At 67.9% G+C, this 222,516-nt stretch carries 218 protein-coding genes and 1 tRNA gene (2 of these 219 only partly in view); 94 read left to right on the forward strand and 125 right to left on the reverse strand.

Features of this window, described 5'->3' with window-relative positions; all coding sequences use genetic code 11:
* The 5 genes from acpS to rpoZ form a co-directional block, all read right to left on the reverse strand.
* Positions 1-195, reverse strand: partial view of a holo-ACP synthase gene (gene acpS / locus JNK84_RS04295; protein ID WP_293420923.1) — the 5' portion only. 207 nt of this gene lie to the left of the window's left edge; only the first 195 of its 402 coding nucleotides appear in the window; its start codon is at positions 193-195; its stop codon lies off the left edge, out of view.
* Positions 196-663: a hypothetical protein gene (locus tag JNK84_RS04300; RefSeq protein ID WP_293420925.1), complete on the reverse strand. Its 468-nt coding sequence runs from the start codon at positions 661-663 to the stop codon at positions 196-198.
* Entirely contained in the window at positions 660-1,253 is a 594-nt protein-coding gene (gene pyrE / locus JNK84_RS04305) for an orotate phosphoribosyltransferase (protein ID WP_293420927.1), read from the reverse strand. The genes JNK84_RS04300 and pyrE overlap by 4 nt, the downstream gene beginning before the upstream one ends.
* Positions 1,254-1,325: 72 nt before the next feature.
* A complete protein-coding gene (locus tag JNK84_RS04310; protein ID WP_293420928.1) occupies positions 1,326-3,503 on the reverse strand; it encodes a RelA/SpoT family protein in 2,178 nt (725 codons plus the stop codon).
* A 145-nt stretch (positions 3,504-3,648) separates the two neighbouring features.
* Positions 3,649-4,041, reverse strand: a complete 393-nt coding sequence (gene rpoZ, locus JNK84_RS04315) for a DNA-directed RNA polymerase subunit omega (RefSeq protein WP_293420929.1) — start codon at positions 4,039-4,041, stop codon at positions 3,649-3,651.
* 225 nt (positions 4,042-4,266) lie between these two features.
* Between rpoZ and JNK84_RS04320 the strand changes: the two genes are divergently transcribed.
* The 5 genes from JNK84_RS04320 to JNK84_RS04340 all read left to right on the forward strand — a co-directional run bounded on the left by JNK84_RS04320 (position 4,267) and on the right by JNK84_RS04340 (position 7,936).
* Complete coding sequence (locus JNK84_RS04320) at positions 4,267-5,271, forward strand: Bug family tripartite tricarboxylate transporter substrate binding protein (protein WP_293420930.1); 1,005 nt, start codon at positions 4,267-4,269, stop codon at positions 5,269-5,271.
* Between the two features lie 170 nt (positions 5,272-5,441).
* Positions 5,442-6,092 carry a LabA-like NYN domain-containing protein gene (locus JNK84_RS04325; protein WP_293420931.1) on the forward strand — a complete coding sequence of 217 codons (651 nt, stop codon included), beginning with the start codon at positions 5,442-5,444 and terminating at the stop codon, positions 6,090-6,092.
* 6 nt (positions 6,093-6,098) lie between these two features.
* A complete protein-coding gene (locus JNK84_RS04330) occupies positions 6,099-6,740 on the forward strand; it encodes a uracil-DNA glycosylase (RefSeq protein ID WP_293420932.1) in 642 nt (213 codons plus the stop codon).
* 61 nt (positions 6,741-6,801) lie between these two features.
* Positions 6,802-7,113: a hypothetical protein gene (locus tag JNK84_RS04335; RefSeq protein WP_293420934.1), complete on the forward strand. Its 312-nt coding sequence runs from the start codon at positions 6,802-6,804 to the stop codon at positions 7,111-7,113.
* Between the two features lie 103 nt (positions 7,114-7,216).
* Complete coding sequence (locus JNK84_RS04340) at positions 7,217-7,936, forward strand: superoxide dismutase (protein ID WP_293420936.1); 720 nt, start codon at positions 7,217-7,219, stop codon at positions 7,934-7,936.
* Between the two features lie 140 nt (positions 7,937-8,076).
* On the opposite strand, the gene JNK84_RS04345 is transcribed toward JNK84_RS04340, so the two are convergent.
* The 3 genes from JNK84_RS04345 to dapA all read right to left on the reverse strand — a co-directional run bounded on the left by JNK84_RS04345 (position 8,077) and on the right by dapA (position 10,147).
* On the reverse strand, positions 8,077-8,463 hold the full coding sequence (locus tag JNK84_RS04345) for a VOC family protein (protein WP_293420938.1): 387 nt from the start codon (positions 8,461-8,463) through the stop codon (positions 8,077-8,079).
* Positions 8,464-8,769: 306 nt separating this feature from the next.
* A complete protein-coding gene (gene smpB / locus JNK84_RS04350; RefSeq protein ID WP_293420940.1) occupies positions 8,770-9,243 on the reverse strand; it encodes an SsrA-binding protein SmpB in 474 nt (157 codons plus the stop codon).
* A gap of 19 nt (positions 9,244-9,262) precedes the next feature.
* Positions 9,263-10,147, reverse strand: a complete 885-nt coding sequence (gene dapA, locus JNK84_RS04355; RefSeq protein ID WP_293420942.1) for a 4-hydroxy-tetrahydrodipicolinate synthase — start codon at positions 10,145-10,147, stop codon at positions 9,263-9,265.
* 464 nt (positions 10,148-10,611) lie between these two features.
* Between dapA and JNK84_RS04360 the strand changes: the two genes are divergently transcribed.
* Positions 10,612-12,702, forward strand: a complete 2,091-nt coding sequence (locus JNK84_RS04360) for a lytic transglycosylase domain-containing protein (RefSeq protein WP_293420944.1) — start codon at positions 10,612-10,614, stop codon at positions 12,700-12,702.
* Between the two features lie 402 nt (positions 12,703-13,104).
* On the opposite strand, the gene JNK84_RS04365 is transcribed toward JNK84_RS04360, so the two are convergent.
* On the reverse strand, positions 13,105-14,655 hold the full coding sequence (locus JNK84_RS04365; RefSeq protein ID WP_293420946.1) for an EAL domain-containing protein: 1,551 nt from the start codon (positions 14,653-14,655) through the stop codon (positions 13,105-13,107).
* Between the two features lie 141 nt (positions 14,656-14,796).
* The gene (locus tag JNK84_RS04370) at positions 14,797-17,094 is read right to left on the reverse strand and encodes an NADP-dependent malic enzyme (RefSeq protein ID WP_293420948.1); all 2,298 of its coding nucleotides are present in this window, start codon (positions 17,092-17,094) and stop codon (positions 14,797-14,799) included.
* Between the two features lie 194 nt (positions 17,095-17,288).
* Between JNK84_RS04370 and purM the strand changes: the two genes are divergently transcribed.
* Both purM and purN read left to right on the forward strand, forming a co-directional pair.
* Positions 17,289-18,359 (forward strand): phosphoribosylformylglycinamidine cyclo-ligase, encoded by a 1,071-nt coding sequence (gene purM, locus JNK84_RS04375; RefSeq protein ID WP_293420950.1) that lies wholly within the window; start codon positions 17,289-17,291, stop codon positions 18,357-18,359.
* Positions 18,356-18,943, forward strand: a complete 588-nt coding sequence (gene purN / locus JNK84_RS04380) for a phosphoribosylglycinamide formyltransferase (RefSeq protein WP_293420952.1) — start codon at positions 18,356-18,358, stop codon at positions 18,941-18,943. Before purM ends, purN begins: the two co-directional genes overlap by 4 nt.
* A 7-nt stretch (positions 18,944-18,950) precedes the next feature.
* On the opposite strand, the gene JNK84_RS04385 is transcribed toward purN, so the two are convergent.
* The 4 genes from JNK84_RS04385 to ndk all read right to left on the reverse strand — a co-directional run bounded on the left by JNK84_RS04385 (position 18,951) and on the right by ndk (position 22,248).
* On the reverse strand, positions 18,951-19,289 hold the full coding sequence (locus JNK84_RS04385) for a type II toxin-antitoxin system RelE/ParE family toxin (protein ID WP_293420954.1): 339 nt from the start codon (positions 19,287-19,289) through the stop codon (positions 18,951-18,953).
* A gap of 4 nt (positions 19,290-19,293) precedes the next feature.
* Positions 19,294-19,569, reverse strand: coding sequence for a type II toxin-antitoxin system ParD family antitoxin (locus JNK84_RS04390; protein WP_293420956.1), 276 nt, complete (start codon positions 19,567-19,569; stop codon positions 19,294-19,296).
* Positions 19,570-19,604: 35 nt separating this feature from the next.
* Entirely contained in the window at positions 19,605-21,707 is a 2,103-nt protein-coding gene (locus tag JNK84_RS04395; protein ID WP_293420958.1) for a molybdopterin-containing oxidoreductase family protein, read from the reverse strand.
* A gap of 115 nt (positions 21,708-21,822) precedes the next feature.
* On the reverse strand, positions 21,823-22,248 hold the full coding sequence (ndk, locus tag JNK84_RS04400; protein WP_293420960.1) for a nucleoside-diphosphate kinase: 426 nt from the start codon (positions 22,246-22,248) through the stop codon (positions 21,823-21,825).
* A 230-nt stretch (positions 22,249-22,478) separates the two neighbouring features.
* On the opposite strand from ndk, the gene JNK84_RS04405 reads away from it, so the two are divergent.
* The gene (locus tag JNK84_RS04405) at positions 22,479-22,814 is read left to right on the forward strand and encodes a hypothetical protein (RefSeq protein ID WP_293420962.1); all 336 of its coding nucleotides are present in this window, start codon (positions 22,479-22,481) and stop codon (positions 22,812-22,814) included.
* A gap of 140 nt (positions 22,815-22,954) precedes the next feature.
* On the opposite strand, the gene JNK84_RS04410 is transcribed toward JNK84_RS04405, so the two are convergent.
* Positions 22,955-23,665: an aquaporin gene (locus JNK84_RS04410; protein WP_441343202.1), complete on the reverse strand. Its 711-nt coding sequence runs from the start codon at positions 23,663-23,665 to the stop codon at positions 22,955-22,957.
* 166 nt (positions 23,666-23,831) lie between these two features.
* Between JNK84_RS04410 and JNK84_RS04415 the strand changes: the two genes are divergently transcribed.
* Positions 23,832-25,715, forward strand: a complete 1,884-nt coding sequence (locus JNK84_RS04415) for an ABC-F family ATP-binding cassette domain-containing protein (protein ID WP_293420964.1) — start codon at positions 23,832-23,834, stop codon at positions 25,713-25,715.
* Here JNK84_RS04415 and JNK84_RS04420 read toward each other — a convergent pair.
* From JNK84_RS04420 to JNK84_RS04435, 4 genes are all read right to left on the reverse strand, one after another.
* Positions 25,712-26,395, reverse strand: coding sequence for a helix-turn-helix transcriptional regulator (locus tag JNK84_RS04420; RefSeq protein WP_293420966.1), 684 nt, complete (start codon positions 26,393-26,395; stop codon positions 25,712-25,714). The genes JNK84_RS04415 and JNK84_RS04420 overlap by 4 nt on opposite strands.
* 92 nt (positions 26,396-26,487) lie before the next feature.
* Positions 26,488-27,669: an MFS transporter gene (locus JNK84_RS04425; protein ID WP_293420968.1), complete on the reverse strand. Its 1,182-nt coding sequence runs from the start codon at positions 27,667-27,669 to the stop codon at positions 26,488-26,490.
* On the reverse strand, positions 27,666-28,118 hold the full coding sequence (locus JNK84_RS04430; RefSeq protein ID WP_293420970.1) for a DNA polymerase III subunit chi: 453 nt from the start codon (positions 28,116-28,118) through the stop codon (positions 27,666-27,668). The genes JNK84_RS04425 and JNK84_RS04430 overlap by 4 nt, the downstream gene beginning before the upstream one ends.
* A gap of 36 nt (positions 28,119-28,154) precedes the next feature.
* Positions 28,155-29,651 carry a leucyl aminopeptidase gene (locus JNK84_RS04435; RefSeq protein ID WP_293423468.1) on the reverse strand — a complete coding sequence of 499 codons (1,497 nt, stop codon included), beginning with the start codon at positions 29,649-29,651 and terminating at the stop codon, positions 28,155-28,157.
* Between the two features lie 203 nt (positions 29,652-29,854).
* On the opposite strand from JNK84_RS04435, the gene lptF reads away from it, so the two are divergent.
* The 6 genes from lptF (at position 29,855) to rsmA (ending at position 37,660) form a co-directional block, all read left to right on the forward strand.
* Positions 29,855-31,033, forward strand: a complete 1,179-nt coding sequence (gene lptF / locus JNK84_RS04440) for an LPS export ABC transporter permease LptF (RefSeq protein WP_293420972.1) — start codon at positions 29,855-29,857, stop codon at positions 31,031-31,033.
* On the forward strand, positions 31,030-32,115 hold the full coding sequence (gene lptG, locus JNK84_RS04445; protein ID WP_293420974.1) for an LPS export ABC transporter permease LptG: 1,086 nt from the start codon (positions 31,030-31,032) through the stop codon (positions 32,113-32,115). Before lptF ends, lptG begins: the two co-directional genes overlap by 4 nt.
* Positions 32,115-34,763 (forward strand): LPS-assembly protein LptD, encoded by a 2,649-nt coding sequence (locus tag JNK84_RS04450; protein ID WP_293420976.1) that lies wholly within the window; start codon positions 32,115-32,117, stop codon positions 34,761-34,763. The genes lptG and JNK84_RS04450 overlap by 1 nt, the downstream gene beginning before the upstream one ends.
* Before the next feature lie 79 nt (positions 34,764-34,842).
* A complete protein-coding gene (locus JNK84_RS04455) occupies positions 34,843-35,790 on the forward strand; it encodes a peptidylprolyl isomerase (protein ID WP_293420978.1) in 948 nt (315 codons plus the stop codon).
* A gap of 9 nt (positions 35,791-35,799) precedes the next feature.
* On the forward strand, positions 35,800-36,816 hold the full coding sequence (gene pdxA / locus JNK84_RS04460) for a 4-hydroxythreonine-4-phosphate dehydrogenase PdxA (RefSeq protein ID WP_293420980.1): 1,017 nt from the start codon (positions 35,800-35,802) through the stop codon (positions 36,814-36,816).
* A 1-nt stretch (position 36,817) separates the two neighbouring features.
* Complete coding sequence (gene rsmA / locus JNK84_RS04465; protein ID WP_293420982.1) at positions 36,818-37,660, forward strand: 16S rRNA (adenine(1518)-N(6)/adenine(1519)-N(6))-dimethyltransferase RsmA; 843 nt, start codon at positions 36,818-36,820, stop codon at positions 37,658-37,660.
* 6 nt (positions 37,661-37,666) lie between these two features.
* Here rsmA and gmk read toward each other — a convergent pair whose 3' ends face one another.
* From gmk to fabD, 7 genes are all read right to left on the reverse strand, one after another.
* The gene (gene gmk / locus JNK84_RS04470; RefSeq protein ID WP_293420984.1) at positions 37,667-38,338 is read right to left on the reverse strand and encodes a guanylate kinase; all 672 of its coding nucleotides are present in this window, start codon (positions 38,336-38,338) and stop codon (positions 37,667-37,669) included.
* A gap of 4 nt (positions 38,339-38,342) precedes the next feature.
* Positions 38,343-39,230, reverse strand: coding sequence for a YicC/YloC family endoribonuclease (locus tag JNK84_RS04475; RefSeq protein ID WP_293420986.1), 888 nt, complete (start codon positions 39,228-39,230; stop codon positions 38,343-38,345).
* Positions 39,231-39,310: 80 nt separating this feature from the next.
* Positions 39,311-40,504, reverse strand: a complete 1,194-nt coding sequence (gene mltG, locus JNK84_RS04480) for an endolytic transglycosylase MltG (protein ID WP_293420988.1) — start codon at positions 40,502-40,504, stop codon at positions 39,311-39,313.
* 76 nt (positions 40,505-40,580) lie between these two features.
* The gene (gene fabF, locus JNK84_RS04485; protein ID WP_293420990.1) at positions 40,581-41,840 is read right to left on the reverse strand and encodes a beta-ketoacyl-ACP synthase II; all 1,260 of its coding nucleotides are present in this window, start codon (positions 41,838-41,840) and stop codon (positions 40,581-40,583) included.
* Positions 41,841-41,936: 96 nt separating this feature from the next.
* Complete coding sequence (locus JNK84_RS04490; RefSeq protein WP_293420992.1) at positions 41,937-42,176, reverse strand: acyl carrier protein; 240 nt, start codon at positions 42,174-42,176, stop codon at positions 41,937-41,939.
* A gap of 198 nt (positions 42,177-42,374) precedes the next feature.
* On the reverse strand, positions 42,375-43,112 hold the full coding sequence (gene fabG / locus JNK84_RS04495; protein ID WP_293420994.1) for a 3-oxoacyl-[acyl-carrier-protein] reductase: 738 nt from the start codon (positions 43,110-43,112) through the stop codon (positions 42,375-42,377).
* A gap of 20 nt (positions 43,113-43,132) precedes the next feature.
* A complete protein-coding gene (fabD, locus tag JNK84_RS04500; protein ID WP_293420996.1) occupies positions 43,133-44,089 on the reverse strand; it encodes an ACP S-malonyltransferase in 957 nt (318 codons plus the stop codon).
* A 166-nt stretch (positions 44,090-44,255) separates the two neighbouring features.
* Here fabD and zigA point away from each other — a divergent pair, with 166 nt between their 5' ends.
* The gene (gene zigA / locus JNK84_RS04505; RefSeq protein ID WP_293420998.1) at positions 44,256-45,494 is read left to right on the forward strand and encodes a zinc metallochaperone GTPase ZigA; all 1,239 of its coding nucleotides are present in this window, start codon (positions 44,256-44,258) and stop codon (positions 45,492-45,494) included.
* Positions 45,495-45,498: 4 nt separating this feature from the next.
* Here the strand turns inward: zigA and JNK84_RS04510 are convergent, their stop codons facing one another.
* A complete protein-coding gene (locus tag JNK84_RS04510) occupies positions 45,499-45,774 on the reverse strand; it encodes a hypothetical protein (protein WP_293421000.1) in 276 nt (91 codons plus the stop codon).
* 374 nt (positions 45,775-46,148) lie between these two features.
* On the opposite strand from JNK84_RS04510, the gene rpsF reads away from it, so the two are divergent.
* From rpsF to rplI, 4 genes are all read left to right on the forward strand, one after another.
* Positions 46,149-46,664 (forward strand): 30S ribosomal protein S6, encoded by a 516-nt coding sequence (gene rpsF, locus JNK84_RS04515; RefSeq protein ID WP_293421002.1) that lies wholly within the window; start codon positions 46,149-46,151, stop codon positions 46,662-46,664.
* A gap of 2 nt (positions 46,665-46,666) precedes the next feature.
* The gene (rpsR, locus tag JNK84_RS04520; protein ID WP_293421004.1) at positions 46,667-46,915 is read left to right on the forward strand and encodes a 30S ribosomal protein S18; all 249 of its coding nucleotides are present in this window, start codon (positions 46,667-46,669) and stop codon (positions 46,913-46,915) included.
* A 141-nt stretch (positions 46,916-47,056) separates the two neighbouring features.
* Positions 47,057-47,995 (forward strand): DUF2232 domain-containing protein, encoded by a 939-nt coding sequence (locus JNK84_RS04525; RefSeq protein WP_293421006.1) that lies wholly within the window; start codon positions 47,057-47,059, stop codon positions 47,993-47,995.
* 28 nt (positions 47,996-48,023) lie between these two features.
* Positions 48,024-48,587 (forward strand): 50S ribosomal protein L9, encoded by a 564-nt coding sequence (gene rplI, locus JNK84_RS04530; protein ID WP_293421008.1) that lies wholly within the window; start codon positions 48,024-48,026, stop codon positions 48,585-48,587.
* A 123-nt stretch (positions 48,588-48,710) separates the two neighbouring features.
* Here rplI and JNK84_RS04535 read toward each other — a convergent pair whose 3' ends face one another.
* Entirely contained in the window at positions 48,711-49,568 is an 858-nt protein-coding gene (locus tag JNK84_RS04535; protein WP_293421010.1) for an outer membrane protein, read from the reverse strand.
* Positions 49,569-49,937: 369 nt separating this feature from the next.
* Here JNK84_RS04535 and JNK84_RS04540 point away from each other — a divergent pair, with 369 nt between their 5' ends.
* From JNK84_RS04540 to JNK84_RS04590, 11 genes are all read left to right on the forward strand, one after another.
* Positions 49,938-51,431, forward strand: coding sequence for a replicative DNA helicase (locus tag JNK84_RS04540; RefSeq protein ID WP_293421012.1), 1,494 nt, complete (start codon positions 49,938-49,940; stop codon positions 51,429-51,431).
* 5 nt (positions 51,432-51,436) lie between these two features.
* A complete protein-coding gene (gene alr, locus JNK84_RS04545; RefSeq protein ID WP_293421014.1) occupies positions 51,437-52,537 on the forward strand; it encodes an alanine racemase in 1,101 nt (366 codons plus the stop codon).
* 68 nt (positions 52,538-52,605) lie between these two features.
* Complete coding sequence (locus tag JNK84_RS04550) at positions 52,606-52,839, forward strand: AbrB/MazE/SpoVT family DNA-binding domain-containing protein (protein ID WP_293421016.1); 234 nt, start codon at positions 52,606-52,608, stop codon at positions 52,837-52,839.
* The gene (locus JNK84_RS04555) at positions 52,826-53,230 is read left to right on the forward strand and encodes a PIN domain-containing protein (protein ID WP_293421018.1); all 405 of its coding nucleotides are present in this window, start codon (positions 52,826-52,828) and stop codon (positions 53,228-53,230) included. Before JNK84_RS04550 ends, JNK84_RS04555 begins: the two co-directional genes overlap by 14 nt.
* Positions 53,231-53,261: 31 nt before the next feature.
* Positions 53,262-54,692 carry a DNA repair protein RadA gene (gene radA, locus JNK84_RS04560; protein WP_293421020.1) on the forward strand — a complete coding sequence of 477 codons (1,431 nt, stop codon included), beginning with the start codon at positions 53,262-53,264 and terminating at the stop codon, positions 54,690-54,692.
* A gap of 68 nt (positions 54,693-54,760) precedes the next feature.
* A complete protein-coding gene (locus tag JNK84_RS04565) occupies positions 54,761-55,744 on the forward strand; it encodes a Bug family tripartite tricarboxylate transporter substrate binding protein (protein WP_293421022.1) in 984 nt (327 codons plus the stop codon).
* A gap of 156 nt (positions 55,745-55,900) precedes the next feature.
* On the forward strand, positions 55,901-56,566 hold the full coding sequence (locus tag JNK84_RS04570; protein WP_293421024.1) for a DUF502 domain-containing protein: 666 nt from the start codon (positions 55,901-55,903) through the stop codon (positions 56,564-56,566).
* An 84-nt stretch (positions 56,567-56,650) separates the two neighbouring features.
* Complete coding sequence (locus JNK84_RS04575) at positions 56,651-57,643, forward strand: Bug family tripartite tricarboxylate transporter substrate binding protein (protein ID WP_293421026.1); 993 nt, start codon at positions 56,651-56,653, stop codon at positions 57,641-57,643.
* A 160-nt stretch (positions 57,644-57,803) separates the two neighbouring features.
* Positions 57,804-58,412 (forward strand): CvpA family protein, encoded by a 609-nt coding sequence (locus JNK84_RS04580; protein WP_293421028.1) that lies wholly within the window; start codon positions 57,804-57,806, stop codon positions 58,410-58,412.
* A 121-nt stretch (positions 58,413-58,533) separates the two neighbouring features.
* A complete protein-coding gene (gene purF / locus JNK84_RS04585; RefSeq protein ID WP_293421030.1) occupies positions 58,534-60,039 on the forward strand; it encodes an amidophosphoribosyltransferase in 1,506 nt (501 codons plus the stop codon).
* A 30-nt stretch (positions 60,040-60,069) separates the two neighbouring features.
* On the forward strand, positions 60,070-60,816 hold the full coding sequence (locus JNK84_RS04590) for an SDR family NAD(P)-dependent oxidoreductase (protein WP_293421032.1): 747 nt from the start codon (positions 60,070-60,072) through the stop codon (positions 60,814-60,816).
* 13 nt (positions 60,817-60,829) lie between these two features.
* Here the strand turns inward: JNK84_RS04590 and JNK84_RS04595 are convergent, their stop codons facing one another.
* The gene (locus tag JNK84_RS04595) at positions 60,830-61,240 is read right to left on the reverse strand and encodes a winged helix-turn-helix transcriptional regulator (RefSeq protein ID WP_293421034.1); all 411 of its coding nucleotides are present in this window, start codon (positions 61,238-61,240) and stop codon (positions 60,830-60,832) included.
* Positions 61,241-61,346: 106 nt separating this feature from the next.
* Here JNK84_RS04595 and JNK84_RS04600 point away from each other — a divergent pair, with 106 nt between their 5' ends.
* The gene (locus JNK84_RS04600; RefSeq protein ID WP_293421036.1) at positions 61,347-61,958 is read left to right on the forward strand and encodes an NAD(P)-dependent oxidoreductase; all 612 of its coding nucleotides are present in this window, start codon (positions 61,347-61,349) and stop codon (positions 61,956-61,958) included.
* A 30-nt stretch (positions 61,959-61,988) separates the two neighbouring features.
* Here JNK84_RS04600 and JNK84_RS04605 read toward each other — a convergent pair whose 3' ends face one another.
* From JNK84_RS04605 to JNK84_RS04620, 4 genes are all read right to left on the reverse strand, one after another.
* Positions 61,989-62,876 carry a PhzF family phenazine biosynthesis protein gene (locus JNK84_RS04605; protein ID WP_293421038.1) on the reverse strand — a complete coding sequence of 296 codons (888 nt, stop codon included), beginning with the start codon at positions 62,874-62,876 and terminating at the stop codon, positions 61,989-61,991.
* Between the two features lie 103 nt (positions 62,877-62,979).
* Positions 62,980-64,386: a ribosome biogenesis GTPase Der gene (der, locus tag JNK84_RS04610; protein ID WP_293421040.1), complete on the reverse strand. Its 1,407-nt coding sequence runs from the start codon at positions 64,384-64,386 to the stop codon at positions 62,980-62,982.
* 9 nt (positions 64,387-64,395) lie between these two features.
* On the reverse strand, positions 64,396-64,680 hold the full coding sequence (locus JNK84_RS04615; RefSeq protein WP_293421042.1) for a hypothetical protein: 285 nt from the start codon (positions 64,678-64,680) through the stop codon (positions 64,396-64,398).
* 37 nt (positions 64,681-64,717) lie between these two features.
* Entirely contained in the window at positions 64,718-65,362 is a 645-nt protein-coding gene (locus JNK84_RS04620; protein ID WP_293421044.1) for a tetratricopeptide repeat protein, read from the reverse strand.
* A 309-nt stretch (positions 65,363-65,671) separates the two neighbouring features.
* Between JNK84_RS04620 and JNK84_RS04625 the strand changes: the two genes are divergently transcribed.
* Positions 65,672-66,232, forward strand: a complete 561-nt coding sequence (locus JNK84_RS04625; RefSeq protein WP_293421046.1) for a hypothetical protein — start codon at positions 65,672-65,674, stop codon at positions 66,230-66,232.
* 97 nt (positions 66,233-66,329) lie between these two features.
* Positions 66,330-66,818 carry a hypothetical protein gene (locus JNK84_RS04630; protein ID WP_293421048.1) on the forward strand — a complete coding sequence of 163 codons (489 nt, stop codon included), beginning with the start codon at positions 66,330-66,332 and terminating at the stop codon, positions 66,816-66,818.
* Between the two features lie 4 nt (positions 66,819-66,822).
* On the opposite strand, the gene JNK84_RS04635 is transcribed toward JNK84_RS04630, so the two are convergent.
* The 3 genes from JNK84_RS04635 to JNK84_RS04645 all read right to left on the reverse strand — a co-directional run bounded on the left by JNK84_RS04635 (position 66,823) and on the right by JNK84_RS04645 (position 68,180).
* Entirely contained in the window at positions 66,823-67,170 is a 348-nt protein-coding gene (locus tag JNK84_RS04635; protein WP_293421050.1) for an arsenate reductase, read from the reverse strand.
* 65 nt (positions 67,171-67,235) lie between these two features.
* Positions 67,236-67,838, reverse strand: coding sequence for a 2'-5' RNA ligase family protein (locus JNK84_RS04640; RefSeq protein WP_293421052.1), 603 nt, complete (start codon positions 67,836-67,838; stop codon positions 67,236-67,238).
* 192 nt (positions 67,839-68,030) lie between these two features.
* Entirely contained in the window at positions 68,031-68,180 is a 150-nt protein-coding gene (locus JNK84_RS04645) for a hypothetical protein (RefSeq protein ID WP_293421054.1), read from the reverse strand.
* Between the two features lie 203 nt (positions 68,181-68,383).
* Between JNK84_RS04645 and JNK84_RS04650 the strand changes: the two genes are divergently transcribed.
* Positions 68,384-68,956, forward strand: a complete 573-nt coding sequence (locus tag JNK84_RS04650) for a DUF488 domain-containing protein (protein ID WP_293421056.1) — start codon at positions 68,384-68,386, stop codon at positions 68,954-68,956.
* A gap of 169 nt (positions 68,957-69,125) precedes the next feature.
* On the opposite strand, the gene JNK84_RS04655 is transcribed toward JNK84_RS04650, so the two are convergent.
* The 4 genes from JNK84_RS04655 to JNK84_RS04670 form a co-directional block, all read right to left on the reverse strand.
* Positions 69,126-69,341 (reverse strand): DUF2945 domain-containing protein, encoded by a 216-nt coding sequence (locus tag JNK84_RS04655; RefSeq protein WP_293421058.1) that lies wholly within the window; start codon positions 69,339-69,341, stop codon positions 69,126-69,128.
* Positions 69,342-69,656: 315 nt separating this feature from the next.
* The gene (gene guaA, locus JNK84_RS04660; RefSeq protein ID WP_293421060.1) at positions 69,657-71,225 is read right to left on the reverse strand and encodes a glutamine-hydrolyzing GMP synthase; all 1,569 of its coding nucleotides are present in this window, start codon (positions 71,223-71,225) and stop codon (positions 69,657-69,659) included.
* 17 nt (positions 71,226-71,242) lie between these two features.
* A complete protein-coding gene (locus JNK84_RS04665; RefSeq protein ID WP_293421062.1) occupies positions 71,243-72,547 on the reverse strand; it encodes an RsmB/NOP family class I SAM-dependent RNA methyltransferase in 1,305 nt (434 codons plus the stop codon).
* A gap of 82 nt (positions 72,548-72,629) precedes the next feature.
* Positions 72,630-73,862: a GGDEF domain-containing protein gene (locus JNK84_RS04670; protein ID WP_293421064.1), complete on the reverse strand. Its 1,233-nt coding sequence runs from the start codon at positions 73,860-73,862 to the stop codon at positions 72,630-72,632.
* 274 nt (positions 73,863-74,136) lie between these two features.
* Here JNK84_RS04670 and JNK84_RS04675 point away from each other — a divergent pair, with 274 nt between their 5' ends.
* A complete protein-coding gene (locus JNK84_RS04675; protein WP_293421066.1) occupies positions 74,137-74,487 on the forward strand; it encodes a hypothetical protein in 351 nt (116 codons plus the stop codon).
* Between the two features lie 91 nt (positions 74,488-74,578).
* Here JNK84_RS04675 and JNK84_RS04680 read toward each other — a convergent pair whose 3' ends face one another.
* Positions 74,579-74,998: an MAPEG family protein gene (locus JNK84_RS04680; RefSeq protein WP_293423470.1), complete on the reverse strand. Its 420-nt coding sequence runs from the start codon at positions 74,996-74,998 to the stop codon at positions 74,579-74,581.
* A 200-nt stretch (positions 74,999-75,198) separates the two neighbouring features.
* On the opposite strand from JNK84_RS04680, the gene JNK84_RS04685 reads away from it, so the two are divergent.
* Both JNK84_RS04685 and JNK84_RS04690 read left to right on the forward strand, forming a co-directional pair.
* The gene (locus JNK84_RS04685) at positions 75,199-75,600 is read left to right on the forward strand and encodes a hypothetical protein (RefSeq protein ID WP_293421068.1); all 402 of its coding nucleotides are present in this window, start codon (positions 75,199-75,201) and stop codon (positions 75,598-75,600) included.
* Between the two features lie 90 nt (positions 75,601-75,690).
* On the forward strand, positions 75,691-75,846 hold the full coding sequence (locus JNK84_RS04690) for a hypothetical protein (RefSeq protein ID WP_293421070.1): 156 nt from the start codon (positions 75,691-75,693) through the stop codon (positions 75,844-75,846).
* A 7-nt stretch (positions 75,847-75,853) separates the two neighbouring features.
* Here the strand turns inward: JNK84_RS04690 and guaB are convergent, their stop codons facing one another.
* Positions 75,854-77,347: an IMP dehydrogenase gene (gene guaB, locus JNK84_RS04695; protein ID WP_293421072.1), complete on the reverse strand. Its 1,494-nt coding sequence runs from the start codon at positions 77,345-77,347 to the stop codon at positions 75,854-75,856.
* Between the two features lie 305 nt (positions 77,348-77,652).
* On the opposite strand from guaB, the gene JNK84_RS04700 reads away from it, so the two are divergent.
* The 3 genes from JNK84_RS04700 to JNK84_RS04710 are packed head-to-tail and all read left to right on the forward strand — an operon-like array spanning position 77,653 to position 79,574.
* Positions 77,653-78,117, forward strand: a complete 465-nt coding sequence (locus tag JNK84_RS04700) for a hypothetical protein (protein ID WP_293421074.1) — start codon at positions 77,653-77,655, stop codon at positions 78,115-78,117.
* Positions 78,118-78,177: 60 nt separating this feature from the next.
* Entirely contained in the window at positions 78,178-79,320 is a 1,143-nt protein-coding gene (locus tag JNK84_RS04705) for an Mrp/NBP35 family ATP-binding protein (protein WP_293423472.1), read from the forward strand.
* Between the two features lie 8 nt (positions 79,321-79,328).
* Positions 79,329-79,574, forward strand: a complete 246-nt coding sequence (locus JNK84_RS04710; RefSeq protein ID WP_293421076.1) for a sulfurtransferase TusA family protein — start codon at positions 79,329-79,331, stop codon at positions 79,572-79,574.
* 6 nt (positions 79,575-79,580) lie between these two features.
* Here JNK84_RS04710 and JNK84_RS04715 read toward each other — a convergent pair whose 3' ends face one another.
* The gene (locus JNK84_RS04715; protein WP_293421078.1) at positions 79,581-79,874 is read right to left on the reverse strand and encodes a hypothetical protein; all 294 of its coding nucleotides are present in this window, start codon (positions 79,872-79,874) and stop codon (positions 79,581-79,583) included.
* Positions 79,875-79,997: 123 nt separating this feature from the next.
* On the opposite strand from JNK84_RS04715, the gene JNK84_RS04720 reads away from it, so the two are divergent.
* Positions 79,998-80,519, forward strand: coding sequence for a DUF2478 domain-containing protein (locus tag JNK84_RS04720; RefSeq protein ID WP_293421080.1), 522 nt, complete (start codon positions 79,998-80,000; stop codon positions 80,517-80,519).
* 66 nt (positions 80,520-80,585) lie between these two features.
* Here the strand turns inward: JNK84_RS04720 and JNK84_RS04725 are convergent, their stop codons facing one another.
* The 6 genes from JNK84_RS04725 to JNK84_RS04750 form a co-directional block, all read right to left on the reverse strand.
* Positions 80,586-80,837: a hypothetical protein gene (locus JNK84_RS04725; protein WP_293421082.1), complete on the reverse strand. Its 252-nt coding sequence runs from the start codon at positions 80,835-80,837 to the stop codon at positions 80,586-80,588.
* Positions 80,838-80,991: 154 nt separating this feature from the next.
* A complete protein-coding gene (locus JNK84_RS04730; RefSeq protein ID WP_293421084.1) occupies positions 80,992-82,152 on the reverse strand; it encodes a M20 family metallopeptidase in 1,161 nt (386 codons plus the stop codon).
* On the reverse strand, positions 82,149-83,540 hold the full coding sequence (locus tag JNK84_RS04735) for an FAD-binding oxidoreductase (RefSeq protein WP_293421086.1): 1,392 nt from the start codon (positions 83,538-83,540) through the stop codon (positions 82,149-82,151). Before JNK84_RS04735 ends, JNK84_RS04730 begins: the two co-directional genes overlap by 4 nt.
* Positions 83,541-83,640: 100 nt before the next feature.
* A complete protein-coding gene (locus tag JNK84_RS04740) occupies positions 83,641-84,480 on the reverse strand; it encodes a metallophosphoesterase family protein (RefSeq protein WP_293421088.1) in 840 nt (279 codons plus the stop codon).
* 39 nt (positions 84,481-84,519) lie between these two features.
* Positions 84,520-85,296 carry an SDR family oxidoreductase gene (locus tag JNK84_RS04745; RefSeq protein ID WP_293421090.1) on the reverse strand — a complete coding sequence of 259 codons (777 nt, stop codon included), beginning with the start codon at positions 85,294-85,296 and terminating at the stop codon, positions 84,520-84,522.
* Positions 85,297-85,324: 28 nt separating this feature from the next.
* Positions 85,325-86,038 (reverse strand): GntR family transcriptional regulator, encoded by a 714-nt coding sequence (locus JNK84_RS04750; RefSeq protein WP_293421092.1) that lies wholly within the window; start codon positions 86,036-86,038, stop codon positions 85,325-85,327.
* 156 nt (positions 86,039-86,194) lie between these two features.
* On the opposite strand from JNK84_RS04750, the gene JNK84_RS04755 reads away from it, so the two are divergent.
* From JNK84_RS04755 to JNK84_RS04775, 5 genes are all read left to right on the forward strand, one after another.
* Entirely contained in the window at positions 86,195-87,451 is a 1,257-nt protein-coding gene (locus JNK84_RS04755) for an ABC transporter substrate-binding protein (protein WP_293421094.1), read from the forward strand.
* 214 nt (positions 87,452-87,665) lie between these two features.
* Complete coding sequence (locus JNK84_RS04760) at positions 87,666-88,544, forward strand: branched-chain amino acid ABC transporter permease (RefSeq protein ID WP_293421096.1); 879 nt, start codon at positions 87,666-87,668, stop codon at positions 88,542-88,544.
* 4 nt (positions 88,545-88,548) lie between these two features.
* Positions 88,549-91,071 carry a branched-chain amino acid ABC transporter ATP-binding protein/permease gene (locus tag JNK84_RS04765; protein WP_293421098.1) on the forward strand — a complete coding sequence of 841 codons (2,523 nt, stop codon included), beginning with the start codon at positions 88,549-88,551 and terminating at the stop codon, positions 91,069-91,071.
* 48 nt (positions 91,072-91,119) lie between these two features.
* Complete coding sequence (locus JNK84_RS04770; protein WP_293421100.1) at positions 91,120-92,046, forward strand: 3-hydroxyacyl-CoA dehydrogenase; 927 nt, start codon at positions 91,120-91,122, stop codon at positions 92,044-92,046.
* A gap of 74 nt (positions 92,047-92,120) precedes the next feature.
* Positions 92,121-93,053 (forward strand): 3-keto-5-aminohexanoate cleavage protein, encoded by a 933-nt coding sequence (locus JNK84_RS04775; protein WP_293421102.1) that lies wholly within the window; start codon positions 92,121-92,123, stop codon positions 93,051-93,053.
* Positions 93,054-93,128: 75 nt separating this feature from the next.
* Here JNK84_RS04775 and JNK84_RS04780 read toward each other — a convergent pair whose 3' ends face one another.
* From JNK84_RS04780 to JNK84_RS04805, 6 genes are all read right to left on the reverse strand, one after another.
* Positions 93,129-95,105 carry an alkyl/aryl-sulfatase gene (locus JNK84_RS04780; protein ID WP_293423474.1) on the reverse strand — a complete coding sequence of 659 codons (1,977 nt, stop codon included), beginning with the start codon at positions 95,103-95,105 and terminating at the stop codon, positions 93,129-93,131.
* 22 nt (positions 95,106-95,127) lie between these two features.
* Complete coding sequence (locus JNK84_RS04785) at positions 95,128-96,735, reverse strand: GMC family oxidoreductase (protein ID WP_441343216.1); 1,608 nt, start codon at positions 96,733-96,735, stop codon at positions 95,128-95,130.
* Between the two features lie 166 nt (positions 96,736-96,901).
* Positions 96,902-97,420, reverse strand: a complete 519-nt coding sequence (gene hutX, locus JNK84_RS04790) for a heme utilization cystosolic carrier protein HutX (RefSeq protein ID WP_293421106.1) — start codon at positions 97,418-97,420, stop codon at positions 96,902-96,904.
* A gap of 4 nt (positions 97,421-97,424) precedes the next feature.
* The gene (locus tag JNK84_RS04795; protein WP_293421108.1) at positions 97,425-97,772 is read right to left on the reverse strand and encodes an antibiotic biosynthesis monooxygenase family protein; all 348 of its coding nucleotides are present in this window, start codon (positions 97,770-97,772) and stop codon (positions 97,425-97,427) included.
* A 50-nt stretch (positions 97,773-97,822) separates the two neighbouring features.
* Positions 97,823-99,322: an energy transducer TonB gene (locus tag JNK84_RS04800; protein WP_293421110.1), complete on the reverse strand. Its 1,500-nt coding sequence runs from the start codon at positions 99,320-99,322 to the stop codon at positions 97,823-97,825.
* A gap of 52 nt (positions 99,323-99,374) precedes the next feature.
* Positions 99,375-101,537, reverse strand: a complete 2,163-nt coding sequence (locus JNK84_RS04805; RefSeq protein ID WP_293421112.1) for a TonB-dependent hemoglobin/transferrin/lactoferrin family receptor — start codon at positions 101,535-101,537, stop codon at positions 99,375-99,377.
* Between the two features lie 255 nt (positions 101,538-101,792).
* Here JNK84_RS04805 and hemP point away from each other — a divergent pair, with 255 nt between their 5' ends.
* The 4 genes from hemP (at position 101,793) to JNK84_RS04825 (ending at position 104,813) form a co-directional block, all read left to right on the forward strand.
* The gene (hemP, locus tag JNK84_RS04810) at positions 101,793-101,993 is read left to right on the forward strand and encodes a hemin uptake protein HemP (protein WP_293421114.1); all 201 of its coding nucleotides are present in this window, start codon (positions 101,793-101,795) and stop codon (positions 101,991-101,993) included.
* A complete protein-coding gene (locus JNK84_RS04815; RefSeq protein ID WP_293421116.1) occupies positions 101,990-102,901 on the forward strand; it encodes a heme/hemin ABC transporter substrate-binding protein in 912 nt (303 codons plus the stop codon). The genes hemP and JNK84_RS04815 overlap by 4 nt, the downstream gene beginning before the upstream one ends.
* 89 nt (positions 102,902-102,990) lie before the next feature.
* Positions 102,991-103,989: a FecCD family ABC transporter permease gene (locus JNK84_RS04820; protein WP_293423476.1), complete on the forward strand. Its 999-nt coding sequence runs from the start codon at positions 102,991-102,993 to the stop codon at positions 103,987-103,989.
* The gene (locus tag JNK84_RS04825) at positions 103,986-104,813 is read left to right on the forward strand and encodes a heme ABC transporter ATP-binding protein (RefSeq protein WP_293421118.1); all 828 of its coding nucleotides are present in this window, start codon (positions 103,986-103,988) and stop codon (positions 104,811-104,813) included. The genes JNK84_RS04820 and JNK84_RS04825 overlap by 4 nt, the downstream gene beginning before the upstream one ends.
* On the opposite strand, the gene JNK84_RS04830 is transcribed toward JNK84_RS04825, so the two are convergent.
* Positions 104,777-105,214: an RrF2 family transcriptional regulator gene (locus tag JNK84_RS04830; protein WP_293421120.1), complete on the reverse strand. Its 438-nt coding sequence runs from the start codon at positions 105,212-105,214 to the stop codon at positions 104,777-104,779. The two genes, JNK84_RS04825 and JNK84_RS04830, sit on opposite strands and share 37 nt — an antisense overlap.
* 220 nt (positions 105,215-105,434) lie before the next feature.
* On the opposite strand from JNK84_RS04830, the gene JNK84_RS04835 reads away from it, so the two are divergent.
* Complete coding sequence (locus tag JNK84_RS04835; RefSeq protein ID WP_293421122.1) at positions 105,435-106,556, forward strand: DUF6600 domain-containing protein; 1,122 nt, start codon at positions 105,435-105,437, stop codon at positions 106,554-106,556.
* A 72-nt stretch (positions 106,557-106,628) separates the two neighbouring features.
* Here JNK84_RS04835 and JNK84_RS04840 read toward each other — a convergent pair whose 3' ends face one another.
* A complete protein-coding gene (locus JNK84_RS04840) occupies positions 106,629-107,873 on the reverse strand; it encodes a vWA domain-containing protein (RefSeq protein ID WP_293421124.1) in 1,245 nt (414 codons plus the stop codon).
* A 219-nt stretch (positions 107,874-108,092) separates the two neighbouring features.
* On the opposite strand from JNK84_RS04840, the gene nhaA reads away from it, so the two are divergent.
* On the forward strand, positions 108,093-109,283 hold the full coding sequence (gene nhaA / locus JNK84_RS04845) for a Na+/H+ antiporter NhaA (RefSeq protein WP_293421126.1): 1,191 nt from the start codon (positions 108,093-108,095) through the stop codon (positions 109,281-109,283).
* Positions 109,284-109,304: 21 nt separating this feature from the next.
* Here nhaA and JNK84_RS04850 read toward each other — a convergent pair whose 3' ends face one another.
* Positions 109,305-109,610, reverse strand: coding sequence for a hypothetical protein (locus tag JNK84_RS04850; RefSeq protein WP_293421128.1), 306 nt, complete (start codon positions 109,608-109,610; stop codon positions 109,305-109,307).
* 263 nt (positions 109,611-109,873) lie between these two features.
* Between JNK84_RS04850 and araD the strand changes: the two genes are divergently transcribed.
* Together araD and JNK84_RS04860 are read left to right on the forward strand one after the other, a co-directional pair.
* Entirely contained in the window at positions 109,874-111,634 is a 1,761-nt protein-coding gene (gene araD / locus JNK84_RS04855) for an L-arabinonate dehydratase (RefSeq protein ID WP_293421130.1), read from the forward strand.
* 100 nt (positions 111,635-111,734) lie between these two features.
* On the forward strand, positions 111,735-112,451 hold the full coding sequence (locus tag JNK84_RS04860) for a ribonuclease activity regulator RraA (protein WP_293421132.1): 717 nt from the start codon (positions 111,735-111,737) through the stop codon (positions 112,449-112,451).
* A gap of 7 nt (positions 112,452-112,458) precedes the next feature.
* Here JNK84_RS04860 and JNK84_RS04865 read toward each other — a convergent pair whose 3' ends face one another.
* Positions 112,459-112,602, reverse strand: a complete 144-nt coding sequence (locus tag JNK84_RS04865) for a hypothetical protein (protein ID WP_293421134.1) — start codon at positions 112,600-112,602, stop codon at positions 112,459-112,461.
* A gap of 85 nt (positions 112,603-112,687) precedes the next feature.
* Positions 112,688-113,656 carry a Bug family tripartite tricarboxylate transporter substrate binding protein gene (locus JNK84_RS04870; RefSeq protein ID WP_293421136.1) on the reverse strand — a complete coding sequence of 323 codons (969 nt, stop codon included), beginning with the start codon at positions 113,654-113,656 and terminating at the stop codon, positions 112,688-112,690.
* A gap of 185 nt (positions 113,657-113,841) precedes the next feature.
* Between JNK84_RS04870 and JNK84_RS04875 the strand changes: the two genes are divergently transcribed.
* The 3 genes from JNK84_RS04875 to JNK84_RS04885 all read left to right on the forward strand — a co-directional run bounded on the left by JNK84_RS04875 (position 113,842) and on the right by JNK84_RS04885 (position 115,834).
* On the forward strand, positions 113,842-114,051 hold the full coding sequence (locus JNK84_RS04875) for a hypothetical protein (RefSeq protein WP_293421138.1): 210 nt from the start codon (positions 113,842-113,844) through the stop codon (positions 114,049-114,051).
* Positions 114,052-114,198: 147 nt separating this feature from the next.
* On the forward strand, positions 114,199-114,378 hold the full coding sequence (locus JNK84_RS04880; RefSeq protein ID WP_293421140.1) for a hypothetical protein: 180 nt from the start codon (positions 114,199-114,201) through the stop codon (positions 114,376-114,378).
* Positions 114,379-114,946: 568 nt separating this feature from the next.
* Complete coding sequence (locus JNK84_RS04885) at positions 114,947-115,834, forward strand: MBL fold metallo-hydrolase (RefSeq protein ID WP_293421142.1); 888 nt, start codon at positions 114,947-114,949, stop codon at positions 115,832-115,834.
* Between the two features lie 12 nt (positions 115,835-115,846).
* On the opposite strand, the gene JNK84_RS04890 is transcribed toward JNK84_RS04885, so the two are convergent.
* A complete protein-coding gene (locus JNK84_RS04890) occupies positions 115,847-116,638 on the reverse strand; it encodes an IclR family transcriptional regulator (protein WP_293421144.1) in 792 nt (263 codons plus the stop codon).
* Positions 116,639-116,710: 72 nt separating this feature from the next.
* Between JNK84_RS04890 and JNK84_RS04895 the strand changes: the two genes are divergently transcribed.
* From JNK84_RS04895 to JNK84_RS04915, 5 genes are all read left to right on the forward strand, one after another.
* Complete coding sequence (locus JNK84_RS04895; RefSeq protein ID WP_293421146.1) at positions 116,711-118,006, forward strand: MFS transporter; 1,296 nt, start codon at positions 116,711-116,713, stop codon at positions 118,004-118,006.
* Between the two features lie 69 nt (positions 118,007-118,075).
* On the forward strand, positions 118,076-118,825 hold the full coding sequence (locus JNK84_RS04900) for an SDR family NAD(P)-dependent oxidoreductase (RefSeq protein ID WP_293421148.1): 750 nt from the start codon (positions 118,076-118,078) through the stop codon (positions 118,823-118,825).
* 63 nt (positions 118,826-118,888) lie between these two features.
* The gene (locus JNK84_RS04905) at positions 118,889-119,647 is read left to right on the forward strand and encodes an SDR family NAD(P)-dependent oxidoreductase (RefSeq protein WP_293421150.1); all 759 of its coding nucleotides are present in this window, start codon (positions 118,889-118,891) and stop codon (positions 119,645-119,647) included.
* A 45-nt stretch (positions 119,648-119,692) separates the two neighbouring features.
* Positions 119,693-120,595, forward strand: coding sequence for a polysaccharide deacetylase family protein (locus JNK84_RS04910; protein WP_293421152.1), 903 nt, complete (start codon positions 119,693-119,695; stop codon positions 120,593-120,595).
* A gap of 11 nt (positions 120,596-120,606) precedes the next feature.
* On the forward strand, positions 120,607-121,353 hold the full coding sequence (locus JNK84_RS04915) for an SDR family NAD(P)-dependent oxidoreductase (protein WP_293421154.1): 747 nt from the start codon (positions 120,607-120,609) through the stop codon (positions 121,351-121,353).
* A 16-nt stretch (positions 121,354-121,369) separates the two neighbouring features.
* On the opposite strand, the gene JNK84_RS04920 is transcribed toward JNK84_RS04915, so the two are convergent.
* The 3 genes from JNK84_RS04920 to JNK84_RS04930 form a co-directional block, all read right to left on the reverse strand.
* Positions 121,370-121,552, reverse strand: a complete 183-nt coding sequence (locus tag JNK84_RS04920; RefSeq protein WP_293421156.1) for a hypothetical protein — start codon at positions 121,550-121,552, stop codon at positions 121,370-121,372.
* Positions 121,553-121,649: 97 nt separating this feature from the next.
* The gene (locus JNK84_RS04925; RefSeq protein WP_293421158.1) at positions 121,650-122,285 is read right to left on the reverse strand and encodes a hypothetical protein; all 636 of its coding nucleotides are present in this window, start codon (positions 122,283-122,285) and stop codon (positions 121,650-121,652) included.
* Positions 122,286-122,291: 6 nt separating this feature from the next.
* The gene (locus JNK84_RS04930) at positions 122,292-123,170 is read right to left on the reverse strand and encodes an alpha/beta hydrolase (RefSeq protein WP_293421160.1); all 879 of its coding nucleotides are present in this window, start codon (positions 123,168-123,170) and stop codon (positions 122,292-122,294) included.
* A gap of 160 nt (positions 123,171-123,330) precedes the next feature.
* Between JNK84_RS04930 and JNK84_RS04935 the strand changes: the two genes are divergently transcribed.
* A complete protein-coding gene (locus JNK84_RS04935; RefSeq protein WP_293421162.1) occupies positions 123,331-124,053 on the forward strand; it encodes a FadR/GntR family transcriptional regulator in 723 nt (240 codons plus the stop codon).
* Between the two features lie 12 nt (positions 124,054-124,065).
* Here JNK84_RS04935 and JNK84_RS04940 read toward each other — a convergent pair whose 3' ends face one another.
* From JNK84_RS04940 to JNK84_RS04970, 7 genes are all read right to left on the reverse strand, one after another.
* A complete protein-coding gene (locus JNK84_RS04940) occupies positions 124,066-124,878 on the reverse strand; it encodes an ABC transporter permease (RefSeq protein WP_293421164.1) in 813 nt (270 codons plus the stop codon).
* Positions 124,879-124,970: 92 nt separating this feature from the next.
* Positions 124,971-125,915 carry an ABC transporter permease gene (locus tag JNK84_RS04945; protein WP_293421166.1) on the reverse strand — a complete coding sequence of 315 codons (945 nt, stop codon included), beginning with the start codon at positions 125,913-125,915 and terminating at the stop codon, positions 124,971-124,973.
* Between the two features lie 64 nt (positions 125,916-125,979).
* Positions 125,980-127,575, reverse strand: coding sequence for an ABC transporter substrate-binding protein (locus JNK84_RS04950; protein WP_293421168.1), 1,596 nt, complete (start codon positions 127,573-127,575; stop codon positions 125,980-125,982).
* Between the two features lie 79 nt (positions 127,576-127,654).
* A complete protein-coding gene (locus tag JNK84_RS04955) occupies positions 127,655-128,113 on the reverse strand; it encodes a RidA family protein (protein ID WP_293421170.1) in 459 nt (152 codons plus the stop codon).
* Positions 128,106-129,086, reverse strand: coding sequence for an NAD-dependent epimerase/dehydratase family protein (locus JNK84_RS04960; protein ID WP_293421172.1), 981 nt, complete (start codon positions 129,084-129,086; stop codon positions 128,106-128,108). Before JNK84_RS04960 ends, JNK84_RS04955 begins: the two co-directional genes overlap by 8 nt.
* A 9-nt stretch (positions 129,087-129,095) precedes the next feature.
* Positions 129,096-130,229, reverse strand: a complete 1,134-nt coding sequence (locus JNK84_RS04965) for a mandelate racemase/muconate lactonizing enzyme family protein (protein ID WP_293421174.1) — start codon at positions 130,227-130,229, stop codon at positions 129,096-129,098.
* Between the two features lie 380 nt (positions 130,230-130,609).
* Positions 130,610-130,683: transfer RNA gene (locus tag JNK84_RS04970), tRNA-Gln, on the reverse strand.
* 214 nt (positions 130,684-130,897) lie between these two features.
* On the opposite strand from JNK84_RS04970, the gene JNK84_RS04975 reads away from it, so the two are divergent.
* Genes JNK84_RS04975 through JNK84_RS04985 form a run of 3 tightly spaced genes read left to right on the forward strand, consistent with a single transcriptional unit; the run spans position 130,898 to position 133,872 of the window.
* A complete protein-coding gene (locus JNK84_RS04975; RefSeq protein ID WP_441343203.1) occupies positions 130,898-132,025 on the forward strand; it encodes a Ppx/GppA phosphatase family protein in 1,128 nt (375 codons plus the stop codon).
* A complete protein-coding gene (locus JNK84_RS04980; RefSeq protein ID WP_293421178.1) occupies positions 132,022-132,717 on the forward strand; it encodes an RlmE family RNA methyltransferase in 696 nt (231 codons plus the stop codon). The genes JNK84_RS04975 and JNK84_RS04980 overlap by 4 nt, the downstream gene beginning before the upstream one ends.
* A gap of 51 nt (positions 132,718-132,768) precedes the next feature.
* Entirely contained in the window at positions 132,769-133,872 is a 1,104-nt protein-coding gene (locus tag JNK84_RS04985) for an FAD-dependent oxidoreductase (protein WP_293421180.1), read from the forward strand.
* 5 nt (positions 133,873-133,877) lie between these two features.
* Here the strand turns inward: JNK84_RS04985 and JNK84_RS04990 are convergent, their stop codons facing one another.
* From JNK84_RS04990 to JNK84_RS05010, 5 genes are all read right to left on the reverse strand, one after another.
* On the reverse strand, positions 133,878-134,381 hold the full coding sequence (locus JNK84_RS04990; RefSeq protein ID WP_293421182.1) for a DUF3016 domain-containing protein: 504 nt from the start codon (positions 134,379-134,381) through the stop codon (positions 133,878-133,880).
* Positions 134,382-134,447: 66 nt separating this feature from the next.
* Positions 134,448-134,666, reverse strand: a complete 219-nt coding sequence (locus JNK84_RS04995) for a hypothetical protein (protein ID WP_293421184.1) — start codon at positions 134,664-134,666, stop codon at positions 134,448-134,450.
* Entirely contained in the window at positions 134,663-136,351 is a 1,689-nt protein-coding gene (locus JNK84_RS05000) for an FAD-dependent monooxygenase (protein WP_293421186.1), read from the reverse strand. Before JNK84_RS05000 ends, JNK84_RS04995 begins: the two co-directional genes overlap by 4 nt.
* Positions 136,352-136,367: 16 nt before the next feature.
* A complete protein-coding gene (locus JNK84_RS05005; protein WP_293421188.1) occupies positions 136,368-136,598 on the reverse strand; it encodes a GDCCVxC domain-containing (seleno)protein in 231 nt (76 codons plus the stop codon).
* 61 nt (positions 136,599-136,659) lie between these two features.
* A complete protein-coding gene (locus JNK84_RS05010; protein WP_293421190.1) occupies positions 136,660-137,685 on the reverse strand; it encodes a histone deacetylase family protein in 1,026 nt (341 codons plus the stop codon).
* 190 nt (positions 137,686-137,875) lie between these two features.
* Here JNK84_RS05010 and JNK84_RS05015 point away from each other — a divergent pair, with 190 nt between their 5' ends.
* Positions 137,876-139,159, forward strand: a complete 1,284-nt coding sequence (locus tag JNK84_RS05015; protein WP_293421192.1) for an ArgE/DapE family deacylase — start codon at positions 137,876-137,878, stop codon at positions 139,157-139,159.
* A 118-nt stretch (positions 139,160-139,277) separates the two neighbouring features.
* Entirely contained in the window at positions 139,278-140,579 is a 1,302-nt protein-coding gene (locus JNK84_RS05020; protein WP_293421194.1) for an amidase, read from the forward strand.
* Positions 140,580-140,654: 75 nt separating this feature from the next.
* On the opposite strand, the gene JNK84_RS05025 is transcribed toward JNK84_RS05020, so the two are convergent.
* The 14 genes from JNK84_RS05025 to JNK84_RS05090 all read right to left on the reverse strand — a co-directional run bounded on the left by JNK84_RS05025 (position 140,655) and on the right by JNK84_RS05090 (position 157,976).
* Positions 140,655-142,355, reverse strand: a complete 1,701-nt coding sequence (locus JNK84_RS05025; RefSeq protein ID WP_293421196.1) for a methyl-accepting chemotaxis protein — start codon at positions 142,353-142,355, stop codon at positions 140,655-140,657.
* 142 nt (positions 142,356-142,497) lie between these two features.
* Positions 142,498-144,417, reverse strand: coding sequence for an aminopeptidase P family protein (locus tag JNK84_RS05030; RefSeq protein WP_293421198.1), 1,920 nt, complete (start codon positions 144,415-144,417; stop codon positions 142,498-142,500).
* A 7-nt stretch (positions 144,418-144,424) separates the two neighbouring features.
* A complete protein-coding gene (locus JNK84_RS05035) occupies positions 144,425-145,828 on the reverse strand; it encodes an FAD-dependent oxidoreductase (RefSeq protein ID WP_293421200.1) in 1,404 nt (467 codons plus the stop codon).
* Positions 145,828-146,418, reverse strand: coding sequence for a cysteine hydrolase family protein (locus tag JNK84_RS05040; protein ID WP_293423478.1), 591 nt, complete (start codon positions 146,416-146,418; stop codon positions 145,828-145,830). Before JNK84_RS05040 ends, JNK84_RS05035 begins: the two co-directional genes overlap by 1 nt.
* A gap of 5 nt (positions 146,419-146,423) precedes the next feature.
* Positions 146,424-148,469: a hydantoinase/oxoprolinase family protein gene (locus JNK84_RS05045; RefSeq protein ID WP_293421202.1), complete on the reverse strand. Its 2,046-nt coding sequence runs from the start codon at positions 148,467-148,469 to the stop codon at positions 146,424-146,426.
* Positions 148,466-150,118, reverse strand: coding sequence for a hydantoinase B/oxoprolinase family protein (locus JNK84_RS05050; protein ID WP_293421204.1), 1,653 nt, complete (start codon positions 150,116-150,118; stop codon positions 148,466-148,468). Before JNK84_RS05050 ends, JNK84_RS05045 begins: the two co-directional genes overlap by 4 nt.
* Complete coding sequence (locus JNK84_RS05055; RefSeq protein WP_293421206.1) at positions 150,115-150,999, reverse strand: isocitrate lyase/PEP mutase family protein; 885 nt, start codon at positions 150,997-150,999, stop codon at positions 150,115-150,117. Before JNK84_RS05055 ends, JNK84_RS05050 begins: the two co-directional genes overlap by 4 nt.
* Before the next feature lie 9 nt (positions 151,000-151,008).
* Entirely contained in the window at positions 151,009-152,412 is a 1,404-nt protein-coding gene (locus tag JNK84_RS05060; protein ID WP_293421208.1) for an MmgE/PrpD family protein, read from the reverse strand.
* Positions 152,413-152,414: 2 nt separating this feature from the next.
* Positions 152,415-153,128 carry an ABC transporter ATP-binding protein gene (locus tag JNK84_RS05065; RefSeq protein WP_293421210.1) on the reverse strand — a complete coding sequence of 238 codons (714 nt, stop codon included), beginning with the start codon at positions 153,126-153,128 and terminating at the stop codon, positions 152,415-152,417.
* A complete protein-coding gene (locus tag JNK84_RS05070) occupies positions 153,121-153,861 on the reverse strand; it encodes an ABC transporter ATP-binding protein (RefSeq protein ID WP_293421212.1) in 741 nt (246 codons plus the stop codon). Before JNK84_RS05070 ends, JNK84_RS05065 begins: the two co-directional genes overlap by 8 nt.
* Entirely contained in the window at positions 153,861-154,844 is a 984-nt protein-coding gene (locus tag JNK84_RS05075; RefSeq protein WP_293421214.1) for a branched-chain amino acid ABC transporter permease, read from the reverse strand. The genes JNK84_RS05070 and JNK84_RS05075 overlap by 1 nt, the downstream gene beginning before the upstream one ends.
* Complete coding sequence (locus tag JNK84_RS05080) at positions 154,841-155,722, reverse strand: branched-chain amino acid ABC transporter permease (RefSeq protein ID WP_293421216.1); 882 nt, start codon at positions 155,720-155,722, stop codon at positions 154,841-154,843. The genes JNK84_RS05075 and JNK84_RS05080 overlap by 4 nt, the downstream gene beginning before the upstream one ends.
* 121 nt (positions 155,723-155,843) lie before the next feature.
* Complete coding sequence (locus JNK84_RS05085; protein WP_441343217.1) at positions 155,844-157,064, reverse strand: ABC transporter substrate-binding protein; 1,221 nt, start codon at positions 157,062-157,064, stop codon at positions 155,844-155,846.
* 105 nt (positions 157,065-157,169) lie between these two features.
* Complete coding sequence (locus JNK84_RS05090) at positions 157,170-157,976, reverse strand: GntR family transcriptional regulator (RefSeq protein WP_293421220.1); 807 nt, start codon at positions 157,974-157,976, stop codon at positions 157,170-157,172.
* A 216-nt stretch (positions 157,977-158,192) separates the two neighbouring features.
* On the opposite strand from JNK84_RS05090, the gene leuC reads away from it, so the two are divergent.
* The 4 genes from leuC (at position 158,193) to JNK84_RS05110 (ending at position 160,785) form a co-directional block, all read left to right on the forward strand.
* Positions 158,193-159,590, forward strand: a complete 1,398-nt coding sequence (gene leuC, locus JNK84_RS05095) for a 3-isopropylmalate dehydratase large subunit (protein ID WP_293421222.1) — start codon at positions 158,193-158,195, stop codon at positions 159,588-159,590.
* A gap of 76 nt (positions 159,591-159,666) precedes the next feature.
* Positions 159,667-160,245 carry a 3-isopropylmalate dehydratase small subunit gene (gene leuD / locus JNK84_RS05100; protein WP_293421224.1) on the forward strand — a complete coding sequence of 193 codons (579 nt, stop codon included), beginning with the start codon at positions 159,667-159,669 and terminating at the stop codon, positions 160,243-160,245.
* Positions 160,246-160,288: 43 nt separating this feature from the next.
* Positions 160,289-160,543, forward strand: coding sequence for a type II toxin-antitoxin system Phd/YefM family antitoxin (locus JNK84_RS05105; RefSeq protein ID WP_293421226.1), 255 nt, complete (start codon positions 160,289-160,291; stop codon positions 160,541-160,543).
* Complete coding sequence (locus JNK84_RS05110) at positions 160,540-160,785, forward strand: Txe/YoeB family addiction module toxin (RefSeq protein ID WP_293421228.1); 246 nt, start codon at positions 160,540-160,542, stop codon at positions 160,783-160,785. The genes JNK84_RS05105 and JNK84_RS05110 overlap by 4 nt, the downstream gene beginning before the upstream one ends.
* 4 nt (positions 160,786-160,789) lie before the next feature.
* Here JNK84_RS05110 and JNK84_RS05115 read toward each other — a convergent pair whose 3' ends face one another.
* Together JNK84_RS05115 and tyrS are read right to left on the reverse strand one after the other, a co-directional pair.
* Entirely contained in the window at positions 160,790-161,410 is a 621-nt protein-coding gene (locus tag JNK84_RS05115; protein WP_293421230.1) for a glutathione S-transferase family protein, read from the reverse strand.
* Between the two features lie 4 nt (positions 161,411-161,414).
* The gene (gene tyrS, locus JNK84_RS05120; protein ID WP_293421232.1) at positions 161,415-162,668 is read right to left on the reverse strand and encodes a tyrosine--tRNA ligase; all 1,254 of its coding nucleotides are present in this window, start codon (positions 162,666-162,668) and stop codon (positions 161,415-161,417) included.
* A gap of 102 nt (positions 162,669-162,770) precedes the next feature.
* Here tyrS and JNK84_RS05125 point away from each other — a divergent pair, with 102 nt between their 5' ends.
* Together JNK84_RS05125 and JNK84_RS05130 are read left to right on the forward strand one after the other, a co-directional pair.
* On the forward strand, positions 162,771-163,862 hold the full coding sequence (locus tag JNK84_RS05125) for an anhydro-N-acetylmuramic acid kinase (protein ID WP_293421234.1): 1,092 nt from the start codon (positions 162,771-162,773) through the stop codon (positions 163,860-163,862).
* Between the two features lie 52 nt (positions 163,863-163,914).
* Positions 163,915-164,232: a rhodanese-like domain-containing protein gene (locus JNK84_RS05130; RefSeq protein ID WP_293421236.1), complete on the forward strand. Its 318-nt coding sequence runs from the start codon at positions 163,915-163,917 to the stop codon at positions 164,230-164,232.
* A 3-nt stretch (positions 164,233-164,235) separates the two neighbouring features.
* On the opposite strand, the gene JNK84_RS05135 is transcribed toward JNK84_RS05130, so the two are convergent.
* Positions 164,236-167,775 carry a YhdP family protein gene (locus tag JNK84_RS05135; RefSeq protein ID WP_293421238.1) on the reverse strand — a complete coding sequence of 1,180 codons (3,540 nt, stop codon included), beginning with the start codon at positions 167,773-167,775 and terminating at the stop codon, positions 164,236-164,238.
* Between the two features lie 350 nt (positions 167,776-168,125).
* Here JNK84_RS05135 and JNK84_RS05140 point away from each other — a divergent pair, with 350 nt between their 5' ends.
* The 3 genes from JNK84_RS05140 to JNK84_RS05150 all read left to right on the forward strand — a co-directional run bounded on the left by JNK84_RS05140 (position 168,126) and on the right by JNK84_RS05150 (position 172,045).
* Positions 168,126-168,590 (forward strand): peroxiredoxin, encoded by a 465-nt coding sequence (locus tag JNK84_RS05140; protein ID WP_367272238.1) that lies wholly within the window; start codon positions 168,126-168,128, stop codon positions 168,588-168,590.
* 78 nt (positions 168,591-168,668) lie between these two features.
* Entirely contained in the window at positions 168,669-170,003 is a 1,335-nt protein-coding gene (locus JNK84_RS05145) for a M23 family metallopeptidase (RefSeq protein ID WP_293421240.1), read from the forward strand.
* 80 nt (positions 170,004-170,083) lie between these two features.
* Positions 170,084-172,045, forward strand: a complete 1,962-nt coding sequence (locus tag JNK84_RS05150) for a hypothetical protein (RefSeq protein WP_293421242.1) — start codon at positions 170,084-170,086, stop codon at positions 172,043-172,045.
* 223 nt (positions 172,046-172,268) lie between these two features.
* On the opposite strand, the gene JNK84_RS05155 is transcribed toward JNK84_RS05150, so the two are convergent.
* The 4 genes from JNK84_RS05155 to prfB form a co-directional block, all read right to left on the reverse strand.
* A complete protein-coding gene (locus JNK84_RS05155) occupies positions 172,269-173,003 on the reverse strand; it encodes an outer membrane protein (protein WP_293421244.1) in 735 nt (244 codons plus the stop codon).
* A 222-nt stretch (positions 173,004-173,225) separates the two neighbouring features.
* Positions 173,226-173,951 (reverse strand): outer membrane protein, encoded by a 726-nt coding sequence (locus JNK84_RS05160; protein ID WP_293421246.1) that lies wholly within the window; start codon positions 173,949-173,951, stop codon positions 173,226-173,228.
* Between the two features lie 256 nt (positions 173,952-174,207).
* Positions 174,208-174,879 (reverse strand): outer membrane protein, encoded by a 672-nt coding sequence (locus JNK84_RS05165; RefSeq protein WP_293421248.1) that lies wholly within the window; start codon positions 174,877-174,879, stop codon positions 174,208-174,210.
* A gap of 327 nt (positions 174,880-175,206) precedes the next feature.
* Positions 175,207-176,338, reverse strand: a protein-coding gene (prfB, locus tag JNK84_RS05170; RefSeq protein ID WP_293421250.1) for a peptide chain release factor 2 whose coding sequence is annotated in 2 segments (ribosomal slippage) — positions 175,207-176,268 and positions 176,270-176,338 — 1,131 coding nt in all. Because the reading frame shifts where the segments join, the coding sequence is not laid out codon by codon here.
* Positions 176,339-176,509: 171 nt separating this feature from the next.
* Between prfB and JNK84_RS05175 the strand changes: the two genes are divergently transcribed.
* Positions 176,510-177,388 (forward strand): serine protease, encoded by an 879-nt coding sequence (locus JNK84_RS05175; RefSeq protein WP_293421252.1) that lies wholly within the window; start codon positions 176,510-176,512, stop codon positions 177,386-177,388.
* A 68-nt stretch (positions 177,389-177,456) separates the two neighbouring features.
* Here the strand turns inward: JNK84_RS05175 and rocF are convergent, their stop codons facing one another.
* Entirely contained in the window at positions 177,457-178,398 is a 942-nt protein-coding gene (rocF, locus tag JNK84_RS05180; RefSeq protein ID WP_293421254.1) for an arginase, read from the reverse strand.
* 123 nt (positions 178,399-178,521) lie between these two features.
* On the opposite strand from rocF, the gene JNK84_RS05185 reads away from it, so the two are divergent.
* The 5 genes from JNK84_RS05185 (at position 178,522) to JNK84_RS05205 (ending at position 184,732) form a co-directional block, all read left to right on the forward strand.
* The gene (locus tag JNK84_RS05185; RefSeq protein WP_293421256.1) at positions 178,522-181,344 is read left to right on the forward strand and encodes a bifunctional diguanylate cyclase/phosphodiesterase; all 2,823 of its coding nucleotides are present in this window, start codon (positions 178,522-178,524) and stop codon (positions 181,342-181,344) included.
* Positions 181,345-181,413: 69 nt separating this feature from the next.
* A complete protein-coding gene (locus JNK84_RS05190; protein ID WP_293421258.1) occupies positions 181,414-181,905 on the forward strand; it encodes an anthrone oxygenase family protein in 492 nt (163 codons plus the stop codon).
* 143 nt (positions 181,906-182,048) lie between these two features.
* Entirely contained in the window at positions 182,049-183,359 is a 1,311-nt protein-coding gene (locus JNK84_RS05195; RefSeq protein ID WP_293421260.1) for a solute carrier family 23 protein, read from the forward strand.
* A gap of 96 nt (positions 183,360-183,455) precedes the next feature.
* On the forward strand, positions 183,456-184,133 hold the full coding sequence (locus tag JNK84_RS05200; protein WP_293421262.1) for a nitroreductase family protein: 678 nt from the start codon (positions 183,456-183,458) through the stop codon (positions 184,131-184,133).
* Between the two features lie 113 nt (positions 184,134-184,246).
* The gene (locus JNK84_RS05205) at positions 184,247-184,732 is read left to right on the forward strand and encodes an anthrone oxygenase family protein (protein ID WP_293421264.1); all 486 of its coding nucleotides are present in this window, start codon (positions 184,247-184,249) and stop codon (positions 184,730-184,732) included.
* A 79-nt stretch (positions 184,733-184,811) separates the two neighbouring features.
* Here the strand turns inward: JNK84_RS05205 and JNK84_RS05210 are convergent, their stop codons facing one another.
* The 4 genes from JNK84_RS05210 to JNK84_RS05225 all read right to left on the reverse strand — a co-directional run bounded on the left by JNK84_RS05210 (position 184,812) and on the right by JNK84_RS05225 (position 189,911).
* Complete coding sequence (locus tag JNK84_RS05210; RefSeq protein ID WP_293421266.1) at positions 184,812-187,262, reverse strand: penicillin-binding protein 1A; 2,451 nt, start codon at positions 187,260-187,262, stop codon at positions 184,812-184,814.
* 241 nt (positions 187,263-187,503) lie between these two features.
* Positions 187,504-188,817 carry an N-acetylmuramoyl-L-alanine amidase gene (locus JNK84_RS05215; protein ID WP_293421268.1) on the reverse strand — a complete coding sequence of 438 codons (1,314 nt, stop codon included), beginning with the start codon at positions 188,815-188,817 and terminating at the stop codon, positions 187,504-187,506.
* 159 nt (positions 188,818-188,976) lie between these two features.
* Entirely contained in the window at positions 188,977-189,390 is a 414-nt protein-coding gene (locus JNK84_RS05220; RefSeq protein WP_293421270.1) for a DUF930 domain-containing protein, read from the reverse strand.
* Between the two features lie 41 nt (positions 189,391-189,431).
* Positions 189,432-189,911 (reverse strand): hypothetical protein, encoded by a 480-nt coding sequence (locus tag JNK84_RS05225; RefSeq protein ID WP_293421272.1) that lies wholly within the window; start codon positions 189,909-189,911, stop codon positions 189,432-189,434.
* A gap of 322 nt (positions 189,912-190,233) precedes the next feature.
* Between JNK84_RS05225 and JNK84_RS05230 the strand changes: the two genes are divergently transcribed.
* From JNK84_RS05230 to JNK84_RS05250, 5 genes are all read left to right on the forward strand, one after another.
* A complete protein-coding gene (locus JNK84_RS05230; RefSeq protein WP_441343218.1) occupies positions 190,234-190,845 on the forward strand; it encodes a L,D-transpeptidase in 612 nt (203 codons plus the stop codon).
* A 287-nt stretch (positions 190,846-191,132) separates the two neighbouring features.
* Positions 191,133-191,873, forward strand: coding sequence for an outer membrane protein (locus JNK84_RS05235; protein ID WP_293421276.1), 741 nt, complete (start codon positions 191,133-191,135; stop codon positions 191,871-191,873).
* A gap of 642 nt (positions 191,874-192,515) precedes the next feature.
* Positions 192,516-195,407 carry an Rne/Rng family ribonuclease gene (locus JNK84_RS05240; protein ID WP_293421278.1) on the forward strand — a complete coding sequence of 964 codons (2,892 nt, stop codon included), beginning with the start codon at positions 192,516-192,518 and terminating at the stop codon, positions 195,405-195,407.
* 837 nt (positions 195,408-196,244) lie between these two features.
* Positions 196,245-199,964 (forward strand): vitamin B12-dependent ribonucleotide reductase, encoded by a 3,720-nt coding sequence (locus JNK84_RS05245; RefSeq protein ID WP_293421280.1) that lies wholly within the window; start codon positions 196,245-196,247, stop codon positions 199,962-199,964.
* A gap of 13 nt (positions 199,965-199,977) precedes the next feature.
* Positions 199,978-200,607 (forward strand): ImmA/IrrE family metallo-endopeptidase, encoded by a 630-nt coding sequence (locus JNK84_RS05250; RefSeq protein ID WP_293421282.1) that lies wholly within the window; start codon positions 199,978-199,980, stop codon positions 200,605-200,607.
* A 329-nt stretch (positions 200,608-200,936) separates the two neighbouring features.
* On the opposite strand, the gene ald is transcribed toward JNK84_RS05250, so the two are convergent.
* Positions 200,937-202,040: an alanine dehydrogenase gene (ald, locus tag JNK84_RS05255; RefSeq protein ID WP_293421284.1), complete on the reverse strand. Its 1,104-nt coding sequence runs from the start codon at positions 202,038-202,040 to the stop codon at positions 200,937-200,939.
* Positions 202,041-202,169: 129 nt separating this feature from the next.
* On the opposite strand from ald, the gene JNK84_RS05260 reads away from it, so the two are divergent.
* Positions 202,170-202,655 carry an Lrp/AsnC family transcriptional regulator gene (locus JNK84_RS05260; protein ID WP_293421286.1) on the forward strand — a complete coding sequence of 162 codons (486 nt, stop codon included), beginning with the start codon at positions 202,170-202,172 and terminating at the stop codon, positions 202,653-202,655.
* A gap of 21 nt (positions 202,656-202,676) precedes the next feature.
* Here the strand turns inward: JNK84_RS05260 and JNK84_RS05265 are convergent, their stop codons facing one another.
* The 6 genes from JNK84_RS05265 to JNK84_RS05290 form a co-directional block, all read right to left on the reverse strand.
* Positions 202,677-203,657 carry a Bug family tripartite tricarboxylate transporter substrate binding protein gene (locus JNK84_RS05265; RefSeq protein WP_293421288.1) on the reverse strand — a complete coding sequence of 327 codons (981 nt, stop codon included), beginning with the start codon at positions 203,655-203,657 and terminating at the stop codon, positions 202,677-202,679.
* 152 nt (positions 203,658-203,809) lie between these two features.
* A complete protein-coding gene (locus JNK84_RS05270; protein WP_293421290.1) occupies positions 203,810-204,601 on the reverse strand; it encodes a DNA-binding transcriptional regulator in 792 nt (263 codons plus the stop codon).
* Between the two features lie 79 nt (positions 204,602-204,680).
* Positions 204,681-205,610, reverse strand: coding sequence for a DUF6282 family protein (locus JNK84_RS05275; protein WP_293421292.1), 930 nt, complete (start codon positions 205,608-205,610; stop codon positions 204,681-204,683).
* Between the two features lie 26 nt (positions 205,611-205,636).
* Positions 205,637-206,545 carry a hypothetical protein gene (locus JNK84_RS05280; RefSeq protein WP_293421294.1) on the reverse strand — a complete coding sequence of 303 codons (909 nt, stop codon included), beginning with the start codon at positions 206,543-206,545 and terminating at the stop codon, positions 205,637-205,639.
* 58 nt (positions 206,546-206,603) lie between these two features.
* Positions 206,604-207,389 carry an HpcH/HpaI aldolase family protein gene (locus JNK84_RS05285; RefSeq protein WP_293421296.1) on the reverse strand — a complete coding sequence of 262 codons (786 nt, stop codon included), beginning with the start codon at positions 207,387-207,389 and terminating at the stop codon, positions 206,604-206,606.
* A gap of 49 nt (positions 207,390-207,438) precedes the next feature.
* A complete protein-coding gene (locus tag JNK84_RS05290) occupies positions 207,439-208,257 on the reverse strand; it encodes a 3-keto-5-aminohexanoate cleavage protein (protein ID WP_293421298.1) in 819 nt (272 codons plus the stop codon).
* Positions 208,258-208,521: 264 nt separating this feature from the next.
* On the opposite strand from JNK84_RS05290, the gene JNK84_RS05295 reads away from it, so the two are divergent.
* The 3 genes from JNK84_RS05295 (at position 208,522) to JNK84_RS05305 (ending at position 211,015) form a co-directional block, all read left to right on the forward strand.
* Positions 208,522-209,379: a transketolase gene (locus JNK84_RS05295; RefSeq protein ID WP_293421300.1), complete on the forward strand. Its 858-nt coding sequence runs from the start codon at positions 208,522-208,524 to the stop codon at positions 209,377-209,379.
* 110 nt (positions 209,380-209,489) lie between these two features.
* Complete coding sequence (locus JNK84_RS05300; protein WP_293423480.1) at positions 209,490-210,446, forward strand: transketolase family protein; 957 nt, start codon at positions 209,490-209,492, stop codon at positions 210,444-210,446.
* A gap of 110 nt (positions 210,447-210,556) precedes the next feature.
* Positions 210,557-211,015 (forward strand): hypothetical protein, encoded by a 459-nt coding sequence (locus tag JNK84_RS05305; protein WP_293421302.1) that lies wholly within the window; start codon positions 210,557-210,559, stop codon positions 211,013-211,015.
* 38 nt (positions 211,016-211,053) lie between these two features.
* Here the strand turns inward: JNK84_RS05305 and JNK84_RS05310 are convergent, their stop codons facing one another.
* The 16 genes from JNK84_RS05310 to JNK84_RS05385 all read right to left on the reverse strand — a co-directional run.
* The gene (locus JNK84_RS05310) at positions 211,054-211,389 is read right to left on the reverse strand and encodes a YegP family protein (RefSeq protein WP_293421304.1); all 336 of its coding nucleotides are present in this window, start codon (positions 211,387-211,389) and stop codon (positions 211,054-211,056) included.
* Positions 211,390-211,499: 110 nt separating this feature from the next.
* Positions 211,500-212,000 carry a peptide deformylase gene (locus JNK84_RS05315; protein ID WP_293421306.1) on the reverse strand — a complete coding sequence of 167 codons (501 nt, stop codon included), beginning with the start codon at positions 211,998-212,000 and terminating at the stop codon, positions 211,500-211,502.
* Positions 212,001-212,009: 9 nt separating this feature from the next.
* The gene (gene thiL, locus JNK84_RS05320) at positions 212,010-213,005 is read right to left on the reverse strand and encodes a thiamine-phosphate kinase (protein ID WP_367272239.1); all 996 of its coding nucleotides are present in this window, start codon (positions 213,003-213,005) and stop codon (positions 212,010-212,012) included.
* Between the two features lie 77 nt (positions 213,006-213,082).
* Positions 213,083-213,436 (reverse strand): DUF1428 domain-containing protein, encoded by a 354-nt coding sequence (locus tag JNK84_RS05325; RefSeq protein ID WP_293421310.1) that lies wholly within the window; start codon positions 213,434-213,436, stop codon positions 213,083-213,085.
* Between the two features lie 125 nt (positions 213,437-213,561).
* Entirely contained in the window at positions 213,562-214,050 is a 489-nt protein-coding gene (nusB, locus tag JNK84_RS05330; protein ID WP_293421312.1) for a transcription antitermination factor NusB, read from the reverse strand.
* Positions 214,050-214,535, reverse strand: a complete 486-nt coding sequence (gene ribH, locus JNK84_RS05335; protein ID WP_293421314.1) for a 6,7-dimethyl-8-ribityllumazine synthase — start codon at positions 214,533-214,535, stop codon at positions 214,050-214,052. Before ribH ends, nusB begins: the two co-directional genes overlap by 1 nt.
* Positions 214,536-214,562: 27 nt before the next feature.
* Complete coding sequence (locus JNK84_RS05340; protein WP_293421316.1) at positions 214,563-215,177, reverse strand: riboflavin synthase; 615 nt, start codon at positions 215,175-215,177, stop codon at positions 214,563-214,565.
* 3 nt (positions 215,178-215,180) lie between these two features.
* Positions 215,181-216,278 (reverse strand): bifunctional diaminohydroxyphosphoribosylaminopyrimidine deaminase/5-amino-6-(5-phosphoribosylamino)uracil reductase RibD, encoded by a 1,098-nt coding sequence (gene ribD, locus JNK84_RS05345; RefSeq protein ID WP_293421318.1) that lies wholly within the window; start codon positions 216,276-216,278, stop codon positions 215,181-215,183.
* 3 nt (positions 216,279-216,281) lie between these two features.
* Positions 216,282-216,764 (reverse strand): transcriptional regulator NrdR, encoded by a 483-nt coding sequence (gene nrdR, locus JNK84_RS05350; protein ID WP_293421320.1) that lies wholly within the window; start codon positions 216,762-216,764, stop codon positions 216,282-216,284.
* A gap of 15 nt (positions 216,765-216,779) precedes the next feature.
* Entirely contained in the window at positions 216,780-218,087 is a 1,308-nt protein-coding gene (glyA, locus tag JNK84_RS05355; RefSeq protein ID WP_293421322.1) for a serine hydroxymethyltransferase, read from the reverse strand.
* A 127-nt stretch (positions 218,088-218,214) separates the two neighbouring features.
* Positions 218,215-218,415 carry a DUF6898 family protein gene (locus tag JNK84_RS05360; protein WP_293421324.1) on the reverse strand — a complete coding sequence of 67 codons (201 nt, stop codon included), beginning with the start codon at positions 218,413-218,415 and terminating at the stop codon, positions 218,215-218,217.
* 85 nt (positions 218,416-218,500) lie between these two features.
* Positions 218,501-219,784, reverse strand: coding sequence for a L,D-transpeptidase family protein (locus tag JNK84_RS05365; RefSeq protein ID WP_293421326.1), 1,284 nt, complete (start codon positions 219,782-219,784; stop codon positions 218,501-218,503).
* A gap of 272 nt (positions 219,785-220,056) precedes the next feature.
* The gene (locus JNK84_RS05370; RefSeq protein WP_293421328.1) at positions 220,057-220,194 is read right to left on the reverse strand and encodes a hypothetical protein; all 138 of its coding nucleotides are present in this window, start codon (positions 220,192-220,194) and stop codon (positions 220,057-220,059) included.
* Between the two features lie 8 nt (positions 220,195-220,202).
* Complete coding sequence (gene ldtR, locus JNK84_RS05375; protein ID WP_293421330.1) at positions 220,203-220,733, reverse strand: transcriptional regulator LdtR; 531 nt, start codon at positions 220,731-220,733, stop codon at positions 220,203-220,205.
* A gap of 406 nt (positions 220,734-221,139) precedes the next feature.
* Positions 221,140-222,027 carry a 3-hydroxyisobutyrate dehydrogenase gene (gene mmsB / locus JNK84_RS05380; protein WP_293421332.1) on the reverse strand — a complete coding sequence of 296 codons (888 nt, stop codon included), beginning with the start codon at positions 222,025-222,027 and terminating at the stop codon, positions 221,140-221,142.
* A gap of 66 nt (positions 222,028-222,093) precedes the next feature.
* Positions 222,094-222,516 carry the 3' portion of a DUF6163 family protein gene (locus JNK84_RS05385; RefSeq protein ID WP_293421334.1) on the reverse strand. The gene runs 48 nt beyond the window's last position, so 423 of the gene's 471 nt are visible here — the last part of the coding sequence; the start codon falls outside the window, past its right edge; it ends in the stop codon at positions 222,094-222,096.

Genomic DNA, 222,516 nt, shown 5'->3' on the forward strand with positions numbered 1-222,516 from the left:
GGTGCCGAGCGCCTTGGCCATCGCCTCCTTGGCGGCGAAGCGCTTGGCATAGGTCGCGGCGCGATGAGCCCTGCCCTCGGCCCGCGCGCGCTCCTTCTCGGTGAACAGGCGATGCGTGAAGCGCTCGCCGTGGCGCTCCAGCGATTTCTCGATCCGCCTGATGTCGCAGAGGTCGGAGCCGATGCCGATGATCACTCAGCGCCTCCTGACGGCGATGATCGTCAGCGCGAGGCCACCGGCCGCGACCAGCAGACCCAGCAGAACCAGCGGGATGCGTTCGCGCGGCGGATCGTCCAGCACCACGATGTCGTCGCAGGTGGTGCCCGGCACGACGCGCAGCGTCTCGTGCAGCGGCCGGCCGTTCGGCGCATGGCGGTATTTCACCAGCGCCACCCGGCATTCCTGCACCATCGGGCCGATGCGCCGCTCGTAGACGAAGGTCGGCACACCGACCGTGTCGCGCGACGAGGTCGCGATATGCGATTCGACCCAGCGCGCCGTCACCGGCTCGCTGCGGCTCGCCACCGCATACTGGATCAGTGGCCAGGCATTGGGCGCGGTGATCACGAGGCCCATGAACAGCACGAACAGGCCGACGAACAGGCGCGAGCGCGAGGCCCCCGCCTGCGGCGCGTCGGCAGTCGTGCTGTCGCTGCCGCTCATGCTTTAGCTCCTTGAATGCCGCGCGAGCCGGGCTTCACCGCCGGCAGGCTGGCGAGTTCCGGCGGCAGGTCGTTCGCGTCGTAGTCGGGCACGTACCAGGACAGCAGCGAGACCAGCGGCACGCCGATATCGGCCTTGCCGGCGGAGCGGTCGACCAGCACCGCCGCGCCGACGATCTCGCCGGGATGGCCGGCAATGGCCGCAAGGCACTCGCGGGTCGACAGGCCGGTGGTGACGATGTCCTCGACCACCAGCACACGCGCGCCGGCTGGGATCTCGAAGCCGCGGCGCAGCTTGAACTCGCCGTTCTCGCGCTCGACGAAAATCGCCTTGGCGCCGAGTTGTCGCGCCATCTCGTAGCCCGGCACGATGCCGCCGACGGCGGGCGAGACGACGTAATCGATGCGGCCGAAGCGCTCCTTCACCTTCTCGGCGAGCGCCGCGCAAAGCCGCGCCGTGCGCTCGGGGTCCATGAAGACGAACATCTTCTGCAGGAAGACCGGGCTGCGCCTGCCCGACGACAGGATGAAATGGCCTTCGAGCAGCGCGCCGGCGGCGCGGAATTCAGAGAGCACGTCGTCGGGGGTCATGGGCGGTCGCGTCCGTTCGAGTTTGACGGGAGAGACGCCGAATGGGGGGAGGAGTCAACGGGGGGCAGCCCCCTACTCGAACATCCTCGTCGCATCCGCCGCCATCGGCAGGCTCTTGATGCCGCCGATGATCGCGTTGAGGTGCTTCAGGTCCCAGACCTCCACGTCGATCACCACATCCGTATAGTCGGCCGTCTTCCGCTGCATCCTGAGGTTGTCGATATTGCCGTCATTGTCGGCGATGACCTGGGTGATGCGCGCAAGCGAGCCCGGCTCGTTGCGTGACTTGACCGCGACGCGCACGGGGTAGCGAACGCGGCGGGCCTCGTCGATGTCCCAGCGCACGTCCAGCCAGCGCTCAGGCTCGTTGTCGTAGGCCGCCAGAGCCGGCGACTGGATCGGGTAGATGGTGATGCCCTCCCCGGGGGTGAGGATGCCGACGATGCGGTCTCCCGGCACGGCGCCGCCATCGGCTGCGAAGCGCACGGGCAGGTCGAAATTGATGCCGCGGATGGGGATCGCCCCCTCCGTTTCCGGCACCTGGAATTTCAGCGCCGCCTGCCCGCCGACGCCGAACCACTCGGCGGTCGGCTTCGGTCCCAGCGGCACCTCTTCCTTGAAGTCGGGATGCACCGCGCGCAGCACGTCCTCCGCCGGTATCTCGTCGCGCCCGACGCCCCAATAGACGTCCTCGACGCTGGCGCGCGCGAGGCGTTTGAGGCCCGCCTTCAGCACCTCGTCGGAGAAGGGCATGCCGGCCCGGTTGAACAGGCTCTGCACGATGCGCCGGCCGAGCCCGAGATACTGGGCGCGGGTGGCGGCGCGGGTGGCGCGGCGGATGGCGGAGCGCGCCCGGCCGGTCACCACGATGTTCTCCCAGGCGGGCGACGGCGTCGCCTTGGGGTCGGTGATGATCTCGACCTCGTCGCCGTTCTGCAATTCGGTCACCAGCGGCCGCTCGACGCCGTTGATGCGCGAGCGCGAGCAGTGGTTGCCGATGTCGGTATGAACGGCATAGGCGAAGTCGATGCAGTTGGCCTTGCGCGGCAGGGCGATCAGGCGGCCCTTGGGCGTGAAGCAGTAGACCTGGTCGGAGAACAGTTCGAGCTTGGTGTGCTCGAGGAACTCCTCGGGGTTGTCGCCATGCGCCAGCATGTCCACGGTGTGGCGCAGCCAGGCATAGGCGCTGCTTTCCTTCTCGAAGGCCGAGGGCTCCGCGCCGTCCTTGTAGAGCGCGTGGGCGGCGATGCCGAATTCGGCGATCTGGTGCATGCCGTGGGTGCGGATCTGCATCTCCACGCGCTGGCTGCCGGGGCCGATGACGGTGGTGTGGATCGAGCGGTAGTCGTTGCCCTTGGGGGTAGAGATATAGTCCTTGAACCGCTGGGGCACCGCCGGCCAGGTCGTGTGGATGACGCCGATGGCGCGGTAGCAGTCGACCACGCTGTCGACCAGCACGCGGAAGCCGACCACGTCCGAGAGCTGCTCGAAGGAGACCGACTTGCGCTCCATCTTGCGGTAGATCGAATAGGGCTTCTTCTGGCGACCGCTGACATCGGCGCTGATGCCCTCGCCCGCGAGCTTGCGGGCAAGCTGTGTCTCGATCTCCTCGATGGCGGAGGCGCTGGCCTCGCGCTGGCGCGCCAGCCGGGCGGTCAGCGCGTTGTAGGCCTCCGGATTGATCTGGCGAAAGGCCAGATCCTCCAGCTCCTCACGCATTTCGTGCATGCCCATGCGGCCGGCGAGCGGCGCATAGATGTCGAGCGTCTCCTGGGCGACCCGGTCGCGCTTGGCCGGCGGCACGTAGTGCAGCGTGCGCATGTTGTGGAGCCGGTCGGCGAGCTTCACCAGCAGCACGCGCACGTCGGAGGTGATCGCCAGCAGCAGCTTGCGTAGGTTCTCCGCCTGCACCGCCTGCTTGGAGACGAGATCGAGCTTCTTCAGCTTGGTGAGGCCGTCGACGAGTTCGGCGATATTGGCGCCGAACTTCTCGCGGATGTCCTCCTTGGTCGCCGCGGTGTCCTCGATCGTGTCATGCAGCAGGGCCGCGACGATCGTCGCGTCATCCAGCTTCAGGTCGGTGAGGATCGCCGCCACTTCCAGAGGGTGCGAGAAATAGGGGTCGCCCGAGGCGCGCTTCTGGCTGCCGTGCGCGAGCATGGCATAGACATAGGCGCGATCGAGCAAGGCCTCGTCGGCCTTGGGATTGTAGCGCTTGACGCGGTCGACCAGCTCGTATTGCCGCATCATGGGGTGGGCACAACTCCTCGCGATCCGCGGTAAGCGTTCAGGATATCATCCCGATACCGGCGCACCGCAACAATCCGTCGCGAATAGCCGCCAACGAAAAAGGCGGCCCGAAGGCCGCCTCGACGTAACAGCGCCGAAATCGGGCTCAGAGGCCCTCGTCGTCGTCCGTGTCTTCCGGCGGCTTCAGCCCTTCGAGGCCGCGCAACAGGTCTTCCTCGCTCATGCGGTCCATGGCGACCTCGGAATCGTCCGAATCGGCGCTGCCGCCGGCGGAGATCATCGGCACCGCATCCGGCTCCGGCTCGTCCACCTCGACATATTTCTGCAGCGAGTGGATCAGGTCTTCCTTCAGGTCGTCCGGCGAGACGGTCGCATCGGCGATTTCGCGCAGGGCGACGACGGGGTTCTTGTCGCGGTCGCGGTCGATGGTGATCGGCGCGCCGGCGGCGAGCATGCGCGCGCGGTGGCTGGCGACCAGAACCAGCTCGAAGCGGTTGTCGACCTTGTCAATGCAATCCTCGACGGTGACGCGAGCCATCGGTGTTCCTTTGAGAGCGTGGCGCCCGGAAAGCGGGTCGGATGTGCGGAAAGTGGCGGTGTATAGCCGCAGCCGGCTTCGGAAACAAGTGCACAGGCCGGCTGCGGCTTCTGGCCTGTCCCGCCGTCGCAGTCCGGCGCTTCCTGCCATACCAGTTGACGGGCGAGCCCGGCCGGCTTCATAAGCCGATATCGGTCAAAGGCGACCGCTTGAGGGGGCGCATTCATGACGCCGTCACGGCGCGATCTGGTCGGCGCTGCCGCCGTCCTGTCCCTGGCCTGCGGGGCGGGAGCGCGCCACGCGTCCGGACAGGCTGCCTCACCCATCAAGGTGGTCATCGCCTTTCCGCCCGGCGGCACCAGCACGGCTTCGATGCAGCCGATCATGCCGTTCCTCGCCCGCGCGCTCGGCTCCGACATCGCGCTCGAATACATGGCGGGCTCGGGAGGCGACCTCGCGGCCTTCGCCGTCGCCAAGGCCAGCCCGGACGGCCGTACCCTGCTGTTCGGCCATGCCGGCCCGCTGGCGATCAATCCGCATCTGCTCCAGCAGAGTTTCTTCGATCCCGCGAAAGACCTCGTCCCGGTCGCGCAGGTCATCGCCTTCCCCATCGTCCTCTGCGCGCATGACAAGCTGAACGTGAAGGATCTCGACGGCCTGATCGCCGCCGGCAAGTCGCGTGCGCTGGTCACCGGCTCGTCGGGCAACGGCTCGATGCAGCATCTGGCCGGCGAGGTGCTGCGCCGCGCGGTCGGCATCCAGACCCTCCACATTCCCTTTGCCGGCGGCGGCCCGCTTCAGGAGGCGCTGGTCAAGGGCGCGCTCGACATCGTCTGCGAGACCGGTTCGAACGTCGTGCGGCACATCCAGGAGGGCCGCCTCGTCCCGATCGCGGTGATGGCCGACAAGCGCCTCGCGAAACTGCCGGGCGTACCGACTTTCGCTGAGCTCGGCCGCGCCGATCTGGTGATCGATGCATGGTTCGGCCTCGTCGCGCCGGCCGCGACGCCGCCGGACATCCTCGGCCGCATCGAACGGGCCACCCTGCAGGCCCTGCGCGAACCCTCCATCGCGACCGCCTATGATGCCATCGGCGGCATTCCCGCCCCGCTCGGACAGGCGGCCTTCGCCGCCAAGATCGCCGCCGAAACCGTGCGGTGGCGTGATACCATCGCCAGCGCGCGCATTTCGCCGCTCGGCACGCAGACCGGCCTGCCCGACCGGCGCTGAGGGGATAACCCTCCCGAACCGGCGCGATCTTGCGGTATCGCTGAAAAGTTATGTTAGGATGATTCCAGACAGGGCCGACCTGTCGACAACACCATTGCGCGTGCGGACCTTTTCAAAAGCCCCGACTTTTCAAAACCCACGACGATTGCCGGCCAAAGGGATTTCAAGGCATGCAGAACGGCCAGGAACGGATCGCCCTCTTCATCGACGGCGCCAATCTCTACGCGACCGCCAAGACGCTCGGTTTCGACATCGACTACAAGCGCCTGCTCGGCGAGTTCCGCGCGCGCGGCTATCTCCTGCGCGCCTACTACTACACGGCGCTGGTCGAGGATCAGGAATATTCCTCGATCCGGCCGCTGATCGACTGGCTCGACTATAACGGCTTCACCGTCGTCACCAAGACGGCCAAGGAGTTCACCGACTCCATGGGCCGCCGCAAGGTGAAGGGCAATATGGACATCGAGCTCGCCGTCGATGCCATGGAGCTCGCTCCGCGCGTCGATCACATCGTCCTGTTCTCCGGCGACGGCGACTTCCGCTCGCTGGTCGAGGCGCTGCAGCGCAAGGGCGTCAAGGTGTCGGTGGTCTCCACCGTTTCGGTCCAGCCGGCCATGATCGCCGACGAACTGCGCCGCCAGGCCGACGAGTTCATCGATCTCGCCCACCTCTCCCAGCGGGTTGGCCGAGACCCGTCGGAGCGCGCGCCGCGCCCGCAGGTCGGGCAGGACGTGCCGGGCTTCGTGCGCGATCGCCCGCGCCCGGCAAGGCCCGTCGCCCCCACCTCTCCCGTCAGCGGCGACGATTTCGCCGACCGCTGACGCACCATGTCCGTTCCGCAGAATCCGGGCCGGGACTGCCCGCTCTGCCCGCGCCTCGCCGCGTTCAGGCAGAAGCACCGCGCGCTCAATCCCGGCTGGCACAATGCGCCGGTGCCCTCGTTCGGCGCCGACGACGCGCGGCTGCTGATCGTCGGCCTCGCACCGGGGCTGCAGGGCGCCAACAAGACCGGCCGCCCGTTCACCGGCGACTGGGCCGGCGACCTGCTCTACGAGACGCTGATCGCCTACGGCTTCGCGAAGGGCACCTATGACGAGCGGCCCGACGACGGGCTCGAACTGATCGGCACGCGGATCACCAACGCCGTGCGCTGCGTGCCGCCGGAGAACAAGCCGACGACCGAGGAGATCCGCACCTGCCGGCCGTTCCTCTCGGCGACCATCGCCGCGATGCCGCGCCTGTCGGCCATCGTCACGCTTGGCAAGATCGGCCATGACAGCGCCGTCAGGGCCCTCGGCGAGAAGCCCGCGCGCCTGCCCTTCCGCCATGGCGGGGTCGCGGTGTCCAGCGGTATTACCGTATTCTCCAGCTACCATTGCTCGCGCTACAACACGAATACCGGGGTGCTCACGCCGGAGATGTTCCGCGCGGTCTTCGCCGCCGTCCGGGCTCATCTCGACAGAGGCTGAACCTTTTCGGCCGCCGCGCGCACGTAAGTCCGGCCAGCACAACCGGAGAAAGCGCGGCGCCATGACCACCCTCACCCGCCGCAGCCTGCGCATCGCGGTGCTCCTCGCCGCCGCCATCGGCACGCTCTTCTGGCTCGCCGTCTGCGTCAGGGTGCTGATGATCCCGCCGTCGCGGCGCGACGGCTTCGAGATGCTCGGCGCCATCCTCGCCACCGCCTATTTCCTCGCGCTGGTTCTGCCGACGCTGGCGCTCGGCATCCTCGGCCGCTGGCTGCCGTTCGGCGCCGTGCTCGGGGCCACGGCGCTTGCGATCGCGACCGACGCCGTCATGCCCTGGATTCCGTGGTCGGTCTTCGCCAACGGCCTGTTCTGATCACGGTTTCGTGACCTCCCCTGCGGCATCCACAATTATGGCGCTAGGTGTTCCCATGACGACCAGCCGCACATTGCCGGTCCGATTCACGGGAGAGAACACGATGAACCGCCGCCACGCCCTCAAGCTTTTCGGAACCGCGGCCGCCGTCGGCGCGGCCATGTCGATCCCCGCCTCCCACAAGGTCTTCGCGCAGGCCGCCGCCGGCCCGTTCACCCTGCCGCCGGTCGGCTACGCCTATGACGCGCTGGAGCCGCATATCGACAAGATGACGATGGAGATTCATCACTCCCGTCACCACGCCGCCTTCCTCGCCGGTCTCAACAACGCCTCGCAGACCTATGCCGACCTGAAGCCCGCCAATACCGAGCAGGTGCTGCGCGAGCTGTCGAAGGTCCCGGAGAACCTGCGCACCGGGGTCCGCAACGCCCTCGGCGGTTATTGGAACCACGTGCATTTCTGGGACATCATGACACCCGGCGGCGCCAAGCAGCCCTCCGGCCCGCTGCTTCAGGCCATCAACTCCGCCTTCGGCGACATCGACAAGATGCGCCAGCAGTTCAACCAGGCTTCCGTCGGCCGCTTCGGTTCGGGCTGGGGCTGGCTGGTGGTCGGCCGCGACGGCAAGCTCGCCGTCGTCTCGACGCCGAACCAGGACAACCCGCTGATGGACAACGTCAAGGGCGTGGTCATGGGCATCGACGTGTGGGAGCACGCCTATTACCTGAAGTACCAGAACCGCCGCCCCGACTACGTCACCACCTGGTGGAACGTCGTCAACTGGGACAAGGCCGCCGCCAATTTCCAGAAGGCCATGGCCTGACGGACCGGCGCATTCCGCCTGCCGCATGACCTCCTTCAAGCCCCGCCCGCCCAGGCGGGGCTCTTTTTCGACCGGATCAGGTCTTGGCGTGGTCAGGGCTTGGCGTGATCAGGTCTTGGTGTGATCAGGTCTTGGCGTGGTCAGGGCTTGGAGTAGCTGAGGAACTCCAGCAGCGAGCCATCGGGATCGCGAAAATAGACACTGGTCGCGGATCCCCTCACGCCATTGGTCGCCACCGGCCCGAGTTCGACGGCGACGCCATGGCGTTCGAGATGCGCCGCCGCCCCTGCAATCGGCCCCTCCCATTCGAAGCAGATGTCGGAATTGCCGGGCATGACCGGCACCCGCGCCACCGCGTTGACCTTGCCGATGCCCGGGCCATGGCAGTTCAGGCGGATGTCGCCGATGCGGTAAGCGAAGCCCGCGCCGCGCGGAACGATTTCGGCGCCGAGCACGTCGCGGTAGAAGGCGTTGGACCGCTCCCACTCGCTGACATGGATCACCACGTGGTCGAGCTTGAAGGGCATGGTTTCGGTCCTTCGTTCGCGGTTGAGCTTCGATGGCAGAAGGTCCATCTGCCGACGCCCTTGCCGTCATGGCCGGGGTGCCCGCACCGATCAAATGCGTTCTTCGAGGCTCGCTGACGCTCGCACCTCAGGATGAGGGTGGCGGCGATTGGCATCAGCGTCATGGAGCGCGAGCGCCGGGGCTCGGCGACCGTGATGCAAAGCTCAACTTACCTCATCCTGAGGTGCGAAAAAGTGAAGCGAACGAGCCTCGAAGGACGCACGTGATCGATGCAGGGCTCGGGAAATGCCGCAGCCAGCGCCCCTCTATCCGCGATCCCGCATGATCCGCGCCTGGTCGCGCTGCCAGTCGCGCTTCTTCTCGGTCTCGCGCTTGTCGTGCAGCTTCTTGCCGCGGGCGAGCGCCAGCTGCAGCTTCGCCATGCCCTTCTCATTGAAATAGAGCTTGAGCGGCACCACCGTCAGACCGTCGCGCTGCACCGCGCCGGTCAGCTTGGCGATCTCGCGCTTGTGCAGCAGCAGCCGGCGCGGCCGCTTCGGCTCGTGGTTGAAGCGGTTGGCCTGCAGATATTCCGGGATATTGCAGTTGAACAGGAAGAACTCTTCGCCCGAGGGGCCGGCATAGCTCTCGCCGATCGTCGCCTTGGCGGCGCGCAGCGATTTCACCTCCGTGCCGGTCAGCTGGATGCCGGCCTCGAAGGTTTCGAGAATCTCGTAATCGAAGCGGCCGCGCCGGTTATCGGCGATCAGCTTGATGTTCGGGTCCTGCTTGGCGGCCATGATCCCTGCGACGATCCCGTCAGTTCATCAGGCCGGCGTGAACCAGCGCCTTCTTCACCGCCGCCTTCGTGGCATCGGTCGTCGCAACCATCGGCAGGCGTGTTTCCTCGGCCATCCGTCCCAGCATGGCGAGCGCCGCCTTCGAGGGCGACGGATTCGGCTCCAGGAACAGCGCCGTGTGCAGCGGGAACAGCTTGTCCTGGATCGCCAGCGCCTTGGCATAGTCGCCGGCAAGGCAGGCGTTCTGGAACTCGGCGCAGAGGCGCGGCGCGACATTGGCCGTCACCGAGATGCAGCCATGGCCGCCATGGGCCATGTGGGCGAGCGCCGTGCCATCCTCGCCGGACAGCTGGATGAAGTCGCGGCCGCAGGCCTCGCGCTGGGCGGAGACGCGGTCGAGCTTGGCGGTCGCGTCCTTCACGCCGACGATGTTCCTGATCTTCGACAGGCGCGCCATGGTCTCGACGGTCATGTCGACGACCGAGCGCGGCGGGATGTTGTAGATGAAGATCGGCAGCGAGGTCGCCTCGGCAATGGCCTTGAAGTGCTGGTAGAGCCCTTCCTGGTTCGGCTTGTTGTAGTAGGGCGTCACGTGCAGCAGGCCCTGCGCGCCAACCTTCTCGGCATGCTGCGAGAACTCGATGGCGTCGATCGTATTGTTCGAGCCGGCGCCGGCCATGACCGGCACGCGACCACGGGCCTCCTCAACCGCCCATTCGATGCAGCGCTTGTGCTCGTCATGGGTCAGGGTCGGACTCTCGCCGGTGGTGCCGACCGGCACGATGCCGTGAGAGCCCTCCTCGATCACCCAGTTCACATGGGCGCGGTATGCCTTCTCGTCGACCTTGCCGTCCTTGAACGGCGTGACGAGAGCGGGCATCGATCCCTTGAACGTGGCTGTCATGGTCGGATCTCCGGCAGCGGGCGGGCGGACGCGGCAGGCGAGCCCCGCGAAAGGTCGGTCACAAAGCCTTCAGAAGGCGCGAACGTCAAGATCGAATGGCGTAAAGTCGCGTGATCGCTGTCATTCGCAGAGGCACTCGCCGTCCGTGACGCCACCAAACGCCACGGCGCGCGGTGTTGGATCGCAACTCTCCATTGCCCCGCCCGCAGCGGTGCCAGAGTCGCTCCGAACCCACCTCCGGGAACATACCTGAAACCATAGCACAGAGCGTTACGCTGTGCAAATTTTCCTCCCATCGATCATTTTGTCCTATCTCGCCGTCAACGCCCGCTTAACCAAGCCAACCTGTTTCACCCCTCCCTGTTCAGGACTCGCTAAGGAAAACGGCGTGATAACGACCCTTCATTGGCCATAATCCGCCTGCGGATAAGGGCCGCCCGCGTTGCGTATCAGGACGGATCCCCATGGCGCCGACCTTATTCCCCGTGCCGCGTCTTGCCCTCATGGCCGGCGTCGCCCTTACCGCCGTCGTTGCCGCCGGCTGCGCCAACGGCCAGTCCGAGATGGACGCCGTTCCCGCCTCGGCGCAGGCCTATGCCGCGGCGCCCGAGACGACCGCCTCGATCGCACCGTCCGAGCGTGCCTGGCGCCCCGCCGGCGGCGCGGCGAGCGAGGCCGATGTGACGCGCCTCGGACAGGTGATCGCGGCGGCCCGCGCCGGCCGCATCGAGCAGGCGACGGCCGCCCGCGCCCAGATCGCCGATCCGGTGGCGAAGGTCGTGGCGGAATGGGCGATCCTGCGGTCCAGCGACAGCATCGGCTTTCCGCGCCTTGCCGCCTTCCTGCGCGAGAATCCGAGCTTTCCCGGCGCCCAGCGCATCCGCATGCGCGCCGAAGGCTCGCTGCTGGAAGACAATATCGCGGCGTCCGAGGTCCGGGCCTATTTCGCCCATCGCCAGCCGTCCTCCGCCAAGGGCCGCATCGCGCTCGCCATCGCGCTGAAGCAGGCCGGCGACAACGACCGCGCCGTACGCCTTGCCCGCGAGACATGGCGCAGCTTCGACCTCTCGGCCGATACCGAGCAGCGCCTGCTCTCGGCATTCAGCGGATCGCTGACATCAGCCGACCACAAGGCGCGGCTCGATCACATGCTGCACGACAGCCAGGACGCGACCGCGATGCGGGCCGCGCAGCGCCTCGGCTCCGGCCAGGTTGCGCTGGCCCGCGCCTTCCTTGCCATCGGCGCGCGGCGCACGAATGGCGGCGCCCTGCTGGCGGCCGTGCCGGCATCCCTGCATCGCGATCCCGCCTATCTCTTCGCCCGCGCCCAGTGGCTGCGCCGCGAGGACCGCGCCGACGAGGCAGCGGCCATCCTGATCAACGCCCCGCGCGATCCCGCCGTCCTCGGCAAGCCCGAGGACTGGTGGACCGAGCGCCGGGTCATGGTCCGCAAGCTGCTCGACGCCGGCAAGGCCCGCCTCGCCTATCAGGTGGCGACCACCCACGCCGTCCGCGGCGGCGCGGCGCGGGTCGATGCCGAGTTCCACGCCGGCTGGCTGGCGCTGCGCCATCTCAACGATGCCGGCGCTGCGCTGCGCCACTTCGAAGCGGCGCGCCATGCCGCCAACACGCCGATGTCGCAGTCGCGCGCCTATTACTGGATCGGCCGCGCCCATGAGGCGGCCGGCCATCAGGCGCAGGCCCGCGCCGCCTACGAGGCTGCAGGCCGCCACTCGACCCACTATTACGGCCAGCTCGCCCGCGCCAAACTCGGCCTTGGCACCCTGCCGATCCGTCGTCCGCAGGATACGACACCGTCGAGCGGCGCCTTCGCGCGCGCGCTGAACCTGCTCTATCGCCTCGACGAACGGGACATGGCCCGCGCGATCCTCGCCGATCTCGGCCTCAGGGCCAGCGACCAGGGCACGCTCTACGCCGCCGCCGAGGTTGCGGCGCGCAGCGGCGACGCTCGCGGCGTGACCACGCTCGGCAAGCTCGCCAACAATCGCGGCCTGCCTTTCGACACCCATGCCTTCCCGACCATGGGCATCCCCTCCTACGCCCATGCCGGCCCGCCGGTCGATCGTTCGGTGGTATTCGCCATCGCACGACAGGAATCGACTTTCGACGCCCGGGCGATGAGCCATGCCGGAGCCCGCGGTCTCCTCCAGTTGATGCCGGCGACGGCCCGCGCCACGGCCCGGACCTACGGCCTGCCCTTCGATCAGGGCCGTCTGACCTCGGATCCCGCCTACAACGCGCGCGTCGGCGCGGCCCATCTCGGCGAGCTGATCGCCGAGTTCAACGGCAGCTACATCCTGACCTTCGTCGCCTACAATGCCGGCCGCTCGCGCGCCCGCGAGTGGATCGAGAAATACGGCGACCCCCGCGACCCGCGCGTCGACCCCGTCGACTGGGTCGAGCGCATTCCCTTCACCGAGACGCGCAATTACGTCCAGCGGGTGATGGAGAACGTCCAGGTCTACCGGGCGCGGCTGGAGAACAGCCAGGGCCTGCGCATCGAGGCCGACCTCCGGCGCGGCCGGCCGAACTGAGCCGGCGGTTCCGCTTCAGCTTCCGATTCAAGGCGGGCGCGAAAGCCGAGTCGCGTCAGAGGCTTGGGTTCGACATCTGAGGCTCTGATTCCGATTCAGGAGCCGTCGACAAGATTGCGGCGGTCATATCGCCAGCGGCGGCAAACCGTAGCTGGCGCAGCCTCTCGCCAAGCGCGCCCTTCGAGACCCGCTTCGCTCGTGCCTCAGGATGAGGACGGTGTGCTTCGCGATCCGGGATGAACGAAGCGCCGCAATCGAGTTTCAATCGAGACTGGCGCAAAGTCGCCAACCGCCCTCATCCTGAGGCGCGAGCCCAAAGGGCGAGCCTCGAAGGACGCACTTGGCCGATGCAGGGCGCCGGTCACCCTGCTCGGTTATTTGAGGACCGAAGGATTGGGGGCCTCAGCCCCTGAGCGCCTTCCTGATGGGAGCCTGCACTTCGGCGACCGGCTCCATGGCCTCGACGAGCTGCACATAGGACGACCCCGGCAGCGGCGGCGCGAACACATAGCCCTGCGCGCTGCGCACGCCGCGCCGGCGCAGCGCCTCCACCTGGTCGAAGGTCTCCACACCCTCCGCGACCACATCCATGTTCAGATGGGCCGCGAGGTCGATCAGGCTGTCGACGATGGCCGTCGACTGCCGCTCGGCGCCAAGGGCGTCGATGAACAGCTTGTCGATCTTCATGACGTCGACGCGCAACTTCAGCAGATAGCTCATGCCGCCGTGGCCGGTGCCGACATCGTCCAGCGCCACGCGCACGCCCATGTCCTGGAAGCGCGCGATGATCGCCCGCGCCACGTCCATGTCCGGCAGCGGATCGCGCTCGGTCACTTCCAGCAGCACCTGCGACAGCTTCACGTCGGCATTGCCGAAGATCGCGGTGACGTCCGCGATGATCTTCTCGTCGCGGAAATGGGCAGCGCACAGGTTGAAGCCGCACTTCAGTTCCGGGCGACTCCGATAGGACGGCCCAAGCTCGGCCGCCGCCTGTCGCATGACCTCAAGCGTCAGCGGGAAGATGAAGCCGGAGCGCTCGGCCTCGCCGATGAAGGCGCCGGGCGAAATCATCGTGCCGTCGGGCTTGCGCCAGCGCACCAGCACCTCGCAGCCGACGATCCGGCCAGTGTCGATGTCGAGGATCGGCTGGTAGTGGGGAATGAACTCGCCGTTCGCCAGCGCCTGCCGCATGCCGACCATCGGGTCGCCACGGCGGCCGGCGAGCAGCATCAGCCCTGCGATCAGGAGGCCGAGAATGGCGCCCAGCACGGTCGTCAGCACGACCATCCAGCCGTCACGGTTGCGCCATGCGCCCTCGGAGGCCGTGACCGTCACCTGAACGGGGAACGACCGGGAGGCGATGACCGCGTGAACGTCGCCGCTGCCCTCGACGCCGCCGGGACCACGCATGGACACGAGCTTGCCGCCCGGCGTCACCTCGATGTCGATGCCCAGCCCTATGTTGGAATCGTGGACCGACTGATAGGGCACGAACAGGCCGACCGAAACAAGGCCGCCAACGGCGCTCGACGCGCTCGAGCGCCAGATGACGCGCAAGGCGCGCGCGTGCGGCCCGCGCGCGACGACCACCGCCAGCGACAGGCGGCGGTCGCGGGTGACGAAAGGGGTCGAGGCCGAGGTGATCTGCACCAGGCTGCCGATATTGTTGCAGCGGATCGCGCCGTTGGCGTCGAGGACCGCGACCTCCTTGAGCACCGGCGATTCGAATACCAGCAGGCGCATCGCCTCGCGGTCTTCGGGCAGGCACTCGTCGAGGCCGCGCGAGTCCGCGTCGCGAAGCGCCAGGACCGCACGCTCGATGGAGCCGTCGATGCGCTGGACGATCATCTGCGCGGTCTCGCGCAGATGCTGATTGAGCGAGCGGGCGAGCCAGGCCTCGGCGCCAAGGAAGGCGCCAACAGGCATCATGACGGCGACAATCGTCGCAGCCATCCAGATGAGGCTTCTTGACCCCGAGCCTGCGCCCACCGCTGCCCCGCCTAAGACCACGCAACCCGCATTTGTCGGCAGGATCACGCAAGAACTTAAGAAGTTTAACGGCCGGGAATTAATGGTCCATTGCTTAACGGGGCGTCAGGAGCCCCGTTCACGCGCATTTTCCTGCGCTTCGACCACAGCAAGCGCGGTCATGTTCACGACGCCGCGCGCCGTGACCGAGGGCGTGAGGATATGGGCGGGGCGCGCCTGACCGACCAGAATCGGCCCGACGGGGAGCGCGTCCGCCAGAACCTTGATCACCTGGAAGGCGATGTTGGCCGCCGACAGGTTGGGCATGACGAGCACGTTGGCGACACCGGTGAGGCGCGACTGGGGCATGACGCGCTCGCGGATGTCCGGCTGCAGCGCCGTGTCGGCATGCATTTCGCCATCCACCTCGAGGTCAGGCGCGCGGTCCCAGATGATGCGCAGCGCCTTCTGCATCTTGGCCGCGTCGGCATCGTCGTAGCTGCCGAAATCGGAGTGCGAGACCAGCGCGACCTTCGGTTCGAGACCGAACCGGCGGACATGCTCGGCTGCGATGCAGACCATGTCGGCCAGTTCCTCCGGCGATGGATTGGCGGTGACATGGGTGTCGGCGATGAAGAGCGGCCCCTTCGAGGTGATCAGCAGCGACATGGCGGCAAGCCCGTTCGCCCCGTCCTTCAGCCCGATGACCTGACGGATGTGGCGCAGATGCGTGTTGAAGCGCCCCTCGACGCCGCAGATCATCGCGTCCGCGTCGCCGCGCGCCAGCGCCACCGTGGCGATCGCCGAGTTCGACGTGCGGACAATCGTGCGCGCGGCGTCCGGGGTCACGCCGAGACGACCGGTCTTCTCGTGATAGGTCGCGACATAGTCGCGATAGCGCGGATCGGATTGCGGATCGATCAGCGTGAAATCCTTGCCCGGCCGGATGGACAGGCCGAACCGCTCCAGCCGCTGCTCGACCACGGCGGGACGGCCGATCAGCACGGGATGGGCGAGCCCTTCCTCGATGACCACCTGCGCGGCGCGCATGATCCGCTCGTCCTCGCCTTCCGCGTAGATGACGCGCTTCGGGTCCTGCCGGGCCTTGTCGAAGACCGGCTTCATGAGAAGCCCGGATCGGAAGACGAAGCGCGTCAGGCTTGCCTCGTAGGCATCGAAGTCGGCAATCGGACGCGCGGCGACACCAGTCTCCATGGCCGCGCGGGCGACCGCCGGCGCGATGCGGAGGATCAGCCGGGGGTCGAAGGGCGACGGGATGAGGTTGCCGGCGCCGAACGTGCCGACCTCGCCGCCATAGGCGCGCGCCACGACGTCGGACGGGGCCTCCCGCGCCAGATTGGCGATGGCGTGCACGGCGGCGAGCTTCATCTCCTCGTTGATCGCGGTCGCGCCGCAATCCAGCGCGCCGCGGAAGATGTAGGGGAAGCAGAGGACGTTGTTGACCTGGTTCGGGTAATCCGAGCGTCCCGTGCAGATCATCGCGTCCGGCTTCGCCGCGCGAGCCTCCTCGGGCATGATCTCGGGATTGGGATTGGCCAGCGCCATGATCAGCGGGCCGGCGGCCATGCGCTTGACCATGTCGGGCTTCAGGACACCCGCCGCCGACACGCCGAGGAAGATGTCGGCATCGCCGATGATGTCGTCGAGCGTGCGGGCATTGGTGTCCTTGGCATAGACCTCCTTGTAGGGGTCCATGAGCTTCTCGCGGCCCTTGTAGACGACGCCCTCGATGTCGGAGACCCAGATATTCTCCGTCCTCGCGCCGAGCTCGCGCAAGAGGTTGAGGCATGCCATGGAGGCCGCCCCCGCGCCGGAGGCAACGATCTTCACGTCCTCGATCTTCTTGCCCATCAGCGACAGGGCGTTGGTGACAGCCGCGCCGACGATGATCGCCGTGCCGTGCTGGTCGTCGTGGAAGACCGGAATGGCCATGCGCTCGCGCAGGCGCTTTTCCACCTCGAAGCACTCGGGAGCCTTGATATCCTCGAGGTTGATACCGCCGAAGGTCGGCTCCAGCGCCGCCACCACATCGACGATGCGATCGACCTCGCGGGCGTCGATTTCGATGTCGAAGACGTCGATGCCGGCGAACTTCTTGAACAGGACGGCCTTGCCCTCCATGACAGGCTTGCCGGCGAGCGGGCCGATATCGCCGAGGCCGAGCACGGCCGTGCCGTTGGAGACGACCGCGACGAGATTGGCGCGCGCCGTCAGTTCGGCGGCTTGAGCGGGATCGGCGACGATGGCTTCGCAGGCCGCAGCCACACCCGGCGAATAGGCGAGCGCGAGGTCGCGCTGGTTGCCGAGCGGCTTGGTCGCCTGGATCTCCAGCTTTCCGGGTCGCGGATAGCGGTGATAGACGAGCGCGCCGGATTTCAGGTCGTCTGTGATGTTCTTGGACATGCAGCCTCCCCACACCGCATGGTCATGCGACGCCTGCCCCTGAAGGTCAATCGCCGGATGCCAGCCATGCCGCGGACGAGACCACGGGCCGGCTGGGCAGCCTCATCGGCGAGGAAAAACCGCCATTCAGGCGCTTCCCGATTGCGGCAGCGCCACGCGCGGGCTAATCCGGCTGCGATCAACGGGATGCGAACGTGACCACAGAACGCAGGAATGGCCTGACCTATGCCGAGGCGGGCGTCGACATCGACGCCGGCAACCGCATGGTCGACATGATCAAGCCGCTGGTGCGGGCAACCGCCCGGCCGGGCGCGGACGCCGAGATCGGCGGGTTCGGCGGCCTGTTCGACCTGAAGGCTGCCGGTTTCAAGGACCCCGTGCTGGTCGCGGCCAATGACGGCGTCGGCACCAAGATCAAGATCGCCATCGAGACGGGCCGGCACGACACGATCGGCATCGATCTGGTCGCCATGTGCGTCAACGACCTCGTCGTGCAGGGTGCCGAGCCCCTGTTCTTCCTCGACTATTTCGCCACGGGCAAGCTGTCGCCGGAAGCCGCCGCGCAGGTGGTCAAGGGCATCGCGCTTGGCTGCAAACAGGCCGGCTGCGCCCTGATCGGCGGCGAGACGGCGGAAATGCCCGGCCTCTATGCGGACGGCGATTACGACCTTGCCGGCTTCTCGGTGGGGGCTGCCGAGCGCGGCACGCTGCTGCCGCGCCGCGATGTCGCGGCCGGCGACATGGTGCTGGGCCTCGCCTCCTCCGGCGTCCATTCCAACGGCTATTCGCTGGTGCGCAAGATTGTCGAGGTCTCCGGCCTTGGCTGGGACGCGCCCGCCCCCTTCGATACCGCGAAGACGCTGGGCGAGGCGCTGCTGGAGCCGACCCGCATCTACGTGAAGAGCGTGCTCGCCGCCCATCGCGGCACCGGCGCGATCAAGGCGCTGGCGCATATCACCGGTGGCGGCTTCGTCGACAACATCCCGCGCGTCCTGCCCGAGGGCCTCGGTGTCGAGGTGAATCTCGCAGCCGTACCGGTACCACCGGTCTTCGGCTGGCTGGCCAAGGTCGGCGGGCTCGACCAGGCCGAGATGGTGCGGACGTTCAATTGCGGCATCGGCATGGTGGTCGTGGTGGCCGAGGCCGAGGCCGCAGCGGTGCTGGACGCCTTCCGCGCCGCCGGCGAAACCGCCGTCACCCTCGGCCGCGTCACGACGGCGGCGACCGAGCCGCTCGTCACCTTCGCAGGGGCGCTCAAGCTGTGAGCCGCAAGCGCGTCGGCGTGCTGATCTCCGGGCGCGGCTCGAACATGGCCGCGCTGATCGAGGCGGCGAAGGCGCCGGATTATCCCGCCGAGATCGCGCTCGTCGTCTCCAACAAGCCTGACGCTGGCGGGCTCGCCACGGCGGAGGCGAACGGCATTGCCACGGCGACGGTCGACCATCGCGCGTTCAAGGGCGATCGTGAGGCCTTCGAGCGGGCCTTGCAGGCGGAGCTTGAAAAGCAGCGCATCGACATCGTCTGCCTCGCCGGCTTCATGCGCATCTTCACGCCCTGGTTCCCAAGCCAGTGGGACGGGCGAATGATCAACATTCACCCGTCCCTCCTGCCCGCCTATAAGGGGCTCGACACGCACGCCCGCGCTTTGGCCGATGGGGCAAAGGTGCACGGCGCTACCGTCCACTTCGTCGTGCCCGACCTCGATGCCGGACCGATCATCCTGCAGGAGGAAGTGCCGGTGCTGGCTGGCGACACGCCGGACACGCTGGCGAAACGCGTGCTCGAAGCCGAACACCGCATCTACCCCGAAGTGCTCCGGATGATCAGTACGGAATACCGGCTGGTCTGACTGGACTTCAATCCCGCACGCCGATGTGTCGACCCGGCTCCATCCGCTCGTGCAGAACGCGAATGACCTCGATAACATCGCCATCGACGACGCGGAACCAGACGAAATGAACCGGCGCCGCTACGTCCTCGTGGACATGGCGCAGGTGAAGACTGCGCAAGCCCCGCAGCAATACCGAATGATCGCGGGTCAGAACGCCACGGGGATCCGCAAGGATGGCGCGAAGAGCCTTCTCGATCAGCGCCTCGTAGCGCCGCCTGGCGTCAAAGCCCCATGCAGCGTCACTGGCCTCCAGGATCTCCGCAATGTCCCTAGCCGCCGGCCGTGAAAGCCGAAGCCGCGCCATGGGTTCAGCCAGCCCTCTCGGATGAACTCAGACGACTGAGGAAAGCGCCGATATCATCGTCGTCGAGGGCAATGACATCGCCCCTCTCAATGGCGTCGATGCCCATCTGAAGCTGGCGGCGCAGGCCCTCGAGCCTGAGGGCGTCTTCCTCGCGGCGGCTACGCAGCAGACGCAGGGCGTCGCGAACCGCCTCGCTGGCGTTCTGATAGTCGCCAGTGCCGACGACTTCATCAATGAAGGCGTCCTGCTCAGCGGTGAGGCTGATATTGCGCGTAGCCATGGGCGAGAGGTATCACAATTGGCAAAGATTGCCAATCACGCCACCCTGATCCACGCCTTGTTGTCGTGGAAGGCTGCGCCGCCGAAGGGCGCGACGGCATCCGCGCCCGTCAGCGTGTTGATGCCGCGGCCGCCTTCATGGGCGGAATTGGCCCAGATACCCTCCGCGATCAGCGTGCCCGCGCGCGTCTGGTCGGTCACCTTGGCGTGGAGCACAATGGCCCCGCGCGGCGAGCCGAGTTCCACCCGCGCGCCGGTCTCGATGCCGAGGCGCTCGGCATCCGCCGGGTTGATCATCACTTCCGGCCGCCCTTCCCGCTTCCTCGAGGACGGCGTCTCGGCGAAGGTGGAGTTGAGGTAGCTGCGCGACGGCGAGGTCGCGAGCTTGAAGGGATAGTCGGCATCGGTCTCCTCGATCACCTCCCAGTGGTCGGGCAGCGAGGGCATGCGGTCGATGGGGCCGAGACCGCCGATATTGGCGTTCGGCACGTTCGGCCAGTCCGGCTTGAAGCGGAACTTGCGGTCGCCATAGGCGAAACCCTTGAGATAGTGGGCGTCGTCGAATTTCGGCTGCACGTCCCGGAAATTGGTCGCCTCCAGCTCGGCCAGCGTGCCCCAGCCGGAATTTTGCAGCGTCCAGTCGATGATCTCCCGCGGGCTCATGGCAAAGCCCTTGTGATCCGCGCCGACACGCGCGGCGAGATCCGAGATGACCTCGTGATTGGAGCGGCATTCGCCGGGTCCATCGACCAGCTTCAGCCCCAGCATGATGTGCTGGTGGCCGCCGCCCTGGTACATGTCGTCATGCTCCATGAACATGGTCGCGGGCAGCACCAGATCGGCCATCTTCGCCGTATCGGTCATGAACTGCTCGTGGACGACGGTGAACAGGTCGTCGCGTGCGAACCCTTCGATCACCCTGGTCTGGTCGGGCGCGACATTCACCGGATTGGTGTTCTGGATGATCATGGCCGTCACCGGCGGCCCGTCCGAGCCGTCCGGCCGGGCGAGCGCAGCCCGCTCGCCGGTCAGAATCGCGCCGATCCGCGACTGGTCGAGTGTGCGGATCGCGGCGTCCTTCACGTCCAGACCCTCGATCAGCGATTTGCGCCAGTGGTAGATCGCGCCGTTATTGTGGAAGGCTCCGCCCCCCTCGTATTTCCACGCGCCGGTCACGGCCGGGATGCATGACGCGGCGTGCATGTTGACCGCGCCGTTGCGCTGGCGGCCGAAGCCGTAGCCAAGGCGAAAGAAGGTCTTCCTGTTCTCGCCGACGAGCTTGGCGAAGGTCTCGATCTCCTCGACCGTCAGGCCGGTGATGCCGGCCGCCCATTGCGGCCCTCTGGTCTGCAAATGCGATTCAAGCTCGGCCGGCACGTCCGTGAATTCGCTGAGATATTCGCGGTCGGCATAGCCGTCGCGAAACAGCACGTGCATCACCGCGCAGGCGAGCGCGCCGTCCGTGCCGGGCTTCAGCACGAGGCCGAGATCGGCCTGCTTCACCGTATCGGTGCGGTAGATATCGACCACGACGATCTTGGCGCCACGCTCCTTGCGGGCCTTCATGGCGTGGGTCATCACGTTGACCTGCGTGGAGACGGGGTTGGTGCCCCAGATCACCACGACGTCGGATTTCGCCATTTCGCGCGGGTCGACGCCGGCGAGCCGCCCGGTGCCGGCGATGAAACCGGACCAGGCCATGTTGGTGCAGATGGTGGAGAAGAAGCCGGAATATTTCTTCACATGGCGCAGGCGGTTGATGCCGTCGCGCTGCACGAAGCCCATCGTGCCGGCATAGTAGTAGGGCCAGACCGTCTCGGAGCCGTAGCGCTTCTCGGCCTCCAGGAACCGCTCGGCGGTCATCGCCATGGCCTCGTCCCAGGAGATGCGCTGGAACTCGCCCGACCCCTTCGGCCCCTTGCGGATCAGCGGGTGAAGCAGCCGGTCGGGATGGTGGATGCGCTCGGCATAGCGGGCGACCTTGGCGCAGACAACGCCGGCCGTGTAGCTCTGCCGTGCATCGCCATGAACGCGACCGATGGTCTTGCCGTCGATCACCTCGACGTCGAGCGAACAGGCGGACGGGCAGTCGTGCGGACAGGTGGACTGGCGGCGCTCGATGCGAAGGGGTGCGTTCATCAGCCGTTCCCGGGGGAGAACCTCAAATTGGATCGGCTCCAGTCTATGTCATGAAGCCGCAACGAAAAAGGCGGGCCGAGGCCCGCCTTCGCGCATGCGATATGTGCAGATTCGATCAGGCCGAGATGATCTCGTTCTCGGAGAAGAACTGCGCGATCTCGATCTTGGCATTGTCGGCCGAATCCGAGCCGTGGACCGAATTCTCGCCGACCGACAGGGCGTAGAGCTTGCGGATCGTGCCGTCGGCGGCCTGCGCCGGGTTGGTCGCGCCCATCACTTCGCGGTACTTGGCGATGGCGTTCTCGCCCTCGAGCACCTGGACGACGACCGGGGCCGACACCATGAAATCGACGAGCTCGCCGAAGAACGGGCGCTCCTTGTGGACGGCATAGAAGCGACGCGCCTCCGGCAGCGACATGCGGATGCGCTTCTGCGCGACGATCTGCAGGCCCGCCTTCTCGATCACGGCATTGACGGCGCCGGTCAGATTCCGCTTCACGGCGTCCGGCTTGAGGATGGAAAAGGTGCGCTCGATGGCCATGGTCGGTCCCTTGGGATGGCGTGGAAAGCTTGAGGTGGCGCGCTTCTAGCAGCGGCCCTGCCTGCCCGCAACGCCCACTCGGCCTGTCGCCTGCCTCAGTCCCGCTTCGCAGGTGCGCCAGCTCGATGAACCGCATATGAAGGGCGGGATCAGATCGAGTTCAGCGCGCCGGCCCTAGCTTCCATTCAACGGTTGCGGAATGCGCAGCCGCTGCGACTGGAGATCACAGAATGCGCAAGCTCGTTTTGACCGCGATGGCAGGCCTTGCCGGCCTCTCGGCGGCAGCATTCACACCGTCAAAGGCGGATGCCAACCCGGCCGTCGCCCTCGAGCTCGGACTGTCGGCCGGGACGCTGACCCCGGTCCAGTGGGGTGGCTATGGCGGCGGCTATTATGGCCGCCCGCACCGGCCCCACGGCTTCTATCGTCCCTACCGCCCCTATCGCCCCTACGGCTTCTACCGTCCCTACCGCCCGGCCTATGTCGCGCCGAGCTGCTGGGTCGAGCGTCGCTGGGTGCAGACGCCCTGGGGGCCGGAGCCGCGCCGCGTGCGCATCTGCCGCTGACATTCCGGAGTAGTCGCGCGGGTCTCCGACGCCCCACCCAACCTGATCCGCGCGGATGCCGACCCGTCGCCAGTACCACTGGCGGCGGGTCTCGTCGTTTTGGGGCAAGCGCTTCTTGCGCCCTACCCGACCCTCGCCGGTCAGTTTTCCAGGGTCTTGGATTTGAACAGCATGCCCGCGACCGCTCCGGCGAGCGTCGGCACGACCAGGAACAGCCAGACCTGCGCCAGCGCCGTTCCCCCGACGAACAGGGCCGGCCCGAAGGAGCGCGACGGATTGAGCGAGTTGCCAGAAACCGGCACGAAGGCGAGGTGAAGCACCGCCAGCGTCAGGCCGATGGCGAGCCCGGCGACCGGCGTGGACCCGGCCTTGGAGGTGGCGCCGAGGATGACGACGAGGAACAGGAAGGTGGCGACGAACTCGGCGATGGCCGCCGAAACCATCGAATAGCCGGACCAGCCGGTCTGTCCGAGGCCGGCTGTCGCGACGTCATAGCCGCCGACCTTGCCGGCCAGCATGACGTAAAGGATCGCAGCGCCGGCGATGGCACCGGCGAACTGCGCGATGATGTAGCCGGGCACTTCGGAGGTCGGCATGCGGCCGGCGGTCCAGACGCCGATGGTCACGGCCGGATTGATATGACAGCCCGAGACCGGGCCGATGCCGTAGGCCATGGCGGTGACCGCAAGACCGAAGGCAAGACCGATGGGCAGGATCGCGAGGGTCGACAGAGGCTGGGCGCTGGCGAGCGCGCCGCCATGCCCGCCGAGCGTAATCGCGCCGCAGCCGATGATCACCAGCGCTGCGGAACCGACGAACTCGGCCAGATATTTCTTCATGGACCCGTTCATGATCTCGTCCTCTCCATGCCCGACTCATTGGCGGCCGGAACGGACAGATCATAGCACTGGCGACAAGCCGCACTCCTGCGGATTTCGGGAGAGACCAAGGCGCTGGCGGCGACCGCGCGCCAGCATGAAACTTGCCTAGACCGTCCCGTTCGGCGAAAAGCCTGCCATGCTGCAGATCAACGACCTGACCGTGCGCGTCGCCGGCCGCGTGCTCATCGACAGTGCTTCCGTGGCCCTGCCGCCCAATGCGCGAGTGGGGTTCCTCGGCCGCAACGGCGCGGGCAAGTCGACACTGTTCAAGGTCATCCAGGGCGATCTCTCGGCCGATGCCGGGACGATCAAGCTGCCATCGCGCGCGCGCATTGGCGGTGTCGCCCAGGAGGCGCCCGGCGGACCGCAGACGCTGGTCGAGTTCGTGCTGGAGGCCGACAAGGAGCGGCAGTCGCTGCTCGCGGAGGCAGAGACGGCCACCGATCCCCACCGCATCGCCGAGATCCAGACGCGCCTCGTCGATATCGACGCGCATTCGGCCCCCGCCCGCGCGGCCTCGATCCTCGCCGGTCTCGGCTTCGATGCGGCGGCGCAGGCCCGCCCCTGCTCGGACTTTTCCGGCGGCTGGCGGATGCGCGTCGCGCTGGCCGCCGTGCTGTTCGCCGAGCCCGACGTGCTGCTGCTGGACGAGCCGACCAACTATCTCGACCTCGAAGGCACGCTCTGGTTGCAGGACTATCTCGCCCGCTATCCGCACAGCGTCCTTCTGATCAGCCACGACCGCGACCTGCTCGACGCATCCGTCGAGCACATCCTGCATCTCGATCAGGGCAAGCTGACGCTCTGGCGCGGCAACTACACGACGTTCGAGCGCTCGCGCTCCATCGAGATCGCGGTGCGCGAGAAGACGATCAGGAAGCAGGAGGAGCGCCGCGCGCATCTCCAGTCCTTCGTCGACCGCTTCAAGGCCAAGGCGTCGAAGGCGCGGCAGGCGCAGTCGCGCATGAAGATGCTGGAGAAGATGGAGACGGTGACGGCCATCGTCGATCGCGACGTGCCGCCCTTCATCATCCCCGCGCCCGCGCGCAAGGCTTCGCCCCCCATCCTCAACCTCGAAGGCGTGTCCGTCGGCTACACCGAGGGCCATCCGATTCTGCGCCGTCTGGACCTCAGGATCGACGACGACGACCGGATCGGCCTCCTCGGCGCCAACGGCAACGGCAAGTCGACCTTCCTGAAGCTGATTTCCGAGCGCCTGCCGGCCATGGGTGGCCGCCTCGTGCGCGCCGACAAGCTGAAGATCGCCTATTTCGCGCAGCACCAGCTCGACGAACTCAGGCCCGCCGAGAGCGTCTACCAGCACATGCGGCGGCTGATGCCGGCCGACCCGGAGGCCAAGGTGCGCGCCGCCTGCGCCCGCGCCGGCTTTTCCGGCGAGCGCTCGGACAGCAAGGTCTCCTCACTCTCCGGCGGCGAGAAGGCGCGGCTCCTGTTCGCCATCGCGGTGTTCGAGGGGCCGCATCTGCTCATTCTCGACGAACCGACCAACCATCTCGACATCGACAGTCGCACGGCGCTGATCGAGGCGCTGAACGATTTCGACGGCGCGGTCATGATCGTCTCGCACGACCGGCACCTGCTGGAGGCGACGGTCGACCGGCTCTGGCTGGTGCGCGAGGGGACGGTGAAACCCTTCGACGGCGATCTCGACGAGTATCGGCGCATCGTGCTGTCAGGCGGCGCGACGCCGGAGACGAAGCCTGGCAAGGGCACCGGCAAATCGGCCGAGCAGGCGGCCGCGGGTGTCGCCGCTGCTCCGATCTCGCGCTCCGATGCCAAGGCCCTCGCCAAGAAGGTCGCCGACATCGAGGCGACGATGGACAAGCTGCGCGCAGATATCGAGAAGATCGACCGCATCCTCGCCCAGCCCGGCTATTTCGAGGCCCACCCGGACAGCGCCGCGCAGGCCGCGAAGACGCGGGGGATGCGGGAAAGGCAGCTTGCCGATGCGGAAGAGGCATGGCTCGCAGCCAGCGGGGAGCTTGAAGCGGCGGGCTAATGCTCCTTCAGCGTCTTGCGCCAGCGTGCGCGCAATACGCTCGGGCGCTCGGGATAACGGTCGTCGAGGAACGTCGCCGCGAGAATGCGGTCGGTACGGAAGCTCCTGAAGTCCTTGCGCATTTCGCACCATGCGACGAGATGGCGGACGCTGTCGAAATAACCGACCGCGACCGGCCATATCGTGCGGTCGGTCTCGCGGCCCTGCTCGTCCTTGTAGCCCAACGTGATCTTGCGGCCGTCATGAATCCATGAGCGCACGCGTGCGACGTCGATCCGGTCCGGCGTCGGCTCCCAGGCCGGCCCCGTGCGCGAGGCCGGGTCGAGGGCGAGGTCGCGCAACCGCTCGGGCACGATGGCGGCGAGCTTGGCAATGAGATCCTCCGCCGCGCGCGCGAGCGCCGGGTCGGCGCGCGACTGCACCCAGCGGGCGCCGAGGGCGGCAGCCTCGATCTCATCGGCCGTCAGCATGAGCGGCGGCAGGTCGAACCCGCCCTCCAGCACATAGCCGAGCCCGGCCTCGCCCCTGATCGGCACACGCTGGCCGACGAGGGCCGAGATGTCGCGGTAGATCGTGCGCTTCGACGTTTCGAGTTCGGTCGCGATCGCCTCGGCGGTCAGCGGCCGGCGCGAACGGCGCAGGATCTGGATGATCTGGAAGAGTCGGTCCGACGGTCTCATGCGGTGATGCTCCGACAGGACTACTGACAGCATTCTGTCAGCACCGTGGCATCAGACTAATCACAAGACATGAAGCCGCCCATCGACGGCGCTTATGGAATGCGAAAACGCCTCATCCAGGCGGAGACCATGATTCCCGCGAGAACGATACCGGTCGCGGAAATGAAAACCATGACCGGCACGTAGCCGACGCGGCCGATGGCGACGCTCGCCGGTAGCGCGACGAAGGTGATCGCCGCGAAGAAGGTGGCATTGAACAGGGCGAGCGGGATGGCTCGCTTCTCCGGCGGGGTGCCGTCGCAGATCCAGGCCGAGATGACCGGGAAACCGACGGAATGGCCGAGGCCGAAGACGAAGCCTGACGCCACGGCAAAGGTCGTGTTGTCGGCGAAGGCAGCCAGCAGGAGCCCGGCGGCCAGCACGATGGCGCCGCCCGCGACCACCAGGCGGCGGTCGATATTCTCGACCAGCGCCAGCAGGCCGAACCGCGCGCCGAAGATCGACAGGGTGAAGGAGGTGAAGAAGGCGCCGACCGTCATGCCGCGTTCGAGCATGAGCGGCGCCATATAGGCGCTGATGAAGCCGAACATCGAACCATAGACCACCGCCGCCAGCATCGGCAGAAAGATCCGCCGCGATGTCATCAGTCCGGTCAGGCCGCCGACCTCGGGCGTCGCCTTCTCGCCGGGCCGGACGGTCCAGAGCAGCGGCAGGGCGAGCAGGCCCGGCAGGCTGCCGAGCAGCAGGAAGGTGCGCGCGCCATGGGCGTGATAGACATATTCGGCGAGGATCGGGCCGAAGGCGTAAGGCAGCGGCGCCATGGCCGAGAGCAGCCCGAAAAGCTGGACGAAACGCTCCTGGGTCAGCCGCGTGGTGCCATAGGTCATGATCGGTGCGTGGAACAGCGCGAAACCGACGCCCTGCACCAGCCGCGAGGCGAGCGAGCCGAAGAAGCTGTCATAGGTGACGGCGAGGCTCGCCAGCCCGAGGCAGGTCAGGACCGCGCCGATGCGCACTGTCGGCAGCAGCCCGATCCGGTTGGCCACGGTCCCCGAGAACAGGCTCATCAGCACCAGGGGGATGCCGTAGATCGCGATGAGCAGGCCGATGTCGCGATGAGCGAAACCCGCCTCCTCCCAGACCACAGCCAGCAGGACCGCCTGCTGGTTGGTCAGCGCCGTCAGAAAAATGGAGATGCCGAGGCGGGCATATTCAAAGCGGGCGGCGCTGTCGATAAATCCGCGTGGGCGCCCTGGTTCGTCGGGAACGTTCACGCCCGCTTCTCCCAGCGGCCCGCCTCGCTCTGCTGCCAGTAGGTGCAGGCATGGCCGCCGGCCTTCGCCTCCTTCCACTGATCGCGCGCGCGATCGATCGCATCGGGATCGTTGCCGTCGAACATCAGCACGACGCGCTCGTAAGAAGCCATGTCCGCCGGCAGCGGCGCGCCATCGACCAGAAAGCGCACCGTCGCGCCATTCGGCCGGCCCGGCTCGGTGGTGATCAGCACGGGCTGCGCAGCCGGGTCGGGCTCACGGTCGGTGCCATGTGCGAGAAAGCTCTCGTCCGAATAGGTCCAGAGCAGCGCGTCGAGGGCATCGGCGCGCTCCTGCGTGGTCGCCTCCACGGCGACCCGCCATCCCCGTTCCACCGATTTTTCGAGCAGCACCGGCAAGACCCTTTCGAGCGGCTGGTGCTGCAGATGGTAGAACAGGATATCGGTCACGAGTTCAGTCGTTTTCGCATGGCTCGGCGCAGACGCTTAGCTTTCGCAGGCGTCCGCCACCAGCCGGTCGAGCAGGCGAACGCCCCAGCCGCCACCCCACGAGCGGTTGAGATCGTTCTTTACCGAATTCATCGCCGTGCCGGCGACGTCGAGATGCGCCCAGGGCGTATCGCCGACGAAACGCTGGAGGAACTGCGCCGCGGTGATCGAGCCACCATACCGCCCGCCCGTGTTCTTCATGTCGGCGAACTGGCTGTCGATGAGCTTGTCGTATTCGGGCGACAGCGGCATGCGCCAGACACGCTCGCCGGTGGCGAGGCCGGAGGCGGTGAGGTTCTGGGCGAGTTCGTCGTTGTTGCTGAACAGGCCGGCATGCTCGCTGCCGAGCGCCACCATGATCGCGCCGGTCAGGGTCGCCAGATTGATCATGAATTTCGGCTGGAAGCGGCCCTTCGCGTACCAGAGCAGGTCGGCGAGGACGAGGCGGCCCTCGGCGTCGGTGTTGATGATCTCGATGGTCTGGCCGGACATCGAGGTCAGGATGTCGCCGGGACGATAGGCATTGCCGTCCGGCATGTTCTCGACGAGGCCGATGATGCCGACGGCGTTGACCTTGGCCTTGCGCGCGGCGAGCGCGTGCATGGCGCCGACCACCGCGGCGGCGCCGCCCATGTCGCCCTTCATGTCCTGCATGCCCTCGCCGGGTTTGAGCGAGATGCCGCCGGTGTCGAAGCAGACACCCTTGCCGATCAGGCAGACCGGGGCCGCGCCGTCCTTGCCGCCGTCCCAGCGCATGACGACCACCTGGCTTTCCTTGCGGGAGCCCTGCCCCACGGCCAGAAGCGCGCCCATGCCGAGTTTCTTCATCTCTTTCTCGCCGAGAATCTCGACGTCGACGCCGAGGCGCTCCAGCGCGGCGGCGCGCTTGGCGAATTCGGGCGGCGAGAGCACGTTCGGCGGCTCGTTGACGAGGTCGCGGGCGACATCGACGCCGTCAGCGATACCCTCGCGCGACTTGAACGCCTTGCGCGCCGCCTTCTCGTCAGCGACGAGAATGGTCACCGAGCGCTTCTTCGGCCCCTCGTCGCCGTCCTTCTTCTTCGTCTTGTAACGGTCGAAGGCGTAGAAGCGCAGGCGCAGGCCGAGCGCGAGGTCGGCCGCCTGATCGGCGGAAAGCGCGCCGGCGACCGTATCCGCGACAATCGTCGCCTCGGTCACCGCGTCGGGGAGGCGACCGCAGATGGCGCCGCCGAGGCGGATGACATCGAGCTCCTTCCAGTCGGCGGGTTTGCCGATGCCAGCCACCAGCAACCGGCTGGCCGCCACCTTTTCCGGCGCCACGATATCGAGGAACGAGCCCGACTTGCCCTTGAACCCGTCGGCGGCCGCGGCGCGGGCGAGCAGATCCTTGGCGGGCGCGAGCAATGCTGCTGCCGTTTTCGAGAGCGCGAGATCGGAAGCTGCGAGAATGACGGCAAGACCCGAGGGGGCCGATCCGAGCGGGGCGAAGGTGATCTTGAGGCTGTCTGGCATGGGCCCGAGGATGAAGCTCAATGGAATCAGGCACAACGCCTGCGAGACATACATTATCGTGACGTTGTGGCCGGGGGGAGACGCCATGGCGGGAATCGGCTCTGCGACCTTGCGCATGCCACGATCGGCCACTACCCCTGATGGATCGATCAGCGGGCGGCCAGCTGACGAGCTGGACTTCCGCCTGCGAGCATGAGCCGGAAATGGGATCCCTCGAACGCTACATTTTCCGGCAGGCGCTGGTCGCCTTCGTCGCGGGCCTGTTCGTCCTGACGCTGGTCGTCTGGATCACCCAGGTTCTGCGGCAGCTCGATCTCGTGACGAATAGCGGCCAGACGATCGCGCTGTTCTTCCTGATGACCAGCCTCGGCATTCCGGTCCTTCTGGCGCTGATCGCGCCGATCGCGCTGTTCATCGCGGTCATGCAGACGCTGAACAAGCTGAACGGCGATTCCGAACTGATCGTCATGGCGGCGGCCGGCGTCTCGCCGGTCCGGCTCGCCCGCCCCCTGCTGGTGCTGACCGCCATGGTCATGGTGCTGGTCGGCTCGCTGTCACTGTGGCTGACGCCGTCCTCGATCCGGCATTTCCGCCTGCTGCTGACGCAGGTTCAGGCCAATCTGCTCACCGCCATCGTGCGGCCGGGGCAATTCACGCAGGCCGACCGGGGCCTCACCTTCCACATCCGCGACCGCGCGCCGGGCGGCGTGCTGCTCGGCATCGTCGTGTCGGACACCCGCGACACCGCCGTCCACATGACCTATGTCGCCGAGCGCGGCGTCATCAGCGAACAGCGGCAGGGCACGTTCTTCGTGCTGGAGAACGGCAATCTTCAGCGCCGCGAGATGAAGGACGGCACCACCTCCATCGTCGTCTTCGACCGCTACGCCTTCGACCTGTCGCAGCTGACCCAGGCGGCGGAAACGGTTTATAGACCATCGGAGCGCTATACGTCCGAGCTCATGAATCCGAACCCCGCCGATCCCATGCTGGAGCGGTGGCAGGGCCGGTTTCGACAGGAGCTGCACGACAGGTTCGCCGCGCCGCTCTACCCGCTGGCCATGATGTGTATTGCGTTCGCCATGCTGGGACATGCCCGCACCACCCGGCAGAGCCGGGGCGCCGCGATCGCCGGGGCGATCGCCTTGATGGCCGCTATCCGCGGGCTGGGCTTCGCCGTGTCCGGCATGGTCGCGGCGCGGCCGTCGGCCGTCCCGCTCGTCTATCTCATCCCGATCGCAACCATCGTGCTGTTCGGCGCGATCTCGCTCGGCTGGCTGAGGCCGCGGGCCCCGCAGGCGGTTTCGGCCTATTTCGGCGACCTTTCCGACCGGATCGTCCAGCGTCTGACCGAGCGGTTCGCGGCGGGAGGCAGGGCGTGATCGTCTCGACCTTCTCGCGCTACATGACCCGCAAGTTCATCGGGGCGGTGGGAAGCACGTTTCTCGGCACGTTCGGGCTGGTGCTGATCGTCGATTTCGTCGAGCAGCTGAGGCGCGTCGAGGATTCGACGCGGGCCCCGACCCAGCTCGTGGCGCTTCTGACCATCTATCGCGTGCCGGCCTTCGTCGAGGTCGTGCTGCCCTTCGCCGTGCTGGTCGGGGCGATGCTGTGCTTTCTGGGCCTGTCGCGGAAGCTGGAACTGGTCGTCGCCCGCGCGGCCGGGCTCTCGGCCTGGCAGTTCCTGGCGCCGGCGATCATCGTCGCCCTGCTCATCGGCGTGTTCGCCGCCACCGTCTACAATCCCATCGCCTCCGACTTCCGCGAGCGGTCGATGAAGCTGGAATCCCAGCTTTTCGGACGGGTCTATGTCGCGGAATCCCGCACGAACTTCTGGCTGCGGCAGGCGACGCCCTCGGGGCAGGCGGTCATCAACGCCGCCTCCGCGACCAGCCGCGGCCAGCGGCTCACCGGCGTCAGCGTGCTGGTCTACAATACCGACAACAGCTTCAAGGAGCGGATCGACGCCGACAGCGCCGACCTGTTCGACGGCTACTGGCAGCTAAGCAAGGCGCGGGTGACACCGGTCGGCCGGGAGCCGGAGAAGCACGAGACGCTGCGCCTTGACACCCGGCTGACCGCCGAACAGGTGCAGCAGAGCTTCGTGATGCCCGAGCAGGTCTCCTTCTGGGAGTTGCCGGAGTTCATCGAACTGGCGCGGCGCTCGGGCCTTCCGGCCGCCCGTTTCGAGCTCCAGTACCAGCTTCTGCTGGCCCGGCCGCTGCTGCTCGTCGCGATGGTTCTGGTGGCTGCCGCAGCGTCCTTGCGGTTCGCGCGGCTCGGCGGCCTCGGCCGGACGATTCTGGGTGGCGTCGTCGCCGGATTTTTGCTTTACGTGGGGTCCGAACTGGCTGGGAATCTCGGGCGCTCCAATCTGGTGCCTCCGGTGCTCGCGGCCTGGTCGCCTGCATTTATCGGTGCGTTGATGGGTTTCATGGTTCTTTTGAAGCAGGAGGATGGTTGATGCGCCTTGCATCCATCCGGCCTCCGGCTTCTTCGACCCGAATCGCCCGCCCCGCCCTGACCGCGACCGCAAGCGCGCTGACGCTGCTTGTCGCGGCGGGAGGGTTCGCGCCCGCACGCGCGCAGCCGGTCCCCGCTGATCCGATCGAGCGACGCCTGTTCATCCAGGACCCGACGGTCATCCAGAACCAGTCGACGGCGCGTTCGCCGATGTCGCCGTCGCTGGAGCAGCTGCCGGCCACGGCGCCGACCTTCACGACGACGCAGCGCGGCTCGCCGATGCAGGTGAACGCCAACCAGCTCGTCTATGACGAGCGGACGAGCCGCGTCTCCGCGCGCGGCCGGGTGCAGATCTATTACGACGGCCGCACCATCGAGGCCGACCTCGTCACCTACGACCAGCGCGCGAACCGGGTTCGCGCCACCGGCAATGTCCGGATCACCGAGCCGTCGGGCGTGATCGCCCACGCGCAGGACCTCGAATTCGACCAGAACTTCGCCGACGGCTTCGTCCGTTCGCTGAATCTCGAAACGCCGGACCGGCGCTTCATCGGCGCCGCCAACGTGACGCGCGAGAACGGCGAGACGACGATCTTCGACCGGGCGGCCTATACGGCCTGCGATTCCTGCCGCGCCGACCAGACCAAGCCGCCGACCTGGGTCATCAAGTCGAAGCGGATCATCCACCGCGAATCCGAGCGGATGATCTATTTCGAGGATGCCCGCTTCGAGATGTTCGGCCTGCCGATCGCCTACATGCCCTACATGCAGGCGCCGGATCCGACCGTCCGCAAGGCCTCGGGCTTCCTGATGCCGGGCGTCGCGGGCTCGAACCGCACGGGCATCGGCATCGAGGTGCCCTATTTCTGGAACATCCAGGCCAATTACGACCTGCTGATCGCGCCGCGCTACTATATCCGCCAGGGCTTCATGCCCGTGGTGGAATGGCGCCACGGCTTCGAGAGCGGCTACTACACGATCCGCGGCGCCGGCATTTTCCAGCAGGACCGCAACGCCTTCACCTATTCGGACGGCACGCCGGAAGTCGGCAACCGCAGCTTCCGCGGCATCATCCACACGACGGGCATGTTCCGCCTCACCGAGCGCTGGTCGGTCGGCTGGGACCTCAACCTGATGTCGGATACGGCCTTCCTGAGGGACTATTCCCTGATGCTGCCGGGGCAGACCGAGGCCAATTCCCGCCTGTTCCTGCGCGGACAGGGCGAGCGCAGCTGGTTCGATCTCTCGACCACCCGCTATGTCGGCATCACCGCAACCGACACCGACAACAAGGTGCTGCCGGTCACCCATCCGGTGCTGGATTATTTCCGCGTCTACGACCGCTCCGTCGTCGGCGGCGAACTGTCGTGGCGGACGAGCATCGTCAGCATGTCGCGCGAGGCGGCGGACGTATCGGTTCGCAACCCGCTCGTCCCGATCACCTGCAACCGGCTCCAGCCGCGCGCGCCGGGCGTCAATCTCGATCCGTCGAACTGCCTTGTGAACGGCATCGACGGCACCTATTCGCGCGCTTCGGCGGAAGTCGCCTGGCGCCGGCGGATCACCGACGCCCTTGGGCAGGTCTGGGAACCCTTCGTCTCGGTGCGCGGCGACGTGACCTACCACCACCTGAAGGACAATGCCGCCGTCCTCGGCTCGTTCGACCGGCTGGCGACGGGCAGCGGCCAGCAACATACGCGCGTCATGCCGACCGTCGGCATGACCTATCGCTATCCGTGGATCGCCGGCACCGAATACGGCACCACCGTCATCGAGCCGATCGTCCAGTTCATCGCCCGTCCGAACGAGACCAATATCGGCCGCATCCCGAACGAGGATGCCCAGAGCCTCGTCTTCGACGACACCAGTCTGTTCCAGGTCAGCAAGTTCTCCGGCTGGGACCGCGTCGAGGGCGGCGGACGGCTGAACTACGGCCTCAACCTCACCCACCGCTTCGTCAACGGCTCCAGCGTCAACGTGCTGTTCGGTCAGTCGCGGCACCTGTTCGGCGTCAATTCCTTCGCCTATGGCGATCCCGCCGTCGTCGGGACCGGCGTGGACATGGCGAGCGCGGGCGCCAATTCCGGCCTCGACAAGCCGCGATCCGACTATGTCGCGCGCTTCATGTACCAGATGGACAGCAATTTCCGGTTCTCGGCGCGCGGACGCTTCGACGAGCGGAGCTTCGCCGTCCAGCGCGCGGAAGTGGACGCGACCGGCCGCTTCGGCAATGTCGCGGTCACCGGCACCTATGCCTATCTCGCGCCGCAGCCGGTGCTCGGTTACATCGTGCCCCGCAGCGGCGTCGGCGCGGCCATGTCCTACACGGTCGCCACCAACTGGACGCTTTACGGCGCGGCGCGCTTCTCGTTCGAGCGGCAGAACCTCGCGGCCAATTTCACCAACACGCTGCCGATCACCGAACGCAACAAGATCGAAGGCCTGACGCTCGGCGTGAACTACCTCGACGACGCCATGCAGCTCGGCTTCTACTATTCGCGCGACTTCGCCGCCGAGGTGGTGACGCTCAACAATGTCACCACGACACGCGACGTCCACCGCTTCATGTTCCGCTTCAATCTGCGGACCATCGGCGAACTGACCCTGTCGCAGAACGTGTCGAACTGGTTCAACCCACCGGCGCAGTGAACGGCCCCGCTGCCCTGATTGCGCCACCGTCTTGCGCAACGGAGCCATTTCCCGCCATCAACCCAAGGAAGGCGCAGCCATGACCTTCGCGCGTCCGTTCCTCGCAGCCGCCCTGGCGGTCACCCTGTCGGCCATGGCCGCTCCCGCCCTGGCGCAAGACGGTCAGGTGATCGCCATCGTCAACGGGCTGCCTATCACCAGCTTCGACATTCCCCAGCGCCAGCGGCTTCTGCAGGTCCGCGAGGGCCGGCCGCATTCGCGCGAACAGGCACTGGACGACCTGATCAACGACCGCGTCAAGTTCAGCGAGGCCCGGCGCTTCAAGGTCGAGGCGAGCGAGCAGCAGGTCAACGCCGCCTATGCGCAGGTCGCTCAGCGCTCCGGCATCGATCCGCGCGGCTTTGATCAGGTGCTGCGCTCGCAGGGCATCGAGCCGCGCGTCTATCGCGGCAAGCTGCGCGCCGACCTGTCCTGGTCGAACATCGTCGGCGCCCGCTACGGGCGAACGATCTTCGTCACCGACACCCAGCTCGCCGACGCTATCTCGCGCCGCCAGCAGGGCAATACCCGCGCGGTGAACTTCGTGCTGCGGCCGATCGTCCTCCTCGTTCCGGCCAATGCCCCCCCTGCCCGCGTCGCCCAGCGCCTCGCCGAGGCCAATGCCTTGCGCGGCCGCTTTTCCAGCTGCGCGACCGATCTCGAGCAAGTGAACCGCATCCCGGATTCGGCCGTGCGCGAGCAGTTCCGTCGGCTGAGCACGGATCTCTCGCCGCAGTTCCGCCAGGTGCTGGACCAGACCGCCGTCGGCAAGCTGACCCAGCCGAGCCGCACCCAGCAGGGCATCGAAATGGTCGCCGTCTGCGCCAAGGAAGACATCAACGCCAACGACACGACCGTCCGCAACCAGGCGCGCGACGAGATCCAGACCGCCGAGATGCAGCGCATCTCGCGGGATTATCTGGCGCGAATCCGCCGTACGGCGGTGATCGAATACAAGGACGGACGCGGCGGGCGCGGCCGTAGCTGAGCCGCGGCCATGCTGCCACTCGCGGTGACCATGGGCGAACCGGCCGGCATCGGGCCGGACATCGCCCTGATGGCGTGGCGCGACCGCGCCAGCCAGCAATTGCCGCCCTTCTATCTCATCGGCGATCCCGACCTGATGGAGAAGCGCGCCGCGCGGCTCGGCATCGGTGTGCCCATCGTGGAAGTGCTGCCCGAGGAGGCCATTGACAGCTTCGCCTTCGGCCTGCCGGTGGTCGCCGTGGAAGGCGCCGAGGAAGGCCCGGCCGGGGATCTGCCGGGCGCGCCGACCACGGACACGGCCTTCATGGTCATCGAGGCCATCCGCGCCGGCGTCGACCACATCCGCTCTGGCCGGGCGCGGGCGGTCGTCACCAACCCCATCGCCAAATCGGTGCTGGCGGCCGCCGGCTTCAGCCATCCCGGCCACACCGAATTCCTCGGCGAGCTCGCCCGCCCGTTCCGGGTCGGCCCTGTCAGGCCGATCATGATGATCTGGAGCCGCGAACTGGCGGTGGTGCCGGTCACCATCCACATGCCGCTCGCCGACGTGTCGGCGCGGCTGACGACCAATCTCATCGTCGAAACCGGCGCCATCGTCGCCCACGACCTCGCGACGCGGTTCGGTATCGCGGCGCCGCGCCTCGCCATATGCGGGCTGAACCCCCATGCGGGCGAGGACGGCCTCATGGGCACCGAGGACCGCGACGTCATCGCCCCGGCGGTCGCCGAGCTGAACCGCATCGGCATCGCCGCCACCGGGCCGCACCCGGCCGATACGCTGTTCCACCCCGAGGCCCGCAAGGGCTATGACGTCGCGCTCGGCATGTATCACGACCAGGTGCTGGTGCCGGTGAAGACGCTGGCCTTCGACGAGGGCGTCAACGTCACGCTCGGCCTGCCGTTCATCCGCACCTCGCCCGATCACGGCACCGCCTTCTCGCTGGCCGGAACGGGCAAGGCGCGGCCGTCCAGCCTGATCCACGCCATCGCGCTGGCCGGTCGCCTCGCGACGCCACGGACCTCGTAGCGTGGGCGCGATCGACGATCTGCCGCCGCTGCGCGAGGTCATCGCCCGGCACGGGCTGATGGCGAAGAAGTCGCTCGGCCAGAACTTCCTGCTCGACCTCAACCTGACCAGCCGGATCGCCCGCGCCTCCGGCCCACTCGAGGGCGCAATCGTGGTCGAGATCGGCCCAGGCCCCGGCGGGCTGACACGAGCCCTGCTTGCGGGCGGGGCCGCGCGCGTGATCGCGGTCGAGCGCGACCCGCGCTGCCTGCCGGCGCTGGAAGAAATCGCGGCGCATTATCCGGGGCGGCTGACGGTGATCGAGGGCGACGCGCTGGAGGTCGACCTCACGCCCCATATCGGCGACGCACCGGGCCGGATCGTCGCCAACCTGCCCTATAATGTCGGCACGCAATTGCTGACCGGCTGGCTGACGCCCGACCGCTGGCCGCCCTGGTATCAGTCGCTGACGCTGATGTTCCAGAAGGAGGTCGCCCAGCGCATCGTCGCCGCGCCTGATACGGACGCCTATGGCCGGCTCGGCGTGCTCGCGGGCTGGCGTACCGAGGCGCGGATCGCCTTCGATGTCGGCCCCTCGGCCTTCGTGCCGCCGCCGAAGGTGACATCGTCGGTGGTGCATCTCGTGCCACGCGCAGAGCCGATACCCTGCCGCGTCGGCGCGCTGGAGCGGGTGACAGCGGCCGCCTTCGGCCAGCGGCGCAAGATGATCCGCCAGAGCCTCAAGGGCCTCGGGCGCGATCCCATGGCGCTGATCGGGGCCGCCGGGCTCGATCCGACCGCGCGGGCCGAGACGCTGACAATCGACGAGTTCTGCCGGCTGGCGCGCCTGCTGGACGCTGCCTGAAAGCACTCAGGACGGCAGGCGCCCCGCCGCCAGCACCGTGTCGAGATCTCGCCCCAACTCGCCGATCAGCGCCTCCAGCTTCGGCCGCCGCCGCTGCTTCAGCCGCTCGGCATGGAGGATGGCGCGCAGTTCGGAGAAGGCGCGGGCGATATCTTCGTTGACGAGGATGTAATCGAAATCCGCCCAGTGACCGATCTCCTCGCGCGCCGTGCGCAGGCGCTTCAGGATCGCGGCATCATCGTCGCTGGCGCGGCGCTTCAACCTTGCGATCTGTTCGGTGACCGAGGGCGGCAGCAGGAACACCGTCGCCATGTCCTCGCGCACCATGTCGGCAAGCTGCCTGACGCCGGCGACATCAATGTCGAACAGCACGTCCTTGCCGGCCGACAGGGCCTCTTCCACCGCCCTGCGCGGCGTGCCGTAGCAATTGCCGTGGACCTCCGCCCATTCGAGCAGTTCGCCGGCATCGCGCATCCGCTCGAAGGCGGGGCGGTCGATGAAATGGTAATGCACCCCGTCGATCTCGTCCTTGCGGCGCGAACGCGTGGTGACGGAGACGGACAGCGCGATGTCCGTCTCGTTCTGCAGAAGCTGGCGCGTCAGCGTCGATTTTCCCGCGCCCGAGGGCGAGGTGAGGATCAGCATCAGGCCGCGGCGGGCGGTGACGGCATCCGACATCGGCCTACTCCAGATTCTGGACCTGCTCGCGGAACTGCTCGACGGCAGCCTTGAGCGAGAGACCGGTCGCGGTCAGCGACACGTCGTTGGCCTTGGAGCAGAGCGTGTTGGTCTCGCGGTTGAACTCCTGCGCGAGGAAATCGAGCTTGCGACCGACCGGGCCGCCCTCGGCCAGCAGCTTGCGCGCGGCGGCGACATGGGCGTCGAGCCGGTCGAGCTCCTCGCGGATATCGGCCTTGGCGGCCAGCAGGATTGCCTCCTGATGCAGGCGGTCGGGATCGAAGGCCTTGCCGGTATCGAGGAGGACCGCGACCTGTTCGCCCAGCCGGGCGCGGATCGCCTCCGGCCGGCGCGCGGGATTGTCCTCGGCCTGCTTCTTGAGGGCGGCGATCTCGTCGAGGCGGGTGGCCATCACGGCCTCCAGCGCCGAACCCTCGGCGGCGCGCATGGCGGAGAGCCCGACCAGCGCCTTGTCGAGGCCGGACAACGCGGCCGACTGGAGCGCCTGCCGCTCCTCCTCGCCCTCTTCCGGCTCGACCACATCCACGACGCCGCGGATCTGCAAAAGGCCGTCGATGGCGGGGGCACGGGCATCGATCCGCTCGGCGATCAGGCGCGCGGCTTCCGCCACCTGCGCCAGCACCGTCTCGTTGATGCGAACCTCGCTGACGGCCGCCTCGCGCTTCACGTTCAGCGAGGCGAAGATGCTGCCGCGCGTGACGGCGGCGGCGATCTTCTGCCGGACGGTCGCCTCCACCGCATCCATTCCGGATGGCATGCGCAACTTGATGTCGAGGCCCTTGGAATTGACCGACTTGATCTCCCACGCCCAGACGGACGCGCCGGAGATACCTTCCGACCGGGCAAATCCGGTCATACTTGCAAGGGCCATGGAAACCTCGGAAACGCGCTGACTGGCAGGCGGTTAAGTCGCCGCCGGGCAGAGGTCAAGCGGGGTCGCCCGCGTGCCGGTCAGCGGGTCGCGCGGGGCGGCGTGCCGGTCGTGGCCGGCGCGGGCGTGTCGGCGGCCGAGGTACGGTCCTGCGCAGCGTCCGGGCTACCCCGCTCGCGCTCGATCCGCCGCCAGTTGGCGACGTTGCGGTTATGCTGCTCCAGCGTCTCGGCGAAGACGTGGCCGCCAGTTCCGTCGGCGACGAAGAACAGGTCGCGGTGCCGGGCGGGGTTGGCGACAGCCTCCATGGCGGCGCGGCCGGGATTGGCAATCGGCGTCGGCGGCAGGCCGTCGATCTGATAGGTGTTGTAGGGCGTCAGCCGCTGGATCTCGGAGGCAAGAATCCCGCGCCCCAGAGATCCCCGGCCGCCGACGATGCCGTAGACGATGGTCGGATCGGATTGCAGGCGCATGCGGCGCGTCAGGCGGTTGACGAAAACGCCGGCGACACGCGGGCGCTCCTCCGCCTTGCCGGTCTCCTTCTCGACGATGGAGGCGAGGATGACCAGTTCCTCGGGCGTGCGGATCGGCAGGTCCGGACCCCGCCGCGCCCAGATCTGCTGGACGAGACGGCTCTGGAACTGCGTCATCTGGTCGACCATCTGCTGGCGCGACGTGCCTCGGGTGAAGCGGTAGGTGTCGGGCAGCAGCGAGCCCTCGCGCGGAATCCGCGCGATGTCGCCGACCAGCACGTCGTTGTCACGCAGGCGTCCGACGATCTGCTCGGAGGTCAGGCCCTCGGGGATCGTGATGCGGTACTCGATCGGCTTGCCTTCGAGCACGATGGCCAGCGCCTCGGCGGTCGAGGCCCCCTTGGGGAACATGTACTCGCCCCATTTCAGGTCGCCGCGCACGCCATAGAGCTGAACCGCGCCTGAGAAGACCAGCGCGCTGTTGATGACGCCGTTGCGCTCCAGCGTCTGGGCCACCTGCTCTGCCGTCGAGCCGCGCTCGATGAAGACGGCGCGGTCCTGCTGCAGCGGGCCGGGCGCGACGAAGGCCTGCCGCGCATAGACGAAGCCGAGCAGGCTGCCAACCAGGCCGACCAGCAGGATCGACATGATGAGGTTGCCGATCACCACCCACTGGTTGCGCGCGTGGCGCGAGGCCGGCGGCGGCGGCGGCGCGGCCTCGGGTTCGAGGGCGGCGCGAGGGGACTTGAGGGCCGGGCGGGAGCCGTTCTGCGGCGTGAAGGGGCCGGAAGAATCGTTCATTCGTCTCAGCTCTGATGAGGGGCGCGCGTCATCCGTAGTGATGCGGAGGGAATGTGGCGAAAGACGGGTTTCCCCCTTACGCCGCGGCCCTGAATATCACGGAAGCGTTGGTGCCGCCGAAGCCGAAGGAGTTCGACAGGACGGTCTCGATGGAGCGCTTGCGGGCGACATGCGGCACGAGGTCGATCGCCGTCTCGACGTCGGGATTGTCGAGATTGAGCGTCGGCGGCGCCACCTGGTCGCGGATCGCGAGGATCGAGAAGATCGCCTCCACCGCACCCGCCGCGCCGAGCAGATGGCCGATGGACGACTTGGTCGAGGACATCGACACGGTCGAGGCGGCGTTGCCGACCAGCCGCTCGACGGCCTTCAGCTCGATGCCGTCGGCCATCGTCGAGGTGCCGTGGGCGTTGATGTAGTCGATGTCGCCGGGCGTGATGCCGGCGCGCTTCACCGCCGCCTGCATGCAGCGGAAGGCGCCGTCGCCATCCTCGGCCGGAGCGGTGATGTGATGGGCGTCGCCCGACAGGCCGTAGCCGATCACCTCGGCATAGATCTTCGCGCCACGCGCCTTGGCGTGCTCGTAGGATTCGACAACGACCATGCCGGCGCCCTCACCCATGACGAAGCCGTCGCGGTCGCGGTCATAGGGGCGCGAGGCGCGGGTCGGATCGTCGTTGAAGGCGGTGCAGAGCGCCCGGCAGGCGGAGAAGCCGGCGAGCGACAGGCGGCTGATCGGCGATTCGGTGCCGCCGGCGACCATGACCTCGGCATCGCCGAAGGCGACGAGGCGGGCGGCGTCGCCGATGGCATGCGCGCCGGTCGAGCAGGCGGTCACGACAGCGTGGTTCGGGCCTTTCAGGCCATGGGCGATGGAAACGTAGCCGCCGGCGAGATTGATCAGCCGGCCGGGGATGAAGAACGGCGAGATGCGGCGCGGCCCCTTCTCGCGCAGCAGCAAGGCCGCCTCCGCGATGCCGTCAATGCCGCCGATGCCGGAGCCGATGAGCACGCCGGTCTCGTTCTGCTCCTCGGGGGTCTTGGGGTGCCAGCCGGCATCGTCGAGCGCCTGTTTGGCCGCGGCCATGGCGAAGACGATGAACTGGTCGACCTTGCGCTGCTCCTTCGGCTCCATCCACATGTCGGGATTGAAGGTGCCGCCGGTGCCGTCGCCGCGCGGGATCTGACAGGCGATCTTCGCCGCGACGTCGGAAACGTCGAAGTGCTCGACCTTCGAGGCGCCGCTGTCGCCGCGAACCAGCCGCGACCAGGTCTCCTCGACGCCGCAGCCCAGCGGCGTGAGCAGACCCATCCCGGTGACAACAACACGGCGCATCATCGTCTCACCACTCCCGCCCGGTGAACGAAAAGCCGGAGACGCTACGCGCTCCCCGGCCCTTCCGAAGTCGATAGTCGAGTTTGTGGCGCGCGATCAGGCGCTGGTCGCCTTCTCGAGGAACTTCACGGCGTCGCCGACCGTGAGAATCGTCTCGGCGGCATCGTCCGGAATCTCGACGCCGAACTCTTCCTCGAAAGCCATGACGAGCTCGACGGTGTCGAGGCTGTCCGCCCCGAGATCATCAATGAAGCTCGCGGTCGGGACGACCTTCTCGGCGTCGACGCCAAGCTGCTCCACGACGATCTTCTTCACGCGCTCAGCGGTATCGCTCATTAGATTATCCTCGTTCCATCCGATGATTAGGCACCGCCCTCGATCGGATGCGGTGTGCGGCGTCTAGACTTGCAGGTGGCGAGCCGCGCCGCCGTAATTTCTGGATCGTGTCGGGATGCCCCCTGCCCGAACCTGAAGGCTCTCTATCACAGGGCCATGGGATTTGCCAGCGGCCACCCCTTCTGCCGTTTTCCCGAATTAAATCATAGCCATACCGCCATTCACGTGCAGCGTCTGGCCGGTCACGTAGGCGGCTTCCTCCGAAGCGAGATAGATAGCGGCGGCGGCGATTTCATCCGCCTTGCCGAGACGGCCGGCGGGAACGCGCGTCAGGATCGTCTCTTTCTGCTTGTCGTTGAGCGCATCGGTCATCGGCGTCTCGATGAAGCCCGGCGCGAGGCAGTTGACCGTGACGTTGCGGCTCGCGACCTCGGCGGCGAGCGACTTGGTCATGCCGATCATGCCGGCCTTGGACGCCGCGTAGTTGCCCTGGCCCGGATTGCCGGTGACGCCGACGACCGAGGTGATCGAGACGATGCGGCCCCAGCGCTTGCGCATCATCAGCTTGGCGGCGGCGCGGGTCAGGCGGAACGTCGCTGTGAGGTTCACGGCGATGACCTGATCCCACTCCTCGTCCTTCATGCGGATGAAGAGGTTGTCGCGGGTGATGCCGGCATTGTTGATCAGGATATCGAGCCCGCCCATCGCCTTCTCGGCGGCCGGCACGAGCGCCTCCACCTCGTCCAGGGACGACAGGTTGGTCGGCACGACATGCGTGCGCTCGCCGAGGCTCGCGGCCAGTTCCTCGAGCTTCTCGCGGCGCGTGCCGGACAGCGCGACGGTCGCGCCCTGCCGGTGCAGGGCGGCGGCGATGGCGCCGCCGATTCCGCCGGTGGCGCCGGTGACGAGGGCGGTCTTGCCGGTCAGGTCGAACATGGGTCCAGTTCCTTATCCGCTCAGCCGCGCGAAGCCTTGAAGGCGGCGATGTCGTCGGGCGTACCGATGGCAGTGCCGGTCGCGCCGTCCGCGATGCGCTTGACGAGGCCGGTCAGCACCTTGCCGGAGCCGACCTCGTAGAAAGTGGTGACGCCGGCCGCCGCCATGGCCGCGACGCATTCGCGCCAGCGCACCGTGCCGGTGACCTGCTCGACAAGGCACCGGACGATCTCGGCCGGCTCGGAGACCGGCGCGGCGCGGACATTGGCGACCACCGGGACCACGGGGCGGGCGATGCTGACTTTCGCCAGCGCCTCAGCCATGGCGTCGGCGGCGGGCTGCATCAGGGCGCAATGGAAGGGAGCCGAGACGGGAAGCGGGATGGCGCGCTTGGCGCCCTTGGCCTTGGCGATCTCACAGGCGCGCTCGACCGCCGCCTTGTGGCCGGAAATGACGACCTGGCCGCCGCCATTGTCGTTGGCAGCCTGGCAGACCTCGCCCTGGGCCGCCTCGGCGGCGACCGCCACGACGGCATCGAAGTCGAGGCCGAGAATCGCCGCCATGGCGCCGACGCCGACCGGGGTCGCCGCCTGCATCGCCTTGCCGCGAATCCGGAGGAGCCGCGCCGCATCCCCGATAGAGAAGGCTCCGGCGGCTGCGAGCGCCGAATATTCGCCGAGCGAGTGGCCGGCGACGAAAGCCGCGTCCCTGGCGAGATCGAGCCCCGCCTCGGCCTGCAACGCGCGGATACCCGCGAGCGAGGCGGCCATCAGGGCCGGCTGGGCGTTCTCGGTCAGTGTCAGCGTCTCGATCGGGCCGTCCCACATCAGGGCCGAGAGCTTTTCGCCCAGTGCCGCATCCACCTCGTCGAACACCGCACGCGCGGCCGGGAAGGCATCGGCAAGCGCCTTGCCCATGCCGACGGCCTGGCTGCCCTGACCAGGAAAGGTGAATGCCGATGTGGAGGATTCTGCCATGGGGATCCCGCGCGAGCCTCTTGAAGGTGCGCGGGACTGGCATCGGGGCGCGCCGGAGTCAAGCGATCCGGCTTGTCGAGCCCTGGTTGTGGGTGGGGACAGGCCTCCTCTTGCCGAGATGGGCAGGCGTGTGATTTATGTAATACTATAACATCGAAAGCAGATAATGACCCTGACCGATCAACGCGCCGACGGCCGCCTGCCCGTCACCGTCCTGTCCGGCTTCCTGGGAGCGGGCAAGACGACACTCCTCAATCACATCCTCAACAATCGCGACGGCCGCCGCGTCGCCGTCATCGTCAACGACATGTCCGAGGTGAACATCGATGCCGACCTCGTCCGCGAGGGCGGTGCGAACCTGTCGCGGACCGACGAGAAACTGGTGGAGATGACCAACGGGTGCATCTGCTGCACCTTGCGGGACGACCTCCTGACCGAAGTTCGCCGGCTCGCCGCGGGCGGTCGGTACGACTACCTGCTGATCGAAGGCACCGGCATCGCCGAGCCTTTGCCGATCGCGGCCACCTTCTCGTTCCGGGATGAAGACGGCCACGCGCTGGAGGATGTGGCGCGGCTCGACACGATGGCGACCGTGGTCGACGCCATCAATCTCCTGAAGGACTTCGGCAGCCAGGATTTTCTGAAGGACCGGGGCGAGACGGCAGGCGCAGAGGACGAGCGGACCCTCGCGGACCTGCTCACCGACCAGATCGAGTTCGCCGACGTGGTCATCATCAACAAGGTCTCGGAGGTCAGCGCCGATCAGCGCGACCTCGTCCGGAAGGTCGTGCGCGGCCTGAACCCCGACGCCCGCATCATCGAAACCGACTTCGCCGATGTCGCCCTCGACGAAGTGCTGGATACCGGCCGCTTCGATCACGAGAAGGCGCAGATGCATCCGCTGTGGGCCAAGGAACTCTATGGCTTCAGGGACCATGTGCCGGAGACGGAGGAATACGGCATCTCCTCCTTCGTCTACCGCGCAGCGCGACCGTTTAACCCGGCAGCCTTCGACGCCTTCCTGAAACGCACCTGGCCGGGCCTCGTCCGCGCGAAGGGGCATTTCTGGCTGGCGACGCGCCCGGACTGGTGCGGCGAACTGTCGATAGCCGGCGCGGTTTGCCGGACATCGGCTCTGGGATTCTGGTGGGTCGCCGTCCCGAAGGCTCGCTGGCCGCAATCGGACGAATGGCGCGAGACGGTCAAGCGCCACTGGCACCCGGTCTATGGCGACCGCCGGCAGGAACTCGTCTTTATCGGCATTGGAATGGACGAGGCCGCGATAACAGCCGAACTCGACGGCTGCCTTGCCGGACGCGCATCGGCGACGCGGTTCGATGCGCAGGAACACGCGCGCCTGCCGGACCCCTTCCCCGCATGGAGGCGCGAGGCCGACGCTGCCTGATGCGTCAGTGCGCCGGGCGGTCGATAATGGCGACGACGAGTTCCTCGCCCTCGAAACGCAGGGTCTCGACCGCAGTGATTTCGCCCGCGCCCTCGTCGGCGAGCCTGATCTCGCCACGGGCCACCGCCGCCACCAGCGCGCGGCCGAGCTTGCAGCGCGCCTCATCGTCCTCTGCGAAGACTCCGAGTTCCTCGCAGGTGCGGTCGAAGCGCCGCTTCATCAGGGCGATATCCTGCGCGCTGAGCACACAGGTCGGAACGGAACGGTGAATCTCGGTCATGGCGCAGCTCCCGGATGGGTCCGCCTCGCGAACTGTTGCACTATCTTTCACGGCATCACGGCAGAAAAACGTCCGCCGCGATCAATCCTGAGGACATGGCCGGACGTCTCCCCGTGTCGCGCCGAAGAAGGACAGAGGCGCCAACTGACTTCCGCTGACGTGCCGGCTTTTCGCTTGAAACCGGCGTCGTTTCGCGTATAAGGCCGCCTTCGCTTCGGTCGGCCGGTGGCTGAACGGACGGCAGGTCCGCCTGCAGGGTGCTTCTGAAGTATCCGTCGTCCGGTGTCTCCGCCTTCGAGAATACTGTCGGGCCTGTCCAGGGCTCGAGGGGCTTCGCGCCGGACAAAGCGTCACTCGAACCGGAGACAGGCCATATGCCTCTCTATGAACACGTGTTCCTGGCGCGCCAGGACGTGACCTCCCAGCAGGCCGAGGCGCTTGCCGAGCAGTACAAGGGCGTCGTTGAGTCGCTCGGCGGCTCGGTGCCCAAGGTCGAGCCCTGGGGCCTGAAGTCCATCGCCTTCCGCGTCCGCAAGAACCGCAAGGCCCACTACACCCTCATGAACATCGACGCCCCGCCGGCCGCCATCGCCGAGATGGAGCGTCAGATGTCGATCAACGAGGACATCCTCCGCTTCATGACCGTCAAGGTCGAGGAGCTCGAGGAAGGCCCGTCCGCGATGCTGCAGAAGCGCGACCGCGACGACCGCGGCGAGCGTGGCTTCGGCGACCGCGGCTTCGGTGGCGGCGGTGGCCGCGACCGTGGCTTCGGCGGCGGTGGTGGCGACCGCGGCTTCGGCGGCGGTGGCGGCGGCGGTGGCCGTCGTTTCCGTGACCGCGAAGGCGGCGATATCGAAGGCGGCTCCGACGCCGCAGCGACGGAGGAGTGAGCATGTCAGCCGCAGCAGCCGGTGGCGCTCGCCGCCCCTTCTTCCGCCGTCGCAAGACCTGCCCGTTCTCCGGCCCGAACGCGCCGAAGATCGACTACAAGGATGTTCGTCTCCTGCAGCGCTACATTTCCGAGCGCGGCAAGATCGTGCCGTCCCGCATCACGGCGGTCTCCGCCAAGAAGCAGCGCGAGCTCGCCCAGGCGATCAAGCGCGCCCGCTTCCTGGGTCTCCTGCCCTACGTGATCAAGTAAGCATTCTCGCCTTTGCGGCGGGGCGTCCGCGCCCCGCCGCCATGCATACATATTGATCGTCGGCCGTCGCGGGAATGAACCCGCCGCGGCTGGAGCTGGGGATGATCCCCTAACCCTCGATACCGAGCGGGACAGCTGACGATGGGACCGACCCTCGCCATTGCCTTCGGCGCAGGCCTTGCCTCCGCCCTGCTCTTCGCGACGCTTGCGTCGGGGAGCCCGCTGGCGCTCGTCCTGTTCTATTTCGCCGCCCTGCCCGTTCTCATCGCCGGCCTCGGCTGGGGGCATTATGCCGGCGCTTTCGCCGCCGCCATCGGCGCGCTGGCCCTCTCGCTCACCATCCGTTCGCAGCTCGGCGTCTTCTTTTTCTGCTCGGTCGGCCTGCCGGCCTGGATCCTCTCGTTCGTGGCGCTTTCCGCCCGCCTTCCCGCCGCCGACGACGAGACGCAGGAACCGCGCTGGGCCGATGCCGGCCTCATCCTGTCGCTGATCGCGACAGGCGCCGTGCTGCTGACCCTCGTCGGCATCGCGGTCCTCTACGGCTTCGACTTCGCCGCCTATCAGGCGACCCTGCGCACGGCGGTCGAGCGCACCCTCCAGCAGGTGCCGATCCGCGCCGGCGACCGCGAGACGCTGGTGGCGCTGATGACCGCCGCCGTGCCGATCGCCGCGGCCGTGATCTGGATTCTCGTCACCACCATCAATCTCTATGCCGCCGGCCGGATCGTGAAGGCATCCGGGCGGCTGGTGCGGCCCTGGCCGGATCTTTCCGCCCTGCGCCTGCCGAAATGGATGGCGGGCGCCCTGCTCGCCGGCTCGGTCGGCTCGTTCATGGGCGGCTTTCCCGGCCACCTCTCGGCCATTGTTCTCGCCGCCTCGCTCACCGCCTTTTCCCTGCAGGGCTATGCGCTTGCGCATGACCTCACGCGAGGCTGGTCGATGCGTGGCTTCGCGCTCGGTCTGCTCTATGCGCTGACGCTGATCATCTCCTGGCTGATGGTCTTCGTCGCGATGGCGGGCCTTGCCGACACCCTCTTCAACCTCAGGGCGCGCCGCCCTGAACCCCCTCAGCAGTCCTGACATTCCAACGCATCAAAGGAGATAATCCATGGACGTGATCCTGCTCGAACGAGTCGCCAAGCTCGGCCAGATGGGCGAAGTGGTGAAGGTGAAGCCGGGCTATGCCCGCAACTTCCTGCTCGCCAAGGGCAAGGCGCTGCGCGCCACCGACGCCAACCGCGGCAAGTTCGAAACGATGAAGGCCCAGCTCGAGGCCCGCAACCTCGAACTGAAGAACGAGGCCGACGCCGTCGCCCAGCGCCTCGACGGCACCAGCTACGTGCTGATCCGCCAGGCTGGCGAAACCGGCCAGCTCTACGGCTCGGTCTCGGCCCGCGACCTCTCGGACGCCATCACCGCCGCCGGCATCTCGGTCGCCCGCGCCATGATCGAGCTCAACACGCCGATCAAGACCATCGGTCTCCACACGGTCGCCGTGACGCTGCATCCGGAAGTGTCGGCCAACGTGACGGTCAACGTCGCCCGTTCCACCGGCGAGGCCGAGCGTCAGAGCCATGGCGAGGACCTCACCCAGCGCGCCGACGAGCCGACCTTCGAGACCTTCAATCCCGAAGACTTCACCGACGGCGAAGGCGACGATCGCCAGGGCTGAATGCCCTGAAGGAGACGCTTGCCGGCCGTGTCGACGGCCGGCGGGCTTTCAGCGGCAACCGCCGCACAGCAAAACGCCCGGCCTTGCGGCCGGGCGTTTCGCGTTTCGGACTATCGCTTGCGATCAGTAGCGGGCGACAATCGGCGCCATCGGCATGGCCGGCGCACCGAACAGGTAGCTCACGCCCACGCGGACCATGTGGCTTTCGACCCGGTTGTTGATGTCGGACGCATCGACATTGATCGAGCAGGCATCGGTGGAGAAGCAGTTGCGCGAGCCGAAATTGGTGTAGCGGTACTCGGCGCGCATCGACCAGTTGTAGCTGAACTTGTGCTCGATACCGGCACCGATGGTCCAGCCGAGCCGCGTGCGGGTGTAGCGAACGACGTGGTTGGCGCCGGTGACGCAATCATCGAGCACCGTGCAGACCGTCATGTTGGCGAAGGCGAGACCACCGGTCAGATAGAACAGCGACTTGTGGTGGACGAAGCCGACGCGGGCGCGGAGCGAACCCTGCCAGTTGAAGCCGACACGCTGCTGGTAGGAGTTGCCGGCGACGCCGCCGGAGAAGGCGACATGGCCGTTGTACCAGGGCGAGGTCGCCTTGCCCGACGGACCGTCGAAGTCGAACTCAGCACCGATCAGGAAGTGGCCGAACAGGCGCTGGATGCCGATGTGCAGGCCGTAGTTCATCTTGGCCTGGGCGTAGTCGTAGCTGAAATTGTAGACGAGGCTGGGCGGAGCGCCGCCATCCGGGATCGGGCCGTTCGTGCCGTTGCTGTGATGGCCAGTGTTGCGGATGATCTGCATGCCGACATGGCCGCCGACATAGACGCCGCTCCACTTGTCGACATCCTCGTACGGGGCGACGACTTCGGAGCCACGCAGGATGGGCGGCCCGCCGATGTCGGCCGCCCCGGCCACGCCCGAGGTCAACAGGACCGCGGCTGCGGCAACGGGTAATGCGACACGCTTGAACATGGGAGCGCCCCTTCGAGAAACGATTCACCGCGTTTGCGGATCGCACGAGGCATCGCATGTTAATCTTAACGTTGCGTTTCCAGCGGAGGCCCAAGTAAAGCCGTGGCGAGGTCCCGGCCGGCGACTGCGAATGCTTGCGCGGGACTGTGACTCGGGTGCAACAGCCTGTCCGAACTGGCGCGCGGGGGCCGGAGTCGGAGTGCCCCCGGAAGTCAACGACATATCGGTGCTTCGCGGTCTGCGATTTCTCCGGCTGTGGGAATCGGGGATGCTGGGGTCATGCGCCACGTTGGCGACGATTGCTGACGCCAGCCTCAACTTCGCCTGCTAGGGAGGCTATCCCGAAGCGCCGCTGACAAAGACCGAGCCATGTCCGCCCTGCCAGCCCTGCGACCCGTCGGCCCCGCCGATCTGCCGTTCCGCCAGGCCCCGCACAATATCGAGGCGGAACAGGCCCTGCTGGGAGCCGTCCTGGTCAATAACGAAGCCTTCTACCGCGTCGCCGACTTTCTGGAGCCGAAGCACTTCTTCGACCCGCTGCACCAGAAGATCTATGAGATCTCCAGCCAGCTCGTCCGCGCCGGCAAGATCGCGACGCCGGTGACGCTGAAGACCTTCCTCGCCGATGCGTCCATCGAGGTCGGCGGCATGACCGTGCCGCAATATCTCGCGCGCCTCGCGGCGGAAGCGACGACCATCATCAATGCCGAGGACTACGGCCGCGCCATCTACGACCTGTCGATCCGCCGCAACCTGATTCAGATCGGCGAAGGCATGGTCAACGTCGCCTACGACGCGCCGGTCGACATGCCGCCGCGCCAGCAGATCGAGGATGCCGAGAAGAGCCTGTTCGAGCTCGCCGAGACCGGCCGCTACGATGGCGGCTTCCAGCGCTTCACCGACGCCATGGCGAAGGCCATCGACATGGCCGCCGCCGCCTACCAGCGCGACGGCAAGCTGTCGGGCATTTCGACGGGGCTGAACGACCTCGACCAGCGCCTCGGCGGTTTGCAACATTCCGACCTCGTGATCCTCGCGGGCCGCCCCGGCATGGGCAAGACGGCGCTCGCCACCAACATCGCCTTCAACATCGCGAAAGCCTACCGCTTCGAGGTGGAACCGGACGGCACCCACAAGACGACGAACGGCGGTATTGTCGGGTTCTTCTCGCTCGAAATGAGCTCGGACCAGCTGGCCACCCGTATCGTGGCGGAACAGGCGGCCATCCCTTCCTACAAGATCCGCCGCGGCGACATGCGCGAGGACGAGTTCTACAAGCTCACTGAAGCCGCGCGCGAGATCCAGTCGCTGCCGCTCTACATCGACGATACCGGCGGCCTGTCCATCGTCCAGCTGGCGGCGCGCGCGCGGCGACTGAAGCGCCAGCGAGGCCTCGACTTCATGGTCGTCGACTATCTGCAGCTATTGTCGGGCTCGTCGAAGAAGAGCGACAACCGCGTGCAGGAGCTGACCGAAATCACCACCGGCCTGAAGGCGCTGGCCAAGGAGCTGCAGGTGCCGGTCATGGCGCTGTCCCAGCTCTCGCGTCAGGTGGAAAGCCGTGACGACAAGCGTCCGCAGCTCTCGGACCTGCGCGAATCCGGCTCGATCGAGCAGGACGCCGACGCCGTCATGTTCGTGTTTCGCGAGGAGTACTACCTCAAGAACAAGGAGCCGAAGCCCGGCACCGAAGAACATCTCAAGTGGCAGACGGACATGGCCTCGGTCCATGGCCGCGCCGAAGTCATTATCGGCAAGCAGCGCCACGGCCCCACCGGCACCGTCATGCTGCAGTTCGAGGATCAGGTGACCCGCTTCTCCGACCTCGCCGACGCCGACAAGCTTCCCGAGCGGCTCGAATAGGCATGATGATCCCACAGAATGAGGCGGGCGCGACGCTAACCATCGATCTCGGCGCGCTCCAGCGGAACTACCGGACGCTCGCCGCCATGGGGCCGAAGGCACAATGCGCGGCCGTGGTGAAGGCGGACGCCTACGGCCTCGGCATCGAGAAGGCCGGCCCCGCGCTGGCGCAGGCGGGTTGCCGGACCTTCTTCGTGGCGCATGTCTCCGAGGGCAAGCGCCTGCGCGCGGCCGTGCCGGACGCGGCGATCTACGTGCTCAACGGCCTGTTCGGCGCGGCGCTCGACACCTACGCCGCCCACGACCTCCGGCCGGTGCTGGGCAGCCGCGAGGATGTCGAGGCCTTCGCCGCCTTCTGCGACACAGCCGGGCGCCAGCTGCCGGCCGCCGTTCATGTCGATACCGGCATGAATCGGCTCGGGCTCGACCTTGCGGAAGCCGCACTGCTGGCCGAGCCGGGTCCGGCCGCGCTCGCCTTCGAGCCGGCGCTGCTGATGAGCCATTTCGCCTGCGCCGACGAGCCTGGCCATGCGCTGACAGCGAGGCAGATCGACCGTTTCGCCCAGCTGCGCGGACTGTTTCCGGGCGTGCCCGGCTCGCTCGCCAATTCGGCGGGCTGCGCCCTGCCCGCCTCGCATCACGACATCATGCGCCCGGGCGTCGCTCTCTATGGCGCGCGCTTCGTGTCGGGCCGCGATCCGCTGGAGCCGGTGGTGCGGCTCGATGCGCCGGTCGTTCAGGTACGCGGCGTCGCAAAGGGGCAGACCGTCGGCTACGGCGCGACCTGGACAGCGCCCCGGACCAGCCGCATCGCGATCGTCTCCGTCGGTTATGCCGACGGCTATATCAGGCAGGCGGGATCGACGGACCGCAAGACGGGCGCACCCGCGCGCGTGAACGGCGTCCTCTGTCCCCTCGCCGGCCGGGTCTCCATGGACCTGATCGCCATCGACGTCACCGATGCGGGCCAGGTCACCAGCGGCGATGCCGCGACGCTGCTCGGCGACGGCATTGGCGTGGACGATGTCGCGGAAGCCGCCGGCACGATCGGCTATGAAATGCTGACCAGCCTCGGCAGGCGCTATCACCGGCGCTATATCGACTGATATGGCGCAGCGACGGGCGGATGGGACCGTGATATACGAATGCGCATACGTATATCATGGAGGTTGCCATGAAGGTCGCAAAGTGGGGCAACAGCCTCGCGGTCAGGCTTCCGCAGCCGGTCGTGGATGCCCTTGAGCTTGCCGAAGGAGACGAGATCGAGCTCAACGTCGCTGGTTCGCGGGTCATTGAAGTCGCACGCGCGCCCGACGACGAAGCACTGCTTGCCCGTTTGAGACGTCTGCGAGGCTCCCTACCGAAAGGCTTCCGCTTCGATCGGCTGGAAGCCAATGAGCGCGCGTAGGCCGTTCCTTGATACCAATGTCCTGCTTTATCTCCTCTCGGACGATGCGGCGAAGGCGGCGCGCGCCGAGGGCCTGCTGCGCGGGGGCGCCATCGTCAGCGTGCAGGTCCTCAGCGAGTTCGTCGCGGTCGCGCGGCGCGAGACGAGATTGACCATGGCCCAGATTCGAGACGCACTCGCGATCATCCGCGCTTTCTGCGTGGTGCGCGCCCTCGATATCGAGACACACGAGCGCGCGCTGACGATCTGCGAGCGCTTCGGCCTCTCCATCTATGACAGCCTGATCGTGGCAGCGGCAGGCCTTGCCGATTGCCGACAGCTGTTGACCGAGGACTTGCAGGACGGCCAGACCATCGACGGCGTGACCATCGCCAACCCCTTCCGGGCTTGACGCCCGGCTCATCGGAGCAAAACCCTTCGCCATGGCTCGCGCTCTCACCACCTATGTCTGTCAGTCCTGCGGAGCGACCTACGGCCGCTGGCAGGGCAAGTGCGAGAGTTGCGGCGCCTGGAACACCATCGCCGAGGAGAGCCTGGCTGCGACCGGCGTCGGCGGCGCACCGGTCAAGGGCGGCAAGGCGGGCGGCGGCAAGACCAAGGGCCGCGCCTTCGCGCTGGCCGGCCTCGACGGCGCGAGCGAACAGGCCCCGCGCACGGAGACGCAGGTGGGCGAGCTCGACAGGGTATTCGGCGGCGGCCTCGTTCGCGGATCCGTGATCCTGCTCGGCGGCGATCCCGGCATCGGCAAGTCGACGTTGCTGATCCAGGCCTCGGCGCGCCTCGCGCGCATGGTTCACCGGGTCGTCTACATTTCCGGCGAAGAGGCGGTCGATCAGGTGCGGCTGCGCGCCGAGAGACTGGGCCTGACCGCCTCGCCTGTGGAACTCGCGGCCGAAACCAATGTCGAGGACATCGTGGCGACCCTCGCCGAGGGTCCGGCCCCGCGCCTCGTCGTCATCGATTCCATCCAGACCATGTGGACCGATACGGTTGAAAGCGCGCCCGGCACCGTCAGCCAGGTGCGCTCGGCCGCGCAGGTGCTGATCCGCTACGCCAAGAAGTCGGGCGCGGCGGTGATCCTCGTCGGCCACGTCACCAAGGACGGACAGATCGCCGGCCCGCGCGTGGTCGAGCATATGGTCGACGCCGTCATGAGTTTCGAGGGCGAAGGTGGCCATCACTTCCGCATCCTGCGCTCGGTGAAGAACCGTTTCGGTCCGACCGACGAGATCGGCGTGTTCGAGATGACCGGCAAGGGCCTGCGCGAGGTGCCGAACCCGTCCGAGCTGTTTCTCGCGGGACGGGACCTCGGCGCCCCCGGAACCGCCGTCTTCGCGGGCATGGAGGGGACGCGGCCGGTGCTGGTGGAAATCCAGGCGCTGGTCGCGGCGTCGACGCTTGGCACGCCGCGCCGCGCGGTGGTCGGCTGGGATCCCCAGCGCCTCTCCATGGTGCTGGCGGTGCTCGATGCCCATTGCGGCGTCAGGCTGGGCGGCCACGACGTCTATCTGAACGTCGCGGGCGGCCTGCGCATCGCCGAGCCGGCGGCGGACCTCGCTGTCGCTGCGGCGCTCGTCTCCTCACTGTCAGGAGCAGTGCTGCCGTCGGATGCCGTCCATTTCGGCGAGATCAGCCTGTCCGGCGCCGTACGGCCGGTGGCGCAGGCGGCGGCGCGCCTGAAGGAGGCCCGCAAGCTCGGTTTCGTCCGTGCCGTGGTGCCGGAGATCGCGCGCGGCGAACAGGCCGAAAGCGGCCTGACCGTGCAGGCCGTGACCCATCTCTCGACGCTCGTCGCGGACATCGCCGCCTCCGGCGTCGGGCGCGCCAAGCCGAAAGCCGTCGCCGGCGAGTAACCGCGCCGCCGCGATAGACGTTGGTATGGTTCTTGATACAGTCACCCCATAACAAGGGGAACCGAACCATGTCCTTCGTCATCCGCCGCCGCACGCTGATGGCGGGCCTCGTCGCCGGCCTTGCCGCCCCTTCCCTTGCTCGCGCGCAGAGCCAGTTCGAGGGCAAGACGGTCCGGCTGATCGTCCCCTTCCCCGCCGGTGGTGGCACCGATGTCGCGGCGCGCCTGCTGGCGGAGCGCCTCGGCCCGGCGCTGAAGGCCCGCCTCGTGGTGGAGAACCTGCCGGGCGGCGGCGGCTCGATCGGCTACCGGGCAGCGGTCGCTGCACCCAATGATGGCACGGCGATCCTGCTGACCTCCTCGGCCATCGCGACCATGCCGTTCCTCTATCCCGCGCGGAACTACGACCCGCAGAAGGAACTGATCGCCGTCTCGATGATCGGCCAGGGACCGAGCCTGATCTGCGTTGGGCCGCATGTGCCGGTGCGCACGCTGAAAGAACTGATCGACCTTGCCAAATCAAAGCCTGGCGAACTCTCCTACGCTTCCGCCGGGATCGGATCCGGCCTGCACCTCTCGTCCGAAGTCTTCATCAAGATGGCCGGCATCAACATCAAGCACGTGCCCTATCGCGGGGCCGCGCTCGCCACCAGCGACATCCTCGGCGGGCGGATCGACATGATCGTCGACATCCTGACCTCGGTGCGACCGCTGGTCGGCGACGGCAAGCTGCGCGCGCTCGCCATTACCTCGAAAGGACGGTCTCCGCTCGCGCCGGAATATGTGCCGGCGGCCGAGACCGTGCCGGGTTACGACTTCGCGGCCTGGTTCGGGGTCTACCTGCCGGCCGGCGCGCAACGGGCGCTGGCCGACGAGTTGCAGGCCGCGATCGCGACGACGCTGACCGATGTCGCGCTGAAGGAGCGCTACGCCGTGCTCGGCATGGAGACCGCCGGCACGACGCCCGCCGCCTTCCGCGCCTTCATGGCGTCCGAGCTCGACCGCTGGGGCCGGGTGATCAAGGACCTCGGCATCACGGCGGAGGGCGGCTGACCCCGCCCGACGCTTCGAACCGCGACCATGGCCGCCATGGACACATCCCTGTCCGAATAGGATGATCCAAGGCAGCGTCCCCGATCGGTTCGCGCTATCTTCACGCGAGTCGGCATCCACTTCGCTCGAAAGCGCCGCAAGCGTCCGGAGCCCGACATGAACTACATGCGCCGCGTCTTCCTCGCGGGCGTCCTGCTGCTGCTGCCGCTCGCCGTGACCGCCGGCGTGATCGGCTGGGGCGTGACCTTCATCTACGGCTTCGTCGGACCAGGAACCTTTGTCGGCCGCTTCCTGACCTCCATCGGGCTCGGCTTTTCGTCCTCGTCGCTCGTGGCCTATCTGATCGGCATCCTCGTCGTGCTGGCCGCTGTCTATGCGCTTGGCCTCATCGCCATCCTCGTGCAGGAGCGCCTTCAGGATGCGCTCGACCGGATCATGCGGCGCATCCCCCTGGTCGGCACGCTCTACGACCTGATCCGCCGTTTCGTCTCCATGGTCGACCAGCGCGACGTGGACGGACTGAAGTCGATGAGCCCGGTCTGGTGCTTCTTCGGCGGGTCGGACGGCGCCGCCGTGCTCGCCCTGCTGCCGAGCCGCGAGCCTGTCATCGTCGAGGGCCGGAACTATCTCGGCATCCTCGTGCCGACCGCGCCGGTGCCGATCGGCGGCGGCCTGATCCACGTGCCGGAGGACTGGGTGAGGCCAGCCGAGATCGGCATGGACCAGCTCATGAGCATCTATGTCTCGATGGGTGTCACGACGCCGAAGGGCCTCGCCATCGCGCCTCAGACAAAGGCGCTGCCACCCACCAAATCCGCATAACTCCCCACACCTTTTCCAGAACCCGCTCTCCTCTACCTTTGGCCGCTACGCGCCGCAGAGCGCGAATGACCACGGGAGAGCGCCATGACCATCGACCGACGCCTGTTCCTCGCCGGCGCCGCTGGCTTCGCCACGGCCGGCCTGGCAAGCCGCGCAATCGCGCAGGCGGCCTGGCCGAACCGCCCCGTCCGCGTGATCGTGCCGTTCCCGGCCGGTGGCACCACTGACGTCGTCGCCCGCATCCTTGCCGAGCGCCTGCAGGCGGGTCTCGGCCAGCCCTTCGTGGTCGAGAATCGCGGCGGCTCCGGCGGCGCCATCGGCGCCGACATCGTCGCCCGGGCCGAGCCGGACGGCCATGTCGTGATGATGCACAATCTGACCTTCCCCTTCACGACCATGGTGATGGAAGTGGCCGGGCGGCGCATGCACCGGTTCGAGGATTTCGCACCGGTCTCGCTCGCGGTGAACGTGCCGATGATGCTGATGGCGCATCCGAGCGTCAGGGCCAGCAACCTGAAGGAATATGTCGAGCTGCTGAAGTCCGACCGCTCGCTCAACTACAATTACGGCTCGACCGGTCCCGGCTCGACCATGCACCTGCTCGGCGAGATGGTGAAGAAGACCGGCGGCATCGAGATGCAGCACATCCCGTTCCGTGGCGCGGCGCCGCTGGTGCAGGACCTGCTTGCCGGGCGGGTGCAGTTCGGCGGCGACCAGCTGTCGTCGTCCCTGTCGCATCTGCGCGGCGGCACGCTGAAGGCGCTGGCCACCGTCGGAGACAAGCGACCGGCCGCGCTTCCCGATGTGCCGACCGTGCGGGAACTGGGTTTCGCCGGCATGGAGGTCAATGGGTGGAACGGCATATTCGCACCCGCCAAAACGCCGCCGGAGATCATCGCGCGGCTGCAGGGCGCGATCGCGGCGGCCATGGCGACGGAGGCCGTCCGCACGCGCCTGACCGGCATGGGGGCCGAGGCGACCGGTTCGGCACCCGCGGAACTGCAGGCCGCCGTCGATACGCAGATCCGCAATTTCCGGCCCATCATCGAGGAATTGCGCATCAACCCGGAGGGGTGAGCAGCTTCGGCCACAGGTCGCAAGAGAGCCCCCGGTAGCCGCGCCGCGACGGGGTGACGCGGGCAATCGGCCCCGCTATAAGCGCGTGGTCGCGCGAGACGACGACTCGGGCGCGCCTGCCACGTCCCTGCCTGTAACGTCCCTGCGGAGCCGAAAATCGATGCCGGTCACCTATCTCGATATCGGCCTCGCCGTGATCATGCTGATATCGGCGCTTCTGGCGATGGTTCGCGGCTTCGTCCGCGAGGTTCTGTCCATCGCTTCGTGGGGCCTTGCGGCGCTGACCACCTGGTACGCCTATCCGCGCCTCCTGCCGCTCGCACAGACGCAGGTTTCCAACGAGCTGCTGGCCAAGGCGATCGTCATCGCCGGCGTGTTCCTGACCGTGCTGATCGTCGTTTCGCTGATCACCATCCGCATCTCGGACGCCATCCTCGACTCCAAGATCGGCGTGCTGGACCGGACGCTCGGCTTCCTGTTCGGGCTCGCGCGCGGCCTCGTGATCGTGGTCGTGGCCTTCGCCTTCTTCACCTGGCTGGTGCCGGGTCCGAATCGGCCCGACTGGGTCACCAAGGCCAAGTCCTATGCCGTGCTCGACCAGACCAAGGACTGGCTGATCGCGCAATTGCCGCAGGACATCGAGGGATCTGATATCCTGCGCCGCCTCAACCGCAGCCAGACGCCGCCAGCGGCGCCCGGCGCGACGCCCCCGGCAACGACGCCGCCGGCCGCGGGCACCCCGCCCGCGACGCCGCCGCGCCAGCCCTGAGGCCAGGTCCATACGGCCATCGTGCATGGTCGCCGTGCATGGGGAGGCCCTTCTGTTCCGGCGTATCGGCCCGCATATGACGCGACGGGCAGACGACCGAGGCTTTTGAGACGAGGACCCGATGACGCCGTCGCTGGAAATCCGCCATCACGAGGCGGACCTGGACGAGACCGACCGGACGGATGGCCCGGATCTGGAGTCCGACCGCCTGCATGAGGAATGCGGCGTGTTCGGTGTCTTCAACCATCCCGACGCCGCGGCGCTGACCGCTCTCGGCCTGCATGCGCTCCAGCATCGCGGCCAGGAGGCGGCGGGCATCGTCTCGTTCGACGGCCAGCGCTTCCATTCCGAGCGCCGTCTCGGCCTCGTCGGCGACAATTTCTCCAAGCGCGAGGTCATCGAGCGCCTGCCCGGCCAGTCGGCCATCGGCCATACCCGCTATTCGACCACGGGCGGCACGATCCTGCGCAACGTGCAGCCGCTGTTCGCCGAGCTCGAGACCGGCGGCTTCGCCGTCTGCCACAACGGCAACCTGACCAACGGCCTGACGCTTCGCCGCCGGCTGATCGCTGACGGCGCGATCTATCAGGCGACCTCGGATACCGAGGTGATCCTGCATCTCGTCGCCCGCTCCAGGCGCAACCGCTTCACCGACCGCTTCATCGACGCGCTCGGCCAGATCGAGGGCGGTTATGCCTTCGTCGGCATGACCAACAAGAAGCTGATCGGCGCCCGCGACCCTCTGGGAATCCGGCCGCTGGTCATCGGCGAGCTTGACGGCAAGTTCATCCTCACCTCGGAATCGGTGGCGCTCGACATTATCGGCGCCCGTTTCGTGCGCGAGGTCGAGAACGGCGAGGTCGTGGTGATCGACGACAAGGGGCTGGAATCGATCAAGCCCTTCCCGGCCCGCCGCAAGCGTCCCTGTATCTTCGAATATGTCTATTTCGCCCGCCCGGACTCGATCGTCGACGGCAAGAACGTCTATGGCCTGAGGAAGCAGATCGGCGCGATCCTCGCGCAAGAATCCGGCGTCCCGGCCGATGTGATCGTTCCCGTGCCGGATTCCGGCGTTCCGGCGGCCATCGGCTACGCCCAGGCGGCTGGCATCCCCTACGAACTCGGCATCATCCGCAACCACTATGTCGGCCGCACGTTCATCCAGCCGACCCAGTCGGTGCGCGACCAGGGCGTCAGGATGAAGCACTCGGCCAACCGCGCCGTGGTCGAAGGCAAGCGCATCGTGCTGGTCGATGATTCGATCGTGCGCGGCACGACCTCGCGGAAGATCGTGCAGATGATGCGCGACGCGGGCGCGCGCGAGGTGCATTTCCGCATCGCCTCGCCGCCGATCAAGTTCCCGGACTATTACGGCATCGACATGCCGGATCAGGAGAAGTTGCTGGCCGCCCACATGTCGATCCCGCAGATGAAGGACTATCTCGGCGTCGACTCGCTGGCCTTCATCTCCATCGACGGGCTCTACCGCGCCCTCGGCGAGCCCGGCCGCAATGCCGCGCAGCCGCAATTCACCGACCACTACTTCACCGGCGACTATCCGACGACCATCACGGATCTCGTCGGCGAGGCCGCCAAGCAGCTGTCCCTGCTCGCCGAAGCGAGCTGAGACGGCGATTCGGGACAGTCAGCCAAGCCCATGACCGACAAGCCTCTTTCCGGGCGCATTGCCTGCGTCACCGGCGCCTCGCGCGGCATCGGCAAGGCGACGGCCCTCGCCCTGTCGGCGGCGGGCGCGCATGTCATTGCCGTGGCCCGCACCCAGGGCGGCCTCGAAGCCCTCGACGACGCCATCAAGTCCGCCGGCGGCGAGGCCGCAACGCTGGTTCCGCTGGACATCCGCGACGGCGACGGCCTCGACCGCCTCGGCCTCGCGATCCACGAGCGCTGGGGCCGGCTCGACGTGCTGGTGGCGAACGGCGCGATCCTCGGGCCGATCTCGCCGCTCGGCCATGTCGTGCCGAAGGAATGGGATCAGGTCGTCGCGGTGAACCTCACGGCGCAATGGCGGCTGATTCGCTCGCTCGACCCGCTGCTCCAGCAATCCGATACCGGCCGCGCCGTGTTCGTGACATCGGGCGCGGCCACGTCGTGCAAGCCGTTCTGGGGTCCCTATTCCGCGACCAAGGCGGCGCTGGACGCGCTGGCGCGAACCTATGCCGCGGAGACCGAGCAGACGCCGATCCGCGTCAATCTGTTCAATCCCGGTCCGATCCGCACCACGATGCGCGCGCAGGCCATGCCCGGCGAAGACCCGCAGACGCTGGAGGCGCCGGAAGCGCCCGCCGCCGCGATCCTGTCGATGTGCCTGCCGTCCATGACCGAGACCGGCCGGCTCTACGACTATCCGGCCCGCGCGTGGAAGGACTTCCAGCGCCCGGTCTGAGCAAGGTCCTCGATCAGGCCGCCCGGTCGACCCTGCCCGCTCCGGCATCGTAGCGCCGGCGCGCCGTTTCCACGGCGCCGATATGGGTCTCCGCCCAGAGACGCAGCGTGTCCACGGCCTGATGCAGCGTCATGCCCAGCGGCGTGATGGAGTACTCGACCGTGACCGGAACGGTCGGGATGGCGCGGCGCGACACAAGTCCATCGCGCTCCAGGCTCTTCAATGTCTGCGACAGCATCTTCTGCGACACGCCGTCGATCTCCCGCCGGAGCTCGTTGAAGCGCTTCGTGCCGCGCGCCAGCAGGATCAGGATCAGCACCGCCCATTTGTCGCCGATCCGGTCGAGCACGCGCCGCGTGGGACAGTCCGCAGCGAAGACATTGGGCGGCAAGCTGGCGACGACAGGCGGGGCGAGCTGAGCCATGGGCGTATCCTTCACGTAACCTCGTGACCGAAAAGTGCCTTCTTTACAGGTCGGTCTAGACGGCGCACTTAGTCTCCATTGGTTACTTACCACATGGAGCCTTTTCATGAAAGTCGCACTGCTCGGCGCTTCCGGCATGGTCGGATCGCGCATCCTCGCTGAACTCTCCCGTCGTGGCCATCAGGTTACCGCGCTGGCGCGCAATCCGGGCAAGATCGCCGCGCTGCCGGGGGTCACCGCCAAAGCCGTGGACGCCTCCGACCAGGCCGCGCTGGCGGCGGCGTTCGGTGGCCACGACGCCGCCATCAGCGCCGTGCATTTCACCGCCTCCGATCCAAAAGTGCTGATCGGCGCGGCCAAGGCGTCGGGCGTCGCGCGCTATCTCGTCGTCGGCGGCGCCGGCAGCCTCGAAGTCGCGCCGGGCAAGGCGCTGTTCGACACACCGGAATTCCCGGCGATCTACCTGAACGAGGCCAAGGCGGGCGGCGTATTCCTTGACCTGCTGAAGGCCGAGGCCTCGCTGGACTGGAGCTTCCTGTCGCCCTCGGCGCTGATCAGCCCCGGCGAGCGCACCGGTCGTTTCCGCCTCGGCGCTGACCAGCTTCTGATTGATGGCAGCGGCCGGAGCGCCATTTCGGCCGAGGATTATGCGATCGCCTTGGTCGATGAGCTGGAGGTCCCCAAGCACAGCCGCAAGCGCTTCACCGTGGGGTATTGAGCCGGGCGCGGCGGCTGGCTGCCTCGCGGGTCAGAGCTGTGCTTCGCCGCACAGGACCGGCACGCAGCCACCGCCGACCGTCGCCCGAAACCCGTCTTCGGCGCGGCGGGCCGTGACCCGAAGAAGGCTCGGCCGTCCCATCTCGACGCCCTGCGTCACCTCGAAGCCAGCGGTCTCGCCGCCGTCGAGAGACAGCAGCAAAGCGCCGAGCGTGGCGCTGGCCGAACCGGTCGCCGGATCCTCCCAGGTCCCGGCGAGCGGGGCGAACATGCGTGCGCGGATGCGGGCGCCGTCCCGCGCGTAGAGAAACAGCGACAGCCGCCCCCCGAGCCCGGCATGCGCCGCTTCCAGCCGACGAAAAGCGGCGATATCCGGCAGGGCGCGACCAAGTGCCTCCGAGCGGACCTCCGCCAGAACGAACCGCACGCCGACCGACGCTTCGATCGGCCGATGCGCGCCGGTGACGATGTCCGCCGCCGACAGGCCCGCGCAGGCGGCGATGCCGTCGACCGGCAGGACGGCGCTGGTCGAGAGCGCCTGGGGCGCTGCGATGGTGGCGGTCGTCACGATGCCGGCGGCATCGCGCTCGACCCTGATCTCGACCAGCCCGGCCAGTTCCTCGAACAGCAGCACGCCACCGCGATCGCGGCCGTGGCGCGCCAGCACGCAGGCCGTCCCGACATTGGGATGGCCGGCGAAGGGCATCTCGGCCGTGCGGTGGAAAATGCGCACGCGCGCGGTATGGGCCGGGTTCTCCGGCGGCAGGACGAAGGTCGTCTCCGAGAGGTTCATCTCAGCCGCGAGCGCCTGCATCTCGGCATCCGACATGCCGCGCGCGTCCGTGAACACCGCCAGCGGATTGCCCCCGAACCGGCGGTCGGTGAACACGTCGACGGTCTCGAAAGCATAGCTCGGCATGGCGGCCTCCCGGTCAGGACCGTGCCTTCATGCCATCGATGGCGAGCGTGCAGAAATGAAGATCGGCGATGATTGGGATCACGCCGACGGCGATCCGCACCCGCTACTGAATCTTCCGACCCGTCTCGGCGTAGGGGTTGTCCGTCTTCTTCAGGTGGAAGCGGATTGGCGTCCCGGCGAGGTCGAACGTGTCGCGCAGGCCGTTCACCAGATAGCGCAGGTAGCTGTCGGGCAATTTTTCGGGACGCGAGCAGAAGGCCACGAAGGTTGGCGGCCGCGTCTTGGCCTGCGTCATGTAGCGCAGCTTGACGCGCCGGCCGGAGACCGCCGGCGGGGGGTGGTGGTCGACCGTCTCCTGCAGCCAGCGCACCAGCGTGTTGGTGGTGATGCGCTTCTGCCACGGCACACGGGCGTCGAGGATCGCCTGCATCAGGCGGTCGAGGCCCTGCCCCGTTTCGGCTGAATTGGCGACGACCGGGCAACCCTTGATCTGCGGCAGCCAGTGGTCGGCCTCCTCGCGGAGCTTGGCGGCCTTGCCGCCCTTGTGCGGCACCAGGTCCCACTTGGTGAAAGCGAGCACGACGGCCCGGCCTTCCTTGGCGGCGAGATCGGCGATTCGCAGATCCTGGTCCTCGAAGGGCTTCTCGGCGTCCATGCAAACGACGACGACCTCGGCGAAGCGGATGGCGCGCAGCGCGTCGGCCACCGACAGCTTCTCCAGCTTGTCCTCGATCTTCGCGCGCTTCCTCAAGCCAGCCGTATCGACGAGCCGGAACCGGCGCCCGCCCCATTCCCAGTCGACGGAGATGGCGTCACGCGTGATGCCGGCCTCCGGGCCGGTCAGCATGCGGTCCTCGCCGATCAGCGCGTTGACCAATGTCGACTTGCCGGCATTCGGACGGCCGACAATGGCGACGGGGATCGGCTTCTCGAGATCCTCGGGCGGCGCTTCCTTGTCACCGGCACTGATGCCGTCGTCCTCGTCAGCCTGGGCGTCGTCGTCCTCGGCGGTCGGCTCGGGCATGAGCGCCGCCAGCGCGTCGTAGAGCTCGTTGAGACCCTCGCCATGCTCGGCCGAGAGCGGCACCGGATCGCCGAGCCCGAGGCCGAAGGCCTCGTAGGCCCCGGCCATGCCGACCTTTCCCTCGCTCTTGTTGGCGGCGAGGATGACCGGCTTGCCGGACTTGCGCACCATCTCGGCGAAGGAGCGATCGTCGGGGGTGAGGCCGACGCGCGCGTCGATCATGAACAGGATCGCGTCGGCGAGGCGGATGGCCTCCTCCGTCTGCTGGCGCATGCGCGATTCGAGCGTGCCCTCGCGGCTGTCCTCGAGACCAGCGGTGTCGATGATGGTGAATTCGAGATCGGCGAGGCTCGCCTCCCCCTCGCGCCGGTCGCGCGTCACGCCGGGCCGGTCATCGACCAGCGCGATGCGCCTGCCGACGAGACGGTTGAACAGCGTCGACTTGCCGACATTCGGACGGCCGACGATGGCGAGGGTGAAGCCCATGGGATCTGGTCAGCGGCCGCGGCGCGGCTGTTCGGCCGGCGGCTGCTCGGCCGGCGGCGCCTGCGACGGCGCATTGGCCGGCTGCGGGATGGAGCGGTCGATGCCGGGGACGCCCTCGGGGAACACCGCCTGGCGATCACCGGGCAGCGGCGGCTGCCGGCGCTCGAACATCGCGGGGATGTCCTGCAGGCTCTCGCAGCCGCCAAGGGCGACGGCGGCGAGCGAGACCGCCCCGGCGCGCAGGAAGAAGCGGCGATCGGCGCGGAGACGGGTCACGGGGCGGGAGCTATTCATGGTGCGTCCATCGGGCTCGCGGAAAGGGCGCGCCGGCTCAGGAGCCGGCGGTGAAGACGGTCGACATCAGTTCGGCGCGGCCGCGCACGCCCTGCGGCGTCTCCGTGTCATCGGAGATGGCCTTCAGCCAGCGCTCCGCACCGGGCTTGTCGCCCGCCTTGAGGGCAGCCAGCGCCAGAAGCTCGCGCGCCGAATGGCGGAAGGCATTGCCGGCAACCGCAAGCGTCTCGACGCGGCGCGCGACCTCGGCGGCGGGCGCGGTATCGACCAGGAGGTAGGCGGCGCGGACGCGGGCGACGTCCTGCAGCAGCGGGCCGATCGCGGCATCGGCGGCGAGCGCGTCGTAGGCGCGCACCGCGCCGTCCTTGTCGCGGGCCGCAAGTTCCGTCGCCTGGCGGAAGCGGGACAGGATGCGGTAGCCGGACGGGGCGTCGGCCGCGAGCGCCTGAAACTGCTTCTCGGCCTCCGTTCCATCGGTCCGCGACAGGCGCAGCGCTGCCTCGAAGCGCGCGCCGGCCGCCGCCGATGCCTGCGCCTGCTGATATTCGTAGAAGCGCCAGCCGCCGATGACCGCCACCACCAGCACGGCGATGGTCAGCATGTGCGGCCAGAATTTCTTCACCAGCGCCTCGAAGCGGGCCTTGCGCAGGTCCTCTTCGACTTCGTCGAAAATGTCGGCCATCGTTCCGTCCAGGGCAGCCGGCGGGAGCATCGGTCACGCCAGCCTGAAAAGCGGCGCGGAACCTATCAACTCCCCCTCTCCGACGCAAACGCGGCGGAGGTACGGCAGGAGCGGTTCGCTCGGAAGATGCCGGGCGCGGCAGTGCCACTTGCACGATTGTTGTGACAAATGTGCCCGCCTTCCCCATCCACGCCACAATTGGGGACCACAGGAGCTTATCCTCGATCCATGTCCGCTGCGGTCCGGCCCGATCTGGCCACGCCGCCTCGGAAGTGTTAGCGGTTACGTCTCACGCGTGCTCCCGGTCGAATGAACACAGCTCTTCAGACATCCGCCGATCCCGCCGCCGTCGAGGCACCGCCCTTCCCCGGCGATTCCTACGATCCGGCGCGCGCGCGTCAGGCGGCACGCCGGCTGAAGGGCGCTCGCTGGCGCCGTCTGGTCCTGTTCTTCTCGGCCATTGTCGTGGCAGGCGCCGCCGCCGGCGGGTTCACCCTTGCCAACCGCGATGCCCTGATGGCCGCCATGCCGCCGCCGGCTTCGCCCGCACCGGTCGCCGTGGCAACGCCGGATGCATCCGCCCCCTCCCTTGCCTCCGCCTCGTCGCGCTCCGTGCAGCTGCCGGGCGCCGCCTCGCCGGACAGTGACCCGAACAAGGTTCAGGCGCGCGTGGTGATGCCTGCCGATCCGGAGCCGCCGGCGCCCGCGGCCGTGCCGGTCCAGATGCAGGACAGCCAGAGCCCCGCGACGCCGCGCTCGATCCCCCTTGGCGGCGGACGCTTCGCGGCTGCCGACGAGACGCCCGCCTTGCCGGCCGGCGCGCTCGGATTCGCGCCGGTCCCCGCGCCGCGGCCCTCCTCCGCTCCCTGAGCGGGACCTCCCGGACCGAAACATCCCGGCGAAAGCCAGCCACGCGGCCGAAATGCCGCGCGCCTAGGAAGTCCGAACTCGTTCGGAGCCTTTTCCCATGCGCGTGTTCGGCTGGGCCTTCGCCTTCGCCCTGATCGGCCTCGTCGGCGGCTATGCCGCGACGCTCGGCATCGGCATCGTCCTGATGGAGGTTAATGGGGTCTCGCAGCGCGAAGGCGCCGCTGCCATGGGCCTCGCCTTCATCATCGCGCCGATAGGCGCCTGCGTCACCGCCATCGTCACCGCGTCGACGGCCGCCGTGATCACGGGCAGGCGGGAGCGAGACCGGCTCGGCGGCACGCTCCCCCCGCGCCAGCCATGGGGCCGGACCGCGCGCGGGGCAGCCGGCGGCCTCGGCGGCTTCGTTCTTGGCTACGGCGCGGCGGTGCTGATCCTGTTCGCCTTCTACCAGCTTCGCGGATCGCCCTATTTCGAGACCTATGTCTGGGCGCTCGCCGCCGCCTGGCTCCCCGTTGTCCTCGGCATTGCGGGCGCTGTTGGCGGCGCGCAACTCGCGATGCGCGAGAAAGCCGCCCCCGCGACCTGACGCATCAGGCGAAGGCTTCGGCGTAGCGCTCGGGCTTGAAGCCGACCATGACGTCACCCGAGCGCTCCAGCACGGGCCGCTTCACGATGGTCGGATTGGCGAGGATGAGGCCGAGCGCCTTGGCGCGATCGAGCCCCGTCTGGTCGGCCGGCGGCAGCGCCTTGAAACTCGTGCTCTGGCGGTTCAGCACGGCCTCCCAGCCGAGCGTGTCCATCCAGCTTTCGGCCTTGAGCCGCTCCAGCCCCTCCGCCCGGAAGTCATGGAAACGGTAGGCGATGCCCTTCGCGTCGAGCCAGTTGCGCGCCTTGCGCACCGTGTCGCAGGTGGTGATGCCGTAGAGGGTGACTGCCATGCCTGGCTCCGCCGGGGTCGCGATTCGCGGACACCTGCCGCGCGGCGCCCCTTCTGCGCGGGCCCCTACGGATCGGCAAGTGCCCAGCGCCCGAGCTCATCGTACCGCGCCTCGCCGTGGCGGCTGCGCACCAGCACGACATCGCGGACCACCCAGCCCGGCACGTGCTCAGCCGGGATGGGATCGACGCCACCATCGACATATCCAATCGTCAGGTGCGGCGTGAAACTGTCACGTGCGGCAGGCCGGAGGCCGACCGCCGCGAGCCTCTGCCGCAGCGTCCTGGCCAGCGCCGCCAAGGGCGGAATGCAGGGCGGGTCGCAGACCAGCGCCAGCGCCCGACGGCGGGCCGTGCCGAAGCTCAACGCCTGAGCGAAGCGAACGGGAATCGCCGCGACGTCCAGATCCGCGCCGGCGCGCCGGGCCTGACGCAGCGCATTCGGCGACAAACCGTCCCAAAGCCCGACGCCCGCCAGCGATACATGCAGCACGCGCGGCGGCCGCCAGGCGATACAAAACCGCTGTCGCGCCACCAGTCGCTGCCCGCAAGCGGCAACCGCAGCGGCGACTTCCGGCGGCGGCAAGGCCGTGAAAAAGACGGTGTCGCGGTTCGCCTGCGGCGGCAGGCCGAGTGCAAGCGAAAGCTGGCGACTGTCGGAAACGCGCATGAACCTGCTCCACGCCGAGCCTATGTTCATATTTTGTTCTCGTCTACTCCAGCGCATGGGCACTGGCTTTGACGGCGCGTTGAGCGGACGCCTCAGAGCACCGGCTGTTCCCGGCCGCCTCGCTCGTGCCGCCGCGCCCGCTCACTCTCGCTCCATTGCTTCTGACGGCCATAACTGGTTGATCTAAAATAATCATGACATCGCAAAAAATATACATAAATCTAAACCGCCTATACTCAGCATCACTCGCCCGGTCAATTCTTTAATTGCTTTGCCATCTATCAATACGTCTGCCTGATTTTCAGCACCGGCGCGTCTCTTCGGCTCGATGGGAAATGTCATCACCTTCCCTGACTGAAGCGACTTGAGGACAGAACTTGCCATTGCGAAGCGAACACGAGAAATGGCTGCACTCGGTAGCGCGACCATCCACTCCGAAGAAGCGATCAGAAATGACGGAAGGCCCCGCAATGGGGGCGCCCTTGGGACCACAACCTTGCAAATCGGCGCCCCGGAGCCAATCTCGTCGGCATGGTGGACGCTTCATGATGACCGGTTCTGCATCCGGGCGAGAACATTGGTTGCCGGGCACGATCTTCACGATCGGTCATTCGGCCTTGCCGATCGACCGCTTCATCGCCGTGCTCGACGTCTACGGCATAGAATTGCTGGCCGATGTGCGGACGGTTCCGCGATCGCGCCACAACCCACAGTTCAACGCCGATACCCTGGCCGCCAGCCTGGCGGACGCGGGGGTTGCCTATCAGGGCATGCCCGCGCTGGGCGGCCTTCGTCATTCCCGCGCGGATTCGCCCAATACCGGCTGGAGGAACAAGAGCTTTCGCGGCTACGCCGACTATATGCAAACAGCCCCGTTTCACGATGCAATCGACAAACTTGTCATGACCGGCAGGACGATGCGGACCGCAATCATGTGCGCCGAAGCGGTGCCATGGCGCTGCCATCGTTCGCTGATCGCCGATGCACTCGAAGTGCGTGGCATAGCAGCCGTTGAGATACTGTCCGAAGCGAACTGGCGCATGCATCATATGACGGCTTTTGCACGGGTCGAGGGAGAGGAGATCACCTATCCCCCTGAACAGGCGCCGTTGCTGTAACCGCGTAACACCCGAAAGCGGACCCGCTGGATTGTCTCCTGACCGAAACTGGATGCCGCTGCCGCATCCTTCGCCACGCAGCCGACCGTGGCTCGGCGAGAATCCGTGGTTCAGGACCGAACTGGTGCCGCCGGTTCAAAACCTCGTGCACTCTTTCAAATTCTGATCGTCAATCGGCGATCTTCTGCAAGGCCGTGCCCTTGTGCATGGCGACATGATCGGTCCGATCACTCTTGATCTCGTACTGCGGCACATCCGGGCTGGCATGGTGGATAAAGCCCTTGTCGTTCACGTCGGAGGTATGAACGGCGATGATCCTGCCGCTCACATAACCCGCTTCGGAATTCCACCGGACGTGATCTCCGACCTGTAGATGCCGAGTCATGCGCGCGCTCCTGTCATCGAGGTTGGCGCTCTTTTGGTCGCCATCGGGCCTTCGGCGAGCACCAGGATGAGCGGATGGTCGCCCGCCGCCGAGGCGTGGGGTTTGGGTGCAACGCGCAATCTCAGCCCGTGCCCGACGAGATGTTCAGTCCGTGCCCGACGAGATGTTCAGTCCGTGCCCGAGGACATGGACAGCGCCCGACGCGATCCGTCGATCATCGCCCCCCGGAACGCCATGCGAAAGCGGAAAGAGCAGCTCGATCCCGCTTATCCGCGTCTTGCTCGACAGGAAAGGAGCCCCCGTCGGCAGCGCCCCTCACTCCCACTCGATCGTGCCGGGCGGCTTCGAGGTCACGTCGTAGACGACGCGGTTGATGCCCCGCACCTCGTTGATGATGCGGGTCGCGGCGCGGCCGAGGAAGTTCATGTCGAAGGGGTAGAAATCCGCGGTCATGCCGTCGACCGAGGTCACGGCGCGCAGCGCGCAGACATGGTCGTAGGTGCGTCCGTCGCCCATCACGCCGACGGTGCGGACGGGAAGCAGAACCGCGAAAGCCTGCCAGATCGTGTCGTAGAGCCCAGCCTTGCGGATCTCGTCGAGATAGATGGCGTCGGCCTTCCTGAGGATGTCGAGCTTCTCCGACGTGATTTCTCCGGGGATGCGAATGGCGAGGCCCGGTCCGGGGAACGGGTGACGGCCAACGAAGCTCTCGGGCAGGCCGAGTTCGCGGCCGAGCGCCCTCACCTCGTCCTTGAACAGTTCGCGCAGCGGCTCGACGAGCTTCATGTTCATGCGCTCGGGCAGACCGCCGACATTGTGATGGCTCTTGATCGTCACCGAGGGTCCGCCGGAGAAGGAAATGCTCTCGATCACGTCCGGGTAGAGCGTGCCCTGCGCGAGGAACTCGGCGCCGCCGATGGCCTTGGCCTCCTTCTCGAACACCTCGATGAACAGGCGGCCGATGGTCTTGCGCTTCGTCTCGGGGTCGGTGACGCCGGCGAGTTCGCCGAGGAAGAGATCGGCCGCGTCCACATGGACCAGCGGGATGTTGTAATGGCCGCGGAACAGGTCGACGACCTGCGTCGCCTCGTTCTGCCGCATCAGGCCGTGGTCGACGAAGACGCAGGTGAGCTGGTCGCCGATGGCCTCGTGGATGAGCACGGCCGCGACCGACGAATCCACCCCGCCGGACAGGCCGCAGATGACCTTGCCCTTGCCGACCTGCGCACGGATCTTGGCGATCATCTCCTGCCGGTAGGCGGACATGGACCAGTCGGCCTTGGCGCCGGCGATCTTATGGACGAAGTTCTGGATCAGCTTCGCGCCGTCCGGCGTGTGCACCACCTCGGGGTGGAACTGCACGGCGTAATAGCTGCGCTTCTCGTCGGCGATGGCCGCGAAGGGCGCATTGTCGGAGGTGGCGACCACCTCGAAGCCCTCGGGCAGATCGGTGACGCGGTCGCCGTGACTCATCCAGACCTGGTGGCGGCTGCCCGGCTCCCAGACGCCGTCGAACAGGCGGGTCTTCTTGTGCACGTCGAGGAAGGCGCGGCCGAACTCGCGGTGATGGCCGGCCTCCACCCTGCCGCCGAGCTGCTGGGCCATGGTCTGCTCGCCGTAGCAGATACCGAAGACCGGCAGTTGCTCGTCGAAGATCAGCTGCGGCGCGCGCGGCGAGAAATCCTCGGTCACCGAGGCCGGGGAGCCTGACAGGATGACGCCTTTCGGCTTCAGCCTCCGGTAGGCGGCTTCCGCCGACTGGAAGGGATGGATTTCGCAATAGACGCCGGCCTCGCGAACCCGTCGCGCGATCAGCTGGGTCACCTGCGAACCGAAATCGATGATCAGGATCGTGTCGTGATGGGCGGTCGGGTGCTGGGTCATGGAAAGCCCCTAAAGGATCAGCCTTTGCGCTGCAAGATCGCGCAATAGAAGCCGTCGGTGCCAGTTCGCAGGGGCGACAGCTGGATGCCGAACCCGCGCGGCGAGACCAGATCGTCGCGCTCCGACAGCGTGTCGGGCGCCAGCGCCAGAATCTCGCGCGGATCGACCGATGTGAAGCCGGGATTCGCGTCGAGGAAGGCGGCGACCCGCTCGTCGTTCTCGCGCGGGATGACCGAGCAGGTGATGTAGCAGAGGCGTCCGCCGGGCTTCACGAGCATGGCTCCGCGGGCCAGAACGAGGTCCTGCTCCTTCATGCGCTCGTCGAGCGCGCCGGGGCGCACGCGCCATTTGGTGTCGGGATTGCGCCGCCAGGTGCCGATGCCCGTGCAGGGCGCATCGACGAGAACGAGATCGATCTTGCCGGCGAGATCGGCGAGCGGCTCGTCGCCCCTGCCCTTTGGGGTGCGGACCTGAACGCTGCGCGCGCCCGCGCGCGTGAGGCGATCATGGATCGGCGCGAGCCGGCGGGCGTCGGCGTCGGTGGCGTAGATCTGGCCGGAATTGTCCATCAGGGCCGCGAGTTCCAGCGTCTTGCCGCCGCCGCCGGCGCAGAGATCGACAACCTGGAGGCCCGGTGCCGCGCCGGCCAGCGCCGCGACGATCTGCGAGCCCTCGTCCTGAATCTCGAACTGCCCCTTCAGGAACTCGGGCGTCACCTGCAATGTCGGGCCGCGACCATCCTCTCCGGCGGAGAAGCGCAGGCCAGTCGGCGCGTGGGGGGTGATCACGGGGTGGAGATGGGCGAGCTCGGGAACGATGCGCGCGCGCTCGGTCTTCAGCGTGTTGACGCGAATGTCGATGGGCGCGCGCTGGCTGAGCGCCTGCATCTCGGCGACGAGGGTCGCGCCAAAGGCGGCTTCGAGATCGCCGGCAAGCCATTCCGGGAAGTCGCCGGCAATATGGGCGGCAGCGTCGTCGAGTTTCAGGGCCTTCAGGCGCTTCTGCTCGGCCTTGGACAATGGCTCGGGCGCGAAGCGCTCGCCGGTGCAGAGCGCCGCAATGGCGGCGGCGTCGAGCCCGCGCGCCAGCGCGAGGGAGCCGAGGAGGACGGCGCGCGGGGTCGCCTCGCCCATCACATGCGCGCTCGACGCCTTCCGGCGCAACGCGTCATAGACGAGGCTGGCGATCGCGGCGCGGTCCTTGGAGCCGGCGAACCGGTGCGCAAGGCCCCAGTCCTTCAGGGCATCGGGCGCCGGCCGGCGGCGGCCCTCGATATCGGCGAGAACCTCGATGGCGGCAGTGAGGCGGGCGGAAGGGGTCACGGCAACTCCGGCGGGGCGCCCTCGCCCCGCAAGGCCGTTCTGTTAGACGGATCGGCGGCGGGACCGCAAGGCTTGCGGTGCCTCAGGCCACCCGCACGGGCTGGAATGCGGTCACGCTGTTGCCGACAGGCGGGCGGACGCAGTTGCGGCCAGCCGCCTTGGCCGCATAGAGCGCCGCATCGGCGGCCGCAATGGCGGTTCTCAGGCTCTCGGCCTCTCCGAAACGGCCCGTCCCGACACCGATGCTGATGGTGACGATGCCGGCATGGCTGTGTTCGTGGCAGATGGACAGAGCCTCCACCAGCCGGCGCATGCGCTCCGCGACAAGCACCCCGTCCAGCATGTCCGCATCGGGCAGGATCGCGATGAACTCCTCGCCGCCATAGCGGCCGACGATGTCGACCCCGTCGCGAACGGCTTCGCGAATGGCAGCACCCGCCAGCGAAAGGCAGCGGTCGCCCTCGGGATGCCCGTAGCGGTCGTTGAAGCCCTTGAAGTGATCGACATCGACCATCAGCACGGCGAAGGGCCGCCGACCGGCCTCGGCGCCGGCGAACAGCGCCGCCGCGCGCACATCGACGCCCCGGCGGTTGGCGAGCCCGGTCAGGGCATCGACATGGGAGATGCGCTGCAGGTCATCCGCCGTCCGGCGCAGATCCTTGGCGACGAGATTGTCCTTGAGCCGCAGGAGGTAGGTGCGGCGAACATCGCGTTCGATATTGTAGTTGGCGATCAGCGAAACCCAGGCGGCGATGGCCAGCCCGTAGGAGGCAGCGGCCGCCGCTTCGTTCGGCATGCCGCTGTCGATGTAGCACGCGAGGCCATGAACCACCGCCGTAACCACGGAGAGGCCCAGCGCATAGGTGTAGGCCGGCCGCAGGACGGCATTGGCGTAGATCAGCACGATCACGACGAAATACTGATAGTGGGTCGCCAGCGGATCGGCGGAGACGAGGAAGATGGCGAGGATGCCGGCGATCATCGACGCCGGAACCGACGTGATGATCAGGTTACGCGCGACCGCGCCAAGCGGCCGGGCGAGGAGCAGCGAGGCGGCGATCATCCAGGGCGTGACCAGCGCCAGATGGATGACCAGTGCCAGGGCGAACGTGTCGTTCGCGAGGAAATAGTCGCCGACGAGGAAGGAATTGTAGACGACCACCGTGCGCGCGCTGACGACGCGCAGCAGCTTGGCGCGCCGCACGCCGAGGTCGGCGTCGAAGCGGCTTTCCAGCGGCTCGGGAAAGGCCAGATTCCAGCGCGGGCTGGCCTGGGCCTTTGCAATGTCGTCGGCGGTGACCTTGATGTCCTGCATCCTGACCGGCGGGAATGAGGGCATTTGCGCGGGCGAAGATGCGCCCGAAGCGTCAATAGGCGGCTAATTCGGTCAGTCGGATTTGCTGAAATTCCCGCCTTATGCGGCCCGATGGTTGATCGTTCCTTGCGCGGCGGCGGCTCCGCATACACGGCCCGGTCGCGGTTCGCCGTTGGTCCTGCAAAAAAATCGGCGGGCGGTTGAACCATCGCGCGACCAGCGGCCACCCATGGCCGAAGGGGTGACATCCTTCCCCGAACCCAAGGACCTCACCATGAACGCTCTCAAGTCTCTCGCTCTCGCAGGCGTCGCCGTTGCCGGCCTCGGCATGTTCGCCACCACTGACGCCGAAGCCCGCGGCTTCCGCGGCGGCGGTGGTTTCCACCGCGGCGGCGGGATGCATTTCGGCGGCGGCCGACACTTCGGCGGGCGCCATCTGCATCTGGGCCATCGCCACGGCTTCCACCGCCATCACCACCATCATCGCCACGGCTTCTGGCGCCACGGCCACTGGGTTGGCGCGGGTCTCGGCGTCGCCGTGGTCGGCTCGAGCTGCTACCGCTACCGCTGGACCGACACCCCCTACGGCCCGGTCCGCCGGCTCGTGAACGTCTGCGCCTGGTAAGGCCGCAGCCCGCAGTGCCTGCCTCCCGTTCCCAACTTGGCCCCGGTTGCAGGACCGGGGCCTTTTCCCGATCAGGTCTTTTCGCCCGCCATCAGAGTGCGGCGATCAGCACGCCGATCAGCATGGTCATCAGCACGATGCAGCCGAGGAAGAAGATGCCCGAACGGAAGCGCAGGTCGTTCGAACCGATATGGATGAAGGAATGGCCGATGCGCGTGGCGACGAACAGCCAGGCCAGCGTCGTCATCAGCCAGCCGGTGGCGCCGACATGGATCGCCATGATGGCCAGCACGTAGAACAGGACCGGCGTCTCGAACTGGTTCGAAAAGTTGTTGGCAGCCTGCTTTGCTCGCGCCGGCCATGCTTCGCCCGACAGGGCGATTTCCTTCAGCTTCACTTCGCGTCGATACAGAGCCTTGCGCCTGAAGAAGCCCATCGTGAGAAGGATAACAATGGTCCAGCCGACCTGCGCCAGCAAAGGCCAAACAAGCGAGGTTCCACCCGGATTCATCAAACCCACCGAATTTTCTCCCTACATTCCCGCTATGCGGCGATTTGTCTGGTGTGTCGCTAGGGAACCGATCATTATACAGGGAGGTTGGTCAAGGAAATACCCGATTTCATCGGTTCGATGCCGCCTAACGACGTGACTCGCGCGTCGGCGTTCCGCGGAAGGCAGATCTTCCGCCTCGAGTTTTGGGGAGACCACACATGCGTCTTACATCCTTCAGGAATCTGGCTGCGACGGCTGCCATCGGCGCTTTCGCTCTCGGCTTCACCGTCCTGGCCCCCGCTTCGGCCCAGGCTTCGTCGGCGGCCCGTTCGGCCGTCACCGCGCCGGTGATGGACCATGCAGCGCCGGTTGAAATGCAGCGCCGCCACGGCTTCCGCGGCGGTCCTCGCCATGGCTTCCGCCCCGGTCATCGTCATGGCCACCGTCATGGTCGCGGCTGGGGTCCGGGCGCTGCCGTCGGCCTCGGCGCCGCCGCGCTGATCATCGGTGGCGCTGCCGCCGCTGCCTCCGCTCCGGCCTATCGCGAGTGCTGGGTCGAGCGGCGCTGGGTCGACACCCCGTGGGGCCCGGAGCCGCGCCGCGTGCGCGTCTGCAACTAAGCAGCCACGCTTCAAACCTTGAGAAAATGGCCCGGCCTCGCCCGGGCCATTTTTGTATCGGGAACTGCGGCGCCAATCCGGAGAACGCCCATGGCCGCCGCCTCGATCAGCCGCCGCTTCATCCTCGTGTCCATGCCGGCGCTTGCGCTCGGCGCCTGCGCCCAGCCACGCGCGCAGGTGGACGAGACCCGGCCCGCGCCGCGCATCGTCGATCCGAAGACCGAACTGGAGCGGCGCGGCCGCTAGGCGCGCGTCAGACCCGCCCGCCGTTCGGATAGTTCGGGCTCTCGCGGGTAATGGTCACGTCATGGACGTGGCTCTCGCGCAGGCCCGCGCCGGAGATGCGGACAAACTCGGTCTTGGCGCGGAAATCGGCCAGATCCTTCGCGCCCGTGTAACCCATCGCGGCGCGCAGGCCGCCGACGAGCTGATGGACGACGGTATTGACCGGCCCCTTGTAGGCGACCTGGCCCTCGATGCCCTCGGGCACCAGCTTCAGCGTGTCCTTCACCTCGGCCTGGAAATAGCGATCGGCCGAGCCACGCGCCATGGCGCCGACGGAGCCCATGCCCCGGTAGCTCTTGTAGGAGCGTCCCTGCCACAGATAGACCTCGCCGGGCGCCTCGTCGGTGCCGGCGAGCAGGCCGCCGATCATGGCGACTTCAGCACCCGCGGCGAGCGCCTTGGCGAGATCGCCCGAGAACTTGATGCCGCCATCGGCGATGACCGGGGTGCCGGAGGCCTGCGCCGCCTCGACGCTCTCCATGATGGCGGTGAGCTGCGGCACGCCGACGCCGGCGACGATGCGCGTCGTGCAGATCGAGCCCGGGCCGATGCCGACCTTGATCGCGTCGGCGCCGGCGTCGATCAGCGCCTTTGTCGCCGCACCCGTCGCGACGTTGCCGGCGACCACCTGAACCTTGTTGGACAGGCGCTTGATGCGCGTCACCTGGTCCAGGACCTTCTGCGAGTGGCCGTGTGCGGTGTCGACCACCACGAGATCGACGCCCGCGTCGATCAGCAGTTCGGTCCGCTCGAAGCCCTGCTCGCCGACCGTGGTGGCGGCGGCGACGCGCAGGCGGCCCTGCTCGTCCTTGCAGGCATTGGGATTGGCGACCTGCTTCTCGATGTCCTTGACGGTGATGAGGCCGGTGCAGCGGTAGTGCTCGTCGACGACCAGCAGCTTCTCGATGCGGAATTGGTGAAGAAGGCGCTTGGCCTCTTCCTGCGTGACCCCCTCACCGACCGTGACGAGGCGGTCCTTGGTCATCAGTTCGGAAACCGGCTGGTCGGGACGGGTCGCGAAGCGGACGTCGCGGTTGGTGAGGATGCCGACCAGCTTGCCCGCCTTGCCGTTCGGACCGCGCTCCACGACGGGGAAGCCCGAGAAATTGTGCTTCCGCATCAGCGCCTGCGCGTCCGCCAGCGTCTCGTCGGGATGGATGGTGATCGGGTTCAGCACCATGCCGCTCTCGAACCGCTTCACCTGCCGGACGTGATCGGCCTGCACGTCCGGGTCGAGGTTGCGGTGGATGACGCCGATGCCGCCGGCCTGCGCCATGGCGATGGCCATGCGGTACTCGGTGACCGTGTCCATCGCCGAGGAGATGACGGGGATATTCAGCGAGATCGAGCGGGTGATGCGGCTCTTCACATCGACATCGCCCGGCATCACGTCCGACAGGCCCGGCCGCAGGAGCACGTCGTCGAAGGTGAGAGCTTCCTCGAAGGTCTTGATGAGGGCCATGGCCAACTCCGCGCGGGTTGAGGGAAAAACCGTCTCGGCCCTCTCGACTCGGCAAGAAGGACGGCGGCGGCTCGCTTTAGGGTTGGCGATGCCTGCTAACACGACTCGATGACGGCTCCAATAAGCGTTTTGCGGATTTTTCAGCCTTTTTGCCGGCACAGCCATGCGCGCATCGCCGCGACGCCATCCGCTCGCGATTTCGTGACACGGACAGCCACGGGCACGGCGCGCGTGGACATCCATATTCGCGATTGAACCATTCAGACCGCCACAGCGACACACGGGTGAAATATCCGGAGTCGCATATGTTTCTCGATCCTCGCTTTCTTGCGAACGCCACGATGATCGCTGCCCCGACACTGATGTTCCTCGCCGCCTCCTCGGTCCTGCTCCTGATGACGGGGCCGGGTCCGGCACGGTCGCAGGAGATGCAGCGCGTGGAGATCCGTGGCGGCGAAAGCATCGTGGTGCCCGGCGCCAATGGCCGCCAGATCACGCTCAAATTCTCACGGGTGATCTCGGACGGGCGCTGCGCCAGCGCCGCCGGCTGCCCGCGCGCGGGATCGCCGGTGGTCGAGGTCGAGGCGGTCGGGGCCGGCACGCCGACCTTCCGTATGTCGCCCGCCGCCCATCTCGCCGCCCCCTTCGTGCCGGTCCAGGGCCGCTTCGTCGCCTTCGGCGAGCTCGTCTCGCCGCCGCGCGAACTCTCCACCGCCAACCGCGCGCCGGCGCTCGACGCCTATGTCCTGCGCCTGACCGTCAGCCCCTGAGCCTTCCGCCCTTCCGCACTCCGGCCCGATGCCCTATGTGACCGGTGATCGGTCGAGGGCATCATGGTCACACGGGACGAAGTCGCGCGCGCACTGGAAAAGGTGAGGCTGCCGACGAGCGGGCAAACGCTGACGGCTTCCGGCCGGCTCTCCGACATTCTCGTCAACGGCGACAAGGTCATGGTGTCGATCGGCATCGACCCGACCGAGGCCGCCGCCATGGAGCCCGTGCGCGCCGCCGCGCAATCGGCCATTTCTGGCATTCCCGGCGTCGGGCAGGCGCTCGTCGCGCTGACAGCGGACCGGCCCGCCGAGCGGGGCCAGCGGCCACCGCCGGCCACCCAGCCGCACGTCGCGCCGGGCCGGCCGAGCCAGCCGCCGACACCGAAGGCCGCAACCCTGCCCGGCGTGAAGCATGTCATCGCCGTCGCCTCGGGCAAGGGCGGCGTCGGCAAGTCGACGACCGCCGCCAACCTCGCGCTGGCGCTCGCGGCGGACGGCCGCAAGGTCGGCATCCTCGACGCCGACATCTACGGCCCGTCCATGCCCAAGCTGTTCGGCCTGTCGGGCAAGCCGCGCGTCGTTCAGGGCCGGACCCTCGCGCCGCTCGAGGGCTACGGCGTCAAGGTCATGTCCATCGGCTTCATGGTCGAGGAAGAAACACCGATGGTCTGGCGTGGGCCGATGGTGATGAGCGCCATCACGCAGATGCTGCGCGAGGTCGCCTGGGGCGAACTCGACGTGCTGGTGGTGGACATGCCGCCCGGCACGGGCGACGCGCAGCTGACCATGGCCCAGGCGACCCCGCTTGCCGGCGCCGTGATCGTCTCGACACCGCAGGATCTCGCCCTGATCGACGCGCGGCGCGGCGTCGCCATGTTCCGCAAGACCGAGGTGCCAATCCTCGGCATCGTCGAGAACATGAGCTATTTCATCGCGCCCGATACCGGCAACCGCTACGATATTTTCGGCCATGGCGGCGCACGGCGCGAGGCCGAGCGGCTCAAGGTGCCGTTCCTCGGCGAGGTGCCGCTCGACATGAAGCTGCGCGAGCGCTCCGATTCCGGCCAGCCGATCGTCGCGACCGAGCCCGGCAGCCCGCACACTCTCGTCTATCGCGACATCGCGCGGCAGGTCTGGGCGAGTCTCACCGGCACCGGCGATGTGACGATCAAGGCCCCGCCGAAGATCGTGATCGAGTGAGCGGGACCATGGCCGACACCGCTTCGCCCACCGGGGAAACCCGTCTCGACCTCAAGGGGCTGAAATGCCCCCTGCCCGCGCTCAAGGCGCGCAAGGCCCTGACGCGCCTGCCGGCAGGGACGCTGCTGATCCTCGACTGCACCGATCCGATGGCGGCCATCGACATCCCCAACCTCGTGCGCGAGACGGGCGATGCGCTGGAGGGCCAGGAGCGCGCGGACGGCGTGCTGTCGTTCCGGATCAGGAAGGCGTGAGGCGGCTCACACCGCGCCCTGCAACACGCCGCGCGCATTGAAGTGGCAGGTGAAGGCGCGCTGGCCGTAGCGGCCGTGGCTGGCGAAGCCGCGCAGCTCGTAGCGCCCGCCGGCCGTGCGGGCGGCACGCGGTTCGAGGCTGATGGCGGCGCGGCGAATACCCATCATCTCAGCGGCATCCGCCCTGCACCAGCCGTGCATGGTGCCGTGATGATGGCGGCGGTGCCGCGCCTCCGCCGGGACGGATGTGGCGGCGGTGACGGCTGCGAGCGAGAGGATGACGAGGGCGGGCTTCAGCATGCGGATCTCCCGAAAATCTTGCCACGCCATTCAAACATGAGTTCCGTGTCGGTGCCGAGACGCCCGGCCGGGCTTTACGTTACGCGGCCGGCGTCCCATCTTGGCCCCGACAAGGAAGCGCCGATGTCCCTGATTGCAGCCGTGATTTATGGCCCCGACGACGATTGCGACGGCCTTCTGGCCGAGGTCGCGCGCGGCTGGATGGCGCGCGGCCATTCGGTTGCCGGCGTCGTGCAGATCAATGCGGGCGCCAGTTGCGCCGATCTCGACATGGAGCTGGAAGTGCTGGGTTCCGGCCGGCGCATCTCGATCTGTCAGGATCTCGGCGCGGGCAGCGTCGGCGCCTGCCGGCTCGACCCCACCGGCCTCGCCGAGGCGGCAGCGGCGGTCAGGGAGGCGATCGGCCGGCCGGTTGACGTCGTGCTGATCAACAAGTTCGGGCGCATGGAAGCCGAAGGCGGCGGGCTGAGCGCCGAAATCGGCGCCGCCGTCGCGGCGGACCTGCCGCTCGTCGTCGGCGTGCCCACGCGCTTCATGGCGGCATGGGATGCATTCGCCGGCGGAATGGACGTGAAGCTCGCCTGCGACCGCGCCGCGATCGACGAATGGTGGGCGCAGGCGCGGCTGGCTGCCCCGGTTGCCTGACTGGCGGCGAGAACCCGGCGCGGCCGGCGACGCCGGAGCCTCAGCTCCGGCGCCGATGTCCGGCGATCAGAGGCCGGTCGCCCCGCCGAAGGCGCTCGAGGGAACCTGCTCGACATCAACCCGCGGCACGGCCGCCGAGGTTCCGAAGATCGGGCGGGCGGCCCGGTGGCCGCGCATGGTCGCGCCATGGCCCATGCTCCTGGCCTGATCGACGCCCGCGACACCGGGGTTCACCGTGAAGCCGGCGGACCCATCCTCCGCAAGGGCCGGAGCGGACAGGGCGAGGCCGAGGGCGGCGGCGAGAATGATCCTGTTCATGGCGTCTCTCCGTTGGTCTGTTGCCGTGCCTTCCGGCACCGAAGCACGGTCGTGCTTCTGCAAGCGCATACGCAGGACGGAGGGCCGCCGTTGCACGCTCACGCGTCGTTGATGCGCCGTGAGGCGCGCGTGAAGACCGGCGGTGCGGCGGATGTCAGGCCACGAGATCGCGCGACAGGGTCTCGAACAGGCGCACCCACAGCCGCGTGCGCGGCACGAGGCATGAAATCTCGATGTTTTCGTAGTGTGTATGCGGCCCGTCGCCGATGACGCCGAGCCCGTCGAGGGTCGGAACGCCCAGAGCCCCGGTGAAATTGCCATCCGAGCCGCCGCCGGCAATGCGCTCACCCGCAGCCGGCCACTCCGTGCCTTCCAGCAGCGCGGCGGCGTGATCATAGAGCCGCTGGATCGCCGGCGTCTTGGCGTAGGACGGCCGGTAGAGCCCGAGCGTCACGTCGAGCTTCACGTCGGGGTCGTGCGGCTGGAGCGCCAGCAGCTGGCCTCGCACCTCGGCCTCGGCCTCGGCGGTCGGCACCAGCACGTAAACGCAGGCGCGCGACGAGATCGGCACCATGTTCTCGTGGGTGCCGCCGGAGATCGTGCCGACGTTCAGGGTGATGGTGCGGCCATAGTCGGTCATGGCTTCGACGGTCAGCACCTGCCGGGCCATCTCGCGGATCGCGCTGCGCCCGCGCGTGTGATAGGCGCCGGCATGGGCGGGCTTGCCGGTCGTCTCCAGATAGTAGCGGGCAATGCCGTGGCGGCCGACGGTGAGCTTGCCGCCCTCGCCCGAGGGCTCGGCCACCAGCACGATGGCGTGGCGCTTCGCCTCCGCCTCGATATGCGCGCGCGAGAACGGGCTACCGACTTCCTCGTCCGGGATGAACATGACCGAGACCGGCAGGCGCGGCCGGCGTCCAGTGTCGTGCAGATGGGTCAGCGCCGCCACCGCCATGGCATTGCCGCCCTTCATGTCGTAGATGCCCGGCCCGTAAGCGCGGCCGTCCTCGATCCGCCAGGGCAGCGGCCCCGCCAGCGTGCCGACCGGGTGCACCGTGTCGATATGGCCGAGAACGAGAATGCCCGGGCCTTCCTCGTCGCCCGCGATGCGGCCGATCAGGATGTCGCCGTAGCCGTCCGTGCCGGGAATGCGCTCGATGGACGCGCCGGCTGCGACGAGCAGCCGCTCCGCGTGATCGGCCATGCGGTTGACGCCGGCGACGTCCTGCGTAGGGCTCTCGATGGCGACCCACTGCCGGACGGTTTCGAGCAGGGATTCGGTGGTGAAATCGCTGAATGCCAGACCGTCGCTCACGCTGGGAGGACCTTTCCGGGGTTGAGGATGCCCTTGGGGTCGAGCGCAGCCTTGATCATGTGCATCACATCCACGGCCTCGCCGTGTTCCTCGCGCATGAACTTCATCTTGCCGATGCCGACGCCGTGCTCACCGGTGCAGGTGCCGCCGAGCGAAATGGCGTGACGCACCATGCGGTCGTTGATCTCGTTGGCCTGCTTCCACTCGTCGGGGTCGTCCGGGTCGATCTGCATGCCGAGGTGGAAATTGCCGTCGCCGACATGGCCGACCAGAGTGGTGCCGAAGGTGCGCTGGGACGTGTCCTGACGCACGGCGCGGATCACGTCGGCCAGCGCGGAGATCGGCACGCAGACATCGGTGCCGAAACCCTTGGCGCCCGGCCGCAGCGCGCGGATCGCCCAATGGATGTCGTGGCGGGCCTGCCAGAGCTTCGCGCGCTCGTCGGCGTCGGTGGACCATTTCCAGTTGGTGGCCCCCTCGCCCTTGGCGAGCTCCTCGACGATGCTGGCCTGCTCCTCGACCGCCGACTGGCTGCCGGCGAATTCGAAGAACAGGGTCGGCGTCACCGGCAGGCCGAGCTTGGAATAGCCGTTGACGGCAAGGATGGCGTTGTCGTCCAGCAGCTCCACCCGCGAGATCGGCAGGCCCATCTGGATGGTCTGGATGACCGTGTCGACGGCCGCCTCGACGCTCGGAAAGGCGCAGATCGCGGCGGCCATGACCTCGGGAATGCCGTAGAGGCGAACGGTTACCTCGGTGATGATGCCGAGCGTGCCTTCTTGACCGACGAAAAGGCCGGTGAGGTCGTAGCCGGCCGACGACTTCTTGGCACGCGAGCGGGTGCGGATGACGCGCCCGTCGGCCAGAACCACGGTGAGGCTGACGACGTTCTCGCGCATGGTGCCGTAGCGCACCGCATTGGTGCCGGAAGCGCGGGTCGCGGCCATGCCACCGATGGTGGCGTCGGCGCCGGGATCGATCGGGAAGAACAGCCCGGTATCGCGCAGGTGGGCGTTCAGCGTCTTGCGGGTGACGCCGGCCTGCACAGTCGCGTCAAGGTCTTCGGCGCGGACGGCAAGGATCTGATTCATGCCGGTCAGGTCGAGCGAGACGCCGCCCTTCACCGGGATCAGCGCGCCTTCCAGCGAGGAGCCGGCGCCGTAAGCGACGACCGGCGTGTCATGCGCGTTGCAGAGCCTGACGATGGCCGAGACCTCCTCGGTCGACAGTGCCCGGCAGACGGCGTCCGGCAGGTGAGCGGGGTGACGCGACTCGTCGCGTCCGTGCTGCGCCCGATCCGACTCGGACGTGGTGACGCGGTTGCCGACGAGCGCCTGCAGCGCCTCCAGCAAAGCGGGCTTGATGTTCGAGGCAACGGGCGCGTTCATCGGGGCGATCTTGGGTCGAGCTTCGGAAGGGCGGACATTCAAGACACCAAGCCGGCGAGATTCCAACCGGCAAGGCGCAGGCCAGCCCCGCAAGGCGGTGTCAGGTCACCGCGCGGGTTTCGACTCGCCAGGTCAGGTCCGGCGCGATGGTGACGAGATTGAAGGCCGGTCCGTCCTCGCCATGGCGGCCGGTGGCCGAGGCGGAGGGAGCGCCGATCAGCGCGATGCGGTGCCCGAAAGCCGTCCATTCGTGCCGGCGCGCTTCATGAAGATGGCCGTGCAGAACGAGCGGACAGCGATGGCGAGCCAGGAGATGTAGCAGCGCCTCACCGTCGCGCAGGCGCTTCAGGCGCGACAGGCCCTCGGCCGCGGGAGGGTGGTGGACGGCGATGACCGGCAGGTGCGCCGTCCGGTCGATGCCGGCGAGCAGGATGTCGAGACGGGCAAGCTGCGCCGGACCAAGCGCGCCCTCGGCCGAGAAGGTCCATGTCGGCGTGCCTGAGCAAAGGGTGATCACCGCCGCCCGGCCGACGAGATCGAGGCGCGGAAAATGCGCGCGCAGGTCGCCAGGCGCCTGAGCAGGGCCGAGCCAGCGGAACAGGCGTTCGCGAATACGGGCGGTGGTGTCAGTCGTGTAGGCGTCGTGATTGCCCGGCGCCCATGAGACGGCCTCGGGATCGCCGAGCCTCGCCAATGCAGCCGCCGCCCGCCCGTATTCTTCCGACAGGCCGAGCTCGATCAGGTCGCCGGTGACCACCGCGAAGTGGGGAGAGGCAGCAAGCACGGCCGCAGCCGTCCGCTCCCACACCGCATTGTCATGCGCGCCCGGCTGCCGGCGCCAATTGATCCAGCCGAGCACCGGCTTCAGCCGCCAGGGCCATTCCGCGGGGAACGGCACCGGCGACAGGTGCAGGTCGGACAGGTGCGCGATGACGGTCACGCCGGCTGCGTCGCATGTTCGGCCGCAACCAACAAGCCGTCAGGTGAGCATCTGCATGTCGCCGTCGATGGAGATGGCCTGACCGGAAATGGTCCGCCCCTTCGGCGAGGCGAGGAACAGCATCTGATCGGCAAGTTGCCGGGCGGTGACGAAGGTCTTCAGCGACGTATAGGCCACCGCCTGCTGCTCGATCTCGCGATAGGCGACGCCGCGCGACTGCGCCTTCGCTTCCAGCACCCGGCGGATGCGGTCGCCTTCGACGAGCCCCGGCAGGATGGCATTGGCGCGGATGCCGAACTCGCCGAGCTCGACGGCCAGCGACTTGGTGAAGCCGATGACGCCCCATTTCGCCGCCGAATAGGGCGTGCGCAACGCAAACCCGAAGCGGCCCGCCACCGAGGCGAGGTTGATGATCGAGGCGTTGTCGCTCTTCTTCAGATGCGGCACGGCGAGACGGGCGCAGTTGAACTGGCTGGTCAGGCAGATGTCGATGCAGCGATCCCAGTCCTCCGGGTTGATCTCCTCGACACGTCCGGTCGGACCGGCGATTCCGGCATTGTTGACCAGCACATCCAGCCCGCCGAGACGGTCGATGGCGGTGTCGAACAGAGCCTTCACCTCGGCGCGGTTCGATACGTCGCAGGGGCTGGACCAGATGCCGGGATCGGTACGGGCGAGTTCGTTGATGGCCTCGCGGTCGACGTCGCAGACATGGACCTTCGCCCCCTCTTCCGCGAAGGCGCGGGCGACCTCGCGGCCGATGCCGTTGGCGCCCGCCGTGACCAGCACGCGCAGGCCCTTGATGCCGAGATCCATGGAATGCTCTCCCTGATGCTTGTTGATGTCAGTCCGCGGCCACGTCGGCGGCAAGGCCGCCGCGGGCGATGATGAAGTCAGCGGCGCCCCGGATGTCGGCGGCGATGGCGGCGCGCGCGCCCTCGCAGTCACCGGCCTTGATCGCCGCCAGCGCCTCGGCATGGAAGCGCACCGCGCCGCCGGTGGCGAACCGGTCGGGATTGGCGCCGAGGTCGAGATTGAGGATCGGCCCGGCCTTCAGCCAGAGACCGCCGATGATCTCGACCAGGGTCGGCAGGCCGGTGGCCGCATAGATCGCGAAATGCAGGTCCTTGTTGAGGCGCACCGCCTCGGCGAGGTCGGGCCGCCTGACCGTGCTCAAGCCCCGGAACGCCGCCTCGGACTCCGCGATCCGGGCAATGTCGGCGGGAGAAGCGGAAGCAGCGGCGCGCTCGGCGGCGAAGCCTTCGAGCTCGATGCGCACGGTGGTCAGTTCGCTGAACTGGCCGATGGTCAGGATCGGCACCCGCACCGCGCGGTTCGGCGCCACTTCCAGCGCCCGGTCGGCAACGAGGCGGCTGACCGCCTCGCGCACCGGCATCATGGATACGCCGAGCGCCTCGGCCGTGCCGCGCAGGGACAGCTTGTCGCCAGGCGCGAGACGACCCTCCATCAGGAGCTCGCGCAACTGGCCGTAGACCTTGTCGCCGAGGGTCTCGCGCTCCAAAGGGCCAAGGGCGGTGAGGGCTTCGGCGACGCTCATAATCTGCTGGCGTTTCCGTGGAGGGGCTGGACAAAGCCGGCCGTTTGAGGAACCATAACTGTGATCACAGATCACGGCAAGCCGCATGGCCGCCGGCTGCGAGAGGGGAACAACCGCTCCGCAGATGAACAGGTGGAAACGCAAAGGAGACGTCCCATGCCGCTCGATACGAGCCTTTCACGCCGCACGATTCTCAAGGCCTCCGCGGGCGCGGCCGCCCTCGGCACGCTCGGCGCTCCGGCGATCAGCTACGCGCAGTCCGAGGCCATCAAGCTCGGCCATATCACGCCGCGCACCGGCTTCCTCGGCCCGCTCGGCGAATATGCCGTCCAGGCCATGCAGCTGGCGGTGGAGGAAGTGAACGCCGCCGGCGGCGTCAACGGCCGCAAGATCGAGGTCATCTACGACGACAGCCCCAATCCGCAGCAGGCCTCCGCCAAGGCAGAGCGGCTGATCCAGCGCGACAAGATCTCGGCGCTGATCGGCGAAATCTCGTCGGCCTCCGCGCTCGCCATCGCGCAGGTCGTGCAACGCGAGAAGGTGCTGTTCATCAACACGGGCGCGAACTCGGACGCGCTGCGCGGCTCGGACTGCCAGCGCTACATGTTCCACATCGAGGCGCAGAACTCGATGTATGTGAAGGCGGTGGGACGCTCACTGGTCGCCAACGGCCTCGTGACGGGGAAGAAGTGGTATTCGCTGACGGCGGACTATGCCTTCGGCCACGACCTCCTGAACGTCGCCAAGCGCTTCATGGCCGGCAACAACGCCAACCATGCCGGCGACGACCTGATCCCGACCGATCTCGCCGACTTCTCGCCCTTCCTGCTGAAGATCCGCCAGGCCCGCCCGGACGTGGTGATCCTCAACCTCGCGGGAACGCAGATCACCAACTTCCTCAAGCAGTATGCCGAGTTCGGCCTGACCTTCCCGGTCGCCGGCTTCGGCTTCGACACGGCGCTCGCCTGGGGCGCGGGTCCCGGCAATTTCGGCGGCATCTGGCCGGCGCTCTGGCACCATCTCGTCGACACGCCGAACAGCAAGAAGTTCGTCGCCGCCTTCACAGCCAAGCACCGCCGTCCGCCGGAGAACCAGGCGTGGGGCGAGTACTGCTCGCTCAAGATCATCGCCCAGTCGATGGCCGAGACCCGTTCGACCGATCCGACCAAGATCGTCGAGCATTTCGAGAAGGGCGCGAAGTTCGACGTTCTGAAGTCGCGCGAGAGCTATTTCCGCGCCCGCGACCATCAGATGATGACCGAGATGTACGCGATCACCGCGCTGCCTCAGGCGCAGGTGAAGAACCAGTGGGACATCTTCTCCTCCTCGCCCCCGGTGCCGGGACCGAACGAGAGCCTCGAGGTGATCGCGGCGACCGAGGAAGAGAACAAGTGCGTGTTCCGCTCGGCGTGAGCCGTTGAATGACGGGCATCGGTTGTCGTTCCGAGACGCAACCGTTGCCCACCGCTTCAATCGTCATGCCCGGCCTTGTGCCGGGCATCCACGACTTCTCATTTCGTCGCGTTCAAATCGTGGATGGCCGGGACAAGCCGGGCCATGACGCGACTGGACAGGAAATGCGCTGCGTCAGGCGGGCTTGAAGCCTGCCCTTAGCCAGGAACCGAGCGTGCCAGACCTGATTCCGCTCATCTCCCAGATCCTCAACGGCCTGCTGTTCGGCGCCTATTACGTGATGATCGCGCTCGGGCTATCGATGATCTTCTCGCTCGGCGGCATCGTGAACCTCGCCCACGGCGCGTTCTACGCCATCGGCGCCTATCTCGCGGTGACTCTGGCGCCGCATATCGGCTTCGGCGGGGCGCTGATCGTCTCGCCGCTGGCGGTGGCGCTCATCGGGCTGGTGATCGAGCGCTACCTGCTGCGCCGGTTCTACACGGCCGACCCCATCCTCGGCCTGTTGCTGACCTTCGGCCTCGCCATGGTGGCCGAACAGTCGCTGCGCATCCTCTATGGCGCCGCGCCCGTCCCCTTCTCGATCCCGCAGGCGCTGCGCGGGCAGGTCTTCCTCGGCGATTTCGTCTATTCCCGCTACCGGCTGATGATCCTCGGCACGGCCGTTCTGTGTGTCGCCGGCCTCTGGCTGCTGCTGGCGCGGACCGCCTTCGGCAAGGTCGTCCGCGCCGGCGTGCAGAACCCCGACATGGTCGGCGCGCTCGGCATTTCGCTGAAGCCCTACATGACAGCCGTGGTGATGATCGGCGTCGGGCTCGCGGCCCTTGCCGGCGTGCTGATCGCGCCAATCGCGGGCGTCCATCCCGCCATGGGGCAGGAGATCATCACCTTCGCCTTCGTCGTGGTGGTGATTGGCGGCCTCGGCTCGTTCTGGGGCGTGGTGGCGGCCGCCTGCATCGTCGGCGTGACGCGCGGTGTCGCCGCCCATTTCTACCCGGCCGCGACCGAAGCCTCCGTCTATCTCCTCATGGTGCTCGTCCTGCTGCTCAGGCCCCGCGGCCTGTTCGGCGAGCGCATCCAGAAGTTCGAGTGACCGCATGACCGCCTCGACGCGCAACCTTCTCGCGGCCCTCGCCGGGCTGGTCGTCCTGCCCTTCCTCATGCTGTCGATCGGCCTGACGCTGACGTCCGCGACCGACGTCGTGATCTTCGCCATCGCCGCCCTCGCCCTGAACATCCTCGTCGGCCATACCGGCCTCGTCTCGTTCGGCCACGCAACCTTCTTCGGCATCGGCGCCTATGCGGCGGCGCTCGCGCAGCGTCACTTCCTGCCCGGCCAGATGCTGCTGCCGATCCTGTTCGCCATTGTCTTCGTCGGCGCCTTCTCGGCGCTGGCCGGCCTGCTCATCCTGCGGCGGCGTGGCGTCTATTTCTCGTTGCTGACGCTCGCGCTCGCGGCGGTCGCGTTCACCGTATCGTTCCGCTGGACCGAGCTGACCGGCGGCGAGAACGGGCTCGGCGGCCTCGTGCGCCCGATCTGGCCGGGCCTCGACCTCAACGACCCCTGGCTGTTCTACGGATTCGTCGCCGTGATCGGCTTCGCCGTCGTCTTCCTGCTCCAGCGCTTCCACCGCTCGGCGGTCGGCACCGTGCTGGTGGCGATCCGCGAGAACGAGACGCGCGCCAGCTTCGTCGGCTACGACACCACGCGCTACAAGCTGATCGCCTTCACCATCTCGGCGACGCTGGCGGGCTTTGCCGGCGCGCTCGCGGCCTTCCACCATCGCTTCACTTCCGCCGATGCGATGCATATCCAGGCTTCCGGCGAGCTCCTCGCCATGGTGGTCATCGGCGGCATGCGCTCGTTCCTAGGCCCTGCCCTCGGCGCGCTCTTCTTCATGCTGTTCCGCGAGTATCTGTCGCTGTTCACGTCGAGCTGGCTGCTGTTCTTCGGCCTCCTGTTCGTCGCCTTCATCGTCTTCTCGCCGACCGGCCTCGTCGGCGTCGCCGAACGGCTCATGGCCCCCTTCCGCAAGACGGAGGAGACCGATGCGGCCATGGCCGCCCGGCGGGTCGAGGATGTCGGCCCGGTGCCGCGCGAATTCGTCCGCGAGGGCAAGGCGGGTGGCGGCGCGGTGCTGGTGGCCGACGGCATCGTCAAGAGCTTCGGCGGCATCCGCGCCGTCCGGGGTGTCTCCTTCACCATCCGCGACCGCACGCTGCACGCGCTGATCGGCCCGAACGGCGCCGGCAAGACCACCGCTTTCAACCTGCTCTCCGGCATGTTCCCACCCGACAAGGGGTCGGTGACGCTGGAGGGCCGCGAGGTCGGCGGCCTCTCGCCGCAGGCGATCACGCAGGCCGGCATCGGCCGCTCGTTCCAGATCACCAACCTCTTTCCCGGTCTCACCATCGAGGAGAACGTGCGCCTCGCCATCCAGGCGCGCCATTCCGGCCGCTTCGGCGTCTGGGCCGAAGCAACCGCCCTGCCCGGCCTCGGACAGGATACGACGACGCTGATGCGCTATCTCGGGCTCGCCGGGATCGAGAAGGCCGAGGCGGGATCGCTGTCCTATGGCGGCCAGCGCCTGGTCGACATGGCCCTGGCGCTCGCCACGCGCCCGCGCGTGCTGCTGCTGGACGAGCCGCTGGCCGGCCTCGCCGCCGCCGAGCGCAAGCGCGTCGGCGACATCATCAAGACCATTTCCGGCGACATCCCTGTGCTGCTGGTCGAGCACGACATCGACCGCGTGTTCCAGCTCGCCGACCACGTGACGGTGATGAACGACGGCGAGGTGCTGGTCGACGGCACGGTGGAGGATGCGCGCTCGTCCGAGAAGGTGCAGGCGGTCTATCTCGGCTCCGGCGCCCATGCGGTCGCCGCCAAGGAACGGGTGTCCGCCGCGACGACCGAAACCCTGCTGGCGATGAGGGATGTGAACACCTTCTACGGCAAGAGCCACATCCTCAACGACGTGACCATGGACGTGAAGGCCGGCGAGATCGTCGCCCTGCTTGGCCGCAATGGCGCGGGCAAGTCGACCGTGCTCAAGACGATCACCGGCATCGCGCCGCCAGCCTCCGGCACGGTGTCGCTCGGCGGCGACGCGCTCGCCGGCCTGCCGCCGGACCGGGTGGCTCGGCTCGGCGTCGGCTACGTGCCGCAGGGGCGCGGCCTGTTCGCGGGCCTGTCGGTCAAGGACAATCTCATGCTCGGCCGGCTGAAGCGGCGCACCGGCGCCGGCCGCCACTGGGACGAGGACCGTGTTCTCGCATTCTTCCCGCGCCTCAAGGAGCGCTGGAACACCTCGGCCGACTTCCTGTCAGGCGGCGAGCAGCAGATGGTGGCGGTCGCCCGCGCTCTCGTCGGCGACACGCGGCTCCTGCTGCTCGACGAACCCTTCGAGGGCCTGTCGCCGGCCATCACCGAGGAATTGTTCGAGGCCTTCGACAAGCTGCGCCACGAAGTCTCGATCATCATCGTCGACCACCATCTGGAACTGGCGCTGGCCCTCTCCGATCGCACCGTCGCGCTGGAGCGCGGCTCGGTGACATGGTCCGGCGCCTCGAAGGACCTGCGCGAGGACCTTGAACTACGCCGCAAGGTGCTGTGGCTGTGACGGCGGCCGGATCGGCCGCTCAACGAATGTGATTGCGAGGTTCATGACATGCCGAAAGTCGCCATCGTCGGTTCGGGCCTGATCGGCCGGGCCTGGGCCACCGTCTTCTGCAGCCACGGCTGGACGACGGCGCTCTATGACCCGGTGCCGGGCGTCGCGAAGGCCGCCAAGACGCACATCGCGCGCAACCTGAAGGAACTGGCGGCGCTCGGTCTCGTGAAGGACCCCAAGGCTTCGGCGGAGAACCTCGTCGTCGCCAGGGACCTCGCCGACGCCCTGAAGGGTGTCGCGCTGGTGCAGGAAAACGGCCCGGAGACGGTCGAGGCCAAGATCAAGATCCACACCGAGATCGACAAGCTGGCGCCGCCCTCGGCCATCGTGACGTCCTCGACCTCGTTCCTGTTCGCCTCGCTCTGGGCGAAGGACCTGAAGCACCGCAAGCGCGTGATGGTGGCCCATCCGGTCAACCCGCCGCATCTCGTGCCCATCGTCGAGCTCTGCCCCTCGCCCTGGACCGATCCGAAACTGGTGGAAAAGGCGCGCGGCTACTACGAGAAAGCCGGACAGGTGCCGGTCACCGTCCGCAAGGAGGTCAACGGCTTCGTGCTGAACCGCCTGCAGGCGGTGCTGATGGCGGAAGCCTTCGATCTCGTCGGCTCCGGCGTCGTCAGCCCCGAGGATCTCGACAAGACGATCCGCGACGGGCTCGGGCTGCGCTGGTCGTTCCTCGGGCCGTTCGAGACCATCGAACTCAACGCGCCCGCCGGCATTCCCGACTACAACCGCCGCTACGGACCGAGCCTCGCCAAGCTGACGGGACGCGACGTGTTCACCGCGAAGAACGAGAAGGCGATCATGGCGGAATGGTCCGGCGAGCAGACGCCGGAGCGCATAGCCCGCCTGTCGAAATGGCGGGATGGCCGTTTGGCGGCCTTGAAGGCGCACAAGAGGCAGGCCAAGAAGAAGCCGTCCTGATCAATCGATCAATCAGGGGCGAGGCATGCGGTCCGCCCCTGCCGCCCCGCGAAGGAAACGCGAAGGAAACCTCCATGGCCAAGTCCAAAAAGGTCATCATCACCTGCGCCATTACCGGCTCGATCCACACGCCGACCATGTCGGAGTACCTGCCGATCACGGCCCAGCAGATCGCCGAGAACGCGATCGCCGCGGCCGAAGCGGGCGCGGCCATCGTCCATCTCCATGCGCGCGACCCGAAGGACGGCCGCCCGGACCAGTCGGTCGAGGCCTATGAGCCGTTCCTCAAGGTGATCAAGCAGCGCTCCAACGTCGCGGTGAACATCACCTCGGGCGGCGCGATGACCATGACCGTGGAAGAGCGCGTGAAGCCCGCCGCGCACTACGCGCCGGAAGTCGCCAGCCTCAATATGGGCACGATGAACTTCGGCCTCTACCCGATGCTGGAGCGCTACAAGGACTTCAAATACGACTGGGAGAAACAGTATCTGGAGGGCTCGCGCGCCGGCATGTTCAAGAACACGCTGGCCGATATCGAGTACATCCTGACGACCTGCGCCAATAACGGCACCCGCTTCGAGGTCGAGTGCTACGATATCGGGCATCTCTACACCCTGCGCCACTTCGCAGATCGTGGCATCATCAAGCCGCCGTTCTTCATCCAGTCGGTGTTCGGTATCCTCGGCGGCATTGGCGGCCATTACGAGGACGTGGTGATGATGAAGCGCACCGCCGACCGCCTGTTCGGCGACCAGTATCACTGGTCGGTGCTTGGCGCGGGCCGCAACCAGATGCCGATCGCGGCCATGTCGCTCGCCATGGGCGGCAATGTGCGTGTCGGCCTCGAGGATTCGCTGTGGCTCGGAGCCGGACGGCTCGCCAAGTCGAATGCCGAGCAGGTCACCAAGGTGCGCCAGATCATCGAGGGCCTCGGCCTCGAAGTAGCGACGCCGGACGACGCCCGCGAAATCCTGGAGCTGAAGGGCGGCGACAAGGTCAATTTCTGACCGGGCGGCGATTGCCCAAGAGCGTCATGACGTACAAGGCGGCCGGGCCAGTCCCGGCCGCCTTTTCGTTTCGGCTCAAGGCGCCGACGGGCGCGGCTCGACGATCGGAAAGGCCGGCGAGAACTCGTCGAGGAGACCGGCCAACTCGCCGAACTTCAGGGGATTGCCGCTGAAGCGCACCTCGCCAAGCGCGATGGCGGCGGGAAAGGTGCGCTGCCGGGTGATGATCCTGTCGAATGTCTCGCGCGTCAGCGTGAAGGCCGCATCGGCGTCGGCGGCATGGCGCCCGGAAACATTGGTCAGCGTCGCGTTTTCAAGGTTCAGCGTGAAGGTCTGGTTCGTGTCGGTAAAGGTCCAGTTGATGACGATGCGCCGGCCCTCGGCCTTCTCGGCATTGAGCCTGACAGCCATGAAGTCGAACAGGAGATCGAGCGGCACGGCCTTGAGCATGTCGATATTGACCGAACTCGTCGCGGCTGCCCCGCCGGGCGGGCGCGGCACGCCGGAGCGCAACTCCATGGCGCCCATCAGATAGGCGTTGCGCCATGTGCCGGCCTCGGTCTGGTAGCCGAGCTGTTCGAGCGCGGCTGCGCCGAGCTCGCGCGCCTCGCGGTTGGTGGGATCGGCGAACACGACCTGGTTCATCACGCTCGCGACCCATCGGTACTGGCCGCTCGCGAAGTCGGCGCGCGCCCTGGCGATGACCGCGGTCGCGCCACCCATATATTCGACGGTCTTCTTCGCCGCCTCGACCTCCGGCAGGGGCGAGAGATTGGCGGGGTTGCCGTCATACCAGCCGAGATAGCGCTGATAGACGCCCTTCGCATTGTGGCTGAGCGTGCCGTAATAGCCGCGCACCGACCATTCGCGCGCTAGCGAGGCCGGAAGGCGCAACCGCTCGGCAATTTCAGCTGGCGTATGACCGTGATTGGCGAGCCTGAGCGTCTGGTCGTGGATGAACTTGTAGATGTCGCGATGGGCCTTCAGATAGGTCGCGATCCGCTCGCGGCCGAAAGTCGGCCAGTTGTGCTGGGCGATGACGATGTCGGTGCGCTCGCCGTAGCGGTCGAGCGAGTCCTGGATGTAGCGCGACCACGCGCGGGCATCGCGGATTTCGGCACCGCGGATCGTGTAGAGGTTGTGCATGGTCTGGTTGGCGAGTTCCGCCATGTTCAGCACGCGGAATTGCGGGAAGAACAGCGTCATCTCCGCTGGCGCCTCGGTGCCCGGCGTCAGATGGAATTCGACCTCGACGCCATCGATCATATGCGTTTCGTATTCCCGGGCGATGAGATCGGTCGGCGGGATCAGCGTCAGCGTGCCACGGGCGAGCGTGCGCCCAAGGCCGGTGTCGACCTGCCCGCGCGGGCCGGGCTCCAGATAGGAGCCGAACTGGTACCAGGCGCGCCGGCTCATGGCATTGCCGGCGATGACGTTCTCGGAGACCGCATGCTCCATGAAGCCTGACGGCGCGTAGATGCGCGTACGGCGCGCCTGAACGTCCTGATCGCCGACGATGCCCTTCACGCCGCCGAAATGGTCGGCGTGGCTGTGCGTATAGACCACCGCGACCACCGGCCGGCGCGGACGATGGGCGAAATAGAGTTCGAGCGCCGCCTTGGCGGTCTCGGTCGCGAGCAGCGGGTCGATGACGATCAGGCCCGTATCGCCCTCGACGATGGTCATGTTGGAAATGTCGTAGCCGCGCAGCTGATAGACGCGCTCCGTGACACGGAACAGGCCGTGGATGTTGTTGAGCTGGGCCTGCCGCCAGAGGCTCGGGTTTACGGTGGCTGGCGGAGCGCCGTTCAGGAAATCGTACGGCCGCATCGACCAGGCCGGCACGGGCAGAGGCCCGGGAACAGTGCCATCGGGGATGGCGGCGATGAAGCCGCGCCCGGCGTCCTCGAAAGCAGCCCGGTCGGAGAAGTCGAGCGCGCGCGTCATGGCCTCGTTGGCCGCGCGGGTCGCGGGTTCGGCGTCGCGCGGCTGGGCAAAGGCCGCGGATGCGATGACGCAAGCCGCCAGGGCGGCCGCAATAATGGTTCGCATGGTCATGTCATGGCTCGCGATGTCAGTGAGCGGTCTGTCCGGCACGCACCATGTCCGCCGCCTTCTCGCCGATCATGATCGACGGCGCATTGGTGTTGCCGCCGATCAGCGTCGGCATGATCGAGGCATCGACGACCCTGAGCCCCTCGACACCGCGCACCCGCAATTGCGGATCCACGACCGCGCCCTCATCGACGCCCATCCGGCAGGTGCCGACGGGGTGATAGACCGTGTCGACCTTGCGGCGCAGCAGATCGACGATCTCGTCATCGGTCGAAACGCCGGCCGTCACGATATCCTTCGTCGCCTGTCCGGCCAGCGGCGGTGCATCCATGATCCGCTTCGTCAGCTTGAAACCCTCGACCATGGTCGCAACGTCGTCGGGATGTCCGAAGAAGTTCGGATCGATCAGCGGCGCTGCCGCAGGATCGGGGCTGGCCAGCATGACGCTGCCGCGGCTCTTCGGGCGGAGCACGCAGACATGGCAGGAAAAGCCATGGCCGAGCGTCTGTTTGCGCGCGTGGTCCTGAACGATGCCGATGACGAAATGCAACTGGATGTCGGGAACCGCAAGGTCCGGCCGCGTCCTGAGGAAGCCGCCGGCCTCGGCGTAGTTGGTTGCGAGGAGCCCGCGCCGCTCCCGCTTGTAGCGGCCCCATTCCCGCATCAGCTTGACGCTGCCGGCGGGTGACAGGCCCACGAAGTCCGAATTCGCCGACTTGTAGGCGAAGACGAAGTCCGGGTGATCCTGCAGGTTCTGCCCGACGCCCGGCAGGTCGGCGACAACGGGAATGCCGAAGCGCGCGAGGTCCGCTGCCGCGCCCAGTCCCGACAGCATCAGGATCTGCGGCGACTGCAAGGCGCCCGCCGAGACGATGACCTCACGCCGCGCGCGGGCAATGCGGGTCTCGCTGCCGAGCCGGTACTCGACGCCGACCGCCCGCCTGCCCTCGAACAGGATGCGCGTCGTACGCGCGCCGGTGACCGCCTGCAGGTTCGTCCGCTTGCCGAGATGGGGCAAGACATAGGCGCGCGCGGCGCTGCACCGCTCGCCGTCCTTGTGGGTCACCTGATAGTAGCCGACACCCTCCTGGTCCTCGCCATTGAAGTCGGCGTTCTCCCGCAATTGCAGGTGCCGGCAGGCATCGAGGAAGAACTGGCCGCAGGGATTGTCGCTTCTCAGGTCCTGCACGGACAGCGGCCCGTCGCGTCCGTGCAGCGGCCCGTCGAGGCGCTCGTTGCCTTCCGACCGGCGGAAATAGGGCAGCACCTCGTCATAGGACCAGCCGGCATTGCCGAGGCTCGCCCAGTGATCGTAGTCCCATTTGTGGCCACGGATGTAGATCATGGCGTTGATCGCCGACGAGCCGCCAAGCCCCCGCCCGCGCGGCTGGTAGCCGACACGTCCGCCCAGCCCCTTCTGCGGCACGGTCGAGAAGCCCCAGTTATTGATGCGTGTCGGCAGCATGGCGACGACCGCCATGGGCGTGTTGACGACGAAACTGTCGCCGCCGCCCTTGCCCGCCTCCAGCATCAGAACCGAGGTTTGCGGGTCCTCGCTGAGGCGGCCGGCCAGGGCCGAGCCGGACGATCCTCCGCCCACGACCACGAAATCGGCGGTCCCGTCCACTGCCATGGCTCGCTCCCTTGAAGCCGATCGACCGGGGGGCGTCGGCTGGTGTCTTTACGACCTGGGGAGCAATGAAGGCGCGGCGGGCGCTGACCACAAGAGCGGTAAAAACCGCACCGCCGGGTCAGCGGCGGTGCGGCTTGCCGGCCCTGCCATTCCCGGCGGTTCAGGCGTATTTCGCCCGAAGGGTCTCGAACCGGGCGATCTGGTCGGGCAGCAGCTCGCGCTGGGCGTCGCGGCGCACGAAGATCTTGAACATGGCCTCGCCGGCGCCGTTGTAGAACTGGATCGACAGCGAGCGGCGGCCGTGGAACTTGCGGTCCACGAAGCAGACTTCCGTGCAGTTCGACGCCTTCAGGTGGCCGCCGATGGGGCTGTCGCCATGGACGTTGAACCAGCCATGGCCGGACGAGCCCTTCACCAGCGGGCCGTGGCACTCCAGCACCACGTCCGGCGTGTTGACGATGAACAGGATCTCGCCCCAGCCGGTGACGTCGTTCCAGACGTCCTCGAAGGCGGAGCCGGGAGCAGCGACACTCTCGCCGGCCGGCAGCATGGCGAGAACGTCGCGGACGGGCACGCCATGCTCGCGCGCGACATTCTCGATGACGCCGTCAGGCTTGGCGGCCAGCGCCGCGCGGGCAGCCGCCCGCCGGTCGTCGATCGCGATCACTTGAGCGGTCATGATCTCACTCGGCCGCGATCGAGGGCTTGCCGCGGTTGTCGTCGATCATGACGGCCTCGAAGCCCTCGAACTCCGGATGGCCCATGGAGGTCGGCTTCGCCTGCGGCTGGCCGGCGCGGGCATGCGACTTGCGGAACTGATCGGACTGGGTCCAGGCGGTGAAATCGGCCTTGGTTTCCCAGACGGTGTGGGAGGCGTAGAGCGTGTGGTCCTCGCGCTCCGGCCCCTTCAGCAGGGAGAACTCGACGAAGCCGTTGAGCTCGTTGAGATAGGACTGGCGGGTGCGCCAGATCGTCTCGAAATCGGCTTCGGCGCCCTTGATCACCTTGAAGCGGTTCATCGCGATATACATGGCAGTCTTCCTTCCTGGCTGGCGTTCCGGACGATCCGGGCGGCTGGCTGTTAGTGGAGCGTGTAACCAATGCGGGTGGAGATGGTCATCGAGGCCGGCCCCCCTTCGGGGATCGGCGGGAACGGCACGGCGCGGCGGACCATCGACAAGGTCGCCTGATCGAGCATCGGCACGCCCGACGAGGCGGTGACCGCGACGGAGGTGACCTGCCCGCCGCGCGTCACGGTGAAGGTGAAGCCGACGCTGCCGCGCTGGCCGCGATCCTGAGCCGCCTGCGGGAAGATCTTGAACCGCGCGACATGGGCGATAGCGCGCTGGCGATAACTCGCGACGGCCGCCGCATTGGCACCGCCCGAGGCCGCATTGCCTGCTGCGGCCTGCCGGTTCTGGCGGCCGACCCCCTCGCCGCGCGGCGCGGAGGCGGCGCGGCTCTCGGCCTGGCGGGCGGCGCGCGCCTCCCGCTCGGGCGAAGGTGTCGCCGCCGTCTGGCGGGTCGGCCGGGTACGCGACGCGTCGGTCGGCGCTTCGCGGCGGGTCGGCGGAGGCCGCGTCGCCTGCCGGCGCATGGCGGGCTCGCGCCGCTGCTCGCGTTGGACAACCGGCGGCGTTACCGGACGGGACGGGGTCGCGGCCAGTTGGGGCGGCGCGGGCGGCGGTTCGACCGCCGGCGGCGAAACCATCGCCTGAACCTCGGAGGGCTGCGGCGTCTCGACACGCTGGGTCGGGTCCTCGACCGGTTGCGGCGGCGTCTCCTGAACGGGCTGCGGCTGGACCTGGGGATTCGGCGGAGGCGGTGTCTCCTGCACCGGCTCGGTGACCGGCTGCGTCTCGACCGGCGGTGGTGGAGGAGCGCGGTCCATGATCGGCAGGGTGTCCGGCATGGGCGGGGTCGGAAGCTGGTCGATGATGCGCTCGGCTGTGGTCACCGGGTCCGGCTGGGCGACTGGCGGCTGTTCGGCGGTCGCATCGGTTGGCTCGGTGGCGGGGCGCTCGGGCGGCGTCTCGGCCGGCGGCGCCTCGACAGCCTGACGCGCCTCCGTCGTGGTCGCGGGCGCCTGGCCGTCTTCCTTGCCGCTGGCGATCTCCTGCTGCGACGCCGCCGCCTGATCGGCAGCGGCGACGAGCTCCACCGGAATGCCGTCCTCGCCGTCGGCCGGAAGGACCGGCGCATTGAGGCTCGCCCATGCGAACAGGACGACAGCGCCGACATGGAGCAGGACCGAAGCGACGACCGAGGCGGTGACCCGCTTCGCCGGCCTGTCGACCGGGAGTGCCGCGTCGCGCTCCGCCAGTGCAATGTCGGGAGCAACAGCTGCGGTGGCGCCGGCCGATGAGACCAGAACCTCCGGCGCGGTGGCGGCGGGCGATGGCGACGCGATGGCAACGACCGGCGGAGCGGCGGTCTCCCCGGCCTCCTGCCGGACCGCCTTCACCGCCATGGCGATGATCGCGGCCTCCGTTTTCGTCGTGCCGCTCGCGGGAGCGCCATCCGCCGTGAAGAGGATCGGCTCCAACCTGTCGGGAAGCCGGACGCGGGCGCGGACCGGCATCGCCGTCGCCGCCTTGCCCCTCCGAGCTGCCGCACCGCGGGCCATGGCCGCCTCAGAACTTCGCGGCCATGCTGACGGACACGGAACGGCCCGGCGAGCGCAGGAGTTCAAGCGTCGGCAACGTTGCCGACTGGCCGGCCACGTCGATGGCATTGAAGTAGCGGGCGTTGAAGACGTTGAAGATGCCCGCGCGCAGCGTGACGTTCCGATTGATCTCGTAGGAGCCGAGCAGGTCGAAGACGGCATAGGCCGGCGGCTGGAAGATGTTCGCAGCGCTGACCCGCGTCTTCGTCAGCGCGGCCTTCATCCGCGCCTCGATCATCCAGTTCTGCGGGCTCGTGTAGCGCACGCCGGCAGTGCCGGTGAGCGGATCGACCGAATCGAGCGGGGCGCCAGTCGTCTGGTCGGTGCCGTTGGCATAGGCCAGGGCGCCGTAGACCATCCATTCCGGCGTCACCCTATATTCGCCGCGCGCCTCGAAGCCCCAGATCCGGACCGACGACAGGTTCTGATATTGCGAGACGCCGAAGGGGAAGGCCGGGTTCGTCCGGTCGATCACCACCGTCTGGATGAAGTCCTTGTAGAGGTTGTAGAACGCGCTGACCTGGAAGCTCGAGCCATTGGCAAAGCGGCCGCGCAGACCCGCCTCGAAGCTGTCGACGGTTTCCGGACGCAGGCCGAAATTCGGCACGATCGCATAGCCCTGCGCCGGATTCTCATAGGCGAAGTTGGCGTTGTCGTAGGGCGGAGCGCGGAAGCCGCGCGCATATTGTCCGAACAGCCGGAAATTCTCGGTGAGGTCGTAGGTGAGGCCGAGCTTGGGCGAGACGGCGAATGCAGAGACATTGCCGACCTGGAGGCCGGAATTCGTGTTGTAGAAGGCGGCATCCGGCCTCGGCGACAGATGGTAGTAGTCGAGGCGGATGGCGGGAATGATCCGCAGCGCGCCCCAGGTGATCGTGTCCTGGATGTAGAACGCGGCCTGCATCGTCTGCGTGTCGGGGAAGTTCTTGTTCGGATAGACCTCGCCGCCGACCGGACCGGGAATCGGCAGGCCGGTTCCCAGGTTGATCTCGATGCGGTTGCGGGGACGCGAGGTCCGGGTGAAGTCGGCCGTCAGGCCATAGACGAAGCGGTGGTCGAGGCCGGCGAACTGGCGCTGGGCCGAGAACTGGGCGCTGGCGCCGAAAATCTGCTGGCGGAAATCGAAGTCCGAGACCCTCAGTCGGTTGGCGGGCGCGGGAGCCACGACGCCCGAGCGGCGGGATTCGTCGAGATGCTCCTGGCGGTCGAAGTCGGTCGCGAAGGCGGTGAGCATGATCTCGTCGGCGATCGCCCACGACAGCTGCTGCGTCCAGTCCAGGCTCAGGCGAAAGCGCTTGTTCGTGTCATGCGCGATCTGCTCGGTGACGGTGGCCGAACGCGAGGAAACGATGTCGGTCGCGACCCCGCGCCAGAGCGCCTCGCCGGTCAGCCGCCAGCGACCCGATTCCGGCGTCTCGTAGATGAGCTTGGTGAGGATGTTGTTGGACTGGAAGGAGGCCGGGTTGGCGCGCCGCGTCGCCGAATTGATCTGCGTCTCGGTGCCGTCGCGCCGGGTGTAGGAGAACAGGAACTCGAACGGGCCCTGCCGGGCAGCCCCGGTATGGGTATGGGCGAACGAACGATTGACGCTGTCGAAGGACAGTTTCGTCCCCGCATACCAGTCGCGGCCGACCTCGCGCAGGTAGTCGGCGGGATCCTTGGTCACGAAGGAGACGACGCCGCCAATGGCATCCGATCCGTAGAGGGCCGAGGCCGGGCCCCGGATGACCTCGACGCGCTTCAGGCTGTCGTAGTCGATGATGTCGCGGGTGTAGAGGCCCGGGCCGACATTCGAACCGGGATAGTCCGGCACGCGCTGGCCGTCGACCTCGAGGCGAACGCGATTGTCGCCAATGCCGCGGATGAAGAAGTTGCCGGCGCCGACGCGGGTCGGCGAATTGCTCACCGCAAGGCCCGGCTCGCTCCGCGCGAGATCGCGCGGCCCCTGGATCAGTTGCTGGTCGATCTGGCGGTCGGTGATCACCGTCACGACGCCGGGAGCGTTGTAGACGGTCGACGGCGCGCGCTCGGCGGAGACGGTGATCTCGTCCTGAGCGGAGGAAACGCGGCCCGCGGCGTCCTGCGCGAAGGCCGGACCGGACGAAAGGGCGAGAAGGGAAACCGACGCCATGAGCGCCGAACGTCCGAGACGGATGTACATGATCGAGACCGCAAGCCTGAATTCAATTGTGTTCGGCTGGCTGGCTTCGACGCCTCGGCGTCCGGCTGGCTGGCATTCTTGGCCGTGGATAGTGGTCGTCCCGGCTCACTTGACGATGCCTAAATAACCTGACTACCAATGTCAACAATAGGTCCAGCCAATGCATTTTTGAATGCTTCCAAGATATTGGGCCTGATTGTTGCAGTTCTAAACTAGGTGCCCCCGATGATGTCCGCTCCCATTCAACCGTCGTATCGGGCTTCATCCACGCCGCATTCCGACGCGGCCAAGGACGGCCCAGAAACGATCCCGACGGTCGAGGTCGGATCGATCATCGGCACGGGGCGGGAGGCTGTGATCGTCCACAAGGGCGAGCGCTACCGTCTGCGCATCACCGCCAACGACAAGCTGATCCTGACCAAATGACCGCGCCTTCGCTTCACCGGACATCGCTGCTGTCGCGCCGTGCCCTGCTCGCCGGCCCGGCGCTGGCGGCCTTGGCCCTGCGGCCGGAGATCGGTCGCGCGCAGGCTGCCCAGCGCATTGTCGCCGCCGGTGGCGTTGTCACCGAGATTCTCTATGCGCTCGGTCGTCAGGACCTGATCGTCGGGGTCGATACGACCAGCCTGCATCCGCCCGAGGCCATGCGCGACAAGGCCAATGTCGGTTATGTCCGCGCGCTTTCCGCCGAGGGCGTGCTGTCGCTGAGACCGACGGTTCTTGTCGCCATCGAGGGCGCGGGCCCGCCCGATACGGTGAAGCTGATCGCCGAGGCCGGAGTGAAGGTCGAGCGGATCGGCGAGGACACGTCCGAGAAGGGCGTCGTCGAACGCATCCGCGTCATCGGGCGCTTTGCCGGTGTCGAGGCGAAGGCCGAGGAGCTGGCGGTGGCGGTCGAGCGCGATTTCGCGTTGCTGAGGCAGCTGCGCGGCGCTGTGACGGCGAAGAAGCGCGTTCTGTTCGTCCTGTCGCTGCAGAACGGCCGCGCCATCGTCGGCGGCAGGGGCAGCAGCGCCGACGCCATCATCGCCCATGCCGGCGCGATCAATGCAGCCGAGGCCGTCGAGGGCTACAAGCCGGTGACGGACGAGGGAATCATCTCGGCTGCGCCCGATGTCATCCTGATGATGAAGCGGGGCAATCACGCGGCCGCCCCGGACGAGGTCTTCGCCCTGCCCGCCTTTTCCGCGACCCCGGCCGCCGCCGCCAAGGCGCTGGTGACCATGGATGGCCTCTACCTGCTCGGCTTCGGTCCGCGCACCCCGGAAGCCGCGCGCGACCTGATGGCGGCGGTCTACGGGCTCAACGGTGACAGCGGGAGCCGCCGGCCGTGACCATGATCGCCGAGGCGGCCACCGTCTCGACCCTGTTCGCCTCCCAGCGCCGCAAGCTGGCGGTGGCGGCCGTCCTGTTCGCACTGCTGATGGCCGCACTCGCCGTCGCCTCCCTCGGCAGCGGCGCGGTGAAGATCGCGCCCGGCCGCGTGCTCGAGGTGCTGCGCGGCTGGATTTCCGGCGATGCCCAGATCATGCAGAGCCGCGAAGCGCTGGTGATCGTCTCGATCCGCGTGCCGCGCCTGCTGCTCGGCGCGATGATCGGCGCCGCGCTCGCCGTTTCCGGCGCGCTGATGCAGGGCCTGTTCCGCAATCCGCTGGCGGATCCGGGCCTTGTCGGCGTCTCGTCCGGCGCGGCCCTGGCCGCGGCCTTCACCATCGTTCTCGGCGATCGCATCTTCGGCACGGTCTCGGCGCAGCTGCCGTTCATCCTGCTGCCGTTCGGCGCCTTTTTCGGCGGCCTCGCCTCGACCCTGATCCTCTATGCCATCGCGACCCGCCACGGCCGCACCTCGGTTGCCGTCATGCTGCTCGCCGGCGTCGCGCTCGGCGCCTTCGCGGGGTCGCTGACAGGTCTCCTCTCGTTCATCAGCGACGACCGGCAGCTGCGCGACCTCACCTTCTGGGCGCTCGGCTCGCTGTCCGGGGCGAGCTGGACCAAGGTCATGGTCATCGCGCCGCTGGTCCTGCCGGTGCTGCTCGCCGTTCCCATGCTGGCGCGCGGGCTCAACGCGCTGCTGATGGGCGAGGCCGAAGCCTTCCATCTCGGCATTCCCGTGCAGCGACTGAAAAGCGCCGCCATCGTCATGGTCGCGGTGGCGGTCGGGGCGAGCGTCGCGGCGGCCGGCGTCATCGGCTTCGTCGGCATCGTCGTGCCGCACCTGCTGCGCCTGATGTTCGGGCCCGACCATCGCATGCTGCTGCCTTTCTCGGCGCTCCTCGGCGCGACGCTGCTGACCGGCGCGGACCTGCTCGCCCGCACCATGGTCGCGCCGGCGGAACTGCCGATCGGCATACTCACAGCGGCGATCGGCGCGCCCTTCTTCCTCTGGCTGCTGCTGCGCCGCGACCGGAGTCTCGACGCATGACCACTCTGCTCCGTGCCGACAATGTCGGCGTCGCCTATGGCCGGGCAAGACCGGTGGACGACGTGTCGCTGACGCTCGCCGCCGGCGAGCTGATGGTCGTCGTCGGACCGAACGGCGCCGGCAAGACGACGCTGATGAAGCTGCTGACCGGCGAGATCAGCCCCTCCGGCGGGCAGGTCTTTCTCGACGGCGAGGACCTCGCCCGGATTCCCGCCTGGCGGCTGGCATCGAAACGCGCGGTGATGGCGCAGGCGACCCGCCTCGCCTTTCCGTTCACGGTCGCGGAAGTGGTCAGGATCGGCATCGACAGCGTCGGCCGGGCGCTGACGCGCATCGACCGCGAGCGGACCATCGGCGAGGCCCTGCGCGCCGCCGATATCGGCCACCTCACCGGCCGCAGCTACCAGACGCTCTCGGGCGGCGAGCAGCAGCGCGTGCAGTTCGCGCGGACATTCGCGCAGCTCAAGGCCGGGCAGCGCATATCCGGCCGGCAGGTGCTGTTCCTCGACGAGCCGGTGGCCAATCTCGACCTCGCCCACCAAATCGCGCTGATGGAAAGCGCCGCGACGCTCGCCCGCGACGGCATGGCTGTGATCGCCGTCCTGCATGACCTCAACCTCGCGGCGACCTTCGCCGACCGCATTCTCGTGATGCACCGGGGCCGCGCCCATGCGCTCGGCAAGCCGGCAGAGGTCGTGACGCGCGCCAATGTGGAACTGATCTTCGGCGTCGACATCTGCCGCGAGAACGGCTCGGTAGGCGGCCTGCCGGTGGTCCTGCCGCAGAATTATGCGCGCAGCCTGATGGAGCGCGGGGCCGCCTGACCCGCCTTGCGCGCGAGCGCGCGCGGCTCGATGTCGGCGAGGCTGGTCTCCTCGAGCGGCTGGAAGAAGCCGCGATGCGCCCGGAACATCAGCTTGGCCACGGGATCGCCGGACTGGTCGGTCATCAGGAAGTTGGCCGGGCAGTCGGCCGGCTCGAAGGCGCGGACGATCTCGGCGACTTTCATCTCATCGGCGGCGCGCACCAGGCGCAGGCCACCGTAGCGGCCGCGTTCCGCCTCAAGCAACCCCGCGCGGGACAGGGCATGGGCCGTCTTCTGGACGTTCAGGAAGGTGATGCCGGTCGCCTCGGCGAGCTCCGCCGCCTTGACCGCATGGGGCCAGCGGGCCGAAAGCTCGGCCATCAGGCGAATTGCATCGACGGTGCGCTGGTTGAGCCACATGTATCGTGTCTAGCCCAAGAGCGGCAGCCGTGAAAGCACATTCTGCCCTGATTTCAGCTGCTTGACCGGGCATTCCGCCGCAGTGGCCGGCGCCCTGCCATATGGCGCGGCGCGGTGTGCCGCAGGCCCCGCAGGTTTCCCGCGGAAACAATTGAACGGTTCGCTTCCCCGCCACGACACACAGGCGATGGCCTTCTGCCACACCCCAGGGAGAGCCCCGATGAACCGCAGACCGCATGCCAAGGCCGCCGCGATCGTCTCGTCCTTCGTCGCCGCCACCCTCTTCGCCGCCAGCACCGCCCTCGCCTCCACGGCAAGCTCCTTCGCCCCGCCTCCGCCCCCGGACGAGGCGCCGGCCCCGGCTGCGGCCGCGGCCGCGGCCGCGCAGCAGATGCAGCAGGCCAATCCCGTCGACCAGTTCCGCCAGACCCTCCAGGCCTTTGGCTCGTTCCACACCCATCCGCTCTACGGCGAGGTGTGGAATCCTTCCGAGCAAGTCACGCCACCCGGCTGGTCGCCCTATCCGGCCTGCCACTGGCAGTTCGACCGCGAGCAGCGGACGTGGGTGTTCAACGACCCGACTGAGTGGGGCAGCATCGTCCATCGTCACGGACGCTGGGCCAACGACCCCCAGCACGGCTGGATTTGGGTCGCCGACGCCAATTTCGGACCCGGCTGGGTCATCTGGCGCAGCGAGGCGCAGAGCGTCAGCTGGGCGCCGATGCTGCCCGAACAGCTCGGCAACCAGCCGCCGCGCGACGGCTGGCAGCGTCAGGACCTCGCCTCGCTCCATTCCGGCTGCCGCCAGAGCCCGCCGCCGGCGCCCGTCGCCGCCTACCGGCCGCTGCCCGATCCCGGTTCGGTCGCGATGATAGGCCATGGCGGCCCCGCCTACATGTCCGATGGCCCGGTCTATGTGCCCGGCCGCCCGGTCTTCATTCCCGGCAGGCCGATCTTCGTGCCCGGCCGGCCTCCCATCGTCGGTGGTGGCCTGCCGCCGTCCTGCAGCACGGGCATCAGGCCGTCGTGGTGCCGCCCGATCTGCGCGGTGCGGCCCCATGCGCCGGGCTGCCGGCCCCATGGCCCGCATATCGGCCACAGGCCCGGCCATATCGGCAATCCCTGCGGCCGCTTTCCGACCCTCGTCGCCTGCCGCACGGCCCATCGCCCCATGCCGCACCGACCCTTCGCTCATCGTCCGGTACCGCACCGCCCCTTTGTGCAGCGCCCCTTCCACACGCCGCGCTTCGTGGCCCGGCCGATGCAGCACAGGCCGTTCGCCGGGCAGTTCCGCGGCGGTCCGAGGATGGCCATGGGTCACCGCGGCTTCGCCCGCCGCTGATCCCGGCTGAGCAATAGAGGCAATGGCAGCCCCGGAGCGATCCGGGGCTGTCGGCCGTTCAGACGCTCGGGATCAATTGGTCAGGCGCAGGCGTGTGAGCTGGCCACCGATGTCGCGCAGCGTGCCGTCGAGCTGCGCCGCAGTCGTCATGTAGACGAACTTGTCGGTGCTCGAGGCGCAGGCCCGCAGCACCGAGGAAACCGGATCGCCGCTGGTATTGATCTGGATCGTGTAGATCATGATGCCCGCCGACTTGATCGCGTCGCACATCAGCCGCTGCCGGGCATCGATCTGCGAGGCGCGCGAATAGAAGCGGCTTTCCGTGTTCTGTCCGTCCGACAGCAGGATGATGACGTTCTTGTAGGAATATTGCGGGTCCAGCGGCGGCGCATTCATGGGAATGCCCGGCGTCAGCGTCTGCCACGCCCAGGCAAGGCCGATGCCCTGGTTGGTGTTACCCGCCGGGCGCATCTGGCCGACCGTGGTGCGGAGCTGCGCCCAGTTCGAGGTGAGCGGCAGGATCTCCACCGGCGTACCCCCGGTGTCGCCCGACGCGATCGAGGGGAACCGGCTCGCCGTGCTGTTCGGCAGGGCATTGGAGATGTCGAAATTCTGGTCGCGGTCCTGAATGACGCCATCCCATTGGACCGAGCAGACTTTCTTGGAGCAAACGGTAGCGCCGTCCCAGCCGATCCAGGTGGCGTCGCGATAGCGCGTCCCGACATTGACGACCTTGGCGAAGGGTATGACCGAGACCAGCACGTCACCGTCGGTCCGGGCGCTGGACTGAAGCTGGGTCAGAAGGTTGAGGGTCGCGGTCTGGAGCGCGGTCATCTTGCCCGCGCTCGCCATCGAGCCGGTATTGTCCAGCGCCAGCGCCACCCGCAGGCGCGTGATGCCCCATGCCGTCTTCGAGGAGGTGCCGATTGGAACCTCGGGGATGCCGACAAGGGGCAGGAAGGTGGTCGGCATGTTGAGCTGCGCGGTCAACTGCAGCGTCGAATTGGTGACCTGAATGGTCAGGACCGGCGTCCCGACGCCGCGCTCCTGGAACTGCGCCGCAAAGAAGGCCTGCGCGTCGGCGGCGACCTGCGCCGCCGTCCGGCCGCTGGCGTGGGTAGAGGCCGAAATGGCGGCGGCATCGAGGGCGGCCTGCAGCTTGGATTGCAGTCTGGCCGCCGCGGCATAGTCCACGGCAGCGCCGATCAGCCCCATGATGGGCAGGATGCAGATGGCGAACAGCACCGCAACCGCGCCCTGCGCGTCGGACGAGAGACGGCAGGCAGCCCGGCGAAGGATCAGAACCGAGCGGGCCACTATGATACCTCAGGTAACGGGGAATGAGGCGTAAGCTCGCGCCAAAGTCTTAAAGTTTGTTAGGCTGATTTCTGCAAATGCAACACAGAGGCCCTCATCGCAACGCATGGCGCGCGGCTATGCCGCATCGGGCAAAGGGCTGGGTTTTGCTGCGATTTGCCTCCTGAGAGACCATATAGAACGATCGAACGACGCTACAGGGAAACGGAATCACAACGCATGATGGCATCACGCATCGAACGCCGGCCCTCCGCGCTCCGCGCATTCCTTTCGAGCGCAGCCGCAGGCGGCATCGTGCTGATGATGGCGGCCACGGCCGCGATGATCGTCGCCAATTCACCGCTCGCGCCAAGCTATTTCGCGGTGCTCAAGGCCTATATCGGCCCGCTCAACGTGCTGCACTGGATCAACGACGCGCTGATGGCCGTGTTCTTCCTGCTGGTCGGCCTGGAGATCAAGCGGGAGTTCGTCGACGGGCGGCTCTCGACTTGGTCGCGACGCATTCTGCCCGGTGTCGCCGCCGCTGGCGGCATGATCGCCCCGGCGCTGATCTTCATCGCCATCAATGCCGGGCAACCCGCAACGCTGCGCGGCTGGGCGATCCCGACCGCGACCGATATCGCCTTCGCGCTTGGCGTACTGGCGCTGCTCGGCAACCGCGTCCCGGTCTCGCTGAAGATCTTCCTGACCGCGCTGGCGATCATCGACGATCTCGGCGCGGTGGCGATCATCGCCGCCTTCTACACCGCCGACCTGTCGCTTGCCTGGCTGGGCGGCGCCGTCGCGATCCTTGCCGTCCTCACGATCCTCAATCGCCGCGGCGAGGAACGGCTGCCGATCTACCTGGCCCTCGGCGCGGTGCTCTGGGTCTTCGTGCTGAAGTCGGGAGTCCATGCGACACTCGCTGGCGTCGCGCTCGCGCTGACCGTCCCGGTCCGGACGACACCCGGACAACCGGACGACCCGCATTCACCGCTTCACATCCTGGAACATGCTCTGCAGCCGTGGGTCGCCTTCATGATCGTGCCGATCTTCGGCTTCGCCAATGCCGGCGTGTCGCTGGCCGGCTTCGACCCGGCGACCCTGATCGCGCCGGTGCCGCTCGGCATCGCGGCCGGCCTGTTCTTCGGCAAGCAGATCGGCGTGTTCCTGACGACGTTCGCGGCCGTCAAGCTGCGCTGGGCAGATTGTCCCGAGGACGCCACCTGGCCGCAGGTCTATGGCGTGTCGATGCTCTGCGGCATCGGCTTCACCATGAGCCTGTTCATCGGGCTCCTCGCCTTCCCGACCGCTCCGGCGCTGCAGGACGAGGTCAAGATCGGCGTCCTGACCGGGTCGCTGCTGTCGGCCTTCGTCGGGACGCTGGTCCTGCTCGTCGCCAAGCGGGAAGTCCATCCGACGCCGAGCTGACGCGCGCGGGGGTAACGCGCCTCAGCGCAGGAAGCCGTCGAGGATGTCGTCGAGCCGCTTGGTGGGCGCTGCCTGGCACTCGCTGGTGACGCGGGTCAGCACCTGCTCGTAGGTCATGGTGCGCAGGATGTCGCGGTTCTTGTGGAAGGCCGAGGCGGAGAGGTAGCCAAGGAACCACTCGCGGTATTCGGCGGCCTGCGGCGTCGTGCGCACCCGCAGCCAGACCGAGCACTGATCGGTCCCGTGGCCGAGAATGCGGATGGCCTCGGCCGGCGAGGCGGCGCCGAGAATGGCTGCGAGGGCGAGGATCGGTCCGAGGCGGCGCATGGTCGTCTTCTCCGGGAAGCGCACCGGACGGCCCGGCTGCGCGGCGGCGAGAGACTAGCCGCCGGCCATGCCTTGGCAAGCGCAATTGGGCGCCAATGCCGATACGGAATGCGAAACGATTGAAATCATTGCGCCGCAGCACGGCGGAAAGCGCATCCGGGCCATGCGCGGCGACAGAAAACCCCGTCCCGGCCGTGACTTAGGCTTGCCATCCGGCGGCGGAGGCCGTTGGATGGCAGCAATGGCCGGTCAAGAGCCGCCCGATGCCCGAAACGCCCGACGAGACGCCCATGGCCCGCAAGTCCCCTTCCGATCTCCGCAGCGCCCGCTGGTTCGCACCCGACGACATGCGCTCCATGGGGCACCGATCTCGCTGGATGCAGATGGGCTACGCACCCGAGGACTGGGTCGGCAAGCCGATGATCGCCATCCTCAACACCTGGTCGGACGCCCAGCCCTGCCACGCTCACTTCAAGGACCGTGTGGAGGACGTGAAGCGCGGCATCTTCCAGGCCGGCGGCTTTCCCATCGAACTGCCGGCGCTGTCGCTGTCGGAGAGCAACGTCAAGCCGACCACCATGCTCTACCGCAACATGCTGGCGATGGAGGCCGAGGAACTGATCCGCTCGCATTCCGTCGACGGCGCGGTGCTGATGGGCGGCTGCGACAAGACCACGCCCGCCCTGCTGATGGGCGCGACCTCGGCCGGCCTGCCGATGATCTATGTGCCGGCCGGCCCGATGCTGCGCGGCAACTGGAAGGGCAATACGCTGGGATCGGGCTCCGACGTCTGGAAATACTGGGACGAGCGGCGCGCCGGCAACATCTCGAACCGCGACTGGTCGGATGTCGAGGCCGGCATCGCCCGCTCCTACGGCGTCTGCATGACCATGGGAACGGCCTCGACGATGACAGCGATCGCCGAGGCCATCGGCATCACCATGCCCGGCGCTTCGGCCATTCCGGCGCCCGACGCCAATCACAAGCGCATGTGCGCGGCGGCCGGCCGGCGCGCCGTCGAGATGGTCTGGGAGGACCTCACGCCGACCAAGATTCTCACCCGTGCGGCCTTCGAAAACGGCATCACCGTCGCCATGGCCATGGGTTGCTCGACCAATGCCATCATCCACGTCATCGCGATGGCGCGGCGGGCGGGCGTCGACATCAGCCTCGCCGATTTCGACAAGGCCAGCCGCAAGGTGCCGGTCATCGCCAATGTCCGGCCCAGCGGCGACACCTATCTCATGGAGGACTTCTTCTATGCCGGCGGCCTGCCCGCGCTGATGACGCGGCTGACGGACCATCTCCATCTCGGCGCGATCACCGTCACCGGCCGGCCGCTCTCCGAGCAGCTCGAAGGCGCCGAAGTCCACAATGACGACGTGATCCGGTCGGTCGACAACCCGATCTATGCCGAGGGCGCGCTCGCCGTGCTCAAGGGCAATCTCTCGCCCGACGGCTGCGTCATCAAGCCGAGCGCCTGCGAGCCGCGCTTCCTCAAGCACACCGGCCCGGCCCTGGTCTTCGACGACTATCCCAGCATGAAGGCGGCCATCGACCGCGACGACCTCGACGTGACCGCCGACACGGTGCTGGTGCTGCGCAATGCGGGCCCTCACGGCGGCCCCGGCATGCCCGAATGGGGCATGTTGCCGATCCCGAAGAAGCTGGTGAAGCAGGGCATCCGCGACATGGTGCGCATTTCCGACGCCCGCATGTCCGGCACCAGCTACGGCGCCTGCATCCTGCATGTCTCGCCGGAGGCCCATATCGGCGGGCCGCTGGCGCTCTTGAAGACCGGCGACATGATCGAGCTCGATGTTGATGCCCGCACGCTCAACATGAAGGTCAGCGACGAGGAGCTCGCGGCGCGGCGCGCCGCCTGGCAGGCGCCCAAGCCGCATTACGAGCGTGGATACGGCTGGATCTTCACCAAGCACATCAAGCAGGCGCATGACGGCTGCGACTTCGACTTCCTCGAAACGCAATTCGGCGGGCCGGTCGATGAACCCGTGATTTTCTGACGGTAATTTATCGAACTAATCGATTTAACCGGGCTACTTGCTGCGATATCGTAGCCTCGAAACGGCCGGACGACGAAACTGGCCGTACAGGGAGAGCCCGATGAGCCTGAAGCCCGAAACCGCCGAGAAGCTGAAGGGCGTCTCGACCGCCACCCTGTGCACGGCCCTGTTCAAGCGCGGCCTGCGCAACCAGTTCATCCAGGACGTGCGCCCGCTCAACCCCTCGCTGCCCAACATGGTCGGCGAGGCCTTCACGCTGCGCTACATCCCCGCGCGCGAGGACCTCAATCCGCTGTCGGTGTTCCTCGACCGCGGCCATCCCCAGCGCAAGGCGGTCGAGGATTGCCCGCCCGGCGCGGTCATGGTGATCGACAGCCGCAAGGATGCGCGCGCGGCCTCCGCCGGCGGCATCCTGGTCTCGCGGCTGATGAAGCGCGGCGTCGCGGGCGTCGTCACTGACGGCGGCTTTCGCGATTCACCTGAAATCGCGACCCTGTCGATCCCCGCCTACCATCATCGTCCGTCGGCGCCGACCAACCTCACCCTGCATCAGGCCATCGACATCAACGTGCCGATCGGCTGCGGCGACGTTCCGGTCTGGCCGGGCGACGTGGTGGTGGGCGATGGCGAGGGCGTGATCGTGATCCCCGCCCACCTCGCGGACGAGGTCGCGACCGAGGCGGTCGAGATGACCGCTTTCGAGGATTTCGTCACCGAGAAGGTTCTGGAGGGCCGCTCGATCCTCGGCCTCTACCCCGCGACCGAGGAGCAGACCAAGATCGACTTCGCGGCATGGCGGAAGGCAAAGGGGCGCTGAACGCGCCTCACCACCACGGGCCCGGCAGCCAGTTGAGCATGTGGAGCGCGGTCAGGACGATCATCACGGTGATCACCGAGCCGTCGCCGCCGGGATAGCCGTCGAAGACCCGAACCGCGGTCGGCAGGACGACGGGAAGGCCGGTCCACATGCGGCCCTCTCCGTATCGGCCGGAGCCGTCGGGCTCCGGTCTTCAGGAAAGGCAACGCGCGAACCAGTATCCGGTTCAGGCTGGCTCACTGCGGCTCGATTCGGGCTTCGCGCACGATCCGCTGGTAGCGCTCGCGCTCGGAGCGGGAGAAGGCGGTGAACGCGTCCGGCGTGTTGGGCGAGGCCACCGCGCCGATCTCCTTCAGCCGCGCCACCACATCGGGCCGCGAGAAGATCTCCCTCACGTCGGCGGCGATCTTTTCCGCAACATCCCGCGGCACGCCGGCCGGCGCGAACAGGCCGTGCCAGGTGCCGATGTCGAAGCCGGGGAAGGTTTCCGCGATGGTCGGGACATCGGGCGCGGTGGGGCTGCGCTGCGCCGAGGTGACCGCGATCGCCCTGACCGTGCCGCCCTGGGCCTGCGGCCAGGCGAAGGTGATGTTGTCGAAGGCGAGATGAATGTGCCCGCCGACGAGCGCGTTCATGATCTCGTTCGACGACCGGAACGGAATGTGGGTCATCGGCGTCCCGATGAGGTTCGAGATGATCTCGGCGGGGATATGGTTCGACGCGCCGATGCCCGAGGAGCCGTAGTTCAGCTTGCCGGGATTGGCCTTCGCATAGGCCACGAACTCCGCGAAGTTGCGCGCGGGGATGTTGTTCGCGATCACCAGCATGTTCGGCAGGGTCGCGAACAGGCTGATGGGCTGGAAGTCGCGGTCGGCGTCGTAGTTCAGCTGCTTGTAGACATAGGGCGCGATGGCGTGGGTGCTCGCCGTGCCGACGAACAGCGTATAGCCGTCCTTCGGGCCGCGCGCGGCAGCGCCAGCGCCGACCGTGCCGCCGGCCCCGGCGCGGTTCTCCACCACGAAGGGCACGTTGTATTTCTGCTGCATCGCCTGCGTGAAGATGCGGGCGAACAGATCCGTCGTGCCGCCGGCCGTGAACGGCACGATGACGGTCACCTGCCGCTGCGGCCAGGCAGGCGTCTGGGCCACGGCCTGGGTGGATAGGAGCGCAAGGGCGCCGGCCAGCGCGGCGAATAGCTTCTTCATCGATTTCCTCCCGGCAGTTCTTGATGGTCGCGCCCGTGGGCGGCCAGCCTTGAAGCCAGCCTAAACCGGTTGAATCGCCGCGCGCAATGGCGGAGCCATGCGACAAACAGGGGCGGCGCGCGGCATTCTCGGAACGAAGTCGGGCGTCGCCCGTTACCTCTCGAAGAGCAGCCCGGGAGAGTTCGATGAGGATTCAGAGCGCGGAAATCGACTGGCGTGTTTCGCGGGGTGCGATGGGCATGAACGCGATGACCATGGGCGACCCGCAACCGCCCATGCCGGAGCCGTTCCCCTCACCCATGCCGCCGCCGATTCCACCGCAGCCGGAACAGCCGGATCCTGATCCGGGGCTGCCCGAGCCGGCAGACCCGATCAATCCACCCGACACGATGTGACGGGCCGCCCGATACGATGTGATGGGCCGCCAGACGCGATGGCGTGGTTCGTAGCGCGTCGCAATTTCGTGATCGCGGCGGCGGGAACGTCGCGGCGTCCCGCCCGTTGTTCCGCCGAGGGCTGGGATAACACAAGGAATGCGACCTATGGGCAATCATCCTCAGGGCCAGAAGCCCGACATGGACAAGGATCGCGACCAGCAGAACAAGCAGCACCAGCAGGGTGGCGGCGCCCCGCAGCAGCAGGGCGGCAAGCACGAGCCCGGCCGGGGCGGTGACAAGGACCAGATGCGTCCGGACCACGACCGCGACAAACAGCGCCGCTGATCAAATGCCGGATCGAGATGGAAAGGCCCGCCAAACCGGCGGGCCTTCTGCATGCGTTCGATAATCGAATGAAGATGGTCGAATGAAACGACACCGCCTCGGTGCGGTGGCTCGCCGCGATGGGCGAGCCATCCTCGGGCCGGGTTACCAGTAGTAGCGCCGGCGCCAGTAGCGGCGGCGCCAATAGCGACGACGCGGCCCCCACCAACGGCGACGCCAGTAGCGACGGCGCCAGCGACGGCGACGCCAACCCCACTGCATCTCGGTCGGAGCCTCGGAAGCCGACGCGACCGGAGCCGGCGCGACCGGAGCCGGCTGCGCCGCAGGCGCTGCCGTGGCCGCGGTCGACCCGATGGCGCAAAGCGCAACGGCCCCTGCGGCGACGGATGTGAAGAAATGTCTGCGATCCATGTCTTCCTCCTTGCTTTCGGTCCGCCGACGATGGCGGCGGCCAGTTGAACTCGGAATGAACTTCCCTGTTGGGCAATTGTTCAGGAAACTGTTTCCCTTTCGCGCGCCCGAGGCGATAACAACGTACTGCGTGCATGCATTCGTGGAGCGGACCGCCATGGCGGCGACCAATGAGCCTCTGGTCATCGGGCTGTTCGAGAAGCGGACTTTTTCGATCCAGTACATCGTCGCCGACCCCGAGACGCGGCGCTGCGCCATCATCGACCCGGTTCTCGACTACGACGAGAAGTCCGGGGCGACGGCGACGCGCAGCGCCGATACCCTCCTCGGTCTGGTCGCCGAGCACGGCCTCACCGTGGAATGGATCCTCGATACCCACCCGCACGCCGATCATTTCTCGGCCGCGCCCTATCTGAAGGGCCGCACGGGCGCGCCAACCGCGATCGGCGCAAAGGTGGTCGCGGTGCAGAAGCTCTGGCGCGACATCTACCACCTGCCGGATTTTCCCACCGACGGCTCGCAATGGGACCGCCTGTTCGCCGACGGCGACACATTCGCCATCGGCACGATTCCGGTGCGGGTGATGCACTCGCCGGGCCATACTCTCGCCTCGGTCACCTATGTCGCTAGCAATGCCGCTTTCATCCACGACACGCTGTTCATGCCCGACAGCGGCACGGCGCGCTGCGATTTCCCGGGCGGTTCGGCCGTCGCGCTCTGGCGGTCGATCCAGGCCATCCTCTCGCTCCCCCCGGAAACGCGCCTGTTCACCGGCCACGACTACCAGCCCGGCGGACGCGAGCCGCTCTGGCAGAGCACGGTTGCCCAGCAGGCGCGCGAGAACATCCATCTCACCAAGGCCGGGAGCGAAGCTGAGTTCGTCGCGGTGCGGACGGCACGCGACCGGACCCTGCCGATGCCGAAGCTGATCCTCCACGCGTTGCAGGTGAACATCAACGGCGGCGCGCTGCCGCCGCCCGAGGCCAACGGCAAGCGCTATCTCAAGATCCCGCTCGACGCCCTGCCGGACGCGGTGTGGGGCTGAGAGGCGCCGCCGCTAGCGTGGCGGATTGAGCGCCTCCATCGTTTCCAGCAGCAGCGGCCGCATCCGGTCCAGGAACGCGGCCGGCGTCCAGTCGCTGACGCGCGCGGCGATGTGAACCGCGCCGAGCGGGTGGCCCTCCTCGTTCACCAGCGCGCCCGCCAGCGTGATGTCGCCCGGCACGGCCTCCTCGACCGCCATTGAGTAGCCGTCGGCGCGCGCGCGATCGATCAGGTCCATGATGGCATCGACATCGGTGATGGTTCGTGGCGTGCGGGGCTCGCGCGGAGAATCCGCGATGATCCGCCGGGCTTCGTCGCGCGGCAGCCTGGCGAGGATGGCCCGCCCGCCGGCCGTGCAGAAGATCGGCATCCGGCGGCCGACGACGGTCGTGTAGAAAGGCGCGAGCCGGCTCGGCTGGCGCATCACATAGACGATCGTCGGCCCGTCGAAGAGGCTGAGATCGACACGCTCGTCGCAGCGCTTGCGCAACTCGATCAGGTGCGGCGTCGCCAGTTCGACAAGCGGATGAGAGCGGATGAACTGGAACGAGAAATCGAGGACGGCGGTTCCCAGCGTGTAGCGACGGGTAGCCGCGCTTCGTTCGAGGTACCCGAGTTGCACCAGCGTGTGCACCATGCGCTGCACGGTGCTTTTGTCGAGGCCGGAGCGCTCGCTGAGCTCCTGCAGTCCGAGCTGCCAGCTCGTTCCGCCGAAAGCGCGCAAGACTGCCATGCACTTGGCGATGGAATTCACAAATAGCGGATTCTCTTTGTTTTTTTTGTCCAGAGCCATTGCCTTCCCCACATGGACGCCTGCAAGCCTCAGTATTACAATACACTATTACGTATTGCATTGTAATACATAGGAGGGATCAAAATGAGTTCTGCTACGACCGCGCCGGCGACAAGCGACGGCGCCCTGAACGACAAATCACGCAAGGCAATCTGGGCCGCGTCGATCGGCAACCTGCTCGAATGGTACGATTTCGGCGTCTATGCCTATCTGGCGACCCTGATCGCCGCGAAATTCTTCCCCAGCACCGACCCGACCGCGTCGCTGCTGGCCGCTTTCGCCGCCTATGGCGTCGGCTTCCTCGCCCGCCCCTTCGGCGGCGTCGTGATCGGACGTCTCGGCGATACCAAGGGGCGCAAGGCCGCGCTCGTGCTCACCATCTTCATGATGGCCTTCGGCACGATCGGCATCGGCATCCTGCCGTCCTACGACTCCATCGGCATCTGGGCGCCGATCTTGCTGGTGCTGCTGCGGATCGTTCAGGGCATCGCCGCCGGCGGCGAGTGGGGCACATCCACGGCCTTCATCATCGAGTGGTCGCCCGCCAAGCGCCGCGGCTTCTTCGGTTCGTTCCAGCAGGTATCCACCGCCGGCGGCTCGCTGCTCGGCTCTGCCACCGCAGCGATCCTGACCTCGACGCTGACGGCCTCCGCCATGCTCGAATGGGGCTGGCGCGTGCCGTTCCTGCTCGGCGCCGTCCTGCTGGTCGTCGGCGTCTACATGCGCCGGAACGTCGAGGAGACGCCGCACTTCGAGGCGAGCCGCGAAGCGGCAACCGACGCGCCGGTCGCCTCGGGCTTCCCGCTCGGCGCGATGGCCTTCGGTTTCACGATCTTCTGGACCATCGCCTACTACACGCTGCTCGCCTGGATGCCGAGCTTCACCCAGCGCTTCGCCGGCCTCACGCCGTCCGAGGCGCTCTGGGCGAACACGATCGGCCTGATCGCCATGGTCATCGCCATCCCCGTCTGGGGCGCGCTGTCCGACCGCATCGGCCGCCGTCCGCTGCTGATGGCGAGCGCGCTGAGCATCGGCGCCCTCGCCTATCCGCTGTTCTCGCTGATGGCGGCGAAGGGCGGTTTCGCGCTGGTCCTTCCGATCCAGATCCTGTTCGGCGTCCTGCTGGCGCTCTATTCCGGCCCCGGCCCGGCGGCGATCTCGGAGATCTTCCCGACGCACCTGCGCTCGACCTGGATGTCGGCCGGCTACACGCTGGCGGTCGCGGTGTTCGGCGGTTTCGCGCCGTTCATCGCGACGTGGCTGATCCAGAAGACGGGGTCGCCGGTCTCGCCGACCTACTTCTACCTGGTGCCGGCCGCGGTCATCTCGCTCGCCGTCATCCTGAAGCTCAAGGAAACGGCCGGAACCAAGCTCCACTGACGGAACGGCGCGGTCCCCTTGGGGGCCGCGCCATCCATTTGGCCCCGTGCATCACCGGAGCAATGCGCGATGAAACTGCCGAACCGCCGCATTCTCATCACCGGCGCCGCCTCCGGCATCGGGAGGGCGACGGCCGGGCTCTTCGCAAGTGAGGGCGCGCAGGTTGCGCTTCTTGATCGTGACGGTGACGCCGTCTCTGCGGTGGCCGCCTCGATGTCCGGCGCCAGCGCGCATGCCTGCGACGTCACCGACCATGACGCCGTCGTCACGGCCGTCGCCGAGGCCGCCGACGCCATGGGCGGCATTGACGGCGTGGTGAACGCCGCCGGCATCGACCTCATCCGTGACTTCGCGACGATGACGCCCGCCGAGTGGCAGCGCGTCTTCGCCGTCAACGTCACCGGCACCATGTCGGTCTGCCACGCAGCGCTCGACGGGCTCTCGGCCAACGCGACCGCCAGCATCGTCAATCTCGCCTCGGGCGCGGGCCTCTTTCCCATCGCCAGCCGCACGGCCTATTGCGCCTCCAAGGCGGCTGTCGTGATGTTCTCCAAGGCGCTGGCCGTCGACCTGGCTCCGCGCAACATCCGCGTCAACGTGGTCTGCCCCGGCGCCATCGAAACGCCGATGCTGCGCTCCGGGATCGACGCAGCCGACGACCCCGTGGCGATGCAGGAGGCCGTACGCAACCGCGTGGTGCTCAAGCGCATCGGCCGGCCGGCCGATATCGCCGCCGCCATTCTCTTCCTGACCGGGCCGGACTCGACCTTCGCGACCGGTTCAACCCTCGTCGTCGACGGAGGCCGGGTCTTCCACTGACCGGTCCGTCCCCGGCAACAGCCATGCGCGGTGCCCGCGGCACCGCCGATCCGGAGTTCGCCCATGCTGATCCGCTTCGACGGACAGACCGCCATCGTCGCCGGGGCCGCGCGCGGCATCGGCCAGTCCATCGCCCGTTCGCTCGCGTCCGATGGCGCGCGGGTCGTCGCCTGCGACCTGCTGGTGGATCAGTTGCAGGCGATCGCCGGTCCCGTCGCGGGCGGCGGCGAGATCATTGCCGCGAAGGTCGACGTGACCGACGAGGCCTCGATCGCAGCGGTCGTCGCGACCGCCGGCGCGCCCGACATCGCCGTCTATGTCGCGGGCGGCGTGCGCGGGCAGAAGCCCCGCCCGCTGGACGAAGTCAGCGCCGCCGATTTCGACGCCATCGTCGATGCCAACCTCAAGGGTGCGTTCCTGTTCGCGAAGGCGGTGGCCGCCCCGATGAAGGCGAAGGGCCGCGGTCGCCTCATCACCATTTCGAGCCGCGCCGGCCTGGCCACCTCCTTCACCGGCATCCAGAGCTACGCCGCCTCCAAGCACGGCCAGATCGGTCTGGTGAAGCAGTTGGCGCAGGAGCTTGGCCGCTTCGGCATCACCGTCAATTCGGTCGCGCCTGGCTTCATGGCGACCAGCCCCGACTATGAGCGCCAGTGGAACAGCTGGACGCCGGAGTTTCGCCAGAAGTTCGCCGAGAACATTGCCATGCGCCGCATGGGCGAGCCGAAGGACATTGCCGACGCGGTGACCTTCCTCGCCTCCGACCGGGCCTCGTGGATCACCGGGCAGACGCTGGCCGTCACCGGCGGGCCGCTGCTGTAATCGCCGAATCCACCCTTCAAGATCAGCCAAGACGGGAGAGAGACCATGACCGACTATTCCAAGATGGAACCGTGGCAGTGGCCGGAGGCGCACTGGCGCGGGCTCGTCAATCACGTCCGCGCGGGACGCACCTACAAGCCGAAGTCCTGGAAGGGCGGCGCCCGCTGCGCCTTCGCGCTCTCGTTCGATTCCGACCACGAGACCAACGAACTGCGCGACGGCGGCAAGTCGGTCGGCCGGATGGCCTGGGGCCAGTACGGCAACCGCGTCGGCGTGCCGATGATCCTCAATCTGCTCAAGAAATACGACGTGCCGGCCACCTTCTTCGTGCCGGCGGTCGCGGCCCTGCTGCATCCCGACGAGCAGCGCCGCGTCGTCGCCGAGGGTCACGAGATCGGCCTTCACTCGTGGATCCACGAGCTCAATTCCGTGCTGTCCTATGACGATGAGCGCAACATCATGATGCGTTCGGCCGACACGCTGGAGAAGGTCACCGGCGTCCGTGTCGTCGGATCGCGCACGGCTTCGTGGGATTTCTCGCCCCACACGCTGCGCATCACCAAGGAAATGGGTCTCGCCTACGACACCTCGCTGATGGCCGATATCGACTGCTACGAGCTGCTGCTGGACGGCGAGCCGACGGGCGTCGTCGAGCTGCCGGTCGAGTGGATTCGCGACGACGCGCCCTATTTCATGATGCTGCGCTTCCAGAACCTGCGGCCCTACACGCCGCCGGAGGGCGTGTTCGACATCTTCCGCCGCGAATTCGAGGCGGCCTACGAGGAAGGCGGCATCTTCCAGCTGACCTGCCATCCGCACATGATCGGCTACCGCTCGCGCATCTGGATCATCGAGGAGCTGATCCGGCTCGCCAAGGCAAAGGGCGACGTCTGGTTCGCCACCCATGCCGACGTCGCGGCCTTCGCCCGCGACAACGCGGCCGACTGAGCGGCGGGGCCATGGCCAAGGTCGCACTGGTCACGGGCGCGGGACGCGGCATCGGCCGCGCCTGCGCCCTCTCGCTGGCGGGAAGAGGCTTCGACATCGCGCTCGTCGATCTGCTCGAGCCGGAAATGGAGAAAACCGCCGACGATATCCGCGCGCTCGGCGTTGCCGCCCTCACCTACCAGGCGGATGCGAGCAGCTTCGCGCGCGCGCATGAAGTGGTCGATGCGGTCATGGCCGACCGGGGCCGGCTGGACGTGCTGGTCAACAATGCCGGCGCGCCGGCACCGAAGCCGATCCTCGACATCACCGAGGGCGAGTTCGACCGCGCCATCGCGGTCAACCTCAAGAGCTGCTTCAACTACATCCACGCGGCGGCTCCGGTCATGCTGAACCAGGCCGAGGGCGGGCGGATCGTCTCGATTTCGTCGCTGAACGCCCTGTCGGGCGGCGTCACCAGGGCGGTCAGCAAGCATGCCTATGCGGCTGCCAAGGCCGGCATTCTCGGCCTGACGCGTTCGCTCGCCAAGGAACTCGGTCCGAAAATCTCGGTCAACGCCATCTGCCCGGGTGTCATCGCCACCGAACTGCTGCGCGACCTGATCAGTCGCCGCGAGGACGATCTCGTCTCCGGCATCGCCATGGGGCGCGTCGGCACGCCGGAAGACGTCGCGAGCATCGTCGCCTATCTCTGCACCGACGCGCACATGTTCATCACCGGCCAGCACTTCGTCGTGGACGGCTTTCAGTGGAAGTGCTGAACGCGAGACGTAAGGATTAGCGCTTGGTCTTCTTGGGCTGGGCCTTCGGCTCGGCGGGAGCCTCCTGACCGAGCCGCGCGGCCCGCAGGCGGGCCATGTTTGCGGTGCGTTTGGCCTGTTCGGCGTCAACGATAGCGCGGAATGCCTTGTCGGTGGCGGTGTGACGATCAACTGCTGAAGACTTGGACATGGGCGTCATATGGGGTTGCGCGCAGAAATTGCCACCCCATGGGCCCGGCAGCGCCTGTTGCAGCCGCAAGGACTGACAAGCTGCCGCGCCGGGCATCCGCTGGCCGCTACCAGATCCGGCGCTCGCCGAAGACCTGGGGCGTCACCCCGCGCGGGCGCGCCGCGTCGGCCGGCGTGGTCGCCACGAACGAGGACTTGCCGCCTTCCAGCTCGGCCGGCAGGATCATCATGCGGATGAACGTGTTGGTGCCGGTGTTCAGATTGGTGCCGACCACCGGCTCCCGGCCGGACTCGAACCAGGCCTGCCCGGAGGTGATGAGATCGGTGTGATCCCCGACCTCGGCCAGCAGCCTGCCGGTCAACAGTCGTCTGATGCCCGGCCCGCGATGATGATGCGACGGGGTTTGCATCCCCGCGGGCTGGTCGATCCGGTCGACGCGGACGATCGTCGGCCCGCCAACCGGCGGAGACCGCCGCGACAGGACCGGGGTCAGGGCCTCGCTGCGATGGACTTCGTCGCCCTCCGAGATCTGGAACAGCCAGGCCTCCTCCGCCGCCGCCACCATGTCGCCAGCGCTCAGGAACATGCCGGTCTCGGCGCTGATCCGCTGTTCGCCGCCGCCCGACGAGACGATCGCCTCACCCGCAGGCACGAACAGGAAGCCGAGCGTCGCGGCTGGGAGGCGGCACGCCTGCGCGGCTTTCAGGTCGAAGACGGAGATGCGCCAGGATCGGTCGGTCATGGTCGCTCAGCCCTTCGCGTGCCGCATCACGGCGCTCAGGATCGGGCTGCCGGGCTCCATATACTCCGACAGAATGTCGAAATGACCCCAGCGAGGCAGGACGTGAACCTCCGGGTTCAGGCCGCTGCGGTGGAGGTGGTGGCCATAGCGATAGGACTGGTCGATCCACTGCCACGGCTCCAGTCCACCGACGAAGATCGATACCGGGCAGGACGCCCTCACCGGCCGCCGTTCGACGTCCCGACGGCGCGCGATATCCTCGGTGAGACGCACCTCGGCATTGACCGTGGTGCCCATGACCGGGCGCGGATCAAAAATGCCGCTGATCGCGACCATTCCGGTGATGAAGGACGGATCGTCCCATTCATGCGCCAGCACCTCGGCCGCGAGATGCGCGCCGGCGGAATGACCCGACAGCGTGATGCGGGAGGGGTCGCCGCCGAGGCGGTCGATATTGCGGCGGACCCAGTCGACCGCCGCGATTGCCGATTCCGCCACGCCGTCGAGGGTCGAGCCCGGGCACAGCTCGTAGTTGATCACGACCGTGACGATGCCGGCCGCGACCAGCGGCTCAGCGACAAAGGCGAAGTTCTCCTTGTCCTGGGCGCGCCAGTAGCCGCCATGCACGAAGACGTGCACCGGCTTCGGGCCCGCGGCGCCGGCCGCGGCATAGACGTCGAGCCGGCGCAGAGGATGGTCGCCAAAGGCGATGTCGGCCTCGCGCGCCAGCCTTTCGAGCGCGGCCGCATTGACGCGGGCACGCCCTGCCTGCGCGTCCTTGAAATTGGGAAACGCCGCCTGCGGATTGTACTGAAACTCGTGCTCCTGCGGCGTGAGACCGGTCCAGAGCGGGGCGAGGCTCGACATCGCTTGGTCTTCCTTCATGCGCGGTGTCCATCATGACGACGGCGCATCAACCATTACCACTCCATTCGAAACCAATACGCCCGTTTCGCGCATGCCAGAGCCGCGCGTCACCGACCTTTTGAGTATTGACGGCAAATCATGTAGTGACGGACCTTCATCGGCATAACCAAATCGGACCATGCTCCACCCAATGCGCCAGCAGGCCGGATCGGAAGCGATCAACTCTCGCCAGAAGGCCGATTCCGACGGGCAGATCATCTATCAGAGCCTGAGCGGCTCGATCGTTGATGGCCGCCTGAAATCGGGAACGCGGCTGCCGACGGAGCGGGCGCTCGCCAGCCGCTACGGCGCTGCCCGCAATACCGTGCGCCGGGCCATGTCGCGGCTGGCGGAGGAAGGTCTCATCGAGCGCCATGTCGGCCGCGGGACTTTCGTCGCCAAGGTCGCGACTCCCGCGTCCGCCCCCCGCTCCGAGCCGGAATTCAGCCTTGGCGACCTTCTGGAAGCGCGGCTGATGTTCGAGCCGATGCTGGCGGAACTCGTCACGGAGCGGGCGGCCGATACGACGCTCGCGGCGCTTTCGACCTATCTTGAGGCCTTGAATACCGCCTCCACCTGGGCCGAGTTCAAGGAGGCGAAATACGCCCTGCACCTTGCGATCGTGAAGGCTTCGGGCAACGCCTTCCTGGTCTCCGTCTTCGAGCGGATCATCGCGGCGCGCAGGCAGGCCGGCTGGGGCCGGCCGGGCGGCCATCACGTTCCCATCGGCGCCGTGCGCGAGGCCGCCGTCCGCGACAATGCCGCCATCGTCGAGGCGCTCGGCCGCCGCGACACGGAGGCGGCCCGCGAACTCATCCGCGCCTATCTGCTGCGCACGCTCATATCCGTCGGCGGCAGCTGAAACAACCGCCGCTCAACGGCGATCGAAGCGGCGCTGGACGGCGCGGCTGACCAGCATGAAGGCAAGCGCGGTGATCAGGATGGCGAGGCCCGGAAAGGCCGACATCCACGGCGCGAACAGAATGTAGTCCTTGCCCTGCTGGAGGATCGACCCCCAGTCCGGCGTCGGCGGCTGCACCCCAAGCCCGAGAAAGCCGAGCGCCGACTGGATCTGCAGCACCAGCGGGAACAGAACCACGCACTGCATCAGCACCAGCGGCACGACATTGCGCGTGACGTGGTTGACGAGGATGCGGCTCTCGCCGAGCCCGGAGCTGCGGGCGGCCTCCACATAGGTACGCCCGGTTTCCGAAATCGCGCCGGAACGGGCGATCCGATAGAAGGACGGCACGTAGACGACGGTCAGGGCAAGAGCCAGATTGGTGGTGCTCGGCCCGAGAATGCCCGTCACCATGATGCCGAGAATGATCGGTGGGAAGCTCAGCACGACATCGGCGAGCCGACCCAGCAGCATGTCGATCCGCCCGCCGAGAAACCCGGACACGATGCCGAAACCTCCGCCGATGAAGGCCGCAGCCGCGAGCGCTCCGGCGCAGACCAGCAGCGTGATCCGGGCGCCGTAGACGATCCGGGCGAAGACGTCGCGGCCGACATCGTCGGTGCCGAACAGATGCAGCGCGGACGGGCCCTCCAGCGACTTGTCGACATTGATCGCAAGCGGCGAGTAGCCGGTGAAAAGGCCGGGAAACAGCACGACGACGGCGATGAAGGCGGTGATGGCGAGCCCGACGGCAAGATCAGGCTCGCGGCGGAGCCTGCGCAGCAAGGCGGAACCTCTGCGGGGCGAAACGGTCTCCACCGCCGTCATGATTTCCGTCCCTCGCCGGATACGCGCATCGTGCCCATGAAATCCGCCCCCTAACCCACCTGCACGCGCGGATCGATCACGCGGTAGAGCATGTCGACGCCGAGATTCACCGCCATGGCCAGAACAACGACGATGAGCAGCGCCCCCTGCAGCACGGGATAGTCGCGTGTCTCGATGGCCGAGAGCATGAGCCGACCGAGGCCCGGCAGCGAGAACAGGCTCTCGATGATCACGGCGCCGCCGAGGATCTGGACGAGGATCAGCCCCATGAAGGTGACGAGCGGGATCGCGACGTTGCGCAGAACATGGCGGAAGAACACCACGTTGCGCGTCATGCCCTTGGCGACGGCCGTGCGCACGTAATCGTCGGTGAAAGCGGAGACGACGCTCTGCCGGACGAACTGGCTGTAGGCGGCGGCCTGCAGAACCGCGAGGCTGACGATCGGCAGCGCCATGATCGACAGGTTTTCGCTCAGCGACTGCGTCGGCGACACGTAGAGCAGCGGCGGCGACCAGCCCGTCGCCGTCGAAATGCCGACGAGCAGCATCAGGCCGACCCAGAAGACCGGCGCCGCCAGCCCGAACAGCGTGAAGGACTGGACGATGCGGTCGACAAGCTTGCCCTCGTTCATTGCCGCGATCACGCCGAGCGGCACGCCGATGGCGGTGGCGAGGACGAGCGTCGCAACGGCGAGCTGGAGCGTCACGAGGAGCGCCGAGCCGATCAGCCCGCCGACCGGCTGGCCACGCGTCCAGCTGGTGCCGAGATCGCCCGAGACGACCCGCGACAGCCAGCCGAGATATTGCCGCCAGGCGGGCTGGTCGAGCCCGAAGAACTCGCGCAGCGCCTGCGTCGCGACGGGATCGCTGGTCTGGCCGAGCATCTGGCCTACCACGTCCCCCGGCACGCTGCGCATCATCAGGAACACGACGATGGAGGCGAGGAGCGCGGTCAGCACCGATGCCGCCAGTCGCTTGATCAGATAGACGGCCATGGTTCCCTTTCAGATGGGCCGGGCCGGCCGGAGCGAGACTGCCCCGGCCGATCGCTCCGTCGCGTCAGGACGCGATCCAGGTCTTGGCGAGGCCGTAGAACCAGCCGGTGGCGTGCTGGTCGTAGTTGCGCACCTTCTCCGCCCGCACCGTCACATGGTCGGCGCTGAACAGCATGATGGTCGGGACGCTCTCGGCCACGATCTGCTGGAAGCGGGCGTAGATATCCTTGCGCTTGGCCGGATCGCTCTCCGTCCGCCCCTCGTCTAGCAGCTTGCTCGCCGCCTCGTTCTTCCAGTTGCGGAAGTCGGCGCCCTGCGGCATCGATCTGAAGTGCCGGTAGAACAGCAGGTTCGGATCGGGAACCGTCGCCCAGTCGTTGAAGGTGAAGCCCATCTGCTTCGACTGGAAATTGCGGATCCAGACGCCGATCTCGACGCGCTGGATGGCGAGCCTGACCCCGATCTTGGCGAGCTGTTCGCGCAGCGTGACGGCCGCCGCATCCATCCAGTCGTAGCCGATGATGGTGGTCAGCGTCAGGTCGAAGCCGTCGGGGTGGCCGGCATCGGCAAGGAGCTTCTTCGCCGCCGCGATATCGACCTTCTGGTTCGGCAGCTTGTCGATCGGCACGCCCCAGGCTTCCTGCATGCTCGCGACCATCGTGCCGATGACCACGCCATAGCCGCCGACCGAGGCGCGCATGATCTCGTCCTTGTCGACAGCCAGCGAGATGGCGCGACGCACGCGCTCGTCGTCCAGCGGCTTCAGCTCGGAGCCGAGATCGATGGCCTTCTGGTTGAACGACGGCGTCCGCCCGACGACGAGGCCGCGGACGTTCTCCACCTGCCGGATGTCCTGCGGCCGGGTCAGCGGCGCCATGTCGATGCGGCCGTTGCGCAGGCCGACGAGCAATGCCGCGCCGTTCGGCACGCTGACGAAATTGATGCGGTCCAGATAGGGAACGCCCGGCTCCCAGTAATCGGCGTTCTTGGCCAGCGTCACATTGCTGTTCGGCTTGAACTCGGCGAGCTTGAACGGGCCGGTGCCGACCGACACCTGATTGAGCCTGGTCTTCGCGTCGGGCGCGTCGAAATAGCCCGACGGCACCACCGCGCCGTACTTGTTGCCCATCGTCATCAGGATGGCGGCATTGGGCGAGGACAGCGTCATCTTGATCGTGTGGTCGTCGGTCGCCTCGATGGCGCTGATCAGACCGAAATCGCCGGCGCCGGGAGAGCCGTTCTTGGAATCGCGGATGTAGTTGTAGCTGTAGGCCACATCCTTCGCGGTCATGGCCCCGCCGGTGTGGAACTTCACGCCCTTGCGAATGCGGATCGTGTAGGTCAGCCCGTCGGGCGACAGGTCATAGCCCTCGGCCAGCAGCGGCAGTGCCTTGCCGCCGGAGGTCTCGTAGAAGAGGCCCTGATACATCAGCACGGTGATGCGGATGCGCGCCTCGGCGCCCTGATGGAACGGGTCGAGCCCAGGGGCCTCCAGCAGCAGGCCGACATTCAGCGTGCCGCCGCTCTTGGCATCGGTCGCCTTCGGACCGTAAAGGTCATCCGCAAGCGCGGGGCCGACCAGTGCGGCGGCAACGGCCATGCCGCCAAGCGCCAGCAGCGCGCGGCGATCCAATTGATTGAGAAGGGTCGGTAGCGTCATAGCTCGTCTCCGTTCGGGCCGTGTCCCCTCAGTCCCCCGTCCGAGCCCGCGGCGGAGGCGGTTGAATGGCGTCGTCGGCCTATTCGCGATAGGCCACGGTCATCTCGATCTCGACCGCGGCATTGCGCGGCAGTTCGGCCACGCCGATGGCGGAACGCGCGTGGCGGCCTGCCTCGCCGAAAATGTCGCCTAGCAGGTTCGAGGCCGCGTCGAGCACCTTCGGCTGGTCGTTGAAGCCGGGTGCCGAAGCGACGAAGCCACCGACCTTCAGGATGCGCTCGATCCGATCGAGCGAGCCGAGCGCCTGTTTCAGGCAGGCAAGCCCCTGAAGAATGCAGATGCGAGCCTCGCCCTGCGCGATCTCCAGCGACACCTCGGCGCCGACCTTGCCGCGAACGACGATATCGTTGCCGATCTTCGGCAACTGCCCCGAGACATGGGCGACGCCGCGATGCAGCGTCACGGGAATGTAGTTGAAGGCCGGTTTTGCAGCCTCGGGCAGTTCGATGCCGAGTTCGGCGAGCTTCTTCTCAAACATGGGCGGGCTCTGTTGCGTTCAGGAGCGACCGGACGAGGCCATCGAGATCATGGGCCGGCCGAAATCCCGTATCGGCCGCGAAACGGCGGCCATCGACCAGCGGAAAGAGCGTCGCGGGTTCGGTGCGCTCGTAGGCAATGCGCGCGGATGGGCGGAGGCCGCGAACCCGGTCGATGACATCCGGCACCGAGGCGGTGAAGCCCGCGAGATTGTAGATGCCGCGCAGCGGCGCTCCATGCGTCAGGGCCGCGAGCATGGCCTCGGCGACGTCGGAGACGGCCATGAAATCCAGCGGACGGTCGTGGAAGGCGATGCTCGCCGTCCGGTCCGCGGCGACATCGGTGAAGACCCTGGCGATGGCGCTCGCGACGCCTTCGTACCAGAGGCCCGGTCCGAGAACCAAGGGAAGGCGCAAGCCCACGATCTCCAGCCCGTCGCGGCGCGCGTGGTAGGCGGCGGCGCGCTCGGCCAGTTCCTTCGTCAGGCCGTAGGCGGTCAGGGGGCTGGTCGGGTCGTCCTCGGTGACGGGCGTGGGACCATAGGCCGAGGCCGGCCCATAGACGACCGTCGAACTGGTCCAGACGACCCGCGACACACCGGCCCTAGCGGCCTCGTCCAGCAGCGTCGAGAAGCCGTTGACGTTGACCGCGATGGAGCGGGCGAGATCGGCCTCGCCGGTGCGCATCAGGCCGAGACGGCCGGCGCCATGGGCGACGCAGGACACGACGAAGCGCGGCTCGTAGCGCGCGAAGAGCGCGGCGACAGCGTCGCGGTCCTCGATCGAACCGGTCACGTCGATCATCTGACCCGCCACATCGGCGAGCAGATCGTCCGCCATGGCCGGACCGAAAACCACAGGCCTGGCCCCCGCCCGCACCAGTGCGCGCACGACATGGGAACCCACGAAACCACGCCCGCCCGCGACCAGAACGGTCGCGCCCGAAAGGTCCTGAGGGACGGAAGGCGCGCTCATCGCCCGTGCCTATCTGACGGCGAAGCGGTCGACCGCCTGCCAGTCGATCTCGACGCCAAGGCCCGGCGCTTCCGGCACGGCAAGGCGATCACCCGAGGCCCGCAGCGGATTGCGCAGAAGACCATCGCGCAGGGGATTGGTGCCGAGATCGTATTCGACCAGCGTCGGTCGCGGCACATTGTTGGAATGGGGTGAAACCGGCAGCGAGGCGACGAAATGCACGGCCGCGGCAAGGCCGATGCCGCTGCCCCAGACATGGGGCGACAGCCTGAGATGATGCTGGATGGCGAGGGCGGCGATCAGCCGGCCCTGCCACAGCCCGCCGCAGAGCGAGAGGTCGGGCTGGAGCACGTCGACCGCGCGCCGCTCGACGAGGTGCTGGAAGTCGTGAACCGTGTAGAGCGCCTCGCCGGTCGCGATCGGCACCGGGCTCCAGCGCTGGAGCAGCTCGTAACCGCGGATGTCCTGCGGCCCAAGCGGCTCCTCGACCCAGCCGATGCCGTGCGGGGCCATGCGGGCGATGCTCTCGCGGGCGAGATCGAACGTGTAGTTGGAGTTAATGTCGACCATGATCTCGACATCGGGTCCAAGAATGCGGCGCGCCGTCGCGACGCGGTGCTCGTCATTGGCTGGCGAGACGCCGATCTTGATCTTCACCGCCTTGTGGCCCGCCTCGGCCATGGCGGCGATCTGCGGCTCGAAATCGCGCTCGCTGTTCTCGGTGAGATAGCCGCCCGACGCGTAGATGCTGACCTCGCTGGCCTGCCGGCCGCCGATGAGGCGATGGACGGGCAGTTTCAGCGCCTTGCCGGCGGCATCCTTGGCCGCCATGTCGATGCCCGAGATCGACCAGGTGAGCGCGCCCTGCACGCCGAAATGGTAATGGCGCGCGTAAATCAGCGCGAAGACCTGCTCGACATCGAAGACGTCCGCGCCGACCAGATAGGTCTTCAGCAGCGGCAGCATGGCGATGTTGACCTGCGGAATGCCCCAGGCCTCGCCGATGCCCTCGGTGCCGTCCTCCAGCGTCAGGCGCACGATCGTGGTCGCGCGGGCGGTGGCCAGCGACTTCGCCATGCCATAGGCCTTGCCCGCCGGCAGGGCCGTCTGAACCGCGATGAAGGCGATATCCTTGATTTTCATGGGCGCTGCGCCGCTCACCAGTTCAAGCCGGATCAATCTCGCCCAATAGTGAGCCAATCGAGCAGAGGGTCAAGCTTGCAGGGCCGTCGGCGGGGAGCAGGGCCGCCATGCCCAATTGCTTCCGGTCAGGTCAGGGGGAGCAATTCGACGAGCCGGCGGACGTGGAGACCGGAGTGGCGGGGCGGCGCAGGTTCGGCGAACGCGCCGGGACCGCCGGCGATTCTCTTGCCGGCCATCGGGCTCTTGCCTGCGCCGTGCCCCTTGTCGAAACAGCGGCGCTCCCGCGCCGCGAAGCCCCCCCGAGCGGACGGCGCGAACGCGAGTACTGGCGAGGCCCCGAAGACCTGCGTAAATGACTGATCTTGCTGGGAAACGCCGGCTGGCTGGGGGACCTGGATTCGAACCAAGATTAACGGAGTCAGAGTCCGCTGTTCTACCGTTGAACTATCCCCCAGCAGGGCCGTGTGAAACGGCCCGGTCGCCGGTGCGAGGCGCGGTCATAGTCGATTGCCGCGCGGTGTTCAAGACCCGAAGCCGGAGCCATGCGCGCGACGGCCTTCGCGCTTGCGGCGCGGGGTGCGGCTGTTACATTGGGAGCAACTGAACAGATCAATCGGTCCGTCCGTCGAGCGCGCCCGCGTGCTCCGGGCTCCGATGGAAAGGTCGCCATGGCCCACGGACCGCCGAGCGGTTCGCCGGGAGTATCGGGCGTGCAACCGGCAACGGCGGCTGGAGCGGGGGATGACCGCGCCCGGCAGCCGCACCGGCCGCGCAGGCTATATGCCGCGCTCGACCTCGGAACCAACAATTGCCGCCTGCTGGTGGCGAAACCCGAAGGCGCGAGCTTCCGGGTCGTGGACGCGTTTTCGCGCATCGTCCGGCTCGGCGAGGGCCTCGGCCAGACCGGCCGCCTGAGCGACGCGGCCATGGATCGCGCCGTCGAGGCGCTGAAGGTCTGTCGCATGAAGCTGCGCGACCGGCAGGTGGCGCGCGCCCGACTGATCGCGACGGAAGCCTGCCGGCAGGCGACGAACGGCGAGGAGTTCATCCACCGGGTGAAGGACGAGACCGGCCTCGCGCTGGAGATCGTCGACCGCCACACCGAGGCGCAGCTGGCAGCGCAGGGCTGCGTGCCGCTGGCCGACCCGAAGGCGCGCGGCGTCATCCTGTTCGATATCGGCGGCGGCTCGTCCGAACTGGTCTGGCTGCTGCCGCGCGGGCCGGGCCGCAATGGCGGACCGCCGACGGCCGAGATCCTCGGCTGGACCTCCCTCCCCGTCGGCGTGGTGACGCTGGCCGAGCGCCACGACGGCAAGCATGTGACGCGCGAGAGTTTCGACCGCATGGTCGACGAGGTGGCTGCGATGATCGAGCCCTTCGCCCATCGCGCGGCGATTCAGGGTCAGATCGAGCACCTGCACATGCTCGGCACGTCCGGCACCGTGACCACGCTCGCGGGCGTTCATCTCGGCCTGCCGAAGTACGACCGCCGGCGTGTCGACGGCGCCTGGCTCGGCGCCAACGAGGTGGACGTGATCCTCGACCAGCTGCTTGCCATGACCTACGAGGACCGCATCGCTCATCCCTGCATCGGGGCCGAGCGTGCCGATCTCGTCCTTGCCGGCTGCGCCATTCTCGAAGGCATGCGCCGGCATTTCCCCTGCCAGCGCCTGCGCGTCGCCGATCGCGGCCTGCGGGAGGGCATCCTCGTTGGCCTGATGCGGCAGGACGGCGTCTGGCGCAGGCCCTTCCACCACCGGCCCCATGATTCCGGCTATCAGGGAGAGCGGCGATGACCACCAAGACCGGCGGCGGCCGCCAGCTTGCGGTGCGCCTGAAGACCGCCAAGAAGCGCACCACCAGCCAGCAGAAGTGGCTGGAGCGCCAGCTCAACGACCCCTACGTCGCCCGCGCCAAGCGCGAGGGCTGGCGCTCGCGTGCGGCCTTCAAGCTGCTCGAGATCGACGACAAGGCGAAGCTGCTCAAACCCGGCCAGAGGATCGTCGACCTCGGCGCGGCCCCCGGCGGCTGGCTGCAGGTCGCGGCCAAGCGCATCGGCCTCGATCAGGGCAAGGGCAAGATCGTCGGCATCGACCTTCTCGACATCGACCCCGTCCCCGGCGTCGCCTTCATGAAGGGCGACTTCACCGCCGACGATGCGCCGGAGCGGCTCAAGGACATGCTCGGCGGCGAAGCCGATATCGTGCTGTCCGACATGGCGGCCAATGCGACGGGCCACCGCAAGACCGACCAGATCAAGATCATCTATCTCGCCGAGCTTGCGATCCAGTTCGCCCGCGAGGTGCTGGCGCCCGGCGGCCATTTCCTGTGCAAGGTGCTGCAGGGCGGCACCGAGGGCGACCTTCTCAACGACCTCAAGCGCGATTTCGCCACGGTGAAGCACATCAAGCCGCAGGCGAGCCGCGCCGATTCCAAGGAACTCTACGTGCTCGCCATGGGCTTCCGGGGCCGCGCCGAAGAGGCGTGACCGGCTCCGGGCCCGGCCCGCGCTCGCCATGCGCGATCGGAGACTGCGGCCATGGACAAGTCTGCCAGGATCCTGATCGCCGGCGCCGGCCCGGTCGGCCTTGCCGCCGCGCTGGAACTGACGCGCCGTGGCTTCCGGCCCGAGATCATCGACAATGACGGCGAGCCGACGCCGGAATCGCGGGCGCTGGCGGTCAACCCGCGCACGCTGGCGCTGCTGGCCCCGAGCGGCGTCACCCGACAACTGCTCGCGAAGGGACACAGGGTCGACGGGTTCCTGCTGATGGACGGCGACCAGCCGCTGGTCCAGCTGGACATGGGCAATGCCGGCAGCCCCTACCCCTTCCTGCTGAGCTATCCGCAATCCGAGACCGAGAAGCTGCTGATCGACGCGCTGGCGGAACGCGGCGTCGCCGTCGGCTGGCACACCCCGCTGGAGAGCCTCGATACCGACGGGACGGGCATCGTCGCCAACGGCGCGCCCTACGAGGCGCTGATCGGCGCGGACGGATCGCATTCCTTCGTCCGCAAGGCCATGGGCATCGGCTTTCCAGGCACCAGCGAACAACAGGAATTCGGGCTCGCCGACATTCGTTTCAAGGACTGGCCCCACCTCTGGGACAAGGCGGTCGGCATGTTCCGCGACGACCACGTGCTGGCCTTCATTCCGATGGGCGAAGGCTTCGGCCGGTTCATCTCGACGCGGCCCGACACGCTCTCGGTCCTGCCGGACGGCGCGAAGGCCGGCGACGTCATCTGGCAATCGGCGTTCAGGATCAGCTACCGGCAGGCCGAAACCTATCAGAAGGGCAATGTCTTCATCGCCGGCGACGCCGCCCACATCCATTCGCCGATCGGCGGGCGCGGCATGAATCTCGGCATCGAGGACGCCTGCTGGCTCGCCTGGATGCTCGCCGAGGGTCGCAGTGATGGCTATACGCAGGCGCGCCATCCGGTTGGCGCGGAGGTGCTGCGGATGACCAGCCTTCCCACCAGCTTCCTCGCCTCGAAGGCACGCTGGCGAAAGCTCTTTCTGCGCCTCGTCCTGTCACCGCTGCTCGGCCATTCTTTCGTCCAACGCAGGGTCATCCCCGCCTTGCTCGGCCTCAACAGCCCGGCCGCGCCCTGGCTCGCCGCGAAGGGGCGGCTGGCATAGCGGTCCTAGCCGCGCGCCGACGGCCGCGCTTCACCGAAGCGGCGGCGGAACCAGTCGCGCAGCATGGCCTTCTCATAAGGCAGCCACTCGCTGGAATTGCGCGCGCGGACATTCGACAGGTAGTTCCAGTCGAGCAGCGTCTCTTCGCCGCGCGCCACCACCCTGCCCCGCTCCTCCAGCACGTAGCGCAGCCTGACGCTGGGCGGCGACATCTCGCGCATGACCCGGACATCGCCGAGCCGCGAGGCGAAGGGCTGGTTCCGGCCGGCGAGGTCGATGTCGAGCACCTCGATTCGCAGGGTCTGCCCGGCCCGGACATGGCGTGCGCCCTCGGTCTTCAGGAAGCGGCCGAACTCCGCGACCAACCGCTCGCGCGTGTAGCTGTTGCGGAAATCCTCATCGACGAAGCGCTCGGGCTGGACGAAGCGAATATCGACGCGCGCGGCGGCGGCACTGGTCAGGGCGGCAAGGGCGGCAAGAGCCACAAGAAAGGCGCGCAGCAGCTTCATGGCAGTCTCCCGCGTTCACGAGGTGCACCTGACGCCGCGATTACGGCGGGTGCAGGGCGGAACCGATCAGGATGCCGCGACGGGGCGACGCTCTCCCTCGCCCTGCGCCGCCTCGATGCAGGCGGCGAGGTCGATTGCGGCGCCGGCCCGATGCACCATGACCATCGCCAGCCGCGTGAGGAAAAGCGCTTCGTCCTTCGGACCGGCGCGGTCGATCGCCGCGGCCAGCTGCTCGTAGGCGCTTTCCATGTCTCCGGAAGATCGCGGTTCGGCTGGATGGTTCATGCGGTCCTCCCGAGACAGGCATCGAGCGTCGAAACGACTTCAGCCGGCACAAGCGTCTTCCAGCGCCCCGCGACATGCAGATCCGGACGGATGAGATAGACAGCCCCTCCCGTCGCGCCGTAGCGCTCTGCAAGGTCACCGCCGTTGCCGATCCTGACCGTGCCTGCCGGCAGGTCACCGGCCTCTCCGACCACGACCGCCCGGAACAGCGAATCGCGAGCGGCGAGCGCTTCAAGCAACGCGCCAACCGAATCCGTCACGGGGCCATTGGCAAAGACCAGCGCGGTGAACCCCGCGCCCACCAGGTCGCTCAGGAAGCGCCCGTCCGGCAGCCGGACGTTGGCGAGCGCGGCACCGGAAGCCGGCCCCGCGGAGAACGCCCCGTCGCGCGCCGGATAGGGGGTCAATGGGCTGTCCGCGTAGGTGTGCGGCTGCATCTGGCGCGGGTTGGCGAAATCGCGCGCGAAAGCCTCGGTCGCGGCCAGCGACAGCACGGCCTCGCGCACCAGGCGGTGCCCACGCGTCGGCGGCGTCATGAAGCGCGCGCTCTTCCCCGCATTGGCGAAGACGTCGAGCGTCGCGCCGCGCCGCTCCGGCGTGTAGCTGTCGAGCAGCGCCTCGCCCGCCTGTCCCTTCAGGACATAGGCGAGCTTCCAGCCGATGTTCTGGGCATCGGCGAGGCCGTTATTGAGGCCCCGCACGCCGAAGATCGGCACGATATGGGCGCTGTCCCCAATGAAGGTCACCCGGCCGTGGCGATAATCGTCGAGCGCCAGCGTGTTGGCGGTGTAGATCGACCACCATTCCAGTTCCCAGGGGCCCTGATGGCCGATCTCGGCGAGGATGGCGCCTACCCGGGTGCGAATGTTCGCCTCGCCGATCGCCTCGTCCGGGTTCTCGCCGTCGCGCAACTGGTAGTCGATCCGCCAGATGTCGTCCGGCTGCCGGTGGATCAGGACGGTGCCGCCGGGGTTGGAGGCCGGCTCGAACAGCGCCCGCCGTTCGGTCGGATAGGCGTGGTCCATCCTGACATCGGCGATGACGTAGCGGCCCTCGTAGTTCTCGCCCTTCAGCCGCAGGCCGAGCTGCGAGCGGATGGCGCTGCGCGCGCCATCGGCCGCGAGGACATGGGCGGCCCGGAGCGAATAGCCGCCGAGCGGCGTCTCCACCGCCAGCGTCGCGCCGTCCGGCCGGCTGTCGATGCCGACCACGGTGCTCTGCCAGCGCAGGTCGACCAGTCCGGTCGCGACGCAGGCATCGTGGAGAAACTGCTCGATGTACTGCTGCTGCAGATTGTACATCGGCCGGAACTTCTCGTGGTCCGAATCCGGCATGTCGAACCGATAGATCTCCTCGCCGCGATAGAAGCTGCGGCCGGTGGTCCAGCCGAGCGCCTTGGCGAGGAAGGGCGCGACCGCCCCCACCTGCTCCAGGATGTGGAAACTCTGCCGGGCGACACAGATCGCCCGGCTGCCGTCATTGAACGTCGCCTTGGCGTCGAGCACGACAGACCGAACGCCGTATTTCGCCAGCGTCAGCGCGGCGGTCAGCCCGACCGGACCCGCCCCGACGATCACCACCGGATGGATTGCGGCGGCGCCGTCCTGCTCCGGCGCGCGCCGCGCGGCGAAATGCGGATAGGCGAAGTAGAGCGAATCGAGCGGTCCCCTGCCCTCCGGTCGCATCGTGGGCCCCGCGCCGCTAGGGAACCGCCGGCCGCCAGCAGCTTTCCGTTCCCGCCGATGCCGCCGACTGGATCGGCGGGCACGGCACGTCGCCGTAGGAACAGAACACGCAGCAGTCGCCGGCCTTCGGTCGCAGCAGTTCGCCGCATCCGCTGCAGCGGTAGAAGAACTGGCAGGCGTCCTTGGGCATCGCTTCGGTCGCGCGGTGGCCGCAAAGCGGGCAGGTGATCGTCGATTCGTCCGTCATGACCCCGCTCCTGTTCCGGTTCGCATGTGAACCGATCGCCGCGCAGCGCGCGAATGTCCGCTCAGGCCGCCGCCTCGAAGCCGCCGAGCACGGCGGTCAGGTTCGGACCGAGTTGGTCGGACAGATAGCCGCCTTCCTGCACGAACAGCGTCGGCAGGCCGAGCCGGGCAATGGCCTCGCCCGCCCGCCGGAAGCCGTCCGCCGTCACCTTGGCGCCGCCGAAGGGATCGTCCGCCGAGGCGTCGAGGCCGAGGGCAACGACCAGCGTGCCCGGCGCGAAGGCAAGGATCGTCCGCGCCGAGGCTTCGACCGCCGCGACATAGACGTCGTCGCCGGAGCCGACCGGGATCGGCAGGTTGAGGTTGGCGCCCTCGCCGGCCCCTTCGCCGCGTTCGTGGGCATAGCCCCAGAAGAACGGGTAGAAGCGCGAGGGATCGGCATGGACCGAGACGGTCAGCACGTCCGGCCGGTCGTAGAAGATCTCCTGCGTGCCATTGCCGTGGTGGATGTCGATGTCCAGCACCGCCACCCGGTCATGAACCGAGCGCAGGTGCTGCGCCGCCACCGCCGTGTTGTTGATGAAGCAATGGCCGCCGGCCATGTCGCGATAGGCATGGTGGCCGGGCGGGCGGCAGAGCGCATAGGCGGCGCGCTCGCCCTCGATGACAAACTCCGCGGCCGTTACCGCGACATCGGTGGCCGACGAGGCGGCCGTCCAGGTATCGGGGCCGATGCCGCAGGCCATGTCCTGCATGTACCAGCCGGCCCGGCCGGTGAGCGAGGCCGGCATCGTGCCCTGCCGGCGGACGGGGTGGACGTTGCCCAGCACCTCGTCGGAGGCATCGGCAAGCGTCTTCCACTCGACGGCCGCCTCTTCGAGGAAGCGCAGGTAGTCGACAGAATGAACGCCGAGCCGCGGCCCCTGCCCGAAAACTTCCGCCGGCACGAGTTCGTGCTTGCCCGCCTTCAGCCCGGCCGTCAGCCGCTCGGCGCGCGCCGGCCGCTCCTCGCCCTGCGCGAATTTGCCGCGCAGAATGAAGCGCTTGGGGTCGTGGCCTTTGTGCAGGTCGGTGAAGACGGCTTTCATGGATGTGGACTCGGCATTTCAGGGAAAGCCAGACACTGCCGCCGCCGCGCCTCGCGAGCAAGGACCGATGGACATCGCGCTGAACCGCCTCGCTCCGCGATACGCCGCGCCGGCGCATCTCGGCTGCGGCCGCGGCGGTTGTCCCGCGCCGAGGCGCGGCTAGGCTGCCGGCCAAATGGAGCCCTGCCACATGCCTCTCGATCCCGCTCTCGCCGACCGTATCGTCAAAGCCGTGGATGACGGTTTCGACGCCCAGCTCGACTATCTCAAGACGCTGGTGCGCTATCCCTCGCAGCGCGGCGACGAACATGCCGTTCAGGACTTCTTCTTTCAGGAATTGCGGAAGCGCGGCTTCGCCATGGAGCGCTTCGCCATGGACGAGGAGGCGATCAAGCGCCATCCCGGCGGTTCGCCCTTCTCGCCCACCCATTCGACCGCGCCCATCGTGGTCGGCATCCATCGGCCGAAGGACGAAACCGGTCGCAGCCTGATCATGCAGGGCCATATCGACATCGTGCCGGTGGGCCCCGAGGAGATGTGGACCTCGCCGCCCTACGAGCCGCGCATCGACGGAGACTGGTTCTATGGTCGCGGCGCGGGCGACATGAAGGCCGGCCACGGCGCCATGGTCGCGGTCTTCGACGCGCTGAAGCGGGCGGGCGTCCAGCCGGCGGCAACCGTCTATGTGCAGTCGGTGGTCGAGGAAGAGTCCACCGGCAACGGCGCTCTCCAGTGCCACCTGCGCGGTTACAAGGCGGAAGCCGCCCTCATCCCCGAACCCAGCCAGGGCCGCATCACCCGCGGCAATGTCGGCGTGGTCTGGTTCCAGTTCACCGTGCAGGGCCATCCGGTCCACGTCCGCGAGGCCGGTTCCGGCCAGAACGCCATCGAGGCCGCCTACGGCGTCATGCGCAAGCTGCGCGAGCTTGAGGCCTTCTGGAACACCAAGACGCCGGATCATCCGATCTTCAAGGACGAGCCGCATCCGATCAATCTGAACTTCGGCAAGATCGCCGGCGGCGACTGGGCCTCCTCCGTGCCGGCATGGTGCACCGTCGACTGCCGCATCTCGATTTTCCCCGGCGAGAAGCCGGAGACGATGATGCGCGCCATCGAGGACACCATCGCCAAGGCCGCGCGCGAGGACCGCTTCCTCGCCAACAACCCGCCGAAGGTCGTCTTCAACGGCTTCACCACCGAAGGCTATATCCTGCAGCCCGGTTCCGAGGCGGAAGCCGTGCTCGGTCGCGCCCACCAGCGCGCCTGGGGCGAGCCGCTGAAGGAAGCGACGACGCCGGCCTATCTGGACGGGCGCGTCTATGCGCTGTTCGACGAGATCCCGACGCTCAACTACGGCCCCTCGGCCGAACGGGTCCACGGTTTCGACGAGCGGTTCTCCATCGAAAGCCTGCGCAAGGCGACCAAGTCGATGGCACTGTTCGTCGCCGAGTGGTGCGGCACGGAAGCCATCTGACCATCGACCGGGCCGCGCGTCGCCCGTGGATGGCGGCGCACGGCCCCATGGCAATCAGCCTTGACCACCGGCACCGCGACCGCCAACAGTCGCGGCCATGAAGCCATCGGAGTGCCCCATGCCCCAGTCCGTCCGCGAGACGCTCGAAGCCGCCCTCGCCCGCATCGACGACCCCAACTCCGATGGGCGGGTGACCTACACCAAGGTCTACGGCGAGCGGGCAAGGGTCGAGGCGGACGCGGCCGACGCGCGCGCCCGCGCGGGCGTGAAGCTGTCGCCGCTCGACGGCTGGGTCATCTCGATCAAGGATCTGTTCGACGTCGCCGGCGAAGTGACGACGGCGGGTTCGATCATCCTGCGCGGCCAGCCGCCGGCCAAGGTCGACGCGCCGACCGTGTCGCGGCTGCGGCGCGCCGGCTGCGTCATCATCGGCAAGACGAACATGAGCGAGTTCGCCTTCTCCGGCATCGGCATCAACCCGCATTACGGCACGCCGGGCAACGCCGCCGACAAGAGTCGCGTTCCCGGCGGCTCGTCCTCGGCAGCCGGCGTCTCCGTGGCGGAGGGTACCGCGCGCATGGGCCTAGGTTCCGATACCGGCGGCTCGATCCGCATTCCCGCCGCGCTGAACGGCTGCGTCGGCTTCAAGCCGACCTACGGACGCATTCCGACCACCGGCGCCTTCCCGCTGTCCTATGCGCTCGATTCCATCGGCCCGCTGGCGATGAACGTGGCCGACTGCGCCGCGGCCGATGCTGTGCTCGCCGACGAGGAGCCGTGGGTGCTGGAAGCTGCTCCCCTTGCCGGCCTCCGCCTCGCCATTCCGCGTGGCCGGCTGTTCGGCCAGACCGAGCCGGAGGTCGAGCAGGCCTTCGAGGCGGCGGTCGCGCGCCTGACGCGGGCCGGCGCACGCGTCAGCGACATCTCGATCGAGGACCTCCTCCAGGACCTCGCCGACGCCATGGCCAAGGCGCCCTTCGTCGCCATGGAAGCCGCCGCCGTTCATGCGGAATGGATGGAGGAGCGGGCCCGCGACTTCGACCCGCGCGTGCTCGCGCGGATCCGGATCGGCGCGAAGGCCCACGCGCCCGACTACATCCGCCTCGTCAACCGGCGCGCCGAACTCGTCGCCCGGATGCGCGACCGTCTCGCCGACATCGATGCGCTGATCCTGCCGACGACGCCGATCCGCGCACCGAAGATCTCGGACCTGATCGCCTCCGACGAGCAGTTCTGGACCGCCAACGGCCTGATGCTGCGCAACACGACTGTCGGCAACATCTTCACTTTCACCGGCATCTCGATCCCCTGCCCCGACGCCAAAGGCCTTCCCGTCGGCTTCATGATGACGGCGCTCGCGGGACAGGATCGCCGCATGCTGCGCATGGCCGCCGCCGTCGAGCAGGCCTTCGCCGCCTGACGCGAGCCTCCTGAACGGAAAAGGCCCGCCGCGTTCACCGCGGCGGGCCTCGTCATTCCGGCGTTCGGATGCGGCTCAGGCCGCCTTGACCTCCTGGAGGAAGGTGCCGACCGACTGGCGCAGCCCCGCGACGTCCGTTTCCAGACCGCGGGCGACGTCGTTCAGCGCGCCGACCGCATGGCCGACCGCGCGCAGGCGCTCGGACACTTCGCCGATCGAGCGGCCAGCCGTCTGGGCGACGGAGGCCGTGCCCTCGACGCTGACGCCGATTTCCTGCGTCGCCTGCGCCTGCTGGTCGATGGCGCTGGAGATCGCCTCGCTGGCGCGGCGCATCTTGACCACCGTGTCGGTGATGTTGGTCATCGAGTTGACGGTGCGCCCGGTCGCCTGCTGGATCGCGGAGACCTGCGCGCCGATATCCTCGGTGGCGCGGGCGGTCTGGGATGCGAGCTGCTTCACCTCGCTCGCCACCACCGCGAAGCCGCGGCCCGCCTCGCCCGCGCGCGCAGCTTCGATCGTGGCGTTGAGCGCGAGCAGGTTGGTCTGCTCCGCGATGGCGCGGATCAGTTCCACCACTTCGCCGATTTTCTCGGCCGTCGCGGCGAGGCCCGACACGTCGGCGGAAGCCGATTCCACGGCCTGCGTCGCTTCCGTCGACACGGTCATGGCCTCTTCCGTCTGGCGGCGGATCTCGACGATGGCGGCGTTCAGCTCCTCGGTCGCGCCGGCAATGCCGGTGACGCGCTGAAGCGTCTCTTCCGTGGCCTGAACGGTGTCGCGCGCACCGGCCTCGGCCGCATCGCCGGAGGCCGCGACCGTATCGGTCGAACCCGTGACGGAGACGGCGCGCGAGGCGACACGCTCCATGACCGAGCCGATGGCGGTGTCGAATTCGGCAATGGCCGCTTCCATGGCCGCCCGGCGCGTGCCTTCGGCGGCGATGCGCTGGTCCTCGGCGGCGCGCAGCGCTGCGCGCTCGGCAAGGCTGCGGGCGAGACTGTCGACGGCGCGGGCGATCAGGCCGATCTCATCCTGCCTGCCGGCATATTTCGTCATCTCGACCGCCTTGTCCTCGGCGAGCCCGTTGATGGCGTCGGCGGCTTCGCGGACCGGCTTCAGGAAGCGGGTCAGCAGCACGAACACGCCGGCCGCGGCGGCGACGATCAGCAGCCCCAGGGCGATGAGCACGCCCTGCCGCATCGCGGCGGCGGATGCCTCGGCGTCGGCGCGGCTGATGCCGGCGCCGATCGCGCCAAGCACCTTGTTGTCGGCGGTGACGATGGGGGTATAGCGCGCGATGCGCGCCACATTGCCGACGACGATGTGATCGGTCACCACCTCCCCGCGCGACACCGACTGCGCGATGCGCGAGGCAGCCGGGATACGCGTTCCGACCACGCGATTGCCCTGCGGGTCCTTGACCGAGCTCGAATGGCGGATCAGATCGCCGGTGGCCGCGTCGAAGCGAAACATGCTGGAGGAATCGCTCGCATGATCGACGATGCGATGGTCGCCCTCCGCCGACAGTGCGTTCGCCCGGATGCGCAGCACGCGGCCCTGGGCGTCACGCTCCATCTTGCCACCGGCGAGGCCCAGTTCCACCGCCTTCGAGATCGCCACCGTGCGTTCGGTGATCTGCCCCTCGACGATGGCGTCCATGCGCGCATCGATCTGGTTCAGGGCATAGAAGCCGGCCGCCGAGGCGACCGCCAAAATCATCAGCGCGGAGAGGCCGGCAACCTTTGCTGCAAGCGGGAGGCGATTGAAGAAGCGCATGGGGGTCCCGAAGGTTAATGACGTGGGGACCATCCGTGGGAGTGGGTTAACAAACGGTATTGAAAGACGGCCTATCGCCAGAAAACCCAGAAATTCCCGCAACTTACGCAACGTCACGGGCACAATCTCAGGGCTTAACGCCTCAAATCGCTGCGGTCATTCGCTTCAGCCAGGCCCTCTCCGCCCCCTTGAGCGCCGGCGACAGGAGTTTCCAGACCCTGGCGTGATAGGCGTTCAGCCAGCGGCGCTCGGCCACGTCGAGCAGCTTCACGTCGATGGCGCGCCGGTCGATGGGGCAGAAGGTGATGGTCTCGAACTCGAGGAAGCCTGCCTTCGCGCTCTCCCGCACCACCAGCAGGTTCTCGATCCGGATGCCGTGCGACCCCGTCTCGTAGTAACCGGGCTCGTTCGACAGGATCATGCCCGGCTCCAGCGGCACCTGCGACAGGGGCGAGATGCGGCCCGGCCCCTCGTGGACGCCGAGATAGACGCCAACGCCGTGGCCGGTGCCATGGTCGAAGTCGAGGCCTGCCTGCCAGAGCGCGCGGCGCGCGAAGGCGTCGATGGCGATGCCGCCGGTACCGCTGGGAAAGCGGGCGGTGGCGACCGCGATATGGCCCTTCAGCACCAGCGTAAAATGCTCCTTTAGTCGTTTCGGCACGCGGCCGATCGGCACGGTGCGCGTGATGTCCGTGGTGCCGTCGAGATATTGCGCGCCGGAATCGACCAGCAGAAAGGTGCCTGCTTCGACCGGCCGCGTGGTTTCGGCCGATGCGCGATAGTGCACGATGGCGCCGTTCGGGCCGGAACCCGCGATGGTGGTGAAGCTCGGGCCACGGTGCAGCGCATCCGCGCCGCGGATATCCTCAAGCTTCGCCATGACCTGCAACTCGTCCAGCCCCTCCGCCTCCCGGTCGATCCAGGACAGGAAGCGCGCCATGGCCGCGCCGTCGCGGATATGAGTCCTGCGCGTGCCGGCAAGCTCCACCGGATTCTTGCGCGCCTTGGGCAGCACGGCCGGATCCGCTCCGTGGATGACGGTCGCGCCGGCATCTTTCAGCGCTGCTTCGATCCAGGCGGTGGCGGTATCGGGCTCGATGGAGACCGTCTTGCGGGCAAGGTCCTTCAGCCCGTCGGCGAAGGCCTCGATGGGCCGGATGGTCACGCCGTTGCCGAGCCCGGCGGCGAGGCCCGCCGTCAGCTTGGCGGAATCGACGAACCAGGTGGCATGGCCATCGGCGGCGAGGATCAGGAAGCTCTGCACGAGCGGCGTCGCGGGCGTATCGCCGCCGCGCACGTTCAACACCCAGGCGATGGAATCGAGCTGATTGAGCACACTCGCTCCGGCGCCGCGCCGGGCGATCTCCTCACCGAGCCGGCCGCGCTTGTCGGCGCTGGATTCCCCCGCGAGCTTCAGCGGCTGGGGGCGAATGGCGGAGAAGGGATCGCCGGGCTGGTCGGCCCACAGCCGGTCGACCGGGTTCTCCGCCAGCGGCACCAGCTCAGCACCCGCCTTTTCCAGCGCAGCCCGCCAGCGCTCGGCTTCGCGGACCGGCGTGATGCGCGGATCGAAGCCGACGCGATCGCCCTTCTTCAGCTTGCCAGCGAGCCATTCGGTCGCCGGGGGCTTGCGGAAATGCCGGCATTCGATGACCGAGGCATCGGTCTCGGCAGGCGCCTGCAAGGTGTAGCGGCCGTCGACGAACAGCGCCGCTTCCTTCTGCATGACCACGGCGAAGCCGGCCGAACCGGTGAAACCGGTCAGCCATTTCAGCCGCTCGGCCCGTGCGACGATGTACTCGCCCTGATGCTCGTCGGCCCGGGGCACGAGGAAAGCCGCGAGCCCCTCCTTCTTCAGCCATTTCTGGAGCGCCGGGATACGCTTCGCATCGCGCGCGAAATCCGGCTCCGGGGCCTTGGCGAGCGCCGCGCGAAGCTTCACCCGCTCGGCCGGCGTCGCATCCGGACAGGCGGCGGCCATCCAGTCGTCGGGGTGGCTCGCGGGGGGCGTCGCACGGACGCGGGCGATGATCTGGCTGAGCGATTTCGGATCGGCGGGCATGGGCTTCTCAGCAGGAGGCAAGAGCGAGGCGGGCCGCCTCCCCGCCAGCGATGCGTCCGAGCACCACCGCCGTCAGAAGGCCGTTGCCGGAAAGATAGCCGGAGGCATCGGGGCCGGACACCCCCACCGCCGCGCCGCCTGCCGCGAAGAGATTGGGCAGCGGCTCGCCGCCGACCTTCAGCACGCGCGCGCGGCCGTCCACGGCAAGGCCGCCCTGCGTGTGGAACAGCGCGCCCGTGACCTTCACGGCGCAATAGGGCGGTTCGAGCTGCGCCACGCCGGACCAGTCGCGTCCTGACAAATCGATTCCGCCACGTCGCTTGAAGTCGGCGACGGATTCGAGAGTCGCGCGAATCACTTGGGAGCAAATGCTGAGACGCCGCGCCAGTTCATCCGATGATTCCGCTTCAACCACGGCGCCCGCCGCCTCGGCCCGGCGGAAGTCCTCGAACTGGCGGGCGATGGCGGCGATCCGCGCGTCGAAAATGTCGAAGGCGATGCCGCCGGGTTGGCCAAGCACGGCGAGGGCCGCCTCCGAATAGCCCGACGCCTCGTTCCAGAAGCGCTCGCCGGAGGCGTTCACCTGGAAGCCACCTTCGGTCATGGTCGCCCAGGTGATCAGGATGCCGTGGGGATGGGCGACCGAGCCATGGCCCTGATGGCCGCTCATGTGCTTCAGCTCCGCGCCCAGCGCCGCGCCCCACAGGACCGCGTCGCCCTGGTTGCCGGGATGGCCGAAATAGAGCGCGTCCTTCAGCGCCGGAATGTGCTCGGCGACGAGCGTCTTGTTGCCACCATAGCCGTTGCAGGCGAGCACGAGCGCGCCGCAACCGATCCGCTCCGTCGTCCCGTCGGGGCGGGTCACGACGAGGCCGCGCACCCTGCCCTTCGCGTCGGCCACCAGCGCCGTGACATGGGCGCCCGTGACGATATCGATACCTGCGGCTTCGGCAGCCGCGCGCAGCCGGTCGATCAGCTCCGCGCCCGAGCGCGAGGCGAGCCCATGCATGCGCCGGGCGGAATGACCGGGATAGGAGAAGTCCGAGACCACGGTGAAGGCGAGGCCGTGCTGGTCGCTCAGCCAGTCGATGGCTGGCGCCGCGCCCCCCGCCACGGTCTTCAGCACGACGGGATCAGCCTCGCCATGCGCCTTGGCCTGAATGTCGCGCGCGAACAGCTCCACGCTGTCCGTGATGCCGGCCGCCTTCTGCGCCCTGGTTCCGGGTGCGGGGATCAGGCCAGCCGAGAGCGCCGTCGAGCCCTGCGGCAGGGCATCGCGCTCGAAGATGACGGGATCGACGCCGGCTTCCCTCGCGGCAAGCGCTGCGCAGAGCCCCGCCGCGCCGCTGCCGACGATGGCGACCGGGACGGTGAAGTCGAACGGCCCGTCGTCGATCAGCACGCGGGGCATCAGGCCCCGATCTCCTTCATCAGTTCCGCGACCGTCGCGATCCGTGCGACCGGTTTCAGCCCGGCAATGGCTTCGGCATGAACGCCGGCCGAGAAGGCCGCGCACCCATCCTCGATCACCGTCACGTGGAAGTCGCGCACATGGGCGTCGCGGACGGTCGAGGCAACGCCGCCATTGGTGACGATGCCCGAGACCATGAGATGGTCGACGCCGGCCTTCCGCAGCACCCATTCCAGCCGCGACATGTAGAAGGCGGAATAGGCGACCTTCTCCACCTTCATGTCGATCGGCTGAAGCGCGCCCACAATGTCGTGGCCCCACGAGCCCGGTACGAAGTCGCCCTTCTTCAGGAACGGCCGCAGCGTCTTCAGATGGTCGGAGATGAAGGGCTCGCCGCCCCTGCCCGGTACCAGCGTGAAATGGGTCGAGACGATCCAGCCGCCCTTCGCCCGGATCAGGTCGGCGAGCGGCTTCACGCGCGCCGGCACCGCCGCTATCTCCGGCGCGGACTGGCCGGCACGACCATAGGCGCCGTCCGGATGGAGAAAGTCGTTCTGCAGGTCGCAGATCAACAGGGCTGTCCTGGCCATATCCATCAGGCGCGCTCCAGAACGAGGTTGCCGAAGCGGTCGACACGCGCGCGCTGGCCCGGCGGCACCAGCGTCGTCGCATCGGGCTGTTCGAGCACGGCCGGGCCCTCGACGAGGGCATCGACCGGCAGGTCGAGGCGGGCATAGACGGCGGCCTCCGTCCAGCCGCCGAACCAGACCTTGCGGGCGCCAGTGCGGGCCTTCGCCACCGAGGCGGAGGCGTCCGGCGCCAGCGCCGCAAGGTCGATGGCCGGCCGCCGGCCAATGGCGGCGGTGCGCAGATTGACGATGCGGATGCCGAGACCGGGCAGAAGCCGCGAGAAGGCACGCGAATAGGCCGCCTCGAACGCCTCGCGGACGATCTCCCCGGTAATGCCGGTGCGGCCGCCATCCAGCGTCACCGGCAGGGGCACCGGCACCGTATGGGTCTGGCCGAGATAGTGCATGTCGAGTTCGTAGACGACATCGATGCGCCCGACGGTCAGCCCCGCGCCTTCGACCACTGCGCGCGCCGCCGCGCCCTCCGCCGCCATCCGGGCATCGAGACCAGCCGCATCGAGCCCGTCCAGCGTCAGGTTGAGGGTCTGGACCTGATCGTGGCGGATATCGGCCATGACGCAGCCCATGGCTGAGGTCACGCCGGGAAAACGCGGCACCAGCGCCGCTTTCAGCCCGATATCCGCAATGAGCGCGCCGGCATGCAGCGCGCCGCCGCCGCCAAAGGGCACGAAGGCGAAGCGGCCGGGATCGTGACCGCGCTCGATGGAAACGAGGCGGATCGCCCCGGCCATGCGCGCATCGGCGACGCGGACGACGGCCTCGGCCGCTGCCTCCGGCGACAATCCCAACGGGTCGCCGACATGTTTCGCGAGCGCTTCCCGCGCGGCCTCGACATCGAGCCGGGCGAGCTTGCCGCCGATGGGCCTGTCGGCATTGATACGGCCGAGCACGAGGTTGGCGTCGGTCAGGGTCGGGCGATCATTGCCCTGTCCGTAGGCGACCGGCCCCGGCCGCGATCCCGCGCTTTCCGGCCCGACCTCGAGAAATCCGCCACGATCGACCCGCGCGATGGAGCCGCCGCCGGCGCCGATCGTCGTGATCTCGATCATCGGCGAACGAATGACGAGGCCGAAATCGATGGTGGTCTGCGCGGCCAGCGCCGCCTCGCCGCCTGAGATCAGCGACACGTCGAAGGAGGTGCCGCCGAGATCGCCGGTGATGATGTCGGGATAGCCGGCGGCCTTCGATATTTCAGCTGCCGCGATGACGCCGGCAGCCGGACCCGACAGCGCCGTGCGCACCGGCAGCCGGCGCGCGGTGGCCGTCGACATGACACCGCCATTCGACTGGACGATGTGGAACGCGCCGCTGAAAGCCTCGCTCGCCAGCGCGGCCTCCAGCTTGGCGAGATAGGAGCCGACGACAGGCTGGAGATAGGCGTTGAGCGCGGTGGTGGAGGCTCGCTCGAACTCGCGGATCTCGGGCAGGATCTCCGACGAGACCGAGACATGCTCGTTCGGCCAGACAGCCCGCGCAGCCTCTGCGGCGGCGCGCTCGTTGGCGGGATTCGCGTAGGCATTGACGAAGACGATGGCGAGCGCGGTCGCGCCCTTGTCAGCAAGCGCTTTCGCCGCGTTCGCGACCTCCGCGGGATCGACCGCCTGCCGCACCGCGCCGTCAGCCAGCGTCCGCTCGGCGACTTCCACGCGCAGGTCGCGGTCGGCAATCGGCGTGAAGTCGCCCCACAGGCCCCAGGTGTTGCGGCGGTCGCGGCGGCGCATTTCCAGAACGTCGCGGAAGCCGGCCGTGGTGATGACGCCGATCACGGCGCCCTTGCGCTCGAGCAGCGCATTGGTGCCGACCGTCGTGCCGTGGACGATGGAGCCGAGGGCCGACAGCGCGCCGAAGGTCTTGAGGCCCTCCAGGAACCCCACGGCCTCGTCGCCACGGTTCGACGGCACCTTGGCGGTGCAGAACGTGCCCGTCGCCTCGTCCATGAAAAACAGGTCGGTGAAGGTGCCACCGACATCGACGCCGACGAGAGTGGTCATGCCGGGGCTCCCGTCAGATAGCCGAGCCTGACGTCGCGGTCCCTCGCCGCCTGATCCCGCGCGGCGGGGTCGCCGAAGCCGCCGCCGCCGGGTGTCTCCAACCGCACCTTGCCACCCTGCGAGAGCTTCACGCCCGTCACTTTCGACGCCATGGGCGGCGTGCCGGTTGTGCCGCCGTCATCCCATGAGAAGCGGTTGAGCGCGCCCTCGCCGCCGCCATTGACGCCGAAGGGCGCATAGCGGCCGCGCTCGCCGAGCAGGAAGACCTCCGCGCCGCGCTCGTCCAGCACCTCGATCTCGTAGATGGCGCCGAGGCCGCCGCGATGGACGCCGGCGCCGCCTGAATCCGGGCGCAGCGCCCACTGCGTGAATAGTACGGGATAGGCCGCCTCCAGAATCTCGACCGGCGGCATGGTGGCGGTGGAAATCGGGTTGTTGGCGTGGTTCAGCCCGTCGCTCTCGGGATTGCCGCCGAGACCGCCGCCGAAGAAGTTGAACATGACCCAGCGCGCGCCGTTCGCCCGATGACCGGCCATGGAGAGGGCGTTGATCGTGCCGAACGGCCCGGCGGTCGCCCGCTCCGGCACGGCTTTCGCCAGCGCGCCGAAGACGACGCCGATCAGCCGCAGGATGGTCTCGGTATAGCCCGCCATCGGCTTCGGCGCCTTCGCGCCGAGCAGCGTGGTCTCGGGGATGATGAAGGTGATCGGCCTCAGGCAGCCGGCATTGGCGGGAACGTCGGTGAAGACGTGTTTCAGCGCGACGTAGCAGGCGGCGATGCTGGTCGGCGTCGAAATGTTGATGGGGCCGGCGCAGGGCGGCGAGGAGCGCGAGAAATCCAGCACCATCGTCTCGCCGGCAATGGTCAGGTCGAGAGCGACCGTCAGCCGCTCGTCGACGATGCCGTCATTGTCGAGCCAGTCCTCGAACGAATAGGTACCGTCGGGAAGCGCCGCCACAGCCTCGCGCATCAGCGCCTCGGCGCGCGCGGAGAAGGCGTCGAAGGCGGCATCGATGGTCGCCTCGCCGTGCTCGTCCAGCAGCGCGTTCAGTCGCTTTTCGCCAAGGTCGAGGGCGTTGAGCTGGCCGTTGAGGTCGCCCCAGTTGGAGTTCGGCAGGCGCGAATTGGCGGCCAGAATGTCGAGGATGTCCTGCCGGATCTCGCCACCGGCCGCGAGTTTCACGACCGGGATCAGCACGCCTTCCTGGAAACTCTCCGTCGCCACCGGATTGTAGCCGCCCGGCACGTTGCCGCCGATGTCCAGCCAGTGGCCGGCGGAAGCCAGCCAGCAGAACAGCTCGCCGTTGCGGAAGACCGGCCGCACCAGGCGGAAATCGTTGAGATGCGTGCCGCCGGCATATTGATCGTTGAAGATGAAGGTGTCGCCGGGCCTCAGCCCGCCCTGCGCACTCACCTTGTCGATCACCGCCTTCACCGCGAAGGCCATGGCGCCGACGAAGATCGGCAGGCCCTTGGTGCCCTGTACCAGCGTGTCGCCGGTCTCGCGGTGATAGAGGCCGTGGCAGGCGTCGCGCGCCTCGGCGATGATCGGGTTGAAGGCGGAGCGGTAGAGCGTCGCGTCCATCTCGTCGGCGATCTGCTCCAGCCGGCCCTTCAGCACCGCCAGCGTGACGGGGTCGAGGGTCACGCGCCGCCCCCCGCCGGATCGTATTTGCGGCCGGCCTCCAGCAATTCCGTCGTGCCGACGATCTCGGCCAGTTCGTCGAAGGAGTACATCTGGTCGCGCACGGCATCGGAGGTGCCGTCCGCCTTCAGCGCGTCGTAGAAGCTGCGCGCGCTGCGGGCCATGGCGCGCACCACGCCGGCGGAGAAGACGACGAGGCTGTAGCCCATGGCTTCGAGATCGCTGACGGGGGTCATCGGCGTCCGGCCACCCTCGACCATGTTGGCCATGAGCGGACGGATATTGCCGAGCTTGGCCGGAACGGCGGACAGCTCGTCGCGCGTCCGCGGCGCCTCGACGAAGATGATGTCCGCGCCGGCCTCGGCATAGCGTTCGGCGCGTTCGAAGGCGCGCTCGAAACCCTCCACCGCGCCCGCATCGGTGCGTCCGATGATCAGCATGCCGTTCTGCCGGGCGTCCACCGCCGCCTTGATCTTGCCGACCATTTCCTCGGCCGGCACCACGTCCTTGCCGCGCAGATGGCCGCAGCGCTTCGGAAAGGTCTGGTCCTCGATCTGGATCGCCGCCGCGCCGGCCCGCTCGAAGAAGCGGATGGTGCGCTGAACGGTGATGGCATTGCCGAAGCCGGTATCGCCGTCGACGATCAGCGGCACGTCCACCTTGTCGGCGATGCGGGCAATGACCTCGCTGACTTCCGTCATGGTGGTCAGGCCGACATCGGCCATGCCGAGCCGCGTATAGGCGATGCCCGCGCCGGTGAGATAGAGCGCTTCGAAGCCGGCATTGACGGCAAGCTGCGCCGTCAGCGGGTCGATCACGCCCGGCGCGACCAGCACCGGACGCCGGTCGAGCCGGGCGCGAAGCTTTTGGGCGGGGGTCTCCATCGTGCCTCCTCAGGATGTCGCCGTCAGCGCCAGCAGGCGCTGCGGGTCCATGCCATTTCCGAGCGCATTCGCCGCCGCGACGATGCGCTTCGCCTTGTCCGCGCCCCGGATGGGCACGGTGATCTCAATGAATTTCGCCTCGACCTCCTCGGCGGAATACGGATCTTCCGTATCCCCCTTGTTGGTCGTGGCGAGCGCCGTGAACGAACGCCCGTCGGCGAGGCGCAGGGTGACGCGCGCCGGCCGCGCGGCCGGCAGCATGGCGGTCAGCGCCGGGTCCTCGTCGACGGTGACGCGCGCGGCCAGCGCGGTGACCAGCCGGTCGCCGCGCGCCTCGTCGCGGAAGGCGGCGATGGTCGCGCCGCCATTGACCAGCGCCGTCGCCAGCGCGAAGGGCAGCGAGAACTTCGCCGCCAGCATCGATTTCGGTTCGGGATCGTCGAGCTGCGCCGCCCAGACATAAGTCTCGACCTCGATGCCCAGCACCTCCCGCGGATCGACCTTGCCGGCCTCGACCAGGATGCGCTCCAGCGCATCCAGCGCCGCGTGGGTGTAGCGGCAGGCGGCGTGGCGCTTGAAATAGTTGCGGGCGATCTCCCAGCGCGTGCCGAGATCGGCGACCATCTCGTCGGGGTGGAAGTCCGTGGCCGCCACTGTCCCATAGACGGTCGCGACGCCGTCGCGCTCGCCGGTCAGGCCGGAAGCGACCATTTCCCAGGCGAACAGGCCGAGCTTGTTGGAGAAGCCCGCATAGGAATTGCGGACGGTGGCCCCCTCCAGCATGGTCTTGCGGCTGGTGGTCAGCCCGAGCGACGAGGCGACGTTGATGGCCGCGACCATCGCCTCCGCATTCGCCTTGTGGAGCTTCGCCACGGCGAGAGCCGCGCCGACCGTGCCCCAGGTCCCGTGCGGGTGCATGGTGACGACCAGCTTGGAGGCGATGCCGATGCGCGCGCCGATCTCGTAGCCGAGCGCCACGGCCGCGATCAGGTCTTCGCCGGACGCGCCGAGCCGCGCCGCCGCAATGAGCGCCGCCGGCACGACATGGATGCCGGGATGGCCGCGCGCATATTGGTTGCCCTCGTCGATCTCCAGCATCGTGCCGGCAATGCCGCCCATGAACGCGGCGTTGGAGGCGGAGAGCTTCGCCCCGCCGCCGATCACTTGCGCCTCGCCCACCCCGTCCAGCGCCTCCAGCCGGGCGACCAGTGCGCGCATTTCCGGCTCGGCCATGCCAGCCGTGATCGCGCCGATGCTGTCGTAGATGACCTGCTTCGTCCGGGTGACGACCACTGGCGGCAGACTGGCAAAGGTTACGCCCGCCGCGAACCGCCCCCATTGGGCGAGCCAGCCGGACCGGGGTTCCGCCGCCAGTGCCGATGCCGTCTTCACGCCTGACGTCACGATGGCCATGGTCACATCCCGAGATAAGCGCGACGGAGATCGTCGGACGCGGCGAGATCGGCTGCCTTGCCCTGAAGAGCGAAGACGCCGTTCTCGAGGATGAAGGCGCGCGCGGCGACCTCCAGCGACTGGACGACGTTCTGCTCGACCAGCATCACCGCGAGGCCGTCGGCATTGATCCGCCGGACGAGGCCGAACATCTCCTCGACCAGCAGCGGCGAGAGGCCAAGCGAGGGCTCGTCGAGGATCAGAAGGCGCGGTTCGGCCATCAGCCCGCGGCCGATGGCGAGCATCTGCTGTTCGCCGCCCGACAGCGTGCCGGCAGCCTGTTTCGTGCGCTCCATCAGGCGCGGAAAGGTCTCGAAGACCCTGTCGAGATTGGCCGCGCGATTGGCCCTGGCGCGGCGGTAGGAGCCGAGCTCGAGATTCTCGCGCACGGTCATGTTGGGGAAGATCTTGCGCCCTTCCGGCACATGGATCAGCCCCTCCGCGACGATGCGCTCGGGCGCCATGTTGGTGATGTCCTGCCCCGCGAAGGCGATCCGCCCTGCCGTCGCGCCGCAGACGCCGGATATGACCTTGTTCAGCGTGGTCTTGCCGACGCCGTTGGAGCCGAGCACGGCGACGATCTCGCCGGGCTCGACGGTCATCGAGATGCCGCGCAGGATCTCGGTCTGTCCATAGCCGGCGGTCAGGCCGTCAATGGTGAGAAGCGGCTCAGCCATGGGCGGCCCTCCCCGCCAGCCGCCCGGCCGCGCCCTGTCCGAGATAGGCCTCGACCACCTGCGGGTCGGAAACCACCTCGGCCGGCGTGCCGGCGGCAATGGTGCGACCATTGGCGATGACGTGGACGCGCTCGCAGAGGCTCATCACCGCCTGCATGACGTGCTCGATCATCAGGATCGTCACGCCCTTGTCGCGGATCGCCCGGATCACCGGCACGATGTCGCGGATCTCGGACGGGTTGAGCCCAGCGAGCACCTCGTCCAGCAGCAGGAGCTTGGGGTCTGTGGCGAGAGCCCGGGCAAGCTCCAGCCTTTTCCGGCCGGCGACCGTCAGGGCCGAGGCGGGACGGTCGAGATCGGCAAGCCCGACGAGCGATGCCACCTGCTCGGCCCGCGCAAAGGCCTCCTCGCGTCCGTGATGGCGCAGATAGGCGCCGACGGCGACATTCTCGCGCACGGTGAGGCCGGCAAAGGGCTGGACGATCTGGAAGGTGCGCGCGATGCCGAGCATGGCCAGCGCCTCGGGCGGCCGTCCCGTGACGTCCGCGCCCTCGAACAGGACGCGGCCGGCGGTCGGCCGCTCGAAGCCGGAGATCATCGTGAACAGCGTCGTCTTGCCGGCGCCGTTCGGGCCGATCAGGCCGCTGATCGAGCCTCTGGCGACCGTCATCGACACGTCCGAGACCGCGACGAGCCCGCCGAACCGTTTGGTGACGCCTTCGACGCTCAGCATCAGCGCGCCCTCCGGTCGAGGAGGCCGATGACGCCGCGTGGCGCGAAGGCGATGATGAGGATCAGCAACACGCCATAGACGACAAGATCGACGCCGGGGACATTCGAGCCGAGCAGCGCGTGGATCGCGACCTTGGCCGCCTCGCCGAGGCCGATGAGCGTCAATGCGCCGACCAGCGGGCCGAACACCGTGGCGATGCCGCCGACGATAGGCGCCAGCAGCGCCTCCACCGAGATCCAGGCGCCATAGGCGATATTGGCGTCCACATAGAGGAATTTCTGGGTGTAGAGCGCGCCGGCCAGCGCCGTGATCGCGGCCGAAAGCGTGATCGCCCTCAGCTTCACTTTCAGCGTGTCGACGCCGAGCGCGCGGGCGGCATCCTCATTCTCCCGGACCGCGACGAGATAGGTGCCGAAGCGCGACCGCTCGATCAGCCGGTTGAGCAGCAATACCAGCGCCACGAAGGCGAGCGCGAGATAGTAGAAGGCCTCGCGGGAGGCGAATTGCAGGTTGGTCCAGCCGACATCCAGCTTGACCAGCGTGCCGGCGGCGCCGCCGGTGATCGGCGCGGCATTGGCGAGAATGCGGAAGACCTCGGCGAAGGCCAGCGTCACCAGCGCGAAATAGGAGCCGCGCAGCCGCGCCCTGAACGCCAGAAAGCCGATCACCACGCCGATGGCCGCCCCGAACGCCACGGCCGCGACCAGTGCGGCCCAGGCATTGACGCCGTAGCGGGTCTGAAGGATCGCCTGCGCATAGGCACCGGTGCCGAAGAACGCAGCATGCCCGAAGGAGAACTGGCCGCCATAGCCGCCGGCGAGGTTCCAGCCCTGCGCCGCCAGCGCGATGATCAGCACGAAGACCATCAGGTTATAGAGCGTGTTGGCACCGGCAAAAATGCCCGCCCCGACCAGAGCGGGCGCGACGAGCGGCAGGGCAGCGAGACCGAGAATCGTCAGCAGGATGGAGCGGTAGGCGGTCATGCCCGCGCCCCGAACAGGCCGGTCGGCCGCAGCAGCAGCACGAGGATGAAGATCAGGAAGATGCCGATCTGGCCGAGGCTGTCGCCGAGATAGAGGCCGCAGAGGCTCTCGACGACGCCGATGATCAGGCCGCCGACCAGCGCGCCGGGGATGGAGCCCATGCCGCCGAGCACGACCACCGTGAAGGCGACCAGCACGAAGGCATTGCCGGCGCGCGGGTTCACGTAGAACGAGGGCATCAGCAGGCAGGCGGCGATGGCGATGGTCGCGGCCCCCAGCCCGAAGGTCACGGCATAGACGTGGTTGACGTCGATGCCGACCAGCGCCGCGCCCAGCTTCTCCTTCGCCACCGCCCGGATCGCCTTGCCGGTATCGGTCAGCGCGAGGATCGCCCAGAGCGCGCCCGCGACGAGGATCGCCACGCCGAAGCCGATGACACGCGGCAATGACAGGAGCGCGAAGCCGAGATCGACGATGGAGAACGAATAGTCGAGCGTCAGCGAGCGCGTGTCCGAGCGGAAAACCGCCAGCAGCGCGTTCTCGATGACGATGGAGAGACCCAGCGTGACCAGCAGGATCGCGCCATCGTCGTTGCGGCTCGCCGGCGAGATGACGAAGCGCTGGAGCCCATAGCCGAACAGGAAGAACAGCGCGGCGAGCGGCACGATGGCGAGATAGGGATCGAGCCCGAGGCTGAGATGGACCATCAGCACCGCGAACATGGCGAGCGTCAGCATCGCACCATGGGCGAAATTGATGATGTGCAGCACGCCGTAGACAAGCGTCAGACCCAGCGCCACGAGCGCATAGACCGCGCCGGTCAGGAGGCCGTTCAGCACGGCCTCCAGCACGATCTGCGGCGGATAGGACCTCAGCACGGACGTCAATGCCTTTCGACAAGCACAGCGGGGGCGTTCTGGCCGGATGGAACCGGCCATGGAACAGATCGGATCAGTGGGAGGGATCCGGCCGGATATCGCCAGCCGGGCCGAAGGACCGTCAGCCGACCACCGGGAAGACTGGCTTGGCGTCGGCGAAGGCGTCGGGGAAGATCACCTTGATGTCGCCGCCCTGGACCTGCGTGTTGACCGGCGCCGCGCCCATGTTCTGGCCGTTCTCGAACTTGGTCGGGCCGTAGGGCATGATGTGGTCGGAGAAGGTCGAAGCGGCGAGCGCCTCGATGATCTTCACCCGGTCACGCGAGCCGGCGCGTTCGATGGCGTCCGCCGTCAGCTTCACCGCCGAATAGTTCAGCGGCACGTTGTAGAGCCAGAAGCGGCCCGTCGCCTCGACCTGCCGGCGCAGTTCGGCGGTCTTCGGCTTGCGCGGATCGGCCCAGTGGTTGCAATCCATGACGTTGAGGGCGGCGTCCGGGAACTCCTTCACGAAGCGGAAGTTCGAGGCCGCGCCGTTGAGCACCGCATAGATGCCTTTCGGCCGGATGCGCTGCTGCTGCATGGTGCGGGCGAGCAGAACGAACTCGCCGTAATAGCTCGACGGGATGACCAGATCGGGGTTCAGCGCGCGGATGCGCAGCGCGACGTTGGACATGTCGCGCGCGGGCGTCGGATGGGCGATGGTCTCCAGGATCTGGAAGCCGAGCGCCGTCAGGCGCTCGTTCATCAACTTGGCGAGGCCGGTGCCGAACAGGCCGTCCTCGTGGACCAGCACCACGGTCTTGGCGGGCTTGCCGGCCGCGTCGTTCAGCTTGACGAGGTTCTCGATGGCAACGCGCGTGCAGGTGCCGAAGCCCGGTCCGAACCGGAAGGTGTTTTTCAGGCCGCGCGAGACGATCTGGTCGGACACGCCGACATCGACCACATAGGGCAGGTCGTAGCGGGAGGCGGCCTGCGAGGCCGCGAGGCAGATTGGCGAGGCGAAGCCGCCGACCACGGCCGCGACGCCCTCGGCGTGCATCCGCTCGACCTCCTGCGTGCCGGCCTCCGGGTTCGAGCGCGCGTCGCCGAAGACCATCTCGATCTTCGCGCCGCCGAGCGACTTGATGCCGCCGGCCTGATTGATCTCGTTGATCGCCGCCTCGGCGCCGATCCGGCCGTACTCGCCGTCCTGCGCGAGATTGCCGGTCACCGGCTGGAGGATGCCGAGCTTGACGGGCGCCGCCTGCGCCCGGACGAGGCCCGGTGCCGAGAGGACCATGGCGCCCGCAGCGCCGGTTGCAAGAAGATGTCGCCGGGAAAAGCCGTCGGTGGCCGTCATGATCGATCGTCTCCGTCTGTTCGCTCTCTGGGGCAGCCCGCGTTCAGCGCCGGCTTGTCGTTGTTGCGGAACGCCCCGATGCATCGATGACGCGCCGGAGCGGAAGGCTCAGTCGTTGGCGGCGGCTCCATTGACGCCGACGCCCATGCGCAGCCGCTCGACCGGCGACCAGAGCCGGTCGCCGCCGGAATCGATCCGCACGAGATCCATCTGGAAGGAATAGCGGTCGGGCCGGTAGAGCGCGGTCAGGTGCTCGATGCCGCGGCGCTTCATGTCGAAGACGGTGCGGGTCAGCGCCAGCAGCGGCGCGCCGATGTCGATGCCGAGCGCTTCCGCGACATCCGGCCCGGCCAGCGTCGCGGTGATGGTCTGGGTCGCGCGGTCGACCTTGACGCCGGAGCGCTCGATCAGGGTGAGCAGGGGCTTGGCGCCGAGCTCGGCCTCCGAATAGGTCTGGCCGATGCGCTGGGGCACATGGGTCACGAGGTAGGAGAAGGGCTCGCCATCGATGATGCGCACGCGCACCGAGCGCTGCACCTTCTCGCCGGGGTCGAGCCTCAGGGCGTCGGCGATCTCGGGCGCGGCCTCGACATAGGCGAATTGCAGCAGCTTCACATCGGTCGAGCGCCCCATCTCGACCAGATGCGCCAGCGCGTTGGAGAGGTCGGCGACGATGGGCCGCTTGATCATGCGGGCGGTGATGAAGGTCCCCGCCCCCGGCCGGCGTGAGATCAGCCCCTCGCGCTCGAGTTCGGCCAGCGCCCGGCGGATGGTCACGCGCGAGACATCGTGGAGATCGGCAAGGTCCGGCTCCGACGGCAGACGCGTGCCGGGCGTCAGCTCGCCCGACGAGATGCGATCGCGGAGCGTCAGATAGACCCGCCTGGTCTTTGAGGTCTCTATCGCTTCTGTCATGGTGACGCCCTCCCCTCGACGGTCGGTCGGAGCCAAGGCCCCTTCGTCGTCCCGGCTTGTGATGGTCGCCGTGGCAAGACGCATTTGTCTACCGACCTGTTCGATGGGAAGTGATAACGAATTTTCCGCTTTTGTCTATCCTATGATACAATCTTGCGCGGTCAAGCCGAGATCGCAACCTGCGGCCTGCTGCGGCATCATGAACCGGACAAAGCCTTGCCCGCTCCACTGACCCTGTTCGACAAGCTCTGGCTCGGCCATGTCGTCACCGAGCGCGACGACGGCCTCGCCCTGCTCTGGATCGACCGTCACTTCGTCCACGAGGGCTCCCACCACGCCTTCGGGCAGATCGCGGCGCGGGGCGCGACCGTCGCGCGGCCGGACCTGACCTTCGGTGTCGCCGACCACTACGTGCCGACGCGCGGGCGCGGCCTGCCGATCCCCGATGCCTCGGTCGCGCGCATGGTCGATCAGCTCGCCGCCAATACCGCCGCCCACGGCATCACGCTGTTCGGCCTCGATGATGCCCGGCAGGGCATCGTCCATGTCACAGGCACCGAACAGGGGCTGACCCTGCCCGGCCTCGCCGTCGTCTGCGGCGACAGCCACACCTCCACCCATGGCGCCTTCGGGGCCTATGCCTTCGGCATCGGCGCGTCGGAGGTCGCCCATGTGCTGGCGACGCAGACGCTCTGGCAGAAGAAGCCGAAACGCATGCGCATCTCGGTCGATGGCAAGGTTGCCCCGGGCATCACCGCCAAGGACATCATGCTGACCGTCATCGCGACCATCGGCGCCGACGGCGCGGCCGGCCACGCGATTGAATTTGCGGGCTCGGCCATACGCGGATTGTCGATGGAGGGCCGCATGACCCTCTGCAACATGTCGATCGAGGCTGGCGGACGCTGCGGCATGGTCGCCCCCGATGAGACGACATACGCCTATCTCGCCGGCCGCCCCTTTGCGCCGGCCGGCGATATCTGGACCGCCGCCGTCGAGGACTGGCAGCGCCTGCCGACCGATCCGGATGCCGTGTTCGACATGGAAGTCGCGCTCGACGGCGCCGATATCGCGCCGACCGTGACATGGGGCACCAGCCCGGAACAGGCCCTGCCGATCACGGCGAGCGTGCCCGACCCCACCGGCATGACCGATGCCGTCAAGGCAGCCGCGACGCGCGACGCGCTGGACTACATGGAGCTTGCTCCGGGCCAGAAGCTGGACACCATCGCGGTGGACCGGGTGTTCATCGGCTCCTGCACCAATGCGCGGATCGAGGATTTGCGCGCCGCCGCCGGCGTGCTCGCCGGCAAGCGCGCGAAGGTGCCCGGCCTCGTCTCGCCGGGATCGTCGCTGGTCAAGCAGCAGGCCGAGCAGGAGGGCCTTGCCCGCATCTTCACCGAGGCCGGGCTCGAATGGGTCGCGTCCGGCTGTTCCATGTGCGTCGGCATGAATGGCGACATGGTCGCGCCCGGCGAGCGCTGCGCCTCGACCACCAACCGCAATTTCAAGGGGCGTCAGGGGCCGGGTGCGCGCACGCATCTGATGTCGCCGGCCATGGTCGCGGCGGCGGCCGTCACGGGTCATCTCACCGATGTGAGGCGCCTGTCATGAGGCCGTTCACCCGCGAACCGGCCATGGTCGCGGCGGCGGCCGTCACGGGTCATCTCACCGATGTGAGGCGCCTGTCATGAGGCCGTTCACCCGCGAAACGGCGGCGATGCTGAAGCTGCCGGTCGCCAATGTCGATACCGACCAGCTCATCCCCGCCCGGTTCATGAAGGAGCCGCGCAAGCCCGAAGGCTACGGCCGCTTCCTGCTGCACGACCTGATGGCCGAAACCGACATGCCGAAGCCGGAGGCAGGCCAGACCATCCTCGTCGCCCGGCGCAATTTCGGCTGCGGCTCCTCGCGCGAGGCGGCGGTCTATGCGCTGGCCGATTTCGGCTTCCGGGCGGTGATCGCGCCGAGCTTCGGCGACATCTTCGCGTCGAACTGCGTCAAGAACGGCGTGGTGCCCGCGACCGTCAGCGAGACCGATGCCGAGGCGCTGCTGGCCGCAGGCAACCTGGCCGTCACCATCGATCTGGAGGCTCAGCGCATCGCCTGCGGCAATGTCGTCGTCGATTTCACCATCGATCCGGTCTGGCGCACCCAGCTTCTGAAGGGCTGGGACGACATCGACCTGACGCTGGCGGAAACACCGCGCATCGCAGCCTTCGCGGCGCGCGACGCCGTCGCGAGGCCGTGGAGCACTCCGAGGCGGTGACCTTGGCATTGCGATTTCGTACGCATACGCGTACATTATCACCATGCGTGTCACGACTTCCACTGAACTCCGCAAGAGCCTTGCGTCCACCCTCGATCAGGTGGCGAACGACCACACGCCCGTGCTGATCATGCGGGAAGGAGGCAAGCCGGCCGCCGTGCTCATCTCGCTGGAGGACTACACCTCCCTGGAGGAGACCAACTACCTGCTGCGCAGCCCGAGAAACCGCGAGAACCTTCTGGAATCAATTGCTGAATTCGACGCAGGTCTTGGCGTCGAGCGAAAGCTCGAGGAGTGATCATCGCGTTCTCGCCACGTGCTTGGGACGATTATCGGCACTGGCAAGAGATGGAACGCAAACGGCTCAACAATCTCATCGAGGAATGCGGCCGAACGCCGTTCTCCGGCACGGGCAAGCCGGAGCCACTCAAGAACGAATTGCAGGGCTGGTGGTCGCGGCGCATCGACCACGAACATCGCCTAGTCTACCGGGTGCGCGGCGACGTGCTTGAGATCGCCCAATGCCGCTACCACTACTGACGGGTCACTCCCCCGCCAGCGCGGCCTTCACCGCCGGACGCTGTTCCATCGCCTTCATATGCGCGGCGACCTTCGGGAAGCGGTTCACATCGACGCCGTCGCCCTCCAGCCAGCGCGACACCGTGTAGAGATAGGCGTCGGCGACCGTATAGGCCTCGCCCATCACCCACGGCCCTTTCAGGAAATCGCGCTCGATCAGCGCGAAGCTGGCCGCCATGGTCTCCGGCACCTTGGCGCGCATGTCGAGGAAGGAGCTCTCCTCCGTCGCCCAGCGGGCGCCGCGATGCTTGTGCGCGTGGTTCACATGCACCGTCGAGGACAGGTAGCTGGTGAACGCCTGCATCTCGGCGAAGGCATGCGGATCGTCGAGCGGCGCGAGCTTCCTGTCGGGGTGGCTCTGGGCCACGAAGGCGAGGATCGCGACATTCTCGGTCAGCACGCCACGGTCGGTCACAAGGGCCGGCACGCGGCCCTTCGGGTTGACCGCGAGAAAAGCGGGCTTGGTCTGTTCGGCGGTGGCAAAATCGACCTTCACCGGCTCGTAGTCCGCGCCGGCCTCTTCAAGGGCAATGCGCGATGCGAGCGCGCAGGTCTTCGGACCGTAGAAGAACTTCATCTTGGCCATTGTCTCATCCCGCCTTCACGAGGACATGCTTCTTGCGGCCGAAGGACAGCTTGGCGACGCCGTCCCTGAGCGCAGCGGCGGTGACGGTCGCCTGGGGGTCCGTCACCGTTTCGTCGTTGATCTTCAGGCCGCCGCCCGCGACCTGCCGGCGCGCCTCGCCGTTGGAGGCGACGAGGCCCGCGCGCACGAACAGGTTCAGCACGCCGATGCCGGCGGCAAGCTCGGCCTCGGGCACGGTGACCACCGGCAGGTCATCGCCGAGCGCGCCCTGCTCGAAGGTCTTCTTCGCGGTCTCGGCCGCCGCCTCCGCAGCCTCGCGGCCACGGATCAGCGCGGTCGCCTCGGTCGCGAGAACCTTCTTGGCCTCGTTGATCTCGGCGCCCTGAAGCGCCGCAAGACGGTCGATCTCCGCCATCGGCAGCAGCGTGAACAGTTTGAGGAAGCGCGCGACATCGCCGTCCTCGGTGTTCCGCCAGAACTGCCAGTAGTCGTAGTTCGACAGCATGTCGGCGTTGAGCCAGACCGCGCCGGCCGCCGTCTTGCCCATCTTGGCGCCCGAAGAAGTCGTCAGCAGCGGGCAGGTCAGCGCGTAGAGCTGGTGCGTGCCCATGCGCCGGCCGAGATCGACGCCGGTGACGATGTTGCCCCACTGGTCCGAGCCGCCCATCTGCAGGTTGGTGCCGTAGCGGCGCGCCAGTTCGACGAAATCGTAGGACTGGAGGATCATGTAGTTGAACTCGATGAACGAGAGTTCCTGCTCGCGCTCCAGCCGCATGCGCACCGAATCCATGGTCAGCATGCGGTTCACCGAGAAATGCCGGCCGATATCCCTGAGCATCTCGATGTAGTTGAGCCTGGTCAGCCACTCCGCATTGTCGGCCATGATGGCGTCGGTCCTGCCCTCGCCATAGGTCAGGAGCCGCGCGAAGACACCCTTCAGCGCGTTCTTGTTGGCCTCGATGTCGTCGAGCGACAGGATCTTGCGCGTCTCGTCGCGGCCGGAGGGGTCGCCGACGCGGGTGGTGCCGCCGCCCATCAGCGTGATCGGCTTGCCGGCGCCGGTCGCCTGCATCCAGTGCAGCATCATGATCGACAGCAGGTGCCCGACATGCAGCGAAGGGGCGGTGCAGTCATAGCCCACATAGGCCACGACCTCCCCCTTGGCCGCCAGGGCGTCGAGGCCCTGCATATCGGACATCTGGTGGATGAACCCGCGCTCGGTGAGGGTGCGCAGGAAGTCGGAAGCCGGGGCGGTCATGATCTTTCCAGTTGGCGTTGATTCACCGGACCTCGCGCCCGGCGGAGGCGCGGTGTAGCAGAGGAAAGGCTCAATTTCATCTGATCGATTCGGTTAGTTTCCATGCGCGCCATCGGCCTGATGTCCGGAACCTCGATGGACGGCGTCGATGTGGCACTCATCGATACCAATGGCGAAGCGATTTCCGCCTTCGGCCCCACCGGCTATCGGGCCTATACGGAAGACGAGCGCGCCCTGCTGCGCGCGGCGCTGAAAGAGGGCGCCGCCCTCGCCGACCGCACCTCCCGCACGCCGCTCATGGCGAAGGCCGAGGACCTGATCACCCGCGCCCATGCCGACGCCGTCGAGCTGTTCCTGGAGAAGAACGGCCTCACCCGCGCCGATATCGGCGTCGTCGGCTTTCACGGCCAGACCGTGCTGCACCGCCCGGACATCGGCCTCACCGTTCAGATCGGCGACGGCGTGGCGCTCCGGCAGCGGCTCGGCATCCCCGTCGTCTACGACCTCCGCCAGGCCGATGTCGCGGCCGGCGGCCAGGGCGCGCCCCTCGTGCCCGTCTTCCACCGGGCGCTCGCGGCGCAGAAAGCCCTGCCCCGCCCGCTCGCGGTGGTGAATATCGGCGGCGTCGCCAATGTGACGCTGATCGGCGCGAACGACGAGCTCCTCGCCTTCGATACCGGCCCCGGCAATGCGCTGGTCGACGACTGGATCGCCGAGCGGACCGGAGAACGCATGGATGCGGGCGGGGCAGTCGCCGCGCGCGGACGCGCGGACGAGGCGCTGCTTGCATGGCTTCTGGTCCATCCGTTCTTCGCCAAGCCACCGCCGAAATCGCTGGACCGCAACGCCTTCGCCTATTCCGTCGTCGGCACGGTCGCGACGGAGGACGGCGCGGCGACGCTGACGGCCTTCACCGCCCGTTCCATTGCCCGCGCAGCCGATTTCGTGAGGGAGCGCCCGGCACTCTGGATCGTCTGCGGCGGCGGCGCGAAGAATCCGGAACTGCTGCGCCTTCTGGCCGAGGCGGCGCGCGCCGAGGTCCGGACCGGCGAGGATGTCGGCTGGTCCTCCGATTTCCTCGAAGCGCAGGCCTTTGCCTTCCTCGCCGTTCGGTCGATGCGCGGCCTGCCGCTGACCTTCCCCGCGACCACCGGCGTAAAAGCGCCCGTCAGCGGCGGCGTGATCGTGGAATAGGCGCGCGAGACGGCCTAGTATCGCCGCCACGCCTGCCACCATCGAGAACCCGATGCCCGTTCACGACCTTTCGCCCGCCGACGTCGCCGCCGGCCTTGCCGACGACACCATGCTGCTGATCGACGTGCGCGAGCCGCACGAAGTCGCCATGGCGCGCATCCCGGAGGCCGTGAACCTGCCGCTGTCGAGCTTCGATGTCCGCGACATTCCCGATCCGCAGGGCCGGCGCGTCGTCTTCCTCTGCGCCGGAGGCGTCAGGTCGGTGCAGGCATCCGAGATCGCTCAGGGTCACGGCAAGCCCTATGACGCGCATCTCGCGGGTGGCCTCAAGGCCTGGGCCATGGCCGGCCAGCCGTTCGAACGGGGTTGAGGCTCAGCGCTGCGTCGAGCCGACCGTATCGTCCAGCCGGGGCGTGGCAGCGCGGCCGGAGTTGCCGCGGAACTCGAACATCTTGCGCAGGAAGCCGGGGGTCACCGCGGAAAGCGGATTGATCATCAGGCGGGGCGCGCTGACGGCGCCGGATATCTGGTAGGTGATGCCGAAGACGCCCTCGTCCGGCGAGCCGCCCATGAACAGGCCGAGCACGGGGATGCGCGCAAAGATGTTGTTCAGCGCATAGGCGGGCACGTAGGTACCGCGCAGGAGCAGCCGATCCCGGCCGGGATCGAACTCGCCTTCGACGGTCGCGCCTATGGCGGCGCCCCACAGGAGGCCATCGGCAATGCTGACCTTGCCGTCGGTACGCGCGAAATTGGCGCGCAGGCGCGTGAAGGCGAAGGCGTCGTTGCCCGCCGGCGGCGGCGGCGCGGCCTGACCACGGCTGTTATTCGGCGGCTCGCCGGCCGCAGCCACCATGCCGGAAATGGCGCGGTCGCCACGAATGCCGAAATTGGTGATCTCGACGGCGCCCTGACGGATGTCCCCGCCGGGCTGGATCGGCGACATGACCAGCGCGAGGTCGCCGCCCTGCAACGAGCGGTAGATGTCGAGGAAGCGCAGCAGCGCCCCGGCATCGCCGGCCGAGACGGCAATCCGGGCTGCATTGCCTTGTCCGCGCTGTTCCACCGCGAAGGGCGCATTGCGCCCGACCCGGCCCGAGGCCGTCAGCGACCGGATCTCCGAGCCGCGGCGCGCCAGGCGCAGTTCGAGCTGGCGGATCACCTCGCCGCCGCTGCCGGCAACGGCCGCCACCTTGAAGTCGAGTTCCATCTCGCCGGTCGCCGGCTCGGCGGCAGCCGTGCGGCCGGAACCGAGGCGGGGTGTCTCGGTCAGTGATTTCAGCAGGTTGCGCGCATCGATGACCTCGCCGCGCGCGGTGACGCGATGGCCGGCCCCGGCGCGCTCGACGCGCACATTCATGCGGTCGCCGTCGGACAGGTTGTAAGCGGGGAATGTGCCGGAGACGAGCGCGCCCTTGTCGTCGAAGGTCGCCGAGCCGCGCACCAGCACGCCACGGCTCTCGACCAGCAGGTCCTCGAGCTTCCAGCCATCGTCGCCCTCGACCGCAATGAAACGCGCCCGGGCGGCCTGTCCGCGCGGCTTGGTCCAGCCGGGCAGCAGGTCGGCCAGCGCCGCCGGACCCAGGTCCACCTCGACATTGTAGCGGCCGGAATCCTCGCCCACCGTCATCACCCGGACGGGCGTCGGCCCGGCGATGCGCGGGCCGATATTGAGGCCGAGCCGCGCCCGGCCGCGATCGTCCAGCGTCGCCGTGAGGCGAATTTCCGGCTTCGCCTCGGGCCGGGGCTTGCGATACTCGAAATTCGCCTGCGCGCCGCCGAGCACGCCCTGCCCGCGCATGGTGAAGGTGCGCGGCGTCGTCTGGACCTTGAAGGCGGCGCGCTCGACGCGCATGTCGCCGAAGGCATTGTCGGCGGCGAAGCCGGTGAAATCGGCGTCCACCACATAATCGATCAGGTTCGGCTGGAAGGTCTCGGTCAGCGGCACGTTGACCGTGACATTGGCGACCACCGCGCCGTCGACCTTGCCCGAGGGCAGAGTCGGCCCCGTGGCGGCACCCTTGAACGCCTCCTGACCGAGCAGCGCGAAGGCGGCGTCCGCCGTGCCCTGCAGCCGGAACCGGCTGACCGACTGCGCCGGCTGGATGCGATGATCGGCAATGTCGAAGGACCCCTGGCTCAGCACCAGCCGCTTGCCGGGAACCGGCTCCAGCATTCCCCGCAACACCGAAAGCTGGGCCATCTGGCCATCGACCACGACGTCGATATCGGTGCCGGAGAGCGGCGAGAGGCCCGGCAGGACGCGCAGCGCCGTGCCGCGCAGCTTCGCGCGCACCGATAGCGCGTCCTTTTCGAGAACCCAGTGCCTGGTGGCCAGCAGGCCCGCCGGCACGGTGACGCGCACGCTCGTCTCCTCGGTCGTGCCGCCCGCCATGTTGTCGGCGACCCAGTCGCGCACATGCGGGTTCGAGGCACGCGGCCAGAGCTGCAACGCTGTCGCGATCGGCATCTTTCCGGCGCGCAGGTCGAGCGAGATGGCCGGCGAAGCGCCCGTGAAACTGATCTGCCCGGAGAGGCTGGCGAGGGGGTCCGCGCCCTGATCAACGGTCAGCCGCTCGATGCTCAGCGTCTTTGGCCCCGGTTCAAAGACGAAGCGCGCGTCGCGGACGTTGATCGGCACCGGCTGCTCATGCGGGTTGAGCACGGAGGTCACCGCCTTGACGTTCGAGACCTCGACGACGAGCGGCTCGCCCGCCTTGGCGGGCGGCGTCACCAGCCCGTTCAGCTCGGCGCGGTTGTGCCCGGAAACGACCTGGACGCGGTCGACGATCAGCCCGCGGTCGCCGGCCTTCCAGTGCACGTCGGCAGCGATCTCGTCGATAACCACGCGCATGGCGGCGTCGTTGAGATCACCGACCTCGCCACGACCGAGACTGACGCGCCCCGAGAAGCCGGAGGGGTCGCCGGAGGCGTCGAGAACCGCCTGCAGCGCGCCGGAAATCGGCGTGTCCGCGTAGAAGACCTGCGGCCCCTGAACCGCGAGGCTGAGATCGCGCGGCGACATTCCGGTCATGGTCACGTCGATCCGCCGCCGGCCCTCGGCATCGCGCGGGGTGACCATCGCGGTGGAGGTCCAGCGCGCGCCGGACCCGGAGGCGTCGATGCCAAGCGAGAGGCCGCCCTGCTGCGGTGCGGTCAGGTCGAGATCGATGCCGGCGAAGACGAAGCGCTTGCCGGAGCGCACATCGTCGACGATCACGGTGCCGTTTCGCAGGCCGAAGCCGGTCAACCGGTGGCCGTCGAGGCCGGAGCGCTCGAAAATGTCGAGCCAGATGCCGAGGCGGCGGAAGGGCGAAAGCTCCGGCTCCGGCAGGGTCGAGGTAAGCTCCGCCTGCGGCTGCTGGGCCGGCTGTGACGGTGTCGGACCCGCATCCTCCGGCAATTGCGCCCTGAAGCGCCCGGCCGCGAGGGCGATCTGACCGTCTTCGCCGACCTTCAGCGCCACCGACGCGCCAACCAGATCGACCCGTCGGATGGCCGGCCGCCCGAGCAGCGGCAGCCCGTCGAGCTCCAGCGCGATGCGCGGCATGGAGGCGACGCGGCGGCCATCGACGTCCTTGATGACGACATCGCGCGCCTCGATCTCGACCCGGCCCTGCCCATCCCGCGCGGCCACCGCCGAACCGATGCTCACCTGCCGGCCGTCGCCGAGCTGGTCGGACAGCGAGCGCGCGATCCACGGCGTCAGCATGTCGAGGCCGACGCCACTGCCGACGCGCATCTGCCAGGCAAGAATGAGAATCGGCGTCGAGATGAGAAGGACGAGGGCCGCGGCTATGCCGACGGACCATCGCCGGCGTGCCGACCAGCAGGAAACGGGGCCGCCGCACAATGCCAGGAGAAAGGCAGGAATCCGGCGGTTGGACCAGCGCGGCCCCAGGCGACGCGCCACCGATTCGTCCGCCGGAACGGCAGACGCGGGACCACGGCCCTGATCGGCGCGCCACTCCATCCCTCGGTCGTCCCCCGCCTTGCTGGGCTCTCCGGCCCGGAACCATCACCTCGCGGCGCCCAAACGCCGGCACGCAATCCCCGGCGCCCAAACGCCGATATGTCAGAACCTGCCTGACCCCGCCTTAACCATACGTTAGGCAAGAAAAAGCAGGTGTCGCCTCATCCGAGGCTTATAGGCCATCGGCTGGACGAATCCACGCCGGACACCCACGATCCCCGATAGAAAACCGGAACCGCTCTGCAGCGAGCCGGAACATCGGCCACAAAGCCGACGAAAGGAAGGCGCGAATGTCATTGGAAACGGGCGACAAGGCCCCCGCTTTCGCGCTGCCCGGCCCCGCCGGCGCCACGGTGCGGCTGGCCGACTTCAAGGGCCGCAAGGTCGCCCTGTTCTTCTATCCGAAAGCCAATACGAGCCTGTGCATCGCCGAGGCGCAGGATTTCGAGCGGCTGACCGGAGCCTTCGCGGAAGCCGGAACCGCCGTGGTCGGCGTCTCGCGCGATCCGCTCAAGGCAGTTGAGAAATTCCGCGACAAGCAGGATCTGACCCTGCCGCTCGCGACCGACGAGACAGGCCGCATGCTCGAAGCCTACGGCGTCTGGGTCGAGAAGACGCTGTACGGACGGCGCTTCATGGGCGTCGAGCGGGCGACGTTCCTGATCGATGCGAAGGGTCGCATCGCCCGCGTCTGGCGCAAGGTCCGCGTCAAGGGTCACGCCGAGGAGGTGCTCGCCGCCGCGCGGGCCCTGTGAACCGCCGGGTCGCGGGCACGGTTCGTTAACCTTAATCGGCGGTAATGCGGCGTCCCGTTCGCGTACGGATGTTCGCCGATGTCCCATCAGGCCCACCGATATAATCGCGCCCAGCTCGCCCAGGAGGCCAATCTGCGCGCCCAGGTGCCCGCGGGCGCGCTGACCCTCGCCTGGCGCTCGGCCGGCGCCACACGCATCACGTCCCTGTCCATGGGCCTTGTCGGCACGCTCGGCGCGCTCGGCGCCGTGCTCAGCATCTGGGGCGTCGCCGTCACCAGCTATCTCGCCTTCAAGGACGACATCGTCGGCGGCATGATGAGCCGCCAGGCGGCGGTCCAGCACGGCTACGAGGATCGCATCCGCGACCTGCGCGGCCAGGTCGACATGCTCACCAGCCGTCATCTCGTCCTGCAGAACGAGATGGAGCAGCGCGTCGACCAGGTGGCCCGCCGACAGGCCCTGCTGGAGACCCGCCAGTCGATCGTGGCATCGCTGAACGAGCAGGTCGCGCCCGCGCGATCCGCGCCGCGCGCCGCTCCGGTGCAATCCGTCGCCCCCGTCCCGGCTTCACGCCCCGGCGACACCGTCCGCCTCGCCCCCCCTGCCGAGCGCCACTCCCGGCTCGAATCGCGGCCCGCGCCCGTTGAACTCGCGGCGGCGCATGGTTTCGCGCTCGCCTCGGCGCCCGGGCGGCACGACACGATCGGCCGGGTGGAGCATTCGCTCGCCCGCGTCGAACAGCATCAGCAGGCAGCGCTTCAGGCGCTCGAAACGCGCACGGAGCGCCGGGCGCGGCGTATCCGCTCGGTGCTCACCGAGCTCGGTCTCGGCGAGGCGCGGGTCGCGCGCGCGCCGGCCGCCTCGACCGCCGGCACCGGCGGCCCGCTCATCCCGATCGCCGCGCCCTCGCCCGAGGCTTCGGCCTTCGAGCGTCAGGTCTTTCGCGTGCAGACCGTGATGCGCGAGAAGGAGCGCCTGAACCAGATCGTCGGGCAGATTCCGCTTGGCCGGCCCCATGCCGGCGAGCTCGAGCTTTCGTCCGGTTTCGGCGCGCGGCTGGACCCGTTCCTGCGCTCATGGGCGATGCATTCCGGCATCGACTTCCGCGGCGCGACCGGCGAGCCGGTCTTCGCCTCCGGCGGCGGCCGGGTGTCCCATGCCGGCTCGATGGGCGGCTACGGGCTGATGGTCGAGATCGACCACGGCAACGGCCTGTCGACGCGCTACGCCCACCTCTCCCGCATCGAGACGAAGGAGGGCGAGACGGTACGCGCCGGCCACCGGATCGGCCGTGTCGGCTCGACCGGGCGCTCGACCGGACCGCATCTGCACTATGAAACCCGCATCAACGGCGATGCGATCGACCCGATGCGTTTCGTGCGCGCGGGCCTGAGGCTTGCCGAGGCCGACTGACCGGCCGCCGCGCCTGAACCGATACACGTGCATGCCGTTCGACGGGCCGCCGTCGCCAGCGTCATCGAGGAGGCAAGTTCGTGGCGGATCTGTTCATCGCCTGCCGTCGCGCCGACAAGGAGCGCGCCGACATCATCGCCAAGGCTCTGGCCGCGCTTCACGTCGTCGTTTCGCCGGACATCGAACCCAAGGGCCGTGGCGTCGCCAAGGCGGTCCGCGAGGCCATAGCGAAAGCGCGCGTCGCGCTGGTGCTCTGGCCGGCCGCCGTGCTCGACCCGGCGGAGAACCATGCCGGCCTCCTCGGCCAGGCCCGCGCCGCCCAGGAACAGGGCAAGCTGGTCGCGGCGCGGCTCGAACCCTTCGCCACCGAGCGGCTGGAAGCGCCGTTCGGCCTACTGCCGGCGCCCGAACTCGGCGCCTGGTTTGCCGATGCCGCCACCGCCGAGGGCAAGGCCGCGTGGACGCAGCTTCTCGACCTGATCGGCGCGGCTCTCGGCCGGCCCGGCCTCGCCGCGTTGGCCGCCGCCATGGCTGCCGATGTGGGCAAGGTTGACGAGCCGGCGCAGCGCGACTTCGCGCGCAAATTCCCCGACGACATCGCGTCGGCGGCCATCTGGGGCCGCTTCGAGGCTGCCGAGCGCGAGCGGTTCGCCGCCGAGTTCCGCAAGGCGCATGGTGTCCTGATCGAGCGCGGTCAGGCCGCGCAGGACCGCCTCAAGGCGACGCTGGACGGTTTCACCGGCTACCTCAAGGCGGTGCGCGCGGGGCAGACCGCTGTCGCGCCAGATCCGAGGGAGGCGATCGCCGACGGCGCCACGGCCCTGCGCGAAAGCGTCGCCCGGCTCGCCGCCGACAACGAGCGGCTGCAGACGGCGATGGAGAAATCCAGAACCGCCCAGCTCACCGCCGCGACGGCAACGGGACGCCTGCCGCTGCGCTGGGCCGGCATTTCGGCCGTGGCCTTTCTCGTCGGCTCTGTCGCGGCCGCCGGCATCACCGAGTTCGCCGGCCCCCTGCGCGGCGATTCCCACCCGCGGATCGCCGAATTGTCGCGCCTCGCGCATGAGCGCGCCGAACTGGCGCAGGCATCGACCGCCGAGCTGCCGCGCCTGCGCGAGGCCCTGCGGACGGCGGCGCGCCGCGCCGAGACGGCGGAAGCGAACCTGCGCGTCGCCCGCACCCAGCTTGCGCACAGCCAGACGGAACTGATCCAGCGGCAGAATCAGGCGGCCGAGGCCGGCAACCAGATGCGCCGCGCGCAGGCCGAACTCCAGACCGCGCAGCAGGCGAGCCAGACGGCGGCGCAGACCGCCGAACAGCGCATTCAGGAGGCGATCAACCGCGCCAATGCCGCGGAGATCGAGGCGCGAAGCCTGCGCGAGGCGCAGGTTGCCGCCGCCCAGACGGCTCCGGCGGCTTCCCGCGACGTGACCGGGTCGGTGACGCCGCGCGGGGCCGCCCATGAAGCAGCGCCGGCCGCCGGCCAGCCGCCCACCCCGCCGAGCGAAACCACCGGCTCGATCCCGCAAGCCCCGCCGCCGGACGGCCCCTACCGCCATCGCCGGGACCGCTGGTCTTTCGCGATCGGCCCGGACTTCCGGCTGGAGAGCGACAACGACCTGCCGGGTCCGGTGAACTCGGTGCTGGTCCACGAGCGCAATCCCGACGCCGTCGTGGTCATCAGCGCCAACAATGCCGGGCAGATGGGAACCTGCACGCCGCAGGCCTGGTACTACGAGGCCATCGTGGAAGGGCCGCGCCAGCGGCGCGGCCAGGTCGTGAGCGATGCCGGCCTGCCGCCTCATTCCAGCGGCTTCCGCGGCTTCACCGTGTCGGGTCGCGGCGTGCTGCACGGCGAGCGGTTCCGCACCGATCTCGACTATTACGACATCGTCGCGCAGAGCCGGAACGAGCCGGGCGTGGTCTATCTGATTCAGGCCCGCTACCCACGCGCCATGGCTCGGGAGATGGTCCGCAACGTCAACGAGCTGTGGCGCTCGTTCCAGATTTCCGGTCCGCGCGCCTATCCGACACGGTGCTGACCGGCCGGCGAAGGCGCAATCCGTCGCCAGGGCACTGCGTATATTTTCCTTTTGCGGATTTTATGCCTTGACAGCGTAACGCTGGTCCGGTAGGTTTCAGGCATGTTCGACAGCTGCGCCCGGCGGAGAAATTCCGACCGGGCGTTGTCTTCTCCCGGTCCTCGTGGGCCAACAAAAAAGGCCGCCCGGAGGCGGCCTTTTGCATTCAGGCAGGAGCCCGAGATCAGTAGCGGGCGACAACCGCCGACGGGCCGGTCGAGAACAGGTAGCTGACGCCGACGCGAACCGTGTGGATCTGCGGCTTGATGCGCTCCGAATAACCCGAGACCGGGAAGATCGCGGTGCGCGCGCCATAATCCGTGTAGCGGTATTCCGCGCGGGCGGTCCAGTTCGGGGTGAAGGCGTATTCGATGCCCGCGCCGAGCGTCCAGCCCGTGGAGTTGAAGCCGATGAACTCGTTGGGAACCCGGGAAATCTGGGTCGCCTGCGCATTCAGGAAGGCGACGCCGCCGGTGGCGTAGATCAGGGCGCGGTCGATGGCGATACCAGCGCGGGCGCGAAGGGATGCGTTCCAGCGATGGCGGACGCCGTTGACGTCGCCGCCCGAGCCGCCGTCATTGCCGTTGATGCCGGACGCCTCGATATCGGCCTCCAGACCCAGGACGAACTGGTTGATCTGGTAGTTGAAGCCGGCATGCAGACCGCCGAGCACGCCGCTCTGGCGGGCATCGTTCTGGAACAGCGGGAAGGTGGTCGGGTTCACGATGACAGCGGTCCACGGCTGCGTGGCGCGGCCCCAGCCGTAGCCGATCTGGGCGCCGAGATAGAAGCCGGTCCACGAGAACGCCGGGGCGACGACAACGGCGGCGACCGGGCCGCGCGGGGCGCCGAGGTCGGCCGCCTGAGCGCCGGAAGCGAGGGCGGCGGCGGCGACGCCGGCAAGCAGGAACTTCTTCATGGCACGACTCTCCGGTGCGTATTCGATTTCTGTCACACCGGATTACCCTTCGGCATGTTTCTGAATTGTGGCATCGTGACCTCATCCGGGCAGTTCGAGGCAGACCGTTGCACCTTCGCAACACCCCTCCTCCTCCCCCCGCGCAAAGGCTTGCCACGCCCAATCAGCCAACGAAAAAGGCCGCCCGAAGGCGGCCTTTCGCATTCAGGCGAAGACCTGAAATCAGTAGCGGGCGACGACCGCCGACGGGCCGGTCGAGAAGAGGTAGCTGACGCCAAGGCGCACGGTGTGGGTCGTGGTCTTGGTCTGGTAGCCGAAGCCGCCGCTGACCGGCAGATTGCCCGGGAAGTTTGGCGAGCTCGCGCGGCCGAAATCGGTGTAGCGGTACTCGACGTGAGCGGTCCAATTCGGCGTGAAGGCATATTCGACGCCGCCGCCGATGGTCCAGCCGGCCCGCGTGCGATTGAAGCTGTCGATCAGACCGCCGCCATTGGTCGTGTAGTTGATACCGCCGAAGGCGAGACCGCCGGTGGCGTAGATCAGGGCGCGATCGAAGGCGATACCAGCACGGGCACGCAGCGAGCCCTGCCAGTTGATCCGCGCTCCGTCGATCGAGCCGCCCAGGCCAGCGTCGTTGCCGGAGATACCGGCCGCCTCGATGTCGGCCACGACGCCGAGAACGAAGTTGTTGATCTGGTGGTTGTAGCCGAGGTGAACACCGCCCAGCAGGCCGCGCGAATTGTAGCTGTTGATGAAAGGAAGCGTGTTCTCACGGGTATTGCGGCCCCAGCCGTAGCCGATCTGGGCGCCGACGAAGACGCCGGACCAGTTGAACACCGGCACCATCACGACGGCAGCCACCGGGGCGCGGGCCACACCGAGGTCGGCCGCCTGGGCGCCGGACGCGAGGGCGACGGCGGCGACGCCGGCAAGCAGGAACTTCTTCATGGCATGGCTCTCCGATGGATGTGACGTTGCTGTGGCCAGAGTTACCCTACGGAATATTTCCGAAGTGTAGCGCATCACCACAATTCCATCGAATGACCGAGACATGTTGCGGCTTTGCAACAAGCGGCTTTGCAACAAAATGCCGCCCGCGCCCGATGGCCTCGACTGGCGCTCATCGGAAGGCGCGCCGGATCGTCAGGACAGCAATGCGGGCCATCCCCCCGGGCGGCCCGCACTGTCTTATGCGAACCCCCGGTCAGTAGCGGGCGACGACCGCCGACGGACCGGTCGAAAATCGATAGCTCACGCCGAGACGGACCGTGTGGGTGTCGAGCTTGTGGGTCACGTCGCTATTGGACACGGCCGATGAGAAGCGGGTGCCGGCGAAGTTGGCGTAGCGATATTCCAGCCGGGCGGTCCAGTCCGGGGTCAGGGCAAATTCGACGCCGGCCCCAAGCGTCCAGCCGACGCTTGCCCTCGCATACGAAACGATGATGGGGCCCGCTGGAACCCACCAGTCAAAGGAATTGCGCGAGAAGGCCAGACCGCCGGTCGCATAGATCAGCGCGCGATCGAACGCGACACCGAGACGGCCGCGCAGGGAGCCCTGAATGCTGCCGCTGACGCGATTGACGAGGGTCAGGCCGAAGTTCGCCATCACGTGCGTCGAAGCGGTCCGGCCCGCGTTGTATTCAAGATCGGCCTCGAGGCCGAGAACCATCTGGTTGATCTGGTAATTGTAGCCGGCATGCCCGCCGAAGACGGCGCCGCTGACACTGCCGCTATAGGGGTTGCAAAACGTCCGGGTGAAATCGCAGGCGGTTCCGCTGTTGCGGCCCCAGCCATAGCCGGCCTGAACGCCGACATAGGCGCCGGTCCAGCTGAAGGCGGGCATGACTATCGCCGCAGCGACGGGCGCGCGCGGCACGCCGATATCTGCCGCGTGGACGCCGGTGGCGAGGGTTGCGATCGCAACGCCGGCAAGCAGGGCTCTTTGCATGGACGACTCTCCCGTGCGAATCAGTCAATGCAGCATGTTACCTTAGGGAATAACATAAAGTTTCTGATCTTAATAAGAGTCGCGCGGCATCCTCCGCATGTGTTGCTCGACCGTCACGGAATATTCCCGCCGCACTACTTAAGTACCGTTATCAACGATCACTACACTACTACAATACCGTGACCAACGATCACCAGGAGCCAAAAAGGCCGCTCTTGCGGAGCGGCCTTTTCCGTTGCGACAGTGCTTTCCGTGTCAGTCGACGTCGTCGGTGTCGCCGGCCTTGGTGCCATAGGCCTTCATGGCGAGGGTCGCTTCCATGAAGCCGTCGAGGTCGCCGTCCAGCACATCCGAGGGCACGCCGGAGGTCTTGCCGGTGCGCAGATCCTTCACGAGCTGATAGGGCTGCAGCACATAGGAGCGGATCTGGTGGCCCCAGCCGATATCGGTCTTGGCGGCGAAGTCGGCGGCCGCCGCCTCCTCGCGGATTTTCAGTTCCCGCTCGTAGAGCTTGGCGCGCAGCATCTGCCAGGCGACGGCCCGGTTGGCGTGCTGGGAGCGTGAGCCTTCCGACACCACCATGACGCCGGTCGGGTTGTGGACGAGGCGCACGGCCGATTCGGTCTTGTTGACGTGCTGGCCGCCGGCGCCGCCCGAGCGCATCGTATCGACGCGCACGTCGCTCTCGTTGATCTGGATGTCGATCTTGTCGTCGACAACCGGGTAGACCGTGATCGACGAGAACGAGGTGTGGCGCCGCGCGTTCGAATCGAAGGGCGAGATGCGGACGAGACGGTGGACTCCCGCCTCGGTCTTCAGCCAGCCATAGGCGTTGTGGCCCTTGATCAGCATGGTGGTCGACTTGATGCCGGCCTCTTCGCCCTGGCTCTCCTCGACCACCTCGACCTTGTAGCCGCGCCGCTCGGCCCAGCGCGTGTACATGCGCATGAGCATGAGCGCCCAGTCCTGGCTCTCGGTGCCGCCGGCGCCGGCATGGACCTCGAGATAGGTGTCGTTGGAATCGGCCTCGCCCGACAGCAGCGCCTCCAGCTGAAGGCGCGCGGCCTTGGCGCGCGCATCCTCGAGGGCCTTGGCGGCCTCGTTCAGCGTCGCGTCGTCGCCCTCGGCCTCGGCGAGTTCGGCAAGTTCGAGATTGTCCGAGAGATCCCGGTTGATCTCGGTCAGCGCGGTCATGCGGGCGTCGAGCGAATTGCGCTCCTGCATCACCTTCTGGGCCTTGTCCGGATCGTTCCAGAGGTCGTTGGATTCGGCGAGGGCGTTCAGTTCTGCGAGGCGTTTGACGGAGACATCCCAGTCAAAGATGCCTCCTCAGGAGTCCGACCGACTCCTTGATGGCCTCGGCGGTGGCGACGATGTCGGCACGCATTGGGGCGCTTTCCTACGGGGTTTCAAAAAGAGCGCGCACCCTAGTCACGGGCGCCTCTGTGTCAATGCGCCGCCCGTGCGCCCATTCCGCAATTCCGGCGCGAAGGCGCAATTGACTTCTCCTTTAAGTTGTATTGAATCTTTCCTGCAACCACCTTTGGGGGACCGGGACATGAGACGCCTTCGCGCATTTCTGGCCGCATCCGCATTCGCATCGATCATCGCTCTGGCCTTGCCGGCCGCGCAGGCCCAGACCGCGGCGCGGCCGGGGCCGGCCGAGCTCCAGACCAAGCAGAACGTCAAGGAACGGGCGGACCGCCTCCGGTCGCGGCTGAGGATCATCGGCGGCGTGCCGGCGGCCGAGGGCGAGATTCCCTGGCAGGCCGCCCTGCTCTGGGCATTTCCCGGCGACACGACGCCCGCCACCGAGCGCTTCTTCTGCGGCGGCTCGTTCATCTCCCGGCGGTGGGTGCTCACCGCCGCGCACTGCGTCCACAACATGATCGGGGCGGCGCAATATCATCAGGTCGCCGGCGGCAGCATCGACCTGCTCGGCGGTGGCATGAGATTCTACCGCATCACGGATATCGTCATTCACCCGCGCTACAATTCGGAGACCATCGACTACGACTATGCGCTCATCCGCATCGACGCCGATTTTCCCGGCACCTTCATCGAGGTCGTCCGGTCCTCCGACAGTTCGTCGGTGACGCCCGGCACGATCTCGACCGTGTCCGGCTGGGGCGTTGATGCCAGCGGCAATGTCCAGCAGCGGCTGCGGCGGGTCGACGTGCCGATCGTCGCCCGCGCGACCTGCAATTCGGCGAGCTGGTACAATGGCGCGATCACCGACCGCATGTTCTGCGCCGGCGTCAAGGACAAGGACAGTTGCCAGGGCGACAGCGGCGGCCCCCTGACCATCGCCTTCGCCGGCGTGCGTCGCCTCGTCGGCGAGGTGAGCTGGGGCGAGGGTTGCGCGCTCGAAAACCGGCCCGGCGTCTATTCGCGCAATCTCGTCGTCCTCGACTGGATCAAGGCGAACGCGCGCTGAACGGCTCCGGCGCTGTCCGCCGGGTCGCGCCGGGCAGCGTCACCGATCCCTCGGCAGGCGCGCAGAGGTTACGGCCCCCGCGCGTAGACCTCACGTCCGAACAGGCTCGCGACCAGATCGACCAGCAGCAGGGCGCTCTTTCCCCGCTCGTCGAGGAACGGGTTAAGCTCGACCACATCGAGCGATCCGACCAGCCCGGAATCGTGCAGCAGTTCCATGATCAGGTGCGCCTCGCGCCAGGTCGCGCCGCCGGGAACGGTCGTGCCGACGCCCGGTGCAAGCGCTGGATCGAGAAAGTCGACATCGAGGCTGACGTGCAGGTGCCCGCCGGCCGCCGCGACACGCTCGATCACGCGGCGGATCAGGACCGCGACGCCGAACTCGTCGACGAGGCGCATGTCGAAGACCTCGATGCCTCGCGCGCGCAGCAGATCGCGCTCGGCGCGGTCGATGGAGCGGATGCCGAACAGGGTGAGGTTGCGCGGATCGACGGCGCCGTGCGGCTCGTCTCCCATCACCGCCTCCAGACCCGGCTCGCGGGTCAGCATCGCCGCCGACATGCCGTGCATGTTGCCGGAGGGCGAGGTTGCCGGCGTGTTGAAGTCGGCATGGGCGTCGAGCCAGAGCACGAAGAGCGGCCGGCCCGTCTCCGCGCAATGGCGGGCGACACCTGAAACGGACCCCATGGACAGCGCATGGTCGCCGCCGATGACGAGCGGCAGCCGGCCGCTCGCGAGGACAGCGTGCGTCTCCCGCGCGATCAGCCGCGACCAGCCGGCGATCGCGGGGAAGTTGTGGGCATTGGCAAGCCCGGCGGGCGGCTCCGGCAGCGCGGACGGCAAGGCGAGATCGCCCCAGTCCTCGACCGCGCAGCCGAGGTCGCGCAGGGCCGTGAGGAGGCCCGCGGTACGCAGCATGCGCGGTCCCATGGCCGCGCCGGGCGTACCGGCCCCCTCCTCCACCGGTATCCCGATGACTACAATCGGCGATTGTCTATACTGTTGCATCATCAAGACATGCCTTTTGCAACCGATTGTTTACTGACCAGACCTGCCGCGTAACGGGTTACCGCAACGTCACATGAACCGTTAGGAAGTGACGCGATAGAACCGATTCAATTAGACGAGGTTTGCATGTTTCGCGTCCTGACCTGCCTTGCCGTCGAGCATAACTGGTGGCTCGTGGCGCTCGCCGCCGCCGTCTGCATAACATCAAGCTATTCGGTCATCGACATCGGCCAGCATGCCCGGGCGGCGAAGGGCCTCGCCCGCATCTACTGGATCCTTGCGGCGGCCATGGCCTCCGGGTTCGGCATCTGGGTGACCCATTTCGTGGCGATGCTCGCCTATGATCCCGGAGTGGTCCTCGGCTATGAGGCGGGACTGACCCTTCTGTCGCTGGTCGTGGCCGTCCTGGTGACCGCCGCAGGCCTCGCCGTCGCTGTCCTCGTCCGCCAGCGATGGGCCGTCGCCGCCGGCGGCGGCATCGTCGGGCTGGGCGTCGCGTCGATGCACTATCTCGGCATGGCGGCCGTCCAGATCCCCGGCCGGATCGAGTGGGCCGCCGACCTGGTCATCGCCTCGGTTGTCCTCGGCGCGGCGCTCGCCGCCGCAGCGCTGATGGCTGCGCGACGCCGGCAGGACCTGACCGGCGCGCTCCAGGGCACGGCGCTCCTGACCCTCGCCATCTGCTCGCTTCACTTCACCGGCATGGGAGCGATCACCATTCTCCCCGACCCGGCCACCCCGGTCGCCGATTCGATCATCGCGCCGCAGCGGCTGGCCGCCAGCATCTCCATCGTCGCCGTGGCGCTGCTCGGTCTCAGCCTGTTCACCACGCTGATGAGCCGTCGCGCCCGCGCCTCGCGGGCCGCCAGCGGGCGCCTGTTCCGCATTCTCGTCGAAGGCGTTACCGACTACGCGATCTATCTGCTCAATCCCGACGGCACGGTCGCCAACTGGAACGAGGGCGCCCGCCGCACGAAGGGCTATACCGCCGACGAGATCGTCGGCAAGCACTTCGCCTGTTTCCACACCGAAAGCGACCGCGCCGCGGGAAAGCCGCAGAAGGCGCTGGAAACCGCGCTTGCGGAAGGACGTTTCGAGGACGAGGGCTGGCGGCTGCGCAAGGACGGCTCCCGCTTCTGGGCCCACGTGGTGATCGATCCCATCCGCGACGATGCCGGCACACTCATCGGTTTCGCCAAGATCACTCGCGACATCACGGCCCAGCGGGCCGATCGTCTCCGCATCGAGGAGACCAGCCGCAGGCTTGACCTCGCCCTGTCGAACATGTCGCAGGGGCTCTGCCTGTTCGACCGGAAGCAGGAGCTCGCGCTGTTCAACGGACGCCTCGCCGGCATATTCGGCCTGCCGGAAGGCCATTTCACGAACGGCATGAGCTTCGAGCAGTTCCTGACCGTGATCGCCGGCTCCAGGGACCGCGCCAGCGCCATGCGGGACCGCCACGGCGCGCTTGTCGGACAGACCGAACCGAGCATGGTCACGGAGGAATTCGGCGAGGGGCGCGTTGTCGCGTTCTCGCACCGTCCGATCGGCGACGGCTCCTGGGTGACCACCTGCGAGGACGTGACCGAGCGCCGCCGCTCCGAGGCCAGGATCGCCCACATGGCCCGGCATGACGCGCTGACGGGCCTGCCCAACCGCGTCGCCTTCAACGACCATCTCGGCGCGGCGATGGCCGATGCGAAACCCGGCGAGAAGGTTGCCGTGATCGGCATCGACCTCAACCGCTTCAAGGAGATCAACGACCTCCGTGGACATGCGGTCGGCGACACCGTGCTGAAGACCCTGTCGCAGCGCATGTCGGCGACGCTGCGGGCCGGCGAGTTCGTCGCGCGGTTCGGCGGCGATGAATTCTCCGCCGTCAAGGTCTTCGCCGACCGCGACGACCTAATGGATTTCGCCCAGAGGCTGGAAGCCTGCCTGTTCGACCGCATGGTGGTCGACGATTTCGAGATCGCGCCGGGCGCCTCGATGGGCGTCGCGCTGTTCCCCGACGACGCGCTGGAGCACGATCAGCTGGTCAGCAATGCCGACCTCGCCATGTATCGCGCCAAGGCCAGCATCAGCCACACCGTGTGCTTCTACGAGGCGCGCATGGACGAGGCGGTGCGGACCCGCCGCGCGCTCGCCAAGGAATTGTGGGAGGGCATCGAGGAGGGTCAGTTCAGCCTCTACTATCAGGTGCAGAAATCGGTCTCGACCGGCGAGACGACCGGTTACGAGGTGCTGCTGCGCTGGCACCATCCGAAGCGCGGCCTGATCTCTCCGGCCGATTTCATCCCCATCGCCGAGGAATGCGGCGCGATCCTGCCGCTGGGCGAATGGGCGCTGCGGACGGCCTGCGAGGAAGCGGTGCGCTGGCCCCGTCCCTACAAGATCGCGGTCAACCTCTCGCCGGTGCAGATCAGCCACGGCGACTTCATCACCATCCTCACCGGCGCGCTGGAGCATAGCGGGCTCGATGCGACGCGGCTGGAGCTGGAAATCACCGAATCCACCATCATCGCCGACAAGGAACGGGCGCTGCAGATGCTGCGCCGGATCAAGGCGCTGGGCGTCACCGTCGCGATCGACGATTTCGGCACCGGCTATTCGTCGCTGGAGACGCTGCGCGCCTTCCCCTTCGACAAGATCAAGCTCGATCGGACCTTCATGACCGAGGTCGAGACGAGCCAGCAGGCCAAGGCGATCATCCGCGCCATCCTGGCGCTTGGGCGAAGCCTGGACGTGCCGGTGCTGGCGGAAGGCGTCGAGACCTCCGACCAGCTGGCCCTGCTGGCGCGGGAGGGCTGCGACGAGGCGCAGGGATACCTGCTCGGCAGGCCCCGGCCGCGCTCCGCCATCAAGGAACTGAAGGAGGCGGCGGATGCTCCGCCGCTGGTTCCGGCCATCGATGCAGCGCTCGCGCTTCGTCAGGCCGCCGCCGGCTGAGCGCGGCCGGGGCTGTGGCCATGCTTCGGCCGCTCGCGCGGTGATAGTGTCTCGCGAAGGGAGCAGCCCATGACCAGCCTCAGCCGCGTTCTCGCCGTTCTCGGCCTCCTGTCGACGTGCGCGGTGGCGGGCCTGTTCTACGCCTACTGGTGCTCGGTGATGATCGCGCTCGACCGGCTCCGGCCGGAAGCCGCGATCAGGGCGATGCGGACGATCAACGTCGCCATCATCAACCCGCTGTTCTTCGCGACCTTCATGGGAACGCTGGTCCTGCTGCCGCTCGCGGCTCTCGCCGCCTGGTCGTCAGGCGCCAGTGCCAGCGCAGGATGGCTCGCCGCCGCCTTCGCCGTCTATGCCGCCGGGACATTCGGCGTGACCATCGCCCTCAACGTGCCGCTCAACTACGCGCTGGAACGGCTGAAGGATGCCTCGACCGACCCTGCCGCGGATTGGCGGGCCTTCGTCGATCCCTGGAACCGCTGGAACGCCGTGCGCATGTGGGCCGGGTTCGCGGCGACGGCGCTGGCGGCCGTGGCGCTGATCGCCGACGGACGGCCGTAACACCGGATATTCCGGTGGATGGAGCCGGACGGCGCTGTTCGCCGGCCCTTTCGTCGGCATAGCATCCCGCTCCGGCGCTGCCGCCGGCTCTCGACCCCCGCGAGTCGGGCCGCGCCGCAACGGATGGGGCTGGGGAGCACATCATGGCCGACGGTTATTTCCCGAAATGGACTGAGAAGACGTCCGGCGTCGTGATGCCCGACGAGCGCCTGCCGCTCGGGCAGACGGTGGTCATGGGCCTGCAGCACGTGGTCGCCATGTTCGGCGCGACGGTGCTGGCGCCGATCCTGATGGGCTTCGACCCGAATGTCGCGATCCTGTTCTCCGGCATCGCGACGCTGATCTTCTTCGTCATCACCGGCGGCCGGGTGCCGAGCTATCTCGGCTCGTCCTTCGCCTTCATCGGCCCGGTGCTCGCAGCCATCGGGGCGGGCGCGGCGGCCGGAGCTGCTCCCAATATCGGCGTCGCGCTCGGCGGCATTATCGCGGCCGGCGCGCTCTACACGCTGATCGGCATCGTGGTGATGTCGGTCGGCCACGACTGGGTCGAGAAGGTCATGCCGCCGGTCGTCACCGGCGCCATCGTCGCGGCCATCGGCCTCGTCCTCGCCCCGATCGCCATCTCCATGGCCTCGGGCACCGGCGCCAACAATGCCGACGGCTCGGCCTTCTCGCGCTGGATCGCGCTGATCACGGTCGTCGCGGTCGGCCTGTTCGCGGTCTATTCGCCGGGGCTCTGGCGACGCCTGCCGATCCTGCTCGGCGCCATCGCCGGCTATGTCATCTACCTGATCGCGGCGAACGGCATGGGCTTCGGACCGCCGATCGATTTCTCGAAAGTGGCGGCCGCCCCCCTGTTCGGCATGCCGAAGTTCACCGCTCCGGTCTTCGACGCGAAGGCCATGGTGCTGATCGCGCCGGTGGCGATCATCCTCGTCGCGGAGAATCTCGGCCACCTCAAGGGCATCGCGGCCATGACCGGCCGCAACCTCGACCCCTATATCGGCCGCGCCTTCGTCGGCGACGGCGTCGCGACCATGCTGTCGGGCTCGGCCGGCGGCACGGGCGTCACCACCTATGCCGAGAACATGGGCGTCATGGCGGTCACCAAGATCTTCTCGACGCTGATGTTCGTGGCGGCGGCACTGATCGCCATCCTGCTCGGCTTCTCGCCGAAATTCGGCGCGCTGATCCTGACCATCCCCGTGCCGGTGCTCGGCGGCCTCGCCATCGTGGTGTTCGGCCTGATCGCGGCCACGGCGGGACGGATCTGGGTGGAAAACAAGGTCGACTTCTCCAACCCGCGCAACCTGATCACCGTCGCGGTGGCGCTGGTGCTCGGCGCGGGCAATTTCAAGCTGACGCTCGCCGGTTTCACGCTGGACGGCATCGGCACCGCGACCTTCGGCGCGATCATCCTGTACCACCTGCTGCGCGATCCCGCGCCGGAATAAGGCGCATCCATCTTGACGAAACGAGCGGGCGGAACGAGAGATCGTTTCGCCCGCAACTATTTCGACGGGCCGCCAAGCAGCGTCCAAGGACACACCATGATCAAGGACTTCCAGCCGGTTCCCCTGCCCGACTATCGCGAGATCCCCGTCGAGGAGATGCGCGCCCGGGCGACAAGCTTCTACGAGGCGATCCGCCGCCGCCACACGGTGCGCGACTTCTCCGACCGGCCGGTGCCCCGCGACATTATCGAGACCTGCCTGAAGGCCGCCGGCACCGCGCCGAACGGCGCCAACCACCAGCCCTGGCACTTCTGCGTCATCGGCGACCGGGCGGTGAAGCGGCGCATCCGCGAGGCGGCCGAGATCGAGGAAAAGGAATTCTACGCGGGCAAGGCGGGCGAGGAATGGCTGGCGGCGCTGGCGCCGCTCGGCACCGACGCCGACAAGCCGTTCCTCGACACCGCGCCCTGGCTCATCGCCGTGTTCGGCGCGCGCCGGTCGGTCAGCGCCGACGGCGTCAAGCGCAAGAACTATTACGTGCCGGAATCCGTGAACATCGCGGTCGGTTTCCTGATCGCCGCGCTGCATCAGGCCGGGCTCGTGACGCTGACCCATACGCCCGCGCCGATGGGTTTCCTCAACGAGATCTGCGGCCGGCCGGACGAGGAAAAGCCCTATATCCTGATGGTCGTCGGCTATCCCGCCGAGAACGCAACCATTCCGGCCCATGCGATGGAGAAGAAGCCGCTGGGCGAGATCGCCAGCTTCCTGTGACCTCGCGGGGTACATTACAAGCCGTTCATTTCATGGACGAAATTTAAGCGGCGGGCGGCTTCGCGGCTGGCTAGCGTCCGGGCGATACCATTGCCCGGACCAAGGAGCTCGCCGTGATCCTCACCCTCGCCCGTTCGCTTTCGCTCGCCGCCCTTCTGCTCACGGGGGCCATTGCCGGCTTCTTCTATGCCTACTGGTGTTCGGTCATGATCGGGCTCGACGCCGCCGGCGCCGAGGCAGCGACCGCGACCATGCAGGGCATCAACGCGACCGTGCGCAACGCCATGTTCGCGCCGGCCTTCTTCGGCCCCCTGCTGGTTCTGCCGCTGGCGGCAGCGGCGGCCTTCCTCGCGGGTGCCATCCGCTCCGCCATCTGGCTCGTCGCGGCTTCCGTGATCTATGCCGGCGGCGGCTTCGGGCTGACGCTCCTCGTCAATGTACCGATGAACGAGGCCTTCGCTTCGGCCCCGCCCTCCGCATGGGCGGCCTATCTGGAGCGCTGGAGCTTCTGGAACGGCGTGCGGACCATCGCATCCTTTGCCGCGCTCCTGTGTGTGGGCGCCGCGCTGCTGGCCGGGCGTCGCCCCGCCGTGGCCTGAACAAGGACAAGGCTCTCGGCATGACAAAAGGGCGGCCTCTAGGGCCGCCCGTTTTGCTTGTGGCCTATGGGCCGACCGGTCAGTACAGCCCGCCCGTGCCCGTGCCGATGGCGCGGTTGCTCTCGCTCGACGGGCCGCGGCTGCCGCCGGCGGCGGCCGAGTCGAACGGATTGATCAGCTGGTAGCTGTCCGGCGGGGCGGTACCCGGCTTGAACGCCTCGAGGATGGCGCCGGTGGAGCCGGCGCCGGCGCGCAGGCCGGTGCGCGGGTCGATGCGGATCAGCTTGATGCCGGTCGGCACGCGGAACGGCACGGCCGGCCGGTCGGCGAGCGCGACACGCATGAAGTCCTGGAAGATCGGCACCGCGAGGCTGCCGCCGGTGGCGCTGCCGCCAAGGCTGCGCGGCGTGTCGTAGCCGACATAGACGCCCACCGCGAGGTCCGGCGAGAAGCCGACGAACCAGGCGTCCTTGGCGTCGTTGGTCGTGCCGGTCTTGCCGGCGATCGGCTTGTTGAGGGCGCGCAGGCTCGTCGCCGTGCCGCGCAGCACCACGCCCTCCATCATCGAGGTCATCTGGTAGGCGGTCATCGGGTCGAGCACCTGCTCGCGCCGGTCGACGAGGATCGGCTCGTCCTGGTTCTGCCAGCGCGGCGCAGTGCAGCCCTGGCACTGGCGATCGTCGTGGCGGAAGATGGTCGCGCCGGTGCGGTCCTGGATGCGGTCGATCAAAGTCGGGCGGATGCGGCGGCCGCCATTGGCGAACATCGAATAGGCCGCGGTCATCCGCATCACCGTCGTCTCGCCCGAGCCGAGCGAGTAGGACAGGAAGGACGGCATGTCGTCATAGACGCCGAAGCGCTTGGCATATTCGGCGATCAGCGGCATGCCGACATCGTTGGCGAGGCGCACGGTCATGACGTTGCGCGAGCGTTCGATGCCGAAGCGCAGGGTCTGCGGCCCGTAGAACTGGCCGGAATAGTTTTCAGGCCGCCAGACCTCGCCATTGCCGACATTCAGCTCGAAGGGCGCGTCCATGACCACGGTCGACGGCGTGTAGCCGTTGTCGAGCGCCGCGGCATAGACGAAGGGCTTGAACGAGGAGCCCGGCTGGCGGCGCGCCTGCGTCGCGCGGTTGAACTGGCTCTGGTCGAAGGAGAAGCCGCCGACCATGGCCAGCACGCGGCCGGTATAGGGGTCCATGGCGACGAGGCCGCCGGAGACTTCCGGGATCTGGCGCAGGCGGAACTGGCCCTCGCGCCCGGAAATGGGCTCGACATAGATGACGTCGCCGGCATTCAGCGTCCGGTTCACCGGCCGGCGCGTCCAGCGGACGCCGTCCGCCGTGATCAGGCCGATCTGGCGGGCCGAGGAGACCTGGCCGGAGGCCTCGCGACCGGGCTGGAGGCCGATGCGCGCGGTCTCGCCCTGAACGTCAATGACGACGGCGACGCGCCAGCCGACATCGTTCAGCGAGCGGATATCGGAGAGCTTGGTGCCCCAGTCGCCACGCATGTCCTCGATGCGGGTCACGGGCCCGCGCCAGCCGCGCTGCTCGTCGAAGCGCATCAGGCCGGCGGCCAGCGCCTGACGCGCGGCGACCTGCAGCTTGGGGTCGAGCGTGGTGCGGATGGAGAGGCCACCCTCCATCAGCTTCTTGTCGCCGAAGCGGTCGATCATCTCGCGGCGGACTTCCTCGGCGAAGAAGTCGGCGGCGAAGGTCTGCTGGCGCGGCGAGCGCGGATTGACGGTCAGCGGCGTGCGGCGGGCCGCCTCGCCCTGCTCGGCCGTGATGTGGCCGTCCTCGACCATGCGCGAGATGACATAGTTCCGGCGCTCGAGCGCACGGTCGCGGTTGCGGAACGGGTGGAGCTGCGTCGGGCTCTTCGGCAGGGCCGCGAGATAGGCCGCCTCGGGAATGGTCAGTTCGTGGACCGACTTGTCGAAATAGACGAGCGCGGCGGCGGCGACGCCATAGGCGCCGTAACCGGGAATGACGAAGCCGAGATAAATCTCGTTCAGGTAGAGTTCGAGAATCTGGTCCTTGGTGAAGGCCGATTCCATGCGCATGGCGATCAGCGCCTCGCGAACCTTGCGGTCGACGGTCTGCTCGCCGGACAGGAGGAAGTTCTTCGCCACCTGCTGGGTGATGGTCGACGCGCCCTGCGGGCGGCGGTTGGAGCCGCGATTCTGGAAGTTCGTGAGTGCGGCGCGGGCGATGCCGGTGAAGTCGATGCCGTTGTGCTGGTAGAAATTCTTGTCCTCGGCGGACAGGAACGCCTGCACGACCAGCTTCGGCACGGCCTGGATCGGCAGGTAGAGACGGCGCTCGCGCGCATATTCCGCCATGAGCTGGCCGTCCGAGGCATGGACGCGGCTCATGATCGGCGGCTCGTAATTGCGCAGCGTGTTGTAGTCCGGCAGTTCCTTGGTGACCGCCACGACATAGACGGCGGCGCCGGCGGCCGCGAGCAGGAAGGCCACGGTTCCAAGGCCGAATGCCCAGCCGAAGAATCGAAGAACAAGCTTCATCCGGTCTTTCCGCGCCTCTCGGGCAGCGCCTCTAGGTCCCCGGGGCGTCGCTGGCTCAGGAGCGGGGCCGGGGATGCCCTGTCCTCATGAATGTCGTCAACCATATCACGACCGCGCCGTTTCGCCCATGTCGCGCAGCGTTGTGAAGGCTGCCGTAGCGTCGGGGAGCGCCGTTTCGCCGCACGCTTGACGTGTGACTGTGGCGCGGATGTGTCGTGGGCAGGCGAGCGGATTGATTGTTCTAGCGCTGTGCTCCGGGGCGCACAGTGCCGATGCGCGGCGCGAAGAACTGATCGACCGCCTTTGTGACGGAATCGGCCGTCCGGTCCCGCCAGATGGCCGAGGTGAGCATTTCGAGGTCCTGCCGCGAGGTGACGAAGCCGAGTTCGACCAGCACCGAGGGAATGTCGTGGGCGCGCAGCACCTGGAAGCCGGCGGACCGCAGCGGCAGGCGGTGCATGCGGGTGACGTGACGCATCTCGCCCGCGAGCGTGCGCGCGAAATTGGCCGAATAGAGTCTGGTCTCCCGGCGCGTCAGGTCGATCAGGATGTCGGCGATCTCGGAGGGTTCTTCCGAGAGGTCGAGGCCGGCAATGGCGTCGGCCTTGTTCTCGCGCTCGGCGAGCCGCTCGGAATCGGCATCGGACGCCCGGTCCGACAGGGTATAGACGGTGACGCCCCGGGCGTTCTCGCTGGCGCCGCCGATCGAATCGGCATGGACCGAGATGAACAGCTGGGCGCGGGCGTCGCGGGCGATCTTCACCCGCTCGCCGAGCGGAATGAAGATATCGCGGTCGCGGGTCATGACGACGCGGTAGCGCCCGGTCGCGACGAGCTTGTCGCGCAGCACCTTGGCGAAGTCGAGGACGATCATCTTCTCCTCGTCGCCGGTGGACGGCGCGGAAGCTCCGGGATCGACGCCGCCATGGCCGGGATCGATCACCACCACCGGCGGACCCGCCTCCTCGGCCCCGGCATGCCTTCCCCCGGGGCTCTCGCGATCGCCCCGGCGCGCGAGATTGCTCATCGAGCGGTCGGCGACGGCGCGACGGAAGCCTTCGGCGTCGGTGCGGACCAGATCGAGCCGCAGGCGCGGCGGCTCACCGTCATGAGCCTCCACGACCAGCGCGCGCTCGATCAGGGCGGGACCGGCGAGGTCGATGACGATGCGCGACTTGCCGGGAGCGAAGAGCCCGTAGCGGAAGGTCTTGACCAGGCCACGGCGATCGCCGCCGAGCTGGGGACCGATGTGGAAGTTCACCTCGTCGAGATCGATGATGATCCGGTAGGGGTCGGCCAGCGCGAAGGCGCGCATCTCGACGCCACGCGTCAGGTCGAAGGTCATCACCGTGCGGGCGGCATCGCCCGACAGGCGCGCGGCCGAGACGACGGCGGGAAGCGACGAGCGCGTGCCATTCGCGCCCGTTTCGCTCCGGTCCCGGGCGGTCGCGGTGATCGCGCCGGTCGTCTGGCCATGGGCGGCCGGCATGACGGCGGCGAGCGCGGCGGCCAGCAGGCCCACGGTCGGGCAGACGGTGCGGCGCGTTCCGGCCATGGCTCCCCTTCTCGGCGCGCCGGCCGGCGAATCGCCGGACAACGGGCTCTTCGTCGAAGGGGATAGTCGATAGCGCCGGCCGGGTTAACCTATCGTTACCCATGTGGCCGCGTCGGCGCGCGCAATTCGCACCGCCTGTGACCGGAGCGCCACCCCCGCCTAACGCCAGAGGCCGTAGTCGCCCCAGGCCTCCTCGGGAATGGCCTCGCCGACCCGATAGGTCAGTTCCAGCACGCGCATGTGGTCGGGCGTGGTGCGGCACTCGAAGGACAGCCGGTACCACAGGCCGCCGCTGCGCAGGGCCGCGCCCTTCCCGCTCAGCACGGTGCCCTCGTGATGGGGCGGCTCCAGCGCCCCGCCGACGACGCGATCCGGCCGGAACGGACTCGAATCGGCCCGGATGCGCGCCATCAGTTCGATGTCGCAGACCTGTTCGAACCGGGTTTCCGGCTCCAGCCGGCGCAGCATGGCGTCGAGGCGGCCGTTCGGGGCGGCGGGCGCGGTCGAAACGGCCGCGGGAAGGACGGCGGCGGCAAGGCCCGCCGCGAGCATAAGGCGCTTTGCGATGGTCATGACGACGCCTGCCTACCTGAAAGCGGCGGCGATGGCACCCCTCAGGTGTCGCGGGCGCGTATGCGTTCGACGGTTGCGCGATAGGCTTCGGTGCCAACCCCGACCTGTCCCCAGATCAGGCGGGCGGCGCGACCGGAGCGCAGCCGGTCGTTCTCCCGGTCGGCGGCCCAGAGCAGCAGGATCTGCTTCGGAAAGAGATAGCCGTCCGCCTCGAAGACGTGCGCGCCGCCCTCGGCTTCGGCGATCCTGGCGAACAGGTCGCCGGCCTCCGTGTCGCAGACATCGGCGCCCGAAAAGGTCGCGCGATAGACGTCGGGCAGCGGCGAGACGCCGATGAACTGCGCCTTCCCTGCGGCGTCATATTCGACCTGCACGGATTCCTCGGCGAAATAATCGGATTCGGCATGCTGTCCGGAGGCGGGCAGTCGCAGACCGGCGGCGGCCGCCCGGATTTCGGCGCGCGTCGCGTTGAGCCGAAGGGGGCCGATGCCGCCATGCGGCGTGATGGGAAGTTCGCTCATGGGACGGGGCGCCAGTTGTTCGCGCCTCTCCTGCGGAGGAACTGCGGCGGTCCTGTGACCTTCCGTAAAAGGTCAGCGACCCCGCCCAGAACGGCGATTGCCTCGAACTGCCCCGAACTGGCACAGCACTGTGGGAATTTCGCCACATGAAACCCCCGATCGACGCAGGGGAAGGCTGACATCGCAGCTTCGTGATTGCGGCTTTTCCGCGAAGCGGTCACCACTAAAGTCCGCAGCTTAACCATGATTCAAAGCAGGCAGCGCCGAGATGCAGAGTGATTCCGAGAATATGTCCGGGTCCACGGCCCCCGCAGCGGACGGCCTGAAGCTGTCGCGACGCTTCTTCGTCCTCGCCGCCCCCGCCGTTCTGACCGCCTGCACCACCGCCGGCGGCGGCATGGGATCCTACGGCACGGTCTCCGAGGGCCGGGTCACGCTGCCGGCCATGGATACGTCGGGCGTCAACCCGCGCTGGCTGCGCCAGACGGTGGCCTATTCCGGCAGCGAGGCTCCCGGCACGGTCGTCGTCCGCCCTTCCGAGCGGCACCTCTATTTCATCACCGGCCGCGGCACGGCGATCCGCTACGGCGTCGGCGTCGGCCGCCAGGGCGCGCTCTGGCACGGCCGCGCCGCGATCGGCCGCAAGGGTTCGTGGCCGAACTGGACCCCGACGGCCAATATGATCCGCTACGACCCCCGCAACGCGCGCTATGCCGGTGGCATGCCCGGCGGCATCAACAATCCGCTCGGCGCGCGGGCGCTCTATCTGCATCGCGGCGGTCGGGACACGATGTATCGCCTGCACGGCACCAACGTGCCCTCGTCGATCGGCACGGCCGTCTCGTCGGGCTGCATCCGCCTGTTCAACCACGACATCATCGACCTGCACGACCGCGTCCGCATCGGCACGCCGGTCGTGGTCCTGGCTGGCTGACCCGAGGGTCGTTCCGCGCGTGTGACAGGGCCGCCTTCGGGCGGCCTTTGTCGTTGAGGGTGGCCTTTGCGTTGGGGATTGCGCCACGGCCAGACGGCGCGGTCGCCCGGCGCCTCCACCACCTGCCTATATGTGACGTGGACGCCACAGGCACCACGCCACCTCGCCAGATCTTGCAGCATGTCCTTGCGTCATGTTTCCGGCTGCGGCATCGCTTTGACCGATTATGACGCACTTCGTGTCATATCCGGCAGCAGCGACAACAGGCAGGGATGGTAGTCGACGGTATGAAGAAGCTCCTTCTTGCAGGCTCCCTGCTTTCAGCTTTCGTTTCCGGCGCAGGCGCCGCCGATCTCGGCGCGCCGCGCGGCCCGGTCGCCACCGCGGTGGTTGCCCCGACCTTCAACTGGACCGGCTTCCATGCCGGCGCCGATCTTGGCTACTGGACCGGTTCGACGGCATTGTCCCTGCCGGCGCTGGCCGGCACCAACGGGCGCCCCAGCCCCAGCGGCGTGAAGCTGGGCGGTCACATCGGCTATCTGCACCAGTTCGCGAACAATCTGGTGCTCGGTCTGGAAGGCGACCTGTCGTGGCTCGGCGGCCGCAATCGCGACGGCGTCCTGGACGGCTTCCCAGCCTCGTTCTATCGGGTGCGCGGAAACTGGGATGGGTCGATCCGCGCCGCGGCGGGCTTTGCCGCCGACCGCGCGCTGATCTACACAACGGCTGGCGTGGCGTTCATCAACACCACGGGTTGCGGCTACAATATCGCTCCCCCATGCGTCGCAGGAACCGCGTTCGGCGGCACGCGCGTCGGCTGGACGGTGGGCGCGGGCCTTGCCTATGCCGTCACCAGCAATGTGTCGGTTCGCGGAGAATATCTCTATGCCAACTACGGTACGCGCGACTACGCAACGCCCAGCTCCGCCGGAGGCACCACGCGTTTCCGCCTCGACACCCACACCGTCCGGCTCGGCTTGAGCTATCACTTCACCACCGGTCCCTCGGCGGTCGTCGTCCGCTACTAGGGCGGTTTGCGACACATGACGCGAATGGCCGCCCCCGGGCGGCCTTTTGTTCGATCTTGGCGCCTTTCCCGCCCAACGGTCACAGATCTGCCGCCTGAGCCGCCTATCGGCGTGCCCGAGCGACCCCGATCGCTCGCATTTGCCGGTGGCGTGCAAGGGAAGGCCGAGCGAACGGAGGGTGACGCACCCTCCTCCCTTATCCGGCTTGCCAATCGGCATATCGGGCCGTTACAACGATTTCCGTATGGTTCGCGGGCCCAAGGGCGGCGAGTCGCGATGCCGCCGGCTCTTGCATGGCCGGCCCCGCAGCTCCACCTCCCGGCAAGCGCCCCGTTGAAGCCGCCATCTGCCGGCTGCGACGACCATGCCTTCCCTGTCGCCGCACAAGGTTCGCGGCGCTTAGTTCACGGGTGTGCGGCATGCCGGCATCGACGGTTCTTTCGGGTTCGGGACGAGGGGACGGCTCCGCCGCCCTCGGCCGTGGCCCCGCCGTCTGCCATTCCGCCAGCGCCGCGCCCTCCCTTTCCACCGCATTGACGGCTGTGCGCCGGCGCCGTGTCGGCGCCGCCCCGGCTTTTTCCCCCGAGCGGGGCCCTGTCGGGCCGGCGCCATGGGCCGTCTCAACACACAAGAGTTCATCCGATGGCCAACAAAATGCTCATCGATGCCGCCCACCCGGAAGAGACCCGGGTTGTGGTGGTCCGTGGTAATCGCGTCGAGGAATTCGATTTCGAGAGCCAGTCTCGCAAGCAGCTGCGCGGCAATATCTATCTGGCGAAGGTGACGAGGGTCGAACCCTCGTTGCAGGCCGCCTTCATCGAATATGGCGGCAACCGCCACGGCTTCCTCGCCTTCTCCGAAATCCATCCCGACTACTATCAGATCCCGGTTGCCGACCGCGAGGCGCTGCTCGCCGACGAGGCGCGCCAGCATCGCGAGGATGACGACGAGGAAGGCGGCCGGAGCCGCCGCAACGATCGCGGCGGCGACCGCAAGGGCAATGGCCGCCGGCGCCGCCGGGGCGAGCGCCGTCCGCGCAACGAGGCCGCCGAGGCGAAGACCTCCGAGGCCGTGACCGGCGAGGCCCTCATCGAGGACGCCGGCGCGGAAACCGTCGAGGTTGCCGAGACCGAGCGGACCGAAGGCGACGTCACCGTCGTCGAACATGCGGAAACGGTGACCGAGACGGCTGAAATCGTGTCCTCCGCCGAAGCCGCGGCGTCCGAGGCTGCCGTGACCGAGGATGCTCCGGTCGAGGCATCGGACGGCACCTCCGACGAGGGCGAGGCGAAGGATACGCAAGCCGCCGCCGAGGACGACGACGAGGACGAAGACGACGAGGACGAGGCCGGCGAGGCGCCCCGCGAGGAGGACCAGGTCGAGTCCGTCGGCGCGGGCGACGCCTACGAGGATATGCCGGACCGCAGCACGTTCCGGCCGCGCAAGCAGTACAAGATCCAGGAAGTGATCAAGCGCCGGCAGGTCATGCTGGTGCAGGTCGTCAAGGAGGAGCGCGGCAACAAGGGTGCGGCGCTCACCACCTATCTGTCGCTGGCCGGCCGCTATTCCGTGCTGATGCCCAACACGGCGCGCGGCGGCGGCATCTCCCGCAAGATCACCAACGCCACCGACCGCAAGAAGATGAAGGAGATCGCTGGCGATCTCGACGTGCCGGAGGGCATGGGCGTCATCCTGCGCACGGCCGGCGCCAACCGCACCAAGACCGAGGTGAAGCGCGACTTCGAATATCTCCTGCGCATGTGGGAGACCGTGCGCGAGACGACGCTGCGCTCGCATGCCCCCACCCTCACCTACGAGGAGGGCTCGCTGATCAAGCGCTCCATCCGCGATCTCTACAACAAGGACATCGAGGAAGTGCTCGTCGCCGGCGACGAGGGCTACAAGGAGGCCAAGGACTTCATGCGCATGCTCATGCCGAGCCATGCCAAGAACGTCCGGCCCTATCGCGAGCCGCAGCCGCTCTTCGCCCGCTCGGGCGTCGAGGCGCAGCTCGACGCGATGTTCTCCAACACCGTGCAGCTGAAGTCGGGCGGCTACATCGTCATCAATCCGACGGAAGCGCTGGTCGCCATCGACGTGAACTCGGGCCGTTCGACGCGCGAGCACAATATCGAGGACACCGCGCTCAGGACCAATCTGGAGGCGGCCGACGAGGTCGCCCGCCAGCTTCGCCTGCGCGATCTCGCCGGCCTGATCGTCGTCGATTTCATCGACATGGACGAGAACCGCAACAACCGGGCGGTCGAGAAGCGCATGAAGGATGCGCTGAAGAACGACCGGGCGCGCATCCAGGTCGGCCGCATCTCGCATTTCGGCCTTCTGGAAATGAGCCGCCAGCGCATCCGTACCGGCGTGCTGGAAAGCTCCACCGAGCTCTGCCCGACCTGCGGCGGGCTCGGCCATGTCCGCTCGGTCTCCTCCGTGGCGCTGCATCTCCTGCGCTCGGTCGAGGAACAGCTGCTGCGCTCGGCGACCCACGACATCATCGTGCGCACGCGCACCGCGGTCGCACTCTATGTGCTCAACAACAAGCGCGCGCATCTGCATGAACTCGAGAGCCGCTTCCGCGTTAGCGTCGACATCCATGCCGACGAGGCCGTGACCGGCCAGCACATGTTCGCCATCGAGAAGGGTGCGCAGGTCCACACCGCCGAAACGGCCTACCGGCCGCCGGCCGCCCTGCCCGTTCCGGTCGAGCCCGAGGATATCGTCGAGGACGAGGCCGAGGACGAGCTGGACGAGGAAGCCGCCGCCGAGACCGGCGACGAGCGCAAGGCTTCCCGCGACCGCGACGACGGCGAGAACGGCGACCGCAAGCGTCGCCGGCGTCGCCGCAGGCGGCGCGGCCGCGACGGCGAGACGGGCGAGGATGGCGGCCAGGCCTCCGAGGAAGCCGCCGCCGACAGCGATGCCGACGAGAGCGAGGATGACGAGGCCGAGGGCGACGAGGCCGCCGTCGAGACCCAGGGCGAGGACGGTGACGAGGGTGATCGCCGCCGCCGCAGGCGCGGTCGCCGTGGCGGCCGCCGGAACCGGCGCGAGGACGGCGAGGCCGGAGCCGAGGACGCCGAGGACGCACTCACCGCCCCGACCGGTGACGCCGAGGACGCGGCCGTCGAGGCCGCACCCGCCGGCGAGGACACGGCCGGACAGCCCTCCGACGCCCCGCGCCATGCCGGCCGGCGTGGCCGCTCCATCCCGATCGGCGATGGAGAAACACCGGCCCCCGCGCCGGAGGCAACCGCGACGGCCGAGGCGCCCGCCGAGCCGCGTCGCCGCCGCACGCCGCCGGCCGAACCGCTGGACGAAGCGTCGGCTGCGCCGGCCGTTGTCGCGCCGCCAGCTCCCGTCGCGCCGCCAGCTCCCGTCGCAGCGCCAGCTCCCGTTGCGGCGCCGGTAGCGGAAGAACCCGCCAAGCGTCGCCGTACGCCGGACCCGGAGCCGGTCGAGGAAGCACCGTCCGCGCCCGCCACGCGGCGCGCCGGGTGGTGGAACCGCAAGGCGGCCGAATAGCGCCCGCCGGACAGCACATCGGACAGAAACATGGCGAACGGCCGGGGCGACCCGGCCGTTTTCCGTTGCCGGCCACCGCAACCAGATTTGCCCCGGCTAACGAATCGCGCGCTGGAATCGCGCCGGCGACGATTCGAGCCTGCCGCCCACCGCCGGCACGGTCGGGCCGGCAGCGACCTGCCGTTCCGTCAGCATGAACGGAGCCGGAACGGATTGCCGTGGCGTGACGCCGTCGCTGTCACGATTCTGCCACATCCCCACACGCGGCCCTGGGGATGACGGGCGAACTTCACGCTTGCATCGCGTGGAATCGGTTCGGGCCGTTCCAGCCCTCCAGAATCCGCTTGCCGAATCTCCCCGAGATTCCCGACACTTGGCTCGGCCGTTAACGCTCCCCCCTACATTTTTGAGCCGTCCACACCATATTTAGGGTCTCGTTTACCCGCGCCTACTACATCTTGACGCAATCAGTGCCTGTTGCATACGGTTGCCTCCGGTTCGGCGGATCGTCTCAAGTCTCCGCGGAACCTCCCCCAGACGGTCTTGAAGGTTGCTGACGCGAGTGCGCGCCGGCGCTGGAAAAGTGTCTCCGCAACCGCGAGATCGTGGCCGCCCCCGCGGCCGTCCGGTCTTCGGCGGCGGAGCGACGGCCGGGGTCCGCGTACAGGGCGCGGAGAACAAGAACATCGACGAGCCGGCGGCCGCTCCTGTGGAGAGCGGTGACAAGCCGGCCAGGCGGCAAATGGGGGCCGGATAACACCGGCCGGGGCAGGTCCACATCGCTGGACCCACAAGGGGCGCGGGAGCACAATCCCGGCCGAAGACGAGGATCGGACGATGCGCATCGACAGGCGTTACACCAAGGCCGGACAGTCGCCCTATGCGGGGATCGCGTTCCGCACGGCGACGTCGGAGATCCGCAACCCGGACGGCTCGATCGTCTTCCGTCTCGAGGGCATCGAGGTGCCGGAGACCTGGAGCCAGGTGGCCGCCGACATCCTCGCGCAGAAGTACTTCCGCAAGGCCGGCGTGCCCGCGCGCATGAAGAAGGTCGAGGAGAATTCGGTGCCGTCGTGGCTGTGGCGCTCGGCGCCCGACGACAAGGCCATGAAGGATCTGCCGGAGAAGGCGCGCTGGGTCGGCGAGACCACCTCGCAGCAGGTCTTCGACCGGCTCGCCGGCACCTGGACCTACTGGGGCTGGAAGGGCGGCTATTTCGACCAGGAGGCCGACGCGCAGGCCTTCTTCGACGAGCTGCGCTTCATGCTGGCGAACCAGATGGTCGCGCCGAACTCGCCGCAGTGGTTCAACACCGGCCTGCACTGGGCCTATGGCATCGACGGCCCCGGCCAGGGCCACTACTACGTTGATTTCGAGACCGGCAAGCTCACCAAGTCCAAGTCGGCCTACGAGCACCCGCAGCCGCATGCCTGCTTCATCCAGTCGGTTGCCGACGACCTCGTCAACGAGGGCGGCATCATGGACCTGTGGGTGCGCGAGGCGCGCCTGTTCAAATACGGCTCGGGCACCGGCTCGAACTTCTCCTACCTGCGCGGCGAGGGTGAGAAGCTCGCCGGCGGCGGCCGCTCGTCCGGCCTGATGAGCTTCCTGAAGATCGGCGACCGCGCGGCGGGCGCCATCAAGTCGGGCGGCACCACGCGCCGCGCCGCCAAGATGGTGGTGGTCGACGCCGACCATCCGGATATCGAGGCCTATATCGACTGGAAGGTGATCGAGGAGCAGAAGGTCGCCTCCCTCGTCACCGGCTCGAAGATCGTCGCCAAGCACCTCAAGGCGATCATGAAGGCCAGCGTCAACTGCGAGGGCGACGGCGATGCCTGTTTCGACCCGAACCAGAACCCGGCGCTGAAGCGCGAGGTGAAGGCCGCGCGCAAGGCCATGGTGCCCGACAACTATATCAAGCGGGTCATCCAGTTCGCTCGCCAGGGCTACAAGGACATCGACTTCCCGACCTACGACACCGACTGGGATTCGGACGCCTATCTGACGGTGGCCGGCCAGAACTCCAACAATTCGGTCTCGCTGAAGGACGACTTCCTGCAGGCCGTCGAGAAGGACGGTGACTGGAACCTGACCGCCCGCATCTCCGGCAAGGTGATGAAGACGCTGAAGGCGCGCGACCTCTGGGAGAAGATCGGCCACGCCGCCTGGGCTTCCGCCGATCCGGGCCTGCACTTCAACACGACCATGAACGACTGGCACACCTGTCCCGCCGCCGGCCCGATCCGCGCGTCGAACCCGTGCTCGGAATACATGTTCCTGGACGACACGGCCTGTAACCTCGCCTCGGCCAACCTGCTGCAGTTCTACGACGCCAAGGCCAAGCATTTCGACATCGAGGGCTATGAGCACCTCTGCCGGCTCTGGACGCTGGTGCTCGAAATCTCCGTGCTGATGGCGCAGTTCCCCTCGCGCCAGATCGCCGAGCTTTCCTACGAGTACCGCACCCTCGGCCTCGGCTACGCCAATATCGGCGGCCTCTTGATGACCATGGGCATCCCCTACGACTCGGACGAGGGCCGCTCGCTGGCCGGCGCGCTGACCGCCGTGATGACCGGCATCTCCTACAAGACGTCCGCCGAGATGGCGGGCGAGCTCGGCCCCTTCCCGGGCTACAAGCCGAACCGCGAGCACATGCTGCGCGTCATCCGCAACCACCGCCGCGCCGCCCATGGCGAGGTGGCCGGCTACGAGACGCTGTCGGTCAACCCGGTCGCGCTCGACCACAGGAACTGCCCGGTGCCGGGCCTGATCGCCCACGCCACCCGCGCCTGGGACGAGGCGCTCGCTCTCGGCGAGACGAATGGCTACCGCAACGCGCAGGTCTCGGTCATCGCGCCCACCGGCACGATCGGCCTCGTCATGGACTGCGACACGACCGGCATCGAGCCCGACTTCGCGCTGGTGAAGTTCAAGAAGCTGGCCGGCGGCGGCTACTTCAAGATCATCAACCAGGCGGTGCCGGAGGCCCTGCGCACGCTCGGCTACCGCGAGGCCGACATCGCCGAGGTCGAGGCCTATGCGGTCGGCCACGGCTCGCTCAGGCAGGCGCCCGCCATCAATCCCGGCTCGCTGAAGGCCAAGGGCTTCACCGACGAGGCGATCGCCAAGGTCGAAGGCCAGCTCAAGACCGCCTTCGACATCAAGTTCGTCTTCAACAAGTGGACGCTGGGCGAGGACTTCATCGTCAAGACCCTCGGCATCCCCGCGGACGAGCTGAACGCGCCCGGCTTCGAACTGCTGCCCAGGCTCGGCTTCTCGAAGAAGGACATCGAGGCGGCCAACGAGCACGTCTGCGGCGCCATGACCCTTGAGGGCGCCCCGCATCTGAAGACCGAACACTACGCCGTGTTCGACTGCGCCAATCCCTGCGGCCGCAAGGGCAAGCGCTACCTCTCGGTCGAGAGCCACATCCGCATGATGGCGGCCGCCCAGCCGTTCATCTCGGGCGCCATCTCCAAGACCATCAACATGCCGAACGAGGCGACGGTGGAGGACGCCAAGTCCGCCTACATGCTGTCGTGGAAGCTGGCGCTGAAGGCCAACGCCCTCTACCGCGACGGCTCCAAGCTCTCCCAGCCGCTCAACGCCCAGCTGATCGAGGACGAGGAGGACGACGAGGCGGTCGAGGAGTTCCTGGAGAAGCCGCAGGCCGCCCGCGCCGCGGCCCTCGCCGAGAAGATCGTCGAGAAGGTGGTCGAGCGCGTGCAGGTGATCCGCGAGCGCGAGAAGATGCCGGACCGCCGCAAGGGCTACACCCAGAAGGCCGTCGTCGGCGGCCACAAGGTCTACCTGCGCACCGGCGAATATGACGACGGCCGCATCGGCGAGATCTTCATCGACATGCACAAGGAGGGCGCGGCGCTCCGCTCGCTGCTCAACAACTTCGCCATCGCGATCTCGCTCGGCCTCCAGTACGGCGTGCCGCTGGACGAATATGTCGATGCCTTCACCTTCACCCGCTTCGAGCCGGCGGGCCCGGTGCAGGGCAACGACACGATCAAGTACGCGACGTCGATCCTCGACTACGTGTTCCGCGAGCTGGCGGTGAGCTATCTCGGCCGCGCCGATCTCGGCCATGTCGATCCCGGCGAGAGCCGCTACGACGCGCTCGGCACCGGCGCGAGCGAGGGCACCAAGAGCGTGCTGTCCAAGGGCCTCGTGCGCGGCAAGACCGACAAGTTCACGGTAGTCGCCGGCCAGAGCGGCCAGCCGACGCCGGGCTCGCTGTCGAGCGACGGGCGCACCGGCACGGTGGTCACCATGGCCTCGCGCGGGCCGCAGACGGTCGGCGCGACCGCGCTGAAGGAGGAGGTGGCGGCCGCCGTCTCCCCCGCCCTCACCGCCCTGTTCGATCAGGCGGTGGAGGCGGCCCCGGAAGTGAAGGCCGAGCGCTCGACGGCGGACCGCCGGGCCGAGGCCAAGCTGCGCGGCTATGTGGGCGATGCCTGCCCCGAATGCTCGAACTTCACGCTGGTCAGGAACGGCACGTGTTTGAAGTGCGACACGTGCGGAAGCACGACGGGCTGTTCGTAACGGAGATGCTACGATGTCTTCAGACGAGCGGCGCAAGCAAAATGCACTAGGGGTTGCGACTGATACCGTTCGTCGACTTGGGGCAACCCAAGTCGACAAGCCGTGCCTCCGACACGTTCTCGATCGCGCGAAGGCTATCGGCCTGATCAACGATTGGGTCGAGGTCGATGAACTCTGCGAGGGCGATGGTGAATGGGACTCGGCAACGAAGACGATTTTCTACCGCCGCGGAGTCGTGGACGGAGCAAACCGTGGCAATCCATACAACCGTTTTACGGTCTGGCATGAGATTGGCCATGCTGCACTAGGCCACGAAGGCCGTCGAAACAGATCCTTCAGCAAGACGCTAGCCGAGCGGTTTTCGGCATCAGTCAAATTGGATGAGCGCGAAGCTGACTACTTTGCTGCTGCATGCTTGATCCCGTCCGATAGGATTGGATTGAATGACTCTATTATGCCGAATGAACTGAAGCGACGCTTCGGAACAAGCAATACGACTGCAGAAATTCGAGGTCGTGAACTAGAGCGTGCGCGAAACACCGCAAGCGGAACTCTTCGCAAGCTTCCCGAGAATACGATCGACTTTCTCAAGGAGGCGGAAGCGCGAGGGATCAAGCTGACCGCGAAGCTACCTTCCGAATAACTCTTGAAGCCGCTTACTTTTGGGACAGAGAACATAATGGCAACAAACCCTCCTTCTGGCGATGGCCGTCGCAACGGCGCGGTAAAGGGACGGTCTCAAGTTTTCAACCCGAAGACAGATACCTGGACGAAGCGCGACACTGAATCAGGAAAGTTCATGGATGGGAAGAAGGACGGCACACCGTTCAAAGGCGTCCGCAAGGAGAAATAACCCCGGCGCCACTTAAGGTGCGCCGGAGCAACTCCACACTGCCATACGTGGCCATGCGACCAGTGCATGGGCGGCCTTGGAGGGGTTGCGGACCAATCGTTCCACTGCCGCCCTCCCCCCTACGCCGCCAATTCCGCGAACGGCATCCCGAGGCTCTCCGCCACCGCCCGGTTGGTGACCGCGCGATTGTGGACGTTGAGCCCGCGCCTGAGGTGCGGGTCCTGCGCCAGCGCTTCGAGCCCCTTGTCGGCGAGCGCGAGGCCGAAGGGCAGCGTCGCGTGGTTCAGCGCGTGGCTGGAGGTGAGCGGCACGGCGCCCGGCATGTTGGCGACGCAATAGTGGATGACGCCATCGACCTCGTAGGTCGGGGCATCGTGCGTGGTGGGGTGCGAGGTCTCGAAGCAGCCACCCTGATCGATGGCGACGTCCACCACCACGGCCAGGCGCTTCATGCGCGACAGCATGGCGCGGTCGACCAGCTTCGGCGCGCTGGCGCCGGGAACAAGCACCGCGCCCACCACCACGTCGGCGGCGAGAACCTCCTCGTCCAGCGCATCGGCGGTCGAGAAGCGCGTGCGGACGCGGCCGGCGAACAGGTCGTCGAGCTCGCGCAGGCGCGGCAGCGAACGGTCGAGGATGGTCACCTCGCAGCCAAGACCCGCCGCCATCCGCGCGGCATGGGTGCCGACCACGCCGCCGCCGATGACCACGACGCGCGCCGCCGGCACGCCCGGCACGCCGCCGAGCAGCAGGCCGCGACCACCGGCGGGCTTGCGCAGGCTGAAGGCGGCGGCCTCGATGGCGAGCCGGCCGGCGACCTCGCTCATGGGCGCCAGCAGCGGCAGGCCGCCGCGCGCATCCGTGACGGTCTCGTAGGCGATGGCGGTGCAGCCGGAAGCGACGAGCCCCTCGGTCTGGGCGCGGTCGGCGGCAAGATGGAGATAGGTGAAGAGGATCTGGCCGGGCCTCAACTGCACCCATTCCTGGGGCTGCGGCTCCTTGACCTTCACGATCATGCCCGCGCGGGCAAAGACCTCGGCCGCGTCGCGGGCGATCGACGCGCCGGCGGCCTCATAGACGGCATCCGCCGCGCCGATGCCGGCGCCGGCTCCCGTCTCGACCAGAACCTGATGGCCGTGACGGACATATTCGCGCACCGCGGAGGGCGTGAGCCCCACGCGGTATTCGTGAGTTTTGATTTCTTTTGGCACGCCGATCAGCATGGGCCCCTCCTGCTAGAGAATGGGCGAGGTTACGACGGCCGGCACGGCGCATCCCGGCGAAAGCGACTGGACAGATGCCCTTCGCGCAGGAATCCTGCGTCCATCTTCACCAGAGCGCCGGAAACCTTCGTGGATATCGACCGCATCGACCTCGCCATCATCCGCGAACTGGAGCGTGACGGCCGTCTCAGCCATGTCGAGCTTGCCGAGCGCGTGGGACTGTCGCCCACCGCCTGCGCCCGGCGGCAGAAGACGCTGGAGGAGGCCGGCTACATCACCGGCTATTCGGCGCGCCTGTCGCTCGACAAGTTCGACCTCGCCATCTCGGTCGTCATCCGCATCGCGCTGGAGAAGCAGAGCGAGGAGGCGCTGGTCGCCTTCGAGAAGGCGGTGCAGCGCTGCCCGTCCATCGTCCGCTGCCTGCTGATGTCCGGGATGGACGACTATCTGATCACCGTGGTCGCGCGCGACATAGCCGACTACGAGCGCATCCACATGACGCAGCTCTCGCGCCTGCCGGGCGTCGCGCGGCTGCATTCGAGCTTCGCCCTGCGCTCCATCGTCGACAGGGCCGTGCCGCCCGAGGTCTTCATGCCGGGCGCCGGCGGCCGCTGAGCGGCGGCCGGCGCTGCCGGCTCAGAAGCGGATATTGGCGCTGCGGACGATCGGGCCCCACTTCTGAAGCTCGCTGCCGATGAACAGGCGCAGCTCCTCCGGCGTGCCGCCGAGAGCCTCCAGCCCGAGCTTGCCGAACAGGTCCTTCGCGGCGGCCGTTCCGAGATAGGCGTTGGCGGCGGCATTGATCCTTGCGACGACATCGGCCGGCGCGCCCGCCGGCGCCATGATCGCATACCAGACGGAGGCCTCGAAGTTCGGCAGGCCGGCCTCGGAGACCGTCGGCACGTTCGGCAGCCCGCTCCAGCGGCGACGGCTGGCTATGGCGAGCGCCGGCAGCTTGCCCTCCTGGACATTGGTGACATAGGCGGCCATCGAATCCATGCCGACATCGATATGGCCGCCGAGCAGGTCGCCCGCGATCGGCCCGCTGCCGCGATACTGGACGGCGTTGATGTCGATGCCCGCCGAGCGCGCGAGCAGCAGGCCGGTGATATGGCCGAGGGTGCCGTTGCCGGGAAAGCCGATGGAGAGGCGGCCGGGATTGGCCTTGGCATGGGCGATGAGGGCCGCAAGGTCGCGCAGCGGCGAGCCGGCCTTGGCGACGATGATGACCGGCAGGCTGGCGACCAGCGCGACGGGCGCGAGGTCGCGCTCGGGATCGTAAGGCATCTGCTCGTACATGAGCTTGTTGGTGGCGACCGGCCCCGTGGTGCCGAACAGCAGCGTGTAGCCATCGGCCGCCGCGCGCGCGACGGCCGCGCCGCCGAGATTGCCGCCGGCGCCGCCGCGATTGTCGATCACCACGGGCTGGCCGATCTGCTGGCTCAGGAACTCCGCGAAGGAGCGGGCGAGCACGTCGGACGCGGTGCCGGCGGTGAACGGGACGACCAGCGTCACCGGCCGCGCCGGCCAGCTCTGCGCCTGCGCGGGGAGCACAAGCCCCGCCGCCAGCGGCAAGGACAGGAACAGACGGCGGGTTGCGCGCCAGAAACCGAGCATGAGCGATCCTCCACGATGGCGCTGGACGCCATTCTTGATGGACCATCTCTAGAGCGGCCCCCTGCACCGGTCGCGGCAATCGGCTCGCATTCCGCATCGCGAAATCCTGACCCGGCAGGGGCTCCCGATATCGGCCCGCGGACGGACGGCGACTATCGGGCGCGGCTGTCCTGATCGCTCCGGGCGCGCAGTTCGGCCTCGATGCCGGCCGCGGCCTCCTTCAGCGGGTAGAAGATCCGCGACCGGGCCTCCGGCGTCGCCACGGCCGAGCGGAAGAAGGTCACGCCGAAGGTTCCCAGCACCCGCTCGCCCAGCATGAGCGGCACCGCGATGGTCGAGGACGAGCGCGGCTCGACCTCGGCGTCGCGCTCGGCGAAGCCTCGCCGCCGGACCGTCGCGATCATGGCGGCAAGGCCGGCCTCGGTGCAGGCGCGGTTCTCGGCATCGGGCGACGCTTTCATCAGATCGACAAGGATCCGGCGCTCGTCGTCCGGGCAGAAGGCGAGATAGGCGCGCCCGAGCGCGCGCGCGGCAAGGCTGAGCCGCTGCCCGATCGTCGCGTGGAAGGGCGAGATGGGGCTGTCGGGAATGGTGCTGAGCTTCACGGTGACCGCGTCGCGGTCCAGCACGCAGACCGCCGTCGGCCATTTGATCTCGCGCGTCAGGGCCCTGGCCCAGGGCCGGGCGATCTCGACCAGCACCGGCGCGCCATGGAAGCCGGCGCTGAGCGAGGCGGTCTGCGCCGTCACCTGATAGCGCCGCAGCCGGTCGTCATAATGGACGTAGCCCGCGCCGATCAGCGTTTCCAAAAGCCGCACGATTGTCGGCTTCGGCAGTCCCGTGGCGGCATGCAGGTCGCCGACCGTGGTGAAATCGGACCGGTTGATCTCCGCGAGCAGCGACAGCGCGCGGACGACGGACTGGACCGGAGGGTAGGACGGCAAGGCAACACCCGCGCGGCGACACCGATCCGCGCATTTGATCAGGCCGCGGCCGCATTGGCCAGCGCCCGCGGCCCTGTCCTCACGCCGACGGCAGGTTCAGCATGCGCGCGGCATTGTCGCCGACCAGCGCACGGATCTCGGCCTCGGAGAACTGGAGATCGAGCAACTGCCCGACGACATGGCGGAAGCCATCGACCGGGCGCGGGCCGCCAGTGATGCCGAGATCGGAGGACAGGATCGTGTTTTCCACCCCCGCGAGGCGGATGAGATGGGCAAGGTTCTCCGAATCGAACCGGTAGGACCGGCCCGGCACGAACATGCAGATGGAATGCTCCATCACCGCGCCGAGGGCGATCAGCCCGCGAATGTCCTCATCCGAGCAGTTGACGATGTAGGTCGGGTGATTGACCAAGAGCTTGGCGACGCCCCGCGCGCGCGCTTCCGCGAAGACCAGCGCGAGTTCGTGGGCGGAGAGGTGGCCGCCGGCCAGGATGATGTCGGCCTCGGCGACAAGGTCGAGCACCCTCTTCACCTCGTCGGTGACGCCGCCATTGCCGTCCAGCGCCGTCAGCGGGACCGGATCGAGCATCTTCTGCGCGGTCTTCGGGAAGGTCTTGGCCTGGCCGCTGGCCTGCACCGCGATGTGGTTCGCGGCGGAGAGCGTCGGCAGCCAGATGATCTTCGCCCCCAGCTTGATCGCATGGTCGGCGGCGTGCGGGTTGATGCCGCCGGAGGCGTTGTTGAGCACGAGGCCGGAATAGAGCTTCACCCCCGTCTCGGGAAACAGCTTCTCCAGCAGCGCGGCATGGGCCGAGCCGAGGTAGAAATGGTCCTTGTAGAGGAGCGCGCGGAACTTCGCCCCGGCGCAGTCCATCAACGCATCGTGGTGGTCGAGGATGCGCGGCATGGCCGCCGGGCCGCTATGGCAGTGCAGGTCGATGGCGCCGACCAGCAGCGCGGCGATCTCGGCCGCGCGCGGATGGGTGTCGATGGAAGCGGTGTCGGACATGGTGGCTCCCTGAAGCAGCGCCTTGGTCACGCGGTCTTGCCGGGCATCGGATAATCGGCGGCGTTCAGCACCCAGCCGGGCTTCTCCGAGAAATCGCGGCGGGGCGGCGAGAAGATATCGATCATCTGGTTGAAGCCCGGCAGGACCGAGCGCGAGGTATGCACGGCCGGCGGCGGGATGACGGTGAGCGACGGCGCGGCGAGAAGCTCGTGCTCGTCGTCGCGCCAGACGGTCATGTCGGGCGTCCAGGGCCAGCGGATGTCGTGGACGAAGGCGCCATCGATGACCAGCGAACCCTGCTCGAAATCGTCGTGGTGATGAGGCGACAGCTTGGTGATGTCGCGCAGGCCGATGCGCGGCTCGAGAAAGTTCACCATCAGGTTGGTGGAGCGAAAGATGCGGCCGAAGCGCCCTTCCTCGCCGGTGACGTCGAGGCTGTAGGAGCGCACGCGAAAGCCGCCGACCGGATCGGGCCAGGCCTCCAGCGGCGCCACGTTAGGATGGGCCGCCGCATAGGAGGCGGCGTTGGAGCACTTGCCGTTGAGATCCGGCGAGAGGGTCGAGAAGATGCGGATGATCCGCCCCTTGGCCGAGGCGGTGAGGCTCGATGCGCCCGGCGGCACGAAGGCGATGGAACGCCCCGGCAGGTCGACCGTCTCGGTGCCAGCGACAATGCGCGCGCCGGGAGCCGCCTCGGGAAGGATCACGCAATATTCGTCCGCCTGCGCCGTGCGCGCGAGGACGCCGCCGGCCTCGACCTCGGAATAGGCAACGAGGAAATTCTGGCCGCGCGCGTACCAGGTCCGGAAGCCCTGCCCCTCCTCCTGCGGCGGCGTCGCATAGAACCGCGCATAGTCGGCCGCGGCGAACTCGGTCGCGGATTTGGCCGGCCTGGACGCAGCCAGCGTCGCGCGGGGATCAGAAGCATGGAACATGGTGGCCTCCTGTTTCGGTGCGCCTGCGGCGGCGCGCGGTGCCGGGTTCCTGAGGGCGTCAGGACCTGATGGTTTCGAAATCCGCGCGGGTCTGGGCGGCCGCCCTGCGCATCAGCCCCTGATCCGACGAGACGATGAAGGCGGTTGCCCCGCGCTCGTGGAACGCCTTGGCCTCGGCGATACCGTCGACCATGACGCAGATGGGTTTGCCCGCCGCCGATGCCGCGCGGATGATCGTGTCGACCGCCTCCTGGATCACCGGCGCGTCGCGGTTCGGCGCGCCGAACGCGACCGTCAGGTCGCCCCGGCCGATGAACACGCCGTCGATGCCCTCGACCCCGACAATGGCCTCGATCTCGGGAAGCGCGTGCGGATCCTCGATCATGGCGATGACCGTGGTCTCGGCGTCGGAGGCGGCGACGTGCTCCCACATCTTGCGCGCGCCGTAGCCGCCGGCACGCGATGTCGCCGAGAAGCCGCGCGAGCCGGACCGGTAGCGGCAGGCCGAGGCGAGCGCCCGCGCCTGCGCGACCGTCGCGACATGGGGGACCAGGACGCCCGTGGCGCCGCCGTCGAGGACGGACAGGATGTCGGTCGGCGAGGCGGAGGGCACGCGCACGATGGCGGCGGTTCCGGCGGCGCGTGCCGCGAGCAGCGCCAGATCGGTGGCGTTGCGGTCGAAGGGGGCGTGCTCCTGGTCGATGACGACGAAGTCGAAGCCGAGATCGCCGATGATCTCGATGGGGTGGACGGCCGGCGTCTTGATGAACGTGCCGAGCAGCGGCTGGCGCGCCGCGAAGCGCTGCCGGAACGTGGCGGGGGCGGGACGCTGGTCGCTGGTCATCGGGTGCCTGTCCGGGAGTGAGCGGAATGGGTCATGGGGCGGGCGACAGTCACGAGGCCCGGAACATCGCGCGCACCTCGTCGGGCGTCGCGGGACGCAGTCCGAGGGCGGCCGCGCCAACCACGACCTGCCGGACGAGCGCGGCATTGTCCTCGGCGACCGTGCCGTCGGGCAGGTGCAGATTGTTCTCGAACCCGACCCGGACATGGCCGCCGAGCGTGGCCGCCGTCACGACGCAGGCGGTTTCCCGCAGCCCGAAAGCACAGACGGCCCATGGCAGCGACAGCGACCAGGCATTGAGGAAGGGCAGAAGGTCGGCCGGCGCCGACTGCTGGCCGGCGGTGTAGCGGCCGAGAACGAACAGGACGCTGGCGCAAGCGGTCGGGACGACGCCCTTGCCGACGAGACCGACGAAGCGCCGCACGTCGGCCGCGTCATAGAGGATGTGCTGGACGAGGCAGCCGGACCGCGCATGACGGGCGAGAAAAGCCGCCGCCGCCGTTTCGCAGGAAGCATCCGGCACCAGTTCGCGCAAGGCGATGGAGAAGGCCTCCGGCGCCACCGCGTCGGCCACCGCCATCTGCTGCTCCGGCGCATAGATGCCGACCGCCTCCGTGGTGATCTGCACGATGGGGGCCGGACCGGCCTCCGCGCGGATCGCAGCGGTGACCTGCCGGTAGAGTTCGGCATCGAGAATGTGGGTGCCATCGGCGGCGCGGACATGGGCATGGATCATCGCCGCGCCCGCCTCGACGCAGCGGGCGGCGTCCCGGCCGATTTCGGCGACCGTCAGCGGGATGCGCGGATGATCCGCTTTCGTCCGCCGCGCCCCGTTGGGGGCCACCGCGATGATGGTGGGAGAGGTCATGGTTGGTGCAATCCGTTTCCTGCGGCTCGCCTGCGATCCAGGCCCATCTCCCCGATGCCAGCGCACGGCGTCCCGGGGCAATCGGACTGCGGCGATCAGGTCAAGCATCAACCACCGCGGACCGCGCGGCTATCTCCGCGGATTTCGCCATCCGAAACGGCGGACAGCCCCACGCCCTTCATACAAATCGTTTGAAATCCGGACGTTCCCGCCCCACGCTACGCCTCAAGGCGGGCGCATGACCGGCCGCAGGGAGGGCTCACGATGCGGGATGGACCGCCGCCGACCACGGCCGGGCACAACGTCTCCCTCGCGGAGCGCGCCTTCCGCATCCGGCGCAATGCGCTGCGCATGGCCGAGGTTCAGGGTCAGGGCTATATCGCGCAGGCGCTCGGCGTCGCCGACGTGCTGGCGGTGTCCTATTTCCACGCGCTGCGCTACCGCCCGGGCGAGCCGCGCTGGGAGGGCCGCGACCGGTTCCTGCTCTCCATCGGCCATTACGCCATCGCGCTCTATGCGGCGCTGATCGAGGCCGGCATCGTTCCCGAGCAGGAACTGGAAACCTACGGCTCCGACAACAGCCGCCTGCCCATGTCGGGCATGGCGAGCTACACGCCGGGCATGGAGATGAGCGGCGGCTCGCTCGGCCTCGGGCTCGGCATCGCGGTCGGCATGGGCCTCGCACTGAAGCGCAAGGGCTCGGACGCGCGCGTCTACAACCTGATGTCGGACGGCGAACTGAACGAGGGGCCGACCTGGGAAGCGGCGATGTCCGCCGGCCACTGGAAGCTCGACAACATCACCTGCCTCGTCGACGTCAACCGCATGCAGGCGGACGGCGTGTCCACCGGCGTGCTCAATTTCGAGCCGCTGGAGGACAAGTGGCGCGCCTTCGGCTGGCACGTGCAGCGCGTTGACGGCAACAGCATCGCCGCGCTGATCGAGGCTTTCGACACGGCGCGCAGCCTCGCCGAGCCCCGGCCGCGCGTCATCATCTGCGACACGAAAATGGCGAAGGGCGTGCCCTTCCTCGAGGCGCGGGAGAAGTCGCATTTCCTGCGGGTCGAGCCGCATGAATGGGCCGAGGCGGTCGCGGCGCTGGAAGCCGGGAGGATGGCATGAGCAGGCATACCGACGAGCCTCGCTCCGATTCCTGGCGCGGCGATGCCGCCCTCGCCCTGCGCCGGGAGCAGGAAGCCGATCCCTCGCGCCCGAATCTGACGACCTCGGCGATGATCGCCTCGCTCGCGGCCGAGGGACAGGCGACCCGCCCCGCCCCCTTCGGCCATGCGCTGGCGGAGATAGCGGCGGCGCGGCCCGAGATCGTCGGCATGACGGCCGACCTGTCGAAATATACCGACCTGCATGTCTTCGCCGCCGCGCACCCGGACCGCTTCTACCAGATGGGCATGGCCGAGCAGCTCCTGATGCTCGCCGCCGCCGGCATGGCGCATGAGGGTTTCGTGCCCTTCGTGACGACCTATGCGGTCTTCGCCTCGCGCCGCACCTACGACTTCATCAGCCAGGCGATCGTCGAGGAGGGGCTGAACGTCAAGATCTGCTGCGCCCTGCCCGGCCTCACGACGGGTTACGGGCCGAGCCATCAGGCGACCGACGATCTCGCCATCTTCCGCGCCATGCCGGATCTGACCGTGGTCGATCCCTGCGACGCGCTCGACACCGAACAGGCGACGCGCGCCATCGCCGACCATGACGGGCCGGTCTACATGCGCCTGCTGCGCGGCAACGTGCCTCTGGTGCTCGACGCCTACGATTACAGTTTCGAGCTTGGCCGCGCGAAGCTGCTGCGCGAGGGACGGGACGTTCTGGTCATCGCCTCCGGGTTCATGACCATGCGCGCGCTGGAGGCGGCCGAAGCACTCGCCGTCGACGGCGTCGACGTCGCCGTGCTGCACTCGCCAACCATCAAGCCGCTGGATGCCGGGACCATCCTGCGCGAGGCGGGGCGCGGCGACCGGCTCGTGGTGGTCGCCGAAAACCACTCGGAGATCGGCGGGCTGGGCGAGGCTGTCGCGGCGCTGCTGATGCGCTCCGGCATCCATCCGGCCTTCCGGCAGATTGCCCTTCCCGATGCCTTCCTCGACGCCGGGGCGCTGCCGACGCTCCACGACCGCTACGGCATATCGGCGAGGGCGGTCGCCGCGCGCATCAAGGATTGGCTCGGTTGAACCACCGGCGGATGCAGCAACGCGCATCGAACCACGCGGCCGCGCCACAAAGCGGAAATGCTGTCCCGCGACAACTGACGGTAGCCCGGTCGCCTGTCCGAGAGGTTTCGATGTCGCTGAAGTCGCTGTTTTTCGCCGCCGCAATGGCGCTTGCCCTGCCCGCCGCAATCGCGCCGGCCGCGCATGCCCAGCAGGGCCGCTCCTTCCCGCTGATCGCGGATCCCCGCGCCTATGCCGACGAGGTCGCGCGGATGATCGACGACGACGATCTCGGCAGCGCCGCCCGTTCCGTAATCGGCAACCTGCGCTCCACCAACGACCCCGCCACCTTCGCCCAGCAGATGACGGCGATGACCAATCGCGGGCCGGTACGCTATGGCGCGGTCGCCTCCGACCGGACGCAGGAAGGCGTCGGCCGGATGATCTGTCTCTACCGCATGCGCGAGAGCGCGGAAGCCGCCGGCTTCTTCTTCTACGTCTTCGTGTTCCGCCGCTCGGATCGTGGCTGGCACCTCGCCAATTTCCACTACAACGAGGTCGGCAACGTCCTTGTCGCGCCCGGCTGCTGAACGGCCGGGCGGCGGAGCGTCGTCCGACTGGTGCGATGTCAGGCGGCGGTGGTGTCGTCGAGCTTGGCGTCGGGCGCGTTCTTCTTGACGCTCTCGATGCCATTGTCGCGGGCCTTTTCGGACGAATAGACCTCGCTGGTGCCGATGACCTGGCCATTGGTGGCCTTGAGGTTGAACATCGGGCCGTTCTTGGCGGCCTTGCGCTCGTAGCGGGCATCCTCGGGCGCGTTCTTGCGAACGCTGGCAATGCCGTTCTCGCAGGCTGCCTTGGTCGTATAGAGTTCACTGGTCAGGATCGTCTCGCCGTTGCCGGCCTTCAGCGCGAAGCGGAACTGCCCATTCGATGCCTTGCTCAACACGAATTTGCCTGCCATTCGGCCCTCCCATGAGCACGTTCAGTCGTGCTCGCACGTTCCAGTTGAGCCGGATTCCATGTTTCGAGGCAAGTCACCGGGCCCGGCCACGGTCGCCGGCCGGCCGCCGATCACCTCCGGCCTGACGCCTTCTGGTATCGCCTCACCGCCCGCTCGCGCCTGAGCCGCGACAGGCGCTCCAGCCAGAACAGGCCGTCGAGCTGGTCGATCTCATGCTGGAGAACGACGGCGAGGAAGCCGTCCGCCTCGCCCTCTTTCAGGTCGCCGGTCAGGGTCCGCCACTTCAGCCCGACGCGGGCGGGACGCTCGATCTCCTCGGAAATGCCGGGCATCGACACGGAGCCTTCCCGCTCGGTCTTCATCTCGGGCGAGGTCCAGGTGATCTCGGGATTGACGTAGAGCCGCATCAGCGCGTCGTCGGCGAGGCGAATGGCCACCAGCCGCGCCGGCACGCCGATATGCGCCGCGGTGAGGCCGATCGCGGGGGCCGCGACGAGAGTGTCCATCAAATCCTGCGCCAGCGCCTGTAAGCTGTCGTCGAAGGCTTCGACGGCAAGCGCCTTCCGGCGCAGCAGCGGGTCGGGAAACATGACGAGCGGACGGACAGCCACGATGCGCCCTCAGAAATGCTCGAAGCGGCCAGGGCCGAGATCAAGGGTATTGCCCTGCCCGTCGCGGATGACGAGGCCGGGATCGGCGGCCACCTCGCCGATGCGGGTGAAGAAAACCCCCGCCGCATCGGCCGCGGCTTCCAGCGGAGCGAAGGCATCGGGCCGGCAGGTCAGCAGGATCTCGTAGTCGTCACCGCCGGTGAACGCGGCGCGAAGCAGAGCCGGATCGAGGGCAAGCGCAGACCGCGCGGCGTCGGAGAGCGGCACGCTATCGGCCTCGACATGGGCGCCGACGCCCGAGACCTTCAGCAGCTTGGCAAGGTCGCCGGCAAGGCCATCGGAGACGTCCATTGCCGCCGAGGCATGGGCCGCGACCGCCTCTGCGAGCGCCGTGCGCGGCTGGGGCAAGAGATAGCGGGCGCGGAGATGCTCCCTGTCGATTGCGGTCAACCCGCCTATCCACCGCGCAGCCCCGGCCGGATCGCGCTCGGCAGCGCGAACGGCAAGGCCCAGCGCCCCATCGCCTATCGTGCCGGTGACGCAGACCACGTCGCCCGCCTGAGCGCCGCGCCGCCGCACCCAGCGCCGCGCGCGCCCGAAGGCGGTGATGGAAATGGTCAGCGGCCCCGGCACCTTGACCGTATCGCCGCCATAGAGCGGGCAGGCATAGGCGGCGATATCGGCCGCGAGCCCCTCGCAGAAGGCGGCGAGGAAGTCCTCGGTCCAGTCCTGCGGCAGGCCGAGGCCGAGCAGGAAGCCGGCGGGCGCCGCGCCCTTGGCGGCAAGATCGGAAAGGTTCGTGCGCAGCGCCTTGGCCGCGATCATGGCCGGCGGATCGTCGGGGAAGAAGTGGACCCCGGCAATCGCCATGTCCTTGGTGACGACCAACTCTCCCGCACCCTCCGGCAGCGCGGCGGCATCGTCGCTCAGCCCGTCCGCCCCCGCCGCGACGGCGAGGGGCGCGAGATAGCGGGCGATCAGTTCATCTTCGGTGGGGCGGGTCATCGGCAAGGCAGGGCTTTGGGGAACGCACCATCCCCGCACCGCCCCCGTGGCGCAAGCCTCGTTGCGCCGAACGCCGATCAGAGATCGATGAACGACTTGAAGCCGCCGTAGATCATGCGCTTCGCATCGAAGGGCGCGTCGGCCGGCTCGCACTTCACGCGCGGATCGGCCATGACCTTGGCGTTGATCGCGTCGCGCTGCTCGCGCGATTCGTAGACGATCCAGGAAAACACGACGACCTCGTCGTCTTTGGCCTGCACGGCGCGCGGGAACGAGGTCAGCTCGCCATAGGGAACGTCGTCGCCCCAGCATTCGACATAGGCGAGCGCGCCATATTCCTTCCACACGGCGCCCGCCGTCTGCGCCATGGCCTTGTAGGCGTCCATGTTCTGTTTCGGCACGGCGAGAACGAAACCATCGACATAGCTCATCGCAATTCCTCCCCGGCGACCCAAGCCACCGCCACAACCTGTCGGAGCGCGGTCCGACAGGCGGCAGCAGCGATGGGATCATGGAAGGAACGCGGAGTAGCGGGCGGGGTTTCGCCGGACCGGAGTCAGCTCTTGGGCGCGTCGCCCATTTCGGCGCCGCGGACGCGCTTGGCGATCTTGTCGAGCACGGCATTGGCCATGCCGACTTCCTCGCGATCGACGAAGGCGTCGGCCACGTCGACATATTCGGTGATGATCACCTTGGCCGGCACGTCCGGCCGCTCGAACAATTCGTAGGCGCCCGCGCGCAGCACGGCCCTGAGCACCGCCTCGATGCGCCGCAGTGGCCACTCGTCGGCGAGGATGCGGTCGACCGCCACGTCGATGCGCTGCTGCTCGCGCATCACGCCCTGGATGATGTCGCGGAAGAACTGGTGGTCGGCGGGCAGATAGGTCTCACCCTCGACCTCGCGGCCCATCCAGAAGGTCTGGAACGAGCCGATGACGTCGTTGATGTCGGAACCGGCGACGTCCATCTGGTACAGCGCCTGCACGGCGGCGAGGCGGGCCGTGCCGCGCTTGTTCGCCTGTTTCGGGGTGGGAGCGAGAGCCATCACGAACGCTCCGCCGCGCGTTTGAGACGGATCATGGCAAGGCAGGCCTTGGCCGCGCCGCCGCCCTTGTCGAGTTCGCTCCTGCGCGCGCGCGCCCAGGCCTGCGCGTCGTTCTCGACGGTGAGGATGCCATTGCCGAGAGGCATCTTGCGGACGATGGAGAGGTCCATGAGCGCGCGCGAAGATTCCTCGGAGACGATCTCGTAATGCGTGGTTTCGCCACGGATGACGGTGCCGAGCGCCACGGCGCCGTCGAAGGGTTCGCCGCGCGCGGCAGCGCCGTCCATCAGGATCGCGATGGCAGCGGGGATTTCGAGCGCGCCGGGCACCGTATGCAGCTCGTAGGTCGCGCCCACTTCAGCGATCGCGGCGGTCGCGCCATCGAGCAGCGCATCCGCGATGTCCTCGTAGAAGCGCGCCTCGACGATCAACACGCGTGCGTGGGTCGGAATCACCTGCTCAGGCGCGGAACGCGGGGCGGCCATGGACTGTCCTTCGGAAATTGGAGCGGCTTAGTAGCCCCCGGCCTTCGCCTCCGCAAGGCGCGCCGAGTAGCGCGCCATCATGTCGACCTCGATATTGACCCGGTCGCCCGCCTTGGCATCGCCCCATGTGGTCACCGCCAGCGTGTGCGGGATCATGGTGACAGTGAACGTGTCGTCCTTGACGCCGTTGACGGTGAGCGAGGTACCGTCGAGGGCCACCGAGCCCTTTTCCGCGATGTATCTGGCGAGTTCTCGCGGCGCGCGGAACACGAACCAGGCCGTCCCGTCTCGATCCTCGCGCGAGACGATCTCGGCGACGCCGTCGACATGGCCGGTGACGATGTGGCCGCCGAGTTCGTCGCCGATGCGCAGCGCGCGTTCCAGATTGACCTTCCGGCCCGCATGCCAGTCGCCGAGCGTGGTGCGCGCCAGCGTCTCGCCGGAGGCGTCGATAGTGATCAGGGTGTGGTTCGAGCCGGACTGCAGGCTGGTCACCGTCAGGCAGACGCCCATGTGGCAGACCGAGGCGCCGAGCGGCAGGGAGTCGGCCGGGTAGGAACAGGCGACGGTCAGGTGCCGGGCGCTGCCCTTTTCCTCCACGGCGACGACCTCGCCGACGTCGGTGATGATGCCGGTGAACATGGATCAGGACTCCCTGAGGAAGATTTCGACGTGGTCCCGTCCGGCGTGACGGCTTTCAACCGGACGATAGCGGGCGGGAAGAGGACCGGCGAGCGCCGGCACACCGTCGCCCAACGGATCGGGCGAACGGGTGAGCCAGATCTCGTCCGCGAGATCGGCATCGATCAGCGATCGCGCAAGGGTCGGGCCGCCTTCGGTCATGACGCGGGTGATGCCGCGCACGGCGAGCAGGCGCAGGGCCGCGGCGACATCCACCGAGCCGTCCTCCATGCGCCGGACCAGCATGACCTCGCAACCGGCGGCGCGCAGCGCGCGCTCGGCTTCCGGCGGCGCGCCGACGGTTCCGAGCACCCAGGTCGGTATGTCATGCGCCGTGCGCACGAGCCGAGAGGTCAGCGGCAGACGCAGGCGTGAATCGATCACCACGCGGATGGGCGAGCGATGTTCCATGCCCGGCAGGCGGCAGTTGAGCATCGGATCGTCTGATAGCACCGTGCCGACACCGACCATGATCGCATCCGCCATGGCGCGCATCAGGTGAACCTGATCGTGCGCGCGCGGTCCTGAAATCTGCGTGCGCGCGCCGCTCTTCACCGCGACGAAGCCGTCCGAGGACATGGCCATCTTGAGCTGGACGAAGGGGCGGCCGAGGCGGATGCGGTTGAAATGGCCGCGATGGTCGAGCGCCGCCTCGCGTTCGCACAAGCCGACATCGACCGCGATGCCGTAGGCGCGCAGCATGGTGAAGCCGCGCCCCCGGACCCTCGGATCGGGGTCGCCGACGGCGCAGACCACGCGCGACACCCCTGCCCGCGCCAGCGCATCGGAACAGGGAGCCGTCTTGCCGTAGTGGGAGCAGGGTTCCAGCGTCACATAGGCCGTCGCGCCTCTCGCCGAGCCGCCGGCATGGGCGATGGCGGTGGTCTCGCCGTGCGGGCGGCCGCCCGGCTGGGTCAGGCCCCGGCCGACGATCGCGCCGTCCTTGACGAGGACGCAGCCCACCGAGGGGTTCGGCCAGGTGAGACCAAGGCCGCGGCGACCGAGCCGCAGCGCGTGGTCCATGAACTGCCGGTCGGCGGCCGAGAAGACCCGATCGGCCATGGCCTATCCGGCCTTCGGGTCCGCCGTCGCCTCGCCGTCCTCGGACATCTCGCCGATGAGCTGCTGGAACTCGCGGGGATCACGGAAATTGCGGTAAACCGAGGCGAAACGGACATAGGCGACGTCATCGAGCGCCTTCAGCGCCTCCATGACGATGCGGCCGATATTCTCGGCGGGAATATCGGATTCGCCGGAGGCTTCGAGCTGACGGACGATGCCCGACACCAGCCGCTCCACCCGCTCCGGGTCCACCGGCCGCTTGCGCAGCGCGACCTGGATCGAGCGCATCAGCTTGTCGCGGTCGAACGGCACGCGCTTGCCGGAACGCTTCACCACCACGAGTTCGCGCAGCTGCACGCGCTCGAACGTGGTGAAACGGCCATTGCATTCCGGGCAGACACGGCGGCGGCGGATGGCCGAGCCGTCCTCGGTGGGACGACTATCCTTCACCTGCGTGTCGCCGAAGCCGCAGAAGGGACAGCGCACCGTCTGCCCCGCGCGTCAGGAATAGATCGGGAAGCGGTCGGTGAGGTCCTTCACCTTCTCGCGCACGGCGGCCTCGACCTGGGCGTTCCCCTCCTCGGAATTGGCCTTGGAGAGGCCGTCCAGCGTCTCGGCGATCAGTTCGCCGATGCGCTTGAACTCGGCGATGCCGAAGCCGCGCGTGGTGCCGGCCGGCGTGCCGAGACGGACGCCGGAGGTGACGAAGGGCTTCTGCGGATCGAAGGGGATGCCGTTCTTGTTGCAGGTGATGTAGGCGCGGCCGAGCGAGGCTTCCGAGGCCTTGCCCGTGAGGTTCTTCGGGCGCAGATCGACCAGCATCAGGTGGTTGTCGGTGCCACCGGTGACGAGGTCGAAGCCCGCCGTCTTCAGCGTCTCGGCCAGCGCCTTGGCATTGGCGACGACGGCGTGGGCATAGGTCTTGAATTCGGGGCGCAGCGCCTCGCCGAAGGACACCGCCTTGGCGGCGATGACATGCATCAGCGGGCCGCCCTGGATGCCCGGGAAGATCGCCGAGTTGAACTTCTTGGCGAGATCCTCGTCATTGGTGAGGATCATGCCGCCGCGGGGCCCGCGCAGCGTCTTGTGGGTGGTGGTGGTCACGACATGGGCGTGTGGGAACGGCGAGGGATGCGCGCCGCCCGCGACGAGGCCGGCGAAATGCGCCATGTCCACGAAGAGGTAGGCGCCGACCTCGTCGGCAATCTCGCGGAAGCGGGCGAAGTCCCAGAAGCGGGCATAGGCCGAGCCGCCGGCGACGATGATCTTCGGCTTCGTCTCGCGGGCGATGCGCGCGACCTCGTCCATGTCGATCATCTGGTCGTCCTGACGCACCGTGTAGGGCGCGACCTTGAACCACTTGCCGGAGACGTTGACGGGCGAGCCATGGGTCAGGTGGCCGCCGGCCGCGAGATCGAGGCCCATGAACGTGTCGCCCGGCTGCATCAGCGCCATGAACACGCCCTGATTGGCCTGGCTGCCCGAATTCGGCTGGACATTGGCGAACTTGCAGCCGAACAGCCTGGTCGCGCGCTCGATGGCCACCGTCTCGGCGATGTCCACGAACTGGCAGCCGCCGTAATAGCGCTTGCCGGGATAGCCCTCCGCGTACTTGTTGGTCATCACCGAGCCCTGAGCCTCCATCACCGCCTTCGAGACGATGTTCTCGGAGGCGATGAGTTCGATCTCATGCTGCTGGCGGCCGAGCTCCTGTCTGATCGCGTCGAAGATGACGGGATCGGCATCGGCGAGAGAGGCGGAGAAGAAGCCGTCGAAGGGCTGGCTGGACGCGGCGGAAGACGAAGACATCCGGATCACTCCGTGGGCAGCGGCGGCGGGCGCCGGCAGTGTCGGGGCATGGGCCATCGCGGTAGCACAGCGCCCGGTGCGAGTCCAAGCCTTGCGCGCGACCGAGCCACCAGACCTTGTGGCGAGGTCAGGCCCCCTCGCCCGTATCCTGCGCCAGACGCCGCTCCAGCTTGCGGCGGGCGAGGCGCTCGAGGTCGTGCAGGGCAGCATTGACCGGCCCCATCACAACCACTTCCATACCGGTTTCGGCGCAGATCGCGGCGACGCGCACATAGGCGCCGAGGGGCCGGTGCTCGAAATAGACGGTGCGGCCGGACGAGTCGGGCATCGGACGAATGTGCCACAACCTGCGCGTCAACGAAAAAGCCCGGCGCGAGAGCCGGGCTTTCGAAGCTATCAGCAAAACGTTGCGGTCAGCGCAGCGCCACCGGCTGGGCGGTGTTGGTGGCGGCCTGCGGGCCGATGCCGTCGCGCTGGTAGATGTCGTCGCGGAACTGCACGAGTCCGTCCGGATTGGCCCAGGCGGTGATGTAGACCCAGTAGACCGGCACCGGCTGCACCGGCTTTGCGTCCACGCGGTCGGTCGTGCGGAAGATGCGGTCGATCTCCGAGCGCGACCACTGCGTGCCCTGCAGGATCCAAGCGATCAGTTCGCGGATGTTCTGGATGCGCGCGCAGCCCGAGGAGTGGAAGCGCTGGTCCTCGCCGAACAGGCCCTTGGAAGGCGTGTCGTGCATGTAGACCGCATGCTGGTTCGGAATGTTGATGCGGACATTGCCCATCGAGTTGCCCTCGAAGGGGTCCTGCCGGAAGCGGAAATTCATCGCATCCATCGAATTCCAGTTGATGGATTCAGGGGCCACTTCCTGACCCTGACCGTTGAACACCCGGATGCGGTTCTTGGCGAGATAATCCGGTTCGGCCTGCATCTTGGGGATCAGGTCCTTGCGGATGATCGAGGCCGGAACGGTCCAGAACGGGTTGAAGTTGATGTCCTGCACGCGGGTCGAGATGACCGGCGACTGGCGGTCGATCTTGCCGACCACGGTCACATGGCGCGAGACGACCGTGCCGTTCTCGACCGCTTCGAGCTGGGCGGCCGGAATGTTCATCACGATGAAGCGGTTGCCGAGGAAGCCGGACTGGGCACGGACCCGAACGAGATTGGTCTCCAGCTGGCGCAGGCGCAGTTCGGCCGGCACATTCAGCGCCGCGAAGGTGGAATCGCGCACCTGGCCGTCCGGCGAGATGCCGTGGCGGGTCTGAAAGCGCTTCACCGCCGTGTCGACGAACGAATCGAAAATGTCGGAGCGGCCGGCGGAGGCGTCGAGATCGCCGGATGCGACCAGGCGCTCGCGCAGGGCCACCACGGCCGGGCGGCGCGAACCGATGCGCAGGCGTTCGTTGGCCGGCACCGGGCGCCAGCCGCCGCGACCGACGATCTGCTGATACTGGGCGATGGCCTGCTCGAGGCCCTGCACCGTATGCGGCCCGAGCACCGGATAGGGATTGCGGGTCGAGCGGGCGCGGGAGCCGGCGTCAAAACTGTCGGACCATTCCGCCGTCGCGCCGCCACGCACGCCCTGCGCGAGCGCCGAGGGAGCGGCGGCCGCGATGGCCGCCAGCGAGGTCAGGCCGCCGAGAACGGCGCGCCGGGGCAGAAGGCCCGGGGTCGAGGCAGGCGAACGATCCGTCACGTCACAGGCTCCGGCTGATCGGCGGGACCCATGAGGTCACGGCCGCCCGAGGGGAGGAAACACCAACATCCTTAAGGAATGCCCACTGGCACTGATGGCCACCTATGGCAATCAATGTGACCAACTCAAGGCATATGACGCAGGGGAGCCCCGCGAAAGTGCAGTGTTCTGCGGGTTGGCTGGGATGATGAGGCGGGAAAGACACGAAAAAGCCCGGCGCGAGGACCGCACCGGGCGTGATCAGGTTTTCGAGTTTCGCGGCGGCCGGAGGCTCAGTCGCCGTCGGCATCCGCTGCATCGGCGGCGAACAGGCCGAAGCCCGTCACGCCGAGCATGTTCTCCGCCAGCACCAGCACGAGGGCCGCGGTGGCAATCCAGACCGGCCAGTTGGCAAGCAGCGAGCTCATCATCGCGAGGCTCAGAGGCGATAGAGGATCTGGTCGGTCCAGAAGCGCTCGAGCCGCAGCAGCGACTTGTTCAGCGCCTTGAAGTCGTCGAGCGAGATGCCGCCGACCTGCTCCACCGTGCGGACGTGCTTGGCGTAGAGCGCCTTCACGATCTCCGCGATCTCGTGGCCCTGCGGCGTCAGGCTGATGCGGACCGAGCGGCGATCAATGCGCGAGCGCTGATGGGAGAGATAACCCATCTCGACCAGCTTCTTCAGGTTGTAGGAGACGTTGGAGCCGAGATAGTAGCCCTTGGTCCGGAGTTCGCCGGCGGTCAGCTCGCGGTCGCCGATGTTGAACAGCAGCAGCGCCTGGACGGCGTTGATGTCGGAGCGGTTGCGCCGGTCGAACTCGTCCTTGATCACGTCCAGGAGGCGGCGGTGAAGCCGCTCGATGAGGGTCAGCGCCTCCATATAGGTGGGGCTGATGGCCTCGAAGCGCTCCTGGCGCTCGGGGGAGATCGGGGGCGACGCGATATCGCGCTGCTTGCTCATCGTGCTCATGGGACGCCTCTTGTCCTCGTTGCGGGGCGCCGGGGCTTTTTTTTTGCCCTCGGCTGAGCGGCCCTGTTCACCGCTCTTGTGACCCAAACGTAAGGCCTCGAATTTTAAGAGTGGCCGAACAAACACGATGAAGGCGGCTTAACCACTACTGAGTGAACAAGAACTTGCGTTGTTCTTTCGATAAACTCTCGTTGTCTTTTCATAAACCTGACGGAAAAACTGCAAGATTCGATTCAGGATCGGAATCCCGATGTTTCCTGCACTTGCGCCCCGGCATCTACAAAGCGTTTGAAAACGCGAAAGCGGGCGTCAACCATCGGCCGACGCCCGCTCTCTCCAATGCTCTTCCGCGTTTTCAGAAAGCGTTCAGCACGCTCCCGAGTGACGTTGGGGAAGCGATTTCCCGTCACCTTCCGCGGAGGAAATTCACGATGCCGGAAAAATCGGTCCCAGCCTCGCCCTGCGCCGCGTAGAGGCCGTAGAGGGAGGCCGCTTCCGCGCCCATCGGCGTCACCGCGCCGGCCGAGCGCGCCGCGTCTTGCGCGAGCTTCAGGTCCTTCAGCATCATGGCGGCGGTGAAGCCGGGCTGATAGTCGCGATTGGCCGGCGAGGTCGGAACCGGGCCGGGAACCGGGCAGTAGGTGGTCAGCGACCACGACTGTCCCGACGACTTCGAGGCGATGTCGAACAGCTTCTGCGCGTCGAGGCCGAGCTTCTCGGCGAGCACGAAGGCTTCCGAGGTCGCGATCATGGTGATGCCGAGGATCATGTTGTTGCAGATCTTGGCGGCCTGTCCGTTGCCGGGTCCGCCGGCATGGACGATCGTCTTGCCCATGGCGTCGAGATAGGGCTTGGCGCGGGCGAAGGTCGCGTCCTCGCCGCCGCACATGAAGGTGAGCGTACCGGCGGTCGCACCGCCCGTGCCACCGGAGACCGGCGCGTCGAGCATGGCGAGGCCCTTGGCCGCAGCCGCCTTCGCTACCGCGCGGGCGGTGTCGACGTCGATCGTCGAGGAATCGATCAGCAGCGCCCCGGGCTTCACCTTCGGCACGATGCCGCTCTCGGCGAGATAAAGCGCATTCACCTCGCGCCCCGAGGGCAGCATGGTGACGACCACGTCGGCCTCGGCGACGGCCTCCGCTATGGAAGCACCCTTGACGCCCCCGGCCGCCACGTGGCGGTCGATCGCAGCCTGCGTGACGTCGACGCCGACGACCCTGTGGCCGGCCTTGACGAGGTTGGCGGCCATCGGCCCGCCCATATTGCCAAGCCCGATGAAGGCGATGGTGCTCATGTCGTTCCTCCCGTTTCGTGGCCGGCTCCGGCCGGCGGGTCATTGCGGGCCGCATGGCCCGTGAGATCAGTCGCCGAGCCCCTCGTCAGCCTGGCGCGCGGCCGCGACGGTGACGACGAGGAAAAAGGCCAGCAGCGCGATGTCGCCGGCGGTCGCCGCCAGCGGCCGCGCCGCCACCTGCACCCAACCCTGGACACCGTAGAGCGCCGCGCCGTCGATGCCGAGCGCGACGCCGGTAGCCAGCACCCATACGACCCCGCCCCAGGCGGAGGTGAGCCAGAGCCCGACGCCGGCAACGAGCTCGATCACCGCGAAGAACACGGTCGAGGTCTGGAGCGCGGGCGAGTAGTGCTCGAAGCCGAGGCCGTCGGCATCGACCATGCCGCAGATCACCGCCCACTGGCCGAGGCCGCGCACAATCGTCAGCACGGCCAGCGCGCGCATGAAAATGCGAAAGATGCGGCTCCAGTCGATGCCGCCGTCGCCGAC

The sequence above is a fragment of the Phreatobacter sp. genome, from assembly GCF_016793595.1.
Taxonomy (GTDB): Bacteria; Pseudomonadota; Alphaproteobacteria; order Rhizobiales; family Phreatobacteraceae; genus Phreatobacter.

Bases quoted from the DNA above. Each gene is read 5' to 3' on its own strand.
- JNK84_RS04300 (WP_293420925.1), bottom strand. From the start codon at position 663: ATGAGCGGCAGCGACAGCACGACTGCCGACGCGCCGCAGGCGGGGGCC.
- pyrE (WP_293420927.1), bottom strand. From the start codon at position 1,253: ATGACCCCCGACGACGTGCTCTCTGAATTCCGCGCCGCCGGCGCGCTG.
- JNK84_RS04310 (WP_293420928.1), bottom strand. From the start codon at position 3,503: ATGATGCGGCAATACGAGCTGGTCGACCGCGTCAAGCGCTACAATCCC.
- rpoZ (WP_293420929.1), bottom strand. From the start codon at position 4,041: ATGGCTCGCGTCACCGTCGAGGATTGCATTGACAAGGTCGACAACCGC.
- JNK84_RS04320 (WP_293420930.1), top strand. From the start codon at position 4,267: ATGACGCCGTCACGGCGCGATCTGGTCGGCGCTGCCGCCGTCCTGTCC.
- JNK84_RS04325 (WP_293420931.1), top strand. From the start codon at position 5,442: ATGCAGAACGGCCAGGAACGGATCGCCCTCTTCATCGACGGCGCCAAT.
- JNK84_RS04330 (WP_293420932.1), top strand. From the start codon at position 6,099: ATGTCCGTTCCGCAGAATCCGGGCCGGGACTGCCCGCTCTGCCCGCGC.
- JNK84_RS04335 (WP_293420934.1), top strand. From the start codon at position 6,802: ATGACCACCCTCACCCGCCGCAGCCTGCGCATCGCGGTGCTCCTCGCC.
- JNK84_RS04340 (WP_293420936.1), top strand. From the start codon at position 7,217: ATGAACCGCCGCCACGCCCTCAAGCTTTTCGGAACCGCGGCCGCCGTC.
- JNK84_RS04345 (WP_293420938.1), bottom strand. From the start codon at position 8,463: ATGCCCTTCAAGCTCGACCACGTGGTGATCCATGTCAGCGAGTGGGAG.
- smpB (WP_293420940.1), bottom strand. From the start codon at position 9,243: ATGGCCGCCAAGCAGGACCCGAACATCAAGCTGATCGCCGATAACCGG.
- dapA (WP_293420942.1), bottom strand. From the start codon at position 10,147: ATGACAGCCACGTTCAAGGGATCGATGCCCGCTCTCGTCACGCCGTTC.
- JNK84_RS04360 (WP_293420944.1), top strand. From the start codon at position 10,612: ATGGCGCCGACCTTATTCCCCGTGCCGCGTCTTGCCCTCATGGCCGGC.
- JNK84_RS04365 (WP_293420946.1), bottom strand. From the start codon at position 14,655: ATGGCTGCGACGATTGTCGCCGTCATGATGCCTGTTGGCGCCTTCCTT.
- JNK84_RS04370 (WP_293420948.1), bottom strand. From the start codon at position 17,094: ATGTCCAAGAACATCACAGACGACCTGAAATCCGGCGCGCTCGTCTAT.
- JNK84_RS04385 (WP_293420954.1), bottom strand. From the start codon at position 19,289: ATGGCGCGGCTTCGGCTTTCACGGCCGGCGGCTAGGGACATTGCGGAG.
- JNK84_RS04390 (WP_293420956.1), bottom strand. From the start codon at position 19,569: ATGGCTACGCGCAATATCAGCCTCACCGCTGAGCAGGACGCCTTCATT.
- JNK84_RS04395 (WP_293420958.1), bottom strand. From the start codon at position 21,707: ATGAACGCACCCCTTCGCATCGAGCGCCGCCAGTCCACCTGTCCGCAC.
- ndk (WP_293420960.1), bottom strand. From the start codon at position 22,248: ATGGCCATCGAGCGCACCTTTTCCATCCTCAAGCCGGACGCCGTGAAG.
- JNK84_RS04405 (WP_293420962.1), top strand. From the start codon at position 22,479: ATGCGCAAGCTCGTTTTGACCGCGATGGCAGGCCTTGCCGGCCTCTCG.
- JNK84_RS04410 (WP_441343202.1), bottom strand. From the start codon at position 23,665: ATGAACGGGTCCATGAAGAAATATCTGGCCGAGTTCGTCGGTTCCGCA.
- JNK84_RS04415 (WP_293420964.1), top strand. From the start codon at position 23,832: ATGCTGCAGATCAACGACCTGACCGTGCGCGTCGCCGGCCGCGTGCTC.
- JNK84_RS04420 (WP_293420966.1), bottom strand. From the start codon at position 26,395: ATGAGACCGTCGGACCGACTCTTCCAGATCATCCAGATCCTGCGCCGT.
- JNK84_RS04435 (WP_293423468.1), bottom strand. From the start codon at position 29,651: ATGCCAGACAGCCTCAAGATCACCTTCGCCCCGCTCGGATCGGCCCCC.
- lptF (WP_293420972.1), top strand. From the start codon at position 29,855: ATGGGATCCCTCGAACGCTACATTTTCCGGCAGGCGCTGGTCGCCTTC.
- JNK84_RS04450 (WP_293420976.1), top strand. From the start codon at position 32,115: ATGCGCCTTGCATCCATCCGGCCTCCGGCTTCTTCGACCCGAATCGCC.
- JNK84_RS04455 (WP_293420978.1), top strand. From the start codon at position 34,843: ATGACCTTCGCGCGTCCGTTCCTCGCAGCCGCCCTGGCGGTCACCCTG.
- pdxA (WP_293420980.1), top strand. From the start codon at position 35,800: ATGCTGCCACTCGCGGTGACCATGGGCGAACCGGCCGGCATCGGGCCG.
- gmk (WP_293420984.1), bottom strand. From the start codon at position 38,338: ATGTCGGATGCCGTCACCGCCCGCCGCGGCCTGATGCTGATCCTCACC.
- JNK84_RS04475 (WP_293420986.1), bottom strand. From the start codon at position 39,230: ATGGCCCTTGCAAGTATGACCGGATTTGCCCGGTCGGAAGGTATCTCC.
- mltG (WP_293420988.1), bottom strand. From the start codon at position 40,504: ATGAACGATTCTTCCGGCCCCTTCACGCCGCAGAACGGCTCCCGCCCG.
- fabF (WP_293420990.1), bottom strand. From the start codon at position 41,840: ATGCGCCGTGTTGTTGTCACCGGGATGGGTCTGCTCACGCCGCTGGGC.
- JNK84_RS04490 (WP_293420992.1), bottom strand. From the start codon at position 42,176: ATGAGCGATACCGCTGAGCGCGTGAAGAAGATCGTCGTGGAGCAGCTT.
- fabG (WP_293420994.1), bottom strand. From the start codon at position 43,112: ATGTTCGACCTGACCGGCAAGACCGCCCTCGTCACCGGCGCCACCGGC.
- fabD (WP_293420996.1), bottom strand. From the start codon at position 44,089: ATGGCAGAATCCTCCACATCGGCATTCACCTTTCCTGGTCAGGGCAGC.
- zigA (WP_293420998.1), top strand. From the start codon at position 44,256: ATGACCCTGACCGATCAACGCGCCGACGGCCGCCTGCCCGTCACCGTC.
- JNK84_RS04510 (WP_293421000.1), bottom strand. From the start codon at position 45,774: ATGACCGAGATTCACCGTTCCGTTCCGACCTGTGTGCTCAGCGCGCAG.
- rpsF (WP_293421002.1), top strand. From the start codon at position 46,149: ATGCCTCTCTATGAACACGTGTTCCTGGCGCGCCAGGACGTGACCTCC.
- rpsR (WP_293421004.1), top strand. From the start codon at position 46,667: ATGTCAGCCGCAGCAGCCGGTGGCGCTCGCCGCCCCTTCTTCCGCCGT.
- JNK84_RS04525 (WP_293421006.1), top strand. From the start codon at position 47,057: ATGGGACCGACCCTCGCCATTGCCTTCGGCGCAGGCCTTGCCTCCGCC.
- rplI (WP_293421008.1), top strand. From the start codon at position 48,024: ATGGACGTGATCCTGCTCGAACGAGTCGCCAAGCTCGGCCAGATGGGC.
- JNK84_RS04535 (WP_293421010.1), bottom strand. From the start codon at position 49,568: ATGTTCAAGCGTGTCGCATTACCCGTTGCCGCAGCCGCGGTCCTGTTG.
- JNK84_RS04540 (WP_293421012.1), top strand. From the start codon at position 49,938: ATGTCCGCCCTGCCAGCCCTGCGACCCGTCGGCCCCGCCGATCTGCCG.
- alr (WP_293421014.1), top strand. From the start codon at position 51,437: ATGATCCCACAGAATGAGGCGGGCGCGACGCTAACCATCGATCTCGGC.
- JNK84_RS04550 (WP_293421016.1), top strand. From the start codon at position 52,606: ATGAAGGTCGCAAAGTGGGGCAACAGCCTCGCGGTCAGGCTTCCGCAG.
- JNK84_RS04555 (WP_293421018.1), top strand. From the start codon at position 52,826: ATGAGCGCGCGTAGGCCGTTCCTTGATACCAATGTCCTGCTTTATCTC.
- radA (WP_293421020.1), top strand. From the start codon at position 53,262: ATGGCTCGCGCTCTCACCACCTATGTCTGTCAGTCCTGCGGAGCGACC.
- JNK84_RS04565 (WP_293421022.1), top strand. From the start codon at position 54,761: ATGTCCTTCGTCATCCGCCGCCGCACGCTGATGGCGGGCCTCGTCGCC.
- JNK84_RS04570 (WP_293421024.1), top strand. From the start codon at position 55,901: ATGAACTACATGCGCCGCGTCTTCCTCGCGGGCGTCCTGCTGCTGCTG.
- JNK84_RS04575 (WP_293421026.1), top strand. From the start codon at position 56,651: ATGACCATCGACCGACGCCTGTTCCTCGCCGGCGCCGCTGGCTTCGCC.
- JNK84_RS04580 (WP_293421028.1), top strand. From the start codon at position 57,804: ATGCCGGTCACCTATCTCGATATCGGCCTCGCCGTGATCATGCTGATA.
- purF (WP_293421030.1), top strand. From the start codon at position 58,534: ATGACGCCGTCGCTGGAAATCCGCCATCACGAGGCGGACCTGGACGAG.
- JNK84_RS04590 (WP_293421032.1), top strand. From the start codon at position 60,070: ATGACCGACAAGCCTCTTTCCGGGCGCATTGCCTGCGTCACCGGCGCC.
- JNK84_RS04595 (WP_293421034.1), bottom strand. From the start codon at position 61,240: ATGGCTCAGCTCGCCCCGCCTGTCGTCGCCAGCTTGCCGCCCAATGTC.
- JNK84_RS04600 (WP_293421036.1), top strand. From the start codon at position 61,347: ATGAAAGTCGCACTGCTCGGCGCTTCCGGCATGGTCGGATCGCGCATC.
- JNK84_RS04605 (WP_293421038.1), bottom strand. From the start codon at position 62,876: ATGCCGAGCTATGCTTTCGAGACCGTCGACGTGTTCACCGACCGCCGG.
- der (WP_293421040.1), bottom strand. From the start codon at position 64,386: ATGGGCTTCACCCTCGCCATCGTCGGCCGTCCGAATGTCGGCAAGTCG.
- JNK84_RS04615 (WP_293421042.1), bottom strand. From the start codon at position 64,680: ATGAATAGCTCCCGCCCCGTGACCCGTCTCCGCGCCGATCGCCGCTTC.
- JNK84_RS04620 (WP_293421044.1), bottom strand. From the start codon at position 65,362: ATGGCCGACATTTTCGACGAAGTCGAAGAGGACCTGCGCAAGGCCCGC.
- JNK84_RS04625 (WP_293421046.1), top strand. From the start codon at position 65,672: ATGAACACAGCTCTTCAGACATCCGCCGATCCCGCCGCCGTCGAGGCA.
- JNK84_RS04630 (WP_293421048.1), top strand. From the start codon at position 66,330: ATGCGCGTGTTCGGCTGGGCCTTCGCCTTCGCCCTGATCGGCCTCGTC.
- JNK84_RS04635 (WP_293421050.1), bottom strand. From the start codon at position 67,170: ATGGCAGTCACCCTCTACGGCATCACCACCTGCGACACGGTGCGCAAG.
- JNK84_RS04640 (WP_293421052.1), bottom strand. From the start codon at position 67,838: ATGCGCGTTTCCGACAGTCGCCAGCTTTCGCTTGCACTCGGCCTGCCG.
- JNK84_RS04645 (WP_293421054.1), bottom strand. From the start codon at position 68,180: ATGACATTTCCCATCGAGCCGAAGAGACGCGCCGGTGCTGAAAATCAG.
- JNK84_RS04650 (WP_293421056.1), top strand. From the start codon at position 68,384: ATGATGACCGGTTCTGCATCCGGGCGAGAACATTGGTTGCCGGGCACG.
- JNK84_RS04655 (WP_293421058.1), bottom strand. From the start codon at position 69,341: ATGACTCGGCATCTACAGGTCGGAGATCACGTCCGGTGGAATTCCGAA.
- guaA (WP_293421060.1), bottom strand. From the start codon at position 71,225: ATGACCCAGCACCCGACCGCCCATCACGACACGATCCTGATCATCGAT.
- JNK84_RS04670 (WP_293421064.1), bottom strand. From the start codon at position 73,862: ATGCAGGACATCAAGGTCACCGCCGACGACATTGCAAAGGCCCAGGCC.
- JNK84_RS04675 (WP_293421066.1), top strand. From the start codon at position 74,137: ATGAACGCTCTCAAGTCTCTCGCTCTCGCAGGCGTCGCCGTTGCCGGC.
- JNK84_RS04680 (WP_293423470.1), bottom strand. From the start codon at position 74,998: ATGAATCCGGGTGGAACCTCGCTTGTTTGGCCTTTGCTGGCGCAGGTC.
- JNK84_RS04685 (WP_293421068.1), top strand. From the start codon at position 75,199: ATGCGTCTTACATCCTTCAGGAATCTGGCTGCGACGGCTGCCATCGGC.
- JNK84_RS04690 (WP_293421070.1), top strand. From the start codon at position 75,691: ATGGCCGCCGCCTCGATCAGCCGCCGCTTCATCCTCGTGTCCATGCCG.
- guaB (WP_293421072.1), bottom strand. From the start codon at position 77,347: ATGGCCCTCATCAAGACCTTCGAGGAAGCTCTCACCTTCGACGACGTG.
- JNK84_RS04700 (WP_293421074.1), top strand. From the start codon at position 77,653: ATGTTTCTCGATCCTCGCTTTCTTGCGAACGCCACGATGATCGCTGCC.
- JNK84_RS04710 (WP_293421076.1), top strand. From the start codon at position 79,329: ATGGCCGACACCGCTTCGCCCACCGGGGAAACCCGTCTCGACCTCAAG.
- JNK84_RS04715 (WP_293421078.1), bottom strand. From the start codon at position 79,874: ATGCTGAAGCCCGCCCTCGTCATCCTCTCGCTCGCAGCCGTCACCGCC.
- JNK84_RS04720 (WP_293421080.1), top strand. From the start codon at position 79,998: ATGTCCCTGATTGCAGCCGTGATTTATGGCCCCGACGACGATTGCGAC.
- JNK84_RS04725 (WP_293421082.1), bottom strand. From the start codon at position 80,837: ATGAACAGGATCATTCTCGCCGCCGCCCTCGGCCTCGCCCTGTCCGCT.
- JNK84_RS04735 (WP_293421086.1), bottom strand. From the start codon at position 83,540: ATGAACGCGCCCGTTGCCTCGAACATCAAGCCCGCTTTGCTGGAGGCG.
- JNK84_RS04745 (WP_293421090.1), bottom strand. From the start codon at position 85,296: ATGGATCTCGGCATCAAGGGCCTGCGCGTGCTGGTCACGGCGGGCGCC.
- JNK84_RS04750 (WP_293421092.1), bottom strand. From the start codon at position 86,038: ATGAGCGTCGCCGAAGCCCTCACCGCCCTTGGCCCTTTGGAGCGCGAG.
- JNK84_RS04755 (WP_293421094.1), top strand. From the start codon at position 86,195: ATGCCGCTCGATACGAGCCTTTCACGCCGCACGATTCTCAAGGCCTCC.
- JNK84_RS04765 (WP_293421098.1), top strand. From the start codon at position 88,549: ATGACCGCCTCGACGCGCAACCTTCTCGCGGCCCTCGCCGGGCTGGTC.
- JNK84_RS04770 (WP_293421100.1), top strand. From the start codon at position 91,120: ATGCCGAAAGTCGCCATCGTCGGTTCGGGCCTGATCGGCCGGGCCTGG.
- JNK84_RS04775 (WP_293421102.1), top strand. From the start codon at position 92,121: ATGGCCAAGTCCAAAAAGGTCATCATCACCTGCGCCATTACCGGCTCG.
- JNK84_RS04780 (WP_293423474.1), bottom strand. From the start codon at position 95,105: ATGCGAACCATTATTGCGGCCGCCCTGGCGGCTTGCGTCATCGCATCC.
- hutX (WP_293421106.1), bottom strand. From the start codon at position 97,420: ATGACCGCTCAAGTGATCGCGATCGACGACCGGCGGGCGGCTGCCCGC.
- JNK84_RS04795 (WP_293421108.1), bottom strand. From the start codon at position 97,772: ATGTATATCGCGATGAACCGCTTCAAGGTGATCAAGGGCGCCGAAGCC.
- JNK84_RS04800 (WP_293421110.1), bottom strand. From the start codon at position 99,322: ATGCCGGTCCGCGCCCGCGTCCGGCTTCCCGACAGGTTGGAGCCGATC.
- JNK84_RS04805 (WP_293421112.1), bottom strand. From the start codon at position 101,537: ATGGCGTCGGTTTCCCTTCTCGCCCTTTCGTCCGGTCCGGCCTTCGCG.
- hemP (WP_293421114.1), top strand. From the start codon at position 101,793: ATGATGTCCGCTCCCATTCAACCGTCGTATCGGGCTTCATCCACGCCG.
- JNK84_RS04815 (WP_293421116.1), top strand. From the start codon at position 101,990: ATGACCGCGCCTTCGCTTCACCGGACATCGCTGCTGTCGCGCCGTGCC.
- JNK84_RS04820 (WP_293423476.1), top strand. From the start codon at position 102,991: ATGGCCGCACTCGCCGTCGCCTCCCTCGGCAGCGGCGCGGTGAAGATC.
- JNK84_RS04825 (WP_293421118.1), top strand. From the start codon at position 103,986: ATGACCACTCTGCTCCGTGCCGACAATGTCGGCGTCGCCTATGGCCGG.
- JNK84_RS04830 (WP_293421120.1), bottom strand. From the start codon at position 105,214: ATGTGGCTCAACCAGCGCACCGTCGATGCAATTCGCCTGATGGCCGAG.
- JNK84_RS04835 (WP_293421122.1), top strand. From the start codon at position 105,435: ATGAACCGCAGACCGCATGCCAAGGCCGCCGCGATCGTCTCGTCCTTC.
- nhaA (WP_293421126.1), top strand. From the start codon at position 108,093: ATGATGGCATCACGCATCGAACGCCGGCCCTCCGCGCTCCGCGCATTC.
- JNK84_RS04850 (WP_293421128.1), bottom strand. From the start codon at position 109,610: ATGCGCCGCCTCGGACCGATCCTCGCCCTCGCAGCCATTCTCGGCGCC.
- araD (WP_293421130.1), top strand. From the start codon at position 109,874: ATGCCCGAAACGCCCGACGAGACGCCCATGGCCCGCAAGTCCCCTTCC.
- JNK84_RS04860 (WP_293421132.1), top strand. From the start codon at position 111,735: ATGAGCCTGAAGCCCGAAACCGCCGAGAAGCTGAAGGGCGTCTCGACC.
- JNK84_RS04865 (WP_293421134.1), bottom strand. From the start codon at position 112,602: ATGTGGACCGGCCTTCCCGTCGTCCTGCCGACCGCGGTTCGGGTCTTC.
- JNK84_RS04870 (WP_293421136.1), bottom strand. From the start codon at position 113,656: ATGAAGAAGCTATTCGCCGCGCTGGCCGGCGCCCTTGCGCTCCTATCC.
- JNK84_RS04875 (WP_293421138.1), top strand. From the start codon at position 113,842: ATGAGGATTCAGAGCGCGGAAATCGACTGGCGTGTTTCGCGGGGTGCG.
- JNK84_RS04880 (WP_293421140.1), top strand. From the start codon at position 114,199: ATGGGCAATCATCCTCAGGGCCAGAAGCCCGACATGGACAAGGATCGC.
- JNK84_RS04885 (WP_293421142.1), top strand. From the start codon at position 114,947: ATGGCGGCGACCAATGAGCCTCTGGTCATCGGGCTGTTCGAGAAGCGG.
- JNK84_RS04895 (WP_293421146.1), top strand. From the start codon at position 116,711: ATGAGTTCTGCTACGACCGCGCCGGCGACAAGCGACGGCGCCCTGAAC.
- JNK84_RS04900 (WP_293421148.1), top strand. From the start codon at position 118,076: ATGAAACTGCCGAACCGCCGCATTCTCATCACCGGCGCCGCCTCCGGC.
- JNK84_RS04905 (WP_293421150.1), top strand. From the start codon at position 118,889: ATGCTGATCCGCTTCGACGGACAGACCGCCATCGTCGCCGGGGCCGCG.
- JNK84_RS04910 (WP_293421152.1), top strand. From the start codon at position 119,693: ATGACCGACTATTCCAAGATGGAACCGTGGCAGTGGCCGGAGGCGCAC.
- JNK84_RS04915 (WP_293421154.1), top strand. From the start codon at position 120,607: ATGGCCAAGGTCGCACTGGTCACGGGCGCGGGACGCGGCATCGGCCGC.
- JNK84_RS04920 (WP_293421156.1), bottom strand. From the start codon at position 121,552: ATGACGCCCATGTCCAAGTCTTCAGCAGTTGATCGTCACACCGCCACC.
- JNK84_RS04925 (WP_293421158.1), bottom strand. From the start codon at position 122,285: ATGACCGACCGATCCTGGCGCATCTCCGTCTTCGACCTGAAAGCCGCG.
- JNK84_RS04930 (WP_293421160.1), bottom strand. From the start codon at position 123,170: ATGAAGGAAGACCAAGCGATGTCGAGCCTCGCCCCGCTCTGGACCGGT.
- JNK84_RS04935 (WP_293421162.1), top strand. From the start codon at position 123,331: ATGCTCCACCCAATGCGCCAGCAGGCCGGATCGGAAGCGATCAACTCT.
- JNK84_RS04945 (WP_293421166.1), bottom strand. From the start codon at position 125,915: ATGGCCGTCTATCTGATCAAGCGACTGGCGGCATCGGTGCTGACCGCG.
- JNK84_RS04950 (WP_293421168.1), bottom strand. From the start codon at position 127,575: ATGACGCTACCGACCCTTCTCAATCAATTGGATCGCCGCGCGCTGCTG.
- JNK84_RS04955 (WP_293421170.1), bottom strand. From the start codon at position 128,113: ATGTTTGAGAAGAAGCTCGCCGAACTCGGCATCGAACTGCCCGAGGCT.
- JNK84_RS04960 (WP_293421172.1), bottom strand. From the start codon at position 129,086: ATGAGCGCGCCTTCCGTCCCTCAGGACCTTTCGGGCGCGACCGTTCTG.
- JNK84_RS04965 (WP_293421174.1), bottom strand. From the start codon at position 130,229: ATGAAAATCAAGGATATCGCCTTCATCGCGGTTCAGACGGCCCTGCCG.
- JNK84_RS04975 (WP_441343203.1), top strand. From the start codon at position 130,898: ATGGCCCACGGACCGCCGAGCGGTTCGCCGGGAGTATCGGGCGTGCAA.
- JNK84_RS04980 (WP_293421178.1), top strand. From the start codon at position 132,022: ATGACCACCAAGACCGGCGGCGGCCGCCAGCTTGCGGTGCGCCTGAAG.
- JNK84_RS04985 (WP_293421180.1), top strand. From the start codon at position 132,769: ATGGACAAGTCTGCCAGGATCCTGATCGCCGGCGCCGGCCCGGTCGGC.
- JNK84_RS04990 (WP_293421182.1), bottom strand. From the start codon at position 134,381: ATGAAGCTGCTGCGCGCCTTTCTTGTGGCTCTTGCCGCCCTTGCCGCC.
- JNK84_RS04995 (WP_293421184.1), bottom strand. From the start codon at position 134,666: ATGAACCATCCAGCCGAACCGCGATCTTCCGGAGACATGGAAAGCGCC.
- JNK84_RS05000 (WP_293421186.1), bottom strand. From the start codon at position 136,351: ATGCGACCGGAGGGCAGGGGACCGCTCGATTCGCTCTACTTCGCCTAT.
- JNK84_RS05005 (WP_293421188.1), bottom strand. From the start codon at position 136,598: ATGACGGACGAATCGACGATCACCTGCCCGCTTTGCGGCCACCGCGCG.
- JNK84_RS05010 (WP_293421190.1), bottom strand. From the start codon at position 137,685: ATGAAAGCCGTCTTCACCGACCTGCACAAAGGCCACGACCCCAAGCGC.
- JNK84_RS05015 (WP_293421192.1), top strand. From the start codon at position 137,876: ATGCCTCTCGATCCCGCTCTCGCCGACCGTATCGTCAAAGCCGTGGAT.
- JNK84_RS05020 (WP_293421194.1), top strand. From the start codon at position 139,278: ATGCCCCAGTCCGTCCGCGAGACGCTCGAAGCCGCCCTCGCCCGCATC.
- JNK84_RS05025 (WP_293421196.1), bottom strand. From the start codon at position 142,355: ATGCGCTTCTTCAATCGCCTCCCGCTTGCAGCAAAGGTTGCCGGCCTC.
- JNK84_RS05030 (WP_293421198.1), bottom strand. From the start codon at position 144,417: ATGCCCGCCGATCCGAAATCGCTCAGCCAGATCATCGCCCGCGTCCGT.
- JNK84_RS05035 (WP_293421200.1), bottom strand. From the start codon at position 145,828: ATGCCCCGCGTGCTGATCGACGACGGGCCGTTCGACTTCACCGTCCCG.
- JNK84_RS05040 (WP_293423478.1), bottom strand. From the start codon at position 146,418: ATGGCCAGGACAGCCCTGTTGATCTGCGACCTGCAGAACGACTTTCTC.
- JNK84_RS05045 (WP_293421202.1), bottom strand. From the start codon at position 148,469: ATGACCACTCTCGTCGGCGTCGATGTCGGTGGCACCTTCACCGACCTG.
- JNK84_RS05055 (WP_293421206.1), bottom strand. From the start codon at position 150,999: ATGGAGACCCCCGCCCAAAAGCTTCGCGCCCGGCTCGACCGGCGTCCG.
- JNK84_RS05060 (WP_293421208.1), bottom strand. From the start codon at position 152,412: ATGGCCATCGTGACGTCAGGCGTGAAGACGGCATCGGCACTGGCGGCG.
- JNK84_RS05065 (WP_293421210.1), bottom strand. From the start codon at position 153,128: ATGGCTGAGCCGCTTCTCACCATTGACGGCCTGACCGCCGGCTATGGA.
- JNK84_RS05070 (WP_293421212.1), bottom strand. From the start codon at position 153,861: ATGCTGAGCGTCGAAGGCGTCACCAAACGGTTCGGCGGGCTCGTCGCG.
- JNK84_RS05075 (WP_293421214.1), bottom strand. From the start codon at position 154,844: ATGACCGCCTACCGCTCCATCCTGCTGACGATTCTCGGTCTCGCTGCC.
- JNK84_RS05090 (WP_293421220.1), bottom strand. From the start codon at position 157,976: ATGACAGAAGCGATAGAGACCTCAAAGACCAGGCGGGTCTATCTGACG.
- leuD (WP_293421224.1), top strand. From the start codon at position 159,667: ATGAGGCCGTTCACCCGCGAAACGGCGGCGATGCTGAAGCTGCCGGTC.
- JNK84_RS05105 (WP_293421226.1), top strand. From the start codon at position 160,289: ATGCGTGTCACGACTTCCACTGAACTCCGCAAGAGCCTTGCGTCCACC.
- JNK84_RS05115 (WP_293421230.1), bottom strand. From the start codon at position 161,410: ATGGCCAAGATGAAGTTCTTCTACGGTCCGAAGACCTGCGCGCTCGCA.
- tyrS (WP_293421232.1), bottom strand. From the start codon at position 162,668: ATGACCGCCCCGGCTTCCGACTTCCTGCGCACCCTCACCGAGCGCGGG.
- JNK84_RS05125 (WP_293421234.1), top strand. From the start codon at position 162,771: ATGCGCGCCATCGGCCTGATGTCCGGAACCTCGATGGACGGCGTCGAT.
- JNK84_RS05130 (WP_293421236.1), top strand. From the start codon at position 163,915: ATGCCCGTTCACGACCTTTCGCCCGCCGACGTCGCCGCCGGCCTTGCC.
- JNK84_RS05140 (WP_367272238.1), top strand. From the start codon at position 168,126: ATGTCATTGGAAACGGGCGACAAGGCCCCCGCTTTCGCGCTGCCCGGC.
- JNK84_RS05145 (WP_293421240.1), top strand. From the start codon at position 168,669: ATGTCCCATCAGGCCCACCGATATAATCGCGCCCAGCTCGCCCAGGAG.
- JNK84_RS05155 (WP_293421244.1), bottom strand. From the start codon at position 173,003: ATGAAGAAGTTCCTGCTTGCCGGCGTCGCCGCCGCCGCCCTCGCTTCC.
- JNK84_RS05160 (WP_293421246.1), bottom strand. From the start codon at position 173,951: ATGAAGAAGTTCCTGCTTGCCGGCGTCGCCGCCGTCGCCCTCGCGTCC.
- JNK84_RS05175 (WP_293421252.1), top strand. From the start codon at position 176,510: ATGAGACGCCTTCGCGCATTTCTGGCCGCATCCGCATTCGCATCGATC.
- rocF (WP_293421254.1), bottom strand. From the start codon at position 178,398: ATGATGCAACAGTATAGACAATCGCCGATTGTAGTCATCGGGATACCG.
- JNK84_RS05185 (WP_293421256.1), top strand. From the start codon at position 178,522: ATGTTTCGCGTCCTGACCTGCCTTGCCGTCGAGCATAACTGGTGGCTC.
- JNK84_RS05190 (WP_293421258.1), top strand. From the start codon at position 181,414: ATGACCAGCCTCAGCCGCGTTCTCGCCGTTCTCGGCCTCCTGTCGACG.
- JNK84_RS05195 (WP_293421260.1), top strand. From the start codon at position 182,049: ATGGCCGACGGTTATTTCCCGAAATGGACTGAGAAGACGTCCGGCGTC.
- JNK84_RS05200 (WP_293421262.1), top strand. From the start codon at position 183,456: ATGATCAAGGACTTCCAGCCGGTTCCCCTGCCCGACTATCGCGAGATC.
- JNK84_RS05210 (WP_293421266.1), bottom strand. From the start codon at position 187,262: ATGAAGCTTGTTCTTCGATTCTTCGGCTGGGCATTCGGCCTTGGAACC.
- JNK84_RS05215 (WP_293421268.1), bottom strand. From the start codon at position 188,817: ATGGCCGGAACGCGCCGCACCGTCTGCCCGACCGTGGGCCTGCTGGCC.
- JNK84_RS05220 (WP_293421270.1), bottom strand. From the start codon at position 189,390: ATGACCATCGCAAAGCGCCTTATGCTCGCGGCGGGCCTTGCCGCCGCC.
- JNK84_RS05225 (WP_293421272.1), bottom strand. From the start codon at position 189,911: ATGAGCGAACTTCCCATCACGCCGCATGGCGGCATCGGCCCCCTTCGG.
- JNK84_RS05235 (WP_293421276.1), top strand. From the start codon at position 191,133: ATGAAGAAGCTCCTTCTTGCAGGCTCCCTGCTTTCAGCTTTCGTTTCC.
- JNK84_RS05240 (WP_293421278.1), top strand. From the start codon at position 192,516: ATGGCCAACAAAATGCTCATCGATGCCGCCCACCCGGAAGAGACCCGG.
- JNK84_RS05245 (WP_293421280.1), top strand. From the start codon at position 196,245: ATGCGCATCGACAGGCGTTACACCAAGGCCGGACAGTCGCCCTATGCG.
- JNK84_RS05250 (WP_293421282.1), top strand. From the start codon at position 199,978: ATGTCTTCAGACGAGCGGCGCAAGCAAAATGCACTAGGGGTTGCGACT.
- ald (WP_293421284.1), bottom strand. From the start codon at position 202,040: ATGCTGATCGGCGTGCCAAAAGAAATCAAAACTCACGAATACCGCGTG.
- JNK84_RS05265 (WP_293421288.1), bottom strand. From the start codon at position 203,657: ATGCTCGGTTTCTGGCGCGCAACCCGCCGTCTGTTCCTGTCCTTGCCG.
- JNK84_RS05275 (WP_293421292.1), bottom strand. From the start codon at position 205,610: ATGTCCGACACCGCTTCCATCGACACCCATCCGCGCGCGGCCGAGATC.
- JNK84_RS05280 (WP_293421294.1), bottom strand. From the start codon at position 206,545: ATGTTCCATGCTTCTGATCCCCGCGCGACGCTGGCTGCGTCCAGGCCG.
- JNK84_RS05285 (WP_293421296.1), bottom strand. From the start codon at position 207,389: ATGACCAGCGACCAGCGTCCCGCCCCCGCCACGTTCCGGCAGCGCTTC.
- JNK84_RS05290 (WP_293421298.1), bottom strand. From the start codon at position 208,257: ATGACCTCTCCCACCATCATCGCGGTGGCCCCCAACGGGGCGCGGCGG.
- JNK84_RS05295 (WP_293421300.1), top strand. From the start codon at position 208,522: ATGCGGGATGGACCGCCGCCGACCACGGCCGGGCACAACGTCTCCCTC.
- JNK84_RS05300 (WP_293423480.1), top strand. From the start codon at position 209,490: ATGATCGCCTCGCTCGCGGCCGAGGGACAGGCGACCCGCCCCGCCCCC.
- JNK84_RS05305 (WP_293421302.1), top strand. From the start codon at position 210,557: ATGTCGCTGAAGTCGCTGTTTTTCGCCGCCGCAATGGCGCTTGCCCTG.
- JNK84_RS05310 (WP_293421304.1), bottom strand. From the start codon at position 211,389: ATGGCAGGCAAATTCGTGTTGAGCAAGGCATCGAATGGGCAGTTCCGC.
- thiL (WP_367272239.1), bottom strand. From the start codon at position 213,005: ATGACCCGCCCCACCGAAGATGAACTGATCGCCCGCTATCTCGCGCCC.
- JNK84_RS05325 (WP_293421310.1), bottom strand. From the start codon at position 213,436: ATGAGCTATGTCGATGGTTTCGTTCTCGCCGTGCCGAAACAGAACATG.
- nusB (WP_293421312.1), bottom strand. From the start codon at position 214,050: ATGGCTCTCGCTCCCACCCCGAAACAGGCGAACAAGCGCGGCACGGCC.
- ribH (WP_293421314.1), bottom strand. From the start codon at position 214,535: ATGGCCGCCCCGCGTTCCGCGCCTGAGCAGGTGATTCCGACCCACGCA.
- JNK84_RS05340 (WP_293421316.1), bottom strand. From the start codon at position 215,177: ATGTTCACCGGCATCATCACCGACGTCGGCGAGGTCGTCGCCGTGGAG.
- ribD (WP_293421318.1), bottom strand. From the start codon at position 216,278: ATGGCCGATCGGGTCTTCTCGGCCGCCGACCGGCAGTTCATGGACCAC.
- glyA (WP_293421322.1), bottom strand. From the start codon at position 218,087: ATGTCTTCGTCTTCCGCCGCGTCCAGCCAGCCCTTCGACGGCTTCTTC.
- JNK84_RS05360 (WP_293421324.1), bottom strand. From the start codon at position 218,415: ATGCCCGACTCGTCCGGCCGCACCGTCTATTTCGAGCACCGGCCCCTC.
- JNK84_RS05370 (WP_293421328.1), bottom strand. From the start codon at position 220,194: ATGATGAGCTCGCTGCTTGCCAACTGGCCGGTCTGGATTGCCACCGCG.
- ldtR (WP_293421330.1), bottom strand. From the start codon at position 220,733: ATGAGCACGATGAGCAAGCAGCGCGATATCGCGTCGCCCCCGATCTCC.
- mmsB (WP_293421332.1), bottom strand. From the start codon at position 222,027: ATGAGCACCATCGCCTTCATCGGGCTTGGCAATATGGGCGGGCCGATG.